Consider the following 230,686-nt stretch of genomic DNA (forward strand, 5'->3'; position numbering starts at 1 on the left):
GGGCCGTCCGTCCCAGAGACCGGCCTCCTTGGCTTCGAAGACTTCGGGCGACTCGACATCGCGCTCTCCCGTGGCGGCGCGCGTCACCGTGTCCTCGCCTGCCGCCGCGCCAGATTGAGAGCCACCGCCCTGCAGAAAGCCGGGCATGGAGGCGCTGTCGCATCCGCTGAGGGCGAATGCGCAGACACAAATCGCAGCAGTGCCGCCGATCCGCGAAATTCGAAATGACATGACCTGCTCCGCCTTGCCTGTCCTGCGCCTGGGATCTTGGCCGTCCCGGTCGCATGTCCTCGTAGGACGCTGCCTCAGCGCCCGATTGGGGCGACAATAGCCATGCTTTGGCCTTATGGGAAGCCCGGCGCGGCGCGTCGGCGAATTTTCCCCGCAGCCGCTTCCAGAATCGGAGCGGCGCGGCTAAGCGACCCGGACCGGAGGAGTGGCAGAGTGGTCGATTGCACCGGTCTTGAAAACCGGCGTGCGTGAGAGCGTACCGTGGGTTCGAATCCCACCTCCTCCGCCATTCGCACTTATGTCTCTTAAGTGATTGATTTATATAGACATTTTAGATCACTGAATTTCATTCCCACACACGTTTCCCACACATGTGTGGAAGCCTCAGCGGGGCTGATTTCATCACTACATTCAACGGCCCGAAAGTGAGCGAACAGATCGACCTCTTCGAGTGGCACAAAGGCCGAATCGGAGGTTGAACGAGCCACATCAATAACGTAGCTCGTCCTCTCATCTCGTAACTACCTGATATTGCTGCAATTTAAGGAATAAGAGCTCCTCCTAACCCGCAAGTTTGGCGACGCGATACACGGAACGCTCCGAGATCCCCAATTTACCGGCGACTGAGCGCTTCGTATGGCCAGATCTAAGCAGACCCAGCACGTCGTCGGCTTTGGCCTGTGCCGTTGGCTTACGGCCCTTGTAGCGGCCTTCTGCCTTGGCCTTGGCGATGCCTTCCCGCTGTCGCTCCAGCATCATCTCCCGTTCGAACTGAGCCACAGAACCCAGGACGTTGAGCATGAGCTTTCCGGTGGCGTTGGTGGTATCCAGCCCGAGATCGAGTATCCGAAGACCGACCGCCTTGCTGTCCAGACGCTCGACGAGTTCTCCCAGGTGTCGAACCGACCGAGCCAAGCGATCCAGTTTGGTGACCACGAAGACGTCGCCTTCTCGGCAGTAATCGATGGCTGTCTCTAGCTCTTGCCTCTTCGCGACCGAACTTGTCTGCTCGATCCAGACCTTCTCGCAGCCGACAGCCTTCAAGGCTTCCGTCTGAGCCTCCAAGCCAGCCATCTGTTCCAAGGTCGATGTACGTGCGTATCCAATGAGCATACCCGATGCCCTCCTGTCTGCCATTGATGTCTAAGGGGTGGTGGCAGGGTGTCTGCCAAAAGCCGAAACCGACTTCAGTTACAGGCTATTGCTACTCCCTAGGACCATGACGCAGGATCAGGGCCATGTGGCAGGCGCTGGGCAGGAATTTCGGAAGATGGTCGAAGGGGGGTGGGGGTTCTGAGAAGTGACTTCAAAAAATGGGGGGATTATTATTGTTATTGGTTGTTCGATTTTGTTGAGAGGCTCGGGGATAACGAGCTTGAGCCGTGTGCGTCATGTGTAATCTTTCGAACTCGGCGGAAAGCAGACTTACGGCGGTGCAGCTTCGCAGCTGTGTCTATATGCGATAGCTGCCATTCGTGTGCGCCGAAACGAGTCCTTGGTCGGCGGTCCGCCTTGCGGCACTGCGGCGTGACACTTGCGGAATTACTACCGCTGCCGTGTAAGCGCTTCTTCGTGGACGAGACCCGCACACCGGTCCTCGATCCTGGGCGACGGCGAACCAAGACCGGCTGCTTCTGGGCCATTGTCTCGGACGACCGCGGCCATGATGTCACTATATCTTAGGCTGTTTCAGCATCTGTACCCGTCGAAAAAGGAACAATCTTGCATAGCGAACACAGGTTCACCCGTGGCTCAGCCTTACCCTCAGTCAGTTTTTCAACTGAAGCTTCTCTGCCGGCCATCAAGTCTGAAACCGCCAACATGAAAGCATCCTTGTCGGCCGCTTGCATCGCTCCACGGGCGCCTTCAAATCCGCAGTTCAAGGCCGCCGCCGCTTGGCCTCTTCGAAGAGCGTCGGAGATTAACCTCGGCGTCCAGGATACAGGGTTCAAACTGCTCTGATTGCCAAGTTCATTCAAAAGTAGTGCAGTACACCAATCACCTGAACCTGCCGCATCAAGAAAACGTGGTGCCTCGAAAGCATCAAGTTCGAACCAATCCCAGCTAAGTCGAAATTCCAAGCCTCGCGGTCCCAAGGTTTGAACAATGAGATTCGGCCCAGTAAGGTCACGGATTTCGTTGATGTGACCGAGCCTGTCTTCGGCAAACTTTAGGACGTGACAAACATCGATGGCCTTTTGAAATTGGCTCTCGTCCCCAATAGAGGACGGCTCAAAGAGGACTAGACCTCCACTTTCGCGAACCCAAGAGGCAAGCTTCAGGGCGCTCGGAGACACGCGGTCAAGGAAAAAGATATCGGGAACGCAGTCAATATCCAATACCGGCTGGATTTGCCGGATCGTCGTTGATCTGAACCTTGGAAGCCAGCCGCCGCAATCCGGACAAGTCAACACATAACGATGTGACCTGTGACCTTCGGCATCTACCTTGAATTTCTGAACCACAACTGGCGTGGAGACCGACTGTTCCTGCCAGACAAAGCCAGTGTTCACGCCGTCGAACTGAAGATCGTGAACAACGAAGTCTCCTGGTTCGTCACATCCAAGTCGCGCCACAGGAAACGAATCCCAACCCAGCCAGCTCAGTAGAGCCATAACGTTCCCACACGAACCGCCTGCCGAAGCAAAGGTCGCCTCGAGGCCTTCCACAACATCCATGGCCACGAAGCCTGCTCCCATGGCCCGCAACTTGATGGCATCCTTCTTCTTGTCGTCGATCATCGTTCCCAGTCCCCGCGAAGCCACATCGATGAGAGCTGGTACTCGGTGCCTGAATCTAAGACAGGATCGGAGTAGTCCGCTGTTTCTACATACAAAACTCCCACTGACATACGATCTCCTGCGATGGCCCCATACTTGTGATCATAGCACGCCAACAACGCGCCGACCGACAAAAGCTTGGACGATAATGGTGACACGAAAGCCTTGCAACCGCCAAGCTCGCTCAGCGCCCGCCGATACCGGTCCATGGCGGCGAATATCTGCTTGTAAGCTTCAAACGGATTATACTCTGATGCTCTGAGAATGTTGCCTGGTTCGACTTGGAACTCTTCGAACAAGAGTTGCCGATGCTCTCGAATGATCTCGTCTCCGCGTCGTGGTTCTCTAGTCGGGAAAGGGATCACGGGGCAAATCTCGTCAGGGGTCAATTTGTCGCGGATGCGCGAAAGCCTAATTCCTTGCTGTTCGCCGAGTACCGGAAACCATACCCGAGGAATCTGATCGGTCGATTCACTGTCAAGCTGCCCGGTGAAGCCGATCACGTTGGTGACGTCATCACGGAGCGTACCTCGCGCGGCGCCGATGTCAGCCGACACGCTCTCGGCGGTCGTCACATGGAGATTTACGTCCGGACCATCTACACTCATTTCGTCAAGCTCGTGGAGCAGAGATGCGACGGCCGTTAGCGCAACCATTCTGGGCATTGCGCTGATATCCACCACAACGTCAGTATACCCTTCCAAGGAGCCCGCAGTACGCAGTGCCTGCCGCACGTTTCTAGAAGTGGCGTTACCTTGCCCGGAGCGCCCGAGCGGGACCTCGATCTCGTGAATCTTCGATTCTCCGACCAAAGCTTCAAGCTTTTTAACGTTTTCGAGCGTGAGTTGGTTTCTTAATTCGCTGTCCTGGAAACCGTTGTCGAAGGCAAGCAGCCAAATATCGACTTCGCCACCAAAGCCCACGATCTCATCTAAAACAGCCAGAGCCCTTGGGTCGTATCCACGCCCAAGCACGAACAAAAAACGCCTGGAAGGGTCGCTTGCGTAATTCTTCCAAAAGGCATCAAAATCATTACCCTGACGGAAGATATAGGGATCCCAACGCATAATACTGACCTCGTTAGACAAGCTTCGGCTCCCTTTCAGGCTGCTCCCCTATGTCGCCGAGCTCCATCCAGCGGTGGAGCGTTCCAAGTGATTGTTCACGCCAGCCGCCATATCCAAGCGGCAGGCCAAACTTCACGCATAGCAATCTGTTCAGATAGAAAACTATGTAGGATTTCCCTTTCGCCCTCCTATCCAAATGCGGGGTGATCAAGTTGTGTGCAACCAGGGACGTGACGACATTTCGCAATTGAATAAAATGCTTGATATTTCTTTCATCTTCATTTGCAAGCGTATTTCGATCCTGCATAGATATCGCAAACCCAGTGACACCAGGCATATAGGGAGCAGTTGGGCGAAAGGTCTGATCCCGACAGTATTTTCCAAGAGCCTCCAGAAATCTCTTTGCATCGTAGCCTTGGGGCAGGCGTCGGACCAGACCTTCCCACCTTAATTCGGCGACTTCACGAATAATCGCGTCCTGTCGTTCGGCTGACAATGAACGCGGAATGCTTCTTGGACCGGTGATCTTTGCAGAAATCTCTTCAAACAGCGCTCCAGCGATCTCAAGGTACTGATCGATGTTTGAACTGGCCACTGCCGCTAGCGTATCTTTTCCGAAGTACAACGGTGTTTCCATTTCGGTTCTTAGAAAATGCTCAGCGGCTCTCGAAACGGCCTTTTCCTTTTCATCAAGTTCATCAGCTGGCAGAATCTCAAATGCGAATGATGCCTGACTTCGCCTTAGGTCCCGTTCAATCAAGATCTCTGTGGCGCGCCACTTAATGGCTGATGAAATAGACCCTTTGCGATCTTCTCGAGTTGCGGCAATCCACTCTTCATAGCGACTGTCGCCGGCGGTCTTCTGGATAAGGCGCGTCTCGATCTCAGACGACTTTTCGCCGTATCTATTGTCGCCTTCATCCAGCTCTTCGTCGTTTGCTACTAAAGGGAAGAACTCTCGCCCTTCAAAGCCGTCCGCCTTAGATGCCCTGAGATTGGCAATTTGCTCGGCAAATCGCGTGAAACCAGATGACCGCTTTCCGGACCACTGTGTTTCAAGTTGGATGACAGAATCGTAATCGCGTTTCTCCAAGGCACCTTCGGTCAACAGGTCTTGGTGACTCATCGCATCGAGGCGCTCGGCAATCCAAATACCGCAGGGCTCCCGTGCATTGGTTACGAGGTTTATCAGACTCTTGCGTTGCGTATTATCGAGGAATTGAAGTTCATCGAAAAGGAGAATTCGTCGGGACCGGACCTCTCCGCGTCCATCGAACATTCTCGCCCTGGAAAACCACTTGAGACTGTCGAGCCTAGTATGGCCACCTTGAAGTTCATCCGGCTCCCCTAAGTCATCCATAGTGTCATAAAAATTGCGTTCGATCTCAGAAGCCCATTCGAACAGTTCTGTTCCGCTCGCGGATGCAGGCACAGTTGCCCCAGACTCAGGTTCCCAAGTGACCCGCAATGTGTTCAGATCATCCGGGTATAGTCGTCCACTTTGATCAAGGAGCGATCGGAGAGTCGCTATAACGATTCTAGAATCCAGAAGTGATCTGAATAACCCATTACCGCGATCAATCTGTGCCAAATCTTGATACTCTGTCGAGAACGAAATCATGGCACCAAGCAATTTGGCTCCGTTTTCATCTACGGCACCGAGATTATTCAAGACATCGAACGTTGGTTTAACCTGCTGATCTTCCCGCAACGACACAGCGAGCTCAAGCGGGCGCGGTAGCATCATTCGCAGCAAGGTCGTCTTTCCGCCCCCGGGAGCGCTTCGAAAGAAGACTAGCCCGGAAAACGGATCCTCTTTGTCGTCGACGACATCCAAAGCTCCAGGCCCAAACAGTCTGACGAACTGTTCATCACTCACCGAACGCTGGGATGCTCTTATGCGGAATGGGTTTCTCACAGCTACTCAAACTTTCTATGGCGACTGACGCGAGGGAACAAACCGCGCACCCTGTGCACATCTTCAGCCCACAAGAGGAAGATGGAGTTGTTGGGTGTGTTGTGTGCCAGAACTACCGGCAACTTACATCCTGCATAGCCGAAACGTTTGGACGTGCCACCGACCCTCGAATGCTCATCGTCTGCATCGGGGTCAAAGTAGCGGTCTTGGCCGGCAAGAGACAAGATTCCATCGTCCGTCGGCTGCGCCAGCTTCACGCCGCTGTTGAGGCGATGAACAACCTTGAACTCGATTGATCCCTTCGAAAATGGCAACTGACCCAAACGCTTCTCGATGTGTTCTATCGCTTGGTCGGCCGCGATGTAGATCACGACGAGAATCGAAACTCCGGACTGAGCCACGAGACTACCCAAAAGCTCGTCGCTATCGAGTTCGCGGATGATCTTTGCAATTTTTCCGTCCCAGTCCCCATTCTTTCCCTCTCGAAGATAGCTGGTCCCACTCGCTGTAAAGTCATCCAGCAAGACTACATACTCGAACTTAGCTTGGGCTTCCGGCACTTCTGCGTCAGAAATCGTTGAGAGATCTTTTTGTAATTTTTCCGTGAAGCCTTTGGCCTTCGGCGAAGACATATCATATGCGTGAAACACTTGTTCATGGGTGATGTCTTGTGGATGCGCCCTCCGAAACTGGTCGGTACGAGCACCGTCGCTCAACCCGAGAAACAGCGTCTTTCGTAATCTTGCACGATATTCCTTGGATTTAACTATCGATTTTACTTGATGAGATCCAAAATCCGAATGGCTTTTCGCGGTATCGGCAATCAACTTCGGGCGAACAAAGGTTGGGAAGGCCAATCCAACAAGACTGTTTATCTCCGCATTTGAAATAAATATTAGCCGTTCCGTGACGAAGGAATAGGCAATATCTCGTTCACCCTTGGTTTCAAATTGCCGCAACCACAGCGCTAGACTCTCCAGAAAGCGGCGCCCGGGCGCGAACTGCTGATACTCGTCGTATTTGTAGGACGCAAAGCTCTCCAGCAAAGCTCTTTCCTCTGCTTTTTCGGCATCGGACCACCCCATTATGTTGGTAAGAAGTGTTTCAGCGAGTTCTTTCTTCAATTCGTCAGACCTCGATCGGAAGGGGTAATCATCATAGCCCAAGTCTCTTCAAGCTTTGCAAGCCTTTCAAGGTAGAAGACCGTCGCTTGCACACCACGGATTCCGGCGGGAGCCAATGCCCAACCTGTCTTGGGATCTCCGCTCGCCTGATCGACACTCAGACCAAGTGGATGTTTCAAGAGTTGAAAGTCGTTCCCGACCGGATCGGCACGGTCACCAATGCGCAAAACCGTGCTGCTGTCTATTCCTGCATAGTTGCACAGCTCTTCGACCAGGGTAAGCTTGCTTTGCCCGCCAAGCAGAACATCCACAGAATGACTCGAAATTACCACGCGTTTATCATATCCGCTTATTCTCAGCGCTTCGCTAATTTCTGAAAGCGCCCGAGAAACGTCTCGCCTCCTGGAAAATTTGACCGAAATCTGTTTTGTGTTCGCGCGAATTTCGCAAGAAGACAGAAAGGCACCCTTGCGCAGTTCTTCGAGTAGCGGATCAAGCGTATCCAATTCTCCTAGCAGGGGATCGCGTTCGTCCCTCAAGGAGCTAATTATTCCACCATTATAGTACCCAACAAGTACCCGCCCCCAGAGCTCTCGCTTAATGCTCGACCTTAGGGACACCCCCGCACTCGGTCCCCGACCCGTTGCGATACCTACGGGTAGCCCACCTTCAAGGAGCCTATTCAGTTCTTCGGATACCTTGGGCCGAAGGCCAACTTTGAACCGATCGCGGTCATCGGAGAGTGTTCCGTCATAATCCATCACCAAACCCTGGATGGATGCGTCTCTAAGAAAATTAATTGAGTTGGAATAATGCTCGAACCAAGCCTCCGTGTCTGCCCCTAAGGTATTAACTCCTTTCCGTGCAAGAGCAGCATTCAAATTCAGCTCCTTCTGAGATCCAGCAGGATGCATCGGACCGATCCGATAGAGCCGCCTTCCGAACTCCGGTACACCTGGCTTGGCGGGGTCTGTATTTGAGGCGTCACCAGCTCCAAGGCTGAGATGCAAACCTACTACGAGACCTGCAATGGCCTGTAAGTGCTTCGGTCCACGAAAATCTATTCTCAGTCGCGGAATTTCTTGCGGTAGAGCCTCAAGAGATTTTCTGGCGAGCTGCTCCATTCCGTCGCCCACCAAACAAACGATACTCGTCGACGCCTTATGCTTGTGCATCCAGAAATGTCTTCCGTGCCCAAAATTTCGCAGGTCCGCAGCATGTAGGTTCCCCAGGCCTGCTTCAACGAAGCGAGACTCAAGATCGACGGACGTCGCTCGTAAGGAGTTCGTGAACAATAGGCTGACCGTCCGGTTCAAGCACAGGTCGTTTGCTTGACTGGCGATGTCCTCCGCGCTCCATCCGCAAACAGTTTGGTGCATCAGCTCCTCAAGCGAAGAAGGCAACTCCTCGCTATCAGGTGCCGCTGCGAGGTACGCACGCAAAATCAAGACGGAAGACGCAACCAAAGATGCGACTGCCAAGAAGCCGTCTTTAAAGCTGTCAGATTGAAAGCCTACGACATCTGCGTACTGAAACCTTCGCCCCAAAGAGTGAAGCGGGCTCTCATCTCTTAGAACCAGCGCGGAAAGCGGTATGAACTCTCGTTGAGCTGCAACCTTGAAAGCCACACCAATATCTCGGTTTCGACCACTTGCCGAAAAGCATGCAATACCGGCATTCGTAGTCGGGCCCGAAATGATTTCGAGCGGCGTGACGGCTTTGGCGGCTTCGCCTTCCATCAATTCATGCATCTGAGCGGCGAAACTAGCCACAGAGTAAGATCCTCCAGAGCCAACCATCATTATGGGGCTCTCTCGCCAACCGTCCACGACGCGACAGAGTTCGGAGATATCTGCCTTAATGGCTGACTGATACGCATTCTCGGCGCTGCGTAGTTCCGCTCGGTATCTCTCAGTCACTGCAAGCCTGCCTTTTTCTGTTTTGCCCTAAGGGCTCCCTTGCGCCATCGCCATCCAACTTTCGGCCAAATGGATGAGATCTGCCTGAGGGAGATCGCGGGCTTGTTTAGACACCCACAATCCTTGTTTGCGATAGTGTTTTCAACCGCATATCGCACTGGATCGTCAGACATATCCAGGTCAGATCGCGATGGAGTGACCGACAACCACGGGTGCGAAACCGCCAGCTCTTTGACAAGCACTGAAACACATTTCGGTCATCACAGGCCCAGAAGTTCCTCGATGAAATCTTCATGCCGGTCGAGCGCCGCCTAGAGATCCAAGCCGCCGAGTTTACCACCAGAGACATTTGCGACGTGCCAATGCTGCCCGAGCTGCGCGGACAGGTCCCGCCCGATCAGAAGATCGGCGGCGTCACCGCCTACGGCGCCTTTGACACCTGAGTATACCATAACCCGATCGCCGCCCGCGGCGCCGCAGCAAGAACGCCAAGCTCTGCAAGCCCGACACCGCAGGTGCGGTTGTAAGGAACGGAGCCCTCCGCGAAACAGAGCGTATCGGGCGGACCATTTGGCGGCGATGGACTGAGTATCACCGCCGCAGCGCCGAAGAGACCAAGATGCACTGCGTTAAGTTGCTGGGCCCACGTCTCGCGGCTCGGGACTTCGACCGCCAGATCGTCGCCATCCTAACCGTGAAAATGCTGCGGGGACATCGATTGACTGGTCTGGTGAATACTGCATAGCAGCGGGCGTCCCTCGTGAATGGCCGGTATGGGCCGGAAGCAAGATGGTGTCCTTTCTGAGAACAAGCACCCTCTGCTACAGAGCCGCACGACCGCTTCGAAACCACCTTACCGCATGCTGCACAATCGTCTGAGCCAGATGACAGGGAAAACTCTTTATGTCGCCATGATTGAGCCACGAGCCCGTCGCTTGGTGGAGCTGCCAATAAGGAGACAAAAGTGAAGAAATTTCTAGCAGGAGTTGTCGTCGGTTTTTCAATCACAGGAGCGGGTGCAGCGCTCGCTACGATGGAACCGATCCGGGCATATGTGAACACCAATGGGAAGCTCTATGGCTACGTCGTGCAAGACGCGCAGGGCCGTACAGTTTGTTATGAGCCTATGGTTTGGAATCAATTCCGTGGTCCGACCAGCTACATCAACTGCCAGTAGTCTTCGTGGTGAGAACTGGCCGAAGCCAAGACAAAAGTCTTTCAATTCAGCGGATTATCTGACCAGAGGCGGCATAGAGGATGGTCATCCAAAGCGGGCTCTCAATTGAGTTCCATGGCCTTGTTTTACCTGCATCATAGGACGTCATTTACCGCTGGCTGAGGCCTTTTGTTCATCGTCGGGTGTCCTAATCCGTCGAAGGCCCCTCATGCCCCTCAGCCAGCGGCATATCGGCTCTCAGAGCATCGCCAGTTCCTGCCTGACCGCCTCATAGTCTGGGGCCAGATGCTCTCCGCCTTTCTCTGACTGCTTGTCCCATAGCCTCTTCAGGAGTGTCGCCTCCTCCAAGTGGAAGGAAACACCAACCCATTTGTCTTGGGCTTGTCGTTTTACAGAGATGATCCATTGCTGAGGCTCGTCGTCGGGTAGGTGAACGCGAACCTTCCCATGCTGGGTAAGAATACCGTCTTCTCCGACATGGTCGTGCCAGGGTGTTTTCCAATTTACCGCCGACTCAGAGCTTTTTGATGGCCTTTGTGGGGGTCTGTGCCCGAAACGCAGAGATGCCTCTGTGTCGGCGGATATGAGGGCTCTACGGGCAAGTGCTGCCATCTGGGATGGATCGCCCGAGGGATGGGTTTGTTGATTGGTCATGAGTGACCTCCATAGCTAGGCAACCGAGTGCGCTGGGCAGCCGGTTGGATTGGATGATTTGATTGATTGAGGTTGGTGGCAGCTGGTGACGCTCTGTCGTGTCAGAACGTCACTGGGAGGATCGGTAGAGCTCTTGGGATGATCCCAGGAACAAGCCGATGCACGGCCCCTCCGCTGCCAAAGAGGGGCTGATCCTTATCGTGGTAGGTTATGCTTTTGGATGCGTCTGTCTCTCACGAGGCTCAGGATCGTTCCCAGCAGTGATGGCTAGGCCATCCCAACCCAGGATACCCCCTAGGAGGCTTAGGATTGTCCTGGGACCGGACCTGACAGTGATGACTAGGCAACCCCTACCCAGGATGCCGCTTAAAGTGGCCTGAGATGATCCTGGGACGTTTCCTCTGTTCGGAGAGGAGCAAGACCTGTCATCGCTTTACCGTCACCGATGGGGTCAGGCCAAAGTGACGATGATACTGGCGTCCCAAGATATCCTTGGTCAGTTCAGCATTGCGTTCTTGAACGAGAAGGCTGTCATGAACGGGAAGAGAAACGCACTCAAAGCAATCTCTTAGCTCGATCATGGTTGCGATGATCGCTTCTGCTTCGTGGTACTGTAGCGAGGCCCAAGGGGCATCATTGGGATCTAAACGCGACAGGATCGGATGCTTTCGGCCAATGGCGGAGACGACATCCTTCAGCCTATACGCGTCGCCCAACGTCATGTCCGTCTTGCTCTCGTACTGATCCTTCAAGCCGGTCGGCCAGCGCGACGGCATTTTCCCGTTCCCCAGGGCTGCAACGATGACCCGTTTGACCACATCCCGGTCGATGGTGGCTCCATCCTCTCCGAAGACATCGTAGTAGTCCCCGTTCGGTTGGTCATAGCCGTGTAAAAGCGCATAGAAGATCGCCAACTGGCTAGACGAGACATCGACCTCGACAACGGGCTCTCCGTCTATTGTAAGAGACCGGCGCTCCTGTGACGGCATGGTCTGGTAGTTCTGAGCGGAGACGCAGTAGAGCCGTCCCCCAGCATCGAAATCAAACGTCGGATCATGGCCGTTCTGGAAGGCTCGTTTGAACTCCGGGGGCTCCTCCAAGCTGTAGCTGAACTGACCGACAAACTCGTTGATGCCGAGCACCTCCTCTACGGCGGCTAAATATTTGGGGCTCTTTGGTGGTACGATGCGCTTTTGCTTGCCCTTGGGCTTCCAGTGTCCATTGACCATCTCGCCTTTGCCGTTCTCGGGAAGACCCTTGACCTCGACAGGCGTTGCGATGGTCTCCACCTTTGCGAAGTGCTGAGTGGCGGTCTCTGGCGTGATCCCGTGGCGCTGGGCAATCTCTCTCAGAAGAGGCGTAGCTCGATACCGTCCCGCTTTGGCATGATCGATATAATCGCGACCGTCTCCGTCTCCGAAGCTGTCCCAACGTGCGAAGCCGGGTTTATGCTCGACGAGATCCCAGGATACCCAAAGATCGGTACAGAGGTATTCAAAGGCTCGTGCAGCACAGCATGTCTTCGTGAACGCTGAGTGCTTCGTGGAGCGGTACATGAACCCGGCAGCGTCTTCGTTCCCGGCATGGTTCATAAGATCGCCCAGGATCGCCTCTATGGACCGTCTGAACGCCTCTGTGGCGGTCTTGCTCCGCTTCCGTGTCCTCAGTTTTTGGTCTGTCTCGTAGGCAGTGGTCATCTCCATCACCTCGTCGCAGAAGGCGAAAGCCTGATCGCTCTTTGCCTGCCGTCTGAACTCGGCCATTCTCGCCGCATTGAGGTGGTGTTTCATTTGATCGTCCGTCATCGGACCTCCTTTTTCATTCCCTCCGATCACGCCAGCGATGACGCGAACGAAGGCCGACAAGCCGGTCCAGGGCGCACCATGAACACGGCAAGGTCAGTTGGGTTTTAGGGATGGGGTTGAAGCTCAGGGCCTCTCTTGGACCGGTCCAAAAGAGACGTGTTGCCCAGCGCCAAATGGCGATTGAGCTGTGGTGCAGGCTTCATGAAAGGAGCGGAGGCAGACTGTCAGATGTGCCCTTGGTGTAGTGCCTCAGACGCGTTCGTGCTGAAGACGCTTGGAGGGGCCACAGGATGTCCCCATAACCATCTCGCCGCCTCGCCCTTTCCGTTCGGTACAAATATCGGGAAAAAATTCACGGTGCCAGTGTCGGCAGGCGGGGCGTCCGTCTGTGTCAGACGATCCCAGAGGACAATCTATCTATCTCAGACTGAGAGACTGGATAGCTCACACGCGATATGGCAGCGATCCGGTCTGCGAAGAGCGTTCCTCCCGAGTAAAGGCCATAGGTCATGGTCTTCTTTTCGTGCCCCAAGATATCAGAACTCACGTTTTCCGGGACGCCGAGCTGTTCGAGCTGCGTCGAGACTGTCTTCCGAATGCTGTGGAAAACGTAGATTCTTCCGAAGCCTTCTTTCGTCTTGAGACGGCCAAACCTTTTGCCCAGCGCGTCAGACCTCTTGTCGTGCTTATTCGATGACGTTGACGGTAATAGGTAGCCATCGTCGCTTTGCTCAGCCCATGCAGCGACGCTTTCCTTTAGCCAAGGGTGAAGAGGCACCTCACGGATGCCTGCGTTCGTCTTGGACTCGGAGACCTTGAAGCGATCCTCGAAAACGTCTTCGACACGCACTTGTGCAAGTTCTTCGATCCGGCACCCTGTGAGCATCCCAAACCAAATAATAGACGCTAAGCCTCTGCTCTCGTTTGAACTTTCATTGACTGCTCTTCGAAGGAGTTTGACCAGCTCTTCCGGGGAGAAAGGCTGACGCAAAGTGTCCGGTTTGGGTTTTGTGCGGCTCGACTTTGAGGGTGAGACACGCTCGAAAGGATTGGCACCTCCGTCGACCGCCTCGATATCCTCCAGGTAATCCCAATAACCCTTGCTTGAGGAAATGAAGCGCCTCACAGTTGCGCTTGCGTAACCTTCCCCTTTTTGAAGATCAGTCACCCAGGCTTTGACCGCTTTCTTGGTTATGTCATTGGTATAAGGAAACTTCTTTGCCATCCGGCGAACGTCCGACGCCTTTTGGTCGACAGACTTCTGAGTTAGGTCCAAGCTACGAAGCCATTCATCAAGGTGCTCGTCGGTGCGGCGCGTCTTTCCAATGACGATGCTCTCAAAGCGTTCGCGCTCACTTGCTCCTTTCAGGTTCAGCCTGTCCATGTGAAGCGGCAGGACGTCTTCCAGCACGTCTCGCTCTTCTTCGCCCACACCTGCCAAGTCTTCTCGCCATTGCTCTGCGGTGTACTGAAACTTCACGGTGTCATCCTTGAGCGACGTACGTGCTCTAGCGATCTGATCGCGCCACGTAGAGATAATCGGATCGCGACGCCTCTCTGCCTCAGTCACGCTCTCAGTCCGGAGACTCTGGACCAGACGAGGCTTGTCATCGAACAGATGGCGAACGTCTTTCGGAACATCCATCGTAACGTACCAACGACGAGCCCGTGTTTCGAGGTATTTTGGGTTCTTCAATCTTGCCATTTCCACACCTGTTCCCACACATGTTTACCACACATGTCGGCGTGAAATAGTAAGCAAATTCAATGATTAAAGGGGGTTGCTAGCATTGGGCGGATCTTCCCACCTCCTCCGCCACCTGCATAACATCTCTCACTGAACGGCTTGAGCCTCGCGGGGAGCGAGAAATGCGATCTTGGTCGGGCGAAAACTGCTCAAGTTTCGCGCGACCATCTCAAAACGCAGCTGCCGACCGCCACGACACCCTGTGGAAGGTCGCTCCAAGGGGCAGCTGCGCCGAGTTTCTGCGCGACGGGTCGACAAGGTGGCAGGGAAAGCGACACACTCCTTCCACGAGCGAGCGGATTTGGAGAAGCGCAGCCAAGGCGACGGAGACGTGGAACGTGGATCATGCTTTCGATCTGAAAGACGACGTTGTTCTCGATCCCAGCGCTGCGGCGCAGATTCGCGATCGCTTGGGGATACCGGATGGACGCGCGCCCAAGCTGGCCTTCCATGCAGGTCCGGGCGACGCCGTAGGCACGTTCGAGCAATGGGCTGAGGGTCGGCACGATGCGCGGGTGCCGGTGCTGACCTATTCCGCGCAGTTCTACAGCCTGGTGGCGGCGCTCGGCGCCGAAGCGCTTGTTCTGACCGAAAGCGAGAGCCGGCCGACGGTGGCCGATCCGCGATTTCGCTTTGTTTGCGTGAAGCGCGAAGGGTCGGAAAAGGGGACTCGTTGGCATTTGGCCGAGCGCGATTACGCACGCCGGCTGGCGGCGGCTGTCAGTGACTGGGCGCCGGATGTCACGATCCTGGGCGGCGATTTGAAGCCGTCCGCCTATTATGCGCTGGCCGGCCGAGGACAACTGATCCTGTCGCTGCACAACACGTTCTGGCCGATGGGAAACCGCCCGCAGACACTGAAAAGCCGCGCGCGCCAATGGCTTTTGGGCCGTGCGCTGGCACGCGCCAAAGGTGCGGTCTGCACGTCCGCGGAATGTGCGCGGCAACTTGAGACGCTGGCGGGGGACGTGCAGCGCGTCGAGACAGAGATGCCGCAAGTGCGCCCGGAGCACTTGCACACGCCGCGCGCCCGGAAGCGAGCAAGGCAGCTGCTTTTTCTGGGCCGGATCGAAGCCAGCAAAGGTGTTTTCGATCTACTGGAGGCCTTCGGCGCGCTGGCTCGGCGCTTCGGGGATGCGCGGTTGGTGCTGGCCGGCAGCGGCAGCGCGGATGAGGCTATCCGCGATGCGGTGAGCCACCAAGATGCGGCGGCGCAAATCGAGTTTGCAGGATCTTTGGACGCTGACGGGGTGCACGACGCGCTACACGAGTCAGATCTGCTGGTCTGTCCCACCCGAACCGAGTTCAACGAAGGGCTGGCGCTGGTCGTGCTCGAGGCGGCGGCGCAAGGGGTGCCGTCGGTTGCCAGCTCTGTGGTCCCCGCCGCCGAGACCGTAGGTGCGGCCTGCGTTACGTTTCCTGCCGACGACGTTGCCGCTCTTCGGGGAGAACTGGAGAAGATCATGGAGGATGACGAAGCTTATACGCGCCTGGCGCGCAATGCCGGGCCCATGCGCGCGAAAATGCTCGATCGCAGTCTCGGCTGGAGCAGCTGCCTCGCCAGGGTGATTGCCGCGTAATCGACACAGCGGGCATCGCGATGAGGAGGGCGGGACAAAGATCTGCGATCGCGCCAACCATCTTGCGGCAACAGGCGGACAGTCTTCTTTAACGGGCTCTAGGCCGTCAAGCCACAGCGCCAGCCAGGGAGCACGAGTTCGACCCATGAGCTAGTCTCGTTGCGGCCGCGTTGCAGTCGACCACCGTGGAGCTCGGTGATCTTTCGCGCCAAGGGCAGGCCCAGGCCGAGGCCACTGGTCGTGCGTGTCTTCAGGTCCTGGTAGATCGCGAAAGGCCGGTCCGATCGGTTGACCTGTTCCTCCGACGGCCCGTCGCCTTCATCGGAACAGACAATGCGAAGCGTCCGATTCTCACCTTTCGTCGAAAATAGCTCTATATCGCCCTTTCCGTGCGTCACGGCGTTCGTCACGAGTGACGAGAGGGCGACAAGCAGCTGCTCTCCGTCCCCCTTGATCGTCCGGATCTCGTCTGAACATTGCGCGCGGACATTGCGATGCGACGCCGTGACCATCGGGCTGATCGGAGACACGACGGCATCGAGAAGATCCCGGCACTGAATGGTCTCTTCCGTGAGCATGAGTTCACCACTCTGAAGATCGGTGAAACGCATGACATGCTCGATCAGCCTCTGCAGATGCTCGCCGGAGGCTATGACGGCGGAGATTGCCCGGTCGGACAAGTCCGCGCGCTTCTTTGGATCGATCCCGAGCTCGTCCTTGACGCCCGCACGCAGGAGCCGGGCATTTCCGAGCAGCACGGTCAGCGGCGTGCGGAACTCGTGGCCGATCAAGTTCAAGAATTCCTGCTGCGCGTCGCCGGCGATTTGCTTGCGGTTCGCGGTTTGACCGCCCGAGCGCTGCTGGTGCTGCGCCTCGAGATACTGGACGACCTCGGCTGCGAGGTTCTGGAGCGCGCTGATCTTCTCGTCCGACGGCGCTTCGTGGGGCGCGACGTCCAAGGCGCAGACGCTGCCAACACGAAACCCCGATCGCAGCACGATCGGCGCTCCGACATAGAACCTGACATTCGGCGCCTGCAGGACGGCTGGGTGGGTGCTGAACTCGGCATGTTCGAGCGTATCGGGCAGGATCAGCGGCCGGTCCGACATGATCGCCCGCGAGCAGATCGAGTAGTCGCGCGGAGTCATTTCCAAGTCGATCCCGGTCTGGCCGAGAAACCATTGGTGGTCGGCGTCGACGACTGAGATCAAAGCGGCTGGCGTGCCGAACATTTCGGCGGCACGCTCGGCTATGTCTTGCAAAAGGGGATCGCCTCGCCGCTCGGAATCGACCACTTCACGCACTTCGCGGAGACGTGCGTGCTCGTTCGATGCAAATGGGAAAGAGATGGCTGAGCGCGTCATCGGAAACTCCTCAAACGTGTGTGCTCAGCGGCAAAAACGCGAGAATGCCTTCGCGAGTTCCTGGACATCCATCGAGTAAAGAGCAGACGTGCCGCATCTGGTCAGACGTTTCGAAGGCCGCGTTTCCTATCCCCGCGATGCGGGCTCCGGCTGCGCGATCAGTCCTTGCCCTTGGCGGCAGTGCGCTTGGCCGGCTTCTTCAGATCGGCGTCACGCTGCAACCTTGCAGCGCGCAAGCGCTCGGTCTTCGCGGTGCGAGCGCTGGTTTCGCGGTCAATGATCTCGGTCGCGATGGCGGTGGTCTGTTCTGCGCGCGTCTCGGATTTCGAGGGCCCCGGAACGGATTTCTTCGAACTCATGCGAGTGCCTTCACGGATCGAGTGTGCCGCCACAGGCGGTTCGAGAGCCGGTGCGCGACGGGACCGCGCTCCGGCAAGATTAGTGCACCGCGACACGCATCAAAGCGCGTGCCGCGTGCGTTCGATCACGCGAGTTCGAGATTCGTCGCGGATTCGCGACCGTCGCGGCCGCTTTCGATCTCGAAGGTCACCTTCTGGTTGTCCTTGAGCTCGGACAGGCCCGAACGCTCGACCGCAGAGATGTGGACGAACACGTCCTTGCCGCCGGATTCCGGCTCGATGAAGCCGAAGCCTTTGGTGGAATTGAACCATTTTACGGTGCCAGTGGCCATACCGTTGTCTCCTTGTGTGTGCTGTCCGCTGGATGCGACAGCTTTGGCCGTGCCAGTTTCGATCTTCAACTGAGGCCGGCAAAGCGGAGACAGAGGGTCGAGCAAAATACGCAAGCCTGCGAGATATGACGACCCGCGCGGAGAATTACAATGACATCCGCGATTTATCTTCGCCTGCGCCGATTGCGTTCGAGGCGCGGCCTGCTACGGTGAGTTTGTCCGAGAAGATTAGGGAAGTCGGTGAGACGCCGACGCTGCCCCCGCAACTGTAAGCGGCATGTCGATCTCCGTAATGCCACTGACCGACAGGTTGGGAAGGTGGGGGTCGGATCGTCCACCGCGAGCCAGGAAACCTGTCAGCGGACATGACTTGAGCCAACCACCGGGGCGGAGGGCCCCGAACAGGAGATCACTATGTTCCACCGTGCAATTACCGCGGCCGCGATATCGGCCGCATTCATCATGCCTGCCGCCGCGCACCATGATGGCGATATCTTCGAAGCGAACGGTATCGTGGTCAGCCATGCCCATACCGTCGAAGTGAGCGCCTCCGCCCATTCGATGGATGTCTTCATGACCATCGAGAACACCACCGACACCGCTGTCACGCTGACCGGCGCGTCGGTCGATTTCGCAGATAGCGGCATCTTCCAGGCACCTTCCGTGAGCGACAGCGGCACCATGTCCGTCCGCGAGGTCAGCGCGCTCGAGATCGCGCCGGGCCAGGTGCTGACCATGCAGCCGAGCGGCGTTCACGTCGTCTTCCATAACGTGCAGGAAGCCTTCGAAGGCGGAGACCACTTCCACGCGCACCTGACATTCGACGGTCTTGGCGAGATGGAAATCGAGGTCGAGGTGGAGCATGGCGATCACGACCATGACCACGACGAAGAAACGAGCTGATCGAATTCCGGTCAGCGGACCTTTCTGAAATGAATACGGCCCGGCGATGTCTCGCCGGGCCTGTTTTCTTCGGGCACATGTTGCCGCAGTGCCGAACGGTGGATGGGAACAGGGCTTACGGGGCCGGCCGGAACACCCGAAGACTGGCGAAACGTCCCACCTGCTCGTCAGACCCGCCCACTGGCTGACAGAAGGATCGCCACGGGGCGTGTCAGCTTGATCTCTGCCAGAACCATCACGAGGCTCGCTGTCATCGGAACGGCGAGAAGGGCGCCTGCCAGGCCCCAGAGCGTGCTCCAGAAGGCAAGCGCCAAGAGAACGACGAAGGGACTGAGATTGAACGCGCGTCCCATCATGCGCGGCTCAAGATACGCGCCGATGAACATCTGCGCGGTGGTCAGGGAAATCAGGACGACGCCGGACATCCACAGAGAGCCGAATTGCGCGAGGCTCAGGAGGACCGGAAACACCACGCCGACGATCGATCCGAAATACGGGATGTAATTCAGGAAAGCGATCAGCACCGCCCAGAAGAGCGCGAACTCGATGCCGAGCACCAGCATGATCGCGTAGGAAATCCCGCCGAGAAGGACGTTCAGAACCGTCTTCACGAAGAGGTATTCCCCGACGCGTTCGTTGATCCGGCTCAGAAGCGACAGGGCACGCTCCCCGGTCGTCTCGCCGCCCATCGCGATGACGACCTTCTTCGCCATCGTGCCGCGCTCGGCCATGATGAAGCTCGCGTAGAGAACGACCAGGAACAGGGCGACCCCGAAATCCTGCAACGACAGAAGGGCCGGTGTCACCCAGCTTCCCATATCGATGCGGTCCAGCGTGGCGCTTCTGAGATTTTCCCAGGTCGGCTCGTTCTCGATTCGCAGAAGCCCGGCGAACTGGGTCGCGATCGCGTCGAGATTCGTTTCGTAGCGGGGTAGGGCGGCTGCCACTTGCGCGAGGTTATTGATCACCAGCACGAAGAGAAGGATCACCGCGCAGGTGAAAAGGAGCAGGATGATCGCCCTCAGCGCCCAGTTGGGAAAACGCCCAAGGACCGGCAACTGCCCCATGCTCGCCGCGGCGGTCAACAGAACGTACACCGCGATGATCGCGGAAAGCACCGGCAGGAGAACCGGCTTGCCGATCCAGAGAACCCAGCCGATCATCAATGTCAGTGCCAGACCATAGGTCAGAGTTCTCATGTCGACGTCCGGGTTACGCATGCAATGGCGGCCTTTTCCCGGATGACATGCGGTCGTGTCAATTGGATGGGGCGCCGGGTCGAGGCGAATGTCGCCCCGGCGCTGTCGGTGCGGAAATTGTGGCCAGCCGGTGCGATTCAGAACCGGCGCAGGGCGGCCGTCCGGTGTCACATCACCGGCATCCCTGACCCCCTCACGTTTCAGGTAAGCGGCGCAGACGCGCGGGCTTCGAGGTCACGCCCCGACCTTAAGTCGGCCTCTCCTGCGATGCGGCAGGACACCAGGCCGCGTCGAGAAGCGCTTTCGCGTTCTTCCGGTGGCGCTCAGACATTTTTCGCGCGCGATGTCCGTCCACCAAGGGCCGCGACGGGCTGACCGCCTCGTAAGGCATCGCATCCTCACCGTCCATTCTCGTCTTCACCCTGCCCAACGGGTCAGGCCCGAGCGTTGCAAGGGCTTGCGGACCAAGCCACAGGCTTTCGCACGGGGCGCCGTCTGCGAAGACGATCTCGTGCCGATCAAACATGAAATGAACGTAGGTGACCGACCATGTGGCCCTGTCCACATCGACCCCGTTCACTCCGACAAGATGCTTCGCCGCGACCAGGACCTCGTCGCTGCCGAACATGCGGCTTGCAATGCGTGATCTGACGAGAATGCGGTGTTGCGGCGACACCCGCAGATCGCGCGAGGGAATACCCGGCGCCAATACATTTGGCCCGATCCGGACCGGGCGGAGGCGCGGATGCCGCAGCATCGTCGCGACACCCAGCTTTTGCCGCGAAATCCCCCGGATCGGCTGCGCTCCACTGTCCTGGGTCAGGACGAGGTCACCGACCGAGAGATCCTCGGCGCGCCGCTCCGTGCCGTCTGCCATGCCGATCAGCGTCTCCCCGGTGAAACAGACGACGTTGATCGCGTGATTCTGCGTCGAGACGAGGGCGGCATCGCTCCCGGCGACATCCGTCAGGCTGCCAGTCCGGATTTCCTGGACGTTCATATCGCCGTAATCGTCACTCGGGATGATGAAATACCGGGTCTCGGACGTGTTCGATACGGTCAGAAAAACGACATCGAGGTTGCTTTCGTGTTGAGGGTCGAAGCTCAGGTTCGTTCCGTCCCCCAGAACGAACCGGCCGCTGCTAGCCGGTTCCTGTATCAGATCGATCCGGTAGGTCTGGCCACCCAGTGTAAACACGTCATTTTCGTCGAACTCGCCGTCGTCGAACGCGCTCGACACCGCGCCATCGACCACGCCGAGCAAGTTGCCGTTCGTTTCCGAATAGGTGGTATTCGCGAAAATTCCGGTCACTTCGATCAGGTCGAAAATGGTTGCCATGTCAGTCCTTCAAGAGCGGGCGCGTTCGTTCTCCCTCTGGAGAGGCGCACGGCAGAATAGGGTGACTGAGCTTGATGAAAGATTGACGCGAGCGGTCTGAACTTCCCGTTCGGTTCTTTTGGGTCTCATACCGGCGACGCGCGCGCCCCGAACGTTCTTCCAGACCATCCGCCAAATGAAACGGGACCGGGAGGGCGGTTGTAGCCGCGGGGCGATCGGCGTTATGGGGGGGCCGGTTCACGAAACCGACACCGAAGCGGAGCGCAGATCGCAGATATGCGCCTCGCAAAGTTCAACAACCGAAGACAGGGATCACATGAAAAAGCTTGCTTTGACGACCGCCCTCACGCTCCTCGCCGCTCCGGCCTTTGCACAGGATGGCGGTGAGTGCGGCGAAGTCTCGATCACCGAAATGAACTGGGCGTCGGCCTCGGTCGTGACCAACGTGGCCACTTTCATCATGCAGCAGGGCTATGGCTGCGACGTCTCCATCGTGCCCTCCGACACGGTGCCCGCCGTGACATCGGTCGCCGAAAACGGCGAGCCCGACATCGTGACCGAGCTTTGGACCAACGCGACCGGCCAAGTCTATGAGCGCCTCAAATCCGAAGGCAGCATCGTGGAGCTGGGCGCCGTGCTCGATCCGGGCGGTGTCGATGCCTGGTGGATTCCGGCCTACCTTGCCGAAGAACATCCCGAGCTGACCACGATCGACGGCGTTCTGGAAAACCCCGAGCTGGTTGGCGGGCGCTTCCACAACTGCCCCGAAGGCTGGGGCTGCCGGGTCTTCAACGATAACCTCCTGCCGGCCTTCGGCGTCGCGGATGCCGGGATCGAAATCTTCAACCACGGCTCTGGCGAGACGCTGGCAACCTCCATCGCTTCGGCCTTCGAGAACGAGGAGCCTTGGTTCGGCTATTACTGGGCCCCGACCGCGGTGATCGGCCGCTACGACATGGTCCAGGTCGATATGGGCGAATACAATCAGGAAGCTCACGAAGCGGCGCAGAACCCGGGCGCAACCGATGTCGGCCGCACGTCCTTCCCGCCGGCGGAGATCAAGACAGCTGTCACCACGGGCTTCTCCGAGGAGTATCCCGAGCTGACGGAGTTCCTGTCGAACATGACCTTCGAGACAGATACGATGAACACCATCGTTGCCTGGATGGAAGACAACTCCGCCTCGGGTGAAGAAGGCGCGGTCTACTACCTGACCAACTATCAGGACACCTGGTCCGATTGGATCAGCGACAGCGCGCGCGAAAACCTCGCAAGCGTGCTCGAGCAGTAAGCCGCTCATCCTGCGCGCATGGCGGCCCCGATCTTTCGGGGCCGCCATTTACGTGTCTGAAGAGCGCGTTTGACAAATGCGGACCCTCAAAAGGGCGGCTTGGAGATGCGGCGGCCCAGGTCCTCTGCGCGCTTGTCTGGCGCGGCGTCGGTGCCGCCCCCGGAGCTGGCCGAAGCCAGGAAACGGTTTCCGGGCCGCATCAGGAACAGGCCCGATCAGGCGGCCGATCCGCCCTGTGTTTTCGCTCTGTATGCCGTAGTGCTGGACCGGATCACGAGATGCGGCGGGATCTGGTCGTAGCCCTCTCCGAGCGGCGTATCCTCCAGAAGGGCCGAGACCAGCCGTTCGGCGGCTTGACGTCCCAGACGCGCGCGCGGCTGGTGAATGGTGGTGAGCGGCGGGATGAAATGGCCCGCGAAGTCGACGTCGTCGAACCCGATCACGCTCACGTCGCGCGGCACCTCGAAGCCCAGCCGGTAGCACTCCGAAATGAAGCCGAAGGCGCATTCGTCCGACGCGGTGAAGACCGCCGTCGGACGGTCCGCCATCGCGGCCCAGACATGCGCGGCGGCCGCCCCGGCTTCGATCGTGAACCCGCCATCATGGATATCGGCGGGCAAGCCTCGTGCGGTCATGGCGTCCTGAAAGCCGGCCTGGCGTGCCTGGCTCAACACGTTCTCGCCAGGCCCGGAGACATGCAGGATGCGCTCGTGCCCGAGGGCGGCGAGATGATCGACGGCAACCCGCGCCGCGGCGGCATTGTCGATGCGTAGCCCCGGCAGGGCATAGCCGTCGTTCCATTCGCAAAGCTGGATGACGGGCAGCGTCCAGTTGCGGACCATGTCCGGCGGCAGCGCGCCGTCGAGCAGCACGATGCCGTCCGCCCGCCCGCTCTGAACGATGGCCTCGAGCACATCCGTTCCCGCGCGGCTGTCCGAAATCTGCACGGCAAGCCCGGCCTGTCGCGCGACATCCTGAATGGCGGCGATGATCCGGCTGAAGAACGTGTTCGCGAGGTTCGGTGCGAGAACCAGGATCGCCCGCGGCTGCTGTCGGCGCAGATCGCGCGCGGCGGCGTTGATCCTGTAGCCCGTGGCGGAGACGGCGGCCATGACCCGTTCGCGCGTCTTCTCGCCCACGAGGCCGGGCGAGGACAGCGTCCGGCTGACGGTGGCCGTCGACACGCCCGCGGCGGCGGCGACATCTGCGATACGGACGCGTGGGCTCATCGGTTCTCCTTGTTTGCGCTTCGGAGCAAGATTGAGGCTTGCCTGCAAGACCCGAGGCTGATGTAATCGATTACAGAAAGCTGAGTCGATGCATAATTGAGGAGTTGTGCGCGGCTTGGAGAGGGAGGACAGATGAAGACGATCAAGGGCCCCGGCCTGTTCCTGGCGCAGTTCGCCGGGGATGAGGCGCCGTTCAATTCATGGGACAACATAACGCGCTGGGCTGCAGATTGCGGCTATGAAGGCGTGCAGGTGCCGGCCTGGGATGCGCGGCTCGTCGATCTCGACAAGCTCGCCACGTCGGACACCTATCGCGATGAATGGGTCGGGACAGCGCGCGCCAATGGGGTCGAGGTCACGGACCTCTCCACTCACATCCTGGGCCAGCTCGTCGCCGTACATCCCGCCTACGACGCCTGGGTCGACGGCTTTGCCCCGCCCGAAGTGCAGGGCAAGCCGAAAGAGCGGCAAGCCTGGGCGACCGAGGAGGTCAAAAAGGCACTGACCGCGTCGAACAAGCTTGGCATCGGCCAGCATGTCACGTTCTCGGGCGGGCTCGTCTGGCCCTTCGTATATCCGTTCCCGCAGCGGCCGCAGGGCCTTGTCGACACCGCTTTCGACGAACTTGCCGCGCGCTGGCGTCCGATCCTCGATCATGCCGACGCGTGCGGTGTCGATGTCTGCTACGAGATCCACCCGATGGAGGATCTGCATGACGGCGTGACCTTCGAGATGTTCCTGGAACGCCTCGACGGTCACGCGCGCTGCAACATGCTCTACGACCCGTCGCACTACGTGTTGCAATGTCTTGATTACCTTGACAATATCGACATCTATGCCGAGCGCATCAAGATGTTCCACGTCAAGGACGCGGAGTTCAATCCGACCGGCCGACAGGGCGTCTATGGCGGCTACCAGTCCTGGGTGAACCGCGCTGGCCGCTTCCGGTCTCCCGGTGACGGACAGGTCGATTTCGGCGCGATCTTCTCCAAGCTTGCCGCGATCGACTTCGACGGCTGGGCCGTCGTCGAATGGGAATGCGCGCTCAAGCATCCCGAGGATGGCGCCCGCGAAGGCGCGGCTTTCGTCCGCGATCACATCATCCGCGTCACCCCGCACGCCTTCGACGACTTCGCGGGCGGCGATATCGACGAAGCCACGAACCGGAAGATGCTGGGATTGGACACATGAAACGGATCAGGTTGGGCATGGTCGGCGGCGGCGCCGACGCATTCATCGGCGGCGTGCACCGGATCGCGAGTCGCATCGACGGGCATTTCGATCTCGTGGCGGGGGCGCTCAGCTCCACTCCCGACAAGGCAAGGAAAAGCGGAGAGGCACTGGGTCTCGATCCCGCCCGCTCCTATGGCTCGTTCGAGGAGATGGCCGAGGCCGAAGCGGCGCGGGAGGACGGCATTGAAGCGGTCAGCATTGTGACCCCGAACCATGTACATTTCGCCGCCGCAAAGCCGTTTCTCGAGCGCGGCATCCACGTCATCTGCGACAAGCCCCTGACGGCGACCTTCGATGAAGCCGAGGCGATGGCAAAGGCCGTCGGAGAGAGCCAGGCGCTCTTCATCCTGACCCACAACTACACCGGTTACCCGATGGTGCGTCAGGCCCAGGCGATGGTGGCTGACGGCGCGATCGGCACGCTGCGGGTCGTGCAGGTCGAATATCCGCAGGACTGGATGACCGACGACGTGGAGACCCAAGGCGTCAAGCAGGCCGAATGGCGGACGGACCCCGCGCGCTCCGGTGCGGGCGGCTCCATCGGCGATATCGGCACCCACGCCTACAATCTCGCAGCCTTCGTGACGGGGCAGGTGCCGGAACGGCTCGCGGCCGATCTGCAGAGCTTCGGCGCGGGCAGGGCGCTCGACGACAACGCGCATGTCATGCTGCGCTACGAGAGCGGCGCGCGCGGCATGCTTTGGTGCAGCCAGGTCGCGCCGGGATGCGAAAACGGGCTTCGCCTGCGGATCTTCGGTGAGGCCGGCGGTCTCGAATGGGCGCAGGAAGATCCCAATTATCTCTGGCACACGCCGCACGGGGAGCCGTCGCGCAGGATCACCCGCAACGGAGCGGGCGCCATAGAGGCAGGCACATCGGTCAGCCGCATCCCGCCGGGCCATCCCGAAGGATATCTCGAGGCCTTCGCGACCCTCTATACAGAGGCGGCCGATGCCATTCGCGCCGCGCAAAACGGCGAGGCGCGCGAGACGGTCATGGGCAAGCTGCCTGGTCTTGCCGCCGGCCTCGAGGGCATGGCGTTCATCCGCGCCTGCGTTGCGTCGTCGAAGGACGATGCCGCATGGGTCAAGATATGACGGGCGAGCCGGTCCTCTCCTTGCGCGAGGTTCGCAAGAGCTTCGGTCCGGTCGAGGTGCTTCATGGCATAAATCTCGATCTGCGTGCGGGCGAGGTTCTCGCGCTCATCGGCGAGAACGGGGCTGGCAAGTCCACCACGATGAAGATCCTCGCGGGATACCAGCCCGCAAGCTCGGGCCGGATACTCCTCGATGGCGAGGAGGTCACGTTCGGCTCTCTGCATGACGGTGAGGAAGCCGGGATCGTGATGATCCACCAGGAATTCAACCTCGCCGAGCAGCTGACGGTCGAGCAGAACATCTTTCTCGGGCGCGAGCTGCGGCGTGGCCCGTTTCTCGACAAGCGCCGCATGCGGCGGCTGACGCGTGATTATCTGGATCGCGTGAATTGCCGTGCGCATCCCGACACGAAGGTGTCGGAGCTGTCGAATTCGGACAAGCAAATGGTCGAGATCGCCAAGGCGCTCAGCCGCGACGCCCGCGTTCTCATCATGGACGAGCCGACGGCAGTGCTGACGGGCTCGGAGACCGAGATCCTTTTCGAACAGGTCCGCCGGATGACAGCGCAGGGCACGGCGGTTCTTTTTACCTCGCACAAGCTGGGCGAGGTCTCGGCCATCGCGCATCACGTCACGGTCCTGCGGGACGGGACGGTGGTGCATGACGGTCGCGCCGCCGATATCAGCGAAGACGGCATGGCGACGGCGATGGTCGGGCGCGATGTCTCGGACCTGTACCCCGAAAAGTCGGGCCATCCCGAAGAGGTGATGCTGCGTGTCAGCGGCCTGACCGTTCCGGGATACGCACAGGACGTGTCGTTCGAGTTGCGGCGCGGCGAGATTCTGGGCGTCGCGGGCCTGATCGGGGCTGGCCGCACCGAGACCTTCGAGGGCCTTTGCGGACTACGCCCGGCCCGCGCGGAACGCATCGAGATCGGCGGGCAACCCGTTGCGATCTCGAAACCACGCGACGCGCTCGATCATGGACTCTGCTACCTGACCGAAGACCGCAAGTTGCGCGGGCTGCTGCTCGACAAGTCGATGCGGGTCAACCTGACCCTGCAAGCGCTGGACCGCTTCGGCGGCTGGATGATCGACCGCGCAGCCGAAGACCGGGCGCTCGACAAGGCCATCGGCGAGTTCGACATCCGCGCGGGTCAGCGCGACATGGCGGTGGGCAACCTCTCGGGCGGCAACCAGCAGAAACTGCTTCTTGCGAAGATCATGCAATCGGAGCCGATGATCCTGATCGCGGACGAGCCGACGCGAGGCATCGATATCGGCACGAAGCAGCAGATCTACACCTTCCTGCGAGAGCTCGCCGGGCAGGGCCACGGCGTGGTGATGATCTCTTCGGAGATGCAGGAGGTCATCGGCCTGTCAGACCGCGTGATGGTCATGCGGACGGGAGCGGTGGCCGGCATGCTGACAGGCGATGAGATGACCGAGGACGCCATCGTGCGGCTCGCGGTCGGTCTTGGCGCGAATGACGAGGGGCAAGTGGCCTGATGACTTCCGAGACGACGAATACCCGCGCGCGGCGCAGCCTGCCCTCGATGAGCGTGCTTGGCCCGATCCTCGCGCTTCTGGTCCTGATCGCGATCGGGGCGATGATGAACTCCAATTTCCTCGGTGCGGCGAACATCACCAACGTGCTCGCGCGTTCCGCCTTCATCGGGATCATCGCGGTCGGCATGACCTTCGTGATCACCGCGGGCGGGCTCGATCTCTCTGTCGGCTCGATGGCGGCCTTCATCGCGGGGCTGATGATCCTCGTCATGAACGCGGCGCTCCCCTCGCTCGGGGTGGGCGTGCCGATCATCCTGCTGGGGATGGCGGTCGCGGTGGTCGCGGGCATCCTCGCGGGGCTTCTCAACGGCTTTCTCATCACGACCGTCGGGATCGAGGCGTTCATCGTCACACTCGGCACGATGGGGATTTACCGCAGCCTCGTCACATGGCTCGCAGACGGCGGGACGCTGTCGCTCGATTTCGGGCTCCGCACGTTCTACCGGCCGGTCTATTTCGATGGGATTCTCGGGATCTCGTGGCCGATCATCGTATTCGCGCTCGTCGTCATCATCGGCGAATTCCTGATGAGCCGGGCGCGGTTCGGCCGGCACTGCGCGGCGATCGGCTCGAACGAGGCGGTGGCGCATTACTCGAATGTCGATGTGAACCGGACGCGGCTTCTGACCTACGCGATGCTGGGCCTCTTCGTCGGGATCGCAACCATCATGTACGTGCCGCGTCTCGGCTCCGCGTCCGCCTCGACCGGCCTTCTGTGGGAACTCGAGGCGATCGCGGCGGTCATCATTGGCGGCACCGTCTTGAAAGGCGGCTTCGGCCGGGTCTGGGGCACCGTCATCGGCGTCCTGATCCTGAGCCTCATCGACAACATCCTGAATCTGACCGACCTGGTCTCGCCTTATCTCAATGGCGCGATCCAGGGGGTCATCATCATTCTCGCGGTCATTCTGCAGCGAGAAGCCAAGGCCAAGGGCTAGAGCCCGGCCGATCAACTGGGAGGAACCGAAATGTCTTACATGAAGACGACACTTCTGGGCTGCACGATGCTGGCACTGTCCGGCACAGCCTGGGCCCAAGACGATACGACCGTGATCGGCGTGTCGATCCCCGCCGCGACGCATGGCTGGGCAGGCGGCATGAACTTCCACGCGCAAGAGACGGTAGAGCGCCTGGAAGAGACCTATCCGCAGCTCGACTTCGTGCTGACGGCCGCCTCGGATGCAGGCGCGCAGGTCAACGATATCGAGGACATGGTCGCAACGCGCGGCATCGACGCGCTGGTCGTGCTGCCCTTCGAGAGCGATCCTCTCACCCCGCCGATCCAGTCCGTCGCCGAGAATGGCACCTGGGTCACCGTGGTCGACCGCGGGCTCAGCCAGGACGGCATCGAGGATCTCTACGTCGCCGGTGACAATCCGGGCTTCGGCCGCGTTTCGGGTGAATACATGGTCAGCCAGATGCCTGACGGTGGCGATATCGTCGTTCTGCGCGGCATCCCGACGACGATCGACAACGAACGCGTGGAAGGGTTCGAACAGGCCATCGAAGGCTCCGGCATCAACATCATCGACATGGAGCACGGCAACTGGAACCGCGATGACAGCTTCAACGTGATGCAGGACTTCCTGCAGAAGCACGATCAGATCGACGCGGTCTGGGCCTCGGACGATGACATGGCCGTCGGCGTTCTGGCGGCAATCGAGGCGGCCGGACGCGACGACATCCAGTTCGTCCTCGGCGGCGCGGGCATGAAGGAGATGGTCAAGCGCGTCATGGATGGCGACGAGATGATCCCGGCCGACGTGACCTATCCGCCGTCGATGATCGCAACGGCCATCGAGATGACCGCGGTCGGCATGGTGTCGAATGCGCCGGTTTCCGGCACGTTCACCATCGGCTCGGTCCTGATCACGCCCGAGAACGCGGAGCAGTTCTACTACCCCGACAGCCCGTTCTGATCCTGCCGATATCCTGAACGACGACGCGCCCGCTTTCTTCCGAAAGCGGGCGCGTTTCTTTTGGAAAGAGCGAGATAAGTCAGTTCCCGAAGCGAGCCCGTTCCCGAAGGCCGGCGCGCACTAAAAACGCGCGCCGAGGATGTCCCCGGCGCGCGCTGTGGCAAGCCTTACTCCTGCCAGGACTGGATCAGCTCGTCATAGGAGACGGTCTGAGGTTCTTCGTCCTCGTTCTCGAGAGCGGGCTTCGGTGCGCCCGGCTGCTCGAGCCAGTAGGACGCCTCCTGCTCTTCATTGAGAACCGGGCCGAGATCGCCCTGGACGCCGGCGCGCTCGAGGCGGGCCATCACGTCTTCCATGTCCGCGCAAAGCGTATCGAGCGCTTCCTGCGTGGACTTGGCACCCGACATCGCATCACCGATGTTCTGCCACCAGAGCTGCGCGAGCTTGGGATAGTCCGGCACGTTGGTGCCGGTGGGCGACCACTGCGTCCGTGCGGGCGAGCGGTAGAATTCCACCAGGCCGCCGAGACGCGGCGCGCGCTCGGTGAAGTGCTCGGAGTTGATGGTGCTCTCGCGGATGAAGGTCAGGCCGACGTCGGCCTTCTTCACGTCGACCGTCTTGGAGGTGACGAACTGCGCGTAGAGCCAAGCGGCCTTGGCGCGATCCGTCGGGGTCGAGTCGAGGATCGTCCAGGAGCCCACGTCCTGGTAGCCGACCTTCATGCCTTCCTCCCAGTAGACGCCATGCGGGGAGGGGGCGAGGCGCCATTTCGGCGTGCCATCCTCGTTCATCACCTCGGGGCTGTCGACCAGCGGCGCCACGAAGGTGGTGTACATGAACATCTGCTGCGCGATGTTGCCCTGACCCGGGACCGGGCCGGCCTCGGAGAAGGTCATGCCGGCAGCGGCGGGCGGCGAGTAGTTCTGCAGCCACTCGATCGCCTTGTCGACGGCATAGACCGCCGCGGGCGAGTTGGTGGCGCCACCGCGATCGACGCAGGCGCCGACGGGCTGGGAGTTCTCGTTCACACGGATACCCCATTCGTCGACCGGCAGGCCATTCGGCTCACCCGTGTCGCCCATGCCAGCCATGGACATCCAGGCATCGGTATACCGCCAGCCGAGGCTCGGGTCCTTCTTGCCGTAATCCATGTTGCCGAAGATTTCCTGCTCCACGCCCATGTGGCTCAGGTCACGGCCAGTGAAGAACTCCGCGATGTCCTCGTAGGCTGCCCAGTTGACCGGAACGCCGAGCTCGTAGCCGTATTCGCTTTCGAAATCGGCACGGTTCTTCTCGTCGTTGAACCAGTCGTAGCGGAACCAGTAGAGGTTCGCGAACTGCTGGTCGGGCAACTGGTAGAGGTTGCCATCGGGCCCGGTGGTGAACTGGGTGCCGATGAAGTCCTCGAGATCGAGCGTGGGCGAGGTCACGTCTGCGCCTTCGCCGGCCATCCACTCGGTGAGGTTGCGCGCCTGGCCATAGCGCCAGTGCGTGCCGATCAGGTCGCTGTCGTTGACATAGGCGTCATAGACGTTGTTGCCCGACTGCATCTGCACCTGCAGACGCTCGACCACGTCGCCCTCGCCGATGAGGTCGTGGGTGACGTTGATGCCCGTGATCGCCGAGAAGGCGGGCGCGAGCACCTGGCTTTCATATTCATGCGTGGTGATCGTCTCGGAGACGACGTTGATGTCCATGCCCTGGAATTCCTGGGCGGCATCGATGAACCACTGCATCTCGGCTTCCTGCTCTTCGCGCGTCAGCGTCGAGACATCGCCGATCTCGGAGTCGAGAAACTCCATCGCCGCTTCCATGTCGGCGAAGGCCGGACTGGATACCAGCCCCAGCGCAACCGCCATGGCGGTGGTCGTTCTTAGTGAAACGTTCATTGTTTCCTCCCTTTTTGAACGTTGGTCGTGTTTGCCCCTCACACGAAGCGGAAGATCCCCGCTGCGAGGACGAGGCAGGCAATCAGCGCGTAGGGCTGCGGGGCGATCCCGAAACCCAGCCACGCCAAATTCAGAAAGGCCGACATCAACAACGTGATGAAAAGCCGGTCACCGCGCGTCGTCTCGATCCCGAGGATGCCCCGGCGGGGCGTCTCGGGATACTTGACCGCGAGGATCGTGAAGGTGATCAGAAGCGCCGCGATGACTGCGAAGAAAGCCGCCGTCGGCCAGGTCCATGCCATCCATGCCATGTCAGGTCTCCTTTCGCGGCGAAGTTGTGAAGACGGGCGAGCGTGACGCCCGGCGCGGAAGACGGCCGAAGGCCGCCGCGGAGGCGCTGAGAAGATCGCTCATCACACCCTCCCCAGGGCAAAGCCCTTCGCGATGTAGTTCCGCACGAAATAGATCACGAGCGCGCCCGGCACGATGGTCAGCACGCCCGCCGCCGCGAGAACGCCCCAGTCGATCCCGGCCGCACCTTGCGTCCGCGTCATGGTCGCGGCGATCGGTTTCGCGTCGACCGATGTCAGCGTGCGCGACAGCAGCAGCTCCACCCACGAGAACATGAAGCAGAAGAACGCCGCGACGCCGATGCCCGAGGAAATGAGCGGCATGAAGATCCGCGTGAAGAACCGCCCGAAGGAATAGCCGTCGATATAGGCGGTCTCGTCGATCTCCTTGGGCACGCCGCGCATGAACCCTTCGAGGATCCAGACCGCCAGCGGCACGTTGAAGAGGCAATGCGCCAGCGCCACCGCGATATGCGTGTCAAACAGCCCGACCGAGGAATAAAGCTGGAAGAAGGGCAGGGCGAAGACCGCGGGCGGCGCCATCCGGTTCGTCAGGAGCCAGAAAAACAGGTGCTTGTCCCCGACAAAGCTGTAGCGCGAGAAGGCATAGGCCGCCGGCAGCGCGACCGCGAGGCTGATGACCGTGTTCAGGATCACGTAGATCAGCGAGTTCACGTAGCCCATGTACCAGGACGCATCCGTCAGGATGGTCACGTAATTCTCGAAGGTCAGGTTGCGCGGCCAGAGCGAGAAGGTCCCGAGGATCTCCGAATTGGTCTTCAGGCTCATGTTCACGAGCCAGTAGATCGGCAGCATCAGGAAGAGCAGGTAAAGGCCCATGACGATGGCCGACCCGTTCGGACGGAAGCGCTTTGCCGTCGCCGTCCGCGGCTTGGCTGCGGTGACATCGCCCGGGATCGAGGCGGCGCCGGGGGCTGCACTCGTATCGGTCATTTCGCATCCCTTTTGTCGAGGTTCGTCATCACGGTGTAGAACACCCAGGAAATCGCGAGGATGACGAGGAAGTACATGATCGAGAAGGCTGCCGCCGGGCCGAGGTCGAACTGCCCCAGCGCCATCTTCACAAGGTCGATGGACAGGAAGGTGGTGGCATTGCCGGGCCCGCCGCCGGTCACGACGAACGGCTCGGTATAGATCATGAAGCTGTCCATGAAGCGCAAGAGGATCGCGATCATCAGCACGCCCAGCATCTTGGGCAGCTCGATATAGCGGAAGACGGCCCAGCGGCTGGCCTGGTCGATCTTGGCGGCCTGGTAATAGGCATCCGGGATCGACTGGAGGCCCGCATAGGCCAAAAGCGCGACGAGCGACGTCCAGTGCCAGACATCCATGACGATCACGGTCGTCCACGCGGCGTAGAAGCCTTGGGTGTAGTTATAGTTGATCCCGATCGCATCGAGCGTATGGCCCAGAAGGCCGATATCGACGCGGCCGAAGATCTGCCAGATCGTGCCGACGACGTTCCACGGAATGAGCAGCGGTAGCGACATCACAACGAGGCAGAACGAGGCCCAGAAGCCCTTCTTGGGCATGTTGAGCGCGACGAAAACGCCGAGCGGCACCTCGATGGCGAGGATGATCGACGAGAACACGACCTGGCGGCCAAGCGCGTTCCACATCCGCTCGGATGCCAGCATCTCTTCGAACCAGTAGATGCCGTTCCAGAAGAAGACGTTGTTCCCGAACGTGTCCTGAACCGAGTAATTGACCACGGTCATCAGCGGGATCACCGCCGAGAACGCCACGAGGATCAGCACCGGCAGGACGAGGAACCAGGCCTTCTGATTGACGGTCTTGTTCATCAGGCTGCCTCCCTCTGGCCTTTGGGCGCGACGCGCCAGTCGTTCTCGTAGACGTTGATGCCTTCGGGATCGAAGGTGATCCGGTCGGTCCCGGCGGGCACCGGCGTGCCTTCGGACAGGGTCGCGTTGATCTCGCGCCCCGCGACATCGAGGCGGATGATCTTGTGGCGGCCCACATCCTCGATCCGCAGGATCTTGGCGGGGATGCCGTCGCCGCCCTCGACGAGGCGGATGAATTCGGGCCGGACGCCGAGCTGGGTCTTGCCGCCCGCCGTCGCATAGCTGGCGGGCAGGGCGATGCGCGCCTCGCCGATGCGTGCCTCGCTGCCCGAGATTTCCGCGTCGAAGACATTCATCCCCGGCGAGCCGATGAAGTAGCCCACGAAGGTGTGGGCGGGCCGCTCGAACAATTCCTGCGGCGTGCCGATCTGAACGACACGGCCGTCATACATGACCACGACCTTGTCCGCGAAGGTCAGCGCCTCGGTCTGGTCGTGGGTCACGTAAATCATCGTGTGCCCGAAATCGTGATGCAGCTTCTTCAGCTGCGTTCTGAGCTCCCACTTCATGTGCGGGTCGATCACGGTCAGCGGCTCGTCGAAGAGAAGCGCATTCACGTCCTCGCGCACCATGCCGCGCCCGAGGCTGATCTTCTGCTTGGCATCCGCGGTCAGGCCGCGCGCCTTGCGGTCGAGCTGCGCCTCCATGCCGATCATGTGTCCGACCTTCTGCACGAGGCGGCGGATCTCGTCGGCGGGCATCCGGCGGTTCTTGAGCGGAAAGGCGAGGTTCTCCCGCACGGTCATCGTGTCGTAGACGACCGGAAACTGGAACACCTGCGCGATGTTGCGCTCGGCCGTCGCCTGATGGGTGACATCCTGCCCGTCGAACAGGATCCGCCCCTGGCTCGGGTGCAACAGACCCGAGATGATGTTGAGGAGCGTGGACTTGCCGCAGCCCGAAGAGCCGAGCAGCGCGTAGGCCTCGCCGTCCTGCCAGTCGTGGTTGAGTTCCTTCAGCGCGTAATCGTCCTCTCCCGAAGGGTTCGGCAGATAGGAATGCGCGAGGTTGTCGAGCGTGATCTTGGCCATGTCAGGCGGCCTCCGCGTAAGGTGCGGCCTGGCAGAGCGCGCCCGACCGGTCGAACAGGTAGACATGCGCGGGATCGAGATGGACCGTCACATTCTGGCCGGGCGTCAGCGCGCGCACGCCGTGTATCAGTCCGACCCAGCGCTCGCCGTGGTGATCGAGGTGGATGAACGTCTCCGAGCCCGTGATCTCGGTGACGGTGAGGGTCGTCTCGAAGCTCATAGCGCCTTCATGGCCCTCAAGTTCGAGATGGTTCGGCCGAAACCCGGCGGTGTAGGCACCATCGGCGAGCGAGGCGCCGAGTCCCTTCGCAGGCGTCGATTGTCCATTGCCGAATTCGATCCGGTCGCCGCGTTTCTCGATCTGAAGGAAGTTCATCGGCGGATCGGAAAAGACGCGCGCCGTCGTCACGTCCGCGGGCTTGCGATAGACGCTGGGGGTCTGCCCGAATTGCGTCACCCGGCCTTCCCACAAGGTCGCGCATTGACCGCCCAGAAGCAGCGCTTCTTCAGGCTCGGTCGTGGCATAGACGAAGATGGAGCCCGATTCCTCGAAGATCTTCGGGATCTCGGCGCGCAGCTCCTCGCGCAGCTTGTAATCGAGGTTCGCCAGTGGCTCGTCGAGCAGCACGAGACCGGCATTCTTCACCAGCGCGCGGGCAAGCGCGCAGCGCTGCTGCTGGCCGCCCGACAATTCCAGGGGCTTGCGGTCGAGCATCGGCGAGAGTTGCATGAGATCCGCCGCTTCGCGCACCTTGCGGTCGATCTCGGCCTTGCCCAGACCCAGAAGCCGCATGGGCGAGGCGATGTTGTCGTAGACGGTCATCGACGGGTAGTTGATGAATTGCTGGTAGACCATCGCGACCTTGCGGTCCTGGACGCGCATACCGGTCACGTCCGCTCCCTGCCAGAGGATGCGGCCCGTGGACGGCTGGTCGAGCCCGGCCATCAGACGCATCAGCGACGTCTTGCCCGAGAGCGTCGGGCCGAGCAGCACGTTCATCGTGCCGGGCTCCAGCACCATGTCGGTCGGATGGATGTGGGTCTCTGTCCCTACCATCTTCGAGACGTTGTCGAGCGTGAGCGTCATCCGCGTCTTCTCCTCCTGTCGCGCGCCCTCATTCGGCCGCGAGCTTTCGTTCGTCTGCCCGTGCGACCATGAAGGCATCGAGCGCCGCGACCTGGTCCTTGTCGAGTCTCAGTCCAAGCTTGGTGCGGCGCCAGACGATGTCCTCGGCCCGGCGTGCCCATTCGCGATCCATGAGCCAGGCGACCTCGGCTTCGCTGAGCGTCGCGCCGAAATCCCGACCGAGGTCTTCTTTCGTCGCGGCCGCGCCCAGCATCTCGCGCGCCTCGGTGCCATAGGCCCGGACAAGCCGACCGGCCCACTCGGGCGTCAGGAACGGGAAGTCGCGGCGGAGGGCCGATGTCAGCGCCTCTACCCCATCCACCGGGAACTGCCCGCCGGGCAGGGCCACGCCTGCGGTCCATGCGCCCGGCAAGCCGTCGAAATAGGGCGACAGCTCCTGCATCGCGCTTTCGGCGAGCCGGCGATAGGTGGTGATCTTGCCGCCGAAGACGTGCAGGACCGGCGCACCGCCCTCGGCCTCGACCTTCAGCGTGTAATCCCGCGTCGCAGCCGAGGCCGAGCTCGCGCCGTTGTCATAAAGCGGGCGCACGCCCGAATAGGACCAGACGACATCCTCGGCGGAGATCGGCTCCTTGAGGTAGGTGTTCACGAAGTCGATCATGTAGTCGCGTTCGGCTTCGGTGCATTCCGCGGGGCTTTCGGCATTCGTATGTTCCTGGTCGGTCGTGCCGATCAGAGTGAAGTCGCGCTCGTAAGGGATGGCGAACATGATGCGTCCGTCACGTCCCTGAAAGAAATAGCACTTTTCGTGATCGAAGAGCCGCCGCGTGACGATGTGGCTGCCCCGGACAAGCCGCGTCTTCTCGCGGCTCTCGGCATGGATCGTATCGCGAATGACGTCTCCGACCCAGGGCCCGGCTGCGTTCAGCAAGGCCCTGGCGAAGACCTCGCGACGACCCGCGTCGTCCTCCAGCATGATGCGCCAGAGCGCGTCTGTCCGCTCCGCCGAGACGACTTTCGTGCGCGGCAGGATCTCGGCGCCGCGCGCTTCGGCATCCCGCGCATTCAGGACCACGAGGCGGGAATCCTCCACCCAGCAATCGGAATACTCGAAGGCCGTCTCGAACCGGTCGTCGAGCGGCGCACCCTCGGGTGACGAACGCAGATCGAGCGTCTTCGTCGCGGGAAGGATCTTCCGGCCGCCCAGATGATCGTAGAGGAAGAGCCCGGCCCTGATCAGCCAGGCGGGGCGGCGACCCTTCATCCAGGGCATCACCGTCGAGAGGAGCTTCGACATCGGCGTCGAGCCCTCGAAGCGCATGTCGCGATGCACAGGCAGCACGAAGCGCATCGGCCAGGAAATGTGCGGCATGGCTTTGAGAAGCGTCTCGCGCTCCTCCAGCGCCTCGCGCACGAGCCTGACCTCGAAATACTCAAGGTACCGCAAGCCACCGTGGAACAGCTTGGTCGAGGCTGAAGACGTGGCCGATGCCAGGTCGCCCATCTCGGCCAGCCCGACGGACAGGCCGCGCCCGGCAGCGTCACGCGCGATGCCGCATCCATTGATGCCGCCGCCGATGACGAAGAGGTCGAATGTCGGATCCCCCCGGGCCACTGCGTCCTCCCAAACCCAGCTTGCGTTCAACGCTGAGTCCTAACGAATGGCAGCGCTCTTGGAAAGCGAAAATCTTCTTTTTTTTTCGTTTTTGGTCGCCAGGGTTGGCTTTGTGAGAGGCGAAGGCGCCCTAATTGACTGAATCTACGTGAAATTCCCATTTTCGAAGATAGAGGGGATTCAATTTATTGACAAAAGCGAACATCAAGGAACAATGGTGGCAGTCAAAACGCGTGTGCCCGTGTCGCAGTCAATCCGCTATCCAGAGATCCTCGAGATCGCCCGCCGCGAAGGCAAAGTCACCGTCGAGGGACTGGCGGAGCATTTCGGCGTGACGCTTCAGACCATCCGCCGGGATCTCAGCGACCTGGCCGATCTGGGTCGGCTCGAGCGGGTGCATGGCGGGGCTGTCCTGCCGTCCGGCACGACGAATATCGGCTACGAGGACCGTCGCAGCATCAACGCCGAGGGCAAGGCCGCGATCGCGCGCGCCTGCACCTCTGAGATCCCGAACGATTGCTCCATCTTCCTCAATATCGGCACGAGCACCGAGGCTGTCGCCGAAAAGCTGCTCGCGCATCGCAACATTCTTGCGGTGACCAACAACCTCAATGTCGCGGTGACGCTCGCGCGCAATCCCGAATGCGAGGTGGTCGTCACGGCGGGCGCGCTGCGCCGCGCGGATGGCGGCCTGACCGGCGATCTGACCGAGCGGACGATCCGCCAGTTCAAGTTCGATATCGCGGTCATCGGCTGTTCGGCGATCGACGAAGAAGGCGATATCCTCGATTTCGACATGCACGAGGTCGGCGTCACCCGGACGATCATCGAGCAGTCGCGGCGCGTCTTCCTTGTCGCAGATCATACCAAGTTCCGCCGCAAGGCACCGGTCCGCGTCGCCTCGGTGTCGGATCTCGCGGCGCTCTACACCGATACCGATCCCGATCAGCAGATCGTGCGGCGCTGCCACGACGAGAACGTGCGATTGGTGGTCGTCGAGTGAAGGTTCGCTCCGGGTTAGCGGTGTCCAATCCAGCCGCGATCATCGGTGAAGACGCGGGCCTCGCTGATATCCGCGACTTCGTAAGTCTCGGGTAGAGTCGGCAATGGCTCGAGCGGCGCGCGGGAGGCGACGAAAAGGATGTTGGTCCGGCCCCTGGCGTTGACCTGACCACGCACGGCCGCGACATGTTCGTATACGTCCCTCAGAACCGCGTTTGTGCCGCGCGCGAGGCGGCCATCGGGGCTGTCGAGGATGTTCACGTAGACCGGGCCGCGCACGATGTCCCTGAGGCGGGTGAAGGTCTCTCGTGTAACCAGGTGCGCGGGAACGGAGCCTGACGAGAACGCATCCATGACCGCCGCGTCGAAGCGGAGATCGGTCTCGTTGAGAAAAACGCGCCCGTCCGCATGGGCGATGCCGAGGCGATCCTCGGGGCCGGGGCCGTCCGAGACGTCATAGCCTGTTCGCGCGATCATGGCGCCCGCGCTCGGCATGCGGCGCTGCACGACCTCCGTCACCAATGGGTCGATCTCCACCGCGACAGCCTGCGCTTCAGGGCGCGAGGCCAGCAGCTTCGTGGGCAAGGTGTAGCCGCCGCCACCCACGAACAGAACAGAAGGGTCGGGGCCAAGATCGCGATCCATGCGCGCCCAGAGCCAGTCGGTGTAACTGAGCGCCATCTCGATCTCGTCATCCTCGCGCTCTCCCGGTATCACGCGCTCGGCCGCCTGCACCGTGCCGTCGGAGACGAGGCGTACCTCTGCGCCGCGCTCCACCACGTGCAGGCAGGAGAGACCGGACTCGTATTGGCAGACCGGCGCGCCCGCGAGACCGGCGAAGCCGACAAATCCCGCGGCGGCCACCGTCACGCCCGCATTTCCCTGCGCGCCATCGCGCAGGAATGGCAGGCAGGCGAGAGCGAGCGCCCCGCAGGCGGCGAAAGTCGCCGTCGAGCCGATCAGCGGCAGGGTCACGAACCCGGCGAGGATCGCCCCGAAGATCGCGCCCACAGATCCGGCGGCCAGCACGAACCCGAGAGAGGATCCCTCCCGGCCGGGCCGCGCCTCGATCGCCAGTTTCGCCAAAAGCGGCGACGGCAGGGTCACGAAGACCGAGGCGGGGAAGAAGACGATCACGACGCTTGCCATCATGCCGCCGGTGCCGCGCGCGCCCAGCGCATGGACAAGCCCGAGGAGTGCCGGGGACGCGGCCATCAAGACTGCCGTCGCGATTAGCGCGTGACGTACATTCCGCAAGGCCTCCGCGCGTGGCCGCTCTGCCACGATGCCGCCGAGCGCGCTGCCGAGGGAGAACCCGCCCAGAACGGTCGCGATCACGGTCGTCCAAGTCAGGAGAGACGTGCCGAAGAAGGGCGCGAGGACGCGACCCGCGGCAATCTCGTATGTGAGACCCACGGCCGAGAGGACGAGGATCAGGGCGATGGCGATGGAAAAGCGGATGACGGCCTCCTTCTCTGGCCTGATGCTGTGGCCCCAGCCTCGGTGAAAGGATCTAGGGGGCCATGCTGCAAATTTTTATGGTCTCGGAGAGTGGTCCTGGCTCACCTCACGCAGGCTGCGGCGCACCCTGCACAGGCGCTTTTTCCCGTTTCAGACGTCGACGCTCCCCCAGCATGAGCATGGCCGGCGTCACGACCAGCGTCAGCAGCGTCGCGACTACGAGGCCGCCGACAATCGCGCTCGACAGCTCGGTCCAGTATTGCGTCGAGGGCGCACCGAACACGATCTCCCGCGTGAAGAAGTTCAGGTTCATCCCGAAGACCATTGGCATCAGTCCGAGGGCTGTCGTGATCGAGGTCAGCAGGACCGGCCGCAGACGTTGTGCCCCGGTCCTGAGCGCTGCCTCGCGCGGGGCCATTCCGGCCTTCTTCAGGTCGTTGAAGGTGTCGATCAGCACGATGTTGTTGTTCACGACGATCCCGGCCAGGGCGATGACGCCGATCCCGCCCATCACGACGCCGAAGGGACGCCCGGTCACGATCAGCCCCAGTAGAACACCCGCGATCGAGAAGACGATGGCGCTCATCACGACGAAAGCCTGGTAGAAATTGTTGAACTGCAGAACGAGGATCACGAGCATCAGAAGGATCGCAGAGATGAAGGCGCCCATCAGGAAGACCATTGTCTCGGCCTGATCCTCGGATTCGCCCGCGAAGCTATAGCTGACGCCTTCGGGCAACTCCGTGTTCCCGAGCGCCGATTGAAGCGCCGTGATCTGATCGTTGACCAGAAGCCCCGGCGCGACATTCGCCTCGATGGTCACGACGCGCTGCTCGTCGATGCGGGTGATCGTGCCGGTGCGCTCGGACGGCGCGAACGTGACGAAGTTCGAGATCGGCACGAGGCCGGCGGAGGTCGGCACGCGCAGATTTCCGAGTTCGGACAGGGACCGCTCTTCAGCCGGGAAGCGCACGCGGATATCGAGCTCCCCGTCGGCATCGTCGGGTCGGTAATCGGCGACCGCAATGCCCTGCGTGAGAAGCTGAACCGCCTGGCCGAGAAGGCTGACATCCGCGCCGTAGCGCGCGGCTTCAGCCCGGTCGACGAGGATGGAGAGCTCGACGCCGGGCAGGGGGCGCGTGTCGGTGACATCGGTGAAGCCGCCGATCTGCTCCATGAGAGAACGGACCTCCTCGACCGCCTCGGCCTGAACGGCCGGGTTCCGCGCGGCGATCTCCAAACTGACGGGTTTGCCACTGGTCGGCCCCCCGCTTTCGGTCTGCACCTGCACATCGATCCCGGCGATATCGGCAACGTCCCGGCGGATGTCTTCGCCGATCTCGGCCGCGGGACGCCGCTCGTCCCATTCCGTCAGTTCGAGTTGAAGCGTGCCGATCGTTTCCTCGTCGCCCTGGCCCCCGCTCATGGTGGAGCGCGCATATAGCGTCTCGACCTCGTCGTAAGGCAGGATGCGTTCCTCGACCTGCCGAACGAGGCGGTCGCGCTCGTAGATCGAGAAATTGTCCCGTGCGCGCACCTGGACCTGCATGAACTCGGGCTCGACCGAGGGAAAGAACGTCAGGCCCTTGCCGAACTGGCCGTAAATCCCGAAGCCGCCGAGGAGCAGGGCCAAGGCCAGAAGCACTGTCGCGCCCGGCCGCAGGATCGCTCGCTCGAGGAGGCGCGTGTAGAGCCCGGTCAATCCGCCCATGCGGCGCGGATCGCCATGTTCTGCCTCGTATAGCGCGCGCTTGGCCGCGCCGGTCTGCGGCTGGCGTTTGCCGATCAGCCCGCCCAGAACCGGGATGAAGACGAGCGCCATGAAGAGCGAGGCGAAGAGCGTCAGAAGCACGGTGATCGGCAGGAACTTCATGAATTCGCCGACCATCCCCGTCCAGAAAAGGAGCGGGAAGAAGACACTGAGCGTGGTCGCGGTCGACGCGATGATCGGCCAGGCCATCCGCTTGGCGGCATGGGCATAGGCGTCTTTCGGCGATGCACCCTCCTGCAAGCGCCTGTCCGCAAGCTCGGTGGTTACGATCGCCCCGTCGACCAGCATGCCGACCACGAGGATCAGCGAGAACAGGACGACGATGTTCATCGTGTATCCCATCACCCAAAGCGCGCTGACGCCCGCAAGAAACGCGCCGGGAATGGCGAGGCCCACGAGGATGGCGGAGCGCCCGCCAAGCGCGGCGACCACGACGATCATCACGAGGATGACCGCGGCGATGACATTGGCCTCGAGATCGGAGAGCAGCGTCTCAACCTGTTCAGACTGATCCTGGAGGTAGGTCACCTCGACGCTGTCGGGCCATTCGGCGCGCAGCTCTTCAAGCTTGGCCTTGGTGGCGGCGACCGTGTCGATGATGTTCGCGCCCGAGCGCTTCGTGACCTCGAGGGCGAGGGCGGGCTGCCCGTCGATCCGGGCAAAACCGGTTGGATCCTGGAAGGTCCGCCGGATCGTCGCGACATCCTCGAAGGTGACGACCGCGTCGCCGCGCACCTTCACCGGGATGTCCATGACATCCTCGAGATCCTCGATCAGACCCGGCACCTTGAGAACGACGCGGCCGCCACCTGTCTCGATGGCACCGGCCGCGATCAGCCGATTGTTCCGCTGGAGCTGGTTAATGAGCTCGTCGAAGCTGAGATTGTAGGTCTGGAAGACCGTCGGATCGATCAGCACTTCAAGGAACTCGTCGCGCGCGCCGCCCACATCGACCTCGAGTACGCCGGGTAAGCCGCCGACCTCCTCGCTCGCCTCTTCGGCGATGTCGTTGAGCGTGCGTTCCGGCACCGGGCCGGAAATCAGGGCGGTGATGACGGGAAAGAGCGCGGTATTTATCTCGGTGATGACGATGTCGGAGGCATCTTCGGGCAGATCGCTCTCCACGCGGTCCACGGCTTCGCGGACCTTGTCGAGCGCCTCGTCGGTATCGCCGCCCGGCGTGAATTCGAGCTGGATGCTGGCAAAGCCCTCGGAGGCGTGGCTTTCCATCGTCTCGAGCCCCGAGATCGACGCGAACTCCGTTTCCATCGGCTCCACGAGCAGGCGCTCGGAATCCGAAGGGCTGATCCCCTCCAGGCTGGTCGAGACGTAGACAAGGGGCAGCGGCACCTCGGGATTGGCCTCTTTCGGAATCGAGACGTAGGCATAGGCCCCGACACCGAGGATCATCATCAGCGCCATCAGGACCACGCGGCTTCGCGAGAAGGCGGCGTCAATCAGGGCGTTCATGGCTCACCCTCCCTGCGCGGTCTGTTCGGCCCGGTCGTCGGATGCGGGCCTCGGGGCCACGACTTCCCCTTCGTTGACGAACCCTTGCCCGACGGTGATGACACGTGCCTCCTCGGGAAGTCCGGTGACGTAGATGCCGCCGATTTCCGCGCGGACGATCTCGATTGGATGGAAGACAACTCGGTTGTCCGCGTCGACGGTCTTCACGCCGAGGCGTCCCTCGGGGTCGAGCGACACCGTGGAGGGTTGCACGAAATGCGCCTGCGTCTCGCCTGTCGGAATACGCACCTCGGCCGAGATTCCGGCCGGGATCGCGCCATCGGCATTGGGCACCTCGACTTCCGTCAGGAAGGTGCGGGTCTCCGAACTGGCGGAAGTGCCGACAAAGCTGACCGTGCCCTCGCGCTCCTCTCCGGTGATGAAGCTGACCGTGGCGGGCTGGCCGTTGTCCAGGCGGCGCAGCGATTGTTGCGGCACCTGGATTGCGACCGTCAAGGGGCGGTTGTCGACGATGCGTCCGACCTCGGTTCCGGCTTGAATATACTCGCCGACGTCAAGCGACAGCGTCTCGAGCCGGCCCGCGAAGGGTGCGGAAATGTCGAGATTGTCGAGCGTTTGTTCTGCCTGCGCAACGGATGCATTCGCGGCGGCCAGTGTCGCACGCGCTTGGCTGACGCGATCAGCGGTCGCCACGCCGCGTTCGAGCAGCGCTGACGCATTGTCGAATTCGCGCTGGGCGCGGGCGCGCTCTTCGCGGGCACGGGTCAGATCGGCTTCCGCGCTCTCTGCCGACAAACGGGCAATGGTCGCCCCTTCGGAGACATCGTCGCCCTTTCGGTGCAAGACCTCCGCGATGTCGCCAGAGGCTTCGGCGCGGATCGACGTGTCGCGATCGGGCAGCGCCTGGCCTTCGGCCTGGAACCACAGGGTGACTGGCTCGGGCGTGGATCGAGTGACCGTCACCGCGACCGGCGCGATCGCGCCGTCGTCGTCCGTTGCCGGCTGTGGAGTTTCGGAAGGCAGAACGAAGCCGCTGCCCATCCAGCCCACGATCACCACGACGAGGGCGGCCGCGATCCATGTCGAGCGGGACGCCCCGCGATCGTCGTTGAAGTCCAGCGGTTTGCGTTGCTCGGCCATGCCTTACACCTTTTGTTTGCCGTTTATGAGCACGGCAAGATGTCGGTATCGTATACGGGTGCGCGCGTCGGCACACGCGCCCGTATTTGGGCCAATTCCGGTTTGAGTGAAAGGGAGGTGCCCGGATAGTGATCGCAGGCGCGCGCGGGATGAGGGCTCAGGCGGTGCGTGCTTCCGTGCGTGGAGGTGTCAGTTGCGCCGGGCCGACATCGCGGAAATCGGGCACTCCGAGCTGCCCGAGCGCGCGGATGATCTCGAGCGTGAGGATATCCACCGCGCGCTTGGCCCCCGCCTCGCCGCCCGCGCCGACGCCGTAGGCCAGCGCGCGCCCGGCAAAGACGAAGTCGGCTCCGAGCGCCTTGGCCCGCAAGATATCGGCTCCGCGCCGCACACCGCTATCGAGCGCGATCGCGATCTTACCAGAGACTTCCGCCGCGATCGCGGGCAGCGCGTCGATCGTCGCGGGCCCGAAGGCGACCTGCCGGCCGCCGTGATTCGACACCACGATCCCGTCGCAACCGATCTCGGCACAAAGACGCGCATCCTCGGGATGCAGGATGCCTTTCACGAGCAACTTGCCTGTCCAGCGGCCCCGCAGCGTCTTGAGCGCCTCCCAGGTGAAACCGGGGGTGATGAGCGTTTTCTGCACATCGGCATAGGACGTCGCGGCTTTCAGAAGGTCGGCATAATTGGCGATGTTCGGCGTGCCGGCCGCGAGGCTTGCGAGGGCCCAGCGCGGGTTCATCGCGCATTGCAGCACCACCTCGGGCGTGAACTTGAACGGCACGGCAAGCTGGTTGCGGATGTCTCGGTCGCGCTTGCCCGCGGCGGGCACATCGGCGGTGACGACGAGCGTGTCAAAGCCCGCCGCTTCGGCGCGTGCGATCAGGCTCTCGGTGACATCCGCATCGGCCGAGACGTAGAGCTGGAACCAGCCGTTACCGTCCGCGGCCTTCGCAAGATCCTCCAGCCGCGTGGAGGCGGCTGAACTCGCGACGTACGGAATGTTCTCGCGCTTGCAGAGCCGCGCGATCATCACGTCCGCGCCCGGCCAGAACGCGTTGAGCATGCCGATCGGGGCCATGCCGAAGGGCAGGGCGTAGTCGCGCTCCAGGAAACGCGCGCTCGTGTCGATCCGGCCCACGTCGCGCATGTAGCGCGGCGTCAGCTCGACCTCGTCGAAGGCTTCGGCGTTGCGGCGCAGGTTGCGCTCGTTCTCGGCGCCACCATCGACGAGATCGAACGCGAAGCGCGGGATCCGGCGCTTCGCCATCAGGCGCAGATCGTCGATTGAGGCCGCCCGATCGAGACGCATCAGATCGACCAGCCGCCATCGACCGCGAAGGCCTGGCCGGTGGTGAAGCCGGCCATGTCACTGGCAAGGTAGGCGACCATCTCGGCGATCTCCTCGGGCGTGCCGAGCCGTCCCATCGGCTGGCGATCCTTGAAGGCGGCGAGCGCCTTTTCGAAATCGCCCGTCGCCCGCAGACGGTCCTCGAGAGAGGGGCTCTGCACCGTGCCGGGACAGATCGCGTTGCAGCGGATGCCTTCCTTCACGAAATCGGCGGCAATCGACTTGGTCATGCCGATGATCGCCGCTTTCGAGGCCCCATAGGCGAAGCGGCGCGGCGCGCCTTTCTCGCTGGAGACGATGGAGGCGATGTTCACGATGGAGCCAGCGCCCTTCTCGCGCATACCGGGGATCACAGCCTTGGTGAGGCGAAAGAGAGCTTTTGCATTGAGCGCGAAAGAACGGTCCCAGACCTTCTCGTCGCAATCGAGGATGGTGCCGTCATGCACCCAGCCCGCACAATTCACCAGGATGTCGATGCCCGGATTGTCCGCAACGAGCGCCGCCACGGCCTCCGCGTCCAGCACGTCGAGCCTGTGCGCCGTGATCCGGTCGTTGCCCTTCGCCAGATCCGCGACGGCATCGCCGTCGATATCGGTCGCGATGACATTGGCCCCGAGCGCCGCCAGCTTCTGGGCAGAGGCGCGTCCGATGCCTGCGCCCGCTGCTGTGACGAGCGCGGTTTTTCCGGTCATGATTTCAGTCATGTCATTTCCTCCTCAACGCGCGAGCCAGCCGCCATCGACGGTCAGAACGCTGCCGTGGCAATAGCTTGCGGCATCCGATGCCAGGAACACGGCGGCTCCGGCCATTTCCGATGGATCGGCGAAGCGCCCGGCGGGTATCCGGTCCAGAAGCGCCTTCGAGCGCTCGGGATCGTCCCGCAGGGCTTGTGTATTGTCGGTGGCGGTGTAGCCCGGCGCGATGGCGTTCACATTGACGCCGAGCGGCGCCCATTCGTTGCAGAGCGCCCGGGTCAGCCCGATCACGGCGTGTTTCGACGAGGCATAGGCGGGGACGCGCAAGCCCCCTTGCGAGCCAAGCACCGACGAGACGATCACGATCTTGCCTGAGCCTTGAGCCACCATGCGCCTCCCCGCAGCCTGGCTCATCAGCCAGACGGCGTCGAGATTGACCGAGATGACCCGCCGCCACTCGTCGAGCGGCATATCGGTCGAGTCCTCGCGATGGATGATGCCCGCGTTGTTCACCAGGATGTCGAGCCCGCCGAGCGCGTCGGCGGCAAAGCCCGTGACCTCCTCTGCGGCAGCCTCATCCATTCCGGTGAAATCGGCCTTCACGGCGGCGGCCTTGCGCCCGAGTGCCTCGATCTTCGCGGTGGTCTCTTCCGGGGCGTGGCTGCGATAGGTCAGCGCCACGTCCGCACCGGCGGCGGCAAGGCCGAGGGCAATGCCCTCGCCGATGCCCGTCGCGCCGCCGGTGACAAGGGCACGGCGGCCTGTCAGGTCGAACGGAGTGCCCATGTCAGTACCGGTTCGCAATCGGCAGCTCTTCTGCCGGGAAGAGCGAGATGACCTCGCAGCCCGTCTCGGTCACCACGACCTCTTCCTCGATCCGCGCGGCCGAATACCCGTCTGCCGCCGGGCAATAGGTCTCGAGCGCAAAGACCATGCCGGTCTGGATCTCCATCGGGTGATCGAGGCTGACCGCGCGGGAAATGATCGGGCGCTCGTGCAGCGCAAGGCCGAGCCCGTGACCGAATTGCAGGCCGAAGGCCGCATCCTCGTTTGGAAAGCCCAGTGATTCCGCCGTTGGCCAGACCTCGGCCACCTTGTCGGTCGAGACCCCCGGCTTGATCATCGCGATCGAGGCGTCGATCCATTCGCGCGCCTTCACGTAGGCGTCGTTCTGTGCAGGCGTCGCACGGCCGACGTTGAAGGTGCGGTAATAGCAGGTCCGATAGCCCTGATAAGACTGGAGAATATCGAAGAACGCCTGGTCACCGGGACGGATCAGCCGGTCGGTGAAGTTGTGCGGATGCGGGTTGCAGCGCTCGCCCGAGATGGCGTTGATCGCCTCGACATCGTCCGAGCCCATCTCGTAGAGCAGTTTGTTCGACATCGCGACGATGTCGTTCTCCCGCACGCCGGGTTTCAGCTCTTCGTAGATCATGTGGTAAACGCCATCGACCATGGATGCGGCCTGCGTCAGAAGCTGGATCTCGTCCCAATTCTTGATCTCGCGCGCGCCGAGCATGATCTGCTGGCCGTCGACGACCTTGATGCCCTCTTCCTGTAGCGCGTGGAACATCGCGGTCTCGGCGTAGTCGACCCCGACCGGCATATCGGCCATCCCTGCGTCCTTGATCAGTTCCGCGATCATCTTGGCGTATTTCTTCATCAGGCCGAACTCGGGTGGGATCGTGCCGCGCATGCCCACGACGCCTGCGAGGCAATGATCGGGCTCGAGCCAGTCGGAGTATTTCTGGTGGTGCACCGCGGCAGAGCCGAAGTCCCAGACATACGGAGAATCGTCGCCCGTCAGCAGGCAGAAGCGGCACATCTTGTCCCGTTCCCATTCGCCGATCTTCGTGGCCGACACATAACGGATGTTGTTGACGTCGAAGAGCAGGAGCGAGCCGGCCTGCGAGGCCTTCAGCGACTCGCGGGTGCGCGCCAGCCGGTAACGGCGCAGGCGGTCGTGGTCGATCCGGCGCTCGAAATCGACCGACATATGGCCGGGGGAGGGCAGCTTGGCCTCCCATTGCCAATTGGGCTCGAGATCTTGCGGCGTGAGCAGGTTCGGCATCAGGGCGCGTGACATTGGATAACTCCTCCGGGGCACGCAGACACGTGCCCTTTTTCCATGAAAATCAGGTGTTTGATCGGTTACTTCGTGACCCAGCCGCCATCGATGGAGATCATCTGGCCGGTCATGTAATCGCTGTCATCCGAGGCCAGGAACGAGGCGGTGCCGATGATGTCCTTGGGGTAGGAGACCCGCTTGATCACGAGATTGCTGTCGACGATGTCGTCATAGGCCTGCCCCTCGCGTGCCTTGAAGCCGATCTCGACGAGATCCTTGTCGAGTTGCTCCCAAAGCGGGGTGACGACCACACCGGGCGCGTAGCCGTTGACGGTGATATTGTGCTCGGCGAGCCCAAGCGCGCCGCATTCCGTCAGCGCGAGGCAGCCGTATTTCGAGGTGCAGTAGACGGTCACGTCGATGAGTGGCTTGCGCGAGGCGATCGAGCCCACGTTGATCAGCTTGTAGGGATGATCCTCCATCGGGCCTTGCGCGATCATCTGGCGGGCGACTTCCTGCATCCCGAGCCACATCGCCTTGGTGTTCACGTTCATGATCATGTCCCAATTGGCTTCATCGATATCCATGAAGAACCGGGGCTTGTTGAGGCCCGCGTTGAAGAGCCCGACATTGATCGAGCCGAACGCCTCGACCGTCGCGGCGACGGCGGCGGCGTTGTCCTCGCGCTTGGTGACATCCATCTTGACCGCGATCGCCTTGCCGCCTCCGGCCGCATTGATCGCGTCGGCGACTTTCTGGGCCTCGGCCCCGTCGAGATCTCCAAGGCAGACATTCGCACCCTGGGCCGCGAAGGCCTCCGCATTGGCCGAACCCATGCCGCGCGCGGCACCGGTGATCAGAATATTCTTACCTTTCAGGCGATTGGGGTCCATGATCTCTCCTCCTTGAACTATGGGTCCCGGCCGGGTCGCATCAGCGCATCTGCACGCCCCTGCGCCTTTTGCAGCGTCTCGCGCGGGGAGCTCAGCCCGCGCAGCATGTCGTGGAATTCCTCGCCGCAGATGCGGATGATCTCGTTGATCTCGGGCACAGGGGGGCGCGGCCAGAACTGCAATTCATCCCGCCAGGACATCTGGTCGATCGCCTCGAAGATCGGCGAGGTGCGGCGCACATCCGGGTCGGCCCCGACGGAATAGCGCGGATTGGTCCGGCTACCATTCTGCACGTATAGCTTCTGCGCGCTGGGCGAGGTGAAGACCGACAGGGCTTCGACCGCGGCGGGTATCCGCTCCGGTGCGAGATTGGCCGGAATGCCGAGCACGTAGCCGCCCACCGGCGCGATCTGGCGTCCGCCCGGCCCAGCGGGATGCGGCAGATAGCCCGTCTGCCCGTTCGCGGGCGACATCTCGTCGAGCTCGAAATACGGCGCGAGCAGCGTATAGCCATAGGCCATCGCCACGGTGCCTGCCGCGTAGGGGCGAACCCGCTCATACCAGGACATCGAGAGGATATCGGGCGGCGAATAGTCCAGCAGCTCGCGCAGGAATTCGGCCGCCTGAAGCCCGGCCTCGGTATCGATCGTCGCGCGATATTCCCCGCGCGCGAGATGCGCGGTGCCGTAGCCGCCTGCAATCTCGGGCAGGTCGAGGACAGGCTGCCCGAAATCAGCGAACGTCATCAGGACCGTGTGCCCTAGCGCGGTGCCACGCGCGGCGTTCCAGGCGATGCCGTAGCGGCGGCGGCGCGGCTCGTTGAGGGTCCGCGCGGCATGGAGCAATTCATCGGTCGAGGTCGGCGGCTCGAGCCCGGCTTTGGCGAACATGTCCCGGCGATAGAACAAAAGCTCCGGCGTCGTCTGGGCCGGCACGCCATAGGCACGCCCGCCCCAATGTGCCGCCTGCCAGCCGGCTGTATGGAAGTCGGCGGGATCGACGCGCTCGGGGTCCATCACGGCATCGAGCGGCATCAGCACGTTCTTTTCCGCGAATTCCCCGATCCAGGGCAGGTCCACGGCGATGATGTCGTATCGGCTGACGCTCCGCTCCGAATTGCGAAGCGCCTCGACGCGCAAACGGTCGATGGAAAAGGCGCGCTGGCTGATCTGCGCGCCGATCACCTGTTCGAATTGCTGCTTGAGGCTCTCCATGACCATGAACGTCGGATCGCCATGCACCAGCACACGCAGGCCGCCCGACAGCTTGAGCGGTTCGGACAGAACGCTCAGCGCGGGAATCGAATGTGCCGACGCATAACTGCCGCCGAAATAGTAATCCTGCGTCTCGCGCGAGCGGTGCGCGCCGCCGAAACGCAGATCGGCAAGGCGATGGAGGCGTCCCGACAACTGCAGCCATTCGTCGAGCAATTTCTGGCTCGGATGCATGGAGAAGCTCTTGCCTGTCCGATTGCGCGCGCGCTTCTCGATCAGCCCGGCCTCGATCATCTCGCTCATGCGCCTGGTCGCCGTCGCGTAGGGCACGCGGCTCGCCCCGATGAGCGCGGTGGGCGTGATAGTCTTGCCGGTGAAATGGCCGTTCAGAAGATGCAGGGCCATCCGCAGATGCGGGTTCGGACCGATGACATCGAGCGCGCCTTCGAGCTCGTCGTTCATCTCGTTGAGGAAATCGAGCATGTCCAGCGTATCGGCATTCGCCTGTGGCGATACCGGCGCGCTGAAGCTATCTCCTCTCGTGGCGTTCATCCGCTTTCCAGATTTGTCCTGCGCTGGGTTCGAGGTCCGGCGACTTGAAATGTCCACATCGGATTTCCGGGATCGGTCCATGCGAAACTCCTGTCATAGTGTCGGGGCGTGGAAGTGCAGCGTATCTACATGATGTCCGTTTTGGATGTTTTATTATCCAAAACGGATAATTATTCGGCATTTCCGAAGGGTAAACCCGTGCACGATCCATCCTGTCCGGCATGTCGTCGCTGTTTCGCAGCCGACCAACCTGCCGCCGGGAGGGGCGGTAGGTGCTACGGATCGACAACAGGATTCTTAGGGAGGAACCCACATGACACTTCGCAGCACGCTCGTCGTCTCGACGGCACTCGCAGCTCTTGCCGGCACCGCGTCGGCCCAGTCGGTGCAGATCGGGATCACGCAGAACAATGTCGGCGTCGACAGCTATCAGACGACATACGAGCAAGCCTTCATCGCGGCGGCGGAAGCCAATGACGATGTCGAAACCGTCGTGCTCGACGCGGGCGGCGACGTCGCGCGCCAGATCGCGCAGATGGAAGACCTGATCCAGCAGGAAGTCGATGCCATTATCATCTGGCCGACCAACGGCGAGGCGGTCATTCCGGCCGTTCGCAAGGCCAGCCAGGCCGGTATTCCGGTGATCGTCACCAATTCCAACATTGCCGAGCAGGGCTTCGATTTCGTGGCATCCTTCTCGGGCCCCGACAACATCACGCAAGGCGCGCGCTCGGCAGAAATCATGTGCGACCGTTTCAAGGCGCAAGGCATCGACGGCGAGGCGCAGATCGTGCAGATCTCGGGCCAGCCCGGCTACACCACCGCCATCGAGCGCGCCCAGGGCTTCGAGGAGCGTCTGCCCGAGGTCTGCCCGGACGTGACGCTGATGGAAACGCAGCCCGGCGACTGGAACCGCGAGAAGTCGCAGCAGGTGATGGAAGCCTTCCTCGTGAAGTATGACGACATCGACGGTGTCTATGCGGGTGACGACAACATGGGCGTCGGCGCGCTCAACGCCGCGAAAGCCGCGGGCCGGGCAGGCGACATCACCTTCGTCGGCGCGACCAACTTCGCCGTCGGATACGAGGCGATGGCGGCGGGCGAATACTGGGGCTCGATCTACCAGTCTCCTGTCGATGACGCCGAAGCCGCTCTGCAGACCGCCATCGACGTGCTGAACGGCGAGGACGTGCCGTTCCTCAACTACTTCGACACGCCGAAGATCACGCAGGACAATATGGACGAGTTCACCAAGCCCGTCTTCTGAGGCTCCTCCCCCCGTGCGGGGCGCGCATTGCCGCGTGCCCCGCACTTTTACCAGTATTTCAGGACGTTCGTGGGAGGAGAGGCATGGCTCGCGTGAAGGATCGCGTCTGCATCGTTACGGGCGCCGCCCAAGGGATTGGCCGCGCCATCGGGGAGGCCTTGCTCGATGAAGGGGCGAAGGTCTGCTTCGCTGATATCAACGGAGGCAAGGCTGCCGAGGTCGCGGAGGCCAATAGAAGCCGCCTCAACGGCAACAGCAGCAATGTCACCTCCGCATCCGTCGATGTGACCAACCGAGAGGCGGTGCGTGCGATGATCGCGCATACGGTCGAGGTATTCGGTCGGCTCGACGTGAAATTCAACAATGCCGGCGTGAACAAGCCCATGAACTTCATGGACGTCACCGAGGACAACTGGAACTTCATCATGGGCGTGAATGGGCTCGGCTGCATGATCGGCATGCAGGAGGCCGCGCGCCAGATGATCGCGCAAGGCGGAGGCGGCAAGATCGTCAACACTGCCTCCATCGCCAGCCGCCAGGGTTTCGACAATGTCGCGCCCTATTGCGCGTCGAAATGGGCTGTCGTCTCGCTCACGCAATCGGGTGCGCGCGATCTGGCGAAACACGATATCACGGTCACCGGCTTTGCGCCGGGCGTCGTGGCCACGGAGATGTGGGAACAGGTCGACAAGGACCTCATGCAGATCGGCGCGGCGACGCGGCCGGGGCAGGCGATGGAGGAATTCTCCTCCGAGATCCTTCGCGGCCGCGTGGCGAAACCCGAGGACATCACCGGGACGACGACGTTCCTGGCCTCGAAAGACAGTGACTACATGACCGGGCAGATCGTGATGATCGACGGCGGAATGACTTTGGTCTGACGCCGCACCGCGAGGGCGCAGGGGAGAGCGCCGAAACAGCCAGCGTTCTTAGGGAGGGAGCCATGGCAACAGTCTCGAGACGAGAGATCGGCAGCATGCTGGCAAAGCAGGGTATCCTGATCGCCTTCGCGCTGTTCATGATCGGCTTCACGCTTGCCAACGCGAAATTCCTGTCGGTGGACAACGTCTTCAGCGTCGTGCGTTCCTCGGCGATCCTCGGAGTTATGGCGCTCGGCGTGACCTTCGTGGTCATCTCGGGCAACCTCGATCTTTCGGTCGGATCGATGATGTCCTTCTCGACCATCGTGGTCCTGGATCTGCACGACAAGATCGGCCCGGCGCTCGCGATACCTGCGATGTTCGCGATGACGCTCTGTCTTGGTGCCTTCATCGGCTTTCTTGTCGGATATCTCAGGCTCAATTCGCTGATCGTCACGCTGGGAATGCTGTCGGCGATCCACGGGCTGACGCTGACCTATTCGGGCGGTCAGAACATGGATATCGCCGACAAGGAGGGAACGTGGTTCAGCGTCTTCGGGCAGGGCGCGATCCTGGGCGTGCCGACGCCGATCCTGATGTTCCTGTCTCTCGCGGCGCTGCTCGGGCTTGTCCTCGCCAAGACGCCGTTCGGGCGCAAGGTCTACGCGGTCGGCGGCAACGGTACGGCGGCGACCTTCTCGGGGATCAAGCGCGCGCGGACTGTCTTTACCTGCTACCTCATCTCGGCGGGCTGCGTCGCGGTCGCGGGCCTCATCCAGGCAAGCCGGTCGCTCGGCTCGCAGAACACCGTGGGGCAGGGGCTCGAGCTTGAAGTGCTGGCCGCCGTGATCCTCGGTGGTGCCTCGCTGATGGGCGGTGTCGGCACGATCTTCAAAACGGTGATCGGCGTGCTGATCCTCGGCTTCATCCAGAACGGGCTGCTGCTTCTGGGACTCCCCTTCTATTTCCAGTTCGTCGTGACCTGGATCATCATCATCCTTGCTGTCTGGCTCGATATCGCGGCCAAGCGCGGCAAGCTCTGGTCCCCGATCGCCTGAGGAGAGGAACACCATGCAACCCGGAGCATTGTCCAAGGCGCTGAAAGGCGGCGCGATCTGGGGCTTCATCGTGCTGGAGCTGATCTTCTTCAGCATCGCCGGACAGTTCCTGTCGCTGTCGGACACGGCCTTCATGGATTTCGACAACATGCTGCTGCTGCTCAAGCAGTCCGCGCCGATCGGGATCATCGCGATGGGCATGACCATCGTCATGGTCAACGGCAATATCGACCTCTCCGTCGGCGCGACCTTCGCCATCGCCGCAATCGTGCTTCTGGACAGCATGACCTGGCCGATCTTCGCAGGTCTCGGCGACTGGGTGATCCCGGTTGCGTGGCTTCTGGCACTGCTCGCGGGAACGGCGTTCGGCGCGCTCAACGGGCTCATCGTCTGGAAGACAGGCGTCGACGCCTTCATCGTCACGCTGGGCTCGATGCTGGGCTACCGGGGGATCGTGTTCCTCTTCAACGGTGAGAACCCGACAAGCCATCTCAACTGGACGCTGGTCGATTTCGCGGAGGCGGAGTTTCTCGGCCTCGCGACCGCTTCCTGGTTCCTGCTGGCGGTCACGCTCGGGATCTGGCTTCTGATGACGCGCACCGTGCATGGGCGCAACGCCTACGCGATCGGAGACAACCGAGAGGCGGCGGTGAATGCCGGCATCCGCGTCGGCCCGCACATGATGATCAATTTCGCGATCATCGGCTTTCTGGCCGCGCTCTCGGCAGTGGTCTTCTACTCCGAAAGCGGATCGGTGAACCCCAATGACGGGCAGCTCTACGAGCTATGGGTCATCACGGCGGTCGTCCTTGGCGGCACCAAGATCACCGGCGGCGCGGGGTCGGTCATCGGCACGTTCGGGGGCGTCATCGCGATCCAGCTTCTGCGGAAGGGGCTTGGACATATCGGCGCGGACACGTCGACGGTGAACCTCGTGATCGGCCTGATCCTGATCGCGGTGCTGTTCCTCGACCGTCAGCTGAACCTCAAGGGCAAGGAGGCGCTGAGAATATGAGCCATGTGAAACCGGTCCTGCATCTCGAAGACATCGTGAAGACCTTTCCGGGCGTCCGGGCGCTCGACGGGGTGTCGTTTTCGGTCATGCCCGGCGAAGTTCACGCGCTGATGGGCGAGAACGGTGCGGGCAAGTCCACGCTGATGAAGGTGCTGGGCGGCATTCACCAGCCCGACGGAGGCGCGATCTTCATGGGCGAGGAGCGGGTCGTCATGTCCGGCCCGCTCGAGGCGAAAGCCAAGGGCATCGTGTTCATTCACCAGGAGCTGAGTCTCGCCGAAGAGCTGTCTGTCGCAGAGAACATCTATCTCGGGGAGCTGCCGCGCAAATCCTTCGGCCGCGTCGATTGGGTCACGCTTCGCGAGAAGACCGACGCGATCCTCAAGAAGCTGAACGTCGCGTTCAACGCCCGCACGCGGGTCGGTGATCTGTCCATCGCCAACCAGCAGATGGTGGAGATCGCCCGCGCGCTGACCGTCAACGCCAAGGCGGTGATCTTCGACGAGCCGACCGCCTCGCTGACCGATGCCGAGAAAGTCGTGCTCTTCGACGTGATCGCCGATCTGCAGAAAGAGGGCGTCGGGATCATCTATATCTCGCACCGGATGGAGGAGATCTTCAAGATCACCGACCGCATCACGGTGCTTCGCGACGGTCAGTACCAGGGCACGCTGGAGACGGCGGAAACGAACGAAGAGGCGGTCACGCAGCTGATGATCGGGCGCAAGCTCGACCTCAGCCGGAACCCCTCGCATCACGAGCTCGGCGAGATCGCCCTCGAAGTGCGCGGTCTGAGCTGCGGCTCGCTCTACGAGGATGTGAGCTTTCATGTCCGCAGCGGCGAAGTGGTCGGCTTTTACGGGCTGGTCGGCGCCGGGCGCACCGAGATCGCCGAAACGCTCTTCGGCCTGCGAACGCCTTCGCACGGCACGATCCTGCTCGAAGGTGAGGACGTGCGCCTCAATTCGCCCGCCGATGCCATCGCCAAGGGCATCAGCCTCGTGCCGGAGGATCGCAAAGGGCAGGGGCTGGTTCTGGGCATGAATTGCCGGGACAACATGACCCTGCCGCAGGTCGATGACCTGAAGGCGGGACCGTTCGTCGCGGAAGGGGCGGAAATCTCGATCTTCGACCAGTACCGCGACCGGCTCGATATCCGCACGCCGGGCTGGAAACAGAAGGTCGGCAATCTCTCGGGCGGGAACCAGCAGAAGATCGTCATCGGCAAGTGGCTGTCGATGAAGCCGAGCGTTCTCATCGTGGACGAGCCGACGCGGGGTATCGATGTCGGGTCGAAATCCGAGATCCACAAGCTCCTGCGGTCGCTGGCGGCACAAGGCTACGCGGTGATCGTCATCAGCTCCGAGATGCCCGAGGTGCTGCATGTCTCAGACCGCATCGTCGCGATGTATTCGGGCCGGGTCATGCGTACCTTCACCTCGGAGGAAGTGACCGAGGACAGCCTGATCCAGGCGATTTCGGGTCTTGGCGGCGACAAGGCCGCGTGATGCGGGTCGGGTTCGCAGGTCTGGGCCGGATGGGTGCTCTCATGGCGCGCAATATCGCGGCGTCCGGGGCAGAGCTGTCCGTCTGGAACCGCACGGCATCGAAAGCCCATGCCTTCGCGGTGGCGCATGGATGCGAGGCGGCCGAGACGCCCCGCGCCCTCGCCGACGCCGCGGACGTGGTCGTGACGATGCTGGCCGATGACGAAGCCTCGTCCGAGGTGCATCACGGGCTGGACGGCCTTCTGGCGGCGTCGCGCTGCGGCACCTTCATCGAGATGGGCACGGTCAGCCCGGATCATATCGCGGCGCTTGGCAACACGGCAGGACCGAGCGTGCGCGTGATCGATGCGCCGGTTTCGGGGGCCACGCAAGCGGCAGACGCGGCGCAGCTTCTCATCATGGCGGGCTGCACCGAGGACGAGGCGGCGCCCTTCGCGACCCTCTTCGGCGCGATGGGAAAGAAAACGATCTGCCTCGGCGCGCCAGGGGCTGGCGCGGTAATGAAGCTCGCGGTGAATTCGCTCATCCACGGTATGAACCAGACCCTCGCAGAGGCACTTGTCCTGTCGGAGGCAGCTGGCATCGCACCGGGGGCGGCGTTCGACGTGATCGAGGCCAGCGCCGCAGCCGCGCCGATGTTCTCCTACCGCCGGCCGCTATATCTCGATGAGGCCGATCACGACGTGAGCTTCACTGTCGCTCTGGCGCGGAAGGACATGCAGCTCGCGGGCGATCTGGCGCGCGCTCTCGGCACCCGGATGCCGCAGGGCGACGTGACGCTGGACCTTCTCGGCGATGCGGAACGCCACGGTTACGCCGCGCGCGACATGGCGGCGATGCTCGATTACATGCGAAAGGGATCGTGATGAAAGCTGCGCTCTTCGTCGGCGGCTGGGAAGGCCACGCGCCGACCGAGTTTGCCGATTGGTACAGGGGTTTGCTCGAGGCGAACGGTGTCGAAGTCGCGGTCTACGACACGCTCGAGCCGCTCGAACGCCCCGAAGACCTTGCCGATCTCGATCTCGTCACGCCGATCTGGTCCTCCGCCCGCTCGGGCCACCAGGCCGAGTTCGGCAACATGACCAAGCCGCAGGAAGACGGACTCCTGAAACTGATCGGCGATGGCTGCGGTCTTGCCGGCTGGCACGGACATATGGGCGACGCGTTTCGCGACCGGCCGACCTATCACTTCCTGATCGGCGGGCAGTTCGTGGCGCATCCGCCGGGTTGGCCCGACAACCTTCAGCCGCGCGAGGATTACATCGACTACGACGTGACGATCTGCCGGCCGGACGACCCTATCGTGAAAGGCATCCGCAGCTTCCGCCTCACGTCGGAGCAATATTACATGCTCGTCGATCCCTCGAACGAGGTGCTGGCGACCACGACCTTCTCCGGCGAGCACTTGTGGTGGATCGAAGGGACGGTCATTCCTGTCGTGTGGAAGCGCCGGTGGGACAAGGGACGGGTGTTCTATTGCTCCATCGGGCACGAGCTTGACGATCTGCGCCGGCCCGAAGTCACGGAAATCATCCGCCGAGGCGCGCTCTGGGCGGCGGACGGCAAGACGTCGGCCTGAGCCGCACGAAAGAACGAAAGGAAAGGCAAGACCATGAAACTTGTACGCTACGGCGCCCCCGGCGCAGAGAAGCCGGGCCTCATCGACGCGGAGGGCCGGGTGCGAGACCTCTCGGGCGCGGTGCCTGACATCGCGGGCGAGGCGCTGCATCCAGAGGGGATCGCGAAACTGGGCGGGATCGATCCCGAAAGCCTGCCGCTCGTCGATGGCACGCCGCAGGACGATTTACGTCTCGGTGCCTGCGTCGGCTCTATCGGCAAGTTCATCTGCATCGGCCTCAACTATGCCGACCACGCCGAAGAGGCTGGGATGCCGATCCCACCCGAGCCCATCATCTTCAACAAGTGGACGTCCTCCGTGGTCGGGCCGAACGACGCGATCCAGATCCCGCGCGACTCGGTCAAGACCGACTGGGAGGTCGAGCTTGGCGTCGTCATCGGCAAGCCCGGCGTTTATATCGACGAGGCCGACGCGCTCTCGCATGTCGCAGGCTATTGCGTCGTCAACGACGTCTCCGAGCGGGAATTCCAGATCGAGCGCGCGGGCACGTGGGACAAGGGCAAGGGATGCGACACGTTCGGCCCCACCGGTCCCTGGCTCGTCACGCCCGACGAGGCCGGAGATATCGACAATCTCGACATGTGGCTCGATGTCGATGGCGAGCGGATGCAGACCGGCACGACCGCGACGCTTATCTTCAAGGTGCCGCATCTCATCGCCTATTGCAGCCGGTTCATGAGCCTTCAGGCGGGCGACGTCATTTCCACGGGCACGCCGCCGGGTGTCGGTATGGGGATGAAGCCACCGCGCTACCTCAAGGGCGGCGAGATGGTCAGCCTCGGCATCGCGGGGCTCGGGGAGCAGCGGAGCCCGGTTCTCGCCCCGGCATAGGGGCGCGCCGCTGCCGATTATTCGAGCGGCAGCCCCACGTAATTCTCCGCGACCGCCCGCGAGGCGGTCTCGGAGCTTTGCAGATGATCGAATTCCGCGCGCTGCATGCGTTTCTCGAACGGCGAATTCTCGGGGAACTGGTGCATCAGCAGCGAAAGCTGCCAGGAGAATCGCTCGACCTTCCAGACCCGTCTCAGGACCGTCTCGGAATAAGCGTCGATATGCGCGTCGATTCCGTCGCGGTAATGCGCGATGAGAGCGCGTGCGAGAATGCGGATATCGGCAAGGGCGAGGTTGAGGCCCTTTGCGCCTGTGGGCGGCACGATATGCGCGGCATCGCCCGCAAGGAACAGGTTCCCGTAGCGCATGGGCTCCGCCACGAAAGAGCGCAGCGGCGCGATCGATTTCTCGAAGGACGGTCCCGTTTCGAGGGTCCGTGCCACATCCGGGCCAAGACGACGCGCGAATTCCTCGTAAAAACGCTCATCCGGCCAATCGGCCGGATCGTCCCGAAGGTCGCATTGAACGTAATACCGGCTGCGCGTCTCGGAGCGCATCGAGGCCAGTGCGAAGCCGCGCTCGTGGTTCGCGTAGATCAACTCGGGACTGACCGGCGGCTTGTCGACCAGGATGCCGAGCCAGCCGAACGGGTAGACACGCTCGAACGTTCTCAGAACCTCGCTCGGGATCGCGTTACGGCTCACGCCGTGGAACCCGTCGCAGCCGGCGATATAGTCACAGCTGATCGTCCAGTCCTCGTTCTCATGGCGGAAACGCACGCAAGGCTGATCGCTCTTGAGATCGTAGGGCGCAACCTCGGAGACGTTGAAGAAAAAGCGTTGCGCCTCCGCGATGCGTTTCTCGAACAGATCCTTCGTGACCTCTGTCTGACCGTAGACCGTCACGGTTTTCCCGGTCAGCGCCTTGATGTCGATGCGGTGGCGGTCGCCGTCGAAAGCGAGCTCGAACCCGTCATGGGCAAGGCCCTCGCGATGCAGCCGCTCCGCGACCCCGGCCTCTTCGAGTGCCTTGACCGTGCCCTGTTCTAGAACCCCGGCACGGATACGGCCCTCGATATAGGCGCGATCCTTACGGTCGAGCACCACGGTGTCGATGCCTGCATTGGCCAGAAGCTGCGAGAGGAGCAGCCCGCTCGGTCCCGACCCAATGATGCAGACCTGCGTCTTGAGCGTTTTCATCTTGAGAGTTCCTTGCCCGGCACCCGCGAAAGACGGGGCCGTCGATCCGTTTCGAGCGCATCACGCAGGGCGACCGGCCCGATCCCTTTTCAATTCAAGCTACCCACAACACACCAACGGTTGCATGATCCGGCGGTGCAATTTCTTGCACTTTTCGATCAATCTTCAGAGAATTGATCTGGATCAAGGACAGCGACCAGCATGCCGCAGCGCACCATACCCAGTTACGAATTGTACGGCGAACTTCTGTCCGGCGCGTCGACGGATCCGATCCATCACGAACTGATCCGGGATCGCAGCAGCCAGCATGATTGGACAATCCGACTTCATCGCCACCGGGCGATGGCACAGGTTTTCCTCTTTCGCACCGCGAATGTCGCGTACCGGCTGGGCGATGTGACACATCGGACGAGCGAGCCTCATATCCTCTTCGTGCCGCCCGGTTTCGTGCATGGCTTCCGCTTCGACGAGGATGTCGAGGGGGACGTGCTGAGCATCCGCACGGGCGACCTTCCGCCCGGCCCAAGCGAGGCGCTGCTGCCGGCGGCGATGCAAGTCCCTTGCGTTCTTGCGCGATCGGACAGCGAGAATTTCGCGGATATCGAGGCCACGTTCCAGCAGCTGGCCCGCATCTATCGCCGCATGAACGTCGAACGTCGCACGCTTTTGGAGACGCTCACGCAGCTCATTCTCACCTACATTGCCGGTGATGTCCGGCGTCACGCCACTATCGGGACGCTGCCAACGTCCGAGCGCCTGTCGCGGCACGAACAGCAGGCCGAAGATTTCTGCGCGCTGGTCGAACAGGACTTCCGGGAGGAGCTGTCCGTCGGTGATTACGCGAGAAAGCTCGGTGTCTCGCCGCCGCACCTGACGCGGGTCTGCCGCAAGGTTCTGGGCGAGTCTCCCAACGGATTGATCCGGCAGCGGCGGCTGCTGGAGGCAAAGCGGCTCCTGGAATATACGCGCCTCTCCATCTCGGAGATCGCGCTGAGGTCCGGCTTTCGCAATCCGCCGTTTTTCTCCCGGACGTTCCGGCAATGTGTCGGCCTGTCGCCGAAATCCTACCGGAGTTCGAAGGAAGCCTGAGCTTTCCGCGTGCTCTCACTCCCGGATGAGAATCGCCCGGAAATCGTTCACGTTGGTCAGCGTCGGTCCCGTCCGGATCAGGGCGCCCGTCTGGTCGAACAGCGTAAAGCTGTCATGGGCGTCCAGCTTGGTCCGCGCATCGAGGCCCTGAGCCGACGCCAGTTGGAGGATATCGGGGCCGATGGCCGCACCCGCGGCATCCTCGGTCCCGTCGATCCCGTCCGTGTCGCCGGCCAGCGCGAAAATGCGCGGATGACCGTTCAGCGCGAGGGCGAGCGACAAGAGGAACTCCGTATTGCGTCCGCCCCGGCCGGGTTTCTGGTCGCCGACGCTCACCGTGGTCTCGCCGCCGGATATCAGGACCGCAGGGGCGGGCGCGGGCGTGCCATGCCGCGCGACCGCCTTCGCGATCCCGGCCATTGCGGTGCCGAGCTCGCGGGCTTCGCCTTCGAGCGCATCGCCGAGGAGAACCGGCGTCACGCCCGCTCCCTGGGCAATGTCTGCAGCAGCCTCGAGTGAGGCTTGCGGTGTTGCGATCAGGCGGTAATCGGGCGTGAAATCTTCGGCATCAGGCGCTGGCGCGCGCAGCATCCGGGCGGCAGCATTGGGCAGGGCGGGGCCGAGCTTGTCCACGAGGTAAGACAGGTCCGCGTGCGCGGTCGGGTCCGGCACTGTGGGCCCCGACGCGATGGCCTCGGGATCGTCGCCCGGCACATCCGATATCGCGAGCGTGACAAGCCGCGCTGGTGCGGCGACCCGCGCAAGCCCGCCCCCTTTCACCTGCGACAGGCGGCGACGGACCTTGTTCATCTCCGAAATCGAGAGGCCGGAAGACAGAAGGGCCTTATTGACCGCGACCAGATCCTCGAGTGTCAGCGGAGGACGTGGCAAGGACAGCAACGCCGAGCCGCCGCCGGAGATGAGGGCCAGAACGAGATCTTCCGGCCCGGCCGACGCGGCGGCCTCCATGATCTCGTGAGTGGCCGAAAGTGCGGCGTCGTCGGGCACCGGGTGCGAGGCCTCCAGCACCTTGATCCGGTCGGTCGGCACAGCATGGCCGTAGCGGGTGACGACGACGCCCGAAAGATCGACATCGGGCCATGCGGCTTCCACCGCCCGCGCCATCGAAGCGGCGGATTTGCCTCCTCCGACGACGATGCAGCGGCCCGTGGGTTTTTCCGGCAAAAAACCGGCGAGGACTTTCGCTGGGTCGGCCGCGGCGATGGCGGCATCGAACATGCGCCTCAGAAGGGTGGAGGCGTCCTCGTCTGTCATGTCGGACCTCTGCTCTGTGTCACGCCGCAAGTCGTCGGGCGGCAAGCCTGGCGCGGGCAGCGTAGCATCTGCGCCGGGCTTTGCCAGAGATCCGAAGGTCAGTCGTCAGGGCGCGTCAGCTCCCAGGCTTCCGTGACGGTGGCATAGTCGCGATAGCCCATCCGCGCGATGGGGCGCGCAGCCGCCGTGTCGAATCTGCCATCCACAATGAACTCGTCCCGGATATGGGTCTGCACGACCTGGCCGATTACCAGGTAACGCCCTGTCGCCGCGCCGTGGCGGTCCTTCAGCTCCTCGGCGGAGATCGTCACGCATTCGAGCGCGGCAGGGCTTTCCGCCACGAATGGCGCCGTTTTCTCGATGCTCTTTCCGATGGTCAGGCCCGCCTTTGCGAACTCGTTGGCTCCGTCTTCCATCGCTTCCGAGGAGATGTTCATCGCCTCCGCCAGCGCCTCGGTCGCGAGCGAGAAGGTGAACTCCCCCTGATCCCTCGCATTGACGAAGGAATGCTTCAGCCCGTCCGAGGAAAAGCAGATGAGGTTGGGATTGTTGCCGATGGCGTTGAAGTAGGAATAGGGCCCGAGATTGGGCACGCCATTTGCGTTGAGCGTCCCGATCCAGCCGATCGGGCGCGGCGCGATGATCGCCTTGAACGGATCGAAGGGCAGGATGTCGGGGCGCGTGTCGCCGTAATGCATGGATCTGTCTCCGTTGGTCCGGGGCGCAAGCGAGTTCCGGTCAGACCGGATCCCACGAGAACACGTCCGCGGATACATCGAGCGGCAGGAAATGCGAGCGCAGCGCCGGAATCGCCCGCGCGCCGACACTCTCGATATCCCATCCTTCGCCGCCCGCATGGACCGAGCGGGTGGGGCGCGGCTGCGACATCAGGAAAATCTCGTTGTTGCGGACGGCGAAGATCTGGCCGGTGACATCCTCGGCGGCGTCCGAGGCGAGGTAGAGCGCGAGAGGCGCGATCTTCTCCGGCACCATCTCGCGCAGCTTGGCGACGCGGGCTTCCTGCTCGGGGCTGTCGACCTTGATCGACGAAGTCATGCGGCTCCAGGCGAAAGGCGCGATGCAATTGGAGCGGACGTTCCAGCGCTGCAGGTCGAGCGCCATCGACTTCGACAGGGCCGCAACGCCAAGCTTCGCTGCCGAGTAATTCGCCTGCGCGAGATTGCCGATCAGACCAGAGGTGGAGGTCATGTTGATGATCGAGCCGGAATATTGCTCGCGGAAGACGTCCGCCGCCGCGCGGGAGACGTTGAAGCTGCCATAGAGGTGCACCTTGATGACGGCGTCGAAATTCTCGTAGGTCATCTTGTGAAAGAAGCCGTCGCGCAGGATGCCGGCATTGTTGATGACCGCGTCGAGCCGGCCGAACGCATCGGTCGCCTGTGCCACCATCGCCTGAGCGCCTTCGGGCTTCGAGACGTCGTCGCCGTTCGCGACCGCGCGTCCTCCGGCTTTCTCGATTTCCGAGACCACCTCGTCGGCGGCGCTCGTCTCGGCCTCGCCGGTCAGCGACGCGCCAAGATCGTTGACGACGACGCTCGCCCCGGCGCGGCCCGCCTCGATGGCGAGCGCTCGTCCGATACCGGCGCCCGCGCCGGTGACGAGAATGACTTTTTCGTTGAGCTGGTCACTATTGGACATGGTTCCTCCCATTGAAGAGTGATGTCAGGTTTTCGGCGCTCTCTCCCGGCGGCCGAAGATGTTGCGTTCGATCTGCCCGGCGGCATCAACGAGCGAGGCCGCAACGGCGTCGAGATCCGCGCGCGCATGCTGGCCGGTGATGGTGATGCTGCTCATGCCGATGCGCGGCGTTCCGGTCGCGTCGCGGGCCACGGCAGCGACGATCTCCAGGCCGCGAAAAAGGTTGCCGTGGTCAAAGGCCGTGCCGGTTTCCTTTGCGCGCTCGACATCGCGCCAATAAGCCTCGAAGCCCGGCGCATCCTGCCAGCGTACGCCGTCATAGCCGTCGCGCACGGCCTCGCGACCGAGATCGAGCGCGGCGGCATAGCAGCGCCCGATCGCGCCCGCGAAGACCGGCAGGCGGCTGTTCCGAGAGATCACCGCCTGGACGATACGCGGCGCGGTGAACCGGTCGATCAAAACGATCCGGCCCGTCTCTGTGATTTGCCAGAGCGCGATCATGACCTGCTGACGTTCGGCGATCTCGTTCATCAGCGGACGGATCAGGTCGGCGGGATTGGCGCCGAGGATCGGCGCGGCGAATTCCATGAGGCCCATTCCGATGCGGTAGGACTTTTCTTCGGGATCGAAGCTGACAAGGCCTTCGGCGGACAGGGTTCTGAGGATGTTGAACGCCGAGGAGACGTTGAGCTCGGTCTCGCGCGCGATCTGCGTTGCGCCCATCGGCGCGCCCCTTGCCGCAAGGACACGCAGGATGGTGACCGCGTTCTGGACCGCCGGCACCGATTTTTGACGCTGCATGTCATGCATGATATTCACCTTGCAGAATTGCATTCAATATACAGAATGGCAGACATGGCGCAAGGGAGAGCGCCAGATGCCAAGGGAGAAGATCATGGCCAAGGATGTGAATGTGGACCCGGACGTCTTCGAGGCGTTAGTGGACAGCGTGGATCGTTTCGTGCGGGAGCGCCTCATTCCCGCGGAACGCCAGGTGGAAGAAGATGCCGAGGTTCCGGCGGCAATCGTGCAGGAGATGCGCGAGATGGGACTCTTCGGTCTGTCGACGCCGGAAGAGTATGGCGGGATCGGCCTCAGCGCCGCGCAGGAAGCGCGGATCGTCGAATCGCTTTGCTATGCGTCTCTGTCCTTCCGCTCGCTGCTGGGCACCAATGTCGGGATCGGCTCTCAGGGCATCGTGATGGACGGCACGGACGCCCAGAAGCGCGACTGGCTGCCCGGTATCGCCTCGGGCGAGACGGTAGCGTCCTTCGCGCTGACCGAGCCTGACAACGGCTCGGACGCGGGTGGGATTCGCACCTCGGCGCGCCGCGACGGGTCCGATTTCGTCATCAACGGCACGAAGCGCTACATCACCAACGCGGTTTACGCGGGGGTCTTTACGGTCTTCGCGCGCACCGATCCCAACAGCAAGGACGGCTCCGGTGTGTCGGCGCTGCTGGTCCCGGCGGACACTCCCGGCATCACGGTGGCGGAGCCTGACCGCAAGATGGGTCAGCGCGGCACCAAGACCTCGGACGTGATCTTCGAGGATGTGCGCGTGCCCGAAAGCGCGATCATCGGCGGACCGGACAACCTGAACAAGGGCTTCCGCACCGCGATGAAGGTCCTCGACCGGGGCCGCATCCATGTGGGCGCGATGGCGGTGGGGCAGGGCCAGCGGATGCTCGACATCGCGACCGATTACGCGCTCGAACGCAAGCAGTTTGGCAAGCCGATCGGAGAGCACCAGCTCGTCCAGGGGCTTCTGGCCGATTGCCAGGCGGACCTGCAGGCGGGTCGCGCACTCGTCCGCGCCACGGCCGACACGTTCGACCGCGAAGGGAAGGCGATTCTCGAGGCCTCCTGCACCAAGTATTTCTGCACGGAGATGGCCGGCCGTATCGCCGACCGCGCGCTGCAGGTGCATGGCGGTGCGGGCTACATGTCCGAATACGATATCGAGCGGTTCTACCGCGATGTGCGGCTTCTGAGGATCTACGAAGGCACCAGCCAGATCCAGCAGCTCATCATCGCGCGGCGCACGCTCGCGGCACGGGCCGGCTGAGCATGGCCGAACGGGAAGAGCCGCGCGGCGCGGACGCGATGCCGCCGCAATCGGAATTCGCCAAGCTTGCCGGTATCCGGCTTGTCGAGGCGACGCTCGACCGCTTGGTGTGCGAGATGGACGTGACCGAGGCGCTCACCAACCGCAACGGCGTCCTGCATGGCGGCGCGATGATGACGCTGGCCGACAATGCCGCGGGCAGCGTCGCCTTCATCAACATCCCGGCCTCGAAATCGAACACCACGATCGAAGCCAAGACCAACTTTTTGCGCGGCGTGAAGGTCGGCGACACGGTGACGGCGACCTGCACGCCCATCCACCGTGGCCGCACGACGCTTGTCCTGCAGGTCGTGATGACCCGCAGCGACGGCAAGCAGGCCGCGGTGACGACGCAGACGCATCTTGTTCTCGACTGGAACGGCGAGGGCTGAGGCGCTGCAGATATGGGAGGAACCAACACGATGACAGACACCGCGCCGGACCGGGCCGGTCCCGAAGCGACCTACGCTGCCTTTCTCGAAGAGGGCCGCTTCATGATCCAGAAAGCAAAAAGCACCGGCGAGTACGTCTTCTACCCGCGCGTCGTCACGCCTTCGGGCGCGACCGACCTTGAATGGGTCGAAGCGAAAGGCACCGGCACACTCTACGCGATCACGGTCAATCGCTCCCGGCAGGGCGCGTGGAATGTCGCGCTCGTCGATCTCGATGAGGGCGTTCGGATGATGTCCACCTTGCCCGGCGTCGAGACCGCCGAGATCGGCGCGAAGCTCAAGGCGCGGATCGAGACCGGCGAGGACGGCCCGCGCGTCGTCTTCGATCTCGCGGAAGGAGGTGCGGCATGAGCGGCCAGGCGAAGGATCTGCGCGGCAAGGCCGCCATCGTCGGCATGGCGACGGCCGGGATCGGCGAGGCGCACGGCTTCTCGGCGATGGAACTGCTGGGCCAGGCGGCGATCGCGGCGGTGCGCGATGCGGGGCTTGAATTGCCCGATGTCGACGGCGTCTTCGCCGCGACGTCCTCCCATGCCTTCCCGACCATGAGCGTTGTCGAATATCTGGGTTTGCGCCCGCGCTTCTTCGACGGCACGAATGTGGGTGGATCGAGCTTCGAGATGCATCTCCTGCAGGCGACGATGGCGCTCGATGCGGGGCTCTGCGATGTCGCGCTCGTCTGCTACGGCTCGAACCAGCGCACGGCAGGGGGCAAGCTCGTCTCCATGTCGGAGCCGCAATGGCACGAGACCCCCTACAGGCCGCGTCACCCGATCACCGCCTACGGTCTCGCGGCGAGCCGGCACATGGCCGAATACGGCACGACCCGCGAGGATCTGGCAGAGGTGGCGCTCGCGGCGCGCGGCTGGGCGAACCTTAATCCCGAGGCTTTCGCGCGCGGCCCTCTCACGAAGGAGGAGGTACTCGGCGCACGGATGATTTCCGATCCGCTGACAAAGTCCGATTGTTGCCTCGTGACCGACGGCGCGGCGGCGGTCGTGCTGACCCGCGCGGATCGCGCGAAGGCTCATCACGAGGCGCCCGTCTACGTGATGGGTGTCGGCGCGGCCAACTACCATCGCTCCATCGTGGAGATGCCGGATCTGACGACGACCGCCGCTGTCGACAGTGGCAACCGCGCCTTCGAGATGGCGGGAGCGCGGCGTGAGGACATGGACGTGGTCATGCTGTATGACGCGTTTACCATCAACACGCTCCTCTTCCTCGAGGATCTCGGCTTCTGTCCGAAAGGCGAGGGTGGACGGTTCGTGCAAGACGGCCGGATCGCGCCTGGCGGCGAGCTTGCGGTCAATACGAATGGCGGCGGTCTGTCCTGCGTGCATCCGGGCATGTACGGGCTCTTTCTCATCGCCGAGGCGGTGACGCAGCTGCGTGGCGCGGGCGGCGAGCGGCAGATCGCGGATGCGACGATGGCGGTCTGCCACGGCAATGGCGGCACGCTGTCCAGTCAATGCACCGCGATCCTCGGCACGGAGGCCGCGCTATGACCTCTCTTCCCGATATCGACGGGCTTCTCGCGCCGAAAAGCGTGGCCATCATCGGCGCATCGGACGATCCGACCCGGATCGGCGGGCGGCCCATCGCGGCGATGCTGCGCTCCGGGTACAAGGGTCGCATCCTGCCGGTGAACCCCAAGCGAGAGACCGTGCAAGGCGTGCCCTGCTACGCCTCGGTCGCGGACTTGCCCGAAGCCCCGGACGCCGCGCTGATCGCGGTGCCAGCAAAGCTCGTGCCCGAGACGATCACCGCGCTTGGCGAGAAGGGCTGCAAGGCCGCGACGCTTTTCTCGGCCGGTTTTGCGGAGACCGGCGCGGATGGGGAAGCGGCGCAGCGCGATCTCGTGGCGCTCGCCGCGCAACACGGGCTGCGGCTGCTCGGGCCGAACACGCTCGGCGTCTACAACGTCGATATCGGCTATTACGGAACCTTTTCCTCCTCGCTCGATACGGGCTATCCGCTGCCTGGAAATATCGGCATCGCCAGTCAGTCGGGCGCGTTCGGCGCGCATCTAGGGGCGCTGGCACGGGACCGCAGGCTCGGCTCCTCCATCCTGATGACGACCGGCAACGAAGCCGACATCTCGGTCGCCGACGCGATCCGCTGGATGGCCGAGAGCGACACGACCCAGGTCATCTGCGCTTACATGGAGGCGATCAACGATGCGCCGGCCTTCCTCGCCGCGCTCGATGCCGCGCGCACGGCGGGAAAGCCCGTTTTCGCGCTGAAGGCCGGACGCTCCGCGGTCGGCTCGCAGGCGGCGGCCTCGCATACCGCCTCGCTGACGGGTGATGCCGCCGTCGCGGATGCGGTGCTCAAGGATCACGGGGCGATCGTGGTGCGCGATCCCCAGACGATGATGGATTACGCCTATGTCGCCTCGAAGCGGGTGTTTCCGAAGAGCCATTCGCTGGGGGTCATTACGGTTTCTGGCGGTGCGGGCATCGTCACCTCGGACGAGGCCGAGCGTATCGGCTTCCCGATGCCCGCCATGCCCGAGGCTGCCCAATCCAGGCTGAAAGAGATCCTGCCCTATGCCTCGCCCGCCAATCCGCTCGATTGCACGGCGCAGGCGCTGAACGATCCCTCGCTGCTCGAGACGTTCACCCGCGCCGCGCTCGAAGAGGGCGGATACGGCGCGATCCTGAGCTTTTTGACCTACGTGGCCGGCAGCCCCGCGCTCTGCGAGACGATCCTCGAGGCGACACGGCCGCTGCGGGAGGCCTATCCAGACCGGATCATCGCCTTCTGCGCGCTCGGCGATCCCGAGGTGCTGCGCCGCTACGACGAAGCGGGCATTCTTGTCTTCGACGATCCGTGCCGCGCGGCGCGCGCGCTCGACATGGCGTGTCGCCTTGGCGCCGCGCGAGAGCGAGCTGTGCGCGAGCGGCCCGGCGCGCTGGACGTGGATCTTCCAAGCGCGACACCGAACGAGGCGGAGGCGCAACGGCTCCTTGGCGAGGCAGGCATTCCCGCCGCGCCGCAAGACGCCGTGAAGAGCGCGGAGGCCGCCACCGCTGCTGCTGACCGGATGGGCTACCCGGTCGTCCTGAAGATCCTGTCGCCCGACATCCTGCACAAATCCGACATCGGCGCGGTGCGGCTGAACCTTAGGGATGCCGATGCCGTGCGGGAGGCCTATGCCGCTATCGAAGAGGCTGTCGCGAAGAAAGCGCCGGCTGCGCGCATCGAGGGCATGCTGGTCGCAAAGCAGCTCTCGGGCGGTGTCGAATGTCTGATGGGGGTAAGCCGCGATCCGACTTTCGGCCCTGTCGCGGTCTTCGGTCTTGGCGGCATCTTCGTCGAGATCCTGAACGACGTCGCGATGAAGCCGTGCCCCTTCGACGAGGAAACGGCGCGCGAGATGATCCTTTCGATCCGCGGCGCGGGAATCCTGCAAGGCGCGCGCGGGCAGGCGCCCGCCGATATCGACGCGCTGGCGCGGATGCTCTCGAACCTCTCGCGCTTTGCCGCAGGCGCAGGGGAGCGGCTCGTCTCCATCGACCTCAACCCGGTCGTCGCAATGCCGGAGGGCGAGGGCGCCTTCGCGCTCGACGCGGTCATCGAAGTGGAGGAGGGCGCAAAATGAGCATCGACTACGACCACCTGATGAATTTCGACATTCCCGAAGTGCGGCAAAGCTACGGGCCGCGCGACTGGGGCCTCTACGCGCTCTCGGTCGGAATGGGTCACGATCCGATGGATGCCAAGGAACTCGCCTTCCTCGCGGCGCTCGACGATGACCGGCGCGTGATGCCAGCCATCGTCAACGTGCTCGGCCATCCCGGCTTCTGGCTCAGCGATCCGGCGACGGGCGTCGACGCGCTTCGGCTCGTTCACGGCGAGCAGGGCATGACGATCCATGCCGATCTGCCCGAAGAGGCGACGATCATCGGCAAAACGCGCGTGACCGGCCTCGTGGACAAGGGCGAGGGGAAGGGCGCGCTCCTCTACTACGAGAAAACGCTGAAGGACGAGGCGACCGGCACACATCTGGCGACCTGCCGGGGCACGACCTTCCTGCGGGGCGATGGCGGCTTCGGTGGACCCGACGGGCCGGTGAAGAAACCGCACATCTTGCCGGAGACACCGCCCGATCACGCGTTCGAGGCCAAGACCCGGCCCGAACAGGCGCTGCTGTATCGCTGGAATGCGGATCCAAACCCCTTGCACCTCGATCCGCGCGTCGCCGAGCGTGCGGGCTTCGAACAGCCGATCCTGCACGGGCTCTGCACCTTCGGCTGTGCGGCCCACGCGCTGCTGGCGGTTCTCTGCGAGCATGATCCGGCGCGCTTCGGCAGCATGGATGCCCGCTTTACCGCCCATGTCTTCCCCGGAGAGACGCTCCGGACGGAAATCTGGGCCGATGGCTCCTTCCGCACCATCGCGGTGGAGCGCGACAAGGTGGTGATCGGAAACGGGTTGTTCCAATACAGGGGAGAAGGCGCATGAGCCTCGATGTCACGACCGAGGGCGACGGAATCTGCGTTCTCACGCTCAACGATCCGGAGCGGCGCAATCCGCTGGGTCACGCACTCCGGATCGAGCTTGCCGCGGCGCTGTCCGAGGCAGAGGCAGACGCCGCGGTCCGCGCGGTCGTTCTGACCGGCGCGGGCGGGCATTTCTGCGTCGGCGGCGATATCCGCGACCAGGGAGAGCGCAGCGCCTCCCAGCACCGCGAACGCTTCGCGGTCATCAAGGACATGGTGGGCCGCATGGTCCGCTTCTCGAAGCCTCTCGCCGTAGCGGTCGAGGGCTGGGCAGCGGGCGGCGGCATGGCGCTGGCGATGGCCGCGCCGCTCGTCGTTGCCTCGCGCGAGGCGCGGTTCGTCGCAAGCTTCACCAAGATCGGGCTCGTCCCGGATATGGGCCTCCTGACGACGCTGCCGATGCGTGTCGGTCCGGCCAAGGCGCGGCGGATCATCCTGACGAACGCGCCGATCAAGGCGGAGGAGGCCGAGCGGATCGGAATGGTCGAGACGCTCAGCGATCCGGGTGCCGCGCTTCAGGATGCGATGGCGCTCGTGGACGAAGAGGCCAAGGCCGCGCCACTGCCACGGCACTTCATCACCGACTGGTTCGCACGCGGCGTGGACGATGCGCTCGATTTCGAGCGTCAGGTCCAGCCACAGCTTCTCAACAGCGCTGATGCCGCCGAGGGCCGCGCGGCCTTTTTCGAGAAACGCGCGCCGGTCTTTACCGGGACATAACGCCAGGCGGAGAAGTCCATGAGCCAAGCGTCAGGCGACGGCGCGGCAGTGACGCGGCACGGGTCGGCGCAGCTTCGCGCGGGATTGATGGGGGTCGTCATCGTCTCGGCGATCCTGTCGGTCTTCGTCGGATCGCTCTGGCTCGATATCCTGGCCTCGAGCGCGCTGGCCCTTTTCCTGCTTCTTGCCTGGAGGCAATTCAGCGTTGGCACCTGGGTGCCGCTGATCCTGTCGATAGGCGCAATGGCGATCGCGCTCTGGCAATCCGTGCCCGGCGACGTGCTGATTTCCGCGATGGAGCGGATGATCTTCCTCGCCTCGCTGATCGCCGTTCTGAACACGCTTCGCTCGGCCGCGCTTCTGGCGCCCGAGGTCGCACGGGCAGGGGCATTCCTGACGAGCCAGCCCGCCTCGCGGCGCTACGTCTCACTTTCGCTCGGGGGGCATCTTTTCGGCGTGCTGATCAATTTCGGCGGGCTCGCGCTGCTCCTCGATCTTGCCAAGCGCTCGATGGACAGCGCCGCAAGCCAAGCCCTGCCCGAAGAGATCCGCGAGGTGAAACTGCGCCGGATGTCGCTGGCGACGATGCGCGGCTTCGGGCTCATCTCGCTCTGGTCGCCGCTCGGCTTTGCAACGAACGCGGTTCTCATCACCCTGCCGGGCCTCGTCTATACCGATTTCGCGCCAATCGGCTTTGCGATGTCCTTTGTCTTCATCGGCGTCGGCTGGCTCTTCGACCGGGTCGAGGGGCGCCGCTACCGCGCGATGGCCCTGCCGCGACCTGCACCGCCGCAAGGCGCGTGGCTCGGCGCGGCGACGCTCGTTCTGCACGTTCTCATCGTCGGAGGATCGGTGTTCCTGGTGCACGGGCTGACGCGACTGACCTTCCAGGAAGCACTGATCCTCGTCGTGCCGAGCTACGCGGTTCTCTGGTCCGCCGTCTCGGGCTTTCGGCGCGGGGCGGATGCGGCCGGCGGCGTGCGCGAGGCGTTCGGGGATTATCGCGCGCGCCTGCCCTCAATGGGCGCGGAGGTCGGTGTTTTCGCGTCGGCAGGTTTTTTGCCGGTGACGCTTCTGGCGCTGGTGCCGGTGGACGCGGTGCAGTCGCAGGTGGCTATGATGGGGCTCGGCGCGGTACCTTTGGCAGTGGCTGTCGCTGTCGGTATCCTCGCCTTCGCGATGCTCGGGATCAATCCGATCGTATCGACCTCGGTCCTGGGGTCGGTGGCGTTCCAGCTTCAGGTGCCGGGGCTGACACCGCAGGTGATCGCGCTTGCCGCGATGGGGGGATGGACTTCTGTCATCGGCCTGTCGCCCTTCATCACGACGATCATTCTGGCGTCGTCGATCCTAAAGCGATCGGTCTGGCGCGTGGGGCCGGGCTGGAACGGTCCTTATTGCCTGTCCATTCTCGCGATCTGGTTGATCTTCCTCGTCACGCTTATGTGGACCGGGCGCGTTTAAGAGGCGCTGCCGCGCCAAACTCCGCACGGATCGCGTCGCCATGCTCGTCGAGTTTCGGCACCGCTCCGCGCTCGAACCGGCGGCCTCCGTCGACAAGCGCGGGCGGAGCCGGAAAGGCGACGGCCGCGCCGTCCGGCGTGACGACCTCGGAGGTGCTGGTATGCGGGTGCGCGATGAGACCGTCCAGATCGTTGACGCTGGCAAACGCCGTGTCCGAGGCGAGCAGCCGTTCGGTCATCTCCGCCTCGCTGCGCGTTGCGATCATATCGGCGATCACGGCGTCGACCTCGGCCCTATTCGCAACGCGCGCATTGTTGGTCTCGAACCCCGGTGCATCGACAAGATCGGGCCGCTCCATGACGTCGCGGGCGAAGATCGCCCATTCGCGGTCGTTCTGGATCGAAATGAGGAGAGGGCGCGCGTCGCGCGTGGAGAAGACGCCGTAGGGCGAGATGGAGGGATGTGCGAGACCTATCCGTTGCGGCGGCTTGCCCGCCGCGGCATGTAGGTAGGGCACCGCCAGCCAATCGGCTATGACGTCGAACATCGACAGGCGGATATCGCTGCCGCGCCCGGTCACGCCGCGCTGGATCAGGCTTTCGAGGATCGCCGATTGCGCGGCGGCCCCGGTCGCGATGTCCACGATAGAGATTCCGACGCGGGCCGGCTCGGACGGGCCGCCGGTGACGCTGGCAAGCCCCGATTCCGCCTGGATCAGCAGATCGTAGGCTTTTCGCTGGGCGTAGGGGCCGGTCTCGCCATAACCGCTGATGGAGCAAGTGACGAGACGCGGGTTCCGATCGCGCAGCACATCCGTACCGAGACCCTTGCGAGCCAATGCGCCGGGCTTGAGGTTCTGAACGAAGACATCCGCGCGGTCCGTCATCGACAGAAGCACATCGCGATCCGCGTCCTCGCGCAGGTCGAGCGCCACCGATTGCTTGCCGCGGTTCAGCCAGACGAAATAGCTGCTCTCGCCGCCTGCTGCGCTGTCATAGCCCCGCGCGAAATCGCCTTCCGGCCGTTCGACCTTGATGACGCGCGCACCTGCATCTGCGAGGCGGGATGTGCAATATGGTGCTGCGACGGCCTGTTCGATCGACACGACCGTCAGCCCGTCAAGCGGTGCGCGGGCCATCCTGTCTCCTCCCTCGGATCACGACATGGTTCCAGAGTACGAGGACCCAACCCATGCCGCAACGACGCATCGAGCATTTCAGACATGCCCTTGAGGCATGAGATGCTCTACAACGTCGTGCCGGGCCACGCTCCCGATGCGGAGAGGCGGTGCACCTCCTCGATCAGGAAGTCCGAGAACCCCGCGCTCAGCCGCGAGGCGGGCCGGTTCAAAGGCGTCATGAGGATCAGCGTGCGATCGATGGAGCGGCGGATGATCGGCCGCGCGATGAGCCGCCCCGAGGCGACATGCTCGTTCACCGACATCAGCGGCAGGATCGTCGCGCCGAGCCCGCGATCCACGAAGGCCAGCATGGTCGGGAGGATGTCGATCTCGAGCCGGACATCCAGTTCGATCCCTTGGTCGGACGCGATCTGGTCGATCCGCTTGCGAAGCCCGTGTTCGGGATTGGGCAAGATCAGAGGCTGGGCCAGCGCCTCGCTCGCCGTGATGGGGGTGCCGTCGCGCACGCCTTCCTGTTCTCCGCGTTGGATCAGGAAAAGCTGTTCCATGATAATGGCTTGGCTCTTGATCGCGGAGCTTTTCTGGCCCTCGTAGGCAACGCCGAGGTCAATTGCGCCGCGTATCAACCAATCCTGAACGTGACCCGAGAAGCCCGACACGATCCTGAGTTTCACCTCCGGATGCGTCTCCATCGTGCGTTCGATGAGATGGGTGGCCAGCACCTCCGCGACGGTGGGAGGCAGCCCGAGCGTGATCGTTCCTGAAAGGGTCTTTTGCGCGCCGGAGACGTCCGTCGCGAGATCGTCGATATCCTCGAGGATAACGCGGGCGCGCGCGGCAAGGCGCAGGCCTTCCTCTGTCGGCATGACGCCTCGTCCATGACGCCGCAGGAGCGGCACGGCAAGCTCGTCCTCCAGCGCTTTGACCTGCCGGCTGAGAGCGGGCTGTGCGATGTTCAGACGCTCTGCCGCCGCCGTGATACTGCTCAGCTCGACGATCTGGACGAAGTTACGAAGTTGCCGGATATCCATTACATGCCGTTTCGGTATCGCTGATATATGAATAATGCATTTGTGTCATAGGCTACGACCCGACACCTTCACGTCAAGGGCAAACCCCCGCGAGAGACGCGTCTTGCGGCGCAGGTTCGGCAGAGGAGGCCGGACCGCTCAGGGGCCCCGCTCTGAATGTAAGGGAGGACATTATCATGAACGTCAGAATGAAACTCGGCGTCGCCGCGGCCGCGCTGATGGCCGCAGCACCGCTTCACGCGCAGGAGATGCCGGATACGATGGTCTGGACGTCCTACGATGTGGGTTCGGCCGGCTACGCCGAAGCGTCGGCCATCGCGGACGCCTTCGGCAAGGAATACGGCACGCGCGTGCGTATCCAGCCCTCGGGCAGCGGCATCGGCCGTCTGCAGCCGCTTCTGCAAGGGCGTGCGGACTACGCATTCCTCGCGACCGAGGCTTTCTTCATCGGCGAGGGCGCATATGATTTCGCAACGCCCGATTGGGGTCCGCACCAGCTGCGCGCTGTCGCGGGGCGCCCGGCGGGCATCACGCTCATCGCGGCGGGTGACGCAGGCATCGACACGGTCGAGGACGCCGCGGGCAAGCGCATCGCCTTTGTCGCGGGCAACCCGTCGGTCAATGTGAAATGCGAGGCGATCCTCGCTTTCGGTGGTCTGACGCTCGACGATGTCGAGGTCATCACCTTCCCGACCTACAGTGCCGCGATGTCCTCGATGACGCGCAACGAGGCCGATGCCACCTGCACCACGCCCACGACCAGCCAACTCTACGAGCTGGCCGAGAGCCCGCGCGGCATTCACTACGCGCCCCTCGAGCCGGGCAATGATGCAGGCTGGGACCAGCTTCTCGAAGTGCTGCCGATCATGAGCCCGTCCGAAGAGGATGTGGCCGCGGGCCTTGCGGAAGGCGAGACGGCCAAGATGGCGGCCTACCGCTATCCGGTCATCACCACGACGGCCGAAAAGTCTGCCGACGAGGTCTATACCTTTATCAAGGCGCTCGACGAGACCTTCGATATGTACAAGGACGGCACCGCGGCGATGTCGCGCTGGACGCTCGAGCGCTCGGGCAAGCCGGCGATCGATATTCCGTTCCACGAAGGCGCGATCCGCTACCTCGAGGAGATCGGCATCTGGACCGAAGAGGACCAGGCCTGGAACGACCAGCGCCAGGCGCGCATGGACGCCTTGGTCGAGGCCTGGGACAGCTTCTCCTCGGAGAACAGCGATATGTCCGACGAGGAATTCGCCGAAGCCTGGATGGAGCGCCGGAGCGAAGTCATCTCCTCGATGAACTAAGCCGCGCTCTCATCATCCCCCGGCGCGGCGCCCGCGCCGGGGACATGCTTTTTCGCCTGTTCAGGATCTCCCATGACGTCTCAGAGCGACCGCGACGGTGCCGACGACGCACCCCTCGCAGCCCCCGCACATCTTGCCGCCGCCGAGGACGATGCCCCGCTGCCGCGCCGCCACAAGGCCGTCCGGATCTGCGTGATGATCCTTGGCGCGCTCGGCGTCCTTCTGGCGGTGAACCAGCAGTTTCTTCTGAATATCTTCGGTTTCCAGCCGCTCGGGAATTCCTATCTCTACTACCTGATCGGCATCTTCCTCGCGACGGCATTCCTGACTCTCCCGATCTCGACGTCGCTGACCGGACGATTGATCTGGCTGAACGTGCTACTCGCGATCCTCGCGCTGGTCAGTGCGGGCTATCTCGGTTTCCACGGACTCGATATCATCCAGAAGGGCTGGGAATACGACGCGCCGCTGATGGCCGACATCATGGCCTCGATTTTGATCGTGCTCGTGCTTGAGGGTGTGCGCCGCGCGGGCGGGCCGATCCTTCTTGCGACAGCGCTCCTGTTCGGAACCTTTCCGCTTTATGCCGGGCACATGCCGGGCTTTCTCTGGGGGACGCAATTCGCGCCCATCGAGACGGTGCGTGCCCACGTCCTCGGTGTCGAGAGCATCATCGGCATCCCGATGCAGGTCGTGGCCGAACTGGTCATCGGCTTCGTGATCTTCGGCTCGGTGCTTGTCATCACCAAGGGCAGCGACTTCTTCATGGAACTCGCCTCCGCGCTTCTGGGGCACAGCCGGGGTGGACCCGCCAAGGTCGCCGTGATGGGCTCGGGCATCCTCGGCTCGCTGTCGGGCAGCGTGATCTCCAACATCCTGACCTCGGGGCCGTTCTCTATCCCGACGATGCGGAAAGTGGGCTACCCCGCGAATTACGCCGCCGCGATCGAGAGCTGCGCCTCCACCGGCGCGACGCTGATGCCGCCGGTCATGGGGACGGTGGCCTTCGTCATGGCCTCTTTCCTCGGCGTTCAATACTCGACCATTGTCATCGCCGCGGTCATTCCGGCGCTCCTCTTCTACGCGGCGCTCCTGTTTCAGGTGGATATGTTCGCCGCCCGGCGCGGCCTGCACGGGCTCGATCGCAGCGAGACGCCCGACATCCTGCCCGTGCTCCTTCGCGGCTGGCCCTATCTTCTGTCCTTGGCGGTGCTGATCTTCGTGCTGATGGGGCTGCGGCTCGAGGCGCGGTCTCCCTATTACGCCTCGGCGGTGATGCTGATCGCAACGGCCTTCAACCGCGAGACGCGTCTCACGCTGACGCGCGCCAGGGATCTGCTGCTCGATGTCGCCCGTAACGTCGCGAACCTCGTCGCGGTCCTGTGCGGGATCGGTCTTGTCGTGGGCGGTCTGTCCTATACCGGCGTCGCAGGGGCGTTCTCACGCGAACTCCTCCTCTATGCGGGCGGTAATACCGCGCTGATGCTGATCGCAGGCGCAGTCACAAGCTTTGTGCTCGGCATGGGGATGACGGTCACGGCCTGCTACATCTTCCTGTCGATCCTGCTCGCCCCTGCGCTGGTGCAGGCGGGGCTCAACCCGATCGCAAGCCACCTCTTCATCCTCTACTGGGGCATGCTGAGCTACATCACGCCGCCCGTCGCGCTGGCCGCGATCACCGCGGCGAATGTCGCGGGCTCCAAGCCGATGCAGACAGGCTTTACGGCGATGCGCCTGGGCCTGCCGCTCTTCGTGCTGCCGTTCATCTTCGTGTACGATCCGGCGCTCATCATGGTGGGCAGCTGGGTGAACATCGCCGAGCGCGTGTTCATCACGCTGATCGCGCTCTGGGCGATCACCTCCGCTTTCGAAAGCTGGATTTACCGGGTCGGCCGGATCGACCTTCCGAGCCGCGTCGTCTTCGGCGCGGGCGGACTTCTGATCATCTTCCCGGAGCTCACGACGAGCCTGATCGGCGCCAGCCTCCTGGTCGCGGTGATCGCTTTCAACCTTCTGATGCAGCGCCGCCGCGGCGATGCGAACGCCTGAGGACAGCATGGACAAACGCGCAGACAGTCTTGCCACCGCAGTTGCCCCGATCCCTGACGGTGCATCGGTCATGATCGGCGGGTTCGGATCGTCGGGTATCCCGTTCGGACTGATCGACGCGCTCCTGGAGCAGGGCGCGACCGACCTGACGATCATCTCCAACAATGCCGGGGCCGGAGAGACCGGGATCGCCAAGCTTCTGAAGGCGGGCCGGGTGGCGAAAGTCATCTGCTCCTATCCGCGCTCTCCCGGCTCGATCTGGTTCGAGAAGCGCTACGAGGCCGGGGAGATCGACCTCGAGGTCGTCCCGCAAGGCACGCTCGCCGAGCGTATCCGCGCGGCGGGCGCAGGGATCGGCGGCTTCCTGACGCCCACCGGCTACGGCACGCGCCTCGCCGAGGGCAAGGAGGTGCGGGAGATCGACGGGCAGGGCTACGTCATGGAGGCCCCGCTGCCCGCGGATTTTGCGCTCATTCGGGCGGCGCGTGGCGACAAGTGGGGCAATCTCGGCTTCCACGCCACGGCGCGCAACTTCAACCCGGTGATGGCGATGGCCGCCGATCATGCCATCGCCGAGGTGCGCGCGCTGTCTGCCGATCCGCTCGATCCCGAAACCGTCGTGACGCCCGGCATCTTTGTCGATTGCGTCGTGGAATACGAGGTGCGCCCATGAGCGATGTCGCCGAACAGCTGACCCGTCTCAGCGATGCCGAGCTTGCGGCCCGCGTGGCCGAGGACATCCCCGACGGCTCTTACGTCAATCTCGGGATCGGCAAGCCGACCCATGTCTCGGGATACGTGCCCGAGGGGCGCGAGGTGATCTACCATTCCGAGAACGGCATCATCGGTGTCGGCCCGACCCCGCCCGAAGGCGAAGAGGATGTCGAGCTCATCGATGCGAGCAAGCGTTACGTCACCGCCGCGCCGGGCGCGGCGTATTTCGACCATCCCGACAGTTTTGCGATGATGCGCGGCGGGCATATCGATATCGCCGTCCTCGGGGCCTACCAGGTGGCGCAGAACGGCGATCTCGCAAATTGGGCGACGCTCGACGAGAAGTTCCCGCCTGCGGTCGGAGGCGCGATGGACCTTGTCGCCGGCGTGAAGACCATCTTCGTGATGATGCGGCACCAGAACCGCGATGGCAGCCCCAAGCTCCTTGAGCGCTGCACCTATCCGCTGACCGGCCTCGGTGTCGTCAGTCGCGTCTATACCGACCTCGCGGTCCTCGACGTGACGCCCGAGGGGTTCCGCCTCGTCGACCTTGCCAAGGGCAATGACCTCGAGGCCGTGCGCGCCGTGACCGGGGCCCCGATCCATACCTGAAACGAAGGAGCGCAACGCTTATGGCGAAACGCAAGGAGAACCTCACCTCCGAGATCGGCTGGAGCACGCCGGACGAGATCAACGTGCGCGGCCTCGATCTGCCGTCCGAGATTTTGGGCGAGATGAATCTCGGCGATCTGGCCTTTCTGCTGCTCAAGCATCGTAAACCAAGCCCCGAGGAAAGCCGCGTCTTCAACGCCATCGTCGTCACGCTGGTGGAGCATGGTCTGACGCCGTCGGCGCTTGTTGCACGGATGACGTATCTCGGCGCGCCCGAGGCGTTGCAGGCGGCGGTCGCGGCGGGGCTTTCGGGGCTCGGCACGGTCTTCGTGGGCTCGATGGAAGGCGCCGCGAAGATGCTGTCCGAGGCGCTGGACGGCGTGACCGATCCGGACCTCGACGCCATCGCGGACCGTCTCGTTGCCGATTTCGCCGAGCGCCGGCAAATCATCCCTGGCCTCGGCCATCCGGTGCACAAGCCCGTCGATCCACGCACGCCGCGCCTGTTCGAGATCGCGGCGGAGAACGGGCTCTCGGGCGATTACATCGCGCTCATCCAGAAGGTTCAGGAACGGGCCGAGGCCGCGCGCAGCAAGTCGCTGCCGATCAACGCCACGGGGGCGATTGGGGCGATTTCCTGCGAACTTGGCCTGCCGTGGCACATCGTGCGCGGTCTTGGGGTCATGGGCCGGTCCATCGGTCTCGTGGGCCACATCCTCGAAGAGCGCGAAAACCCGATATCGGCAGAGATCTGGCTGCGCGCCGAGGAGGAGATTCTGAAAAACAACGGGCCCGACGCGACGGGCAAGGGAGACTGAGACGTGAAGACCTCTGCGCCTGACGAGCATGACGACCTGCGCGATGCCCTGCGCGCGCTTTGCGCTGAATTCCCGGCGGAGTATCACCGCAAGCATGGCGCTGCGGAGACATATCCCGAGGAGTTCATCGACGCGCTGACAAAGGCCGGATGGCTTGCCGCGATGATCCCCGAAGAGTTCGGCGGATCGGGCCTGGGGCTTACTGAAGCCTCGATCGTCATGGAAGAGATTAACCGCTGCGGCGGCAATGCCGGGCATTGTCACGGGCAGATGTACAATATGGGCACGCTCTTGCGCCACGGCTCTGACGAGCAGAAGGCACGATACCTGCCCAAGATCGCCTCGGGCGATCTGCGCTTGCAATCGATGGCCGTGACCGAACCCACGACCGGCACCGACACGACCAAGCTGAAGACCACCGCCGTGCGCAAGGGCGACCGCTACGTCGTGAATGGGCAGAAGGTCTGGATCAGCCGCGTGCAGCATTCCGACCTGATGATCCTGCTGGCGCGCACGACACCGCTGGCCGATGTCCAGCGCAAGTCCGAGGGGCTGTCGGTCTTCCTGCTGGAGCTTGATCAAGTGATCGGCAAGGGGATGGACGTCAAACCCATTCCGAACATGGTCGGACACGAGACGAACGAGCTTTTTTTCGATGATCTGGAAATCCCCGCCGACACGTTGATCGGCGAGGAGGGGAAAGGCTTCCGCTACATCCTCGACGGGCTCAACGCCGAACGCGCGCTGATCGCGGCGGAATGCATCGGAGACGGCTACTGGTTCGTCGACCAGGCGTCGCGCTATGCCGGGGAGCGGCAGGTCTTCGGGCGGCCCATCGGCCAGAACCAGGGCATCCAGTTCCCCATTGCCCGCGCGTTCGCCCATGTCGAGGCAGCGAACCTCATGCGGTTCGAAGCCTGCCGCCGGTTCGACGCGATGGAGCCGTCGGGCGCGCAGGCGAACATGGCCAAGCTGCTGGCAGCCGATGCTTCGTGGGGGGCGGGCAATGCCTGCATCCAGACCTTCGGCGGGTTCGGCTTCGCGGAAGAATACGACGTCGAGCGCAAGTTCCGCGAAACGCGACTCTACCAGGTTGCCCCGATCTCGACGAACCTCATCCTGTCCTATGTCGCCGAGCATATCCTCGGCATGCCACGGAGTTTCTGAGGAGTGATGGACGTGGTTCTCGACAGTTTCGCGACGCTGAGCTTCCCGCTCTTCGTGCCGGCTGACCGCCCCGACCGGTTCGCCAAGGCCTGCGCGTCGGGAACCGACAGCGTCATCATTGATCTTGAGGACGCGGTCGCCTCGGACCTCAAGAGCGCCGTGCGCCGCATTCCGCGCGACGCTCTGCCGAGCGACCGGACCGTGACGCTCATGCTCCGGATCAACGCGCCGGGCACGCAATGGTATCGCGACGACGTGGCGTTTGCCCGCGCGACCGGGTTCGATGCGGTGGTGCTGCCCAAGGCCGAAACACCCGAGCAGATCTCCGACCTGCGCGCGGCGCTGAACCCCGGCCAGAAGATCCTCGGTCTTGTCGAAACGGTGCGCGGTGTCGCGCGCATGACCGAGCTTGCCGAAGCGACCGACCGCCTCGCTTTCGGCTCCATCGACCTCTCGGCAGATATGGGCTGCGAGAACACGCACATGGCCTTCCTCCCGATCCGCAGCCAGATCGTGCAGGCCGCCCGGCTGGCGGGGCGGCCCGCGCCGCTCGACGGGGTGACGACGGCGACGCGCGATCCGGACATCATCGTTGAGGATGCGCGCCACAGCCACGAGATGGGTTTCGGTGGCAAGCTCCTGATCCATCCCAACCAGATCGAACCGGCCCGCAGCGCTTTCCGACCGAAAAAAGAGCGGATCGATTGGGCGGAGCGCGTGATCGCGGCGTCCGCCGATGGCGGCGCGGCCCTCGTGGACGGGGCAATGGTAGACGTGCCGGTGCTCAAGCAGGCGCGCCGCATTCTTGACCGCGCGAGGGCTTTGTCATGACCACGCTTGCCGATCTCGATATCCCGCATCTCGAAACCTGGATCGGCCGCGAGGAGGTGGCGCAGGACATCATCACGCCGGGCCTTGCGGAGCGGTTCGCCGCCACTTTCGGCGATTGGGTTCTGAGCGAGGGCGATGCGGTGCCTCCGGGCCTTCACTGGTGTCTCGCGCCGCCTGCGGTGCCTGAGGGCGGACTCGGCCCCGACGGGCATCCCAAGCGCGGCGGGTTTCTGCCCCCCGTGCCGTTCCCGAATCGGATGTGGGCGGGTGGAGAGGTCACGTTCCACGCGCCGATCCGCGTCGGCGACGAGGTAACGCGCACCTCCCGGATCGAGAGCCTCAAAACGAAAGAGGGACGCTCCGGTCCATTGGTCTTCGTGAGCGTGCGTCATGTTCTCACGGTCGGCACAACGCGGGTGATCGAAGAACGCCAGGACATCGTCTATCGCCCCGACGCCCGCAGCGACACGCCGAAAGGCGCAGGCGGGGAGGGCGCGCCGGGGCAGGATGACTTCGTGGCCGGGCCCGTGACGCTCTTTCGCTATTCGGCCATGTCCTTCAACGGGCACCGTATCCACTATGACCACCCCTACGTGACAGAGACCGAAGGCTATGCCGGGCTCGTCGTACATGGACCGATCCAGGCAACGCTTCTCATCAATGCTGCCGCCCGGGATCTCGGGGCGGAAGGTTTGAGCGTTGCCTATCGCGGCCTTGCACCGCTGATTGCCGGGCAGCCCGTACGGATCCACAAGGACGAGGGCCGCTACTGGCTCGAGAAACGCGACGGGACCGCGACCTTCGAGGCGCGAGCCTCCCGCGACAGCTGAACAGGAGTTTCAATGACCGACGCCGCCGCGCGCATCGCCGAGATGAAAACGTACATGTCGCTGCCACTTATCGGCGCGCCGATGTTCCTCGCCTCCGGCGTCGATCTGGTTGTCGCGCAGTGCTGTGCGGGGGTCGTCGGCACGTTCCCGTCGCTGAACGCGCGCCCGGCGGAAGAGCTCGACATCTGGCTGACCGAGATCGAGAAACGCTGCGCCGAGTTCGCTGAAAAGACCGGCAAGACGCCCGCGCCCTATGGCGTCAATCTCATCGTCAACGAATATAACGACCGGCTCGAGGCCGACCTTGCGACCTGCGTCCAGCACAAGGTGCCGCTCGTCATCACCTCGCTCTCCGCGCCCGACAAGGTGGTCGAGGCGGTGCACGGCTATGGCGGGCTCGTCTTTCACGACGTCATCAAGGCCCGCCACGCACGCCGAGCCGCGAAATCGGGGGTGGACGGGCTGATACTTGTGGCGTCTGGCGCCGGCGGACATGCCGGCACGCTCAGCCCGTTCGCGCTTGTCGAGGAGGTCCGGGACTTCTGGGACGGCCCGCTCGTTCTGTCGGGCGCTGTCGCCAACGGCCGCGCGGTTCTGGCCGCCGAAGTGCTGGGCTGCGATTTCGCCTATGCCGGGACCGTGTTCATTCCCGCCGAAGAGGCCATCGCTCCCCATCCCCACAAGGAGATGATCACCCGCGCCGAGGCCGACGGTATCATCTACACGCCGATGTTCTCGGGCACCCACGCCAATTACCTCTCCGAAAGCGTCTCGACGGTCGGGGTGGAACTGGACGAGGCGCGGCGGGCAGAGCCGAGGCGGATGAGCTCCAAGGATGATCCAGACCGACCGAAAGCCTGGAAGGATGTCTACAGCGCGGGCCAGGCAGTCGGCCAATCCCGCGCCATCGAACCTGCCGCGGACATCATCGCGCGGCTGGTGCGCGAATACGAGGCGGCACGGAACACGGTGACCGGCCGGAACTGAAGGGAGACGAGACGATGGCAGCAACCGAGAACAACATTCCCGACAGCCGCGGGCTCAACGCCTTCGCGTCCGATCCGGCTTTCGACGCGCTTCTGGATATCTACCTGCCCGAGGATCTGCAGGACCGCCTCAGACCCGAGCTCGACCGCATGGGCGGACTCGTCGGGGATCGTCTCGAAGAATTGGCGCTCGCCGCCGATCACAACCCGCCGGAACTGAAGCTGCGGGACCGCACCGGTCAACGGTCCGAGACAATCGAGAAGCATCCCGCCTACGAAGAACTCGAGCGCTACGCGTTCAGCGAATTCGGTCTGGCGGCAATGTCGCACCGCGCCGGGGTCTTCGGCGCCGAGACCAAGCTTCACCCGATGGCGAAATATGCACTGGTCTATCTTTTCGTCCAGGCCGAGTTCGGCCTCTGCTGTCCGCTCTCGATGACCGACAGCCTGACACGAACGCTGGTCAAGTTCGGCGATCCCGCCTTGGTCGAACGCTACATCGATCGTCTCACGAGCCAGGACATGGACACGCTTTTTCAAGGCGCGATGTTCATGACCGAGCAGGCGGCGGGCTCCGATGTCGGGGCGATCGAGACCGTCGCGCGACAGCAGGATGGCGCGTGGCGCCTCTACGGGGACAAGTGGTTCTGCTCGAACCCCGACGCGGGTCTGGCGATGGTGCTCGCGCGGCCTGACGGGCAGGGGGCGGACGGCACGAAAGGGCTCTCGCTGTTCCTGCTGCCGCGGCACCTGCCGGATGGCAGCCTCAACGCCTACCGGATCCTGCGCCTCAAGGACAAGATGGGCACTCGGTCGATGGCGTCGGGCGAGATCGCGCTCGAAGGTGCGACCGCCTACCTCGTCGGTGAGGCCGGGCAAGGCTTCAAGCAGATGACCGACATGATCAACATGTCCCGGCTCGCAAACGGTGTGCGGAGCGCGGGCCTGATGCGCCGCTCGGTCTCGGAGGCGCTTTACATCGCGCGGAACCGGACGGCCTTCGGCAAGCGCCTGATCGACATGCCGCTCATGCGCCGGCAGCTCTCGAAGATGCTGGTTTCCGCAGAGGAGGGCCGCAGCATGGTCTTCCATACCGCCCGCGCGCTCGCCGCCTCGGATGGCGGGGATCGCGACATGGCGAAGGTTCTGCGTATCCTGACCCCGCTCGTGAAATTCCGCACCTGCCGCGATGCGCGCAAGGTCGCGGGCGATGCGATGGAGGTGCGCGGCGGATGTGGCTATATCGAAGAGTTCTCGGATGCCCGGATTTTGCGGGACGCGCATCTTGGCTCGATCTGGGAAGGCACGTCCAACATCATCGCGCTCGACGTGATGCGCGCGGCGCGGCGGGAAGGGGCACTGGACGCGCTTTCCGAATATCTGCGTCGCTGCCTTGCCGAGAGCGACGCCGAACTGGCCGCCGAGATTGCGCCCTGCCTTGACCGTGCCGTCGCACTCGCTGAGCGCTGCGCCGAGAAAGGCAGTGACGAGGAGGCACGGCGCGCGGCGTCGGGGCTGTACCACGCAAGTGCGGCGGTGTTCATGGCCTGGGAAGCGGCGCAGATGCGCGGCACGGCCGCCGAAGACCGCGCGATGCTGGCGCGGCTCGTGCTCAGCCATCGCCTCCAGCCGCGCGATCCGCTCGCCGCCGCCGAGGAGGAAGATCCGCGGCTGTCCGATCTTTTGTCGCGCGCCGCGATCGAACCTCAAGCCCGCCGGAAAGCCGCGGCATGACTGGACTTGCCGCTCGGCTTGCCGGGTTCGCGTCAGGCCCGGCGCCGCGCGATCCGGATCTGGCGCGCACCGTCCGCCTGTCACTTTACGACTGGGCCACCGTCGGACTTGCGGGGCAGGGCGAGCCGGTGGCCGAGGCGGCGTTTGCCCTGGCGCGAAGTGAGCCGGGCAAGGCCACGCTTTTCGGCGGCGGTCAGGCTGGCGCGCGCGCCGCGGCGCTGGCCAATGGCGCGGCGAGCCACGCGCTCGACTACGACGATACGCATTTTCTTCACATCGGCCATCCGAGTGTCGCGGTGATCCCCGCCGCGCTCGCCGTGGCGGAGACGCGGGGCGCAAGCGGGGAGGCGCTGCTCGACGCGCTGGCGCTCGGGCTCGAGACCGCCTGCCGCGTTGGCGATTGGCTCGGGCGCGGCCATTACGAGGCCGGATTTCACCAGACCGGGACTTCGGGCGCGTTCGGCGCGGCCGTGGCGGCGGGACGTCTTGCGGGGCTCGATGCTGGCGGCCTGGAAGCGGCGATTGGCTTGACGGCGACCCGCGCCGCCGGGCTCAAAAGTCAGTTCGGCACCATGGGCAAACCGCTCAATGCCGGGTTTGCCGGTGAGGTCGGCGTGACCTGCGCTTTGCTGGCGGAGGCCGGCGCGCGATCGGCCCCCGAGGCGATGGAAGGCCCGCAAGGCTTCGGGCCGACACATGGCGGCGCGGCCCGCAAGGAGACGTTCGACGGGCTGGGCGAGACATGGGTTTTTCCGCAGATTTCCTACAAGTTCCATGCGTGCTGCCACGGGCTGCATGCCATGCTCGAAGCCATGCGCGATCCGGCAATCACGACGCTCGACCCCGAGAAGATCACGCGGATCGAGGTCACGACCCATCCGCGCTGGCTCGCCGTCTGCAACCAGCCCAGACCCGAAACCGGACTTGCCGCGAAGTTCAGCTACCGGCTGACCGCGGCGATGGCGCTGGCGGGCGTCGATACTGCAGCGCTCGAAAGCTATTCGGCCGAGACCTGCGCGCGGCCGGATCTCATTGCGCTCAGGGACAAGGTCGAGGTCCGAACTGACGAGACGCTTTCCGATACGGCGGCACGCGTGAGACTTCTTTGCGAGGATGGCGAAAGCGCCGAGGCCGGACACGACCTCGTTCGCGATGCGGACGCCGCGGAGACCGAACCGCGCCTTCGGCGCAAGGCGGCGGCACTGCTCGGCACAGATCGCGCAGAGGCGCTCTGGGACGCGGTGCGCAGGCTGAGCACATCCTCCCTCGACACATTCACCGCGCGAATGGCTGCGGCAGGAGACAGACCATGACCAATACCGCTCTTCCGTCCCGCATTCTCGGGCAATCGGGGCTTTCCCTTACCGCGATCGGCCTCGGCGCGATGAACATCTCAGGGTTCTACGGCCCTTCGACGGAAGAGGAGGCGTTCGCGCTTTTCGACAAGGCGGCGGAGCTCGGTATCGACCATCTCGACACGTCGAACGTCTATGGCATGGGCCATTCCGAGGAGGTCATCGGACGCTATCTCGCATCGCGCGGCCCGATTTTCCGCATCGCGACAAAGGCGGGCATCTGCAGCGATCCCAAAACCGGCGGGCGGTTCTACGATAACAGCCGGGGGCATCTGACCGCATCGCTCGAGGCCAGCCTCGCTCGGCTCGGGCTTGAGGCGGTCGATCTATTTTACGTGCATCGGCGCGAGGCGGCACGCCCAATCGAAGAGGTGACCGAAAGTCTTGCCGAGCTGAAGGCATCGGGCCGCACGAAAGCCGTGGGCTTTTCCGAGATATCCCCGGCCTCGCTCGACCGGGCGATGGCGGTGCATCTCGTCGACGCGGTGCAGTCGGAATATTCGCTCGCGACCCGCGCCCCGGAGCTTGGCCTCGTGCAAGCTTGCGAGCGGCACGCAGTTGCGCTTGTCGCCTTCTCGCCCGTGGGCCGGGGCTTCCTGACCGACACGCCGCCCGACATGGCGCGGGTGGAGGGCTCGGCTTTCCTCAGGTCCAATCCTCGTTTCCACGAGCCGAACTTCGCCTACAACCTCGCAAGCTCGGACCGTTTCAGACAGTTGGCCGCTGACTTCGAGGCCCCAGCTGCCAGCCTTGCGATCGCGTGGCTCCTGTCGCGCAGCGAGACGGTCATTCCCATTCCGGGCACCCGCTCCCCGCGCCACCTCGAGGAAGCGGCGCGCGGGGCGACCATGCGCCTTGGCGCAGAGGATCTCGCACGGATCGAGGAGGCGCTGCCACCCGGCTGGGCGCATGGCGACCGCTACAGCGAGACGCAATGGCACGGGCCGGAGCGTTTCGCCTGACCCGCGATCGTCATCACGAGGTCAGTAGACGTGGGTTTCGCGGTCGCCGCCTTCCCGGCTCCAGCCGCGATACATGCCTTCGCAGTTGAAGGGCGCCGCGAAAGTGCCGTCCGGCGCGACCGCGATCAGCCCGCCCGAGCCTCCCGCGTCGGTCAAGTCGTCGGCGACAACGGTCCCGGCCGCATCCTTCATGGTGGCACCCGTCAGCCGAACGCGCGCCTCGATCTCGTGGGCCACGGCCAGCCTCAAGAAAACCTCGCCATCGCCGGTCGCCGAGATCGCGCAGCTCCGGTTGTCGGCATAGGTGCCTGCGCCGATCACCGGACTGTCGCCAACGCGCCCAGCGCGTTTCGCGGTCATCCCGCCGGTCGAGGTCGCGGCGGCGAGACAGCCGTGCCGGTCGAGCGCGACGGCCCCCACGGTGCCATGCCGCCGACTGGGATCGTCATCGAGCTCGCCCGAGCGCTCCATCTCGAGCGTACTTTGCAGGCTCGCATGCCGCTCCTCGGTGTAGAAATAATCTGCGTCCTCAAAGGGCAGGCCCGCCTCGCGCGCGACATCGAGCGCGCCGTCACCGATCATCAGGACATGGCTCGTGCGCTCCATCACCGCGCGCGCCGCCCGGATCGGGTTGCGGGGCCCCATTATCCCCGCGACCGCGCCGGCGCGGCGGTCCGTGCCGTCCATGATCGCGGCATCCATTTCGTGTGTGCCCTTGCGCGTGAAAACCGCGCCGCGCCCGGCATTGAACAAGGGCTCGTTCTCGAGTGCGATCACCGCCGCTTCCACCGCATCGAGCGCCGAGCCGTCCGCCTCCAGAATCGCCTCGCCCGCGGCCAGAACGCGGTCCAGCGCTGCGTGGTACCGCGTCTCCATCTCCTCGGTCATGGTCTGCCGCGGCAAAACGCCCGCGCCGCCATGAATTACGAGCGTGTAGCCCTGTGCCATTACAATCCTCGCGTGAAAAAGTCGGTGCCTGTGGGTCTTCGCCGCCACGTCATCGCTGAAAAACGCGGCAGAATGCAACAATCGGCGCAATTCTTTGCAAAGGGGACTGTCCTATTTACCGTTTGCCGATCATCATCACACAAGATATAGCTTCCGTTTGGTTCACAAGGGCACGTCCATGAACATGACGACACCGGTCTCGAAAAAGGATGCACGGCCCTTCGCCAAGCCGGGCGCTCTCGTTGCCATCGGCGGGGCGGAGGACAAGACCAATTCCGTCGCGATCCTGGCGCATGTGCTGGAGCTGTCGGGCAAGGATGCGCCGATTGTCGGCGTCATCACCACGGCAAGCAGCATTCCCGGCGAAGTGTTCGACGGCTATAACGACGCCTTCCTTGCGAAGGGTGCGTCGGAGGTGCTCGATATCCGTATTCGCGAGCGCAAGGACGCGCATGACGCGAAGTTCATCGACATGATCCGCGCCTCGGACGTCCTGTTCATCTCGGGCGGCGATCAGATGCGCCTGACCAATATCTTCGGGGCCTCCGACGCGCTCGACGCGATCCGGGAGCGTCACGAAGAAGGCATGGTCGTCGCAGGCACCAGCGCGGGCGCGGCCTGCCAATCGGCCACGATGGTCTATGGCGGTCCGGCGGACGATGCACTCCGCAAGGGCGCTGTGAAGATGTCGGCGGGCTTTGGCTTTGTCGAGGGCGTCATCATCGATACCCACTTCCTCGAACGCGGGCGCTTCTCGCGGCTGATGGAGGTGGGGGCGACCAATCCTGAATATCTCGGCGTCGGCCTCGGAGAGGATGCGGCAGTCCAGTTCGACGGCGACCTGATCCGCGCCTTCGGACCGGGCCATGTCATCCTGGTTGACAGCTCGGAGATCACCGGTTCGAATGTATTTGATCTCGCCGACGGGGAACCTGTCACGGTTCACGGCGTTAAAATGCATGCGCTGGTTGAGGGTTATGGATACAGCCTGAGGGACCGGCGGGTCCTCGGGCCGCACGAGCTCGAGGCAGAAAGCCTGGAGCTAAAGATTGCAAATACTTGAGCACCGTGCGCTGCGCGGCCCCAACTATTACAGCCGTTACAAAGCCATCTATATGCGCCTCGACATCGAGGAGCTGGAAGAGCGACCGAGCGACAAGGTCGATGGGATCGCCGAGCGTCTCGAGGCGCTGATCCCCACGATCCACGACCACCGCTGTTCCGTCGGAGAGGCGGGCGGTTTCCTGCAACGTGTGCGGCATGGCACATGGGCAGGACACATGGTCGAGCACGTGGCGATCGAATTGCAGAACCTTGTCGGGTTCTCGGTCGGCTACGGCAAGACCGTCGATAGCTACGACAAAGGCATCTACAACGTCGTGTACCGCTATCGCGACGAGGCAACGGGCCTCGCTGCGGGAGAGGCGGCAGTAGAGATCGTCCAGAAGCTCTACGACAGCGAGGACGTCGATCTTCAACCATATATCGACAGCCTCAAGGAGGTGCGCGATGCCAATGCGCTCGGTCCTTCGACCGGTGCAATCGTCGATGCGGCCAAGGCGCGGAACATCCCGGCCTACAACCTGACCGAAGGCACGAGCTACACGCAGCTCGGGCACGGCATAAAGCAGCGGCGCTTCCAGGCGACGGTGACGGATGCGTCGGGAATCATCGGTCACTCCATCGCCGACGACAAGGACTGGACCAAGCAGATCCTGGGCGAAGCGGGCGTGCCGGTGCCGCACGGCCAGACCTGTTATTCCTTCGAAGAAGCGCAGGCTGCCGCCGAATGGATCGGCTGGCCGGTCGTCACCAAGCCGCTCTCGGGCAATCACGGGCGCGGTGTGACCACTGATATCAACACGCTCGAGGATCTGCGCTCGGGGTATGACGCAGCCGTGGCGCGGGCGCGTGACGACTACGCCGGCGTGATCGTCGAAAGTTACATCAAGGGCGAGGATCACCGGATGCTGGTGATCGGCGGCAAGCTGGTCGCAGCCGCCCGCCGCCGGCCGGCGCATGTGGTCGGCGATGGCAAAACCACGATCCAGGCGCTGATCGACATCGAGAACCAGGATCCGCGACGGGGCGTCGGACACGAGAACCTGCTCACACAGATCCACGTGGACGAGCAGACGCACCGGATGCTGGAACAGGCGGGCTACACGCTCGATACCGTGCTGCCCGAGGGCGAGATCGCCTTCCTGAAGTCGACGGCCAATATCTCCACGGGTGGCACCGCGGCGGATCTGACCGACGAAGTGCATCCCGAACTGCGCTTCGCGATGGAACGAATCGGACGGCTTGTCGGGCTCGATGTGATCGGCATCGATCTGCTATGCGAGAACGTCTCAATCCCGCTCGATCGGCAATCTGCGGGCGTCGTGGAGGTCAATGCCGGCCCCGGTTTCCGTATGCATATGTCGCCCACACATGGCCATCCGCGACCCGTGGGCCAGCATGTTGTCGATATGCTCTTCCCCGACCAAACGGATGACGGGCGCATTCCGATCACAGCGATCACCGGCACGAACGGCAAGACCACGACGACGCGGCTCACGAGCCACATCCTGCGCCAGGCGGGCTGGTCGGTGGGCATGGGCTGCACCGGCACGGTCGAGATCGACAACAACGTCATCCTGCGCGGCGATTATTCCGGCCCCGCGGCGGCTCAGGCGGTCCTCCGCGAGCCGACCGTCGAACATGCGGTGCTCGAAGTTGCGCGCGGCGGCATCATGCGGCGCGGTCTTGGCTTCGACGAGGCAGATGTGGGCGTTCTTCTGAACATCGCCTCCGATCACCTCGGCGAGCGTGGCATCCACACGCTCGAGGAACTGGCGCGCTGCAAGACGGTCGTGGTCGATGCGGTCAAGCGCAAGGGCGAGGGCGGCTATTGCGTCCTCAACGCCGACGACCCGCTCGTCATGGACCAGGGCACCTATTGGGCGCGCGGCGAAATCATCTATTTCACGATGAACCCCGACAACCCGGACCTGGCGGAGCATCTCAGCAACCTCGGCATGGTCATGAGCGTAAAGAACGGCTGGATCGTGCTCCTGCGCGGCAAGGTGACGGTCGAGATCGTGAAGGTGAACGATGTGCCCATCGCCTTCGAAGGTCACGCGCCGTTCAACGTTCAGAACGCGATGGCGGCTGCAGCCGCCGCGCTCGCGCACGGGATCGAGATCGACGATATCCGCGCAGGGCTTCTGACCTTCCATCCGACGCCAGCACAGATGCCCGGCCGCACGAATTATTTCGAGGCGGACGGCGTGAAGTGCCTCATCGATTACGGTCACAACGTCCCCGCTCTCGAGGCGCTCGAGCCGCTCGTCACCGGCCTCGGCACGCAGCGCAGGATCGCGGTCTCGACCGCTCCAGGCAACCGGCGCGACGAAGACCTGATGGCGCTCGGCGCGCAGCTCGCCAAGATGTGCGACGAGGTCTATGTCTACGAGACCGATGCGCGCGGACGCGAGGAAGGCGAGGTCGCGAGGCTGATCCACGAAGGCGCTGCCTCTGGCGGTGAAGCCGGACGGGTCGAGATCATCATGGGTGAGGCGGAAGCCGTCGATCGCGCGATGGAAAGCGCGCGGCAAGGCGATTTCCTCCTGCTTCTGGTCGATGACATCGACGGGACGACAGAGCGGCTCAAGGGCCGGTCCTTCCCGACACAAGCCGAACTGGCACAACCGGGCAACTGATCGTAACGGGCGTGGCGACCGCTCTCTGCCGGTCGTCGAGCCCGACACCACCTTCGCAGGGAAGGAGGCAAGAATGACCAAGAATGTATTCGTCATCGGACTGAACGATCTCAACGCCGAACGTCTGAGGCGCCTGCGCGGCGTCGAGGACGTGGAATTCCACCCGCTCCTGACACCCGCGCAGGTGTCCGAGACGCAGGATTTCGACATCCCCGCCATGCTGAAGGAGGCCGAAGAGACGCTCGACGCCTTCGACGGCTCCATCGACGCCATCGTGGGCTATATCGACTTTCCGGTCTCCACGATGCTGCCGATCCTCTGCGAGAAATACGGCACGCCACAGGCATCGCTCGAAAGCTTGCTGAAATGCGAACACAAGTACTGGTCGCGCGTGGTCATGCGGGAGGCGATTCCGGATCATATCCCGAAATTCACCGCCTTCGATCCGTTCGACGACGAGGCTCTCGCGAAAATCGGGCAGGCGGACCTGCGCTTTCCGTTCTTCGTCAAGCCGATCAAGTCCTCGGGCTCGCGGCTCGGCTTCCGGATCGATTCGCCCGAGGATTTCGACTTCGCCATCGAGAAACTGCGGGCCGAGATCCGCAGCATCGGCGAGCCATTCGACCATGTGTTGAGCCGGGCGAACCTGCCGGAAGATATCGCAGCGGTCGAAGGGCATTACTGCATGGCCGAACAGGTCATCGGCGGGCGGCAATGCACGGTCGAAGGCTACGTTCACAACGGCGAGGTCGTGCCTTACGGCACGGTCGATTCGATCCGCTATCCTCAGGTCTTGAGCTTTTTCTACTACCTCTACCCGTCCCAGCAGCTCCCCCAGAAGGTGCAGGACAAGATGTGGGAGATCACCCGTACGATCATGGCCCATATCGGCTATGACAATGCGGGCTTCAACATCGAGTATTACTGGGACGAGGTGCAGGACAAGATCTGGCTTCTGGAGATCAATACCCGTATCGCGCAGTCGCACTGCGACCTCTTCGAGATGGTCGATGGGGTCAGCCACCAGCAGGTGACGATTGACCTGGGCCTCGGCCGGAAACCCGACATGCCGAAAGGCGAGGGGCCAGACAATGTCGCGGCGGAGTTTTTCTACCGCGTGTTCTTCCGTGATGCGACCGTGGCCCGTGCGCCATCGCGCGCGGAGGTCGAGGTCGCGGCAGAGCAGGTCGACGGCACGCGCATCGCCTCGTATGTCAAGAAAGGCCAGCTCCTGTCCGAATTGCCGGAGCAGGATGCATACAGCTTCGCGGTCGCATCTGTCTGGATGGGGGCACGGACGCAAGGCAAGCTGCTCTACAATTACGAGCAGGTGATGAAACGGCTCAATTACGAGTTTACCGACATCGTTGAATAGGTTGCCGCATGGACTTCGGGGGCCGAGGCGGCGATAAGCGCCTCGACCCCTCAAGCGATCGGCGAGCCTCATGAAAATCGACACGAACCTGCCCCGCCCGGTGCGGGAGATCGAACATTTCGAGATCCCGATGCCCGACGGCACCAAACTGGCCGCGCGGATCTGGATGCCCGAGGATGCAGAGGCGCGGCCCGTGCCCGCGATCCTCGAATACATTCCCTATCGCAAGAACGACAAAACGCTGGAGCGTGACCACGCCCGCGCGCCTTGGCTCGCGGGTCAGGGCTACGCTTACGTGCGGCTCGATCTGCGGGGAACGGGCGAGTCCGAGGGCTTGATGCTTGATGAATACCTGCCCATCGAGCTGCAGGATGGTTGCGACGCGATCGCGTGGATCGCCGATCAAGCCTGGTGCGATGGCGGCGTGGGCATCGTCGGTATCTCCTGGGGCGGCTTCAACGGATTGCAACTCGCCGCGCTGCGCCCGCCCGCCCTGAAAGCCGTGGTCAGCATCTGCTCGACCGACGATCGCTACGCGGACGATGTGCATTACATGGGCGGCGCGCTTCTGTGCGACCAGCTTTCCTGGGCGTCGGTGATGTTCGGGATCAACACGCTGCCGCCCGATCCCGCGCATGTGGGCGAGGCCTGGCGCGGCATGTGGGAAGAGCGGCTCGACAAGTCGGGGCTCTGGCTCGACACCTGGCTCCAGCACCAGACCCGAGACGACTTCTGGAAGCACGGCTCGGTCTGCGAGGACATCTCGGATATCGAGGTGCCAGTCTACGCGGTTTCGGGCTGGGCCGACGGCTATTGCCGCGCCGTGTTCCGTCTGGTCGAAACGCTGAAGAGCCCGGCCAAGGGCATCGTCGGCCCGTGGTCGCACAAATATCCCCATCTGGGCGCGCCAGGCCCGGCGATCGACTGGCTCACCGAGGAGACACGCTGGTGGGATCAGTGGATGAAGGGCGTGGATACGGGCGTCACCGATGAGCCCGCGCTCTGCGTCTACCTTCAGGACCATGCCAAACCTGCGGGCTTCTATGACCATCGAGACGGGCAGTGGATCACGGAGCCAACCTGGCCGTCGCCGAACGTGGCGCGCACCCGGTTCACCCTGGGCGCGGATGGCGGTCTCGGTGGTGCGGAGGCTGAGGAAGGCGCGAAGCTGACGCTCTCATCGCCGCTCTGGGTCGGCGCACATGCCGGCAAGTGGTGCTCTTATGCCAATATCGGCGATCAGCCCGGCGATCAGCGGCGCGAGGATGCCGGTAGCCTCGTCTTCGAGACCGGACCGCTCGATGCGCCGGCGCATCTTGTTGGCGATCCGTCCCTGACGCTGACATTTGAGGTGGACAAGCCGGTCGCCCAGGTCGCGGCGCGGCTCATGGACGTGGCCCCGGACGGGGCGGCGACACGCGTGAGCTACGGCGTTCTGAACCTCACACATCGGGACAGCCACGAACATCCTGCTGAGCTGGTTCCCGGTGAGACCTACACCGTCACGATCCCCATGAAGCATGTCGCGCAGACCTTCCGCGCCGGGCACCGGATCCGGCTCGGTCTGTCGACGAGCTATTTCCCGATCATCTGGCCCGCGCCAGAGCCGGTCACCCTGACCGTTCTGCCCGCGCGATCGCAGCTCGACCTGCCGCTTTCGGAGGCGCCGACGCCGCGCGCGACCGAGTTCGGCAAGCCGCGCGCGGCGGAGCCTCTGGATCTCGAGTTCGACGTCGAGCCGCATTCGGGCTGGTCGGTTCACGAGGATCGGGAAACCGGCCGCGTGACGGTCGAGACGCGCGATCACGAGGGAGCGGCGCATATCGTCCCTCACGGCTTGCATCATTCGGCCGATGTGCGTGAGCGCTATTCGATCCTGCCGGACGATCCGCTTTCGGCCGAAGGGCAGGTCACCTGGGTGCATGAGATGTCGCGCGAGGATTGGTCGATCCGCACCGTGACCGAGACTCGCCTGACCTGCGATGCCACCCATTTCCATATCGAGGCGCGGCTCCGGGCCTGGGAGGGCGACCGAGAGGTTCGTGATCATCGCTGGAACCGGTCGATCCCGCGCGTCTTGGGCTGACACGGCAAGGCGCGCTCCGGCGCGCTTGCATGTTCACAATCGGGTGGGCGCGCTTCACTCTGCGGCAGATCGTGCCAAGCTTTACGCGCAGGAGCGGCTGCGCTTGCGCGCTCCTAAAGCCGACAGAGGAGAGACAGCCATGACACGCTCCACGATCGATCGCCGCACGTTGATGATCGGCGCCGCGGCGGCTGGAGCCGCGCTTATCACTGGGGCCTCCGGCCTTCTCGTGCCCGCACGGGCGCAAGGTCTTGCCCCGACGCCGACCATGCGCGGCGGCTCCAACAATTATCGTCCGGGCGCACCCATCGTCGACCGCATCGGAGGCGGCGGCTTCTGGATGACCGGCACTGTGCGCCGCGCAGGTGACGGCGCACCTCTTCCGAATACCCGTATCCAGATCTGGGCGCATACGACCGAAGGACATGAGCGCGACCCGCAAAGCCACGGCGCGACGCTTACGGATGCCAATGGCGAGTTCCGGCTCGAAATGCCGCAGATCGTGCCCGCCTTCGGTCAGCCGCACGGGCACCTTGCCTATGACAGCGGCGAGTTCGAGACGGTGTTCCTGCGTCCGGTCATGTCCAGCGCCAGCGAGACCAGCCTGCGCGCCGATTTCGTGCTGCAACCGGCCTGAACGTGAGCCGGTTGCGCGGCGTCCTGATCTGGCTTGCGCTTCTTGCGGCGCTGTCCTGGCCGGTGATTGTTTCCGCGACAAGTCCGCTCCTTGAATGGCGCGGCCCGATCTACATCGCGGCCGGGTTTGCCGGGATCCTCGGTCTTGCCGCGATGGTCCTGCAACCGCTTCTGGCCGCGGGTTATCTGCCGGGCCTGCCGCCACAGCGCGGCCGCCGCGTTCATCGGCTGGTCGGCATCGCGCTTGTCCTGCTTATTATTCTTCACGTCGGCGGCCTCTGGATCACGAGCCCGCCCGATGTGATCGACGCGCTCACATTCACCTCCGCCACGCCTTTCGCGGCCTGGGGCGTCATAGCCATGTGGACGGCCTTCGCGGCTGCGGCACTGGCGCTTTCCCGCAAGAAGCTTCGGCTCAGCCCGCGCCTCTGGCGTCCCGGCCACAGCGGGATTGTCGCGATCACGCTCGTCTGCACCATCGTCCATGCGGTCCTCATCGAGGGCACGATGGGGCAGGTCTCGAAGATCCTGCTATGCGCGCTGGCGGTTCTGGCAACGGGCCGGGCGCTCCTCGATCTGCGTGCCTGGGCCCTTCTGAAGCGGCGCCGCGCGATTTGAGACTTGCCGCGGCGCACCGGACGACGCCATAATCGCAAAAGGGGATCGGCGATGGCGTCGCCCGCGCGGGACAGGCCGCGCGCCCGTATCACCGTCCTGAACGCCGGGATCTTGCTTTGTCGTTGCCGCGGCGGGGGAAGGTCTCGCCTCCTGCGGTAGCGCCGCCAGGAGTAGAGCGATGAACCGTCCCGATTTTTACCGTTTCTATCAAGGTCCGCGTATCCTGCCTTTTGCGCCGGACGAATACGATGCGCGGCTTGCCATTTTGCGAAAAAGCATGGACGAGGCAGGGCTGTCCGCGTGCCTTTTCACCTCGATGCACAGCATCGCCTATTACTCGGGCTTTCTTTACTGCGCGTTCGGGCGGCCCTACGGCCTCGTGGTGACGCAGGACGCGAGCGTGACGATCAGCGCCGGGATCGACGCGGCCCAGCCTTGGCGGCGCTGCCATGGCGACAACATCACCTATACGGACTGGCAGCGGAACAATTACTGGCGCGCGATCCGCGAGATCACCGGGCAGGGCGCGGCGCTCGGCTTCGAGGCCGACCACATGACGTTGGCGCAGCATGCGCTGATGACGGAATTCCTTGCGCCAATTCGGGCTCATGACATCGCGCCCGCGACAATGCGCCAGCGGATGCACAAATCTGCCGCCGAGATCGCGCTGATCCGGCAAGGCGCGGCGGTGGCTGATGTAGGGGGCTATGCCATCCGCGAAGCGATCCGTGAAGGCGCCCGCGAGATCGACGTTGCGATGGCCGGGCGCGATGCGATGGAGCTTGAGATCGCCGAGCGTTTTCCCGATGCCGAATATCGCGATACCTGGGTCTGGTTCCAATCAGGGATCAACACGGACGGGGCGCACAACCCCGTGACAGCGCGTAAGCTCGAGCGCGGAGATATCCTCTCGCTCAACACCTTCCCGATGATCTCGGGCTATTACACCGCGCTCGAGCGCACGCTCTTCGTCGGTGACGTGGACGCGGCCTCCCGCGCGATCTGGGAGGCGAATGTCGCGGCGCATGAATACGGCATGTCGCTTCTGAAGCCGGGCGCGTCCTGCGCGGAGGTCACGGAAGCGATCAACGCCTTCTTCGCGGAGCGCGACCTCTTGCAATACCGCACGTTCGGCTACGGCCACTCCTTCGGCGTTCTGTCGCATTACTACGGACGGGAGGCGGGACTGGAGCTGCGCGAGGATATCGACACGGTGCTGGAGCCCGGCATGGTTATCTCGATGGAGCCGATGCTGACCATCCCCGAAGGGCAGCCCGGAGCTGGCGGGTACCGTGAGCATGACATCCTCGTCATCACCGAGGACGGAGCGGAGGATATCACCGGCTATCCCTATGGGCCGAACTTCAATACCGTCGGCTAAGGATCTGATATTATTCGGAGGCCGTGCCGCGATACCAGGCAACGATCTGCGCGCGGGCCTCCGCGTCCATCTCGAACGCATTTGGCGGCGGCATCGCGTGGCTGCGCCCGGCTTGCAGGTAAACCTGCCGGGCGTGGCGCGCGACATCGGCCTCGGTCTCGAGCACGACGTTCTTCGGCGCGCGGTGAATGCCCGTCCAGGAGGGCTCGCGCGCATGGCACATGGAGCAATTGCCGACGACCGCGTAATAGGCGTCCTCGAACCCCGCCGCAGAGGCAAGCCGGGTCTCGTGCGGCGTCATCTCGCGCGCGGCGGCGTCCTCATAGGTCTCGTTACCCGAGAAGGTCGAAAGCCAGGCGATCGAAATCATGATCAGCACCGTAACCGCCCAGGTCCAGTGCGGCCCGGTCCCGGTCTTGTGCAAGGTGTTGAAATAATGACGGATCGTCACGCCGGTCAGGAAAATGAGGCTGGCGATGATCCAGGCATATTCGGTCGCGAAGGCCAGCGGGTAGTGGTTCGACAGCATCAGGAAGACGACCGGCAGCGTCAGGTAATTGTTATGGGTCGAGCGCAGCTTGGCGATCTTGCCGTATTTCGGATCGGGCTTCCGGCCCGCCTTGAGATCGGCCACGACCACCCGCTGGTTCGGCATGATGATGAGAAACACGTTCGCGGTCATGATCGTCGCCGTGAAGGCGCCGAGATGCAAAAGCGCCGCGCGGCCTGTGAAGATCTGCGCGTAACCCCATGACATTGTGGTCAGAATGACGAACAGGATGAGCATCAGTGCCGTCGGCGTCTCGCCCAGTTTCGACTTGCAGAGCGCGTCGTAGGCGAGCCAGCCCAGCGTCAGAGAGCCGCCGGAGATCAAAATGCCCTGCCAGAGCGCGAGGTCCGCCTTGCCCGGATCGATGAGGTAAAGCTCGCCGCCGACCCAGTAGACGATCATCAAGAGCGCCGCGCCCGACAGCCAGGTCGAATAGCTCTGCCATTTGTGCCAGGTCAGATGCTCGGGCAGCCGATCCGGGGCCACGAGGTATTTGGTTGTGTGGTAGAAGCCGCCGCCATGCACCTCCCATTCCTCGCCCGCCGCGCCTTCTGGCAGGTCGGGCGCATCGCGTAGCATGAGGTCTAGCGCGATGAAGTAGAAGGATGCGCCGATCCACGCCATGGCGGTGATGACATGCAGCCAGCGGACCGAAAAGGCGATCCAGTCCCAGATGATTGCCAGATCGTACATGAAGCCTGTCCCCGAACGTCTTGCGAGCGCGGATGCGCGCGTGTCGCCTTATTTTGTGGCATGCAGACGGTGCCCGCAAACGCCTTGTGCCCGCTCTTTCGGGGCGTGCATTGGTAACGCCCCTGTGCGGCTATGGAATAGGCAGACGAATTAGCTGCCGCGATAGGTCGAGTAGCCATAGGGCGAGAGAAGCAGCGGCACGTGGTAGTGCGCGTCTGCATCCGACATGCCGAAGCGGATTGGAATCTCGTCCAGGAACAGCGGCTCTTCCGCCGCAAGGCCGGCGTGTCTGAGGTAGTCTCCTGCAAGGAAAACAAGCTCATAGCTGCCAGTCTTGAAGTTCTCTACCGGAAGGATCGGCGTGTCCGTGCGCCCGTCGGCATTCGTGACCGCCTCGGCGATCAGCGTCCGCTCGGACCCGTCCAGATGATAAAGCGCAATTGCAAGCCCGGCTGCCGGGCATCCCCGCGCCGTATCGAGCACATGCGTCGTCAGGAAACCGCTCATGAACCACTCCTTCGCTGTCACGTCTCTCTATGCCTGTCGCGCGCAGGCTTGCCAATCCGACTTGATCCTCGCGGCGTGCTCCGCGATCTATGTTGGGACGGGACAGAAGGGACATCGATCGTGACACGCTATCCGCGAGACATGCGCGGCCATGGGCCGAAGCCTCCTCATGCGAACTGGCCGAACGGCGCGAAGATCGCCGTACAGATCGTGCTGAATTACGAAGAAGGTGGCGAGAACAACATCTTGCACGGCGATGCGGCCTCCGAGGCGTTCCTGTCCGAGATAACCGGCGCGCAGCCCTGGCCCGGTCAGCGGCACTGGAACATGGAGACGATCTACGAATACGGCGCGCGCGCCGGGTTCTGGCGCGTCCACGAACTGCTGAAGCATCTGCCGATCACCGTCTACGGCGTCGCGACCGCGCTTGCGCGCGCGCCGGAGCAGCTCGCCGCGATGCAGGAGGCCGGCTGGGAGATCGCGAGCCACGGGCTCAAATGGATCGAGCACAAGGACATGGACCCCGAGGAAGAGCGCGCGCAGATCCGCGAGGCGATCCGCTTGCATACGGAGGTGACCGGTGCGCCCCCACGCGGCTGGTATACCGGGCGCTGCTCGATGGAGACTGTGCGGCTTGCGGCGGAAGAGGGGGATTTCGATTATATCGCAGACAGTTACGCTGATGACTTGCCGTATTGGGTGAAGGCGGGAGGCCGCGATCAGCTGATCGTGCCCTACACGATGGATTGCAACGATATGCGTTTTGCGATCCAGGCGGGCTTCACCGATGGCACTCAGTTCGAGGGCTATCTGAAAGACAGTTTCGACATGCTCTATGCAGAGGGCGAGGCGGGTGCGCCGAAGATGTTGTCCATCGGATTGCATTGCCGCCTGATCGGGCGGCCCGGCCGCGCGATGGCGCTGAAACGCGCGCTCGATCACATGGCGGCGCATGAAGGGGTCTGGTTCGCGACGCGCGCCGAGATCGCGGAGCATTGGGCGCGGGAGCATCCGCCCACGCCCCGCCAGCGTCCCTCAGAGATGGATCGCGAGAGCTTCGTCGCCGAATTTGGTGGCATTTTCGAGCACAGCCCCTGGATCGCCGAGCGCGCGCATGATCTCGAGCTTGGCCCCGCACATGATTGCGCGGCGGGCGTGCATAATGCTCTTGCGCGGATCTTCCGTTCGGCCGAGGAGTCGCGCCGGCTCGAGGTTCTGAAGGCGCACCCGGATCTCGCGGGCAAACTTGCCGCAGCGAAGCGTCTCACGGCCGAGTCCACGGCGGAGCAGGCGTCGGCGGGGCTTGACGCGCTGACCGACGAGGAACGCGAGGCGTTCACCACGATGAACGAGGCTTACACCGAGAAGTTCGGCTTTCCCTTCATCATCGCGGTCAAGGACAACACGAAGGCGACGATCATGCAGGCCTTCAAGGATCGGCTGAACAATGACCGCGCCACGGAGTTCGAGACGGCCTGCCGGCAGGTGGAGCGTATCGCCAAGCTGCGCCTTCTGGACAAGCTTGGCGCATGAGCCGGGTTATTCGCATGGAGCCGCTGACAACGGAGGCCTTCGCGCCCTTTGGCGACGTGCTGGAGATCTCGGGCGCGCCTGACAAGATCATCAACCAGGGGCTTTGCGGGCGGTATCACGACCGGGCGACGCTTGACTTCGCCGATGGGCGCGCCGGGATCAGCCTTTTTGATGCCGAGCCGCGAAGCCTGCCCATGCGCCTCGAGATGGTCGAGCGGCATCCGGAGGGAAGCCAGGCTTTCCTGCCGATGACGCAGGAGCCGTTCCTTGTCATCGTTGCCCCGGACAAGGGCGGCGTGCCGGGCGTGCCGCGCGCGTTTTTGACCGCGCCGGGGCAGGGCGTGAACTACCACCGGGGCACATGGCACGGGGTTCTCACGCCGCTCGCCGCGCCGGGATTGTTCGCGGTGGTGGACAGGATCGGCGCGGGCGCGAACCTCGAGGAGCATTGGTTCGACGCGCCGTTCGAGGTCGCCCGCTAGAGGCTTAGCGGGGCGTGTCGGTTCACGTCCTTGTAAAGCAGGTAGCGGAACGGGCCGGGCCCGCCTGCATAGCACGCCTGCGGGCAGAAGGCGCGGAGCCACATGAAATCGCCCGCCTCGACCTCGACCCAGTCGGTATTGAGCCGGTAGACCGCCTTCCCCTCGAGCACGTAGAGACCGTGCTCCATCACATGCGTTTCGAGGAACGGGATCACCGCACCGGGCTGGAGCGTAACGATCGTGACGTGCATGTCATGTCGCATGTCCGCCGGATCGACGAAGCGCGTCGTCGCCCATCTGCCCTCCGTTCCCGGCATCGGCGTCGGCGCGATGTCGGCCTCGTTCAGGATCAGCACATCCGGCTCGGCCAAGCCGGGGGCTGGCACGTAGGCTTTCCGGATCCAGTGGAAGCGCAGGGGGGCGTCGCCCTCGTTGAAGAGCTGCCATTTTGAAGAAGGCGGCAGATAGGCGTAACCGCCCGGTGTGAGGCTGTGCGGCTCGCCATTCACCGTCAGGCTCGCTGTGCCGTCCACCACGAAAAGCACGGCCTCCGCGCGATGATCGGTCTCGGGGTCGGCAGAGCCGCCGCCCGGCGCGACGTCCATGATGTATTGCGAAAATGTCTCCGCAAAGCCCGAGAGCGGGCGCGCAAGCACCCAAAGACGCGTATCGCTCCAGCCCGGAAGATAACTCGTCACGATGTCCTGCATCGTGCCTCGGGGTAGCACGGCATAGGCTTCGGTGAAGACCGCGCGGCCCGAAAGGAGCTGCTCCTGACCGGGGTGGCCGCCCTTGGGCGCGTAGTAAGTGCCGCTCATCTGTGCCTCGGAAAATCTATGTCGGGTGCGAGGATACCCGCCGGATCCGTCCTTGCGCAACGCGATTGCAGACCTTTGGGGGAGTGACGATCGCTGTCGATCGAATCGTCTGACAAAAATAATTGGGTATTGACTGCGATCATTATCCCGACCAAACAAGTCAACAATTCGATATCAACAGGGGGACGCGATCATGCGCTCAACGGGCTTCATCTCATTCGCATCGGTGCTGGCACTTGGTGCTGGCATGGCGCAGGCGCAATCGGCGCGGGACGTGATCGACGGATATGCCGATCTGGCCGAGGCGAAATATACCGACAGTCTCGACGCGGCGCGGGCGCTCGACGCTGCGATAGATGCGTTCATCTCGTCCCCGTCCGAAGAAAGCTTCGCGGAAGCCAAGGCGGCATGGCTCGATGCGCGTGTGCCCTACCAGCAGACCGAAGCCTACCGCTTCGGCAATCCGGCCGTCGATGAATGGGAAGGCAAGGTCAACGCCTGGCCGCTCGACGAGGGCCTGATCGATTACGTCGACACCTCGCTCTACGGCGAGACCAGCGAAGAGAACAACTTCTTCCGCGCCAACGTTATCGCAAATCCCGAGATCTCGGTCGGCGGGCAATCCGTCGATGCAGGCACGATCACGCCCGGGCTTCTTCAAGACTTGCACGAGATCGACGGCGTCGAGGCCAACGTGGCCACGGGATACCATGCCATCGAGTTCCTGCTCTGGGGTCAGGACCTGAACGGCACCGATGCCGGCGCAGGCCAACGCGAATGGACCGATTACGCGGCGGATGACTGCACCAACGGCAATTGCGAACGCCGCGCGGAATACCTGGCAGCCGCGTCCGATCTGCTCGTCTCCGACCTCGAGGATATCGTCGCAGCCTGGGGCGAGGATGGCGAGGCGCGCACCAATCTCAACGAGATGTCGGATGGCGAGGGGATCGCCACGATCCTGACCGGGCTCGGATCGCTGAGCTACGGCGAGCTGGCGGGTGAACGCATGAAGCTCGGCCTCATCCTGCACGATCCCGAGGAGGAGCATGATTGCTTCGCCGACAACACGCACAATTCGCATTTCTACGACGCCAAGGGCATCCAGAACGTCTATCTCGGGAGCTATACCGCGCTCAACGGCACCGAGACGTCCGTGCCCTCCCTCGCGGATCTCGTGCAATCGGTCGACCCGGCCCTGCATGAAGAGATGACCGCGAAGCTCGACGCGACGATGGAGGCGATGGGTGCGATCAAGGATCGCGCCGATACGGGCACGGAATCCTACGACCAGATGATCGGCTACGGCAACGAGAAGGGCAACGCGCTCGTGCAAGGCGGGATTGACGCGCTGGTGGACCAGACGCGCACGATCGAGGCGCTGGTTGCGACGCTCGACGCCTCCGAGATCAACGTCGAAGGATCGGACTCGCTCGATAATCCGGGCGCGGTCTTCCAGTAAGCCCGCGACATTCGAGATCTATGGAGGGGGGCGCTTTACGGAAGCGGCCCCCGGTCCCTTTCAAGGAGCAGTCATGCAACGCGGCGCGATCACGGGCCTCTGGGCCGCCACGTTCCTTGCCGGTGTCACGACACTTGCGAACGCCGAGACCGCCGCGGAGCGCAAGGCACGCATCCTCGCCCCGACACAGGATTTCAGCGAGGCCGAGCAGTTCGAGCTCTACCAGGGCGGCTCTGGCACAAATACCGAGCGCCTCGACGCGAACGCGTTCTCGCTGCCCTCCGCCGCGCTGAGCTTCGAGCAACGGTCTGATTTCTTCGTCGGCAACGGCGTCTTCGATCGCCCTTGGGTCGCCGCGCCGTCCTCGACCACAGGCTCGGACGGTCTTGGCCCGTATTTCAACGCACGCTCCTGCCAAGGCTGTCACATCAAGGACGGTCGCGGCCATCCGCCCGAAGAGGGCGACAGCAACCTGGTTTCGATGCTCTTTGCATTGAGCGATCCGTCGGGCGCGCCCGACCCCGTCTTCGGGCACCAGTTCCAGGATCAGGCGGTGACCGGCATGGCAGCCGAAGGCAAGGTCAGTGTCAGCTACGAGGCCGTGCCGTTCGAATATCCCGACGGCACGCGCGTCGTGCTGCGACATCCCGTCTACAAGACCGACGCCGACCTTGCGCCCGGCGTTGCCTTGAAGCCGCGCATCGCGCCGCCGATGATCGGGCTTGGCCTCATCGAAGCGATCCAGCCCGAGGACATCCGCGCCTATGTCGATGCGGAGGATACGGATGGGGACGGCATCTCGGGCCGCCCGCACATCCTCGAAGATGGCACCCTCGGCCGCTTCGGCTGGAAGGCGACGGCGGGCTCGATCCTCGAGCAATCGGCGATCGCGTTCTCGAACGATGTGGGCCTTTCGACCCGGCTTATCGCGGCGGCTTATGGCGACTGCACCGAGGCGCAGGGCGATTGCCGGAACGCGTTTCACGGCGACGATGACGGCGCGCCCGAGATCGCCGACGACCTTCTGGACCTCGTGACGTTCTACTCTGCCAATCTCGCCGTTCCGGCCCGGCGTGATCCCGGTGCGCCGGATGTCCTGGCGGGCAAGGCGCTGTTCTACGAGGCGGGCTGCACCTCATGCCATGTGCCAAAATACGCCACTGCCAGCGGTGCCGCGCCCGAACAGCGCAACCAGCTCATCTGGCCCTACAGCGATTTCCTTCTGCATGACATGGGAGAAGGACTGGCCGACCGGACACCGACCGGCGATGTCGCGGCCTCCGAATGGCGCACGCCGCCGCTTTGGGGTATTGGCCTTACGGAAACGGTGAGCGGGCATACCTACTTTCTGCATGACGGCCGGGCTCGCTCGCTCGAAGAAGCGATCCTCTGGCATGACGGAGAAGCGCGCGCGTCCCGCGATGCCTTCGCAGCCTTCACTGCCGACGAACGCGAGCAAATCCTGCAATTCCTCGGGAGTCTTTGATGCGCCTTCTGACCTTGACCCTTTGCCTTGTTCCGACGCTCGGCGTCGCGCAGAGCCGGTTCACGCCTGAAGAGGCCCGGATCTTGCAGAAGGGTCTCACCGTCACGGCCGAGGAGTTCATTTTGCCCGCATACCGTACGCAGGAAGAGGCCGCGGCCCGGCTGACTTCCGCGCTAGGGGACTATTGCGGCAGCGACGGTGCGCTTGACGAGGTGCGTGACGGCTACGCGGATCTCTTTCTGGCCTGGCAGCGCGCCGGGCTGGTGCAACTCGGCCCGGTCACGGAGGCGGAAGGTCCGATGCGCGTGCAGCTCTGGCCCGACCCCAAGGGGTTTTCACGCCGCGCGGTGCTCGCGGCTCAGAACGACGAGGATCCGGCGATGCTGGAGGAGGGGGCGCTCGAAGGGCGGTCGATCGCTCTGGTGAACCTCACGGCGCTCGAGGATCTGGTGCAGTCCGACCTCACACCGGGCAGCTATTCCTGCGATCTCGCGCGCGCCATTGCCGATTATCAGGATGAGCTGGCGCAAGGCTTCGTCGATGAATGGACGCCGGGCGCGCCCTTTCGCGATGCCTTCGACAGCGCGGCGGAGGGAAACGAGACCTATGGCAGCGTCGACGATCTCATCCGCGAATTCCTGTCGGGTCTGGTGGTGTCGACCGACCGCATCCGCAAGAACAAGATCGCGCGCGGGCTCGGGGCCGAACCGGGCGAGACTTATCCCGAACGCACCGAGGCGGTCGCGAGCGGTCTTGGCCTCGAGAGCATCAGGGCGAGTTTTTCGGGGCTCGCGGACCTCTACGAAGTTCCGGGAGGCTTTTTTGAAATGACCCCTGAGGCTGGAGGGCTCATGGATCATTACATGCATGGCCAGACTGCCCGGAGTGTCGCCGAGACGCTGCAAGGTGAGACGCGCAGCCTTGTCGAGATCGCCGAGGCGGATGGCGAGATGGCCGCGACGCTGCGCCGCTACGGCGAGCTGTTGGTGTTCCAAGAGGCCTACCTCAAAGCCGGACTCGCCGAATCCCTCGGGCTGACAGCCGGGTTCTCTGCCGCTGATGGCGATTGAGCCCCTCAGCCGCCGGACGCTCCTGCGTCACGCAGCGCTGGGGCTCGGCGTGGTCGCCTGCGGCCGCGCGCTCGGTCAACCTGCGGATCGCGCGGTCTATGTCGGCATAGAGACGCAAGCCGCGACTGAGCTCAGCAAGGCGGCCTTCTATTCCGAGACCGGGCGACTGCTGGACCGCGTGCCCCTCGATTTCAGGGCGCACGGTATGGCGGCGCACGGATCGCGCGTCGTGGTCTTTCCGCGCCGCCCCGGCACGCGGTTTGCGCTGATCGACGAGGCGACGCTTGAAATCGTTGGCCGGATCGATGCGCCCGAGGGGCGGCATTTCTTCGGGCACGGGGCCTTCACCGCCGATGGTCGCCACGTCATCGTCACCGAGAACGACCTCGAGACTTTGCAAGGCGCGCTCGGCGTCTATCGTTGCGAGGGCGTGCCCCGCCGGATCGGGCAGATCGACCTGCCGGGGCCGGGGCCACACGAGATCACCCGGCATCCGGAACGCGATCTTTTCTTCATCGCGCTCGGCGGGCTCGAGACTCATCCGGCCTATGGGCGCACGCCGCTCAACCTTCATGATTTTCGCAGCCAGGTGCTGAGTTTCGACTTCGCGTCAGGCCGTGTCGAGCCGATGGATGTCTGGCCGGGGAGCGAGGGCGTTTCGCTCCGCCACCTGGCGATGGATCATGCCGGGCGGCTCTATGTCGGCGGGCAGGTAGCGGACGAAGCGCGGGGCGATCCTGCATCGGTTTTGTGGCTCGTAGAGGACGGGCAGGAACACCGGATCGCGGAAGGTGCGGCCCTTGGCGGCTATGTCTCGTCCATCGCCGCCCACGGCTCCGAAGCGCGTGCGACCTCCAAGGAAAGCGGTGCGATCCTGCATCTCGACGGGCGCTCGGCCCGCGAGGCTGGCCGGATCGAAGGGGCAGGGGGCGCGGCGCTGTCGAGCCGGGTCGAGGCGGTCTCAGGCTATCGGATCCTTTCGCTGAACGGCGAGACGATCCGCCCGGAGGACGGCGCCGAATTTGACAATCACGGCTTCGCTCTCTGAGACGGGCACGGGTCAGAAGGGGCGCAGTTTGCGCCCCTTCTCAGGGATCAGTCATATCTGAGTTCGGTCGCCTTGCCGCGGAACACCGTGTAGGAGAGCGCCGTGTACCCGCTGATGACAGGCAGCACGAAGAGCGCGCCGACAAGGATGATGATCAGGCTCTCGGGCGCGGCTGCCGCGGCGTAGATCGTGAGCTGGTCCGGCACGACGTATGGGTAGAACGAGTAGGCCAGCCCCACGAAGGCGAGGCCGAACAGGGCGACCGTCGCAGCGAACGGAAACCAGGCCCAGCTGTCGTTCTTCGTCGGCAGGTGGCGCAGCCCGATCACCAGCAGCGCCGCGAGCGCCGCGAAGGCCAGCGGCATCGGCGCGAGAAGCACGATCTCGGGAAAGGAGAACCATTTCTCGAAGATCCGCTCGGACGCGAGGGGCGAGGCGATGGAGACCGCTCCGAGCCCGCCCAGAACACCCCAGATGCCGCCGCGCGCCCAGCTCACGGCTTTACGTTGCAGCGAATCCTCCGTCTTGAAGATCAGCCAGGTCGCACCGATGAAGCTGTAGGCCACGGTGAGGAAGATGGCCGTCAATGCGGCAAAGGCCTTCGCGCCGAAGCCGGGCGCGAGGCCGAGGACATAGGCTCCCAGCATGTAGCCCTGGCTGAGCGAGGCCATCAGCGAGCCGGCGAAAAAGGCGTGATCCCAGCTGCGCTTCTGTCCGGCGGGGGCCTTGGCGCGAAATTCGAACGCGACCCCGCGCAGGATGAGCCCGATCAGCATGACCGCCACCGGCAAGTAGAGGGTTGAGAGGATCAGGCCATGCGCCGAGGGGAAGGCCACCAGAAGGAGGCCAATGGCCAGCACGAGCCATGTCTCGTTGGCGTCCCAGAAGGGTCCGATCGAGGCGATCATGCGATCGCGCTCCGCCTCGGTTGCAAGCGGTGACAGAAGGCCCACGCCAAGATCGAACCCGTCGAGGATCACGTAGATCAGGATCGAGATACCCATCAGCACCGCGAAGGTCGCAGGAAGCCAGATGGCAGGATCTCCGAAGAGGGTCATCATGAAAGCTCTCCTTATTCCGCGGGCTGCAGGACGCCGACGCCATCAGGGCCGGGCCGGTTCTCGGCAGCGAGTTCAGGGGCGGGTGTCCCGCGGGCCTTCTTGCCCGCGAGATAGAACAACACACCGATATACGCCGCTGTCAGGACCGCGTAGACCGCGAGATAGGCGATGAAGGTGCTCAGCACCATCGCGGGTGCGACGTCGGTCACGGCGGCTTCGGTCGGCAGGACGCCGGTCACGAGCCAGGGCTGCCGACCGATCTCGGTCACGTACCAGCCCGCAAGCGTTGCCAGCCAGCCCGAGAAGGTCATGGCGAGCGCGGCCCAGATCACCGGACGCGGCAACCCGTCGAGGCCGCGGCGCGTGGCGAGCCAGCCGCCGCTCGCACCGGGCTTGCGCCGCGCCATGAGCGCAAGCGCGCCCCAGCTCAGAAGCAGCATCGCCATGCCGGTGCCGACCATCACACGGAAGCCGTAGAACACGGGCGCGACCGGCGGGTGCAGCACCTCTCCTTCCTCGCTGACGAAGTCGTTGAGGCCCGGCACCACGCCTTCAGGGTGGTGCTTGAGGATGAGGCTCGCGCCCGAGGGAATGCCGAGTTCGAGCCGGTTTTCGCGCGCGGCTTCGTCGGGCGCCGCAAAGAGAAGAAGCGGCACGTTCGGGCCGGTCTCCCAGTTGCCCTCCATCGCGGCGACCTTCGCCGGCTGATGTTCGAGCGTGTTGAGCCCGTGCATGTCGCCTGCGAGGATCTGCAGCGGAATGAGCAGCGCACCCGCCATCAGGCCGAAGCGCAGGGTCGTGCGGACCTCGTCGCTACGGTCTCCGCGCAGCCAGCGGAAGGCCGAAAGCCCCGCGATCAGGAAGGCGACGGTCAGGCCCGACGCCAGCAGCATGTGTACGAGGCGATAGGGCATCGACGGGTTGAAGATGATCGCCAGCCAGTCGGTCGCGTGGGTTACGCCCTCGCGCATCTCGAAGCCCGCAGGTGTGTGCATCCAGCTGTTGAGGACGATGATCCAGAAGGCGGACATGGTCGTGCCGAATGCGACGAGGAAAGTCGCGAGCGTATGCACCCAGCCGGGAACGCGCCGGAAGCCGAAGAGCATGATGCCGAGGAACACGGCCTCGAGGAAAAAGGCCGTCAGGATCTCGTAAGCGAGAAGAGGCCCGGCGATGTTGCCGACGCTCTCCATGAAGCCCGGCCAGTTGGTGCCGAACTGGAAGGACATGGTGATGCCCGAGACGACGCCCATCGCGAAGGACAGCGCAAAGACCTTCACCCAGAAGCGGTAGGCGTCCATCCAGCGTTCTTCGCCCGTCTGGTTTAAGCGGACCTTGAAGAACAAAAGCACCCAGCCGAGCGCGATGGTGATCGTCGGAAACAGGATGTGAAACGAGATGTTCGCCGCAAATTGCAGGCGCGAGAGAAGTAGCGTGTCCATCATGTCAGTTGGCCTCCTTCGTGTCGCTGCCGCCGCGCAGCGGGATCACGCGGCCCGTCGCGGTCACGAGTTTCGACAGCGTGCTGCCCGCCTTTAGAAGCGTCCGCAGCTTTTCGGTCTCGATCCGTGCGAGATCCTCGTAGAGATTGGTCAGTTCCTCGATGAGCTGGCGGAGTTCGGTAATGCGCGCGGAGGCGTAGTCCGAGGCGTCCTGCCCTTCGATCTCCAGTTCGCGCAATTTCGACAGGGTCGGATCTATCTCGCGGCGCTTGCGCTCCTCGACGAGCGTGCGCACGATCGTCATGAGATCGTCGGGCGTCGAGAAATGCTCGCGCCGGTCGTCCGGAACGTCGCGGCGGCGCACGAGGCGCCAGGCCTGCAATTCCTTGAGGCCCATCGAGACGTTGGAGCGGGAGAATCCCAGCCGCTCGCAGATGTCGTCGGCGCAGAGCGGCGCTTCGCTGAGGAACAAAAGCGCGTAGATCTGCCCGACGGTGCGATTGATGCCCCAGCGGGACCCCATCTCGCCGAAGTGCAAAATGAACTCGTTTTCTGTTCTCATACAAAGCGCTCCACGGATTTCAGTATTTTCTGAAATTCATATAGGCGCTTTGTGGCGCACTCGGGAGAGGTAAGCGTGGCAGGCGACAGGATGCCGCGCATCGAGCGGCGGAACCGGGCGGTGACGCTGTCGGTTAAGTGGCCAGCAAAACAGGAGCGACCCATGACCGTCAGACCGGAATTCGACCGCCCCGACCCCAACCTCGCCGCGGCGCGCGACGCCGCGATCGTCGATCCGCTGTCGCGGAAACGAGGCGCCTACGAGCAAAGCCGCGATATCTCCCAGCACCGCCGCTACACCGCCTTCTACGAGGATCTACAGAACTGAACTGACGAGGCCGGTTCAACGGTTCGGCCTTATCGCTGCCGTTCCTTCCCGCGGGCGCTTCCAGCCTATCTGGAAGGGCATCGGAAGCCGCTACAATCTAAGAAACTTTCCCCAAAAGCTGACGCGTTCGGTCGGACCAACGCGGTCATCTTGAACGACTGAAGCTTGATTTGAAGCGCGATTCGGCGTAACCTTTCGCAATATCGTTATCGTGCGGTCTGCTTTTTTGCATTTTTATGACCGCAAGCCACTGAATTTTAATATCATGCGGCGTTTGCCGTTTTGTTATCAAGGCCGCTTCTGCGGTTCGAAAAGATTTTTCATCGCCGGGATTTCCGGCACGAATTTGATTGAGTGACGGCCGTGACAGATGAGTCATCGGGCTTTTCAGGCCCGTTCCATCCAATATTTTCCGCCGATATCATGCCAGTCCGCTACCAGGACCTCGGCGATCTTGTCATATGGCCTTTGGACCAGGAGGGCGCGCGCTACGCGTTTCTGCCCCTCGCGCCCTCCATCCAGAAAAATCCCGACGGACAACCCCGCGTCAGTCTCATAGAGGCGGGAGAGATCGCATTCCTGAGCGTGTCGACAGAATGGATGGTGTCCGACGCGCGCCTCGAAGCCGTGCGGTCCGCGCTGGAGGCGTTGCACGATGCGCCTGTTCAACTGACCTTCGCTGCGGTGGAGGGCGTGCAGGCTGCGCTCGAAATTGGCGCCAATACCCGGATCGAGGCGCAAAGCACTTCGGGAATGCCCCCTTATGCCGCGATCTTTTCAGCCCAGCTTCCCGCCGAGGCGAAGACGATCGTGCAGGCCGCGCTGGCTGGTCAGGAGGAGCGGGTCACAGTGCGCTACAGCGCGGTTTTGACGGTGCTCGGCGAGACCGAACTGCGCCTTCGTGGGCAGCTCGATGGACATCCGACTCGCGAAGGACTCGCGGCCGCAGTCGCGGACGGACGTGTCGAGGTGCTCGGTGCGGGGACGCTCTCGGCCGAGGAGTCCGATCTCTTGAAGCGGACGCTCGCGCTTGGCGGCCGCTCGCCCGAGCGCTCCGCCGGACGAGTGACGGTGCGCCGGAAGCGCCGTTCCATCTGAACGGAACGCTCACCGGCCCGGACGGGCTGCGGAGCAGTCTGCGCGATCTGTCCGGTGATGCGCGTTTTCGCATGGAACGCACCCGTCTTGCGCTGGCTTCGCTGGCCTTGGGCGTGCCGACCGGCGGGCTTGAACTAATGCCCGACCCCGAGCACCGGCAGAGCGGCGTGCTTCTGGAGATGCTTGAGGATTGGCACGAGGGCGCGGACAAATCCCGCATCGGGCTGCAACGCATCTACGATCTTGCAGGCTACGCGCGGATCATTGGAACGCCTGATCTGATCGCTCGGGCGCGGGCCGCGGGCGCATTGGCGTTTCTGCAGGGAATATCTCCCGACCTGTACGAGCCTTTGACGAGTGCCTTGCGCTCGGTGGGCGATCGGGCTTGCGAGGCTGCCGAAAACGCATTGCGCGATGCGACCCATTGGCCAGATGACTTGCCTTTGACCGGATCGGCCCGGTTCGAGACCGCGCCCTTGATCGTTGCCTGGGCTGACAAGCTCGGCGTGCTCGGGCTTCTTGCCGAAAGCCTCGGCTCTGAGGCCGCAGCGGCGATGCATGTCGCAAGGATGCATCGCATGATCCGTTCACTATTCTTGCCGGACCCGGAGTGACCGAGCGCCGGTCGCCAACAAGTGGTCACCCGTGGGTCAGAACACGCCCATCGCAAGACCCGCCCCCATTGCAGCGCCGAGGTCGCGGCATTGAGCGAGATCATCTTCTGAAATGCGCTTCTCCGCCAGGATCTGTTCGGGCGTTTGCGCGTGCGTGCAGACGATGATGGGGGATTGCGCCTCCTTCAGGCGCCAGCCCTGGGCGATGCGCGCTGTCTGCCGCGCCGCGTTTTCTCCGTCCGATCCCGCGCAGACCATCTGAGCGTAGGGGCGACCCTCGATCTTGCCCAGAACGGGATAATAGCAGCGGTCGAAGAAGTCTTTCATGACACCGGCAATCGCTGCCAGATTCTCAGGGGCGCAGAAGATGTAGCCGTCGCTTGACAGAAGATCGTCCGGTCCGGTCTCTGCGGCCGTCTTGATCACGGTTTCCACTTCGTCTCGCGCCGCGTCCGCAGCGGCCTCGGCCATCTGGCGGCTGCCACCGGTTTTCGAATGATAGACGACGAGAAGCTGAGCCATTTTGCTACGCTATCGCGGGCAGAGGGGATGTCAAAGCGGCTGCGGCCCTCATGTGCTGCATGGGGCATCACCGCGACGCGCCAAGGGTGCGCCGACGGCGGATTGCGCTTGCGCCTCGCAGTCATACCCTATTTGCTGAGATTTTCCGCGCCCGTATCACTTCGGCGTGTTGGCATGGCACCTCGCGCCACATGCCTTATACTCACGCTTGGCGCGCGAAGCCTCGAGGCGCAAATGCGGATATTCCTACGTTGTCACTGATACGCCAATTGCTTTTGTCCGGCGCCGCGCTTGCCGCGGCGCTCTACCTCTGGATCGCCTATGTTCCGGCGGCGCAGCCCATGCTGGATCGACTGGGGGTTCTGGAGCTCCTCGGGGTCGAGATGCAGGACGCCTCTGCCTCTTCGGGTGACGGTGGGCGCGGCTTCGGCGGCAGCACCCGCGTCGTTTCGGCGGAGGTCGAGGAACGCATGATCGAGGATCGCGTGACCGCGATCGGCGACGGGCGCGCGATCCGCTCCGTCACGGTTCGGTCCGAGGCCACGGGTCTCATCACCGATCTTCCCATCACGGCCGGGCAGCCTGTGGAAGCGGGCGATCTTGTGGCGCAACTCGACGACGAGGCCGAGCAGATCGCGCTCGAACGCGCGAAGCTCATTCTCGAGGATGCCCGTGTCGATGAAGACCGGATCAGCCAGCTGCGCGGGTCGGGGGCGATCAGCGAAGTTGCATCCCGCGAGGCGCAGCTGACGCTCCGCACCGCCGAGCTGGCCGAACGTGAGGCGGCATTCGATCTCGAGCGGCGGCAGGTGCTTGCCCCGATATCCGGTGTTGTCGGCATCGTCGATGTGGAGGTCGGCGAGCGTATCGGCTCGCAGGAACCAATCGTGACGATCACGGACCGTTCGGTCATCCTGATCGACTTTCGGATCCCCGAGCGTGTGGTCAACAGGGTCGATCTCGGCATGACCGTGGACGTGTCTCCGCTTGGGCTCGAGGATACCGTCCTCGAGGGTGAGATCAGCGCTGTCGACACCGTAGTGGACCGCACCAGCCGGACGCTCCGGGTGCAGGCTCGGGTCGAAAATACAGACGATCGCCTGCGGGCGGGCATGGCATTCTCCGTGGCGCTCAGCTTTCCCGGCGAAACGCTCGTGTCCATCGATCCGCTTGCGCTGCAATGGTCGAGCGAGGGCGCGTTCGTCTGGGCGGTCCGCGATGGCAAGGCCGAGCGGGTCGACGCGACGATCCGGCAGCGCGACAGCGACGCGATTCTCGTCGATGCCGATCTTGAGCCCGGCGAGCGGATCGTGATCGAGGGCGTTCAGACCTTACGGCCCGGTGCCGAGGTCGAGATGATCGACGACGCGGCTGCGGCCCAGGCCGCGCAACTTCCCTCAACCCGGTTGTGACCGCGCATGTCTGACGCCACGTCCTCAACCGCAACCGGCGCATCGGGCGTCGCGCTTTTCGTGCGGCGGCCGATCCTCGCTTTCGTTCTGAGCGCGCTGATCGTCATCGCCGGGATCGCCGGGCTCTTCGGTGTCGAGATCCGCGAGTTGCCGAGCGTCGACCGTCCGGTGATCTCGATCACCACGGAGTTTTCCGGCGCCTCTCCCGAGACGGTCGATCAGGAACTGACAGGACGGATTGAGGGTGCGGCGGGCCGCGTTTCGGGCGTTCGCAGCATCTCGTCCAATTCCCGCTTCGGACGCAGCCGGGTCACGCTCGAATTCGAGGATGATGTCGATATCGACGTGGCGGCGACCGATACGCGTGACGTGATCGCCCGGATCGCCAACGATCTGCCCGAAGGCGTGGACGCGCCCGAGGTGGTGAAAGCCGATTCCGACGCCCAGCCGGTCATGAGGATCGCGGTGACCTCTCCCGCGCGCTCGCCGCAGGATCTCACGCGCCTCGTGCGGGAGCGCGTGGAAGACCGCTTGATCTCGGTCGCGGGCGTGGCCGATCTGCAGATCTACGGCGACCGAGAGCCGATCTTCCGTGTCGATATCGACCAGTTCGAGCTTGCGAGCCGGGGGCTGACCCTGGCCGATATTCGCGGAGCGCTGTCCAATATCGCCTATGATGCGCCCGCCGGTGGTCTGAGCGGGAACCGCCAGACGATTAACGTGCGGACGACCGCGACCGTCGCGACGCCTGCCGCGTTCGAGGCACTGCAGATCAGTGAGAACGTCATCCTCGGCGACGTCGCGCAGGTGACGCTCGGCCCGGAGCCGGACGAGACCGTCCTGCGCGCCAACGGTCAGACCGGTCTTGGCATCGGCATCGTTCGCCAGGCTACCAGCAACACGCTCGAGATTTCCGCCGATGTCCGCGCGGTCGTCGCCGATCTTGACGCGACGCTGCCGGACGATGTCTCGATCTTCGTGACTTCGGACGATGCGACCTTCATTCGCGGATCGATCGAGGAGGTATTGAAGACGCTCGGTCTCGCGGTTGCGATCGTCGTGGTCGTCATCTTCGTGTTCCTGCGGGATCTGCGCGCGACCTTGATCCCCACGCTGACCCTTCCCGTCGCCTTGATCGGCACGCTTGCGGCGATCTACCTTGTCGGCTTCTCGGTCAATATCCTCACGCTTCTTGCGCTTGTGCTGGCAACCGGCATGGTGGTCGATGACGCGATCGTCGTGCTGGAGAACATCGTTCGCCGCCGCTCCGAAGGAATCGGCCCGCGCGCGGCGGCGGTTCTTGGAACGCGGCAGGTCTTCTTCGCAGTCGTCACCACCACCGCGACGCTTGCCGCTGTCTTCGTGCCGCTGTCGTTCTTGCCGGGGCAGGCCGGCGGTCTCTTCCGCGAATTCGGTTTCACGCTGGCGATGGCGGTGATGCTCTCGTCCCTCGTGGCGCTGACCTTGTGTCCGGTGCTCGCCAGCAAGCTGCTCCGCAAACCCCAAGAATCCGCGGAGCGCGGGCCGATCATCTGGATCGGAAATCGACTTTCGGCGATATACGCATCGACGCTTCGCGCCGCTCTGGCCGTGCCTTTCGTTGTCGTTCTGGTGGCGGCGCTCTTCGCACTGACTGCGGTTTTCGTCGCGGGCGGTATCCGGCAGGAGCTGACGCCGTCGGAGGATCGCGCCGTCGCCCTCCTGAGCGTCACCGCACCGCAAGGCGTGTCGCTCGACTACACGACTTCGAAAATGCGCGAGATCGAAGCGCTGGTGCAGCCGCTGAGAGAGACGGGCGAGATCACCAACGTCTTCTCGATCACTGGCTTCGGCTCCGAGAATCGCGGTTTCATGGTGTTCTCGCTCGCCGAATGGGACCAGAGGGACCGCGCGCAGCAGGAGATCGTGGGCGAGATCAACGGCAAGCTCAGGGATGTCATTGGCGTGCGCGCCTTCGCGATCCAGCCCAATTCGCTCGGTATTCGTGGGGCGGGGCGCGGCTTGAGCTTCGCCGTGACCGGCGACAATTATGCCCAGCTTGCGGAGGTGTCCGAAGAGTTGGTCGCAAGGATGCAGGAAGATCCGGCGATGGGGCAGGTCCGGCTCGAATACGAGACCACGCAGCCGCAACTTTTCATCGAGATCGACCGGGCACGGGCGTCCGATCTCGGCATCGATATCACCGGGCTTGCCGATGCCTTGCGCGCGGTTCTGGACGGGCGCTCCGTCGGATCGGTGTTCGTGAATGATACCAGCTATGACGTTCAGATGATCTCGACCGCCAACCCCGTAGATGATCCGGGCGATCTTGAGAATATTTTCGTGCAGGCCGGCGATGGCCAGATGGTGCCGATGGCAAGCTTCGTGCGTCTGGAAGAGCGCGCGGTCGCACCGGAGCTCGACCGCGAGGGTCAGAACCGCTCGGTCGAGATCTCGGCGGGCCTCACGCCGGAGCTGGCGCTCGGCTCGGCGCTGGCGCAGGTGGAACAGATCGCCGAGGACGTTCTGGCCGAGCAGAACCGCATCGTGCCTCTGGCGGAGGCGGCGGAGCTTGACGCGACATCGAGCGGCCTGTTGGTCACCTTCGGCTTCGCGATCGTGGTGGTGCTGCTGGTGCTCTCCGCGCAATTCGAGAGCTTCATTTCGGCCATCGTCATCATGGTAACCGTGCCGATCGGGCTGGCCTGCGCCGCCTTCGCGCTTTTGTTCACCGGGCTCAGCCTCAACGTCTATTCGCAGATCGGATTGGTGATGCTTGTCGGGATCATGGCCAAGAACGGGATTCTGATCGTCGAGTTCGCAAACCAGTTGCGGGATCGCGGCGAGGATGTCGGCAGCGCGATCCTGAACGCCGCAACGATCCGGCTGCGGCCGGTGATGATGACGATGGTCTCGACCGTTCTCGGCGGCGTGCCCTTGATCCTGTCGACAGGGGCGGGCGCCGAGGCGCGCGAGGCGCTGGGATGGGTCATCGTTGGCGGGCTTGGGCTCGCAACGATCTCGACGCTTTACCTGACCCCGGTGGCGTATCTCTTGCTGGCGCGGTTCTCCAAGCCTCGCGCGGCAGAAGAGCAGAAGCTCGAGGCGGAGCTGCAGGCAGCCGGCACGGCTTGATGCTGGCAGACCTTGTCAGGCGACGTTGAGGCCGCGATGGGTGTCCATCAGGTAGCGCGAGATGATCGGCGCTGTCGCCGCTCCTTTTTCGCGGGCAAGAGCACCGATTGACCCTGCCTCGATCCGGGGAGGGATGAGCCCGCGCGCGTCGAGCGCCTGCATCTCGGAGTGCACCGCATCGACCAGGCGAGCGCGGACGGCCTCCGGGAAAGCCCCGTCGATCAGCACTGCCTCGAAATCGATGATGGCCGTCACGGTCAGGGCTGCCCGCGCCAGGTGATGCGCGGCAGTGCGTGTCCAGTCGCCAAGTTCGGTCTCGAAGTCCGTCCAGTCCTGCGGATCGCGCCAGAGAAGATCGCGCGGCTCGCCCTTCGAGACGAGAGCATCTTCCAGAAGATAGAGTGATGCGAAATCGAGGAGCTGACCGCGCTGGCCCGCCGGCGATTGCGCCGGCAGATTGCCGAGCGCGCCGGCATTGCCCGAGGCTCCCTCGAAAACGGTATGGTTTAGCACGATACCGCCCCCGATGAAGGAGCCGATGTAGAAATAGGCGTAGTCGCGGAATTCCTTGCCGCGCCCGTAGATATGCTCGGCCCGGCAGGCGGCGGTGGCGTCGTTCTCGATGATGACGGGCAGATCCGAGAAGCGCCCGATCTCCTCCGCGACGTCAAGATCGGCCCAGGCATTGAGCTCGGCGGGCTGTGCGCCGATGGCGTCGGGCCATTTCCACATCTCGAAGGGGCGCGCGACGCCGATCCCCGCGACCCGCGCGGCATCGGCCCCGAGCGGTGTCAGCAACTCTTCCAGCCCGCGCTCCAGAAAGTCGAGGACCGGGCCCGGTTGCGGAAAGGCGTAGCGGGTATTTCTGTGCCCGAGGATCCGACCGGACAGATCGGTGAGAACCATATCCGAATTGCGCCGCCCGAGCTTCAGCCCGACTGAATAGGCGCCGTCAGGACGCAGCCGCATGGGCACGCGCGGCTTGCCGATATGGCCGCGCTGCGGATCGCCGCGCTCCACCAGCCCCTCCGCCTCGAGCGAACGCAGGATTACGGAGATGGTCTGGGGCGACAGCCCGGTCGCCTTGGCAAGCGAGCTGCCGGGCATGGCGCCGCCGCGCTGGATCGTCGTCAGGATGAGACGTTCGTTATAGTCGCGGACGCCTTGCTGGTTGGCACCGCTGCTCAGCCCGCGAATAGTCGCCTTTGTCATCGGCCGGATCCTTTCAGGACCGACCCTCGCGAATGCGACTTAATAAATCAAGTGGATTTATTTATTGACCGGCGCGCGGGAATCGACCTATCCATGAGGTGTGAAAGGGCGGCAGGGAGGTCGCCCCACGGGAGGACATCATGAAGAAGCTACTGACCGGGTCGGCTCTGGCCCTGATCGCGTCCACAGGCGCATCCTTCGCGCAGGAGGATGTATCCGCCTGCCTCATCACCAAGACCGAGACCAATCCGTTCTTCGTCAAGATGCGCGAAGGCGCGGAGGCGAAGGCCGAGGAGCTCGGCATCGAGCTGAACTCCTATGCCGGTCAGATCGACGGCGACCATGAAAGCCAGGTCGCGGCGATCGAGACCTGCATCGCCAACGGCGCGAGCGGTATCCTGATCACCGCCTCCGACACCGCCGCGATCGTCGACCCGGTGCAGCAAGCGCGGGATGCGGGCCTCTTGGTCATCGCGCTCGACACGCCGCTTGAGCCCGCCGATGCGGCTGACGCCACCTTCGCGACGGACAACTTCCTCGCCGGTGAGCTGATTGGCCAGTATGCTGCGGCCTCGCTCGATGATGCCGCGGCGGATGCCAAGATCGCCATGCTCGACCTCGCCATCAGCCAGCCCTCCGTCGGCGTGCTGCGGGACCAGGGCTTCCTGTCGGGCTTCGGCATCGACACGATGGACGAGAACATGTGGGGCGACGAGGAAGACGAGCGGATCATCTGCAACGAAGTCACCGCCGGCAACGAAGAGGGCGGCCGTACCGCCATGGAGAACTGCCTGGCGATCGATCCCGAGATCAACGTCGTCTACACGATCAACGAGCCGGCCGCAGCCGGTGCCTATGAGGCACTTTCCGCCGTGGGCCGCGAGAATGACGTGATGATCCTCTCCGTCGATGGCGGCTGTCCCGGCGTGCAGAACGTCGCCGATGGCGTTATCGCGGCCACCTCGCAGCAATACCCGCTGCAGATGGCGTCCCTCGGTATCGAGGCCATCGCGCAATATGCCGAAGAGGGCACGCTGCCCGAGAACACCGAAGGCAAGGACTTCTACGACACGGGCGTCGCGCTCGTCGCCTCGGAGCCGGTCGAGGGTGTCGATTCGATCTCGGTCGAGGAAGGCCTGGAGCTCTGCTGGGGCTGACCAGCTATCGCCGGTGGCCCGGATGCGTCCGGGCCCCGGCCTACCCCATGCCGACATGAGGTATGAGACCATGACGGGGGCGCGTGTCGCCCGGGCCCCCGCACACGCAACGGCGTATCCTGCCCGATGCGCCCTCCGAGGGAGGAAGAGCACATGGCCGGATCGGAATATGAAAGCTCGCTGAAGGACGCCTCGCAGGACGTCGCCAAGTTCGACGACGACGGCAAGGGCGTTGTCGGCAAGATCCAGCACGCGCTGCATGTCACGCCGGCGCTTGTCCCGCTGATCGTGCTCGTCACCGCAATCGTGATTTTCGGCCTCGTCCTCGGTGAGCGGTTCTTTTCGCCGAGCACCCTGACGCTGATCCTGCAGCAGGTGCAGATCGTCGGTGTTCTGGCCGCGGCGCAATCGCTGATCATCCTGACCGCGGGCATCGATCTCTCGGTCGGCGCGATAGCGGTCCTGAGCTCGGTCATCATGGGCCAGTTCACGTTCCGATACGGGATACCGCCCGCGATCTCCATCGCGCTCGGGCTTGCCATCGGCACGGGCATCGGCGCGATCTCGGGCTGGCTCGTCAGCCGCGTGAAGCTGCCGCCGTTCATCGTCACGCTCGGCATGTGGCAGATCGTGCTGGCGGCGAACTATCTGTATTCGCAGAACGAGACGATCCGGAGCCAGGATTTGCGCGAAGAGGCTCCGATCCTGCAGCTCATGGGCACGACAATCGAGTGGGGCGGAGCGCGGTTCACGCTCGGCGTTGTTACGATGATCCTTCTCGTTGTGATCCTGGCCTATTGTCTGCGCTCGACAGCATGGGGCCGCCACGTCTACGCGGTCGGCGACGATCCCGACGCGGCCTCGCTCGCGGGCGTCGACCGGCACAAGACCTTGATGAGCGTCTATATGCTCGCGGGGTTCATCTGCGGGATCGCGGGCTGGGTGATGATCGGCCGTTTCGGCTCGGTCTCGCCCTCGGCATCGACGGGCACGATCGGCAACATCCAATCCATCACCGCGGTGGTGATCGGGGGGATATCGCTCTTTGGCGGGCGCGGCTCGATCTACGGGGCCTTCTTCGGCGCGCTGATCGTGGGCGTCTTCGAGCTTGGCCTGCGGATGGCCGGAGCCAACGCGCAATGGACTTACCTTCTCATCGGGGCACTCATCATCGGCGCGGTCGCTGTCGACCAGTGGATCCGGAAGGTGACGACATGAGCAAGCGCCCAACCACGCTCTTGCACGCATCAATGCTGCCCTCGGCCCGAAAGGTGACGACATGACCGAACCCATGCTCAAGGCACGCAACCTCGTGAAGCGCTTCGGCAAGGTCGTTGCCATCGATCATTGCGACTTCGACCTTTACCCTGGCGAAATCCTTGCGGTGATCGGCGACAACGGGGCCGGAAAGTCGACTCTGGTGAAGGCCGTCTCGGGTGCCGTGGTGCCCGATTCCGGCGAGATCTGGCTCGATGGCAAGAAGGTGCTCTTCCATTCGCCCATCGAAGCGCGCGCGCACGGGATCGAAACCGTCTACCAGACCCTTGCCATGTCGCCTGCGCTGTCGATCGCGGACAACATGTTCATGGGCCGGGAGATCCGCAGGCCCGGCTTTCGCGGCAAATGGCTGCGCCAGCTCGACAAGCCGAAGATGGAGCAGATCGCCCGCGAGAAGCTGAACGATCTTGGCCTGATGACGATCCAGAACATCAACCAGGCGGTCGAGACGCTGTCCGGCGGTCAGCGGCAGGGCGTGGCCGTGGCCCGCGCCGCCGCCTTCGGCTCGAAGGTCATCATCCTCGACGAGCCCACCGCGGCGCTTGGCGTGAAGGAAAGCCGCAAGGTGCTCGAGCTGATCCTCGACGTGCGAAGCCGGGGCATTCCGATCATCCTGATCTCGCACAACATGCCGCATGTCTTCGAACTGGCGGACCGGATTCACGTCCATCGTCTTGGCAAGCGGCTCTGCGTGATCGATCCCAAGGAACATTCGATGTCCGACGCTGTGGCCTACATGACCGGCGCGAAGGTGCCGGAGGGCGTGGCGGCCTGACAGCCGGGCAGGGCGCAGAGCCGACCGCTTCCTTGACTTGAGGCTGCGCTTGGTCCCGGGTGATCCCGCCGCGTCTTGACCCGAACGAGGGAGTGTGAGCACGTGGCCGTCGATGGTTCTCGATGGCCTTCGGGCCAAGGGATGAGAAAGGGAACACGGTGCGGCACCACTCGCCAAATCCGTGACTGCCCCCGCAACTGTGAGCGGAGAGCGCGTTCGATGTCGCCACTGGGCCACCACGGGCCCGGGAAGGTTCGAACAAGCAATGACCCGCGAGTCAGGAGACCTGCCATCTCCGGAGCGCATCAGCGTTTCGCAGCCACCTTCAACCCGGGCGGGGCGTCTCGGGACGGAGTGCCAGAGATGGACCTGACAGGGACGATTACATCGCCGGTATCCCGATTGCCCTGCCGCTTTGCGCGGAGGGCGCGATGTTTCTCGAATACACGATTTCACAACTCGACATAGGACCCATGCCGCCTGACCGAGCGGACGAGATGGGACATCTCGGTTTCCTGCAATGGCTGGGCGCCTTGCCGGGCGAGCGCAGCTTCGCACAAGAGGCCGAGCGGGCGTTGGTGCTGTCCCTGCCGGCGGCCGGATATTCGCCTGCGCTTGCAGTGTTTTGCGATCTCGTCTCGCGCGCTGTGGCCGCGTCACCGGCACCGCTGACATTGCGGCTGCCGCAGGCGACGCGGCGCGGCGGAGCGCGTGCCCGACGGGTGACGCCTTGACTGCTCAAGCGGCCGCGGGCCTCGAACTCGAAGGCGTGTCCTGGACGCTGAAGAAAGGCACGAGTCCGATCCTGATGGAGACGACCTTGGCGCTGAAGCCGGGGCGCGTCCTGGGCATCGTCGGCCCGAACGGCGCCGGTAAAACGACGCTCCTGCGCCTGCTCTATCGCTATTATCGACCGACGAGCGGACATGTCTGGCTCGATGGCGAGGACATCTGGCGCATGTCCGCGCGGAACGTGGCGCGGAAGGTCGCGGCAGTGCTTCAGGAACAGCCGACGGACTTCGCGCTCACGGTGCGCGAAATCGTGGCTCTGGGACGCACGCCGCACCGCTCCGGCTTCGGCGGTTTTGGCGGTGCGCGCGATGCAGAGATCGTCGAGGGCGCGCTCGACCGCCTCGCGCTGCGCGGGTTTGCCGACCGTCATCTCGGCACCTTGTCGGGCGGAGAGCGTCAGCGGGTCATGGTGGCTCGCGCGCTGGCACAGGAGCCGGGCCTTCTGATCCTCGACGAGCCGACGAATCATCTCGATATCCGCCACCAGCTCGAAGTGCTTCGGCTGATCCGCGACCTGCCGCTCACCATCGTCACGTCGCTGCACGATCTCAACATGGCCGCGGGCGTCTGCGATGACGTGCTGCTCCTCAAATCGGGCCGCACCCTCGGGTTCGGCCCGCCCCACACAGTGCTCTGCGAAGCATCTGTCTCTCGCGCATTCGACGTCGACGCGCGCCGCGATCATTTGAGCCTGAGCGCAACGGACCACCTCACCTTTCACCTGCAAGAAGAATGACCGATATGATAAAGTCCCTCACTTTCGGGGCCGGCGCCCTGATGCTCGGCGCTGGCATGGCGAGTGCTGAAACCACCGTGAAAAGTTGCGACCGCACGGTCACCTTCGACGCGCCGCCTCAGCGGGCGGTCGCGAACGACGTGAACCTGACCGAAATGATGCTCGTGCTCGGTCTGGCTGATCGCATGGTCGGCTATACCGGCATTTCCGGCTGGAAGACGCTCGACGAGGACATGCGCGCGGGCGTCGAGGAACTGCCGGAACTCTCCGCGAAATACCCCTCCAAAGAGGTGCTGGTTGGCGCCGACGCGGATTTCTTTTTCGCGGGTTGGAATTACGGCATGAAGGTCGGCGGCGAAGTGACGCCCGACACGCTCGAGCCTTTCGGGATCAAGGTCTACGAATTATCCGAATCCTGCGCGCATATCATGAAGACGGAAAAGGCGAGCATCGAGGACATGTATGATGACCTCGTGAACCTCGGTCGGATCTTCCAGGTCGAAGAGCGGGCGACGGAGCTGGTCGAAGGGTATCGGGCGGAACTGGCCCAGTTCAGCGAAGGGCTTGGGGAGGGGGAGCCGCCGCGCGTCTTCGTCTACGACAGCGGCGAGGACACACCCTTTACCGCGGGCCGCTACGGGATGCCGACCGCGCTCATCGAAGCGGCAGGCGGCCGCAATATCATGGACGATTTCGAAAAGAGCTGGGCCACTGTGACCTGGGAAGAAGTTGTTGAGCGCAACCCCGAAGTAATCGTGATCGTCAATTACGGCGAGGTCACAGCGGAGCAGAAACGAGAATTCATGCGCTCGAACCCGGCCTTCGCGGATCTCGACGCGGTGAAGGCTGATCGCTTCGTGACGCTCGAATACGTTGAAGCAACGCCGGGACCGCGCAACATCAAGGCGGTCAAAACGCTCGCAGAGGCGTTCAGGGGCGAGTGAGGTGACGGTCGAGAGCACGACACCGGTCCCGAAACGACGGACCCTCAAGGCGCTGCCGGTCCTCGCGGCTGGTGGGATCGCGGTCCTCTTGGCCTCATTGTCGATGGCCGTTTCCGTGGGCGCCGTTTCTGTATCCGCGGGAACGGTCTGGGGTGTCCTTCTCAACAAGCTCATGCCAGGCATGATCGAGGCGACCTGGTCGCAAGGGCGCGAAGCCATCGTCTGGGACATCCGCTTTCCGCGCGCGCTTCTGGCGATGATGGTCGGGGCCGGGCTCGGCCTTGTGGGGGCGAGCTTGCAAGCGGTGACCCGCAACCCGCTCGCCGATCCGCATCTTCTGGGGATCTCGTCAGGCGGTGCCTTCGGCGCGATCCTCGCGCTTTTGCACACAGGCTTGTTCCTAGGTCTTCTGACCGTGCCGCTCTTTGCGTTTTTCGGTGCCCTCATGGCGACGGGACTCGTCCTTGGCGTCTCCCGGATTGCCGATGCGACGAGTGCTGACCGGCTGGTGCTGGCCGGTGTCGCGGTGTCCTTCATCGTGATGGCCGCGGCGAACCTTCTGATCTTCCTCGGTGATCCGCGCGCCTCGCATACGGTGGTCTTCTGGATGCTCGGAGGGCTTGGCCTCGCGCGATGGGACCAACTGATCTATCCTCTGGTGATCCTTGTGGCATCCGGCGGCTGGCTTCTCTCACGCGCGGGCGCGCTCAACGCGATGACGGTGGGCGACGAGACAGCTTCGACCCTCGGTATTCCGGTCGCACGGTTTCGTCTTCTCGTCTTCGCGGTTGGTGCGCTTATCACAGGGGTCATGGTCGCGTTCTCGGGGATCATTGGCTTCGTCGGGCTGATGGTCCCGCATATCGTTCGGATGCTTGTCGGCGGCGATTATCGCCGCGTTCTGCCCGCCTCGGCCGTGGTCGGCGCGATTTTCCTTCTCTGGACGGATGTCGTCGCACGCACGGCGATGGCTCCCGAGGATATTCCGATCGGGGTCATCACGGGCCTGATCGGAGGGCTGTTCTTCATCTGGTTGCTGGGTCGGCGCAGATAGCCTCGCCCTTGTCGAGCACGTCAGACGACTCGACATATCCGCTGCTAGGCTAGCTTGTCGGTCATCACAGAGAATGAAGGATGATCCATGACACTTTTACGCGCCTCGACCGCCGCATTCATCGCTGCCTTGGCAGCCCCCGCTTTCGCCGCGACCCAGGACGAGCTGCAAGAGGCGCTTGTCGGCAACACGTTCCAAGGCGACATGGGCGGCGGCGGCTATTCCAGCTATTTCGCTGAAGACGGCACCTATTACGATACCTCGACATCCGGCGAGTACGAGATCACCGACGAGGGCGTGTGCTATCCCGGCACCGACTTCGGCTGCTACCAAGCAGAGATCGACGGCACGTCCCTCGAATGGATGAAAGACGGCGAAAGCGCCGGGACGGGCGAGATCCTGGAAGGCGACGCGCTCGAGCTGATGTCTAACTGAGAAGGCCGCGCGGCTGGCAGCGCGATCACTGCCGGCCGCCGCTACTCCACCTTCACGACGGACGCGTAATGCTCGCGTGCGACGCGGCGCGCGACCTCCAAGATCGCGTCGATCAGCGCGCCGTGTGCTGACCGGCGTCTCCACGCGAGACCCACCGACCGAACGACGCGATCCCGCCGAAAGGGCAGGATCGAGACGTCGCCGTCCTCGACCGCAACTTCGGAATGAACGTAGAGGGCAGGAAGAAAGCTCAGCCCCATATCGAGCGCCGTCATCTGCCGCAGCGCATCCAGGCTGGAGCCCTCGTAATCCTGCCGCAACTCGGCGCCAAGCTCGTCGCACAGGGCCGCGATCTGATCGTGGAGCGGGTAAGTTTCGGCGAGCGCCAAGATGTCCCGCCCGGCGAGATCGGCATCGGTGAGGCTCTCCCGTTCCGCCAGCGGGTGATCCTGCGCAACGGCAAGTTTCAAAGGCTCTCGGAACAGCCGCCGGATCTGTATGTCGGCCGACCGGACCGGAAGTTGCGTCAGGATCAGATCGTGACGTCCTGCGATCAGCTCCTCATGGAGGACCGCGGGCGGCGCGTCGCGCACGATGACCTTCAGGCCCGGATGATCCCGATGCAGGCGGCGCATCACGCGCGGGAGGAAATACGGGCCGATCGTGGGGGTCGAGCCCATCCGGATCGTGCCCGCAATCCCGTCGCGAACATCGACCGCCGAGCCGCGCAGAACCTCGACCTCGGCCAGGACCTTCCGTGCCTGCGCGAGCACCGTCCGCCCGCTCGGTGTCAGGACGGCACCCCGCTGCCCGCGCTCCACGAGTTCGAGACCGAGCGCGCCTTCGAGCCCGAGAATCTGCTGGCTGAGCGAGGGCTGGCTGATGCCGACACGTTCGGCGGCTCGGCGGTAATGCTTCGTGTCGGCGAGCGCGACGAAGTAGATGAGCTGCTTCAGGGTGATGTCGCCGCGCATGAACAGATCCTGCTGAATGCTTGCATGAATATCGGTTTTTCCGATCAAGCCTTCAAGTCGTGGCGCCGATTGCGGCCCAATCGCGCAACGCCGCGTCCATTCAATAGGTAAAGCCTATCGAACAATCTGCGGCGGCTGTCTTTTGGCGGATCGTTGCGTCCCCAGATCTCTAGGGCGGCACAGAGCCGCGCCCTGTCCATCACGCATACAAGGAGACATGAGATGACACCGTCTGCCCGGCTCAAGCCGTTCTCGATCGAGGCTAGGCTCGCGACCCTGCAGAAGCGGCACCGTGAGCTTGAGGATCGGATCGCCTCTGAACGCCAGCGTCCGGCACCATGCAGCGTGGTGCTCCAGAAGCTCAAACGCCGCAAGCTGGGCGTGAAGGATGAGATGGTGCATTTCGACGGGGTGTTGAGAACTCTCGACATCCAGACCGATACGCAACCCAGAGCGTAAGGAGGCATCATGTTCTTTCGCTTCCTTTATCTCAACAGCGTTTCGAGCCGGATGCACAGCACGGACCTCTCGGACATGAAAAGCGCCATTCTCGAGGAAGAAGACCAGGATGGCCCGGATGGCGGTTCTGCGGATTGTTCAGTCCACCCGACGCAATGGCCGGAATCATGCGGGTCGCAAGCGGGACTCCGGTCGGTCCACGCCTCGTAGCCTCAACACTCAGTTGTGTGTGATACGTCCCAGTCGTCGCCGTAGCCGCAGAAGATCGGTCGCGGCGGCGTTTTTTGATCCACGCTCCGCGTGATTTCGCCTGCTCGATGGTGCGGTGCGCCGGGAAGGGTTGCCTCATCCAAATACCATGCGTAGACGTTACGATATAACGTAGTAACGTGAGGCCTAGATGACCCAGATTGAGCCAAAGCTGCCCGTGACCGTCCTTTCCGGCTTTCTCGGTGCAGGGAAGACCACGCTCCTGAATCGTGTCCTGAACAACCGCGACGGGCGGCGCGTTGCCGTCATCGTGAACGACATGTCGGAGGTGAACATCGACGCGGATCTCGTGCGCGACGGCGGCGCCAATCTAAGCCATACCGACGAGACGCTGGTCGAGATGAGCAATGGCTGCATCTGCTGCACGCTGCGCGACGATCTTCTGGACGAGGTGCGCCGCCTCGCGGGCGAGGGTCGGTTCGACTACCTGCTGATCGAGTCGACGGGCATCTCGGAGCCCTTGCCTGTCGCCGCGACCTTCGATTTCCGGGACGAACATGGCGACAGCCTCTCGGATGTCGCGAAGCTCGACACGATGGTGACCGTGGTCGATGCGGTGAACCTCTTGAACGATTATTCGAGCCACGACTTCCTGCGGGATCGCGGCGAGACGATGGGAGAGGCGGACGAACGGACGCTCGTGCATCTTCTGACCGACCAGATCGAGTTCGCCGACGTCGTTGTCCTGAACAAGATCAGCGATGCCGGCCCCGAGCGGACGGATGCCGCGCGCAAGATCATCCGCAGTCTCAACGCCGATGCGCGCATTATCGAGACAAACCATTCCGATGTGCCGGCGGATGCGATCCTCGATACGGGCCTTTTCGATTTCGAGAAGGCGCATGAACATCCGATGTGGGCGAAGGAGCTCTACGGCTTTGCCGACCATGTGCCCGAGACGGAGGAATATGGTGTCGCCTCCTTCGTCTACCGGGCGCGGCGGCCCTTCGTGCCGGAGCGGATCATGGCCGTTCTCAACGCCGAAATGCCCGGCGTCATCCGCGCCAAGGGACATTTCTGGATCGCCACCCGTCCCGACTGGGTGGCCGAGTTCTCGCTGGCCGGTGCATTGTCGAGCGTCACGCCGCTGGGCACCTGGTGGGCGTCCGTGCCGAAAGAGCGCTGGCCCACCCATGACAGCGCGCGGAGCTATCTCGCGGCGCACTGGATCGAGCCGTGGGGCGACCGGCGGCAAGAGATCGTCTTCATCGGGTCCGGGATCGATTGGCCGACCCTGAAAGCGCGGCTCGACGCGGCGCTGGTCCCCGAGGCCCAGGCGGCAGGCCCCGAGGCGCTGCCCGACTTTCCCGATCCATTCCCGGCATGGCGACGCGCGAAGGCCGCGGCATGAACCTCGAGCGTGAGATCGTGAGGGATGCGGCGATCGGCGTCGGGGTCTCGCGGCAGCCCGAAGGTCTGTCGGCCATTCACACGCCCGGCTGCGCTGCGACGATCTGGCACCGCGAGCCGATGTCCGCGTTCCAGAACTGGATCGATACGGTCTCGCCGGAGCTGCTGCCGCGCGCTCGGCTGATCCTTCGTCCCGAGGCGGTGCGTGCGGCAGTCGACCAGGTCTGCGCGTCCCAATCCATGCCGGCAGGTGGCCATCGGGACCGGCTGGTCGACGATATCGCCGCGCTGGCCGACATCTTCGCCGGAATGATGAAGTCGACCTGGCTGCGCCTGAGGCTCGAGCCAGTCACGACGGATGCCTGTCGCCGCTTTCATGTCGACGCGATGATGGCGCGGCTTGTCTGCACCTATCGCGGGACCGGGACGCAATACGGCATTTCGACTGACGGGGCCGAGCCAAGGAAGGTCTTCACCGTGCCGACAGGCTCTCCCATCGTGCTGCGCGGCTCGCTCTGGACGGGCGAGCCACGCACCGGGCTCTTGCATCGCTCACCGCCGATCGTGGGCACAGGCGAGACGCGTCTCGTGCTCGTGCTCGATCCCGTCACGGAGCCGGAGGACGAAGTATGAGGCATAATCTCTCCTCCAGCCTGCGCCGGACGCGGCGGACCGGCAACCCGATGGAGCGGTTCGACGCGTTGCCCGCGCCCCTCAGGGCATGGCTCCGGCAGGCCGCGCTGCCCTGGTCGCCGCGTTCGTGCGAGCGGCTCTGGCGGCGCGCGCTTCGCGACGGTGCGACCACCGAGGCAATCCTGGACAGGTTGAACCGAGCCGAGGCTGGAATGTTGCATCGGGACCGCTCGACGCTTTTTCCGGAACCCAATGGCGCGTCACCGCAGGATGCACCGGCATGATCCGTCCTGCCTCGCAAAAGCTTTGCAATGCCAGACACACTCCGACAACACTGACACCGAAAAGGACACCCATGACACGGACCCTGACTTCTTTCGCCGCGATCTGCCTCGCGTTGCCCGCCGCCGCTCAGGAGACGCGCGACCTCGACGCGCATGAACACGGTGTCTCCACCGTGGAGATCGCGCTGGAAAACGGCATGCTCCAGATCGACCTCCTGTCGCCAGGCGTCGATATCGTGGGCTTCGAGTACGAAGCCAGCACGCCCGAGGACAAGGACGCCGTTGAAGCCGCGATCCGGCAGTTCCTCGACCCCGAGAGTATCATGAAGCTCCCGGATGCCGCCGGGTGCCGCCTGACCGAGGTGCTGGCGCATCTTCACACAGGCGATCACGACCATGTCGAAGGTGACCACGACCACGACCATGACCACGCAGAGGATGAGGATCACGACCACGCCGAAGATGAGAACGGCGGTCACAGCGAGTTCCACGCAAGCTACGCCTTTGCCTGCGAGGACGAGGCTGCGCTGACCACGATCGGCTTCCCCTTCTTCGAGCTGTTCGGCAATGCCCGCGAGATCGAGGTGCAATATGTCACCGCAAGCGGGGCAGGGGCCGCTGAACTCGCACCTGACGCCGCTGAACTGACGCTGGAGTAAGGATGGCTGCACCGGCCCTGGCGCTGCGCGACGTCACGTTCCATTGGCCTGGACGCGACACGTTCGGCCTCCGGGTGCCGGACTTCCAGCTCGCGGCCGGGGAAAGCGTTCTGCTTCTGGGGGAAAGCGGCTCGGGCAAGTCGACGCTCTTGTCGCTCATCTGCGGGATCGTGACACCGGATGCAGGCGAGATCCAAATCGCCGAGACGCGATTGTCGGGCCTGCGGGCAGGGGCGCGCGACCGGCTCCGGGCAGAGCGGATCGGGGTCATCTTCCAGCAATTCAACTTGCTGCCCTATGCGAGCGTCTCCGACAACATCCTGCTTCCGCTACGCTTTGCGCCCGAGCGGCGCGGCCGGTCGGAGCAGGGTGATGCGGCGCGGCTCTGCTCTGCGCTGGGTCTGCCCGATGACGTCCTTCAGGCCAAGGCCGGGCGCTTGTCTGTCGGACAACAGCAGCGCGTTGCGGTGGCGCGTGCGCTGATCGGACAGCCGCCGCTCATCGTCGCGGACGAGCCGACTTCGGCGCTCGATGCCGCGACGCAGGACGGGTTCATGGGGCTTCTCTTCGATCAGCTTGCGGCGACGGGATCGTCGCTTCTGATGGTGAGCCATGACGAACGGCTGGGCGCACGGTTCGACCGGGTCGTGCGCGTCGAGGACATTCTGCTCAGAGAAAGCCGCGCGGCATGATCCTTCGGCTTGCCTTTGCCTCGCTCATGGCGCGGGCCCTGACCGTGGGCATGACGATCCTCGCCATCGCCTTGTCGGTCGCCCTCTTTCTCGCCGTGGAAAAGGTGCGGACCGGCGCAAAGGCGAGCTTCGCCGACACGATTTCGGGCACCGACCTCATCGTCGGGGCGCGGTCGGGATCGGTGCAGCTTTTGCTCTACTCGGTTTTCCGCATCGGCAATGCGACCAACAATATCAGCTGGGAAAGCTATCGGGACATCGCGAGTCGCGATGAGATCGACTGGATCGTGCCGATCTCGCTTGGCGACAGCCACCGCCAGTTCCGCGTCATGGGCACGACAAGCGGCTTTTTCGAGCATTACCGCTATCGCGGCGGACGTATGCTCGAGATCGGGCAGGGCCACGGTCTCGACGATCTCTATGATGCCGTGATCGGCGCGGAGGTTGCCGCGACGCTGGGCTACGATGTCGGCGATCCGATCATCGTCTCGCATGGGGTCGCGTCCTTTACACACCACGACGATCAGCCATTCCGTGTCGCGGGTATCGTGGAGCGCACCGGAACGCCGGTAGACCGCACGGTGATCGTCAGTCTTGAGGCGATCGAGGCGATCCATGTCGATTGGCAGACCGGTGCGCGCACGCCCGGAGCGCCGACGCCCGTAGACGACATCCGGCAGATGGACCTGACGCCCGACGCCGTCACCGCCGCATTGATCGGAATGAACTCACGGCTGCAGATCTTCGGGCTGCAACGCTGGATCAACACCTATCCCGAAGAGCCACTCCTTGCGATCCTGCCCGGTGTCGCCCTGCAGGAACTCTGGCAGATTGTCGGAATCGCCGAAAGGGCGCTGATCGGGGTCTCGGTCATGGTCGTCGTCACGGCGCTTCTAGGGATGATGGCGATGATCTTCTCCTCGCTCAATGAGCGGCGGCGCGAGATGGCGATCTGGCGCGCGATGGGGGCGAGGCCGGTGACGATCCTCGGGCTTCTCGTTCTCGAAGCGGCGCTGATGGCCGCGCTCGGTGCGACGCTCGGGATGGTGATCCTGTATGGCGGTCTGGTGGTGGCGCAGCCGTGGATCGACGCCGCCTACGGCTTGTGGCTGCCGATCTCGGTCCCGAGCGCGCGGGAACTGGTCGTTCTCGCGCTTGTGATCGGTGCGGCGGCCCTCGCGAGCCTCCTGCCGGCGCTGAGGGCCTACCGCCTGTCGTTGGCCGATGGCATGATGGTACGGACATGACCGCGTACACTCCCTCCCGGCGAGATATCCTCGCTTTTGCCGCCGCGTCCCTCGTGCCGCGTCAAGCCTTCGCTCGGTCCTATCTCGAGCTGGAATGGGACGATTTGATGCCGCGTGGCGTGCCCTATGGCCAGATCATCGGACCCGGCCGGATCGACGAGGAAAACGATCTCTGGAATCCCGAATACGACGCGAACGGACAGAGGTTGAACATGGCGCTCGACGGCAAGCGCGTGGAACTGCCGGGTTTCGTTCTGCCCTTCGAGATGACGGTCGAAGGCGTGACCAACTTCATGCTGGTCCCCTATGTCGGCGCCTGCATTCACACGCCGCCGCCGCCCCCTAATCAGCTCGTCTTTGTCTCCACCCGCGAGCCCTGGCCGAACGACAAGCTCTGGGAGCCGGTGCTGGCTGCCGGGCGTCTTTCGGCAAAACCGTTGACCACTCTGGTCGCGGACGCGGGCTACCAGATGGACGCCGAGCGCATCAAAGTCCTGACATGGTGAGCGGATCCCTGTCGCGGCGTGGGGTCCTTATCGGCGTCTCCGTGACGTTGCTCGGAGCGATGGCCCGCGCCGAGCCCGTGCGCGATCTGGCTTGGAGGGATCTCTTGCCCGAAGGTGATATGTCACCGCCGGGCGAGATCCGCAGTCTTTTGCCGCATGACGAAGGCGCGATGGCTGCGCGTCAGCCGCCATCCTCCGGCGTGCGATACGACTGGAACGGCCAGATCGTGCGGATGTCGGGCTATGTCGTGCCGCTCGAATACCGAGGAACCGGGATAACGGAGTTCATTCTGGTTCCTTATGTGGGCGCTTGTATCCACGTGCCGCCGCCGCCCGCCAACCAGCTTGTCTTCGTGACGACCGAGACGCCTTATGACGTATCGGGGCTCTTCGATCCGGTGACCGTGACGGGTGTGTTCGGAACTGCGAGCAGGACCACGCAACTTGCGGAGATCGGATATGTGCTGGCTGGAGCCGAGATCCGGCGGTTCGGATAGGACACGGTTCGCCGCCGATATCCACGCGGCTGGACCTTGGCGGTTTGCCGAACGCCGCTTGAAAAGTCCGCCGGCTCTATTCGGCCGCGTGGACAGCGTAGCTCGCCGCCTCGGCGGCGTCTGTCAGCGCACAGTCGAAAACCACGTCTGATCCCAATGAGTAGACACGCGTCTCCGGGCGCAATGCATCAGCCAGTGTCTGCGTCGGATTGGACATCGTGAGACTCTGTTGGCCCGCTCCGATCAAGAGCGGAGCAATCGCGACTTGAAGCCGCGTCAGGTAGCCGGCCTCGAGGAAGCGGGAAATGGTTATGCCGCCGCCCTCGATCATGACCGAGGACAAACCCTTCTCCTGCAACGCCTCCAGAATGGATTGCGGATCGAGCACCCCGTCACGCGTTCCCAGATGAATCACCTCGACATCGTCGGCGCGCGGGCGATCGACGGATTGAATGATGATGCGCCGCGTGCCAGTGCCATCGTCCTGCAACAGTGGCGCATCGTCCGGCAAGCGGCCCGTCGGGTCGATCACGATGCGCGCGGGATTACGGCCGGGACAAAGCCGGACCGTCATCCGCGGCGTGTCGTGCAGCGCGGTTTTCACGCCAATCACGATCCCATCGACCAGCGCCCGCATGCGATGCAGGTGAGTCAGCCCGTCCGGTCCCGAGACATCGCGCGCATCGCCGGTGACCGTTGCAATTCGCCCGTCGAGCGACTGGCCGATTTGTGCGACCGCCACCGGCCCGAGGTCCCGGCGCGCCAACGGGCCGTAGAGCGCGAGCGCCGCCGCCTCGGACGGGCTCCACTGCCCGCAGCACGTGCAGGACAGGCCCTGGCGCACGGCCAGCAACCGTTCCCAGACGCGGGCGCTCACATCAATCGGCTCCATGTCTACTCTCCTCTTCTGTCCATTGGCTGGGCAGCGCCAAGATGTCGTCATGGCCGATGACGCAAGCCGAACCGCGCGCGGACCAAATTCGCCGCTGGCTCCACTCCTCGGCCTGAGTGAACCCCGCCTCTCCGGCTGCTTGAGCAATGCCCTCTACCAGTGCGACCTGAAGAGCTTCCTCTCCGGCGCCAAGCTGCCAAGGACTTTTGGCGCGGTGGATCGCGAAGCCCTGTTTGGAAAGTGTCGAGGCCGTGCTCGACGCAGCCTGTGGCCCGAGCGCCGGGCCCAACCCCTTGTCGCCGCACTGATGACGATTGAACGCGGCCGTAGCCTCTTCGTCTCCGGGCAAAGCCGGTTCCCAACTCATGGCGCCATCATAGGACAACGCTGCATAGAAGGGCACCGACAGCAGCGCTGCGAGCTCATCTATCCACGCCTTCGGCATCAAATCGAGCAGCGCCGATGCCGTAACGAGCGTCACCCCGTCGAGTGGCAGCCCGTCAAGCTCTGCGAGCTCTCTCTGATCTATGCGGGCCTTCGGTCCTGCGCTGCGCGCGGCATGCTCCAAGAGGTCGGGGTCGTGATCCACGAGATACCAGCGGGTATGGTCGGGCAGGAACTTCGACATCGCCCGCACGGTCGATCCCGTGCCGCACCCGAGATCCAGGATCACAGGATCGGGCCCCGCTGCCGCTGCGGCCCGGCGCAACAGATCTGCATCTCGCGCGGCATGGTCAGCCGGTTCACGCAAGGCCAGCCAGTCAGCGGAAAACCCCATATCAGATCACGCCCTCGTACCACGCGCGCGCCACGTGGCTTTCATGCAGGAGGATCCGCAATTTCTTGACCCGGCCTTTGTCCTGCAGATCCCCGTCGCGGACGGCCTTGGCCATCTGGTCGAAGATATGCTTGCACAAAAACTCTGTCGTCGTGAACTTTCCTTTGAACTCAGGAACTTGGTCCAGGTTCTGATAGCGCAGCGGATTGAGCGTGGCGGTCAGCGCCTCCGTGGCAAGGCCGATATCGACGACGAGGCCGTGCTCATCGATGTCTTCGGTGTAGAAAGCTGCATCGACCGTGAAGGTCGCCCCGTGCATGCCCTGTGCGGGCCCGAATACGGGCGAAGGAAGCGAGTGGCCGATCATGATGTGGTCGCGGACTTCGACGGCGAACATGGAAACCTCAATGTGAATTGTAGCGGATACGGTGGCAGAGCGTGTCGGGATCGCGAAGGATCTCGCCATAGCGCTCGGGTAGTTCTTCAAAGGACGTCTCGTCCGATATCAACGCATCGAGCGCCGGATCGCACAGAAGCGAGAGCGCCTTTTGCATGCGGCGCGCATGGCTCCAACGCGGCCGGCGGGCAGGCGGCAGATGACCTACCTGCGAACTGACGAGGCGTAGCCGGCGGCTATGAAAGGCCCCGCCGAGGAACACGGGCGTCGGTCCCGTGCCGTGCCAACTGGCCTCGACAACGGTGGCATCCTGTCCCGCACTCTCCAGTGCCAGGGTCAACCCGTCTGCGTTGGCGGTGGTGTTGATCACCACGTCACACGCGCCGGGCGCGTGATCAGACGTTGCAAAGGCGCAGCCCATTTCCTCGGCCAGTTTTGCCCGGTCGGACAGCCGGTCGACGAGGGTGACGTCGGCCCCGGGCAGGTGCCGCGCAAGATACCCTGTCAGCGCGCCGATCACACCCGCGCCGATGACCGCGATCCGGTCACCCGCGCCGGCCCCGCTGTCCCAGAGCACGTTCAGGGCTGTTTCCATATTCGCCCCGAGAACCGCCCGCTCGGGCGGAAGTGCGTCCGGCAGGCGCGTCAACATATCGTCTGCCATGCAAAATCGAGCCTGATGCGGATGCAGCGCGAAGACCGTCTCGCCAGCGCGTCGGCCGTCGGAAATTCGGCCCACGGCGCAATAGCCGTATTTGACGGGAAACGGGAATGTCCCCTCCTGCGCCGGCGCGCGCATCGTCTCATACTCGCTCTCGGGCACGCGGCCCTCGAAGACCAGCCGTTCAGTACCGCGGCTGATCCCGGAGAATAACGTTTCGACCGGCACGCCGTCGCCAAGCGCGCCCGGACGCGCCTCGACTGCAGACGGGCCGACACACCAAAGCGCAGGCGCGCTCATGGCAGCAGGTGTCCCGACTTGGCCGCCTTCGTGGCGAGGTATCGTTCATTGCAGTCGGTATGACCCACGTGCAGCGGAACCCGTTCCACGACCTCGATCCCATGCGCAGACAGAATGGCGATCTTGGCGGGATTGTTCGTCATGAGCCGGATTTGCCGGATACCCATACGATGCAGGATCGTTGCCCCCGCGCGGAAATCGCGCTCATCGTCTTCGAAACCGAGCCAGTGATTGGCCTCTACGGTGTCGAGCCCCGCCTCCTGAAGCCCGTAGGCGCGCATCTTGTTGGCGAGGCCGATGCCCCTGCCTTCCTGGTTGAGATAGAGAATTACCCCTCCGGCGTCGTCGGACATGGCCTGCATCGCGCCGCGCAGTTGCGGCCCGCAATCGCACTTCTTGCTCCCCAGAACATCGCCGGTGAAGCAGGCCGAGTGCAGCCTGACGGTGACGGGCTTGGACAGATCCGGATTGCCGATCTCGATCGCGTAGTGCTCCTCCGAGCTGTTGCCGGTCTGAAAGACATGCACTCGGCCTGAATCCGAGACTGCCATTGGCAGTTTGGCCAGGCTGACACAGGCCTGCGCCGGCTCTGCCGCGAGGGTCGCGATCACGTCTCGTGCTTGCATGCTGACAAGGCCAAGCTGCGTGATCTGCGGTTCTTGGGCCGACAGGTCCACCACAAGCGCCGCGGGCAGAACCTGTTCGGATTTCGCGAGCAGGATTGCTGCCTCGTGGGCTTCGCGTGCGGGGCCCCCGGGGGTCACGACAGCTTCGGTCGGTGCAGTATCGCCTCTGCCTGCCAGCGCGTGCAGATCCGCGAGGCTGGTCGCACCCTGAAGCGACAAGCGCACCGCACCCGTCGGGGCGGCGCCCGAATACAATCCCAGTGCCGCCGCGCGGCGGCCGGTCACGACCATCTCTGCCTGTCCGAGCCGCAGCATTGCCGCCAGCCGCTCGTCCGTCAGGTTCTCGACCCAAGCGACAAGCGACGCGGATGCCTCGTCGAACAAAACCGCGGACAGCCCGAGCCTCAGATCGCCCCGTAGCCGGGCAACCTGTTCCCCGATCCGCGGCCCGAGCGCAGCGGTATTGGAGTAAAGATCATCGGGCGAGGGGCGAAAAATATTCAATGCGAGTCTCCAATCGCGGCAGCGAGCTCACGTGAAGGTAGGCTTGCGGCGACAGAGACAAGTCAGATGCCGTTTTCTTGAACAAGCATAGAGCCTTAAGCCTTGGCAGGCCGTTTCGCGATGCTAGTTTTCCACGGAATTTCAGGGAAGGGCGCGTTAATGAACCAGTGGCTGGGCTTTGGCCGGTCCTTCGTGATCTACTGCAACCCGCTCGCGATCCGAACGTGGCGCAGGTTCTATCGCTCGCATCTGACGACGGGTGATCTGGTCTTCGATATAGGTGCACATATGGGCACACGCGCCCGCGCCATGCGATCGGCAGGCGCCCGCGTGATCGCTCTTGAGCCACAGATGCCCTTCGCGCGCTTTTTGCGACATACCCTGCCGAAAGACATCACTCTGATCGAGGCTGCGGCGGGTGAAACCGAGACAGAGGCGGAGATGGCCGTCTCGTCGCGACATCCGACGGTCTCATCGCTCACCAACGCGTTCGTAGCTGGTGCGGCCAACACACCGGGCTTCGACCACGTTCGCTGGGATCGGCGCCAGACGGTGCGCGTCGTGACACTGGACGGGCTGATCGCTCAGTTTGGCCACCCTCGATATATCAAGATCGACGTCGAAGGCTTCGAGCTGCAGGTTCTCTCGGGGCTTTCTCAAGCCGTGCCGCTGATTTCGGTGGAGTATCTTCCAGCCTTCCCGGACCTGACGCATGCGGTGATTGACCGACTATCGGCGCTTGGCCCCTACACGTTCAACGCCGTGTCTGGCGAGACGGGCGCTTTCCTCTGGCCCGAATGGCGGCAAGCTTCCGAAGTCAGAGACTGGCTGTCGGGACTGTCACCGACAGAAACCTCAGGCGACCTTTTTGCGCGTCTGGGCTAGGCGCTGACATCGTGATCCGTGCGGCGCAGCACGTCGGCGAAAGAGCCGAATATCGCACCGGGCGCCGCAATCACGTTGCCGTATTCTTCCGGCGTCTCGCCCGGCTTCCATCCCTCGACCCGCGCGCCCGCCTGCCGAAGAAGAACGAGGCCCGCGGCAATGTCCCAAGGTTGCAGGCGCCGTTCCCAGAACCCGTCGAGCCGCCCCGCCGCAACATAGGCCAGATCGAGCGCGGCCGCCCCCATGCGCCGCACACCGGCGCAAAGCGGCATGAGGCGTGCGATGTCGCTTGCGTGTTCGTCAATATGAGGCATTCCGCCGAAAGGAATGCCGGTTCCGAACAGCGCAGCTTCCAGCGATGTGGGCTCGGGCAAGACAAGAGTGGCGTCGTTGAGCGTTGCGGACGGGCCCGGACCGGCCGCGAAGGTCTCTTGTTTGACCGGATCATGCACCACCCCGACACTGAGCCCGGCCTCTGTCTCGAGTGCGATCGACACCGCCCAATGTGGGATGCCGCGAAGAAAATTGGTGGTGCCGTCCAGGGGGTCGACGATCCACCGACGGGCAGAGACCGGACCTGCGCCAGTCTCCTCGCCGAGCCATCCATCCTCGGGCCGGAGCCGGGATAGCCGGGTCTTGAGGTGTCGCTCGGCTTCAAAATCCGCTTCGGACGCGAAATCGCCGGCGCGTTTCCGGGTGATGGACAGGCGGCCTCGGTCGGCCCATTTCTCCAAGAGGATCTCTCCCGCTTCGTTGGCGAGCGTGATGGCGAGGTCGAGATCCGTCATGCTCATGACGGTGTTACCTGCGCCGCGCGCAGGACTTGACCGACGTCGGCCGCTGCATCTGCCCAGCTCGGCAATGCGTCACCAGCCTCTCGGGCCTTCGCGGCCATCGCCGCATGACGCTTGGGGTCCTCAAGAAGCGCCCTTAGTGCCTCGGCAAAGGCAGCCGGGTTCTCTGGTGGGACCAAGGTTCCAGCGTCGCTCGGGACGGTTCCGGGCACCGCCCCGGCTGTCGTCGAGACAATCGGAAGACCGTGGATGAGTGCTTCGTCAAAAACGATGCCGTACCCTTCGTAGCGTGTGGCGAGCGCGAAAAGATGCGCCTCGCTGAAGAATTGCTCCAGTGTCTCGGCGGAGACCCGGCCAGCCAATGTCACACGGCCGTCCAGACCTGCCTTCCCGATCTGCGTCCGAAGCACCGCGTCATGGCCCGGCTCCCACGGGGACCCGACGATCACCGCGCGCCAATCAAGGTCAGTGATTTGAGCAAGCGCTTCGATCAGAACATCATGCCCTTTGCGCGGATGCAGAAGGCCCACCGACAAGACCAGGGGCGGACCTTCGCCTGCCTGCGCTTGCTTCGGCGTTGCGAAAGCCGATCGACCCGGCCGGATCACTGTGATCCGCTGCTCGGCCACGCCGTAGTCCGACGTGAGAACCTGCCGGATATGGGGGCTCGGCACCAGGATATGAAATGCATGTTCCAGATTGGCGCGTTCCGCCGCGTAGAGCCGGCGTGCCTCGGCCTCGGGCAATCCGCTTTCGAGGGAAAGCGGGTGATGCACCAGAGCAATGATCGGCGCCTCGATGGTGGGCAGCATATCGGTTTCAAGAGCTCCGAAGGCCAGGCCGTCGATGATCAGCGGGCAGTCGGACGGGACCTTCGAAAGGGTGGCGATTGCCGCCTCCATGGTGGTCTTGTCAGCAAAGGGGAAGGCGTCGGACAGCGAAATCAACTCCATGTTCCACCCCTCGCTCCGCAAGGCATCGAGCAGGCTGCGATCATAAAGGTAGCCGCCGGTCATGGCTGAAATATCGCCCGGAACCGCGAAGGCGGCGTTCATTAGCATCACTTGAGTGTTCCCGTTGTTGCGGTGCAGGACTGCCGGAAGCGGCCTACGAGGGGCCGAACCTTTTTGTTTTCGCCATGTGCCGGGCTTGGCGTGCGCCGATCTGCCTGTTGACTGCGGCCGCATCACATCGTCAATGACACGACATTCCGAGGCGCCGGTCCGGCCCCCTTGCCTCAGTCCAATCCCTTGACCTCGATCTGCGTGTCCGGGGATGGCGCGAAGGTTTTTTGCACGAAGAACACTGCCGCGGCGACGCCGATCCCGACGAGGTCGGTCAGCAACCCGCCCTCGATCATGAAGAGCGCTGCGATGACCAAGGCGACACGCAGGAACCATGCAGACCGCGCGCCAAGGAACCAGCCCTGCACGCCCGAACTCAACAGGAACACGCCGAAGACCGCTGTCGCACCGGCGCGCAAGATTTCGAGTGTCGTCCCGTCCATGAGGAGCGCGCTGTTGTAGAAGAACATGAACGGCACGATGAAGGCGGCGATGCCGATCTTGAACGAGGCGACCGAGGTGGACATCGGGTTCGCGCCCGAGATCCCCGCGGCGGCATAGGACGCGAGTGCCACTGGCGGCGTGATCGCTGATACCACTGCGAAATAGAACACGAAGAAATGCGCCGTCAGCTGAGGAATTCCGATTTCCACGAGGCCCGGCGCCACCACCGACGCAGCCACCGCATAGGCTGCCGTGGTGGGCATGCCCATACCCAGAAGGATCGCGATCAGCATCGCGAAGACCAGCGCGAGCAACTGGCTCAGACCGGCGAGGTTCAACAGGAGCGCCGAGAAGCGCGCGCCGATCCCCGTCAGGCTGATGACGCCGACGATGATGCCAGCCGCCGCGCAGACGGCGATGATCTGGATGGACATAAGCCCCGCGATCTCGAACGCCTTGATGATCGCGCGAGGTCCCATTCCGCCCACGGCGGCTTCGGGCAGGCTGTTGGGAAAGAAACGCACCATCAGAACGGGAATCCAACTGACGACCGCGGCGGATATCGTGGCGAGCGTGCCCGCTCGGATGACCGAATACCCCATGAAGAGAGCGACGATCAGGATGATAATCGGCACGAAGAGATAGATCTGCCGCATCAGGAGTCCGAGCTTGGGAAGCTCGTCCTCGCGCATACCACGCATGCCGAGCTTGGCAGCTTCGAAATCCACCATGAAAAAGACCGAAACGAAATACAGGACGGCCGGAATGATCGCCGCGATCGCGATCTCCTGGTAGGGAATGCCTGTGATCTCGGCCATGATGAAGGCGCCGGCCCCCATGATCGGAGGCATGATCTGCCCTCCCGTCGAGGCCGCTGCCTCTACGGCCCCTGCGGTGGTGGAGCGGTATCCGACCTTCTTCATCAGCGGGATCGTCAGTGAGCCGGTGGCCACCACATTGCCCGCCGAGGTTCCGTTGATCATGCCCATCAAGCCGGACGCGAAGATCGCGACCTTGGCCGGGCCGCCCCGGGCGCGGCCCGCCGCGGCGAACGCGAAGTTCACGAAGTAATCGCCGACGCGCGACGCCTGCAAGAAGGCCGCGAAGATGATGAAAAGGATGATGTAGGTCGAACTCACCGCGGTCGTGGGTCCGAGGATCCCCGCGTCCGAATAGACATGGCCGAAGAAGCGTTGCCAACTATACGCGCTTTGCACGGCAAGGATGCCGGGCAGAAGGTGTGCCGTGAAGGTGTATACCAGAAACACGCCAGCGATGACGACGAGCGCAAGGCCCGCGACGCGGCGGGTCAGCTCCAGGATCAGCGCCGAGCCCGCCGTCGCGGCGAAGGCCACACCGAAAGGCACGAAAGATGTGCCGACCGAGTTCCGGGCCGCTGTCGAATAGATCGGAATGAGGTAGAGCGCGACGACGATCCCGCACAACGCCATGACGATATCGCTGGCCGCGACCTTGCCGCGGCCTCGCCGCTCAAACCAGCTCAGGACAATGCTGCCGAAGGTTGCGATCAGAAGCGGAATGCCGAACCACCAGACCTCTCTGGAATATAGATCGGAGCCCGGAAACGCCGCCCAGGTGACGAGGCCGCCCATCTCGGGCAACTCGCCGCTGTTCACCATCATGATGAAATCAACGACGGTCCAGCCAGAAACGAGGATCGGGACGATCAGAAGCCAGCCCGCCATTGTCAGAAGTGGCGTTTCGGGGTCATCGCCCTCGTCGGGAAATCGGTGCGCGGCGAAGATCAGGAAGCCGAGAACAAGCGCACCTGCAATGTGGACGATGCGGAAGTTCCAGGTCTCGAGCGGGAATTGCGGTAAAAACGGTATCTCGAGCCCGGTATAATCCGAGATGGAGACGCCGTTCAGAGCCGCCATGTGGAAGGCGGCGTAGAGGGTCGCGAGCACGGCAGCGATGGTCGCCATAGTGCCGCTGAACTGGCGGCGATTGGCCTCGATGGGCTCTTCATCGACGCCCGCGGCGACCACGCGATCGGCGTCTTCAACGTTTTCTTCTGCCACGATCCTGTCCCCCAGTCTCTCGGCCAGTCCACGACCGATATGCATACGCCGCGCCCCAAACGGGGCACGGCGCGATTTTATTTTGATTTCCTCGAATTACATCGAGGAGTAGATCATGTCTTCCGGGATGTCTGCATCAGCGTTCTCCATGAACCACTCTGCAGCACCGGGGTGCCACATCAGAACGTTGTTCCGGTCCCAGTTCTCGGGAAGGGTGGACTGCGCCGCGCGATGGATATTCACCATGCGCTCGTTGTCCGACATGACGACATCTACGGCAGCCTTCACGAAACTGGCCGGAAGCTCGCAATTCGCGATGGCGAAGTTCCACATCGAAACCGATCTCGCCGGCTCTTCGAGCGTCGTGTAGGTGTCGGCTGCGATCTCGAACTCCGAAACCGGGAAGGCCTCGAGGATCTGGGCCTGCTCTTCCTCGGTGAACTCGATGATGTTCACGTCCGTCTGGACCTCGAGCTGTGACACGGCCGGGACCGGCACACCCGCCGCGAAGGCGATGACGTCGAGCAGGCCATCCTGAAGCTGACCGCCCAGATCGCTCCAACCGCCGTTGCGACGCTCGTAGTTGACGCCGAGCTCGTCCATCATGCGCGGGAAGTAGGTGTCCGAGGTCGAGCCAGCCGGTCCAAAGCCGATACGCGCTCCGTCGGGGATGTCGGCGATCGAGGCGATGCCGGACGACGACAAGGCTGTCACGCTGAACGGCGTTTGATACATCGGGAACATCGCGCAGGCATTGGTCATCTGGAGGCCGGGCGCGATCGGGTTTGTCCCTTGCAGCGATTCCGCAGCCGGGCCCATCGTGGTCATGCCGAATTGCGCTTCACCATTATGCACGAGCGCCATGTTCTGCATCGGGCCGCCGGTGACTTCGCCGCCGCCGGTGAGACCAAGCTCTTCGGCGACGAGGTTCGCCCAGCCGGAGCCGTAAGCGAAGTAGGTGCCGCCCTGCGATGCCGTGCCGACGGTGAAGCTCTCCGGCCAGCCGTCCCGGTTCTCCTGATCCTGTTGATCCTGTGCGAGGGCGCTTGTTGCGGTCATTGTCGCGCCTATCGCGGCGACTTTGACGATCTCCGAAATACCCATGTCATCTCCCTTTTCTGTTGGTTCCCGCACTCTACGCAGAGCACTGACTGCGTCTGTCGTGCCGACGTGCGGGCATGCGTAGCATGGCCCTTGAGGGCCACGACACCCTGTAAAATGGACCAATTGCCGATCTAAGCAAGTGCAAATGCAGGATGATTGCGATAACAGGGGCGACCAACGCAACTCTTGCAAAGCTTGCCAAGGTGGTTCGGCGTCGGGCGCGTCGTGTCTCCGACCGTCCGGGGCGCCTGCATGCCGCCGTCGAGCGAGAGACGCTGAGATGCGAAACACATCAAGCTGACGATGAATGCCACATCGCGCCCGCCTTTGGATGGGATGCGGGCAGAATTCGAGCGGATCGAGACATTCCTATGCGAGCGAGGGAAGCCGAGGCTGCCGGGACACCCAATCCTGGGTGGCCTCATAGTCCCGCCCCAGAGCCAGAACCTCGCGGTCCCGCCCGCGATGCCCGATCAGTTGCAGACCCATTGGCAAGCCGGCCTCTCCGAAGCCTGCAGGAACGCTCAGGGCGGGCAAGCCTGTCAGGGAGGCAGGCACAACCACTTCCATCCAGCGATGGTAGGTATCCATGGGCACATCGCCGATCTTGTCCGGCCAGCGCAATGTCGCCTCGAACGGGAACATTTGTGCCGAGGGAAGTGCCAGAATGTCCACCGGCATGGTCGCCGTATAACGGAACCAATCAGATCGGATCTCGCTCGCCTTCAGGATCTCTTCGGGACGCAACGACAGGCCGCGTTCGATTTCCCAATGTAGTTCCGGTTTCAGCAGGTCGTGCGGATGCTTCAAAAGCGGCGCGTGCTTTGCCGAGATGGCCCAGCTTCTGAGCACGGTCCACGCGTCCCAGAGGGCGTCAGCCGGGACCGGAGGCGGCAGGATCTGCACCTCGTGACCCAAGGCATCGAGCGCCTCCAGGGCCGTTTCACACAGACTGAGAATGCCGGGTTCCAGTGGATAGGCGCCGCCCCAGTCACCGAGCCAGCCAATCCGCTGTTTGCCGCGCTCTGCACCTGACCGATACGGCCCGATCGAGTGTGGATGACCTCGGTCGTGCTCGGACTGGACCGAAAGCAACAATTCCAGATCGCGCATGGACCGTGCCATCGGGCCGTTCGTCGAAAGCTGTGCCAGGAACATATCGCCCGGAGCGCTTTCCGCGACCAAGCCGTAGCTCGGCCGAAAGCCGAAGACGTTGTTCCAACCGGCAGGGTTGCGGAGCGATCCCATCATGTCAGACCCATCCGCAAGTGCGAGCATCCGGCTGGCCAGCGCCGCGCCGGCTCCTCCGCTCGACCCGCCCGCCGATCGGCTCGTGTTGTAGGGGTTTCTCGTCACGCCGTAGATCGGGTTGTAGCTGTGCGAGCCGAGGCCGAATTCCGGCGTGTTCGTTTTGCCGATGAAGACCGCGCCCGCTTTACGCAACCGCGCGACCATCGGCGCGTCATGCTGCGGCACGTGGCCCTTGAAGATCGGCGAGCCGAATGTCGTGGTAATTCCAGCGGTCTCTGCAAGATCCTTGATCGCCATCGGCAGACCTTGCAAGGGACCGGCAGGCGCCAGCTCGGCCTCATCGAGCAATGCGTCCCTGTCGCGAAGCGCGACGATCGCATTGACCTTAGGGTTCAGACGCTCGATCCGATCAAGCGTCTCCTCCATGAGCTCCCGCGTGGAGATCGTCTTTTCGCGCAACGCGGCCAGTTGGCCGGAGGCATCTAGATTGAGCATCTGGCCGCGCTCCCCTCATCCCTGTCGCTTTTTCAGTCGTCACTGTTATATCCCGAGCTTATCGGGGCAACATCTGTTATCGGTCGCCGACATATGGCTCAGGTTGAGCCGAATGTTTTCGCCTCTTCCCCTCACCAAGCTGTCTCAGAAGTCGCCAAGCCTTTGGCAAGACCGCTAAAAAAGTTTCTCGCGCGTTTGCGGGCAAGGTAAGCAACAGCAAAAAGACGCACCACAGCATTGAGCGTGCGACGTCCTGACGATGGCCGCTTTGCCGAGGTTGTACACACATTGCGCTGTTTGACCGACACGCGCGGGCTCAACAGAAGACCGGACTTCTCCGATGGGTGAAGCTATGCGCGGGGTGCAAGTTGAGTTCTAGTGGTGCCCGGGGGCGGAATCGAACCACCGACACGAGGGTTTTCAATCCTGTCCTGAGCGGCGCGATCCCGCGGCTCACGCTGCCAGCAGATCGGTCTCGAGCTTCTCGAACATAGCGACGTCTTCTTCGGCGTTTTCGAAAAGATGGCCGTAGACTTCCATCGTCATATTGATCGATGCGTGCCCCAAGAGCGTCTGGATCTTTTTGGGGTTCCAGCCCTGTTCGATGAAGAGCGACGCTGCCGCGTGGCGCAGCGCGTGAATGCCGAACTTAGCAATGCCGTCTTCGTCCACGATGCCGTTCGCGATCAACATCGGCTTGAACACGCGATTGTAGATGTTGGCGTAGTTCTGAACCTTGCCGGCACCATTTGGGAAGACGAGGCGCTGCGGCGAGGCGGGACCTGCCGACAGCCAATCTTCCAGGGTCACTCTAACGAGCGGGGCCATGGGGATGTCGCGGTATCCGGCTTGGCTCTTGGGCTTGCCGATCTGTCCGCTCTCGTCGGCGCGCTGACGCACTAGGATCAGGCCGCGCCCAAAATCGACGTGATCCCAAGTCAAGCCGCGCAGTTCAGAGATGCGCATGCCAGTGAAGATTGCAGTGATGAACATCGCGCGATGCGGGGCAGGGGCGTTGTCGAGGATGAGCCGGATCTCGTCTTTCGTCGGGATAATGCGCTCATCCTGGTCGGTGCGACGGCGTCGCTTCATCTTCACTTCGGCGGCGACATTGTGATCGACCCATTCGCGCTCAACTGCCTCCGACAAGACCGCGCGAAGACTGACCATGACCTTCTTCACGAGCGCCTGGGACAGCCCGTCGTCGAGCATCTCGTCCATGAAATCCCGCACATCGCTGCGTGTGAGGTCTGCGACCAGTTTCTCGCGTATCCGTGGCTCGATATGGACCTTGGCATGACTTCGGTAGGCTTTGAGCGTCGCAGCCTCGAGCTGGTTTCGCTGGCAGGTCTTGAGCCAGGTTTCGCACGCGTCGTGGATGGTCGGGTTCTTGATCCGGGGCATGGGCACCTCTTCTTGTTGCTTGCTCGACTATTATAGCATCGAGAAACGCGTCCGTCGGGCGTAATCGCCTGTTTTCGAATGAATTTTTGTGAAATCCGCGTGGACACGAACGCCAGAATCCCCCATATAACCTGTATATATCCCTTACCGGATTCACCGTTTTTCTTTAGGGGGTATCGATCGGCGGTCATTGCATATGGACTGTGTAGTGTCTACGCAGGTGCAATGACTCAACGAAAGTTAATTTTCTATGTCTTGGCAACTCACGGGCGCCGTGACGTATCTAAGTCGCACCCGGCAGTGCGTCGGCAAGTGAACAACCTAGAAGCTTGGCATAAGCAAGCTGGCCAGAGCCGGCACGCTGAATGGACGTTTGATTATGCACGCCGCATACGTTGTCTGGACGACTTGCCCCGATTGTCAAAACGGCTTGCACGCGGTGAAGTCGTGGTAATGGATGACCTTGGACGCCTCTTTCGTCCATGTTCAGACCTGATCGCTGCTAGGGATTTGTTGGAAGGACTTTACCCTCATGTCGACCGCTTAGTCGGGCTACGGCAGCGGTCTGCTTTTTCCGGACTAACCCAAAAAGCAGCGCTAGACCTGTTGTTGGGAGCGCAGGACCCGCGTTTTGTTCTCACCAAGAATACTAGGTCAAGCTTGCCGGCGGTTTCACGACTATCGACCGAAGAGGCGAATGCTGCATCGGGTCGCGCTCGGAAAAAAGCTGCGGACGAGAAGGCGCTAGCTCTCGCAGAGCTTCGTGATCGATTAATCGCATCGGGTGCAGCGCCTTCTTTCAGTCAGCTCGCGAGACATGCAAATGAAGAGGGCCTGCGAACCACGCGCGGCAATGAGTGGCGCGGCGACACGGTGTTCAGAGCTTTGAAACGTCTGCGGACTGATGATGGTTGATGGACGGCTCCTGCGTTGTTCTGCTGAGTCTAGTCAGGATCACCGGGGGAATACCTAAACGATCAATCTCGAGCGTGTTCAAATGCGGCCCTGTAAGGCGCGCCGCTGTCGCTCAACGAATAGGAATGTAAGCTCGTCGTCGACGTGTTTCCGAGCGCCATGATCACCGTGGCGACTGCGAGCCCGCCAAGAGTTAAGCCTGAGTGCATCAGTTGGTTCCTTTTTCCGCGCCCCGATCGCATTGACGAGCGATGGGCCAGAAAAGTTTCATCTACGAGAAGAGATCTCGAACCAAGAGGCCGCGTGAGAAGCTCATAGGAAAGCAAGTCGCTATGGCCGCAGGCTCACGTCGCAAAATCTCGAGATCGCAACCTCAGCCAATCCTGACGCGCCTTGCGATGATCCAGCGCCTGGAGCGCCGGTCTATGGCTCAATCAGCACGCTGCCGAGAACCTCCGCGCCTTCATCGGTCAGTCGCACGATCAGCATCTCACCGGACCGTGTCCCCTGACCCGTCAGCGCGGAGATGTTCACCTGATGTGACACGAGCAGCAGTTTACCTTCGGTGTTAGTGACGAGATTGCGTGCGGCATTGGTCTGATCGTCGCGGCGCTCGAAGTCCCCGAAGAAGGAGTTAAGGGCAGGGGCCTCCGAAACGGGGGCGACGTCTAAAATCTCAGCGGTTTCCCGGCTGCGGCACCACTGGCTCGTAAGCACGATATCGAACGCGATCCCTTGCTCTCGAATGGCGTCTCCGAGCCGGCGAGCCTGATCGCGTCCTCGCTCATCGAGATTTCTCTGCGTGGAGCAATCTTCAAGCTCAAACTCGGGCGGATCCCCGGTGCCGGGCGCAAGCGCGTGGCGCATGATCGTGAACGAGCCGGGCTCGTTGAGCGCATCCCAGTCATTCGAGAGGGCGAGCGAGGGGAGCGTGACGAACAGAAGAATGAAGAAGAGGCGCATGAGAGATCCCGCAGCTATGGCAGATAAGAAGGCAAGGTGGCGCGATCGGCTCGGGTGGCAAAGCTCGCGCAAGAAGGTTGCTTCGCGGGACCTTGTTTCCAGCACCAGTCTTCCCACGTTCTCAACGAGAGCAGGGCCCCAACGCTCAAGATCAGACGACAGTGTCTATCCGAGCGCAGCTCTTTGACATCGATAAAATGATCTTATTGCTTGGTCAGCATCCAAGGCGCGGGTCTGCCGATTGCGTGCCGGCATCGTTTGTGTCATCGTCGGCACGGAACCTTGGCCTGGTTTGCGGTATCAAAAGTGCTTTCTCGCACGTGCGTCTGGTCGCTGAGAAGCGTGCGGCGTAGATCTTACCGAGAACTCTCTTCGTGGCACTTTTTTTGACGAGGTGGCACGCTCTCGGTGATCGCTTGAGAAGCATCTCGCATGCCGTTTCGCCAAGCCATCAAGGACCAACGCGTCAAGTCGCCCCGCTTAGACGGCTGGCTTTGAGTGTTGCCCTTCTAACTGGTCCAACACGACCAGTTATGCTCCCTCTGTGCCTCCTCCTCTTCTGAAATGAGGAGGACATGAGACCTGGTTTCGAAAGGGAGGAGGGAACGGGGCTGCAAAGAACGCGGGCCGGTCGATCTTGGCAAAGCTCAGAGGCTGTTCCCTAACAGTCTAAGTTGCCTTGCTACCTTCTGGTTCAGCTCTGTGAAGGCTCGAGCGCGTCCCCTCTCGCGTAGGGATCTCGGCCTTTGCCCGTCGCGCCTGTCCCACGATGCTCTCTGCTTCTCGACGATGCTGCGATGATAAAGATCTAGCCCAAGAACGCCGGTCTTCTTAAAGACCTCGAGCTCGGCAGAAGTAGGAGCACCATTCTCCTGCTTCGCGAACGTCGGGAGATGGAACACGAAGAAGCGTCCAACAACGCGAGACCAGTCAACCTTCGTGAGATCATCAACGGTATCGATCTGCATTTCATCTTTGCGCCTATCGTAAAGTCCTTGAACTACAGGGAGTTCTTCGACGTTCAGAAGGCAAACTTCGATGCGTGAGCGACGATCATCAAGATCGAGGCCAACATAGTCTTCCTCGTCGCGGCGCCTGTCACCGACCTTATCCTGGAGTCTGAACAAAACTGGGCGCTTGGCGCCCTCTATAGACTTAGCCCCGACATACACAGTCGAGTTTAGCAACGGCGTCTTGTGTTTGCGTGGGTTATCAGCGCCAAGAAGCGCTTTCGGCAAGTCTTCGTAGCGCTTGGCGGGCCTTCCCGGGGGTGCAGATACGAGTTTGTAGGTCCCGTCCCGGTGCTTGCAACGTGGAAGCTCGTCGAAATGATCAAAATCACCGAGCGTGCGAAACGCCGGATCTATCCTGAAATGTTTGCGCAGCAGCTCTGACATCTGTGCGCGAAGCAGAAGCTTGTCGCGTCCAGTCCGATTGTCGCCTCGACGCGTCTTGGTCGGGTAGAAATCGATCGCGACTTCGATGCCAGTGATCTTGTGCTCCAGCACAACCTTCCCTGACTGAGACCCATGCGTCGCACGTAGTTGCAAAAGTGCGGAGTGAACGCGGTCTCTGGTCGGGTCGAACAGCCTGATACGGAAGGTATCGCCGAAATGTCCGTCCTCCAAGTTGGGGCCGTAGACATAAGCGCCCCCAAGATCAGGCTCTTCGATCACTTGATCGAGACTACCTTTGACATTGACTGCTGAGTCATCACGTCCTAACGCAACCTAAAATTCGATCCAATCAAAGACGGCTTTGCAATTATAGTCATTCAGGTCGAGCCGCGGTTTTGCGAGGAGGCGTCCTCGAGTGACGGACTGTCCGCCCGGCGCATCCGACAGATCATACCCGAGCCAAAGCGATTCCGCAGGCAACGCATCAACGTCATAAACTTCAGAGGTTGTTATCGGGATCCTGAAGCCTGTGGTCATGCGCCCTCCTTCGTCCTTCGGGGATGTGGGGGCTGATACATGATCGAAAAAAGCGCCATGCCCGGTGACGCCGGGGAAAGAGATTCCGAGCGCAGCGCAACATCGACTGAAGCTCATTCGTTAAGCGGGTTTGGCGCGGTCAGCCCAATGGATCTAATCCTCGATCGTCGCACGTTTGGGGTAACGCCTTGAAGCACGGCGCGCTAGGTAGCACCAATTCATTGGTTTTATCGAGAAAGCACAGCCCCAGAAAATCCACCCACAGCGCCAATTTGCTGCAGTAGCGCGACAACCCGCCTGAGGGCCGAGATCGCGCTGTATGGGCCTTTCTCGCGCTCTGTGAGCTTGCTGTTTCTTGCATCTCTTTGGCGGGTTAGTGCGGCTCCCAACGTTCCGGGCAGGGGCGAACACACGAAGTCCTAGGTCGGATGCGTTAAAGGCATGGAGGGAAGTTTTTCTTCGGGCCGCGGCCCCGGCTTGATCCTTGGAGTTTCGAGGTCTTCGATGCAGGCTTTCGCGCCATCTCCCGCGCAATGCTAGCGGGTCAATCGAACGCCGCCCTGAGACGGCTCTCGATCGTCACTGTGTGAAGCGGGAAACTAGCCTCACTCTTTCTCTAAATCATCCCAGAAGTCATCAAGCTCCGGATGATATCGTTCCATGAGCTTTGGCGGCCTCCATGCCGCCATACTTCCGTCGCCAGTTATAAAACTGATCCCGTGCCTGCGGCACAGATCCAACGCGCTTATGCCCGCCTGGTGCTCTTTCAGAATGCCAATGATCTGCGCCTCGCTGAAACGGCTTCTCTTCATCATCTGTCGCCTCACGTGGAGAACTGGCTAATCTCGAATCGAGGACGTTTCATGGGAGCCCGGCACAGATCATCATCGAGGGCGGAAAAAAGCACTACAACACGAAGCGACCCCAAAGCGCTCATGGATACCGGCCACCGGCTCCAGAAGCTATCATCAAGATGGAGCCGAGGTCGACAATGCACTAACAATCAAACTGGATCAGTCAGACCAGGCTGCTCAGTCGCATGCTGAATGAAAGGCAGTGCTGAACGATCTGACTACGGCCTGACGGCTCTCACAGCGTGATGTTCAAGGCCGACTAATAAAATAAACTATTCGATGTCCACAAAGCTCCAAAAAGGAGCATCGGCGCAAACGTGAGCGTTACACCAGCCCAGGACTGCACGCCATTTCCCCAGATTATCGAAGAGATAATAGAGCGCACAGTAATATAAGTTGTGACCGGCCATAGGAATAGATGTTCAAAAGTCTTCACCCATCTTGGTAAGTCCCCCGGCTTTTGTGGACTTTTCACGGAGGTCCACGCCATCCAGTATCGGCTAGTGAAAAGAACGCCAAAGATAAAGTAGTTGACAAGCCACTCGGTAGGCGATGGTAAATCTAAAATTTGAGCAACGTATTTAAGAATTCGACAAAATGGAAGAGAAATATAATTATCCCAGTAGGCTACCAGGAAGTTGATTGGCCCATTCCATTGGATGGTGCCGCTTGCCATGCTTGCTAGACTCAGGCACCCACCACTAGCTCCCAACGGTGCAAAGATAGCCTTAGCCCACCACCAAAAAGTGCGCCTACCGTTGCTGATCTGCATGGATTGGTGGCTCTTTACATTCTCCACGAGCGTCTCCAGCCGATAGTGATCTGACAAGGCGCGAATCCACTAGGGAGGTTGCTCTTTCGCTTGTTCTGATCGCACCACGCTCCTCATTTGTCTGCGACAAGTGCACGAACCCAAACAGAGAATTTTAAAAACAGAATAACTTTTGGGCTGCAACCGGCTTTGTTGCGCTAAGCGGATGAAGCCCGGACTCCCCTTTCCCCAGACGCACTTATTCTATGGGCTCTGTGATGGGTATGCCGAGCGCGGTGTAGCCGTTCAGGACGGCAGCGCGGATCTGGAGTTCTGCGACCTGACGATCGAAGTCGCGCGCCATGAGGCTCTGCCCCAGCAGATTCACGCTATGCATCTTCGTCTCGGCGCGGCTTCGGCGGAGGTAGGTGCGTCGCTCCTTGAGACAGAGATCCTTGAACTGCTCGATCATAGGCGAGGGACCTTTCACATTGATCTGGATTTCGGGAAAGGCTGAGCCCGCGCCTGCGAGCGCATTCCAAGTCTCTGGCATGTATTCAGTCATCGCTGTGCGGATCAGTGTCTTCTCGTCGATGCCGAGCGCATGCGCGAGGGCAGGGGCGCGCTCGATCGGCAAGCGCATCTCGCCCGAGCGCAGCATGCTGATGACGTTCGTATCCCTCCGGCGGGGGCCGCCTGACGGGATTTCGACGTCGGTGCTAAGTCCGACCTTATGGCCGACCATAAGTTCAGACCCGAGATTGAAGTTCTCTCTGCCGCGGATGTGCCGCGCCGGCGACATTGGGGTGATGCGGAGAAGATCCGGATCGTAGAGGAGAGCTTTCTGGGGCATCGTCAGGCCTCGGCGACGGGGCGGCGGCATGGTGTGTCGCGCTCGTTGCTGACGATATGGCGTCGACAGTATCGGGCTGGCGAACTTGGCATCGAGACGCCGCCTTCATTCATCCCGCTGGCGGTCTCGCCCAAGGCGCCTGCGGCAGTGCCCGTGACGGCACAGGAGGCGCCGCGCGACACCCCGGCTGTTCAGCTCGAGATCGTGCTGGGGAACGGGCGGCGGCTTCTGGTCCCTTCGTCGGTGGCGCCCGAGGTCTTGGCGCGGCTGCTTCCGGCCCTGGAAGACCGATGATCGCCTTCCCGGCGGGGGTGCGCGTGTGGATCGCGGGCGGGGTCACCGACATGCGGCGCGGCATGAACACCCTGGCACTGACGGTGCAGCAGGGTCTCGGGCGCGATCCGCATGCCGGCGAGATCTTCTGTTTCCGCGGGCGCAAGGGCGACCTGGTCAAGCTGCTCTGGCACGACGGGGTCGGCATGTCGCTCTACACCAAGCGGCTGGAGGCCGGGAAGTTCATCTGGCCGACCAGTGGGAGCGGCGACGCGGTGCAGATCTCCGCAGCCCAGCTCGGGTATCTCCTGGAGGGGATCGACTGGCGCAATCCGCGCTGGACGCAACGCCCTGCAAAGGCGGGATAAATCGGCCTCTTCAGCCTTATTTGCATGGGCTTCCCGATGGCCGTGTGGTAGGTCTCGGCCATGTCAGATGCCGCTTCCGAGATCGCCAGATTGCGCGCCGCGCTCGCGGCCTCGGAGGCCCGTGCCGAGGCCGCCGAGAGCGAACTGGCGCAGACCCGGGCGGTGGTGTCGACCTCCGAGGCGATGATCAAGCATCTCCGGCTCGAGATCGCCAAGCTCCGGCGCGAGCAATACGGCCAAAGCTCGGAACGTCGCGCCCGGCTGATCGACCAGATGGAATTGCAACTCGAGGAACTCGAGGCCGCGGCCACCGAAGACGAGATCGCCGCCGAGAAGGTGGCGAAGACCACGACCGTCGCGGGGTTCGAGCGTCGCCGCCCGGCGCGCAAGCCCTTCCCGGAGCATCTGCCGCGCGCACGTGTGGTGATCGCGGCGCCCACGGCCTGTTCCTGCTGCGGCTCGGATCGCATCGTGAAGATGGGCGAGGATGTCACCGAGACGCTCGAAGTCATTCCCCGGCAGTGGAAGGTGATCCAGACGGTGCGTGAGAAGTTCACCTGTCGGGCTTGCGAGAAGATCAGCCAGCCGCCGGCGCCGTTCCACCCCACGCCCCGTGGCTGGGCCGGCCCGAACCTGCTCGCCATGGTGCTCTTCGAGAAGTTCGGCCAGCACCAACCATTGAACCGTCAGGCCGAGCGCTATGCGAAGGAGGGTGTCGAGATCAGCCTCTCGACGCTGGCCGATCAGGTCGGGGCCTGCGCCGTCGCGCTCGCGCCGATCCATGCGCGGATCAGGGCCCATGTTCTTGAGGCTGAGCGGCTGCATGGCGACGACACGACGGTGCCGCTGTTGGTGAAGGGCGGCACGCAAACCGCGCGGCTCTGGACCTATGTCCGGGACGACCGGCCCTTCGCGGGCGGGGCTCCGCCAGCCGCGCTGTTTCACTTCTCTCGTGACCGCGGAATGGCCAACCCGAACCGGCATCTCGCCGGATGGCAGGGCATTCTGCAAGCCGATGCATATGGCGGCTACAACGACCTCTATCGCGCCGACCGCGATCCGGGACCCATCGAGTCTGCGCTGTGCTGGAGCTATGCCCGGCGCAAGTTATTCGAGCTCGCCGACATCAAGGGGAATGCCCGGAAGGGCAAGCCGGCCCACGACATCTCCCCCGTCGCACTGGAGGCTGTCGCTCGGATCGACGCGATCTTCGACATCGAACGCGGGATCAATGGCCTGACGGCTGCGGACCGTCAGGCGGTCAGGCACCAACTGTCCCGGCCTCTGGTCGAGGAGTTCCATGACTGGCTGCGCGACGAACGCGACCGGCTATCGAGGCACAACCCGGTCGCCAAGGCGGTCGACTACATGTTCAAGGCCGAGCGCTGGCCCGCCTTCACCCGGCTCCTCGAAGACGGCAGGATCTGCCTGACCAACAATGCCGCGGAGCGGGCGTTGCGCGGTGTCGCGCTTGGCCGCAAGTCCTGGCTCTTCGCCGGCTCCGAGCGCGGCGGTGACCGCGCAGCCTTCATGTATCCCCTGATCGTCACCGCCAAGATGAATGATGTCGATCCTCAGGCCTGGCTCGCCGATGTCCTGGCCCGGTTGCCCGGCACGACCACATCCCGGGTGCCGGATCTGCTGCCATGGAACTGGTCTCGAACTCCGCAAAGGATGGCCGCATGACTCTGATTGCCCGTCTCCGGATCATCCTGAACGACGTCGACCCACAGCCGATGCGCCATATCGAGGTGCCGCTGAAGATCAGGCTCGACCGGCTGCATGAGGTCATCCAGGCAGCCATGGGTTGGACCGACACCCATCTCTATGAGTTCCGGGTGGGGGATGCCGGTTGGGGCATGCCCGACCCGGACGGGTTCTACGACGGCCCCATGGACGCGAAGAAGATGACCCTGGAAAAGCTGCTCGACCAGACCGGCACCAGGACCATCCAGTATATCTACGACTTCGGCGATGACTGGGACCACAGTATCCGGATCGAGCGGGTCAACGAGGCCGCCACAGGCATAACCTATCCACGGCTGCTGAAGGCCACTGGGGCCTGCCCGCCCGAGGACGTCGGCGGCGCATGGGGCTACGAGGAGTTCCTCGAAGCGCTCGCCGACCCCGACCATGAGCAACACGAGAACATGGTCCACTGGTCCGGTGGGGACTTCGACGCCGAAGATGCCGGGATCGACAGCATTAACGAACGCTTCGATCGGCTTGCGAAGAAATGGGCCCCGCGGCCCCGCAAACCCAAGCCTACAATCTGAGAGACGCCGGCAACCGCGGCCTACGCCGGGTGGTTACTGACGTTTTGCCGAGGAAAGCCGACTTCTTCTGCGATCTCACGCTGGGTTTTGCCCGAAGCATCGAGGGCGTCTGAAATCAGTCGGGCGGTGGGGCTGTGGGTCATGTCGATCCTCTGCATCTGATATGTCGATGCTTGATTGTATGAGGATTGGGCGGGTCCTTGATTTGTGGCGGGTTTTGAAATGCGCAGGTTGAGGGTGACAGGCGAAGAATACATGTATTAGTCCGGCGGAACGGGCTTCGATCCACGCCCCCGTGTTGGTGGTCTTGACCTCTGAAACTGTTCCGTTCTGACCGCGAATTTTCGGGCACACTTCGGAAGCGAGAGGAGTGCCCAGATGCCGAACCAACGCTTCGTCGAAAACCAATCGCTTTGGATGTCGAAGGTCGGGCGCTGCGGCTAGGGCAGGGGCTCGATTTAGGAGACAGGCCTGACTCGCACCAACACGTCCGCACGCCCGACATGGGCGGCGCGTCCGTGCTGGTTCACCAGTTCGAATTTGCGACCGATGCGCCCCGTATTGCCAGATTTGCCCAAGCTCTTGTCGATGATTTCGAGGCGCAGATGCAAAGTGTCGCCGATCAATACCGGCTCGACGAATTTCCAACCTTCGATATCGAGCAACGCCACCGCACTGTCCTCGAAGATGCCGAGCGTGTGCATCAATCCCAGGCCCAGCCCGATACCGAATGCGCCATGCATCAGTCTTTGGCCGAAGCGCGACTGACCGGCAAACTCGGAATCGTTGTGGATCGGATTCCAGTCACCAGTGAGCATCGAAAACATGGTGAGATCGGTTTCGGTCATCGTGCGGGCCTGGCTGGTGAAGACCTGCCCCGGCTCGAAATCGTCGTAATACATCGAACGGCTCATCGCGCGCCTCCGTCGCTGACGAGATCACGTGCCATCTCGGCCAACTTGCCCCTCTGGATCTTCGTGCCATTGGCACTGGCTGTGGTCGGAAAGGCGTCGAGAAAAAAGAAGCGATGAGGGATCTTGTAGTGGGCGAGCAGCGGCTCGGTGAATGCGCGGAGTGCGTCTTCATCGAGGCGGCTGTCATCTTCCGCAATCACGAAGGCGACCGGAAGCACTTTCCGCTGGATTTCAATCCCCACGACCTGCGCCTGTGCGACGCCAGGTGCCCGGGCGATCACCTCTTCGATCTCCGCGGGATCAGTTAGGAAGCCAGACAATCTGATGAACTCGCCGTTGCGGGCGAGATACACGAAAGTGCCTTCTTCGCGCTCATAGCCAAGATCATTGCTGCGGAAATATCCGTCTTCGTCGATCGCCTTGGCTGTCGCCTCCACATTGCGGAAATAACCAGTAAAATTGGTCTCGGCACGAATCTCGAGCACTCCGACCTCGCCTTGGGAAAGTAGCTCGCCGCTCTCCGGATCGCGAACGCGCAGATCGCCTCTGCCGGCCATGCGTCCGCCGCCCATCATTCGATCTTCGAGCGGCAGGTCCAAAGGCTGTATCGCGAAGATCGCGTTCACTTCAGAAGCTCCGTAGACGCCCGCAAGCGGTAGCCCTGCCTCAGCCATGTCGCGCAACACGCCCATCAGACCGGGCGTGAAGGAGGCAAAGCCGCATAGGCGCGCATTTTCAAAAGCGGAAGCGTCTAGCTCCCACATCCGGCGATACATTTCGTCCGAGCCGAAGAAATGTGTCACTTTGCTTTTCTTTGCTGCATCGACCGCCTGCGTATCGCGGAACACGGACAATACGTGGATAGGTGCTCCGCCCGCGATCGCCGCAAGCGAGGGGTTCAATCCGAAGACGCCACAGAAGGGCAGGGCGGCAAGATAGGTGGCATCTGGAGCGTCAAACCCGAAGGTGGCCGCGCAATTCCGCGCGTGCTTTGAAAGAGTGCCCTGGCTGTGCTGCACCAGCTTGGGCTTGCTCGTAGTTCCGGAGGTCGTGAAGAGGAGAACCGGATCCGACGCTTGCGCATCCTGTGGTCCGACGGGTTCGACGCTTGCCAGATCGACGGTGGTGATATTCCTTCCCTGGATCGGCTCCTGAGCTTGAAAACTGGCGAGACATTCGAGATCGCCGAGCGCCGCCAAGTTTACCTCACCGAGGATCGCATGCACATCGCTGTGGGCCTCATCACCGCCGAAGATCAGAAGACGCGCACCGGAATGGCCAAGCACATGATCGAGCTCGGCGGCTCGATACCGTGTATTGATCGCGACGATCATCGCCCCGATGCGCGCGGCACCGAACAACAGCGCCAGCCAGTCCGCACAATTGGGAAGCCAGAGAGCGATCCGGTCTCCACGCTCGATCCCCTGCGCGCGCAGCCATGCGGCTGCCTTGCCTGCGTGGGTCTTGAAGTCGGCCACAGACAGAATCGAACCATCAGGTGCCACGAGCATTCGTTCGTTGGACGCGCGAGCTTCAAGAAGCGCATCGAAGGTCACTCGCTCATCCATCAATACAGCTCGATCAGTCGCTTGTTATCTGCCAGTTCCTCTGGCTCTCCGGTCCAAGCAATCGCTCCGGACTTTACCACGAGGGCCCGATCCGAGATCTTGAGCGCTTCGCGCACGTTCTGTTCGACAAGCAGGATCGACAGGCCCTCCTCTTGCTGAAGCTTTCGAACGGGTGCAAGCAGGTCCTGAAAGAGCTTTGGCGCCAGCCCGATCGACGGCTCGTCCATCAGCAGAATGCGGGGGCGCGGCAGGAGTGCCCGGCCAATCGAAACCATCTGCTGCTGTCCGCCGGACAATGTTGAGGCTGGCCGCTCCATGAACTCTCGGATCGCTGGCAAGATGCCAAGAACCCATCCAAGGCGTTCCGCCCGTTCAGCCTTCGGCACACCGACGGCATGCATGCCCAATGCAAAGATGTCCGAGACCGAAAGTGACGGGAAGACGCCACGTCCCTCGGGCACCATCGCCACGCCTAGTTCGGCGATGTCGCGCGGGTTCAGCTTGGTGACGTCCTCGCCGTCGATGTGGACGGATCCTGCATCCGGCGAGATCAGGCCGAACATCGTCTTCAGCATCGTTGATTTGCCGGCGCCGTTGTGACCGATCACGCAGAGCACCTCGGACGGGTTGAGTGTCACGTTGATGTCCGAGATGACCGAGCGTCCGCCATACCCGGCTGCAAGACCGCGTGTTTCCAAAACCGGGGTCATGATTGGTCTCCGAAGTAGATCTTGGCCAACTCGGGATCGTTGAGGACCGTATCTGGTTCTGCATCCGCCAAGAGGCGACCACGATCAAGGAACGCGATACGATCGGAGATCCCGATGACGATATCGAGGTTGTGCTCGATGATACAGATCGTGGTTCCGGCCTCCCGATCGTCCCGCAGGATCTTGAGAAAGCGCTCATAGGAATTTGGATCGAGGCCCGACGCAGGCTCATCGAGCAGCCAGAGGCGCGCCTCGGTGGCCATGATCCGGGCCATCGACAGAAACTTGCGTTCTGCGTAGGCCAGATCGAGCGCGCGAGTGTCACGCTTGTCGCTGAGGCCGGTGCGTTCCAGGACCTCTTCAATCCTCTCTTTGCGTTTGTGCCGGGCAGCCGACGACATGGGCATCGGCAACAACCCGTATTCCGTGGCGCTCATGATGTTGTCCCAGACGCTCATGCTGTCGAAGAGACGGAGGTCCTGGTAGGTGCGCATGATACCGCGCCGAGCGATGAGGTGGGGTTTGCCACCTGCAATGTCCTGACCGAGCCATTCCACTTCGCCGTTATCTCGGGCGAGGTTTCCGGTGATCAGATTGAACAAGGTGGTCTTTCCTGCGCCGTTCGGACCGACGAGCGTCGTGACGATCCCTGCGCGCAGATCGAGCGTCACGTCGTCCACGGCCTTCATGCCCCCAAAGCTCTTGTCGAGATTGCGGACCTGAAGGAGCGGCTCTCCATGTGCGATGGTCGTGCTGGTCATGTCCCGCTCCTGCGTCCAACGATCCCGCCTGGCCGGAAGATCATCAGAAGCGTCATGCCCAGCCCATAGATGATTTGCTGCAAGGCTCCGATCTCGGTCTGCGGCAAGAAGCTGAGGTAAGAGATTGCCGAGGGCAGGATCAGCAACAACGCAGCCCCGACCAGCGGCCCAAGAAACGTGCCGGTTCCGCCAATGATCACCATCGCCATCAACAAGACCGATGTGTCGAGCATGAAGCTTTCCACGTTGATGAAGCTGATGAAGCTGGCATAGAGCGCGCCGGCCACTGCCGCTAGGGCCGCGGAAATTACCACGGCGACCGTCTTGATCAGCGGGACGTTCTTTCCAAAGCTCGCTGCCGCGCTTTCACTATCGCGGATCGCTCGGAGGTTTCGGCCGAAGCTCGAGCGCACGAGCGCAAGGGTAATTGCAATCACAATGAGCAGCGCGATCACTGAGACGATGGCGAATTCCCTTGGTCGGTAGATCTCTGCGCCGAACAGGTTCACCGGCGGGATGGCAAGAACGCCACCGATACCGCCTGTGAAGCTCTTCCATTCCGAAAAGACTGTGACGGCAATCACCTGAAGGCCAAGCGACGCGGCAACAAAATATTCGCCTCTCACCCTCAAGGCCGGAAGTGCCAGAACCAGCGACACGATTGCCGCAACCAGCATCGCCGCCGGGATTGTCACAAAGGTGGACGGCGTGACATTCAGCCCGACCCATGCCGACGAGTAGGCCCCCAGACCGAAGAACACGGCGTGAGCAAGAGAGTAAATCCCCGCATAGCCGATGATGAAGTTCAAAGAGACAGCGAGAATCCCGTAGATCGCGATGAGATTCAGAAGATTGAAGATATAGGCTTCCATGGAGCGTCCATTCTCCTCAGTGCGCTGTCGCTCGGCCCAGAAGACCGGAGGGACGAATGAGGATGAAAGCGAAGAGGATTGCGAAGGTGACAGCCTCGGTCCATTGCGAGGCAACGAAGAGCAGGGCCATGCTCTCGGCGAGGCCAAGAATGAGCCCGGCTAGGAGCGTTCCGTAGACCGACCCGATACCCCCGACGATCGAGGCTGCAAGCGAGATCAGCATCACATGATGTCCGATCGCCGGATTAAGGCCCGTCGTGGCTGAGGTGATGATCGCTGCGGGAACCACCAAAACGGAGCCGATCACGAAGACAATGGCACTGATCCGCTGCGGCGAGAGGCCGAAGATACGCACCAGTTCAGGATTGTCGCTTAGTGCGCGGAGCGCCATGCCGGTATGGGTATGTCGTAGGAACAGATGAAGCGCGCCGAGAAACACGATTGCGCAGGCGATTGCGATCCAGGCCAAGGGTGCGACGTAGAGGCCGGGCAGGATCTCCGAGCTCCGCGACAGCGACGTATTGACGGTGACGAAGCCGCGTCCGAACACCATGCCGAGCAGGTTCTGCACCGCGATCCCGACCCCGAAGGAGGCGACGAAAACGGTGAAGAAAGAGCCCTCGTGCCGCTGAACCGGAACATAAACCAGCCAGTAGATCAGAAGGCCGAACGCGATGGCTCCCGCCGAAGCGCCGAGGATCGCGGGAACTGTTCCAAACCCCGCTTGGAATACGAAGTAGAAGAAGTAAGCGGCAATGGCGAAGGTCGCGCCGTGGGCGAAGTGGAAGATTCTCGTCGATCCGAAGATCAACGAGAACCCCACCGCCGTCAGGGCGTAAAGCGCACCGGTCTGAAGACCGGTGACTGCAAGCTGAAGGGCAAGCATTTTTTATACTACTCACTCGAAGGAGACGGAGCTGATCGTTGTCGTGGCGCCGTCTTCGATCCGCTTGACCTCGATCGGGAAGAGAAGCGTTCCGTTGTCCTGGAATGACACGGTGCCGCCCACCAGGTCGAAGCTCTCCATCTCGCGCCGTTTGGCAAGGAGCGTTTCGCCGGTGACTTCCGTGCCGTCGGCTTCGAGAGCTTCTGCAAGAATGCCGAAGAGCATCGTCGCGTTGTAGTAGTTCACGTTATACGCGGTCGGTTCTTGGTCGTATTTCTCGCGGAAACCCTCGACGAACCTTTGGGTCATCGGGTTGTCGCTTCCGAAATCGACAGACTGGCTGGTCACCAGCATGCCCTCGCTTTCGGGCAATTCCAGCGCGTCGTTCACGGTGTATCCGGAATAGGATGCTAACTGTGCGTCCACTCCGTTGTCGCGCAGTTGCTTGACGATCTGCACCTGCTGATTGCCGTAGCTGGCAATGTAGACGAGATCCGCATCGCTGGACCTGATCTGCGCGGCGATGCCAGAGAATTGCTGCGCCGTGGTTGGAACCGAATAGGAACCGACCAGCTCCCCGCCGACTTCCGGAAGAACTGCTTCCAGCTCGGCTTCCATGGCTTGCCCGAGCGGATCATCGACGTAGACGAGCGCAACATTCGGCAGGCCGAGCTCGCTCACCGCGTAAGGAACGAGAGCTCTGACCTCGAGGTTTGCGAGAGGAATGACGTTCCAGAAATACTCCCCGAGCTCAGCGAGATCTGGTCCTACGCCGCCACCGTTCACGACGACGACCTGGTTGCGCTGCCCAAGGGTCGAGATGGCCTTGGACACGCCGGTGAATGCGGACAGCGTGTAAGGCACGCCAGTCACGTTCACCAGCTTGGTCATACCCACCATCGCGGGTTGGGGCAGGGCCTGGCTGTCTTCGTAGGCGATAGAGACAGTTCCTGAGACCATTCCGTCAGCGTTGATATGCTCAACTGCCAGATCCGCGCCCGCCATGAAGATCTCGCCGTAAATCGCATTTGCCCCCGAGAGCGGGAACAGAGCTCCAACGGTGTAATCCTCGGCCGACGCTGTCGTAGCCGCCAGGATCGAGGCTGTCAGGATGATTTTCGATTTCGCAAGCAAGTGCTTCCCCCCTAAATTTTCGAGCTCCGGCGAGGCCGGTCCCCTCGAGGCTATTCGTTCGCCGACCTCAGAGAGGCTCCTCCCGGCGATACGGTAAGTGCATTTTCTTGGATAAACAGCATTCTGTCAAGAGAATGATGATTTATGGCGAATGTCGCACTGCCACGCCAAGCGGGTTTCGTCGGTTTAAGAAGCGCGAATAGAATCCAAGAAGCCTAGACGACCCGATGAGCAACACACCGTAATCGAGTTCATCAAATACACATGGACTGCCAGTCACCCGACGCCTTAGAATGATCCTCTTCCGCTGAAGTTCTCTAATCGCACTGGTCAAGGATTGTCTTTCACGTCTGCGCCTTCGCCGGGTTCAGGGTTCTCTCCGCAGTCGATCGCTCTCGGGGTTGCTGCATGTTGGCGTCGGATGGTGGATCGGCCGAAGTGGTCCTCGCGGTCATCTTCGTTGCGTCTTGTCGAGGCGCCGCGTTTCAGAGGTCCGGGCTGATCCTGGCCACGCGTCCCGGCAGGACGCATTCGTGAAGTCGTCAGTCAGTCATGCTCCCTTGTTCTCATGCATCGACCTCGCTCCAGTGGAATGGGGTGTTTGTCTTCCACATGGCGTGGAGGATGACGGCAAGCTTGCGGGCAACGGCCACACGTGCCTTTTTGAAGCCTGACATCTTGGCCAGCTTCAGGCCCCACGCCTTCAGCGTTGAGAAACGCAGGTTGCGCGTCAGCAGGGTGGTGGCCGCCTCGTAGAGCTGCTTCCTGGTCAGCTGGTTGCCCTGCTTGGATATGCGACCGTTGCGACTAGTCTCGCCCGACTCGTAGCGCCGGGGTGTCAGGCCGAGATAAGCCCCCACGCTCGATAAACGCCTGAAGCGCGAGGCATCGTCGAAGACAGAAGCAACCGACAAGGCCGTGATCACGTCCACGCCGGGCGCGGTCATGAACAGTCGCACCACCGGCGTTGCTCTGGCGATAGCAGACAAGCGCCGGTCGAGCACCTTGATCTGGTCAAGGACCGAGGCCCGCGCGTTCATCCCCTCTCGCGTAGGGATCTCGACCGTTGCCCGTCGCGCCTAGCCCCGGAAAATCCGCCCACAGAGGCAACTCGCCGATCGGGTGGGGCTTACCTCGGCGGTGGTCCTAGATTGCGCTGTATGGGCATTTCTCGTGCTCTGTGAAATTGCTGATGCACGCTTCCAGCTCGCGGTTCAGTAATGCACCGAACATTGCGGTCAGGAGCGAGCACACGAAGTCCTAGGTCGTGTGCGTGAAGGGCATGGAGGGAAGGTTTTCTTCGGGCGGGAATTGGCGTGTCATCCTTGGAGTATGCATTGCTGCTCACGGTCCAAATTCGCGAGCTTCTCTAGCATGTGCTCAGAACCTTTCACGTCGACCTGAATTTCGGGAAAGGCTGAGCCCGCGCCTGAATTCGCGTTCATACTCTTGGCTACACTCAGTCAAAACCGTGCAGATCTGCACGTTCGCTTTCTTAAGAAGCGGAGCAGGCGATCTGACAGACAAGTGCGAGCTTGGCAAATATTACCGAGTGATGACGGACCGCTATTGTAGCGCTCCGAGAGGCTGCAGGTCCACAGAAAGGTCTCTTATAGCAAGGATGCTCAATGTGACGAAAGTAACCGCAAAAGTTATTGCTGAGCGAACGGCTTACTCGGTGTCGTCGGTAAGCCGCACATTTCGACCGAATGGATCGATTGACCCGGAGAAACGCCAAGCGCTAGAAGGCCGTCATCGCTGGAGCCGCGTCGAGACGAAGATGCACTGTGTGAAACTGCTCGGCCCGCGGCTGATGGCGCGAGACTTTGTTCGCCAGGTTCCGAAGCCCCAGATCCACATCGCCGTCCGGGACGGTTACACCGCTCTTGGGATACCCGGCACGGAAACTGTGGGATAAGTCCGTCCGAGGAAAGGCGAGATTAGCCATTAGCCGGTTTGTGCAACAGGGCCTCCTGACACTACTACTCACGGGTATTCCAATCGAAGGCAGCGAATTCTATCTTTGAGCCTGAACGAATATCGGCTCGGTGAAAGCGCGCCAGCGAAGATCACTGCTTATGGCTTCGTGCCAACGACGCGGACCGAGTCATATTTCTTTTCGTTGGGGCACCCCGTCGTTTCTAGTAGGTAAAGCCAATATGCAGATCTCGTTATACGAGCATCATCCTCCAATCCAAAACTTTCAGCAATTTTCTTCTGCGCTTTTTTCCAATCTGAGCCAAATTGTCTACAATATCCAGTGAAGTGAGTTTCATCGACTCTGATTCCAGACGCCGCTGCTATTGATCGTAAGCTCGCTTCGGTAAAGAAATTGAGATGTCTCGGCACATCGAGCCAATACCAAAGTTCGCCGAACCGTTTGGCGCCAAGACAAGCATTATTTGGCACTTCCGCAACAAACCGACCACCTGGATTTAGAAGGTTCGCGGCATTTTCGACAGCTGTTAATGGATTAATGCAGTGTTCGAGCACATGCATAAAAACCACCACATCAAAGTGATCATCTATGACCTCAGTGGGTAGTGCTTCAGCTGTCCCTTGATAAACCAGATGCCCAAGGTCTCGTGCAGTCTTGAGCGCCGTTGGATCAGGCTCCACTCCAACCACTCGATGACCGAGTGATGTGAATACAGAGAGGTTGCTTCCGTTTCCGCAACCAATTTCGAGTATTCTAAGCCCTTTACCAACAATTACATTCGACCACCAGTTCTTGTCTGGCTCCACTCCCTTGTCTTGCAGCCACGACAACTTCGTTTGAACTTTTTGAATGAAGCCGTCGACATCCTTGCCAAGTTCGGATTGGTGGCTATGGGTGTAATAATCGTCTAATTCATAGAACTCAGAGACTTTACTCGCAGTTGGTCTGGGCCAAACCTGCCCAAACGATTGCGATTTATCCCAAAGTATATCGTAGTTTTCACGATCATTAGCTCGCCGCCAATCTCCAGGCACAGTGAGCCAATGATTTGCTGTTGTGGAATCAATCATCTTAAATTTTGACAAGCCATAATTCCTTTATGTTGGCGAGCGGGATAGACTGATATATTTTCGATATTGCAAGAATTGATGCTGATTTCTTCGTGTCTGGCAAAGGCATCTACGTGTTATAGTCACAAACCGCCAACGTAGCAAACGTCAAGCGGGGATTTCGAGTGACTGCACAGCCTCACGAGGCATCGGATCCTGCCGAGAGTCGGCCAAGTAGGCTCAATGGACTAGCAAAAGGTGGTGCGTGTAAACCTCTCCTCACCTCCTCATTTGATCGAGCAGCATAGAGATATTCCGCTCGGATCAATTCGATCAACCGATGCAGAGCACCTGCATTTAGTTCCGCTGCACGAATCTCATCGCATAGAGCCGTCTTTTGCGGTCTATGTGTAAAGCATCAGCCAAGTTTGAGATCGAACTGCATGAACATCTCTCACGCTGCGTGGACTTGCTTACCAGTTTGTTTGATTTAATCGCCACGATGCTTCCAAGTTTCGCGTCCAGCGTTCCAATTTTTGAGCCAAGTATGTCGAGAATTAATTGGGTTTGAGTTGGAAGAATTATTAGAATGCTAAAAATTGAATGTCGACCAATCGAATTCTTCGACAAAAGCGTCTACCACACCTCAACGCGGAGTGCGTTTGCTTTTCGGGCTGGCGGAGATAAAAACTCTATGTATCACGCACGGCGCTGCTAAGCGTCCGTCGCGTGGATGCCAGAATTATGTATTTAACCTCGCTTTGTTAATTCCAAGTCAGTTTATTCGCGTGCCCTCCGCGCGATCAAACACTTCGGCAACTTCTGCTGCAGGTCTTGCGAACGACTTTTTCGGCTTTGATGTATCGGGTATCGTTCGTGCGTAGGCGCGCCAGTCTTCCGTCTGAAGCGATGTCCACAGTTTAGCCAATTGACAGGCACGACGTTCCATTTCATCCCGTTGCTCACGGCTTAAAGGGCTGAACCTCCGCCTTATCTGCTCTTCCCGGAATTGCTCTGCGAAGTGACCGTATGTGTTGCTGACGGTAAGGCTGTTAGCGTGTCCAAGTTGTTTCGCTACGATATCGATCGAGACGCCCTGCCGGACAAGATCGCTAGCATATGTGTGGCGTAGAACATGAAACACAAATGCACTCGGCAAGCCTGCGGTAGAAACAGCGCGTCTAAACAGCCGTATATGCTGCTTCACCCAAGGTTTGCCCATATCCGAGACGAAAACATGATCTTGCCCCGATTTTCCTTCGCACTGCGCCAGAAAGAACGCCATCCCCTCGTCTGGTAGGAAGACGAAACGCGCTGGTGATCGCTTGAACGCCGCTACCCGAATTCCAAAACCTTCCCTGGCTACGTCTTCGACGCGAAGGCTTCCAAGTTCACCAACACGACAGCCGGTGTAGAGAGCAGCAAGCACAAGCCGTTTTAAAGCAGGCGTCGAGGAAGCCAGTAGCCGATTGCATTCTTCGCGATCAAGAAAGATCGTCCTAGGGGAGTGGTTGACTGGAATTCGTTTTAAGCATCTCCATGGGCGTTCTGATTGTATTTCCGCATTATCCCAAGCATGACGGAAAGCCATCTTCAGAATTGTAACGAGAGAATTAAATGTGCGTTTTCGCTTTCTGAGCTGATCTGCTGTCAGGGGGCCTTCATTAGACTTCAACTGGCGTTCCATGAAGCCGTATCTTGGGGGCGTATCAAGAACACGTTGCGCTAGATCCTTAAGATTCTTCGCCGAAAAGTCTTCAAGAGGCAAATGCGCGAGATAGGGTATCAAATGATAATTTATCAGCACTAAATTGTTATAGTGGCCTCCCGGGGAGCGGGATAGACGTGTCCATTCCGAGTAGTCTTTGAGCGCGTGACCGACCGTATACACCTGACCAATCGGACAGAAGCAGACCTCGCTCGTTTTTCCGAGCGTCGCTGCTTCATTCGCAGTAGATTTAACTTCTCCGGAGTCGAACCACTCAAGTGCTCGGCATACTGCTGTTTGATACGTGATTGAGCCGCGACCTATATCTATGGCGGGTCCAAGACACTTCTGACGATACTTCTTGTCTTTCGTCAGAATTCGAGCCGTCCAATTGCACATTCGGAGATCGGGACGATGAATGCCGATGTGCCTGCATCTATACATTGAATGCCAATAGGGTGTCTCACGGAATGGCAATGCCGAAACTTGGCTTTCTTCGGCAAAGCGGCACGGGTTCCTCAGGTGTTCTGTCTTCATGAAGGCCGCTGCTAAAGTTTCATAAGACATCAGATCGTCCTCGCTCAAGGTTGCGATGTGTAGAGTAGCGCCATCTGCACGACGAAGCGCGGCCTAAGTGAATACTCAGGGTTGTATTGACCCCACGTTCGCGCAATCTAGGGTAATCTACACACACCGCAAAACTTACGGCGACGCCAGATCACATGCTGATTGAACGTCGCCGCTTTTGTGTCGAGCTCCCGCTGCGTTGATTTTTCGGCTCGCTTTGCTCGACAAACCCTTAGATTAGACAGCCTAGCGACGACAAACAGCCGATGTTCGTGCCACTGTTTCCGTATGCGCGATTGTGTCCGAAATTGGGCGGAAAATCCGCGTTTTCGTGTCAGGTTGATGCAAGTTCAGTGATTCTGCATCGTATGAGGACCGACATGGAATATTTGCTTTTGCTCCTGGCCGGCTTTGCTGGCCTCGCCTTTGTCGGCGGTAGTGATGATGGAGGCTCGTCCGACGACGATGACGACATGGACGTCCCTCCGACTGATGGTGGCGGTGATGGTGAAGGATCCGGAGACGGCGACTCGCTCAATGATATCGTCTTCGGGACCGATGGTGACGACGACATCGAAGGCACGGCCGACGCCGACACGATCGTCGCACAAGAAGGCAACGACACGATTGACGGAGCCGAAGGTGATGACGTTCTCGACGCAGGAGAGGGCGATGACGTCGTCAATGGCGGCGATGGATTTGACTCCATCTATGGTGGCCCAGGCAACGATGAATTGAGCGGTGGAAACGGCGATGATCTAGTTGCCGGCGAGGCGGGCGACGACACAATCACTGGTGGGGCAGGCTTCGACCAATTGTTTGGCGATGAGGGCGACGATCAGCTGTTCGGTGAGGCCGGCAACGATGAACTCGTTGGTGGCGAGGGTGATGATACGCTCGAAGGCGGTGACGGGTTCGATAGGCTTTTCGGCGGTCCAGGCAATGACAGTCTCAATGGCGGTGCCGATGACGACTTTCTGCGTGGCAATGAGGGCGAAGACACCCTCGAAGGCGGAGACGGAAATGACACCATTTGGGGATATACTGACGGCGAGAATGACGAATTCTTCCGCGACCAGGATCTGGTAGATCCCGATGAAATCAATGGCGGTGACGGTGACGACCAGATAATCATGGGAAGTGGTGATGTCGCCACGGGCGGCTCCGGCAGCGATATCTTTTACACCGGCAGCTGGGTTGATCCTGCTTCTCCGCCCATTATCGAAGACTTCGCTTCCGATGACATGCTTCTCTTCACCTACTCAGAAGCAGAGGGGCTGAACGCTCCGATCACAACAGAGCTCGATACCACCACTGGTGATACACTCGTGCGCGTCGGCGATCAGACAGTCGCAATCATTCGCGCCGGTGCCACGATTAGCGACGATCAAATTGCCGGTATCGGCAGAGACTTCTTCGTGTGAGATAGAAGGCAAGAGCATGAAACGCATATTTTCCTCCGCCCTGGTTTTCTTTGCGCTGTTGACGATGCCAGTTATGGCTTTGAACCAGCCGCCAACTGAGCCTTCCTATGATCGTCCGAGCTTCGATCCGCCATCGGACCCGCCGGGAAATCCTCCCGGAGGGAACCCTCCGGAGCGATCGCATGACGGAGGACCCAATCCCAAGCAGCCGCCGAAGCGGGTCGTGGCTCCACCACCGGTCGAACACATTGTCGTCTGTGAGCCGGTCGGACATCAGATGCAGGTCAAATTCTCCCCAAACGTGGAGCCGAGATTCTACAAGGAAGGCCAGAAGTTCTGCCACAAGCTGCATCCACCGAGGGCGGTAACGCTGCGCTGTGTGGACGACAAAGGCTCACGTCAGATCCAGGCAACAAGTAGCCTCGGCAAATACGCATCGAAGAAAGCGAACCGCTTCTGCATGTGCATTTGGGGACTCGATTAACTATTTGTGATCGAAGGAAAAGCTTGCAGAATCGCTACGAACAAGTAATCTGAATGAGTGTTCAGCAGACACAACCCAGGGCCCCCGTCGCACTGTTGCCCCAGCGACGGGGGCAATCTTTTTTAAGAAATGCGTGCTCACTCGATTTGCTTGAGACAATGCGTCATTCCGACGATTCTATCCCTGAAGGCGCTTCAGGCTGATTTGCAGCCTCCGCCATGGTTTTGGACTGGAACGCCGGCAGTATCCAATCTACGGGGCGCGGTGATTGTGGATGCGGATCTGTGAGAGGTCCATATCGCTTTGCATATGCCAGCAGGGCTTCGCGCAGAATGTTCTCGACTTCGCTCACGGCTCTCTCCAAATCTGCTTTTCAATGACCTTCAGTCAGATTGGTTAACGAAATGTTAACGGTTCTCCCTGACGACAGCCCCGATCTGCAGTATTCGCCTCTGCTGCGTGCGGCTCGTCTGACACTTCAATTCTCCCAAGATAACGGCGGCATTGGTCTCACTGCTTCTGGCGCTTTCAAACGCGTCTTCGTGCACTGGGCGGCGGATCAATTCGACTGGCCGGGCATGGGGCCGGATGAACTCTTCGCCGTCAACAGGGTGCTGAATGAGTATGACTTCGTGCCACTGGAGATCCTCCACTTTATCTTGGTGCGCATGAAACTGGGGCGGCATTATAAGGGCACATTCCGAGTAACGAAGCGCGGCGCGGAGTTTCTTTCCTCGCCGGGAGCGCTCTTTGCCGAGATGATTCCGTTCTTCTTGTTCGAGCTTGATCACACTTCATACGCGCGGTTCGAAGACCGCCCGATTGGCAATTGGGACGTCTGGCTAAACTTTCTTAATGTCGAGGCCGACCAAGGCGCACGCGCTGGCGACCTGTTCGAGGTGCTATATGGCCCGGTCTCGGGAGAGGAGAACGATTGGCGGGCATTTGGAGCCTTCCGCCAATGCGTTTTGGAACCTCTTCGGTGGGCGGGGCTATTGGCGGAGGTGTCAGAGCCAAAGCAGCGTCTCGAAGAACGACACTACGTAAAGACACCGCTGTGGCGCTTTGCGCTTTCGCTCGACACGGGTGAGGCGCTTCTGCCTCCACAGCTGCACTAATATCGAAGGTTTCCTCAAGCACTGCTAAAAAATCGTTCGCGCACGGTGGCGGATGAGCGCGACGAACGCCGCAGAGCAAAGTGCAGCTTCCTCGGAGCCGCTGAACGGGGCGGGAAGGTGGCAAGAAGGGACGCAGCGCTGCAAGCAAGACGTCCTAGATCCCTATGAGTTTGACTCACTGGGCACTTTTTTTCGTATCAGCGGCTGCGACGAACCCTTGGAGTTTTCGTTGAGAGATCTCGGTCAGTATTGAGCAGGGGCGGAGGTTACCAGCTTTGTGGCGCAGGTTTTCGAAGCAGCGGTTCAGTTTTTTGCGCCTTGTGGTATCAATCTTTAATGCCAGCTTTGCCGCTCAAAGCACATATGCGCGGACCCTACAGCCAAGCGTATGACAGAGGGAGCTGAGGCGTTGCCCGCCGCGTGTGTCCCTATTGTCGCTGCAAACCGACCGAAGGACCGAACGAATGACCTCCGATCCCTCAAAGCCTGGGCAAGCATTCGACCTCAAGACCGGAACAACGGATCCTCGAGCAGTGTCTGACTACTACGACGACTGGGCGTCAACTTACGATGAGACGCTTAGATCCTGGAACTACCAGGCGCCCTCCGTCGCCGCTGAAAAGCTATTCGCGCACCTTGAAGATGGGAGCGACGTCCTTGATGTCGGTTGCGGCACCGGTCTTTTCGGGCAAGCCATGGCTCGCCATGGCTCGTTTCGGATTGTTGGTCTCGATATCTCAGCGGAGAGCCTGAACCACGCGCATACTCGCGGTGTCTACGATCAGCTAATCAAGCATGACCTCCAGAAGCTTCCCTTGCCCCTTGGGGAAAACTCCATGAATGCGGCTGCCTCGATCGGCGTGCTGACATACATCGAGAGTGCAGGAGATATGCTGCGCGACCTGTGCCGATGTGTCTGTCCGGGCGGCGCAATAATCTTCACCCAGCGCACGGACCGCTGGACGGAGCTCGACTTCGAACAGACATTGAAAGCGATCGCACGGGAAGGCCGTTGGTCTGTGCTCGAGATCAGTGAGCCTCAGGACTACCTTCCCGGAAACGAGGATTTCGGCAAGGACATCAAAATCATTCATACTGTTTGCAAAGTGACGTGATGCGGGCAGCTTTAGCAGTCGGCGGCAACAACTAATTAAACGGGCTCGAAAATTTGATGCGAGATGAGGAGTCTGGGGACGTGCCAATGTATGGGTAGGAATGCCTCAGGCCTCAAAGATGGCTCTATTGCCAGCCAAAAACCGAAGTATCTTAGCTTCAGGTGGCGGTGAAAACGCTCTCAGCGCAAGGACTTGGCGAGTGCCTCAGTGGCGGCCTCGGCACTGGCGACCTCTTTCGCCTTTAGAAGTTGGCGGATCCGATCAATGGCTTGCGGTGTGCAGATCGGATCGAACAGCATGGTCGTATCCTTTGAACGACGGCGGATAGTGAAATAAAGCGCTTCGGTGTCGGCCGCACCATAGCTGTATTTGTAGGGCTCGTTGCCGTGGCAGAAATCGTAGCAGATAAAGCCTTGCGCTATGGCGTGCCTGATACTCTCCATATGCAGAAGCTGGCCAATCCCGCCCTCGTCCGAACTGATTTGCCGACCGCCGACAATGAAATGCAGGATACCGTTCTTTCGGTCTTCTATATGACCCAGCGCGCCGATGGGTGTGTCGCCTTGCCACAGCACAGGCAAAAAGAGGATTCCATCCTCTTTCGCCGCACGTAGGACTTCCCGGTAGTTACGGGCAACCTCGGCCGCCTTCGACGCTCCCTTTTCGCCTTGCCAGCGGATCTGCCAAAGACCCAGTAGAATATCGATGTCGCGCATCGCCGTTGTCGCGTCGGCGACCGTTACGCGAAACTCGCCGCTGTCGATTTTCTTGCGTAGAAGACGGCGGTATTTCTGCCGCTGGTTCGAACTGATGCTGTCCGCGAGATATTGATCGAAGCTTTCGGGCAACTCTACCTGCGGACAAAGCAGGTTGTTCGTTTGCCCCTTGTTGATCATATAGCGCCTGAATTCGACCCTGAAGTCGCCACCCTCGAACGCATCGGTAAAGATCTTTGCACGTCGCGCTTGAGCGATGTAGCGGACCGACAGCTTTGACCAAGGCATGGTCGCACTATGCCTTGCGAGGGCCCGAATCGCCGCAACCTCGACGCCGGGGCGACACAGAAAACCAACGTATTCGCTGAACATCAATCGTCCGCCCGCCTCGATTTCGGAGACAACACTCTGGCGGCTTTCGCTCCAATGGGTGCGATACTTGAGCGGCAGGATTCCGACGATATTCCCGCCTCTTGCCCGGTCGCGCGCGACAAGAACAGACCAGCGAAGGGCGTTGGCCGCGAAGGCGCGATGCAGCCAAGAATAGCTTAGAAAGACGGTCGCTTCGAGATCGGCGTCAAAAAGTTCTTCCCACTCGGCCTTGATCGCAGCCAACCCGTCCAGCGTGTCGATCACCGATACCGTGATCTGTGCCGCATCCGTCGTATCGAAGGTTTCATGTTTCATTCCGCTGCAATGGCACCGCGGGCCGCGAGACCATCCCTCATGATCGATAGGAAAAAGCGTTGTCCATCCGCGAAATCGCGCGCGAGAAGCGCTGTCTCGCGGTTGCGGTAGGCGGCATATTCGCCAACCTTGCAAAGATTGTAGGCAAATTCGGGATGCACTCCGGCATCGTCGAATTTTCGAATGCGCGATTTGGAGAGCCAGCCGCGTTTCACCACTTCCTTCATAATCAGCTTGATGCGCTGGATGCAATGAAAGGATGTATAGAGCCAAAGATAATCGAGATATGTGTCAGCTGCAGACCGATCCTCACTTGGCAAGCAATCCAGGATAATTTTTTCCATGACTTCCGGATTGATTGGCCAAGCCTCGTCAGCAATCAGCCAGGCAAGATCTTCGGCGCCATGGCGGACTCCAGCATATTCAAAATCGAACCATTTGACCGAGTTGCTATTCGAAACTGCGGCATTCCCCGAACGACAATCCCACTTCACGAAGGATCGCGGCCGGGTGACAATTTTCTGGCATAGCTCCGCTCGATTGAGTGTGATGCTCCGCCCGTGCGAAATACTTTCCATCGTATCTATAGCATGGACGAGGTTTTCGACCCAATCATCATTCGCTCCGAGGATCGGCAGAGCGTCTCGAAGGCCCACTCGATTGGCGGCCTTCTGGATGCGGAGGATCGCCTCCACTGCGCTGAAGGCGATGGACGCGCGGTCTGCCTGACCGGCCTTCCAGATCGCCGTATTCAATCGGTTGCCGCCAAGGTCGGACTGGAACAGGACATTTTCTCGAAGACCCATAAACTTAGGTGCGCAGTCGCATTCGGACTCGAGGATTTTCAGAATGTAGGCTTCCAAATGCGTGCGCCGGAAATTTGGGCGCAGCGTAGCGATCACAGAGCGGGATTCGAGCGTAACGCGGATGCTTGCGCGATCAGTGCCGCCAGGGGTGCTGACATGGGTAACACGCTCGCCGAAGAAGTCCTCTGCGAGACGGGTGAGGTGATCGATCCGATCGTTCGGCTCCGATGATGTCATTATCCTGTGCGCCTTCATACCCGCCGCCATTCCCAAGCGTCGAAGCGATCTAAGAATACGATTCGTGTTGGAAGACTGCCCGGACTCGCCAAATTTGAGAAGGATTCTGTCTGAATCCAGGCCTCCAGACATCAATTATTGACCAGTTGATCCTAGATCGGCTGATTGTTTCCATAGTTGATTCAGTCAGAGTGTATTTCGGCTTGATTGAGGCAAAACTTTTGCAGCAAGAAGTCAAAGCCGACACATTTTCCCTCTGCGGCTTTCGACTCTGTCCAAAAGCCGGAGACGAGAGGCCGGACTTTGCCGGCAGTAAGCGGAGGTGAAAATGAAATGGTATTCCTTCAAGTGGGGTTTTAACCACTCGAACGGCTCGGGCCAGCATTCGGCAAGCTCGACCAAATCCTACCATAATGGCGGCGTCGAGGGGCATTCCTTCAGCGCCTGGTATGACGATACGCTCGGCAAAGTGATGCCATCGCTCGAAGACTCGAAAGATAAGACTCACGAGGACGGCAAAGGAGGCACGAAGGGCTCCGGCTCGGACGGCACGAAGGGCTCCGGCTCGGACGGCACCAAGGGCTCCGGCTCGGGTGGCACGAAGGGCTCCGGTTCGGGTGGCACGAAGGGCTCAGGTTCGGGTGGCACGAAGGGCTCCGGCTCGGGTGGCACGAAGGGCTCCGGCTCGGACGGCACCAAGGGCTCCGGCTCGGGTGGCACGAAGGGCTCCGGTTCTGGCGGCACCAAGGGCTCCGGTTCGGGCGGCACGAAGGGCTCCGGCTCGGACGGCACCAAGGGCTCCGGCTCGGGTGGCACGAAGGGCTCCGGCTCGGGTGGCACGAAGGGCTCCGGTTCTGGCGGCACCAAGGGCTCAGGTTCGGGTGGCACGAAGGGCTCCGGTTCTGGCGGCACGAAGGGCTCCGGCTCGGACGGCACCAAGGGCTCCGGCTCGGGCGGCACGAAGGGCTCCGGCTCGGGCGGCACCAAGGGCTCCGGCTCGGACGGCACGAAGGGCTCCGGCTCGGGCGGCACCAAAGGCTCCGGTTCAGACGGCTCATGGATTTCGAAAACCGCGCTGCTACCAGCATTCGAACCCGATGAAGCAGACGACAACATGCTGTTCGAAGACGTTATGTCCTTGATGTCGAAGGAGATCGACGAAGACGATCAGAACGTTGAGGCTGACTCGGACGACATGAGTTACGACATGATCGCCTAAAGGTCCTCAACCGACGAAGGCGTGCGGTATTCTATGCCGCACGCCTTTCGCTAGAACAAATACCAGAACTGGAATTTGGTCCTAACAGCGCGAAAGTCAGCTCGCCGTCCGTCAAACGCGCTGTAGCCCCGTTTCAGATCTTGCGTCCCTATATGAGCGACCGTTGGTGAAATACTTCACTCAGATCAGACGCCTCAGTATGACAAGCTGCAATCTCCGCAGTCCCGCCGTCAAATCTGTTCATACCGAGCCTTCGCGTGCTCTTGACATGAGTCTTCGTCCAAACCCAACGTCGTGTTTTATTGGCTTTTCTCGAGCTGTATGTGGCGCTTGATGGTTATCGCCGTCTACTAATCTTGCTGTAGATTGATTGGATGCAGGAAGTCTTAGCTTGGTCGTCTACGGTCCATAGAAGGGAAATCTGCTTCGGGCAGCGCAAGGCATTCGATCCTTGGGTTTTCTGGGGGTTCCATGCCTACAACTTCTGCTCTCAAGACCGAAGCGTAGGCTCGCTGCGATACCCGCGAGAAGGGTGCGGCTCCTTTTGGCCCTGTTTGCGAGATGCCAGAAACAGAGTAAGCTTCTCCCTATGGCCAGCAATCTACATGACCTCTTAGCCCTGGATGATCCAACTGCACTGCCGCGGATTGAAAGAGCACTGCGCTCCCAGGGCGAGCTTTCCGCTGACCAAGAAGCTGTTTTGGGTGCCTTGGTCTGGCAACGCTGCACCAGTGGCACCGCGGGGTTGCTTGGATGTGTTACGCAGCAAGACTGCGCAAAGCGTATCGATGATCTGCCGGACCAACTTGCACGAATAGGGGCCGAAGATGCTGCTGAGGCGACAAGAGCTTTGCGCGATGCAATCCCACTCGACGACGAGACACTGAGGCATGGCATAGCGGATTGGATAGATACGCAAAGCGACGTCTACAATAAGGCCCAAGAGCTGGACAACGGTCTCCGAGGGGTTGATCGGGTGATCTGGGACTTCATGAAAGACCCGGAAACTGACATCCCCGACCTTGAGATACCAACCCGCATGGGCTCCATCGTGTCGTCTGTAACCGGGCTGTTTCGCTAAAGCGGTGATGAACCAACGCTGGGGAGATAGACCGACTAAAACCCCAAGACGGTTATGCCGTGCAATTTATGGGCTAGCGCAGGCTTTATGTTGTCAATGGCATCGAAAAGCATTGAATAGCCCCGCGCTTCGACATTGACCGATACGTGCTGACGTTCATAGCGCGTCAGGCTGCCGTTGAGTGAGGCATCGCGCCCGCCAAGAGGCGGACGCAATTCTCTTTCAGCCCGCGAGATAGGTCCGGAACCAAGCGACCATGCGCTCCTCGGCCAGCATAGCGGCAGCTTCATCGTAGCGAGGTGTCGTATCGTTGTGAAAGCCGTGGTTCACGCCGGGATAGATATGCGCTTCATAGCGCTTGTCGTTCTCCTGCAGTGCTTTCTGAAACTCGGGCCACATAGCATTGATCCGCTGGTCGAGCGCCGCAAGCTGGATCATCAAGGGAGCCTCGATCATGGCAACTTGCCCGCTCTCCGGCGCTGCGCCGTAGAAGGGAACCCCTGCCGCCATCTCGGGATACGCCACAGCCAACTTGTTCACCACGCCGCCACCGTAGCAGAAGCCAGTCGCGCCGACCTTGCCGTTCGTGTTCTCGAGCGCCTGCAGGTATTCGAAGCCGGCAAAGAAATCGTTTAGCAGAGCGTCTTGATCGAGACTGCGCTGCATTTCCCGCCCCTCGTCGTCACTGCCAGGATAGCCACCCAAGGACGACAAGCCGTCTGGTCCCATGGCGACAAAGCCCGCCTTCGCAAGGCGCCGCACCACGTCGCGGATATACGGGTTCAGGCCCCGGTTCTCGTGAACAACCAGCACCGCGGCAGGCGGGTTGTCGGGGTCCACCTCAGTCGGCCTGACAAGATATGCGGTGATCTCACCCGTCCCGTCTGGGCTTTGATAGGTGATGTCCTCGCCCACGATGTCCGGATCATCTTCCGCGACTTGCTGGGCGAGAGCATAGTTCGGCGCAAGCGTTCCGAGGATCGCCGCAGCGGTCAGGCCACCGACGGCCCATTTTCCAGCGCGATCAAGGAACTCCCTCTTCGATATTTTCCCGTGGGCGTAATAGTCGTAGAGATCCAGCAATTCCTGGTCGAAATCTGCCGCGGTGAGCCTACGCGGCGGGACATTTTGGTTCATGAAGGTGCCTCCCTAGCAATAGGAGTGACATACCACGCCTAGAACAGGGCGGCAGATCACGTTCTTGTCTTCTGGAAGATCTGCACCGTCCGCTCCTGAGCAATCCCACCAGCATGATGTTTGTTATTCGCCAGACGCAGATGCAGTCTTGGCACACGCGAGCAATGTAGGCTCAGCTCGGTCAGCTTGTCAGAGTTCTACGCCGTGAACGCGGCAGTGAAGATCCGTCCTCCGGACGGCTTGCGTAACTGACGCCCATGAACACGGATCCCGACTTACTCTTTTATCAGATCATCCCAGAAGTCATCGAGTTCGGGGTGATACCGCTCCATGAGCTTCTCGAGCATCTGCGGGTAGGTGCGTCGCTCCTTAAGGCAGAGATCCTTGAACCGCTCGATCATAGGCGCGGGGCCTTTCACGTTGATCTGGATTTCGGGAAAGGCTGAGCCCGCGCCTGTGAGCGCATTCCAAGTCTCTGGCATGTATTCAGTCATCGCTGTGCGGATCAGTGTCTTCTCGTCGATGCCGAGCGCATGAGCGAGGGCAGGAGCCCGCTCTATCGGCAAGCGCATCTCGCCAGAACGCAGCATGCTAATGACGTTCTGCCGAGGGAAGCCGACTTCTTCTGCGATCTCACGCTGGGTTTTTCCCGATGCATCGAGGGCGTCTGAAATCAGTCGGGCGGTGGGGCTGTGGGTCATGTCGATCCTCTGCATCTGATGTGTTGATGCTTGATTGTATGAGGATTGGGCGGGTCCTTGATTGTGGGTCCGTAGAGCGGGAAGTCCTAGATGCGGACGGGTTTCGCTTTTGGGGCATGTGATCTCAGAACCCCCAGCTTTGTCGGAACCCTGGGGTCTGCCGACAGAGTAGCCAGAGAGGCAACAAATCGGTATTCGGTATAGAATTTCATACTGAATAAGTTCGTGACCTTCCCAAAAGCCGACCTTATCTGTTTTTCAACGCAAGCACGGAGCGGTCAGCATGACGGAAGATCACAACAATCCAGCAGAAGAAGTCGAGGCGCGGGCGGTCGAGTTCATGCAGAGCTTCGGCGGAACTGAGTTCTTCGAAGAGGGCTTCGTCAAACTCTCCTATACGCTCTTCTCGCTGGCCGAGATCATGTATGGAAGCGAGGCAGCGGAGAAGGCGTTCGACCTCATGCTACAGATAGCATTCTCGCAGCGTGAAGGGCGTTGGCGCGAGATCTTGGAGGACGGGCATAGCGGTATCTACTCTGAGACAGCCCTAGGCCAGTTGATCCACGATCTGACGGCCTATGCCGAGTTCGGCATCTCGATTTCAAGCAGTCCAACATGTGACAATCGGCGTGAAGAGCTGAAGGAGCAGGTCGAGGCTGCTCAACGCTTTCTAGAGATGTTGCCCGCTGAGCTGTGGGACATACGACAAGAGCACCTGGTAAGACTTCTGAGACAAGCTATGGCCCGCTGGAAGTTGGACAACGGCGAAGCGCTGGATGCTGAAGACTTGGCATTGTTGTCACGGAAAGCGTTCCAGACGGTTCTCAATAACTTGGCGCGGAAAGGAAAGCCGATCGTCGGCAGCAAAAACCACATCGAAGCAAAGGAGGCTCTCGCATGGCTAACAACACAACCCGCGTTTCTCCGCTCGATCCTGGACTACGACGAGCCTTTAGTGCCTATCGCTGAAAAAGACGTAAACCTGGAACAAGTTGTGTTTGTCCCTGTCGGCTCTGATGGGACCGTTTTCCATCCCGGCTTGAAGCGAGACGGTTTTTACCGAATAGCGGCGGCTAACGACGAAGAGGATATCGAGGACTTCGGTTTAGCTTTGACCAAGCTGCAATCGAGGGTTGTGCCGACATGGCGTAGGCCAACGCCGGGTGGCTTCTGGACTCAGGTCAGAGCTGTCGACTGGCGACGCATGACTATGAGTGAACTGGAGGCGGAAGCTTCAGAAGCGTCCGCGTAAGCGACTGTCTCATAGAAATTTCACAATCACCGAACCTGGCGATGCCTGTCGCCAGACCATCCAACGTGTGCGCTGAACAAAGGAGAAGAGCATGAAACATCTCAACCTGAATCCGCTCAAGGTCCTCAATGCAAAGGGTAGCTTCCCAGCTGCGAAATATATTCAATTTCCGATTAACCTAGACCAGACCCCCCAACGCGAACTTTTTTTGAGATATGAAGTTGAGAAAGCGCCCAAAGGTCAGCGATTCCAAAACCATCTTCTTCTATACCCAACTCTCCATTTGAGAGGTTTTACGTTTCGAGTCGATGTCGAGCGTGTAGAATTGAAGGGCGCCTATATTACTTCGCCTAATTGGTCCGAGCTCCAGAAAAGGCTTAGCAGGTTCACAAGAGGAAGCTGCTACGCGGTCGATGAAGGGTCTGGTTCTTTTCGAGTGGTCTTCATTCGCCCGTCGAAATTTCACATTCGTGGAGTCCTGGATGCGTTTAACAAAAGTTCTTGCCTGAACTTGCCCGGTGAAATTGCTAAAATCGAAATATCTCTAGATACGTTTAGCCGTTTTCTCCAGCCTGTGTCGAGTAGATGGTATATGCTTGACTTGATGTGGCGACATTTTTTGCCTCCCTCTGAGGCATGGGGCTTTGCAAACGGTTTTCCGCGGTCAGTTTCTGGACCAAGTCCTGGTGATGTGTCTCCTATTCGCTGTGCAGATACTGATTTGGAGGTAGGCAACGGATCTTGGATTGGCCGTCATAATTCTATGGTGGAGCAAGCCTACGGAGTGAGCTATCCAGCTGGATTTTCGTGTCTCGAGGACCTAGAGCCGTCCAACTACAATCAGCCTCGGGTCGATGGCGTGACACTTTTTGGCGATCCTGAGGGAGAGCTCAGTTTCCGCATCATGCGCAGAGATATCCCGGACAAGACCGGGGCATATGACTCTTGTCGCGAGTGGGGAGAAGACACTTGCAGACCAAGTATCGTAGTGTCTTTGAGTGGTGATGAGTTGCGGCGTAACCATCTCACTTCTGCCCATGCGATAGGAGGAGGCTTGCGTCATGTGGGCAAAAAGTATCTCAAGTTTTGGTTGCCGGCGCTAAAAGTGACCAGCGGTTGGCTGATCGCGCCGACGGAGCTCGAAAGGTTCCGGAACGGTGGTTGCTTTGCCGTCCGACAGGCTACTCTGGCTGCTAGGGAAAGGGATGCTTTCCTGAACTCTCGAGTTCCCGGTCGAAGAAAGCGGACCGGCTGGAAACGATCGGCCAACGATGACTTTGAGGGATTAGCTCCGTTCTCCAAGTTCAATAACAGAGTCGCCGATGCCGTCAGGAAAGCGGAGAAGCGGTGGGCCTATCTTGACTAGCGCCCGAGGTTCAATTGCTGATGGGAAGCTGCTTCCCATCAGCGAGCGGCAAACTTTCTGATCGCGGATCTTCTGAAAAAGATGATCATCTTCCCAACAGGGTCCTGTGTCGGTATCTTGCTCGGAAGCGTTTGGACCAATTGATAATCAAAAGGCTTAAGGGAGTTTACAGTGAGCGATTTGACTCGTGTGTAGGGTGTTCACATACGAGAACATGTTGGGAGCCGTCCAATCGTCGGCGAGTATGTTGCCATCGCCCGTCCCTCTGCTCGAGATGAAAGCTCCTCGCGCCGGGCGATTATTAATCTGCGCCGATCGGCGTAAATATCAATAGGGCTCAAGTCGCAGCTAAATGAAAGTTCAGCGGCACGTCATATCTATTGCACCGCAATTTGAGACGATAACTCCACTTCATCGATCCAAGACTTCCAAAGGAAGTGTCTGCTATTAGGGTCGATCCAGTGCATCATATCAGACGGGTGCTGCATTTTTGTGTTGAGATACCGGACCCGCGCGCTTCTCACAGCCTGAAGGTTTGACTTCCCTATGTGAGCTGAAGCATTCCGGCACAATTGTAAGTCTTCGGTTCGTAAACACGCAGATAGGGCCGTCAGCACTTGCGATGCATTGCTGCAACCCATTCCAGACACAACGTTATTCAGCCTACCAAGGTCCCCCCAAGTGTGCTCTTGGTGACTGCCTGTAAGCGGTCTGATGCTTCTTATTGGGTTGCCGTAAGCCAACTGTTTGGCAATATAGGCGATTTCCATTTCACTTCGGGAAGTGTGTGATGACGCAACCAAAACACCGTTTGCTGTAGTCGCTCCCAGAGCAGAAGAGATCATGAGTTCCCGGCAAAAACTGCACCAAGCTTGCCACAGGGAGGACACATACCCTTCTTGTAATGCAAAGCGATCAACAGTCCGAGCAGTAGATCGCTTACTGACGTTGCGATTAAAGCCGCTATCGAGCGTCTGCAGGCGGCGGCTCAGTTTCCGCTGCGCGGTTTCAAGTAAGATCGGCATCCACAGCGTCCGGAACAGAGACGCCAAGAACACGAAGAATCGCGGCGACACGTGCTGTTCTCCGTATCTTTCGATCGGTGGTGCTCAAACAACCCCAGACATACCTTCCATGAATTCCTTCCTCCTCCTTTGCCTCATGAGCCTGCGCAAGTTCGAGGAGCATACGTTCAGCTTCGTGAGGATTGGTTGCGAATCTTCCAATACTCGGCGCGTCCCACTCTTCGGTAATACTTGGGATGCCATATCGGCTATGGATTAGTGCAGTTATCAAGGAGTGAAGCGCATAAGGCTTCATCATGAAAGTCTTCCGCAACGTCGCGAGGTTTTCAGATATAAAATTAAAAGCCTCTGTGATTTTCTTATGATATTCAGCTGCAGGATCAAATTCGACGTCATATTTCCTGTAAAGAGCTGTTAAGTCTTTTGGGCTGGCGCTTACGATACCTTTTTCCATTGCAACAATGCAATCTGAAATGAAGGCCGCATCGCTCATTCTGACAATTTGACGATTTGAAAAGACGCCATATTCAACGAAAAACTCATTAAGTTCATCAGCCAGTTCATTGATAAACCATTTGAATGCCCCCTGAAATGAAGAGTGTCGTTTCTCCGCTTCATTTAGTGGCAATGTATATGCATTCATCCTCCTGAACATCTGGAGGATTTCGCTACGCTTAGCACTCCGAATTACATCCACAGAAACAGTATACGCGAGAAATCGATGCTGATCTTCCTCATTTAAGTCATCAAACTTTTGGCCGGCGCGGGATGTTTCGGCGCCAAGAGCAAACTCGTTGTTATAGAATCTTCTGATTGCACTAATCCGCTGTTGGCCATCAACAATTTCCCTGCGGACTGTTCGGTCGTCACGATTGATGAACTCATACATATAAATCTTTGGGAACGGAAAGTTCTCAAGGATTGTATCAATGAAGTAACTGCTGGGCCCTTTGGGCCAGATACCCGAGCCGCGCTGATATTCTGTATTGACGATCAACTCACGTCGTTCGAGCATTTGTAGAATCTCGATTATGCTGTAATAGCTATTGTTGATCTGCACTACGGTTTCTCTTCATGGTCGTGTGAGTATGACAGGGCGAAGGTGGGCTGTGGTTTCGCACTGAACGTTGTCAGAAAACTTTGCACCAAATGCAACGGGCTGCAATGCAGTCTCTGGCGCTCGATCATTTAGGTAACACAAAGGACATTCTGCTAAGAGAAAGATATCCTTATTGAAAAATGGTGCCCGGGGGCGGAATCGAACCACCGACACGAGGATTTTCAATCCACTGCTCTACCCCTGAGCTACCCGGGCACGGGTGAGGGCACTGCCCTCGGGTGGAGGCGGTCTAGCCAATGGGCAAACGGGTGTCCAGAGGGCATGACGCAAAAAAGTGAGGGCGGCGGTTCTTGGGGCTCGGCTCTCTTTTCTCGGGCCCCTGAAGAAGCTATCTGCTCGCATCATGGCCCTTTTTCCCGACACGCTCCGCGCGCTCCTCGATCACGGCTTCGACACCGTGATCGACGTGCGTTCGCCGGCCGAGTTCGCCGAGGATCATGTGCCGGGGGCGATCAACCTGCCGGTGCTCGACAACGAGGAGCGTGCGCGGGTCGGAACCATCTACAAGCAGGAAAGCCCGTTCCGCGCGCGGAAGATCGGCGCGGCGCTCGTCTTCAAGAACGCCGCGCGCCATATAGAAGGACCGCTTGCGGCTCATGACGGCGGCTGGCGGCCGCTCGTCTATTGCTGGCGAGGGGGGCAACGCTCGGGTTCGATGGCCTGGATGCTGAAGGAGATCGGATGGCGCTCCGATGTCATTCAGGGCGGGTACCGGACGTACCGGCGGCTCGTCTCCGGGCTGCTCTACGATGCGCCGCTCGGGCTGCGAGTGATCCAGCTCGGTGGATATACGGGGACGGCCAAGACGGATCTGCTGACGCATCTCGCGGCGAAAGGCGTCCAGGTGCTCGATCTCGAGGGGCTGGCCCATCACCGGGGCTCGCTTCTCGGGGATCGGCCGGGCGGGCAGCCAAGCCAGAAGGCGTTTGAAAGCGCTTTGGCGCGGGCGGTGATCGGTTTCGATCCGGCGCGTCCCGTGGTCGTCGAGGCGGAGTCGAGCAAGATCGGAGAGATCAATCTGCCTCCCTCGCTCTGGGCGGCGATGAAGGATGCGCCGTGGATCGAGGTCTCTGCCCCGATTGCGGCGCGCACGTCTTACCTCGTCGAAGCCTATGCGGATATTCTGGCCGACCCGGAGACATTGCGCGAAAAACTTGCGCCGCTGCGGCGATTTCGCGGGCACGAGCTCGTGGATGATTGGTTCACGAAGATCGAAGCGGGCGACAAGGCGGGCCTCGTCGAAAGCCTGATGACCGCGCATTATGACCCGGCTTATGACAAGTCCATGAAAGCGATGTCGCCGCGCATCGTGGCAAGAATTGACCTGAACGGCCTCGGCCAAAGCGCTTTGGACGACGCAGCCGGGCGCATCGCGGCAAAGGTCGAGGCGCTCGGTTCGTCCTAGTCGATGATGTCGATCGCGCCGGAGCGCTCGGTGAGCTCTCCGATATCGGCAGCGGGGTATCCTGCGTCCCGAAGCGCTTTGAGCGTGCCTTCGGCAGCGTCTGGCGCAAGCGCCGCCAGAAGCCCGCCGGCCGTTTGCGGATCGAAGAGGAGGGCGTGTCGCGGCGTCTCGGGCAGATCCGGCGCGACCTCTCGATTGGCCGGGTAGAGCGACGAGCGGTGACCCTTCGCGGCAAGCTCTTCAGCGCCTGCCATGAAGGGAATGGCATCAAGGCGCAGCGCCACACCGCATCCTGAAGACCGGGCGATATTCGACGCATGGCCGAGAATGCCGAACCCGGTGACATCCGTCATAGCGCGGGCATCTGAAAGCAAGCGTGCTGCCGTTGCCTGTTCGTGGCACATCGCCGTCCAGCAGGCCTCCACGATCGCCCCGGGCGCGTCGCTTTGCATCTCTGCGGCAAGAATCGTTCCGGAGCCGATGGGTTTCGTCAGGATGAGCCGGTCCCCCGCCCGTCCGCCCGACAGGGTGATCGGATCGCGAGGCAGGAGCCCTGTCAGCGAAAAACCTATGGTCATCTCGTCGCCAAGGGAGGAGTGCCCGCCGACGATCTCGGCCCCCAAATCGGTGAGAACCTCGCTCGCGGTCGCGACGATCTCGGTCAGCATGCGGCCCATCACAGAATCCGAGCCGCGCGGCAGAACGAGGTTCAGCGTCGCGGCCTGTGGCCCTGCGCCCATCGCGAGGATATCACCGAGAGCATGGTGCGCGGCAATGCGTGTCATGAGGACCGGATCGAGCGTAACCGCCCGCAGATGATCGGTGGTCAGAACCTGCCGTGTCGTGCCGATCGTCAGAAGCGCGGCGTCGTCGCCGGGCAGGGGGGTGATGTCGGTTCGGCGCGGATCGGGCAGAGAGGCAAGCGCTTTGGAAAGCGTCGATTGACCGACCTTCGCACCGCACCCGCCGCAAAGCGGTTTGGCACCGAGCGCATCTTCCATGCCGCTCGCATATTCCGCCGGAAGCGGGGCGCGCGTCATCGCGGGCAAATTCCGGAACCGCTCCATGAACCGCTGATCGATCCGGTTCTTCCAGCGCCAGACCCAATCGCCCGAGAAGCGCAGGCCGAACCGTTCGCCCATCGCTGATTTCGCGCCGAGCGAGATCAGTTTGAGGTAGTCGCTCTGGGGCTGGTAGCGGCGCAGCTCGCCGCCGCTCAGCATGGCGCGCAGGTTGTCGTGCAGGATGGGCGCGGCGCGGACGGCGTAGACGCCCGCTTTCGGGCGCGGCGCATGGCTGAGATGCGCACAATCTCCGGCCGCGAAGACGGCGCCATCCGAGCTCTGAAGCGTTTCGGAGACCGACAGAAAGCCATGCTCATGGGCAAGGCCCGACGCCGCGACGAAGGCATGAGGGCGCGCCCCTGCCGCGCCGACGATGAAATCGGCGCCGATCTCCGTGCCGTCGGCGCGAACGATGCCTTCTGCCGTGACTTCTGAGATTTCTGCGTGTTCTGAAACGCTTACGCCTTGCTCTTGCAGCGCCTTCCGAAGCCGGGCCCGTGCCGGTGCGCCGATCCCTTCGAGGATTTCGCCGCGATCGAGGACGCTGACATCTGCGTGGCGGCCGCGGGCGCGCAAGGCATGCGCCATCGCCATCGCCAGCTCGACACCCGCAACGCCGCCACCGATCACCGCGACACGCGCCGGGCCGTCCGCCGCGAGATACCGCCCCCAACGCTCCGCGAACGGGCCAAGAGGTTTCGCGGGCACGGCGTGATCCGCAAAGCCGGGCAGGTCCGGCATGGCGGAAGTGATGCCGACATCGAGAGAGCAGACATCATAGGCGATGGGCGGCCTGCCAGGCACCGTCACTTCGCGACGCGACGGGTCGATGGCCGTTGCGGGCCCCAGAACGATCCGCGCGCCGGCAAAGCGCGCAAGGCGCACAAGATCGATGTCGAGTTCGTGCCGGCTGTAATGCCCCGCGACATAGCCAGGCAGCATCCCCGAATACGCGGTCACCGGCGTTGGATCGATCAGGGTAAGCCGCGCGCCCGGTAGCGGATCCATTCCCCATTTTCGCAAGACCAGCGCATGGGTGTGGCCGCCGCCGATCAGGACGAGATCGCGGGTCAAGGGCAGGGGGGCTTTCATGGTCGTTCGGGCCTTGCGGTCATGGGAGCAGACTTGCGGCGCGCACCGCGCGGCTGCAAGCGCTTTAGATCGATCTGCATGAAAACGCGGCGAAATGCGGCGGCACCCAAAGCGCTTTCGGTGTCACCCCATTGCCTTTCCCGGCGCTTGCGTGTGTCCTGTAACAGAACGGGGAGTCGGAATGACGCAGACATTCAATGAAATGATCGACGGCGGATCGGTCCGCGCGGCCTACCAGAGCCTCGAGAAGTGGCAGAACGAAATGCCCGCCGATCTGAGGCAGATGAAGCAAAGCGAGGCCGAGGCGCTGTTCCGCCGTGTAGGCATCACCTTTGCGGTCTACGGAGAGGGTGGAGACCCGGAGCGGCTCATTCCGTTCGACATGTTCCCGCGGGTCTTCACCGCCGATGAATGGCGCAAGCTCGACCGGGGCATCCGCCAACGTGCGGCCGCGCTCAACGCCTTCCTCGCCGATGTCTATGACCAGCGCGAGATCATCCGCGCGGGCCGCATTCCCGAACATCTCGTCACCCATAACGAGGCGTTCGAGCGCGCCGTCGTCGGCATCCGCCCGCCCCGCAACGTCTGGAGCCATATCGTCGGCATCGACCTCGTGCGGACGGGGCCGGACCAGTTCTACGTGCTCGAGGACAATTGCCGCACGCCCTCCGGCGTCTCCTACATGCTGCAGAACCGCGAGATCATGATGCGGATGTTCCCGCATCTCTTCGTGGAGAACCGCATCGCGCCGGTCGACGGCTATGCCGACGCGCTGCGCCACACGCTGGCTTCGGTTGCGCCCAAGAAATGCGACGGCGAGCCGAACGTGGTGATCCTCACGCCGGGGCATTTCAACTCTGCCTATTATGAGCATTCCTTCCTCGCTGACCTCATGGGGGTCGAGCTGGTCGAGGGGCAGGATCTGTTCGTCGATGGCGACTTCTGCTGGATGCGCACGACGGAGGGGCCGAAGAAGGTCGATGTGATCTACCGGCGGATCGACGACGCGTTTCTCGATCCGCTCTGTTTCCGGCCCGACTCGATGCTGGGTGTGCCGGGGCTCATGAATGTCTACCGCTCGGGCGGGGTGACGATCTGTTCCGCTCCGGGCGCGGGCGTCGCGGACGATAAGGCGATCTACACCTTCGTGCCGGAAATGATCCGGTTCTATCTTGGCGAGGCTCCGATCCTCGAGAACGTGCCGACCTGGCAATGCGCGATCCCGGATCAGTGCAAGTATGTGCTCGAGAACCTCGGCGATCTCGTCGTGAAGGAGGTCCACGGCTCGGGCGGTTACGGGATGCTGGTCGGACCCAAGGCAGACAAGAGCCAGATCGAGGCGTTCCGCGCCAAGATCGAGGAGAAGCCCTGGAACTATATCGCCCAGCCGACCCTGTCGCTGTCGGCGTGTCCGACCTTTGTAGAAGAGGGCGTCGCGCCGCGGCATGTAGACCTGCGGCCTTACTGCCTTGTCGGCGACAAGATCGAGCTAGTGCCCGGCGGTCTCACGCGCGTTGCCCTCAACGAAGGCTCGCTGGTCGTGAATTCCTCGCAGGGCGGCGGCGTCAAAGATACCTGGGTTCTGGCGGAGTGACGACATGCTGAGCCGGACCGCATCGCATCTTTACTGGATGGCCCGCTATCTCGAGCGCGCCGAAACCACCGCGCGCCTTCTGCAGGTGGGCGCTCGCAACGCGCTGATGCCGGATATCGGTGGCGGCCTTCGCAACGACTGGGAGGCCGTGCTGCAAGCGCTGGGCCAGCTCGAGGCCTTCCGCGAGAAGTTTGGCGACCCGGTTCAACGGAACGTCGAAACCTTCCTGTTCTTCGACAGTGCCAACCCGGCCTCGGTCATGTCTTGCCTCGCCGCCGCGCGGGAGAACGCACGCGTCGTTCGAACGGCGCTGACAAGTTCTGTCTGGGACGCGATCAACACGACGTTCCAGGAATTGCAGGGCTTTCACAGGATGGAGCGCTCGAAGCTTCTGGTGAACGATCTGGCCGATTGGTCGCTCCGCTCGGGCGCGCAGATCCGTGGGGCCATCGATGCAACGCAGCTTCGCAATGATGGCTATAATTTCATGGGGCTCGGCCACTCGATCGAGCGCGGAGACAACACGGCGCGGCTCCTCGACGTGAAATATTACGTGCTGCTCCCGAGCCTGTCCTATGTGGGCTCGGCCCTCGATCAGTCGCAATGGGCGACCCTGCTTCGGTCGATGCAGGCGCACCGGGCCTTCGTCTGGGCCTACAAGGGAGAGATCACCGCCGCCAAGATCGCGCATCTTCTGATCCTGAACCGGCAGTTTCCGCGCTCACTTCTGTCCGCGACGCAAGGCAGCGTCGATCACCTCGATGCGCTTGCGCGAGGCTATGGCCACACACCGAGAGCCGCGTCCCATGCGCGCGGTCTTCTCGGGGAGCTCGCGGAAGCGACGATCGAGGACATCTTCGATGAGGGCCTGCACCAGTTCCTGTTGCGCTACATGTCACGCAACTCGGAGATCGCGGGCGCGGTCCAGTCGAGTTACCTGGAAGGGGTGCCGGAATGAAGCTCAGCGTTAGCCATATCACCCGCTACAACTTCGATATCCCGGTCCGGCGGCTGATCCAGTCGCATCGGCTGGTGCCGTCGCGCTGCGCCAACCAGCGCGTGATTTCGTGGGAGGTGAACATGCTCCAGGCGACGCGCGGGGCCGCCTTTCGCGACGGGGCCGGCGACTGGACCGAAACGGTGAGCGTGCAGGGGCCGCTCGATGCGTTCGAGATCGAGGTGACCGGCGAGGTCGAGACGACCGATTACGCTGGCATCCTCAAGGATCACCGCGAGAAAGTGCCGCCTTCGGCCTACCTTACGCCGACCGCGCGCACCTGGCCCAGCCAACCCTTGCGGGAGGCGGCCGAAGAGACGCTCTCCGCGCTCGAGGGAAAACCCACCCTCGAAAAGGCGCATGCGCTTTCCACGGTGACCGCGGAGCGCGTCGAATACATGCCCGGCGAGACCGAGCATTACACGACCGCCGCCGAGGCGTTCGATCTTGGCAAGGGGGTGTGCCAAGATCAGACACATGTTCTGATCGCGCTGGCGCAGCTGTCGGGCATTCCGGCGCGCTATGTCACAGGCTATCTTTTCAGCGCGTCCGAAGACCATATGTCCGAGGCCAGCCATGCCTGGGCGGAACTCTATGTCGAGGATCTGGGCTGGGTCGGCTTCGACGCCTCGAACGGCGTCTGCCCCGATGATCGCTACATCCGCCTCGGCTCGGGGTACGATGCGCAGGATGCCTCTCCGATCCGCGGGGTGGTAACCGGCGGCGGTGGCGAGCGGCTCGATGTGCGCGTGAAGGTGCGCGAAGGCGGAGTGGAAGGGCAACAGCAGCAATGAAACGGTAACGCCCGCGCGATACGGGATCATGCACGCATTGAAGCGTCGCGGGATGAGGCTTAAGCCTGAGCGGCTATGAATACAGGTTCGAATCGATGACCTATTGCGTCGGCCTCCTTCTGAACGAGGGGATGGTCCTTCTGTCAGACACCCGCACCAATGCCGGGCTCGACAATATCTCCACCTATCGAAAGATGTTCACCTTCGAGACACCGGGTGAGCGGGTAATCGCGATCATGACGGCGGGCAGCCTGTCGGTGACGCAGACGACGATCGCGCGACTGACCGAGGCGATCGAACATGGCGATGAGAACAGTTCGATCATGCATGCACCCTCTATGCTTCGCGTCGCGGAGATCGTGGGCAACATGCTGGGCCAGGTCACGTATGAGGTCCGGGGGAAGATGCAGCGGCAGGAAACCGGCGTTTCGGCATCGCTAATCCTCGCCGGCCAGCGCGCGGATGGCGCCATGCGCCTCTTCCTAATCTATCCGCAGGGCAATTTCATCGAGGCCACCGCCGAGACGCCTTATCTCCAGATCGGGGAGCATAAATACGGCAAGCCGATCTTGGATCGCGTGATCCGGCCGGAAACGACGCTCGCGGATGCCGAAAAGGCGGTGCTCTTGTCGATGGATTCGACCTTGCGGTCGAACCTGAGCGTCGGCATGCCGCTCGATCTCGTGGTGATCGAGAACGACGCGCTGCAGATCAGCCGTGCTCGCCGCATCGAGGCGGAAGACCCAAGCTTCCAGAAGATGAGCCAGGCTTGGTCCGAAGCGCTTCGAAACGCGTTTCAGACGATCGCATCCGTCTGACTCGTCTTTACTCCACGTCAGGGAAAATTCGTTTCATCGGCTCTTGACGATTGATTTGTCCGACTAGTCGCGGCTAATTTGCGCGCAAGGGTGCAATTAAGCGCGACGGACGGATTTCATGTGCATTTATTGTGACAAAGCTGGACTGATGAACGGCAACCAGACCGGGGCGACGACGCTCCCGGATCCTTCGGTCGCGGTGACCACCGATTACACCGACGCGATCGACTGGGGCACGCAGATCGCCTCCGGTCAGACCAACGCCGACGGCGACATGGTGATCGAATACTACTTCGCCGTGCCAGGGGAGCGGTTCGGCTTTTTCCAGTCGCAGGAATGGTCGGAGTATGAGAAAGGCCAGGCCGAGATCGCGTTTCAGACCTTCGAGGACATCATCGACGTCGAGTTCGTCGAGGTCGACAATGCCGAGGACGCGGAACTCGTTCTGAACAAGGTCGACGCGCGCGGTCTTTATCTCGGTGTCTTTAACCCGCCGGGAACGCTCAACGAAGGCTCCGGTGGCTTCAACAGCGAAGGCACCGGCTGGAACGAAACCGGCGGTCTCGAACAGGGCGGCTACGGCTTCATCACTCTCATTCATGAGCTCGGCCACGGGCTCGGCCTCGCGCATCCACATGACACTGGCGGCGGCTCGCCGATCCTGCCCGGCGTGTTCAACTCCGGCAGCACCGGCGTCGACGATCTGAACCAGGGCGTCTACACGATGATGTCCTATATCGATGGTTGGGTGACGAACCCCGATGGCGATGTGACACCGCTCGATACGGTGAATTACGGGTATCAGGGCACGCCGATGGCGGTCGATATCGCGGTGCTTCAGGACAAGTACGGCGCGAACATGGACCATGCGACAGGCGATGACGTCTACATGCTGCCGGATGCCAACGGCTCCGGGACGTTCTATGCCTGCATCTGGGATGCGGGCGGCACGGACGAGCTGCGCTACGACGGTAGCGAGAACGCGGTTCTCGACCTGCGCCCGGCCACGCTGGAACTCGAGGAAGGCGGTGGCGGCTGGATCTCCTATGTCGAGGGCATCTATGGCGGCTATACCATCGCCAATGGTGTCGTGATCGAAAACGCGACCGGCGGCTCGGGGAATGACGCGATCATTGCCAATGCCGCCGACAACGTTCTGACTGGCGGCGCCGGCGACGACACGTTCATCTTCGTCGAGGGCCAAGGTGGTTACGATGTCATCACCGATTGGGGCAACGGAGACGACCAGCTCGACCTGTCCGATTACGGACGGATCGGCTTGCGCAACTTCTCTTTCGACAGGACGCCGGAGGGGTTCGAGCTCAGCTTCTTCGACCAGACGATCCTGTTCGAAGGCGTCGGCGCATCTACAACCGCATCCGAGGCGGATTACCTTCTGGCCTGAGGCTCTGCCTTAGTCCAGAAGTCGCCTCAGGTACGCGCCGTAATCGTTCTTCCCGAAGGCTTTTGCGCGCGCCTCGATCTCGTCCCGTCCGACCCACCCGGCCTCATATGCGATCTCGTCGGGATTGCCGATCTGCAGGCCCTGGCGTTGGACGAGGGTGCGGACGAAGTTGCCCGCATCGAGGAGGCTGCCGTGGGTGCCGGTGTCGAGCCAGGCATAGCCGCGGCCCATCCGGCGCACGTCGAGCAGACCATCCTCGAGATAGGTCTCCAGAAGCGAGGTGATCTCGAGCTCGCCGCGGTCCGACGGGGTTACGGTCGCCGCGCGCTCGGGCGCGCTTCCATCGAGGAAGTAAAGCCCCGTGACCGCGTAGGGCGAGGGCGCCTTCTGCGGCTTTTCGATGACCTGTGTCACGCGCCCGTTCGCGTCGTAATCGACGACGCCGTAGCGCTCGGGGTCCGAGACGCGGTAGCCGAAGACCGTGCCGCCGGTTGTGCGCGCATCGGCCTCTGCGAGAAGCTCGGGCAGGCCGTGGCCGAAGAAGACGTTGTCGCCGAGCACCATCGCGGAGGGCGCCCCATCCAGAAAGTCGCGCGCAAGGAGATATGCCTGCGCCAGCCCGTCCGGGGAGGGCTGCTCGATATAGGTGAGGCTGATCCCCCATTGCGAGCCGTCCCCGAGCGTGCGCTGGAACTGCGCCTGGTCCTCGGGCGTGGTGATGACACAGATCTCGCGGATGCCGGCGAGCATCAGGACCGTGAGCGGGTAATAGACCATCGGCTTGTCGTAGACCGGCAGGAGCTGCTTCGAGACGCCCATCGTGATCGGGTAAAGCCGCGTGCCGGAGCCTCCGGCGAGGATGATGCCTTTGCGCTGTGTCATGCGAGCTCCTTCAGAACGAGATCGAGATGCGCGCGCCAGTCGGGCCGGCCGATGCCGAAGGCCTCGGCGGTCGCGGCGCAATCGAGACGGGAATTGAGCGGACGCGCCGCTGGGGTGGGATAATCCGAGGTCGGGATGTCGGTCACGGTGCAATCGAGCCCAGCCGCTTCGAAGATCGCGCGGGCGAAGTCCGCCCAGCTGACATCGGGCGCGCCCGAGAAGTGGTATGTGCCGGAAAGCTCCGTGTTGTCAGAGAGCTGCGCTGCGATCTTGAGGCAAGCCTCGGCGATGGCGCGGGCCGGGGTGGGCCCGCCGATCTGGTCGGAGACGATGCTCAGCGCGTCCCGCTCCGCGCCAAGGCGCAGCATCGTCTTCACGAAGTTCGCGCCATGCGCCGAGAAGACCCAGGAGGTGCGCAGGATGGCATGAGGGCCGCCCGCCGCACGGACCGCCTCTTCGCCGTCCTGCTTGGTGGCCCCGTAGACATTGAGGGGTCGGGGCACGGCGCCCGGCGCGCGAGGGGCATCGCCCGACCCGTCGAAGACGTAATCGGTCGAGATATGCACGAAGGGAATGCCGCGTGCCGCGGCCGCCTCTGCCATGACGGCGGGCGCCCGCGCGTTCAAAGCCGCGGCCGCGTCGGGCTCGGCCTCGGCGCGGTCGACGGCGGTATAGGCGGCGGCGTTGATGATGGCCTTGGGCGCGTGGCTGTCGATCGCGGCGCGGATGGCGTCCGCGTCGGTCACATCGCAGGCCGCGCGCCCGAGCGCGATGACATCGGGCGATGTCGCAAGTTCGGTTGCGACCTGGCCCGAGCGTCCGAACACCAGGATGCTCATGAGCCGACCCCGAGCCGCGTTCCGACGCCGTCGCGGCTCAGAAGCGGGCGCCACCAGTCCTCGTTCTCGAGATACCAGCGCACGGTCCGCTCGAGGCCCTCCTGCAAGGTGACGGAAGGCTGCCAGCCGAGCTCGTCCCGGATCCGGCTTGCGTCGATGGCGTAGCGCAGATCGTGGCCCGGGCGATCCGCGACGAAGGTGATGAGATCGCCGTGCGGTGCGGCGTCCGGGCGCAAGCGGTCGAGGATGGCGCAGAGATCCCGGACAAGATCGATATTGGCGCGCTCGTTGTTCCCGCCGATATTGTAGCTGCGCCCGAGGGCCCCGTCTTGCAGGACCGTCAGGAGCGCGTCGGCGTGATCCTCGACGTAAAGCCAGTCGCGCACGTTCCGTCCCTCGCCATAGACCGGGATCGGCTGGCCATGCAGCGCGTTCAGGATGACGACGGGGATCAGCTTCTCGGGGAAGTGGTAGGGGCCGTAATTGTTCGAGCAGTTCGAGAGCACCACCGGCAGCCCGTAGGTCTCTGCCCAGGCGCGAACGAGGTGATCCGAGGCGGCTTTGGAGGCGGAGTAGGGCGAGCGCGGATCGTAGGCCGTCTCTTCGGTGAAGAGCCCGGTCTCGCCCAGAGATCCGAAGACCTCGTCGGTCGAGACATGGTGGAATCGGAAGGTATCCGGGCGGCCTTTCGCGAGCCAATAGCTCCGCGCGGCCTCAAGGAGGTGAAACGTGCCGGTGACGTTCGTCTCCATGAAGGCGGCCGGGCCGTCGATCGAGCGATCCACATGGCTTTCGGCCGCGAGATGCATGACCGCGTCGGGCGCATGCTCGGCAAAGATGCGGTCAAGCGCGGCACGGTCGCGAATGTCCGCATGTTCGAACCTATAGAGCGGGCTGTCGGCCACCGGCGCGACGTTTGCGGGATTGGCCGCATAGGTCAGCGCATCGAGATTGACGACCTCGTGCCCCCTTGCCACCGCAAGCCGCACCACCGCAGAGCCGATAAAGCCCGCACCGCCTGTTACGAGGATCTTCATGGCGCCTCACTTCTCGCTTACAGCCAGAGGCTTAGACCGGAACGCGGCGGAACGCCACGAGGGGCGCGTCGCAGTGATCTTGGTTGTGGCAGGACGGCAGCTTGCGGCGAGAAGGCTGAAATATCTCGCCGCGACATCCGCCCAGCGGTAGCGGCGTTCAGCAATGGCGGCCATGTCGTCGCCGATTTGCTGGGCGCTCTCCTCCGACAGATCCTCAAGTTGCCCGCAAAGACTGGCGCAGCTCGTGAAATAAAGTGCCCGTCCTTCGGTGGTCTGCCAGTTCGAGCCCGTCGCGAAGGCGAGGACTGGAATGCGGTAGGGCATGATTTCGACCAGGGACGGGTTCGTCCCACCGGCTGAGTGCCCGTGAATATACACCGAGGCGCGGCGGCGCAGGCGTGACAAGGCTAGAGGGTCATAGACCGCGTCCTGCAAATCGAGATTGGGGCAGGCCGCGAAACGGTCTCTGAGACGCCGACCGTATCGGCTCGCCCGCCAATTGCCGACGAAGGTCAAGCATCGCTCCGGCATCTGAGCGAACGCCTCGAGCACCATCTCGACATTGTTCTCGGGCTCGATCCGCGCGATTGCGAGGGCGGGGCCCGGAGATGGTGAATTCCTGATGGGAAGAACCGCGCCATGGTCACTTCCATAAGGGATAACATGGCAGGCACGGCCATATTCGAATGTGACATGGCGCGCGATGGCGGGATTGTCCGCAACGATATGGTGCGACCAGCGTATCGCGGCCCGCTCGGACAGACGCAGGACGTGCCGTGCAAGCCACCCCCATTTGCGACGCTGCCATTCGAGACCGTCGATATTGGTGACGATCCGCACCCGAGAGACAGCGCGGATGAGCGGCAGAGCAAGCGCGCCCGACACGCCGAGCAATAGGATCGTGTCCGTCCCGCGCCGCACGGCTTCCAGCATCGAGATGATATCGTAGAGAACCGAGAAGGCGCCATTCGCGGGAAGCGGCACATAGCGCAGGCGCGCGCCCTCATAGCGCTGTGGACCGCCGCGGCCGGGACAATACACGGTAAGGTCCACCGGCTGCGGCGCCTCCCGGTTCTGGCGCGCGAGATTTTCGGCGAGCGTCTCGAACCCGCCATAGCGGGCCGGCAGTCCGGCTGTGCCGATGATGGCGCAGGTGATGGGCGTCATGGGGCCTCGGAGCGGCTAACGTTCGCTCCGACAATGGCGCCTTAACCCTAAATCCCCGTTAAGCCTGGCGGGCTTCGCCTTGCCGCAGCAGCGCTTCGACGCGCGCGACGCCCGCATCGACGAGCGCTCTGTCGCCCTTTGCCTCGACATTGAGTCGCACGACCGGTTCGGTGTTGGAACTGCGAAGGTTGAACCGCCAGGTGCCGAGGTCGAAGCTAAGCCCGTCGGTTTCGTCGACGGCCTGAGCCTTGGGCTCGAAGGCAGCGCGCACGCGTGCGATGGCTGCGCCGGGATCCTCGAGCGTGAAGTTGATCTCACCAGAAGAGGGAAACTTCGTGCGCCGCTCTGCCACGAGATCAGCGAGCGGTCCCTTTTGGCTGACGAGCTCGGCGACGAGGAGCCACGGGATCATGCCTGAGTCGCAAAAGCAGAAGTCGCGGAAATAGTGATGCGCCGACATCTCGCCGCCATAGACGGCGTCCTCGTCGCGCAAGGCTTGCTTCAGGAACGCGTGACCGGTTCGCGCCTGCACCGCGCGCCCGCCGCTTTCGGCCACGATATCCTGCGTGTTCCAGACAATGCGCGGATCATGGACGATCGCGGCGCCGGGCTCTTTCTTCAGGAAGGCTTCCGCCAGGAGGCCGACGACATATTCCCCGTCGATGAACGCGCCGGTGTGATCGAAGAAGAAGCAGCGGTCGAAATCGCCGTCCCAAGCCACGCCGAAATCCGCGCCATGCGTTCGAACGGCTTCAGCCGTGGCGGGCCGGTTCTCAGGCAGGAGCGGGTTCGGGATGCCTTGCGGGAAGGTTCCGTCCGGCTCGTGATACATGCGGACGAACTCGAAAGGCGCGCCCATGTCCGCCAGATGCGAGGCAAGCGCGTCGAAGGTCGGCCCGGCAGCGCCGTGCCCCGCGTTCACGAGAATCTTGAGCGGGTTCAGAGTGTCCATGTCCACGAAGGACGCGATGCGCGCAACGTAGGCCGCGCGGGCTTCGCTGGCGACATCCGTGATCGATCCGTCCGGATGCGGCGCCGGGAACTCATCCGCTTCGGCCAAATCCTTGATCCGCGCCAGACCTGTCTCCGATCCGAGCGGAGCAGAGCCCGCGCGCACCATCTTCATCCCGTTGTAATCCATCGGGTTATGCGACGCGGTCACGCAGATCCCGCCATCGGCGCCGAAATGCGTGGTAGCGAAATACATCTCCTCGGTGCCTGAGAGCCCGAGGTCGAGCACCTCGCATCCCGCATCGCTTAAGGCGCGCGCTACGGATTCCGCCAGCTCTTCCGAAGAGGCCCGAACGTCGCGGCCAAGGACGACCCGCTTGGCCTCGAGCGCGTCGGCGAAGGCACGTCCGATCCGGTAGGCGATCTCTGCGTCGAGATCGACACCGAGCCGCCCGCGGATGTCGTATGCTTTGAAGCAGGTGAGGCCGCTCATCCCTTGGCTCCCTGTCCGCGCGCGTAGACGTCGTCGTAGCGGATGATGTCATCCTCGCCGAGGTAGCGGCCGGTCTGCACTTCGATCAGGACCATCGGCACCTTGCCGGGATTTTCCATCCGGTGGACCGCGCCGAGCGGGATGTAGACGGACTGGTTCTCGGTCACCAGGACCTCGTCGTCGTCCACGGTGACCTTCGCGGTGCCTTGCACGACGATCCAATGCTCGGAGCGGTGGTGATGGCTCTGCAGAGACAGGGCCGCGCCTGGATTGACGTGGATGCGTTTCACCTGGAAGCGATCGCCGGTCACGAGGCTTTCGAACCAGCCCCAGGGGCGGTGGTCGATGGGAAGACTCGTGGCCTGCGCCGCGCCGCGGGCTTTCAGCGCCGAGACGGCCTCCTTGACGCGCTGCGCTTCGGATTTGTGGGCGACAAGCACCGCGTCGTTCATGGCGACGGCGACGATGTCGGTCAGACCGATACCCACGAGTTCGACCTCGGGCGACTCGCTGCGCAGAAGCGTGTCGGTGCAGTCGATGGCGGTCGCATGGTCGGATGTGACCGTGCCGGTCGCGTCGGGCTGAGATTCCATCCAGACCGCGTCCCAGCCTCCGAGATCAGACCACGCGCCCTTGTAGGGCATCACGGCGAGGTTGGTCGCCTTCTCCATGATGGCATAGTCGATGGAGATATCCTCGACCCCGTCCCAGGGATCGGCGGCAAGACGGGTGAAGGACAGATCCTGCGCCGCGCCGGTCACGGCCTCGCGGACCTTGGCCAGCATCTTTGGCGCATGTGTCTCGAACGCGTCGATCATCGTCTGCGCGGAGAACAGGAAGATCCCGGCATTCCAGAGATACCGCCCGGCTGCGAGCATCTCCTCGGCGCAAGCGAGATCGGGCTTTTCGACGAAGCGGGCGAGGGGCTGAGGCGTCTCTGCCGCGGGTGCGGCATCGCTCGCGAGTTCGAGATACCCATACCCCGTCTCGGGCCGGGTCGGGGCGATGCCGAAGGTCACGATATCGCCGGCCTCCGCACGGGGCAGGGCAGCTGCAACGGCCGCGCGGAACGCCTGCGGGTCCGGGATCGCGTGATCGGACGGAGCGACCAGCATCATGGCTCCGGGTTCTCGCGCGACAAGCCAAAGCGCCGCCGCCGCGATCGCCGGGGCGGTGTTCCGCCCTTCGGGCTCGATCAGGATGCCCTGCGCCGCCTGCTCCACGGCAGCGAGCTGTTCGGTGACGATGAAGCGGAAATCGTTCGCCGTCAGGATCACCGGCGCCGCGAAGCCTTCACCCTGCAAACGGCGTGCAGACGCCTGGAACAGGCTTTCCTCGCCGAGAAGGTCGGCGAATTGCTTGGGGTAGGACTTGCGGGACAAGGGCCAGAGGCGCGTTCCCGAGCCGCCGCAGAGAAGGATAGGGGTAATGGACATTGAAGACCTAAAGTTTCAGAGTATTTGTTTTGTGGCTTTTAGCGACGAGGGCCGTTGTCCTCGCGTCCCATACTGAACGATTTCTCGTAGTCACTTTGAAACCGATAGGACTTGCAGACGCAACTCTGTGGCGAGTCGGTCTCATTCACGGTCGCGAGTTGTGGTTCCGCTGCCTACGTCTGCTGCTGACCGGGGCCACAGGGCACAGGCGCTTCACTTCGGGCGTGCGTTGGATGCAGCACCAACCAAGTATAATGTGCCGTCCGGCCTCTAGAAATTTTTTCGAGACAGCGATGCTTCAAACGTCAACGAAGCAGCTCGATCCAATCAGTTTTCGCGGACGCAAAATACCCAGATTTAGGTGCTCTCGAGGCCCCTGAGCCGGGCCACTGATACTTCGCGGCGACGCCGGCTCATGCGGTCGTGTCGCTTGGTGAAGATGACCAGCGACCGATGTAGAATCGTGAATGCCAATCCGCACAGGACGAATGCAATCCAGCACAGAAGCGGCTGATCGTGGAGTACGATACCCAGCGCCACGGGGGACATGATCAACGGTATCAGGAAAAGGCTTGTCACGGGGTTTGACACGCGCTTGTTGCCGCGGCCAAGCCATATGATTTCAAGGCTCCGGCGGAGTACCTGATGCATGTGAAATCGGTCCGGCGCGGCCACGCGCGCGCCAGACAAAAGGCGACGCACGATCGTATGAGTGGTGTCCGCGAACGGCCAGAAAAGGATGAGAAGCAGTGCCGGGATCGCGATTGCGTCTGACGTCCAGGCAAGAATAAAAGCGCACCAGATCAGAAGGTGAGCAAGCCCGTAAGACCCGGCATCACCCAAGAAGATCAGGCCGAACGGCCAGTTCAGAAGGAAAAAGCCGACGCCCGCCGCCGCAAGAAGCAGGGCAAAGAGCGCAACCTCGGTCTGTCCCTCGAGGGACGCAACCGCGGCCAGTCCGATCGCACCGGACACGATGACGGTGGACGCCAGACCGTTCATTCCATCCGTGAGGTTGAGCGCATGACAGAACCCTGCGGAGAAGAACACGGTAATCAGGATCGCAACCGCCGGGATCTGCATGAATGTATCCAGAACGACAATATCGGACCGTGGGACCCAAAGCCCGCACAGCCAGATCGCACATATGGCGGCGACCGCGGATGCAATCAGCCGGCCGAGCGGGCTGACACCATATCCGAAATCCTCGATCGTGCCGGCGATAACGGCGGGGAGTGCGGACAGAAGCAGCGGGAGCGCAACCGACATCTCCGATGTGCCGAGCCATGCGGCGGACAGGCAGATCGCTGCGAAAATCGCCAGCCCGCCGCAACGCGGCGGATTTCCTTCGTGCGACGCTTGCACGGCAGACGCATCGCCGCGTTCGCGCCAAAAACGAGAAAGTGCGGGTCGCAGCGAGATGAGCAATGAGCATAGGAGAAGGGCGGTGACAGATGTCATCGCGATCACAAGCGGAGCAACGTCAAAAGTGAGCGCCAAGCTTTTGAGGATATTGTCCATAATCTGAAATCTACTACCGAAGAATTTAGTATTTATTTGCGGATGTCGTTATCGCCGCCCAGATGCCACCTAGCGAAGGACGGCTTTGCCTTTTTGTCACGTGCCGATCAAGCGACTCGGCGCCCCCGCTATTTTATCATCGGAAATGGAAGTGTCAGTGACACTGACCAGATACCGAACGCCTGTAAATGGATTGTTCTATGATTCACCCCTGTTTCTGTTCACACAATCCTACCCCAAAGGTCAAGGTCGTTGCCCCGCAGAGTACGACCTACCCTGACTGAGCGCTGAAGTGTTATGCAATAAATGGACTACTCAATGAGCGCCTCAGGAGCTTCCAGACCTATGATAACTGCCGCCATACGTTCGGAGCTAGTGTCTGCCCGTATTCGCTACCACCTGCTAAGGTATTGAAACGATTAGAAATCCAAGATTTTCACATGGATCCACCACGATCCGTCTGGTGCCGAGGACTCGTCGCCGGCCATATTTGCTGAGCTGTGCGCTACACGTCGTTCGGGTGAATCTTAGGGCGCGCAAATCGTTTGTAGACGGATTTGCAATCCGAGAATTTGTGCTGAGAATTAATGGACTTCCTGTAAACGTACCCATTTTTTTCTACTTGTGAATCAAGTACTTAGACGCTTTCTGTAAACCAATTTATCGAGCGGACAGTAGGCCCGCCTCGTAACATTTGGAGCTAAAAAGACAGAACTGGCGCGGAAAAATAGCCAGCTCGCAAGCGCGACCAGGGTAATTACCCCGCACACTGAGGTTCTCAGGTATGTCGTATGCTTTGAAGCAGGTGAGGCCGCTCATCCCTTGGCTCCCTGTCCGCGCGCGTAGACGTCGTCGTAGCGGATGATGTCATCCTCGCCGAGATAGCGGCCCGTCTGCACTTCGATCAGGACCATCGGCACCTTGCCGGGATTTTCCATCCGGTGGACGGCGCCGAGCGGGATGTAGACGGACTGGTTCTCGGTCACCAGGACTTCGTCGTCGTCTACGGTCACCTTCGCGGTGCCTTGCACGACGATCCAATGCTCGGAGCGATGGTGATGGCTCTGCAGCGACAGGGCCGCGCCTGGATTGACGTGGATGCGTTTCACCTGGAAGCGATCTCCGGTCACGAGGCTTTCGAACCAGCCCCAGGAGCGATGGTCGATGGGAAGACTCGTGGCCTGCGCCGCGCCGCGGGCTTTCAGCGCCGAGACGGCCTCCTTGACGCGCTGCGCTTCGGATTTGTGGGCGACAAGCACCGCGTCGTTCATGGCGACGGCGACAATGTCGGTCAGCCCGATGCCCACAAGTTCCACCTCGGGCGACTCGCTGCGCAGAAGCGTGTCGGTGCAGTCGATGGCGGTCGCATGGTCGGATGTGACCGTGCCGGTCGCGTCGGGCTGAGATTCCATCCAGACCGCGTCCCAGCCTCCGAGATCAGACCACGCGCCCTTGTAGGGCATCACGGCGAGGTTGGTCGCCTTCTCCATGATGGCATAGTCGATGGAGATATCCTCGACCCCGTCCCAGGGATCGGCGGCAAGACGGGTGAAGGACAGATCCTGCGCCGCGCCGGTCACGGCCTCGCGGACCTTGGCCAGCATCTTTGGCGCATGTGTCTCGAACGCGTCGATCATCGTCTGCGCGGAGAACAGGAAGATCCCGGCATTCCAGAGATACCGCCCGGCTGCGAGCATCTCCTCGGCGCAAGCGAGATCGGGCTTTTCGACGAAGCGGGCGAGGGGCTGGGGCGTCTCCGCCGCGGGTGCGGCATCTCCTGCAAGCTCGAGATACCCATACCCCGTCTCGGGCCGGGTCGGGGCGATGCCGAAGGTCACGATATCGCCGGCCTCCGCACGGGGCAGGGCAGCTGCAACGGCCGCGCGGAACGCCTGCGGGTCCGGGATCGCGTGATCGGACGGAGCGACCAGCATCATGGCTCCGGGTTCTCGCGCGACAAGCCAAAGCGCCGCCGCCGCGATCGCCGGGGCGGTGTTCCGCCCTTCGGGCTCGATCAGGATGCCCTGCGCCGCCTGCTCCACGGCAGCGAGCTGTTCGGTGACGATGAAGCGGAAATCGTTCGCCGTCAGGATCACCGGCGCCGCAAAGCCTTGGCCCTGCAAACGGCGTGCAGACGCCTGGAACAGGCTTTCCTCGCCGAGAAGGTCGGCGAATTGCTTGGGGTAGGACTTGCGGGACAAGGGCCAGAGGCGCGTTCCTGAGCCGCCGCAGAGAAGGATAGGGGTAATGGACGGCAAATTGGCCTCATCTAATTGAATTCGGGTAAGGCGATCTATGCTCTGTAGAAACTCGCGTTGAACCTTGTGAAGTCGGGAAATTGAGGCCAGTCACTGAAGCATTTTGAACAATTTGCTACGCGCGTACTGTTTAATGACATGCCTGGCGCAGTATTAGGCTCGAAGTTCTGACGTGTGTTCGAGGAACCAGCGGTAGGTCTCGCGCACTCCGTCCTCTAAGTCGATTGATGCCTGCCAGCCCATATCGCGCAGGCGTGAGACATCCATCAGCTTGCGTGGCGTGCCATCTGGCTTTGCGGGATCGGTCTCGATCCGTCCTTCGAAGCCCGTCACGCGAGCGACCATTTGAGCAAGCTCAAAGATCGAGATATCCTCGCCGCAGCCGACATTGATGTGGCTCAGCATCGGTTCCGTGTTGGCCTCATATGTCTCGCGGTCGAGATCCATGACGAACAGCGAGGCTGCCGCCATATCATCCACATGCAGGAATTCGCGTCTTGGCGTGCCTGTCCCCCAGATCGTCACCTCGTCGAGGCCAGCCTCACGCGCCTCGTGAAAGCGGCGGATCAGTGCTGGGAGCACATGGCTGTTCTCAGGATGGAAGTTGTCACCAGGACCGTAGAGATTGGTCGGCATGACTGAACGGTAATCGCGGCCATATTGCCGGTTGTAGCTTTCGCAGAGTTTGATCCCTGCGATCTTGGCAATGGCATAAGGCTCATTGGTTGGTTCCAGCGTGCCCGTTAGAAGCGCTTCTTCACGCATCGGCTGATCGGCGTTGCGCGGATAGATGCACGACGAGCCGAGTTGCAGAAGACGGTCGACGCCCGCTGAATGCGCCTGATGGATGACATTCGCCTCGATCATCAGGTTCTCGTAGATGAACTCGGCAGGGTAGGTGTTGTTTGCTTGGATTCCGCCCACCTTCGCGGCGGCAAGTACCACCACGTCAGGACTCTCAGAGTGCATGAAATCACGCACCTGCGCCTGGTCGGTGAGGTCGAGCTCGGCATGGGTTTGGGTTACTAGCGTAAGGTCATTCGCATCTGGCCGCGCCTCCAACTGTCGGAGAATGGCCCCGCCGACCATACCACGATGACCCGCCACATAGATCTTCATGTCGTTCACCCGTTCTCGAGACTTACTGGGATGTCGTAGCCATGCGTCTTCAGGAGCGCATGACGTTGCGCGTTCCGCAGATCTTCAGCGACCATCTCGGCGCACATCTCTTGCGTCGTAATCTCAGGTTCCCAGCCAAGTTTCTCTTTCGCCTTGGTCGGATCGCCAAGGAGCGTCTCGACTTCGGCTGGTCGGAAATACCGTGGGTCAATCCGCATGATGACGTCGCCGACCTTTACGGCAGGCGCGCGGTCGCTGGTGACGGCCTTTACTGTTGCGATTTCTTCGACATCGCTACCGGAGAACTCAAGCTCGATACCGAGCTCCAGTGCGCTCCAGGTGATGAACTCGCGCACACTGTATTGCTTGCCGGTCGCGATTACGAAGTCCTCCGCCTCCTCTTGCTGGAGCATCATCCACTGCATGCGCACATAGTCCTTGGCATGCCCCCAATCCCTGAGAGCATCTATATTGCCCATGAACAGGCACTCCTCGAGACCTTGCGCGATGTTCGCAAGGCCGCGAGTGATCTTGCGAGTAACGAACGTCTCACCCCGGCGCGGGCTCTCATGATTGAAAAGGATGCCGTTGCAGGCATACATTCCATACGCTTCCCGGTAATTGACTGTGATCCAGTAGGAATAGAGCTTGGCTACAGCATAGGGGCTTCGCGGATGGAATGGCGTCGTCTCACGTTGAGGAGTCTCTTGAACGAGACCATACAGCTCCGATGTGGACGCCTGGTAAAAGCGTGTTGTTTTTTCGAGTCCCAGGAACCTGATAGCCTCGAGTAGACGTAGAGTGCCCATCGCGTCTACGTCTGCTGTATATTCCGGGCTCTCGAAGCTAACCGCGACGTGGGATTGAGCACCGAGATTATAAACTTCGTCGGGGCGAACTTCCGATAGAATGCGTGTTAGGTTCGAGCTATCAGTAAGGTCTCCGTAATGAAGAATAAGATTGGGATTCGGTGCGTGCGGATCTTGATAAATGTGGTCGATGCGATCTGTGTTAAATTTCGATGCGCGACGCTTTATGCCGTGTACCTCGTAGCCTCTGTGAAGAAGAAATTCGGCAAGATACGATCCGTCTTGGCCCGTGATGCCGGTAATAAGTGCGCGTTTGGTCATGTATTTAGATGGTCTTTCATATGAATTGTTTGATCTTAGTTAGATTTTTCATTGCCAGCGTGTAGATGCCGCCAACTTCGTTTTTTCGAATTGCCCGATAGTCTTCACGGCTTTTTTTTAGGATCATTCGTATTGATTTGTTACTCTCTCCCCCTATTCGCATCTTCACAAAGACCTCAGGAACATACGCGAGCTTTAAATTTCCTTTTACGATATAGCGCAGCATCGCGTCATAATCGGCTGAGATACGGAAGGAGGTGTCATAAAGCCCATAACGCTCGAAAACTTCGCGGCGGAGATAAAGCGTCGGGTGGGGTGGCATCCAGCCTTTCGACAGACGGTCACGGCTGTACGGGCCGGAACGCCACCGCCGAATGATACGTGACGTATCCTTAGCCGAGACGTAATCGAGATCGCCGTAAACTCCGTCGACACCAGTGTCATCCAAGACATTCGCCACCCGGCTAAGTATCTGCTCATTTGGAAAAAAGTCATCCGAATGCATGAGACCAACCACGTCGCCTTTCGAACGTTTTATCCCACGGTTGATTGCATCGTAGATACCGCTGTCGGGCTCTGTGACGCAGGAGATACGCGGGTCCTGGCGTTCCGCGATCAAAAAGGTCGTGCCATCCGTCGAGCCGCCGTCCTGGATTACGTGCTCGACCTCAGCGTGCTTCTGTGCGGCTACGCTTTCAATGGCGTCTAAGATGGTTTTAGAGCGGTTGAATACGGCGGTGACAATTGAGATTTTCAAGGTAAGACTCGATTGATGACTGCGGCTTTGAGTGTATTTTAGCAATACGGCTTCTGTAATAAAACCGAAAAAACGCGTACTTTGTAAAGGCAGAGAAATTGACTTTCCTGCTCCCAAGTCGTCGCGGGAGGTTTCGCACTCGAGCTCTACTGCATACTAAGGTGGATCTGCTGGCTTACCGTAAGGAGACGCGAGACAGTTTTCCGACAAGGCGCACTACCGAGAATGTTCGGAAGATGCCTCATCGGGTCTTTAGGATACAGCTTAGCTCTTTAGCGCAAAGGCCAGAATTTGGATTCGTCTCGTTAGTCTAGCATAATAGCCGATTTGCATGAGCAGACTGAATAGTCAAGTGTATCGTGCCCGCCACCTTCATTAATTTTGAGACAAGGAGGACACAGTGAATAGCAAAAAATTCACCGAAGAGTTCAAGAGAAACTCTGTCGCTCAGGGCTCCGAGCAATGCGGCCAACACTACAATATCATCAGCCCTAATTGCGCCTTGAGATATAGCCTGCCAGCCGCTGAAAGTCTCATTCGCTAGAAAGGGGACGTTCCGACGTGCCATACTATCAGCACAGTTCTGAGCAATCTGCTCCAATCTCGTTCTCGGCTAGAATGCCCATGATCGGTTCGTTTGTAAGGCCCGTCCACTTTCCTTTCCTTCCTTATGTTCAACCGAACTCTAATAGGAGGTGGAGGAAAAATCCCATGACAACTCCCCCACCACTTCGAAAGGAAAAGCTGCTAACCGGCCAAATCGATAGCCAAGATATTTGGCTGCGAAAAACATGGTCTCCATAAGAAATGATTTTCTCGAAACGCAAGAGCTGGTGAGTCAATCATACTACTTTTCTTCGACGGGGATTGTGATCCCAAGAACATCCCGAATGGCGTCGACCACGTCTGCATCATGTGCTTTAATATAACTTTCAACCTCATAAAGCTTTATATCAACGAGATATCGGTACCAAAAGCCCTGCAGCAAGTGGAACGCTGCGCCTTCTTTTCCATCGAGAAACCCCAACCGGACGATGTACCGATAGACGAAATACGCTAAAGCCCTAAGTCCGCCTGGCAGACGCATATAAACTTTTTCCTTCATCCAGCGCTTCAGACCAGTCTGACCCTCCAGTTTGTTCTGGGTATCCCGTCCCAGAAAGCCGTACTGGGCATCAAGGATCTCGACCACTTCACGGCTGGCATACTTGTTGTGCTTGTCGGTCCACCAGCCAAGCGGCTTGAGATTGTCGTCCAGCAATTCCCCGTCCAGCTGCGCTTCCAATCCATCAAGCAAGATGTGTTCATCCATCCAGCGATCCTCGGAACGGCCGCGGCCCTGCCGCAGCACGCGGGTGATGCGCGCCGGGAACATGCCGCCCCAGCGAATCGGACGGCCGAGGAAGGCCATGCGGCGTGGCACGCTCGCGCCCGCTACGTCCGGTCCGAGGCCGGGCAACACCTGGGATAGCGACCGCACCAGCGTGGGCGAGACTACCTCGTCGGCGTCCAGTCGGAAGATCCAATCGGTCTCAGGAGGCAGTTGATCTAGCGCCCAATTGAATTGCTGGGCTTGCGTGACAAAGGGGTGCACGAGTACGTCGGCACCCATCCTTCGGGCGATTTCGGCAGTGTCATCGGTCGATCCGCTATCTATAACAAAACACCTGTCCGCGAAGAGCGCAACCGACCGTAGTGCGCGTTCGATGTGGCACGCTTCATTAAGCGTCAGGATCACAACTGTGATTTTCACTGAGTTGGGTCTCAAGGCCTGCAATGTCATACGGAATTGTCAGATGCTTGCCACCAGAACTTTGCTGAAACAATGGAATTCTGCATGGCAGCCTGGTTTTCAAAAACGCTCTTTCTTCTTACCGTCCTCATAGCTCACAAATATCTATCCTAGGTGATGGAGTTTGCACGGAGCCTCAGGCCGAGAAGGTCGATATCAGTGTTTTCCGACTCATGAACTATACTAATATTGGCTTTTTTGATCTATGATTACTCGACCGAAATTGACTATATTACACGAAAAATTCGTCAATTCAATTTCCTAATTGTCTTAGCAGGATTACCTACCACGACATGTCCCTGTCCTACATCTTTCATTACCACCGCACGTGCGCCGATCACTGCACCGGTACCGACAGTCACCCCAGGGCCTACGAATGCGTCGGCGGCAATCCATGCATCGGCACCTATGGTAATTGGAGGCTTCAATAAAATGCGATCTGCACTCATAGTATCGTGAGTTCCCGCGCAGATGTGCGCATATTGTGATACTGTCGCTCTCGAGCCCAATTTGATTGGACCCAAGGCGTAAAGGATCGCATGGTCACCTACCGCGCAGCCCTCTCCAAGACTGAGGTTCCAAGGCATGGCAATGCGCACTGTCGGATAAATATGGACATCGCGTCCGACATGTGCACCAAACGCCCGAAGCATTGCCCTCCGCCAACCCCAGAGCGGTCGGGGTGACAGACGAAAGAATAGTGTCACTGAAGCCCAGAGTATCCTGCCTATCTGTTCGCGAAAGGACCATTTCTGTGCCTGCCGGTTGTTCTTCACGTTTATCCGCAGATCTTGGTTCCTCCAATCACCATCAAGTCGGATGTGTCGCCAAGGCTGGGCTACCAAACATCGACCCGCGCTATTAACGCACGATTCCAATGGTACCAAAAATCAAAAGCTGTGCGAACGCAACCGAAACTTGCGGCTTACGCCGGCTTATACAGCAACTCCTGAATTGGAGTATTCAGAAAAAATAGTATATATCGTGAGCTTTTAGATCTAGCCTGAACCCATAACAGCTCCTCATACCGTAATATCTCGAGTGTAAGATCCTAGGCCGACTCACGCGTCTACTCGTCAAGCCCAGGACCTAGATGCACACAGTGCCGAGCCATGCGCGCTTAATAGATCTCAGAAGTTTTTGTGTCGGAGGTGGACATCATTCAGACACATGATTTAAGTGTTCTTTCTCTGAAGCGTTAGCTTTCAAGATTGGCATAATCAATCGACATCAATCGACGTAAACCAGATTAGTCGGTAGACCACAATTAATTTTTGTCTTTACGCTGAAGCATTGAAGCCGTTTTCCAAGCCAGTAGGCTTTTAAAAGAACGTGCCGAAACGATCGCTGGACTGATAGAAAAAGCAATGAAGTTTACCCACCCGCGTCCAATGCGTTCATATAACAATGCTGCAACTGTTCGGCTACAGACGGCCACGAAAAATCGCGCAACATCCAGGCGCGGCCGCGTGCGCCCATGTCGCGACGCTCCGCGTCGGTCAGAGACATCATCTCGCGAAGGGCGGCGGACATGTAAGGAGCTCCAATCGGAACCCACCGGCCGCAGTTCTCTTTTTCCAAGCCCGACCAAGGTGCGCCTTGGGAAGAGACCACGGGCACCTCGAGCATGAGGCTTTCAGCAACGGTGATGGCAAAATTTTCGCTATGCGTTGGAAGTGCGAAAAGCCCCGCCGTCGCCATGAGACGATTCTTTTCAGCGCCATACACCGGTCCATGGATCGTAACTCTCTGCACTCCGGTTTCTTCAATCAGACTTTGAAGTCGGCTCACTTCGCCCCCCTCGTCAGGTCCCGCGATTAGAACTGACCATTCTGGAAAATTTGGTTCCAAAGTTTGCCAAGCCATAATGAGGTGATCTAGCGCTTTTTTTCGGTGGATACGGCCCAAAGACAAGATTGTGCGTCCTTCCGCGCCGACGCCAGTTGGACGCGATACCTCGGCAATACCATTTGGAACTACGCAAACGGGGGCACGCAGACCATAGGCATAAATTTCTTCTGCTTCGGCTTCACTGGTCGCGTGTAAGGCAGCTGCTTGATGTAATACTGCATCCTGAAACCAAAGCGATACGAATCTCTTTTTTAATACACTATAGGAGAGGGCAATATCGGAGAGCATCCCGTGGGGTGAGATTACATAAGGAAATCCCGTCGCACGATGCCATTGGAGTACGCTGCAACCAGGGTACATCCAAAGTCCGTGCAGGTGTATTATATCCGGCGCCATTTCATTCAGCGCTGCCGTCATGCTAGGCGCATATCCAAGGCGGCGTGGACCAAAAACCGGCACTACGCGCGTCGAAATCCCGTTCCAAACCTCCCGTTCGGCTGGCCAGTCAGGATGGTTCAATCCCAACACCGCAACGTCCATTCCTATCGCAGATTGTGCTTGCGCCAAACCAAGAACGACCTCCCGCACGCCCGCGGCCCTGCGCACGAGATCTGATGCCACATGAACGATCCTCATTTAGTATCCCTTAAGCGCTCAATTAGGACTGCAAACCTGTCCGCCATATTTTCCGTTGTAAAGCTCGGCCCAACAACTCTTGATGCAGCTTCTGCGAAATTATCCAATCTATCGTTATCCGCCACCATTTCTTTAATTGTTGCAGCTAACGCATCAGCGTCGTCATGGGCAAAACTCAAGCCCGTTATTCCATCCCGAAAAGCAGCTATCTCTGGCATGTGGAAACGTCGCTGATTGTGTAAAATCGACGGCAGAGTATAGGCCATGGCGTGGATCAAACTGAGTCCTACCTCGCCGGGATACAAAAACGCGCGACACCGGTTCGCAACCTCAGCGATTCGAACCTCGTCTGTCAGGGCACCATGCCACACGATCTGGAGGTCTAAACCCAGATCGCGCGCCCGACTCTGCAAGTCTGCACGTTTCTCGCCGTCGCCGATGACATGGAGCAATGGTGCCTTGTCCTGCAGTAGAGCCATCGCTTCTAAAGCTATATCAAGGCCCGCTTTCTCGGTCAGCCGTCCAACAAAAAGTAGCGCGTTATCACGACCCCTCGCGTGATATTTGCATCGCAATCTCTGAATCGGTTCAATATCGATCCCATTGTTTAGCGCAGCCAAAAAACGCCCGCGGCTTGAAAGGAAACCGTCAGACTGAAATGCTTCAACCTCTTCATCTGTATAGAACAGTATTGCATCGGCTAAAGCCATTGGTAGATGGCGTAATATCTGGCGCCATCTACGGCTGGTAGAACTCCAATAGTGGCTCCACCAGATGACGTCTGCTCGGTTCATCTTTGCCCGAACAAGAAGTAAAAGAGTGCTTAAATAGCGCGGGTTACCTGAGAGTGCCACAATATCGCCCCGTCCCACTGGTATCCAAGCGACACCCGATTGCCACATCATACCGAACGGCAGGCTTCGGATCGGTCCGGCAGCAACTGCCCATTGGTCTGTCACGGCTTCAGTTAAAGCCCCCAGTGATCCGGGACTGTAAATCACTTTCATGGAAGTTCCGTAACGCGCACTTAAGCGTTTGAAAAAATCAAGCCGATAGCGCGGCAAGGCAGGTTGCACATGATAAATTTTGGCCATGTTTTAACCTCTCCATTGAGGCATTTTTGCGAACCGCTTGCTGTTTTTCCGAAGCGACAGCGTAATTGCGATGAAGGAGCACTCGAGTTTCTGGCAGGATCATCATTCGTTTCGGCAGCCGCTCTAATACTTTCCGTTGACAACACTTGCTTAAAAACTCAAATTTAGCATGCTCGACGAAAATGTTGTGTGCCGTTAAGAAAAGATTGTATCATTAAAAACGCAGATCAATAGAGGCAGAGAGCTTTAGAACAAAAGTTAACGGCGTAGAGGTCATCGGCTTTAATTTAATAATTAAGTATTAACTCGATCTCTTGGCCTTACCAAGCTGCAGTCTCAAGATAAAAAGGAATAATAGGCCTGGAACAACGAGAAACCAAACTCTGTTTCCGAAAGTACTCATGGACCCCCAAAAAAAAGAGATTAGACTGACATCAAATGCAGCAATTGGTGCAATAAGGCCACGCGAAAATAGGGAAACTAGCCTGCGTAGAAATAGAATAGTGACCAACATCAAAGACAGCCCTGCATATGCGAAGTTGCCCAAAAGTAAGTATTGCTCACCAAGGAAACCCAAAGATATCGAATGGTTTGCCGCTACTCCGGCACGACCATAAAGTGTATCTACGGAAGTCAGGCCCAGTCCAGATGGTTTTTCCGGCCAAATTATTCTAGGGAACCACCCCAAAAACAATAGTTGAAATTGCTCCCAAAACGCTAATAACCCGAGAGGCCTGCCCTCTTCTGCATAATTTATTGCGTCTTCCGTAACAATCATATGGTGTCCAGCTGACCCTCCAACCAAGACCGCAAAATTATCAACTGTTCCATACCGGGATAATTGCGCAAGGTACAAAGCCAACGGTAAGATTGCCGGGACAAGCCATACTCTGAATTTTACGTCATAGTAATACATCGCTACGACAAAGACGTATATTAAGTACGTCCCCACAACAAGACGTCCAAATCCTGACCAATGGAGGAGGGCATATGAAAAAAATACTAAGCCGTACGACAACATGGCCGGTACAATTATGCTTTTTTTACGCTTTGACCTAAGCATGACCTCAAAAAGGATAGCGGAAATGGAAAGGGGGGCTACCAAAGTAATAAGTCCCGAACTCAAAACAAATGGAGAAGCTATCATCCAGACTTGCGTAGCAAAAAATAGGAATATCGCTCTTCTAGTCGTAATTAAATGGGTGGGGTGGGAGTTTTTCCAATGCGGCCTTGCAAAAGTTCTCAGAAAATCGAATGAAATAATGAATGCGCTTACTGACTGTAAGGGAAGAATTCCATCATAAAGGATCAAGCCAATACTGGGAAACAAAAAGAGCGTGAAGTATGCAATGCTTAGGATTGTTGTAAGCGCGCCTACGCTTGGATAGAGCAGGATTCGGATTGTTTGGGCAGCGAGAATAATCCATAAAGTTGCGCCATTACCCTCAAGGCTCAATGTATAAAGCATAACCTCAAAGAAAATTGCTCCATACACGATTAATGCAGCGAGTAGGCGGAAAGAACTATTGAACCCATATCTTAAGCGCGTCATACCGAAATAATAACCTGTACTCGGTGACCTTGTGATATGACTTGGCACTTTCAGATATCCTTTTCTGCCGCTTCTGGGAGTGAATTCCAATACCCATGAGCGAAACTTAACAAGAATTTAAGTTGAGTGTATTTATTATTTTTGTATAATTTCTCTAGCACATTGCTTTGCTGGTTGGAACTTAAAGGCTCTTGTTCTGAAGCTTAATCCGACCATTGTTTTGGTTGTAGTGTAATTACGTTGACGGTTGAAAGCCAACAATATTGAATGAAAGTTTCTGATTGTATTTCGGGTCAATCATCTGAAAAAAGCCGCCAATTTGGCCTGTCTTTTACAGGGCGAATCTTGTTGTGAACTACAAGATGCAGATTGCGCTGAGAAACATGTGCGACTACACGAAAAAAAGCCCTGGTAGCGCGTCCAATTTTTTCTTTGTCCTTGAATATTTCGTCACGCTCTTTCGACAAATCTTTTGAATAAACTTCGCTCAAGCCTCCTCCATGGCGTCTAAAGCCGGCGCCGATCATGTTTAATACAGACACCTCTTCTTTTTCCAAAATATATCGGTAAATCTCAGATTCAAATGAATACTTATAGCGTCCTGAGAATCCGCCAAATTCTTGAAACGTACTTGAGGAAAAAAATAATGATCCTGTAAATACATTTGCGTTCGTTCTCTCAGGCCCTAACTTTGATATATAAGCAAATAATATTCGATCTACAGCTCCTTGCTCATCAAGCACAGCCATATGCGCGACCGCTGCCTTCGCGCCAATTTTAAATTCATCGACAACCTTAGTGAATAAACTTCTGTCGAGGTAGACGTCGTCGCTATTCAGCCAACAATATATCGCACCTGTTGCTCTGTTGAAACCTCGGTTCAAAGCGTCCGGGACTCCGCTGTCTGGTCGTGAGTCGATTGTCAAATTCGGCACTTCCATCGACTTCACTATATCAAGAGTGCGATCAGTGGAGCCACCGTCCGAGATAATCAGCTCCCAGTTTGCATAGGTTTGGCGCTGAATGCTCTCGATTGCCTCAGCAATGAATCGTTCTGAGTTAAATGTTGGCATCACAATTGATATTTTCATTGGTATCTCTTGCTAATAGTGTTACGATTAATGATCGTCGCCCGCGTATGAACTATTACTTCTGTTTGACCGATTGCCTTCCACGATCGATCGTACAATCGCATTCTGGCCAATCAAGGTGGCGAATTTGGGTCTCTTGCCCTGCTTGTCTCGCAGGGATTTGAGTCGGAACTAAGGTCCGGATCATGACAGCAACCTCTATCCGACGAGGAACAGGTTCTTGAGGGCGAGCCGCGTAAACAGCCGCGCGCGTTAGCGGGTTGTGAGACACCTGAACTGACGTTTGATCTGCATGAAAGGTGCTCAACCTGGCGTCAAACTATGCCGATGATAACATTGATACCTTACCGGACACGATGTAGCGCACCGCCCTCAGGTACCTTCCATAGGGCGGGCCAAATTTCTTTGGGTGCCAGAGAAAACCTCGTCCCGCGCGGCGCGGCTACAAAGCTTAGCTGCTCACACTGGCGTCTTCGCGTCGTGCAAAAGGCCATCCATCGCCGGCCTTGCTTGGGTCTTAACACTGATGGTCTCTAGGCCTTGCACGATACCGTTGCCGAAATCGCCACATAAGTGCCTTGATGATAAAAAAATGTTTATTGATTTTCTTCGTCGATGAAATCTAGGGATCGCGTGCATTGATCCTTCTTCTTCGTCGAATGCGGCGCATCAATTATTGTGGCGCCCACCACCAGATCCCCGAGCGAAGCATACTGCCTTGGTTGTCTGTGTTTATTTCCCTCGCAAACAGCTCCTAGGTAAGCTGTTGATAATCTGGCGGCCATGGCTGTTGGGGATCTTAGTCTCAACCGGGGTCCCATCGTGGCCGAGCGCGATGCCAGCGAAACGGTGCATAGCGTCGCTATCGTAGAACATATCTTCTTCTATCACAGGGGGCAGCGTGTAAAGTTATTATATGAAATACACGCGGAGCAACGTCACCACGGGAAATGCGTGTCAGCATCATTAACACTTCGACCTCAATGATGAATCTCTCTCGACCCTTCTGCCGCTTCTTCATTACATTGCGGAGGTCGGCAAAGGCGTATTGCTTAGGCAACGGCCAGAATCCTAAGTGATCTTGCACCGTCTATTCTGACTTTCTGGGAGTAACGAGGTTTCGCGAACGCTCTAGCAGATAAAAGTGTTAGGCGGATAGGGTAGGGGTCTTCAGTATATTCGCCACCTAGAAAGGTTGCGCCCAATAGCAGGCTCAAGGGCCAGTACGTCTTGTTCATAGAATTCTGCGAGCCGCTTCAACAGCTGCGCCGATAGGCTTGGTTTATGACTTGGAAGCAACCATTCGAGCAATGACTCATCAACGGCTCGCCACACTCGATAGCCGATACGCGCGGGTTCGTTGCGGTAGCCCAAAGAGCGAGTATTGTCACTGTTTTTGAGCACCGCCAGCTTGTCAATCTTTTGCAAATAGCCTAGGCGTCGCAGATCATACACGACGGCTTGTGGCCTTTTGTTCATGCGTGTTGGAGTAAAGTTTTTGTCCACACCCAAGAACTCGTACATTGTACGCGCCGTATTTAGTGGTTCTGAAATTACATCTTCTTGCAAGCACACTTGAACTTGGCCACGCTCGAAGAATGGCCCGTATTTGCTGAGATGCTTATGGTATAATCCAAATTCTAAAATTTCCCAAGCTCGGGGCCAAGACGTACTGTATTCGGTGTCTTCATCAAGGAGTCTAGCCAATCCTATTTCTGGGTCCATAATGGGAAGGAACCCACCACGCATGTAGTGATAGTACGCAGAAACAGCGCGCTCGACAGGATTTCGAAGAACTGCGATCAGTCTCGCTTTGGGTAGGTCGCGACAAATGCGGGCGGGCACCTCGGCGCGGCCAATCCATTGCGGCCGCTTTAATCCTAAAATACGTTCAGGGCGATCAGCCAACTGTCTACTCAGGTAGTCTGGCCCAAGCGTTCTGTAATCCGGATCCTCGAAATAGGGGGTTTCTCCATGCGGCATCCATATATCCGGATGATCAGATAAGCAGAACTGCAAATATGTCGAAGCTGCTTTCTGTGCGCCTATAACAAGGAAATCGGGTACCCTACCCATTACAAAAACTCGCTTATAGGCAATTCCGCAAAATGATAAACGAGCCTGATATGTTTTAGCATAACATCTTCCAGCTTAAGACATCGGAAGTGCCGGGAAGGGACCGCCCTCATTGAATCACCTTTTGTGGAGGCTGCCGGATTGTCTGCTCGTTTGTTTTGGTGATGAAACGCCAAAATATAGAAATTCGCCCGTAGCTAGAGATGCATGAAAAGCGACTATGCTAAAAAGTCGCCGGCCGTTTTGAAGTATTTCTTGACATGTCGCCTCCTGTGCATGTTTGTTTGGGATATTATGTTTCTAGGATGTAGTATAGTTGGCGTCGCTCACGCTGAGTGAGTCGCCCTGGATGCAGTCTGGCGGGTGTCTCGAGTTATTTCTGATTAAAAACGACTATCTTATTTTCATCGTCGAGGCGAAGGTTATCCCCGTAGCAGAGCTGATCTTCTGCGGCGCTGATTCAGAACTGCGATAGTCACAAATCGGCCTAATATCGGCGAATGGGTCGTTCCCAATGCCTCGTAACACAGCAAATACAATATGCCGCCATGCCGTGGATTGATCTGCCATCCTTTGACATGGCGGAATAACGTGGCAACACAAGAGTGTTTATCGCGTAGAAACCCATGAGACAAGCTTCTTATACAGCCAAACCCACCGCGGCCACCGTAGCGGCGGTTGTGCACTTCCATCGGGTGGGACACCAAATCACTCACGATTTTGTAGCAAGGGTTAAGACACGATGATTCTTGATGAGGCGAGGAGGCGGTACAGCTTAAGATCTGGACCTAAGTTAAACTCCGATGCGAATATCGGGATCGATGTCGCGCATGTTACACGAAGTTAAAAAATTCTTCACTTCAAGTGCAAGATCCGCGAACACCTCAGCTTTCTATTCTTGAATGGTTTTAAAGAATCGACAATCTAGGCCACATTGGCTTGCAAAGGCGTAGGGAAAGGTGGGAACCCTCTCCGGAGCAATTATTGACGAGTTTGCTGCACACAAAGGTAAGATATTCTGTCGTTAGGGTCAGGTCAGGTCAGGTCATCGCCAGCGCCCATGCGGCAGTGGCGCGGTGAAGATGCCTAGCCTAATGTAGGTTCGCCAGCACAGGATTCCCCTATACACAAGGATGCTAGTCCCGGTAGCAACGGCTGCACCAAGCGGTCCGTATAGTGGGATTAGGGTGAAGTTGAGAGCAATATTGCTCAACGCACCAGTGGCAATACCAGCCAGTGTGTCGCGCTCAAAGCCACTTAAGTTTAGCAGCAAATCGACAGGTCCAAAGTAAGCAATCAGCAAGTTAGCTACCACAAGGATAACTAAATACTGGTAAGCGGGCGCGAACTCGACCCCGTAAAACAGGATGATCATTTGGCGACCGAAGACCACGAGCACCGCGCCGACGGCAAGCGCGGCGCCGAGTTGCAGCCGGATACTTTGGCGCACAAGTTCTTGGAGTGCCTCTCGCTCGCCAGTGTTCACGAGGCTCACGACACGAGGCATGATCACAGCGTTCACGCTGACAAGTCCGAAGACAACCAGGCCCGCGCCGGTGCCCGCGATTCGGTAATGACCGACATCTGTGCTCTCACTTAGAAAGCCTAGCATTACGATATCGGTGTTCGAGATAATTGCTTGCATTCCTGTGGTGAGTCCGAAAATCATTGTAGACTTGAGTAGGAAACCTTGCTCCACCATTCCTAGTTGTTCGGGGAGTACGCCGAACGGACGCACACGCTGTAGAATCGTGGCACCAACGAGAAACGCAAGTACTGCCGCCGTAACGTTCAATATAAGCGCCGTCTGGGCCGTTGTGCTAGTAGCCGGGCCCGTGAGCACCCAGTAAACCGCCACGGCCACGGCCAGAAATAAAGGGCGCAGCAACTGCTCGGGTAATTGTCCTACGATCACGTGGCCGAGCCCGCGGAGGGCCGCACCTCGAATCATTCCTAGCGCCACGAGCGTAATCAGCGGCAGCGCGAATATAAAGGGGGCGGCCCCGGCGGCCGAAGCATCTCTCACGCCCTCGAACGAAAACTGACTTGAGACTTGATCCGAAACTGGATTGGTCCATCGCACTCTACCTTGCCACACTAGTACCGCGACGAATATGCCAGTCAAGGCAGCCGAAAGAATGAGAACAACTCGCTGCGCCCACTGCCAGATTGCGACCATGCGCCCAGGCTTGTCGTTAGCCAAAGCGCTCGCTGTCTCTCGGATCACCAGGATAGGAAGGCCCATCTGCGCCGGCACTGCCAAGACTGTCGTCACCGAGATGACAAACGCATAAATTCCGTATTGCTCGGCTCCCAAAAGGCGTGCAAGAGCCACACCGCTTAGCAATCCAAACGTTACACCGGCAACCTTCACTGCGAAGCTCGCCCCGCCGAGCCTTATGAGGCTGAAGCCAGCGACCATCAGGGAGTTCCGGGGGCCGCCGGACCGTCCGTGTCATCCCGACACGAAACTGGTCCCCGGGCTTCGATCAGTTCGTCGTATAGCGCGGCATAGGCACGCGCCACGCGGGCGGGATCGTGAATCCGAGCTGCGCGCTCGGCCGTCTCAAATCGCATCTTGGCGCAGCGCTCCGGGTCTCCGAGGAGCCACAGAATGCCCTCTGCGAGATCGCTCGCCTCGAAGGGCCGAGCGAGATAGCCCGAACGGCCCGGCTCCACGATATCCGGCAGCCCGCCGACGGCGAACGCGGCCACGGGCGTGCCGCAGACCTGTGCCTCGACGCCGGTATTGGGCAGGTTGTCCATCCGCGAGGGGATCACCATCACATCTGCTGCACTATAGAGCAGCTTGAGTGTCTGGTCGTCCGCGAGCCGGCCCATATAATGCACCGGAAAGCCCATATCAGGCACCTCGCGCGGCCGTCGTTCGCCGAATACCACGAGCTGTAGCCCCTCAATTCGCCCCCGCAACTTATCTAATGCTGCGCGAAGCAGATCATAGCCCTTGCGCGGATCGCGGGTGCCGCTCATTGCGCCAAAAAGCAGTAGCGGCTCTGTCTCGGGCAGACCGAGCAGACGACGCGCAAGACGCTGATCAACCGGCTGCCAGATCGCGGTGTCGATTGGGTTGGGAATCACCTGAACCGGCCAGCTGCTCATGAGTGCGCTTTGCCGGACGCAATCGGCCAGCCAGCGGCTAGGCGTGACGATGTGGATCGGGCTCCGCCACGCGCGCTGCTTGCGCCGCCAAACCCAGCGGTCGAGGTCGAGACCGCGCGCCTCCAGAGGTCGGCTGGAAGGGGTGTAACCAACGCGCCAGCGGTCGCTCTGAGTGTAATGCTCTGAACCGCAGAAGGCCCACATGTCATGCAGCGTCCAGACCATTGGTACAGAAACTCGAGCGATGTCTCGCACTGACAGCATCTCGTTGTTAATCCAGTGCAGGTTGACTACCTCTGCACCGAGCGATGCAAAGCGTTCGGGCCAACGTGTTCGCATCAGGGCCATGGAGGCCATGCCCGTGCCGGGCTTACTGAGCCAGTCGGTGGCGCGCTGTACTAGGCCACGCCTTACCTGGACCGCAATACGCTCGCGCAGCGTGTCCGGCGAGGTGACGGTCCAATCTCCGGACTGAGCATCGTTAACCGCCATCCCGGCGTCGAGGCCAGCTTCGCGCTGCGCCTCCATTACGCGGAAGGCGGCTCGCGCGGCGCCGCCAGAAATGTCCGTCGAGTTGACATGCAGGACGCGCATCAGGAGGCTAAAATCTTGCGCGCTTTGCGCGCAGGGCGGGGGCCTACGGTCGCCGCGACAGCACGCGCGAAGATTGGCTCAAAGCCCTTCGCTGGACGCCGCGGTGTGGCGAGCGCGGTCTCGATGCCCTCAACCAGAGCCTCGCGAGTCAAGGTCGCGAGATTCGGCGCGGCGACGCCGAACCGGTCAGCGAGGGCCTGCACTTTCCCGCGGCCTAGCGTATAGTCGATGGCCACGGTTGGCACCTCAAGACCCAGCGCAAAGACAAGTGAATGGAAGCGCATGGTTAGCGCTACGTCGGCCGCCTGAAACGCCGCAACGTAGTCTACCGGCGCGAGCTCGGAGCCTAGAAGCGACACGTCGATCCGCTGCTGCAGAAAATTATTTCCTTCGAACAGCCGCCGGTAAAACCAACGATCGTCGTTGCCGAAATGGTTCGTGCACATCGGCAGCGGCCGGATGGTGAGATCGGGATGCGCCGCCACCAGAAACTCGAGTGCCCCGACGACCGCCGTCTCATAGCGGTCTCGCGCGGTCATACTCTCGGCCTGACTGAGGTGGCGTGCGTAGCTCTGCCAAGGAAAGTCGCGCAAACCCAAAAGCAGAGTGCGCCCAGATCCCGGCGCGGGGATCGCTGCAGCGTCAGGGGTTCCGTCCTCGGCATCGGCCTCATCGGTTTCCATGGATGCGCCGCGAGGGCGGAACGGGATCGGTGGATTGACCAAACGGTCGGAAAGCCGCGCCTCTGGTGCCGGCGGCAGCGCGCCGCGCACCTCTGCAAGCCAGGTGAATGCAGGATCTTCAGCAACCGTGTCGGTCGAGGTGTCGATGCCCATCTCGCTTGCTAGATTGCGGGATCTCTCGTCACGGTATATTCGGTGCGTCGCCGCCCTCAGCAGGCGCATGATGGAGGCGTTGTAATAAGGATCGCCGAGTGGGCCGACGCCGCAGCCTGCCACCATTCGCTGCACACCGGCGCGGGCGGCAGCCTCGAAGATTGCCTCCATTTCAGCCAACTGCGGCAGCGCCATCAGCGGGCCGCCACCAAAGGCCACTAGATCCATGTCGCCGGCGCAAGCGATTGCCTGCTCGGGCTTGACGATCTCGGATCCTTCGAGTTCGGGCATTTGCGCCCTGGTCATCCGGGTGACGTAGGGGTGGAGCGACACAATGGTGAGATCGACGGGTCCCCAAGCAGCCTCTAGCGCCACCTGGATGCCGCCGAGTATCGCTTTGTCGCCGAGGGTTTCAGTGCCGTACCAGCCGCAGATCATCACGCGCGGTCGCGCGCCGGCGATGATGCGCCCTGTGTTCGCCTTATCCTGCACCGCACCGGCTGTCGACGTAGGAAAACCGGACGGGGCGCGGGGGATCATTCTGCGCATCTTCTGAAGGCGAGCATCGAACTTGCGGCGCTGTCGCAGCGTGCTAATGCCGGTGTCGTGATAGCCGCGCTGGATCAGCCGAGCTAGCGGCTTCCGGGCGAGAAGACGCTCAAGTTGCTGGCGCTGATATACTTGGCGCGGCGGGATGCCGGTGTAGTCGTGGTTGCAGCTGTCGCACTTGTTTTCCTGGATTTCGCGCAAGTGATCGGCGTTGCCGAAGTAAATGGCTTCACTGTCATTCTTGGTGATGTCACCAAGAACCTTGCTTTCGACAGCACAGTATAGGAGCTCGCCCTTAGAGGTTATAGTAGCGCCCCGATGTTGCCAGTTGCACCCCGCCTGGCGCGGCACGTCGTGCACCATTTGGTCAATCAAGGAGCGGTAGAAGAAGTTTTGCCCCGGGTCTGTCTCGTAATTCCGGATCATTCCCTCGAGAAATTCAGCGAAATGATAAGTTTCGGCCTCTGTCAACGCATAGGGCTCACGCAGATCTTTGGTGTAGAGCCGCTGATGCGGAATACCGAGGCGATACTTGATATGAACACCCTTCTCTTTTGCATAATCAAGGAGGTCATCGAGATGATATACGTTTTCGCGAATCACAGTGCAGCCAAAACGTAGATTGTCGACGAGCGGAGACGCGATCGCAAAATCTATTACGTTCTGCGCCCGCTTGAAGTTGCCAGGGCGGCCGCGCACACGGTCATGTACCTCACCATAGCCATCGAGGGAAACCATGAAAGTCTGCCGACCGCCATGTCGCTTGGCTACCTCGCCGACTTCCGTAATGCGCGCAATCACTTCTTGGTACTTGTAAGAATTAGAGATCAGGGAGACCCCCCGAAGGCTCGGCAACTCCTCGAAAAGCACCTCAGTAAGCTTTCCGAGATCCTTGCGTAGCGTTGGCTCGCCGCCGTTTATTCCAACGGTTTGGACCTTACGGAAAAGCGGATTGCGTAATCCCTCGCGCAGACGCTCTGGCTCGATATCGGCAGATTTCTTATTTTCCCAAATGCGGCACATTTGGCATCTTGAGTTGCAAATATCGTTTACGGGGAACTGGATCACGATCGGTAATTCTTGCGGCAGAGGGCGACTGCGCATGAGGTAAGACATTGAATGGAGTTTTGACTTAATATTCATTGGTAGACAAGTCTCCGTGAAGTCATTTACGGGAACATCTGAGCTAAGGTTCCAGCTTTGCCGAGAATAGATCACTCGATTTTTGAAGGTGTCGCGCATGCTTGACGTGGCTTAAAGGCTGGAACATTAAATAGCTCCACCGGGCGTTCATAGCCTCAGGTCACGCTCCAAGCCCCGTAGATCCTAATAAAACGTAAGGGATCTATTCTTCGCAGTGCCGAAGCACCGTTTCAAAACAGTATCTCAAACGAGCAATATCGCATATATCGTTCCGAAAACGGTATCAGCGTTTTGAGTAAACGTCCAATAGTACAAATTTGCATACGCTTGAACCCTGGTAACGGAAGTTATCGGGCCGTTGTATTGCTATGCGTTTTGAGTTCGAGCTTGCCGAGCGGCTGTCTCTGATTCTCTAGCCTCAACTGATGAATTTCTGCCTGCAAAGCCTCAAACTCCACAATTCGGCGTTCCAAGAAGCTACGCGTCATCGCGGCCTTTGCCGCGATGCCCTTTGGCGTCAGTACGTAAGCGTATCGGAGTTTGCGGTCTGCGGCTTTGAAGTTGTGGATCTTGATCTGACCTTTTTCGGCCAGCCCGCGCAGACAGTAATTTACAAGACCCAAGCTTACGCCGACCGAAGCTGACAGCTCACGTTGGGATATGTGCGGGTTTTCTTCCAGAGCGCGCATCACGCGAAAGCGTGTGTCCTCGTCTAGCACTTTGGTCATGCAGAGATCGCTCCACGGCTACCGCACCGGAGCTCGCCAGACGAATCCGAGTGGAGAATGCCGTTCATGTGTGAACGCTTAGCGCTACAGTCTCTCCGTAGCAACTCGACTAGTGGGGAAATCCGGGTTTGCGCGCCGACGTTGACGCGCTTTTGAGCGGTGTCTTGCCGAAACAACGCCCATACAAGCAGGGCGCGTTGCGTGTCTCGGCTCACATTTAGTCGTCAGCGATCTAAGCTTCAGGGCAGTACACTTATTCGCGCGTGGTGCAAGGCCTGCTGCAAAATTCCAGAAGTGCGGCAATTGATCGCTCAGCGCTAGGTGCAAGGGGCTTCAAGCCGCACATTGTGCGTCCGACAGATCAATTTATGGGAATAGTCTTTTTACGGATTGGGTTGAACCAAGCAAAAACCCCATCGATAGCTATGCGTTGCTCTTGCTCGATGACGCCGACGGGGCGTTTGCCTCCGCGTCCGGGCACGGCCTAACTATTCAGATCGAACGCCTTCTGCACCTCGTCCCGATGTGTATCCCGCTTCTCCTTGGCCAGAACAACTGATCCCCGGCTCAGCACGTAGAACCGGTCTGCAAGGTCAAACGCGAAGTCGAAATACTGCTCCACCAGCACGATCGCCATTTCGCCTTCCTCGCGGAGCTGCTGGATCACCTTGCCGATGAGCTGGATAATATTCGGCTGGATGCCTTCGGTCGGCTCGTCCATAAGCAATACGCGCGGACGGCTGATGAGGGCGCGACCGATCGCGAGTTGCTGCTGCTGCCCGCCAGAGAGGTCGCCGCCGCGGCGGTTTTCCATCTCTTTCAGGACCGGGAAGAGCTCGTAGATGCGGTCGGGCACGGCACGTTCGGATTTCGGCAGGCAGGCGAAACCTGTCTCGAGGTTCTCGCGCACCGTCAAAAGGGGAAAAATCATCCGCCCTTGAGGCACGTAGGCGATGCCCATCTGCGCGAGCCGGTGCGCGGGCAGAGCGGGTAGGGACTCGCCGTCGAAAGCTATGCTACCGCCCGAGCGGGCATGCGTGCCGGAGATTGCCTTCATGAGAGAGGTTTTCCCGACCCCGTTCGTGCCCATCACGCAGGTGACTTCGCCTTTTCGGGCCTCGAGATCCACGCCGTTCAGGATCTGGCTGCCGCCGTAATGCAGGGTGAGATCTTTCGTCTCCAGCATCTCAGCGCCCCAGATAGACTTCGATCACGCGCTCATCCGCCATCACATGGTCGAGCGAGCCTTCTGACAAAACGGAGCCTTCATGCAGGACCGTCACACGGCAATCGAGGCGGCGGACGAAATCCATATCGTGTTCCACCACCACGACCGCGTGGCTTTTCGCGAGGCGCCTAAGGAGATCGGCGGTATGGTTGCGTTCTTCCGTGGTCATGCCAGCGGCGGGCTCATCCACGAGCAGGAGCTTCGGATCCTGTGCCAGGAGCATCCCGATCTCGAGCCATTGCTTCTGCCCGTGGCTCAGGATGCCGGCCATGCGGCTTAGATGACCGGACAAACCGATCTCGCCTGCGATCTCGTCGATCCGCTCGCGGTCCTCCGGCGTGACCCGGTCGAACATGGCAGCGAAAGGCCCGCGGGGTTTGCTTAAAGCGACGCGCAGGTTGTCCCAGACGGTCTGATCTTCGAAAACCGTAGGGCGCTGGAACTTGCGGCCGATCCCGGCGCGGGCGATTTGCGCCTCGGTCATCGAGAGGAGCGATTGTGCGCTCTCGGCCCACCGGACGCTGCCTTCATCAGGCTTCGTCTTGCCGGTCACGATGTCCATGAAGGTGGTCTTGCCCGCGCCGTTCGGCCCGATCACGGCGCGAAGTTCGGGCAGGCCGATGGCAAAGCTGAGATTGTTGATCGCGCGGAACCCGTCGAAGGAGACGAAGACGCCGTTGACCTCGAGAAGCGTGCTCATGTCCGGTCCTTTCGCACGACGAAATCGACGAGACCCGCGAGACCTTTGGGCGCGAAGAGCGTGACGAGCACGAAGCCGAGGCCTAGAAGTACCGGCCACCAGTCGACCCATTCTATGCGGTAGAAGCCGAGCTCTACGTCCGGGGCGCGCCCGCTGGTGAAATAGGTCGATAGGAGCGAGACTAGCGCCGCGCCAAGGACAGCCCCGTAAAGCCGCCCGCGTCCGCCAATGGCGACCCAGACGGCCAGGTAGATCGAGGCGATAGGCGCGATCTCGTCGGGATTGATGATACCGGCCTGCGGGTAATAAAGCGCGCCCGCGACGCCGCAGATCATGGCGGACAGGATGAACACCACAAGTTTATATACCTCGACCGGGTAGCCTAGGAACCGCACACGGAGCTCATCGTCGCGCACGCCTCTGACGATGTTGCCGAATTTGCCGGAGACGAGCCAGGCCGCGCCGAGATAGGCGAGGCCGAGCGCCAAGGCAGAGGCCCAAAAGAACCAGATCGAGATGCGGTCCTGCCCGATGCCTTCAGCGCCCGGGATGTTCTGCAGACCCGAGAGGCCGTTATTGCCTCGCAGCCCCGTGTCGTTCTGGAAGAGGTAGAGCGACAGGGCGAGGGTCATCGCCTGGGTCAGGATCGAAAGATACACGCCCGTGACGCGGCTGCGGAAGGCGAGCCAGCCGAAGACTAAAGCCAGCGCGCCGGGCACGACGAGGATGAGGAGAAGGCTCAAAGCGAGGTTGTCCGAGGCGGCCCACATCCATGGCCAATCCTCCGCGCCCACGACCGAGAAGATCTGTAGCGCGGTCGCCTCGCTGACCTCGGCTTCGGTCGGGGGGAGGGGCCGGCCTTCGAGGTTGGCGCGGATCACGGCTTCGGTTCGCGCCGTCATCAGCCACATGCCGATCACGTATCCGCCGAGGCCAAAGAAGGCGAAATGCCCAAGGCTCAGGATCCCGCAATAGCCCCAGACCAGGTCCATCGCCAGGGCCGCGAGGCAAAGGCAAAGCGTCATGCCCAGAACCTTGGTGAAGGACACCGACAGCGCGCCGGTGCCGTAGGCTTCCGACAGGATCGTGACGCCGAGGGCCAGCAGTGCCAGCGCTCCGATAAAGATCGGAACGGAGCGGTTCCGGGTGAAGATTGTCTCGCCCATCGCTCAATCCCCCGCCGCGCGTCCGCGCAGCGCGATGATGCCGCGCGGCCGGAACTGGATGAAGAGGATCACGAAGAGGATCATGTAGGTCTGCGCCGCCAGAGTGTTGGACGGGTTCATGAACTCGATGGCCTTCTGGAGCGAGCCGATCATGAAGGCGCCGACGAGCGTGCCGAAGATGTTGCCAACGCCGCCGACAACGACGGTCATGAAGCTCTGCACGATGTAGTTCTGTCCGAGATCCGGCACGACCTGCGCGAACAGCCCGATGGCGACGCCCGCGATCCCGGCGATGCCGGAGCCGAGGCCGAAGGTCAGCATGTTGATCCGGTCGGGATTGATGCCCATCGACGCGGCCATCTTCGGGTTCTGCGTGACGGCGCGGACCTCGAGCCCGAGGCGCGTCCGGTTCAGGATGAGCCACAGGAGGACGAAGAACACCGCGCCGAGCAGGAAGATCGCGATGCGGATCGAGCTGATCGACACGACATCGTTGAGCGAGACCGACCCCGCCAACCAATCGGGCGGAGAAAGCGGCTGCGTCAGAGCGCCGAAGATGAGGCGGATGATCTGCTGGAGCGCGATGGAAATGCCGAACGTTGCGAGCAGCGTTTCCAGCGGGCGATGATAGAGCCAGCGGATCACGAGCCGCTCCATCGCGACACCCGCGGCAAAGGTCATCGTGAAGGCAAGGGGGATCGCGATGGCGATGGACAAGGTCTCGTTCGCCACGACCGATTGCACGACGTAGCCCGTGTAGGCGCCGAGCATGATGAACTCGCCATGTGCCATGTTGATGACGCCCATCACGCCGAAGGTGATGGCAAGTCCGATGGCCGCGAGGAAATAGATCGAGGCAAGCGACAACCCGTCGAGCGACAGATCGAGAAAGCGGTAGAAGGCCACGCGCGTCTCGATCCCGTCGAGCGTTGCGCGCGCCGCATCGGTCACGGCGGCGCTGTCTTCGCGGTAGACCTCAAAGAAGACATGGGCATCGAGCGCCGCGTCGATCTCTTCTTCGGTGGGGGCGGGGTCCGCCTGACCAGCTTCGACGAGCGCGGCGTAGGCCCGGTCGCGCGCCTCTTCGGTATTCAGCGTCCCAACCGGTACGCCGCCGACTGCGCCGTCGACTATACTGGCTGCGAGCGTGTCGGCGCGTGTTCCGCGCGGGATCAGCGGCGGTGCGAGGCCATCTTCCACGAGCATCGCGTAAGCATCCTCGCGACTCAGCGCGTCGGTCCCCGGGCGCAGCTCGCGCGCGATGTTTTCGTTCTCGGGCAAAGCCTCTGAAATCCGCATCTGCGTCGACAGAAGCGGGTTGAGCGTGGCGCGGGCCGACAGGCTCACATTGC

199 protein-coding genes, 2 tRNA genes, 6 pseudogenes and 2 riboswitches (2 of these 209 cut by a window edge) are annotated in these 230,686 nt (G+C 61.3%); of the genes and pseudogenes, 97 read left to right on the forward strand and 110 right to left on the reverse strand.

Annotated features, from left to right (window positions below):
- A protein-coding gene (locus tag FIU91_RS06330; RefSeq protein WP_371418264.1) for an SPOR domain-containing protein crosses the window boundary here: on the reverse strand, nt 1-147 show its 5' portion. The gene continues 681 nt to the left of window position 1, outside the view; only the first 147 of its 828 coding nucleotides appear in the window; the start codon lies at nt 145-147; its stop codon lies off the left edge, out of view.
- Nucleotides 148-430: 283 nt separating this feature from the next.
- Here FIU91_RS06330 and FIU91_RS06335 point away from each other — a divergent pair.
- A tRNA-Ser gene (locus FIU91_RS06335) sits at nt 431-520 on the forward strand.
- 272 nt (nt 521-792) lie between these two features.
- Here FIU91_RS06335 and FIU91_RS06340 read toward each other — a convergent pair.
- Complete coding sequence (locus tag FIU91_RS06340; RefSeq protein WP_152461851.1) at nt 793-1,344, reverse strand: recombinase family protein; 552 nt, start codon at nt 1,342-1,344, stop codon at nt 793-795.
- Between the two features lie 450 nt (nt 1,345-1,794).
- Between FIU91_RS06340 and FIU91_RS19785 the strand changes: the two are divergent.
- Nucleotides 1,795-1,893 (forward strand): annotated as a pseudogene (locus FIU91_RS19785) (transposase); the annotation flags it as partial.
- 17 nt (nt 1,894-1,910) lie between these two features.
- Here FIU91_RS19785 and FIU91_RS06350 read toward each other — a convergent pair.
- From FIU91_RS06350 to FIU91_RS06370, 5 genes are read right to left on the reverse strand one after another with little or no spacing between them, the layout of a single operon-like run.
- A complete protein-coding gene (locus tag FIU91_RS06350) occupies nt 1,911-2,972 on the reverse strand; it encodes a carbohydrate kinase family protein (protein WP_152461852.1) in 1,062 nt (353 codons plus the stop codon).
- The gene (locus FIU91_RS06355; RefSeq protein ID WP_152461853.1) at nt 2,969-4,078 is read right to left on the reverse strand and encodes a hypothetical protein; all 1,110 of its coding nucleotides are present in this window, start codon (nt 4,076-4,078) and stop codon (nt 2,969-2,971) included. Before FIU91_RS06355 ends, FIU91_RS06350 begins: the two co-directional genes overlap by 4 nt.
- Before the next feature lie 13 nt (nt 4,079-4,091).
- Nucleotides 4,092-5,957 carry a hypothetical protein gene (locus FIU91_RS06360; protein WP_152461854.1) on the reverse strand — a complete coding sequence of 622 codons (1,866 nt, stop codon included), beginning with the start codon at nt 5,955-5,957 and terminating at the stop codon, nt 4,092-4,094.
- Between the two features lie 41 nt (nt 5,958-5,998).
- Nucleotides 5,999-7,120 (reverse strand): hypothetical protein, encoded by a 1,122-nt coding sequence (locus FIU91_RS06365; protein ID WP_152461855.1) that lies wholly within the window; start codon nt 7,118-7,120, stop codon nt 5,999-6,001.
- Nucleotides 7,117-8,892 carry an HAD family hydrolase gene (locus FIU91_RS06370; protein ID WP_152461856.1) on the reverse strand — a complete coding sequence of 592 codons (1,776 nt, stop codon included), beginning with the start codon at nt 8,890-8,892 and terminating at the stop codon, nt 7,117-7,119. Before FIU91_RS06370 ends, FIU91_RS06365 begins: the two co-directional genes overlap by 4 nt.
- 449 nt (nt 8,893-9,341) lie before the next feature.
- Here FIU91_RS06370 and FIU91_RS19645 point away from each other — a divergent pair.
- A pseudogene (locus FIU91_RS19645) lies at nt 9,342-9,784 on the forward strand (IS5/IS1182 family transposase); the annotation flags it as partial.
- Between the two features lie 219 nt (nt 9,785-10,003).
- Entirely contained in the window at nt 10,004-10,216 is a 213-nt protein-coding gene (locus FIU91_RS06375) for a hypothetical protein (protein WP_152461857.1), read from the forward strand.
- A gap of 237 nt (nt 10,217-10,453) precedes the next feature.
- On the opposite strand, the gene FIU91_RS06380 is transcribed toward FIU91_RS06375, so the two are convergent.
- The 3 genes from FIU91_RS06380 to FIU91_RS06390 all read right to left on the reverse strand — a co-directional run bounded on the left by FIU91_RS06380 (nt 10,454) and on the right by FIU91_RS06390 (nt 14,380).
- Nucleotides 10,454-10,870: a hypothetical protein gene (locus FIU91_RS06380; protein ID WP_152461858.1), complete on the reverse strand. Its 417-nt coding sequence runs from the start codon at nt 10,868-10,870 to the stop codon at nt 10,454-10,456.
- Between the two features lie 425 nt (nt 10,871-11,295).
- Nucleotides 11,296-12,675, reverse strand: coding sequence for a hypothetical protein (locus tag FIU91_RS06385; protein ID WP_152461859.1), 1,380 nt, complete (start codon nt 12,673-12,675; stop codon nt 11,296-11,298).
- A gap of 391 nt (nt 12,676-13,066) precedes the next feature.
- Nucleotides 13,067-14,380, reverse strand: coding sequence for a tyrosine-type recombinase/integrase (locus FIU91_RS06390; protein WP_152461860.1), 1,314 nt, complete (start codon nt 14,378-14,380; stop codon nt 13,067-13,069).
- Between the two features lie 557 nt (nt 14,381-14,937).
- Here FIU91_RS06390 and FIU91_RS06395 point away from each other — a divergent pair.
- Nucleotides 14,938-16,002, forward strand: a complete 1,065-nt coding sequence (locus tag FIU91_RS06395) for a glycosyltransferase family 4 protein (protein ID WP_216651630.1) — start codon at nt 14,938-14,940, stop codon at nt 16,000-16,002.
- Nucleotides 16,003-16,100: 98 nt separating this feature from the next.
- On the opposite strand, the gene FIU91_RS06400 is transcribed toward FIU91_RS06395, so the two are convergent.
- The 3 genes from FIU91_RS06400 to FIU91_RS06410 form a co-directional block, all read right to left on the reverse strand.
- A complete protein-coding gene (locus tag FIU91_RS06400; RefSeq protein WP_152461862.1) occupies nt 16,101-17,366 on the reverse strand; it encodes a GAF domain-containing sensor histidine kinase in 1,266 nt (421 codons plus the stop codon).
- A gap of 158 nt (nt 17,367-17,524) precedes the next feature.
- Nucleotides 17,525-17,725 (reverse strand): hypothetical protein, encoded by a 201-nt coding sequence (locus tag FIU91_RS06405; RefSeq protein ID WP_152461863.1) that lies wholly within the window; start codon nt 17,723-17,725, stop codon nt 17,525-17,527.
- A 125-nt stretch (nt 17,726-17,850) separates the two neighbouring features.
- Nucleotides 17,851-18,057, reverse strand: a complete 207-nt coding sequence (locus FIU91_RS06410) for a cold-shock protein (protein ID WP_093013975.1) — start codon at nt 18,055-18,057, stop codon at nt 17,851-17,853.
- Between the two features lie 181 nt (nt 18,058-18,238).
- Nucleotides 18,239-18,433: riboswitch (cobalamin riboswitch) on the forward strand.
- Nucleotides 18,434-18,471: 38 nt separating this feature from the next.
- Between FIU91_RS06410 and FIU91_RS06415 the strand changes: the two genes are divergently transcribed.
- Nucleotides 18,472-18,960: a copper chaperone PCu(A)C gene (locus FIU91_RS06415; protein WP_152461864.1), complete on the forward strand. Its 489-nt coding sequence runs from the start codon at nt 18,472-18,474 to the stop codon at nt 18,958-18,960.
- 167 nt (nt 18,961-19,127) lie between these two features.
- Here FIU91_RS06415 and FIU91_RS06420 read toward each other — a convergent pair whose 3' ends face one another.
- Complete coding sequence (locus FIU91_RS06420; RefSeq protein WP_093014042.1) at nt 19,128-20,159, reverse strand: AI-2E family transporter; 1,032 nt, start codon at nt 20,157-20,159, stop codon at nt 19,128-19,130.
- A gap of 247 nt (nt 20,160-20,406) precedes the next feature.
- Nucleotides 20,407-21,498 carry a Hint domain-containing protein gene (locus tag FIU91_RS06425; RefSeq protein WP_152461865.1) on the reverse strand — a complete coding sequence of 364 codons (1,092 nt, stop codon included), beginning with the start codon at nt 21,496-21,498 and terminating at the stop codon, nt 20,407-20,409.
- A 316-nt stretch (nt 21,499-21,814) separates the two neighbouring features.
- Here FIU91_RS06425 and FIU91_RS06430 point away from each other — a divergent pair, with 316 nt between their 5' ends.
- Nucleotides 21,815-22,789 (forward strand): ABC transporter substrate-binding protein, encoded by a 975-nt coding sequence (locus FIU91_RS06430; protein ID WP_152461866.1) that lies wholly within the window; start codon nt 21,815-21,817, stop codon nt 22,787-22,789.
- Nucleotides 22,790-23,004: 215 nt separating this feature from the next.
- Here the strand turns inward: FIU91_RS06430 and FIU91_RS06435 are convergent, their stop codons facing one another.
- Nucleotides 23,005-24,018, reverse strand: coding sequence for a LacI family DNA-binding transcriptional regulator (locus tag FIU91_RS06435; RefSeq protein WP_152461867.1), 1,014 nt, complete (start codon nt 24,016-24,018; stop codon nt 23,005-23,007).
- A gap of 132 nt (nt 24,019-24,150) precedes the next feature.
- On the opposite strand from FIU91_RS06435, the gene FIU91_RS06440 reads away from it, so the two are divergent.
- The 5 genes from FIU91_RS06440 to FIU91_RS06460 are packed head-to-tail and all read left to right on the forward strand — an operon-like array spanning nt 24,151 to nt 29,835.
- Nucleotides 24,151-25,209, forward strand: a complete 1,059-nt coding sequence (locus FIU91_RS06440) for a sugar phosphate isomerase/epimerase (protein WP_093013960.1) — start codon at nt 24,151-24,153, stop codon at nt 25,207-25,209.
- On the forward strand, nt 25,206-26,348 hold the full coding sequence (locus FIU91_RS06445; protein ID WP_152461868.1) for a Gfo/Idh/MocA family protein: 1,143 nt from the start codon (nt 25,206-25,208) through the stop codon (nt 26,346-26,348). The genes FIU91_RS06440 and FIU91_RS06445 overlap by 4 nt, the downstream gene beginning before the upstream one ends.
- A complete protein-coding gene (locus tag FIU91_RS06450; protein ID WP_371418265.1) occupies nt 26,333-27,856 on the forward strand; it encodes a sugar ABC transporter ATP-binding protein in 1,524 nt (507 codons plus the stop codon). Before FIU91_RS06445 ends, FIU91_RS06450 begins: the two co-directional genes overlap by 16 nt.
- Nucleotides 27,856-28,854 carry an ABC transporter permease gene (locus tag FIU91_RS06455; protein WP_172974952.1) on the forward strand — a complete coding sequence of 333 codons (999 nt, stop codon included), beginning with the start codon at nt 27,856-27,858 and terminating at the stop codon, nt 28,852-28,854. The genes FIU91_RS06450 and FIU91_RS06455 overlap by 1 nt, the downstream gene beginning before the upstream one ends.
- 39 nt (nt 28,855-28,893) lie before the next feature.
- Nucleotides 28,894-29,835 carry an ABC transporter substrate-binding protein gene (locus tag FIU91_RS06460; protein WP_093014035.1) on the forward strand — a complete coding sequence of 314 codons (942 nt, stop codon included), beginning with the start codon at nt 28,894-28,896 and terminating at the stop codon, nt 29,833-29,835.
- Between the two features lie 167 nt (nt 29,836-30,002).
- Here FIU91_RS06460 and FIU91_RS06465 read toward each other — a convergent pair whose 3' ends face one another.
- From FIU91_RS06465 to glpD, 7 genes are all read right to left on the reverse strand, one after another.
- Nucleotides 30,003-31,724: an ABC transporter substrate-binding protein gene (locus FIU91_RS06465; protein ID WP_093013954.1), complete on the reverse strand. Its 1,722-nt coding sequence runs from the start codon at nt 31,722-31,724 to the stop codon at nt 30,003-30,005.
- A gap of 38 nt (nt 31,725-31,762) precedes the next feature.
- On the reverse strand, nt 31,763-32,035 hold the full coding sequence (locus FIU91_RS06470; RefSeq protein ID WP_093013951.1) for a DUF2160 domain-containing protein: 273 nt from the start codon (nt 32,033-32,035) through the stop codon (nt 31,763-31,765).
- A gap of 102 nt (nt 32,036-32,137) precedes the next feature.
- On the reverse strand, nt 32,138-33,028 hold the full coding sequence (locus FIU91_RS06475) for a carbohydrate ABC transporter permease (RefSeq protein ID WP_172974953.1): 891 nt from the start codon (nt 33,026-33,028) through the stop codon (nt 32,138-32,140).
- A complete protein-coding gene (locus tag FIU91_RS06480; protein ID WP_093013948.1) occupies nt 33,025-33,897 on the reverse strand; it encodes a carbohydrate ABC transporter permease in 873 nt (290 codons plus the stop codon). Before FIU91_RS06480 ends, FIU91_RS06475 begins: the two co-directional genes overlap by 4 nt.
- Entirely contained in the window at nt 33,897-34,988 is a 1,092-nt protein-coding gene (locus FIU91_RS06485) for an ABC transporter ATP-binding protein (protein WP_152461869.1), read from the reverse strand. The genes FIU91_RS06480 and FIU91_RS06485 overlap by 1 nt, the downstream gene beginning before the upstream one ends.
- 1 nt (nt 34,989) lies before the next feature.
- Nucleotides 34,990-36,075 carry an ABC transporter ATP-binding protein gene (locus tag FIU91_RS06490; RefSeq protein ID WP_152461870.1) on the reverse strand — a complete coding sequence of 362 codons (1,086 nt, stop codon included), beginning with the start codon at nt 36,073-36,075 and terminating at the stop codon, nt 34,990-34,992.
- Nucleotides 36,076-36,103: 28 nt separating this feature from the next.
- On the reverse strand, nt 36,104-37,690 hold the full coding sequence (gene glpD, locus FIU91_RS06495; protein ID WP_152461871.1) for a glycerol-3-phosphate dehydrogenase: 1,587 nt from the start codon (nt 37,688-37,690) through the stop codon (nt 36,104-36,106).
- A 241-nt stretch (nt 37,691-37,931) separates the two neighbouring features.
- On the opposite strand from glpD, the gene FIU91_RS06500 reads away from it, so the two are divergent.
- On the forward strand, nt 37,932-38,693 hold the full coding sequence (locus FIU91_RS06500; RefSeq protein WP_093014026.1) for a DeoR/GlpR family DNA-binding transcription regulator: 762 nt from the start codon (nt 37,932-37,934) through the stop codon (nt 38,691-38,693).
- Between the two features lie 14 nt (nt 38,694-38,707).
- On the opposite strand, the gene FIU91_RS06505 is transcribed toward FIU91_RS06500, so the two are convergent.
- From FIU91_RS06505 to FIU91_RS06545, 9 genes are all read right to left on the reverse strand, one after another.
- Nucleotides 38,708-40,108: a fused MFS/spermidine synthase gene (locus FIU91_RS06505; protein ID WP_254702053.1), complete on the reverse strand. Its 1,401-nt coding sequence runs from the start codon at nt 40,106-40,108 to the stop codon at nt 38,708-38,710.
- 151 nt (nt 40,109-40,259) lie between these two features.
- The gene (locus FIU91_RS06510) at nt 40,260-43,394 is read right to left on the reverse strand and encodes an efflux RND transporter permease subunit (protein WP_152461873.1); all 3,135 of its coding nucleotides are present in this window, start codon (nt 43,392-43,394) and stop codon (nt 40,260-40,262) included.
- A gap of 3 nt (nt 43,395-43,397) precedes the next feature.
- Nucleotides 43,398-44,534: an efflux RND transporter periplasmic adaptor subunit gene (locus FIU91_RS06515; RefSeq protein WP_152461874.1), complete on the reverse strand. Its 1,137-nt coding sequence runs from the start codon at nt 44,532-44,534 to the stop codon at nt 43,398-43,400.
- A 157-nt stretch (nt 44,535-44,691) separates the two neighbouring features.
- Nucleotides 44,692-45,849 carry an alpha-hydroxy acid oxidase gene (locus FIU91_RS06520; protein WP_254702054.1) on the reverse strand — a complete coding sequence of 386 codons (1,158 nt, stop codon included), beginning with the start codon at nt 45,847-45,849 and terminating at the stop codon, nt 44,692-44,694.
- Nucleotides 45,849-46,592, reverse strand: a complete 744-nt coding sequence (locus FIU91_RS06525; RefSeq protein WP_152461876.1) for an SDR family oxidoreductase — start codon at nt 46,590-46,592, stop codon at nt 45,849-45,851. Before FIU91_RS06525 ends, FIU91_RS06520 begins: the two co-directional genes overlap by 1 nt.
- A 12-nt stretch (nt 46,593-46,604) precedes the next feature.
- Nucleotides 46,605-47,369: a glucose 1-dehydrogenase gene (locus FIU91_RS06530; protein WP_152463666.1), complete on the reverse strand. Its 765-nt coding sequence runs from the start codon at nt 47,367-47,369 to the stop codon at nt 46,605-46,607.
- 1 nt (nt 47,370) lies between these two features.
- The gene (locus tag FIU91_RS06535) at nt 47,371-48,669 is read right to left on the reverse strand and encodes a Xaa-Pro peptidase family protein (RefSeq protein WP_093013925.1); all 1,299 of its coding nucleotides are present in this window, start codon (nt 48,667-48,669) and stop codon (nt 47,371-47,373) included.
- 65 nt (nt 48,670-48,734) lie between these two features.
- Nucleotides 48,735-49,544, reverse strand: a complete 810-nt coding sequence (locus tag FIU91_RS06540; RefSeq protein ID WP_152461877.1) for an SDR family NAD(P)-dependent oxidoreductase — start codon at nt 49,542-49,544, stop codon at nt 48,735-48,737.
- A gap of 17 nt (nt 49,545-49,561) precedes the next feature.
- On the reverse strand, nt 49,562-51,310 hold the full coding sequence (locus tag FIU91_RS06545) for an ABC transporter substrate-binding protein (protein ID WP_152461878.1): 1,749 nt from the start codon (nt 51,308-51,310) through the stop codon (nt 49,562-49,564).
- Between the two features lie 313 nt (nt 51,311-51,623).
- On the opposite strand from FIU91_RS06545, the gene FIU91_RS06550 reads away from it, so the two are divergent.
- The 8 genes from FIU91_RS06550 to FIU91_RS06585 all read left to right on the forward strand — a co-directional run bounded on the left by FIU91_RS06550 (nt 51,624) and on the right by FIU91_RS06585 (nt 59,488).
- Nucleotides 51,624-52,577: a sugar ABC transporter substrate-binding protein gene (locus tag FIU91_RS06550; RefSeq protein WP_152461879.1), complete on the forward strand. Its 954-nt coding sequence runs from the start codon at nt 51,624-51,626 to the stop codon at nt 52,575-52,577.
- An 83-nt stretch (nt 52,578-52,660) separates the two neighbouring features.
- Nucleotides 52,661-53,458 (forward strand): SDR family NAD(P)-dependent oxidoreductase, encoded by a 798-nt coding sequence (locus tag FIU91_RS06555; protein ID WP_152461880.1) that lies wholly within the window; start codon nt 52,661-52,663, stop codon nt 53,456-53,458.
- Between the two features lie 62 nt (nt 53,459-53,520).
- Nucleotides 53,521-54,495 carry an ABC transporter permease gene (locus tag FIU91_RS06560; RefSeq protein ID WP_152461881.1) on the forward strand — a complete coding sequence of 325 codons (975 nt, stop codon included), beginning with the start codon at nt 53,521-53,523 and terminating at the stop codon, nt 54,493-54,495.
- Nucleotides 54,496-54,508: 13 nt separating this feature from the next.
- Nucleotides 54,509-55,510 (forward strand): ABC transporter permease, encoded by a 1,002-nt coding sequence (locus FIU91_RS06565; RefSeq protein WP_093013907.1) that lies wholly within the window; start codon nt 54,509-54,511, stop codon nt 55,508-55,510.
- Nucleotides 55,507-57,018 carry a sugar ABC transporter ATP-binding protein gene (locus FIU91_RS06570; protein WP_152461882.1) on the forward strand — a complete coding sequence of 504 codons (1,512 nt, stop codon included), beginning with the start codon at nt 55,507-55,509 and terminating at the stop codon, nt 57,016-57,018. Before FIU91_RS06565 ends, FIU91_RS06570 begins: the two co-directional genes overlap by 4 nt.
- Nucleotides 57,018-57,884 (forward strand): NAD(P)-dependent oxidoreductase, encoded by an 867-nt coding sequence (locus FIU91_RS06575; RefSeq protein ID WP_152461883.1) that lies wholly within the window; start codon nt 57,018-57,020, stop codon nt 57,882-57,884. Before FIU91_RS06570 ends, FIU91_RS06575 begins: the two co-directional genes overlap by 1 nt.
- Nucleotides 57,884-58,597, forward strand: a complete 714-nt coding sequence (locus FIU91_RS06580) for a ThuA domain-containing protein (protein WP_152461884.1) — start codon at nt 57,884-57,886, stop codon at nt 58,595-58,597. Before FIU91_RS06575 ends, FIU91_RS06580 begins: the two co-directional genes overlap by 1 nt.
- Nucleotides 58,598-58,630: 33 nt before the next feature.
- Nucleotides 58,631-59,488, forward strand: coding sequence for a fumarylacetoacetate hydrolase family protein (locus FIU91_RS06585; protein ID WP_093013895.1), 858 nt, complete (start codon nt 58,631-58,633; stop codon nt 59,486-59,488).
- A gap of 17 nt (nt 59,489-59,505) precedes the next feature.
- On the opposite strand, the gene pobA is transcribed toward FIU91_RS06585, so the two are convergent.
- A complete protein-coding gene (gene pobA, locus FIU91_RS06590; RefSeq protein WP_152461885.1) occupies nt 59,506-60,687 on the reverse strand; it encodes a 4-hydroxybenzoate 3-monooxygenase in 1,182 nt (393 codons plus the stop codon).
- Nucleotides 60,688-60,888: 201 nt separating this feature from the next.
- Between pobA and FIU91_RS06595 the strand changes: the two genes are divergently transcribed.
- The gene (locus tag FIU91_RS06595; RefSeq protein WP_152461886.1) at nt 60,889-61,776 is read left to right on the forward strand and encodes a helix-turn-helix domain-containing protein; all 888 of its coding nucleotides are present in this window, start codon (nt 60,889-60,891) and stop codon (nt 61,774-61,776) included.
- Nucleotides 61,777-61,791: 15 nt separating this feature from the next.
- Here FIU91_RS06595 and FIU91_RS06600 read toward each other — a convergent pair whose 3' ends face one another.
- From FIU91_RS06600 to FIU91_RS06615, 4 genes are all read right to left on the reverse strand, one after another.
- Nucleotides 61,792-63,051, reverse strand: coding sequence for a glycerate kinase (locus tag FIU91_RS06600; RefSeq protein WP_152461887.1), 1,260 nt, complete (start codon nt 63,049-63,051; stop codon nt 61,792-61,794).
- A gap of 98 nt (nt 63,052-63,149) precedes the next feature.
- Nucleotides 63,150-63,749 carry a flavin reductase family protein gene (locus FIU91_RS06605; protein ID WP_152461888.1) on the reverse strand — a complete coding sequence of 200 codons (600 nt, stop codon included), beginning with the start codon at nt 63,747-63,749 and terminating at the stop codon, nt 63,150-63,152.
- Nucleotides 63,750-63,789: 40 nt separating this feature from the next.
- Nucleotides 63,790-64,710, reverse strand: coding sequence for an SDR family NAD(P)-dependent oxidoreductase (locus tag FIU91_RS06610; RefSeq protein ID WP_152461889.1), 921 nt, complete (start codon nt 64,708-64,710; stop codon nt 63,790-63,792).
- 24 nt (nt 64,711-64,734) lie between these two features.
- Entirely contained in the window at nt 64,735-65,520 is a 786-nt protein-coding gene (locus tag FIU91_RS06615; protein ID WP_172974954.1) for an IclR family transcriptional regulator, read from the reverse strand.
- 67 nt (nt 65,521-65,587) lie between these two features.
- Here FIU91_RS06615 and FIU91_RS06620 point away from each other — a divergent pair, with 67 nt between their 5' ends.
- The 8 genes from FIU91_RS06620 to FIU91_RS06655 are packed head-to-tail and all read left to right on the forward strand — an operon-like array spanning nt 65,588 to nt 73,961.
- Nucleotides 65,588-66,778: an acyl-CoA dehydrogenase family protein gene (locus tag FIU91_RS06620; protein WP_371418266.1), complete on the forward strand. Its 1,191-nt coding sequence runs from the start codon at nt 65,588-65,590 to the stop codon at nt 66,776-66,778.
- 2 nt (nt 66,779-66,780) lie between these two features.
- Nucleotides 66,781-67,209, forward strand: coding sequence for a PaaI family thioesterase (locus FIU91_RS06625; RefSeq protein WP_152461891.1), 429 nt, complete (start codon nt 66,781-66,783; stop codon nt 67,207-67,209).
- 30 nt (nt 67,210-67,239) lie between these two features.
- On the forward strand, nt 67,240-67,620 hold the full coding sequence (locus FIU91_RS06630) for a Zn-ribbon domain-containing OB-fold protein (protein WP_152461892.1): 381 nt from the start codon (nt 67,240-67,242) through the stop codon (nt 67,618-67,620).
- Nucleotides 67,617-68,777: a thiolase gene (locus FIU91_RS06635; RefSeq protein ID WP_152461893.1), complete on the forward strand. Its 1,161-nt coding sequence runs from the start codon at nt 67,617-67,619 to the stop codon at nt 68,775-68,777. The genes FIU91_RS06630 and FIU91_RS06635 overlap by 4 nt, the downstream gene beginning before the upstream one ends.
- Nucleotides 68,774-70,876 (forward strand): acetate--CoA ligase family protein, encoded by a 2,103-nt coding sequence (locus tag FIU91_RS06640; protein ID WP_152461894.1) that lies wholly within the window; start codon nt 68,774-68,776, stop codon nt 70,874-70,876. The genes FIU91_RS06635 and FIU91_RS06640 overlap by 4 nt, the downstream gene beginning before the upstream one ends.
- Nucleotides 70,873-71,739, forward strand: a complete 867-nt coding sequence (locus FIU91_RS06645; protein ID WP_152461895.1) for a MaoC/PaaZ C-terminal domain-containing protein — start codon at nt 70,873-70,875, stop codon at nt 71,737-71,739. The genes FIU91_RS06640 and FIU91_RS06645 overlap by 4 nt, the downstream gene beginning before the upstream one ends.
- Nucleotides 71,736-72,497: an enoyl-CoA hydratase/isomerase family protein gene (locus FIU91_RS06650; protein ID WP_152461896.1), complete on the forward strand. Its 762-nt coding sequence runs from the start codon at nt 71,736-71,738 to the stop codon at nt 72,495-72,497. Before FIU91_RS06645 ends, FIU91_RS06650 begins: the two co-directional genes overlap by 4 nt.
- A gap of 18 nt (nt 72,498-72,515) precedes the next feature.
- Complete coding sequence (locus FIU91_RS06655; RefSeq protein WP_152461897.1) at nt 72,516-73,961, forward strand: hypothetical protein; 1,446 nt, start codon at nt 72,516-72,518, stop codon at nt 73,959-73,961.
- Here the strand turns inward: FIU91_RS06655 and FIU91_RS06660 are convergent.
- Nucleotides 73,939-75,099, reverse strand: coding sequence for a CaiB/BaiF CoA-transferase family protein (locus FIU91_RS06660; protein ID WP_152461898.1), 1,161 nt, complete (start codon nt 75,097-75,099; stop codon nt 73,939-73,941). The genes FIU91_RS06655 and FIU91_RS06660 overlap by 23 nt on opposite strands.
- A 107-nt stretch (nt 75,100-75,206) precedes the next feature.
- The gene (locus FIU91_RS06665) at nt 75,207-76,133 is read right to left on the reverse strand and encodes a LysR family transcriptional regulator (protein WP_093013852.1); all 927 of its coding nucleotides are present in this window, start codon (nt 76,131-76,133) and stop codon (nt 75,207-75,209) included.
- A 176-nt stretch (nt 76,134-76,309) separates the two neighbouring features.
- On the opposite strand from FIU91_RS06665, the gene FIU91_RS06670 reads away from it, so the two are divergent.
- The 12 genes from FIU91_RS06670 to FIU91_RS06725 all read left to right on the forward strand — a co-directional run bounded on the left by FIU91_RS06670 (nt 76,310) and on the right by FIU91_RS06725 (nt 89,492).
- A complete protein-coding gene (locus tag FIU91_RS06670; RefSeq protein ID WP_093013849.1) occupies nt 76,310-77,434 on the forward strand; it encodes a TAXI family TRAP transporter solute-binding subunit in 1,125 nt (374 codons plus the stop codon).
- Nucleotides 77,435-77,506: 72 nt separating this feature from the next.
- Nucleotides 77,507-79,483: a TRAP transporter fused permease subunit gene (locus FIU91_RS06675; protein WP_216651631.1), complete on the forward strand. Its 1,977-nt coding sequence runs from the start codon at nt 77,507-77,509 to the stop codon at nt 79,481-79,483.
- 7 nt (nt 79,484-79,490) lie between these two features.
- The gene (locus tag FIU91_RS06680; protein ID WP_093013846.1) at nt 79,491-80,156 is read left to right on the forward strand and encodes a 3-oxoacid CoA-transferase subunit A; all 666 of its coding nucleotides are present in this window, start codon (nt 79,491-79,493) and stop codon (nt 80,154-80,156) included.
- On the forward strand, nt 80,153-80,809 hold the full coding sequence (locus FIU91_RS06685; RefSeq protein WP_216651632.1) for a 3-oxoacid CoA-transferase subunit B: 657 nt from the start codon (nt 80,153-80,155) through the stop codon (nt 80,807-80,809). Before FIU91_RS06680 ends, FIU91_RS06685 begins: the two co-directional genes overlap by 4 nt.
- A gap of 20 nt (nt 80,810-80,829) precedes the next feature.
- The gene (locus FIU91_RS06690; protein WP_152461899.1) at nt 80,830-81,627 is read left to right on the forward strand and encodes a citryl-CoA lyase; all 798 of its coding nucleotides are present in this window, start codon (nt 80,830-80,832) and stop codon (nt 81,625-81,627) included.
- Nucleotides 81,628-81,630: 3 nt separating this feature from the next.
- Nucleotides 81,631-82,794: an acyl-CoA dehydrogenase family protein gene (locus tag FIU91_RS06695; protein WP_152461900.1), complete on the forward strand. Its 1,164-nt coding sequence runs from the start codon at nt 81,631-81,633 to the stop codon at nt 82,792-82,794.
- Between the two features lie 6 nt (nt 82,795-82,800).
- The gene (locus FIU91_RS06700; protein WP_152461901.1) at nt 82,801-83,625 is read left to right on the forward strand and encodes a CoA ester lyase; all 825 of its coding nucleotides are present in this window, start codon (nt 82,801-82,803) and stop codon (nt 83,623-83,625) included.
- The gene (locus FIU91_RS06705; protein WP_152461902.1) at nt 83,622-84,455 is read left to right on the forward strand and encodes a MaoC family dehydratase N-terminal domain-containing protein; all 834 of its coding nucleotides are present in this window, start codon (nt 83,622-83,624) and stop codon (nt 84,453-84,455) included. Before FIU91_RS06700 ends, FIU91_RS06705 begins: the two co-directional genes overlap by 4 nt.
- A gap of 12 nt (nt 84,456-84,467) precedes the next feature.
- On the forward strand, nt 84,468-85,442 hold the full coding sequence (locus tag FIU91_RS06710) for a nitronate monooxygenase family protein (RefSeq protein WP_254702055.1): 975 nt from the start codon (nt 84,468-84,470) through the stop codon (nt 85,440-85,442).
- 14 nt (nt 85,443-85,456) lie between these two features.
- A complete protein-coding gene (locus FIU91_RS06715; protein WP_152461903.1) occupies nt 85,457-87,175 on the forward strand; it encodes an acyl-CoA dehydrogenase family protein in 1,719 nt (572 codons plus the stop codon).
- A complete protein-coding gene (locus FIU91_RS06720; RefSeq protein ID WP_152461904.1) occupies nt 87,172-88,488 on the forward strand; it encodes an MmgE/PrpD family protein in 1,317 nt (438 codons plus the stop codon). The genes FIU91_RS06715 and FIU91_RS06720 overlap by 4 nt, the downstream gene beginning before the upstream one ends.
- Nucleotides 88,485-89,492: an aldo/keto reductase gene (locus FIU91_RS06725; RefSeq protein ID WP_152461905.1), complete on the forward strand. Its 1,008-nt coding sequence runs from the start codon at nt 88,485-88,487 to the stop codon at nt 89,490-89,492. Before FIU91_RS06720 ends, FIU91_RS06725 begins: the two co-directional genes overlap by 4 nt.
- 21 nt (nt 89,493-89,513) lie before the next feature.
- On the opposite strand, the gene FIU91_RS06730 is transcribed toward FIU91_RS06725, so the two are convergent.
- Nucleotides 89,514-90,440, reverse strand: coding sequence for an isoaspartyl peptidase/L-asparaginase family protein (locus tag FIU91_RS06730; protein WP_152461906.1), 927 nt, complete (start codon nt 90,438-90,440; stop codon nt 89,514-89,516).
- Nucleotides 90,441-90,618: 178 nt separating this feature from the next.
- Between FIU91_RS06730 and FIU91_RS06735 the strand changes: the two genes are divergently transcribed.
- The 7 genes from FIU91_RS06735 (at nt 90,619) to FIU91_RS06765 (ending at nt 100,240) form a co-directional block, all read left to right on the forward strand.
- On the forward strand, nt 90,619-91,503 hold the full coding sequence (locus FIU91_RS06735) for a cyanophycinase (RefSeq protein ID WP_254702056.1): 885 nt from the start codon (nt 90,619-90,621) through the stop codon (nt 91,501-91,503).
- Nucleotides 91,490-94,144, forward strand: a complete 2,655-nt coding sequence (gene cphA, locus FIU91_RS06740; protein WP_152461907.1) for a cyanophycin synthetase — start codon at nt 91,490-91,492, stop codon at nt 94,142-94,144. The genes FIU91_RS06735 and cphA overlap by 14 nt, the downstream gene beginning before the upstream one ends.
- A gap of 73 nt (nt 94,145-94,217) precedes the next feature.
- The gene (locus FIU91_RS06745; protein WP_152461908.1) at nt 94,218-95,519 is read left to right on the forward strand and encodes an acetyl-CoA carboxylase biotin carboxylase subunit family protein; all 1,302 of its coding nucleotides are present in this window, start codon (nt 94,218-94,220) and stop codon (nt 95,517-95,519) included.
- A gap of 70 nt (nt 95,520-95,589) precedes the next feature.
- On the forward strand, nt 95,590-97,605 hold the full coding sequence (locus FIU91_RS06750) for a CocE/NonD family hydrolase (RefSeq protein WP_152461909.1): 2,016 nt from the start codon (nt 95,590-95,592) through the stop codon (nt 97,603-97,605).
- Nucleotides 97,606-97,744: 139 nt separating this feature from the next.
- Entirely contained in the window at nt 97,745-98,242 is a 498-nt protein-coding gene (locus FIU91_RS06755) for a twin-arginine translocation pathway signal (RefSeq protein WP_152461910.1), read from the forward strand.
- Nucleotides 98,243-98,244: 2 nt separating this feature from the next.
- Nucleotides 98,245-98,859 carry a ferric reductase-like transmembrane domain-containing protein gene (locus FIU91_RS06760; protein WP_152461911.1) on the forward strand — a complete coding sequence of 205 codons (615 nt, stop codon included), beginning with the start codon at nt 98,245-98,247 and terminating at the stop codon, nt 98,857-98,859.
- Between the two features lie 178 nt (nt 98,860-99,037).
- The gene (locus FIU91_RS06765; RefSeq protein WP_152461912.1) at nt 99,038-100,240 is read left to right on the forward strand and encodes an aminopeptidase P family protein; all 1,203 of its coding nucleotides are present in this window, start codon (nt 99,038-99,040) and stop codon (nt 100,238-100,240) included.
- A 10-nt stretch (nt 100,241-100,250) separates the two neighbouring features.
- Here FIU91_RS06765 and FIU91_RS06770 read toward each other — a convergent pair whose 3' ends face one another.
- Together FIU91_RS06770 and uraH are read right to left on the reverse strand one after the other, a co-directional pair.
- Nucleotides 100,251-101,483: a urate hydroxylase PuuD gene (locus FIU91_RS06770; protein ID WP_152461913.1), complete on the reverse strand. Its 1,233-nt coding sequence runs from the start codon at nt 101,481-101,483 to the stop codon at nt 100,251-100,253.
- Between the two features lie 150 nt (nt 101,484-101,633).
- The gene (gene uraH / locus FIU91_RS06775; protein WP_152461914.1) at nt 101,634-101,990 is read right to left on the reverse strand and encodes a hydroxyisourate hydrolase; all 357 of its coding nucleotides are present in this window, start codon (nt 101,988-101,990) and stop codon (nt 101,634-101,636) included.
- A 120-nt stretch (nt 101,991-102,110) separates the two neighbouring features.
- Between uraH and puuE the strand changes: the two genes are divergently transcribed.
- Both puuE and FIU91_RS06785 read left to right on the forward strand, forming a co-directional pair.
- The gene (puuE, locus tag FIU91_RS06780; protein ID WP_254702057.1) at nt 102,111-103,523 is read left to right on the forward strand and encodes an allantoinase PuuE; all 1,413 of its coding nucleotides are present in this window, start codon (nt 102,111-102,113) and stop codon (nt 103,521-103,523) included.
- Nucleotides 103,520-104,005 carry an ureidoglycolate lyase gene (locus FIU91_RS06785; protein WP_152461915.1) on the forward strand — a complete coding sequence of 162 codons (486 nt, stop codon included), beginning with the start codon at nt 103,520-103,522 and terminating at the stop codon, nt 104,003-104,005. Before puuE ends, FIU91_RS06785 begins: the two co-directional genes overlap by 4 nt.
- Here FIU91_RS06785 and FIU91_RS06790 read toward each other — a convergent pair.
- Nucleotides 104,002-104,823, reverse strand: a complete 822-nt coding sequence (locus FIU91_RS06790) for a bifunctional allantoicase/(S)-ureidoglycine aminohydrolase (RefSeq protein ID WP_152461916.1) — start codon at nt 104,821-104,823, stop codon at nt 104,002-104,004. The two genes, FIU91_RS06785 and FIU91_RS06790, sit on opposite strands and share 4 nt — an antisense overlap.
- A 193-nt stretch (nt 104,824-105,016) precedes the next feature.
- Here FIU91_RS06790 and FIU91_RS06795 point away from each other — a divergent pair, with 193 nt between their 5' ends.
- The 4 genes from FIU91_RS06795 to FIU91_RS06810 all read left to right on the forward strand — a co-directional run bounded on the left by FIU91_RS06795 (nt 105,017) and on the right by FIU91_RS06810 (nt 109,889).
- Entirely contained in the window at nt 105,017-106,285 is a 1,269-nt protein-coding gene (locus FIU91_RS06795; RefSeq protein WP_152461917.1) for an imelysin family protein, read from the forward strand.
- Between the two features lie 73 nt (nt 106,286-106,358).
- Entirely contained in the window at nt 106,359-107,771 is a 1,413-nt protein-coding gene (locus FIU91_RS06800; RefSeq protein ID WP_152461918.1) for a di-heme oxidoredictase family protein, read from the forward strand.
- Nucleotides 107,771-108,841 (forward strand): imelysin family protein, encoded by a 1,071-nt coding sequence (locus FIU91_RS06805; RefSeq protein ID WP_152461919.1) that lies wholly within the window; start codon nt 107,771-107,773, stop codon nt 108,839-108,841. Before FIU91_RS06800 ends, FIU91_RS06805 begins: the two co-directional genes overlap by 1 nt.
- Entirely contained in the window at nt 108,831-109,889 is a 1,059-nt protein-coding gene (locus tag FIU91_RS06810; RefSeq protein WP_152461920.1) for a DUF1513 domain-containing protein, read from the forward strand. Before FIU91_RS06805 ends, FIU91_RS06810 begins: the two co-directional genes overlap by 11 nt.
- A gap of 47 nt (nt 109,890-109,936) precedes the next feature.
- Here the strand turns inward: FIU91_RS06810 and FIU91_RS06815 are convergent, their stop codons facing one another.
- Genes FIU91_RS06815 through FIU91_RS06825 form a run of 3 tightly spaced genes read right to left on the reverse strand, consistent with a single transcriptional unit; the run spans nt 109,937 to nt 112,954 of the window.
- Nucleotides 109,937-110,947, reverse strand: coding sequence for a cytochrome d ubiquinol oxidase subunit II (locus FIU91_RS06815; protein ID WP_152463673.1), 1,011 nt, complete (start codon nt 110,945-110,947; stop codon nt 109,937-109,939).
- Between the two features lie 14 nt (nt 110,948-110,961).
- Nucleotides 110,962-112,395, reverse strand: coding sequence for a cytochrome ubiquinol oxidase subunit I (locus FIU91_RS06820; RefSeq protein WP_254702058.1), 1,434 nt, complete (start codon nt 112,393-112,395; stop codon nt 110,962-110,964).
- A gap of 1 nt (nt 112,396) precedes the next feature.
- Nucleotides 112,397-112,954 carry a GbsR/MarR family transcriptional regulator gene (locus FIU91_RS06825; RefSeq protein WP_152461921.1) on the reverse strand — a complete coding sequence of 186 codons (558 nt, stop codon included), beginning with the start codon at nt 112,952-112,954 and terminating at the stop codon, nt 112,397-112,399.
- 162 nt (nt 112,955-113,116) lie between these two features.
- On the opposite strand from FIU91_RS06825, the gene FIU91_RS19370 reads away from it, so the two are divergent.
- Complete coding sequence (locus tag FIU91_RS19370; protein WP_172974955.1) at nt 113,117-113,281, forward strand: hypothetical protein; 165 nt, start codon at nt 113,117-113,119, stop codon at nt 113,279-113,281.
- A 145-nt stretch (nt 113,282-113,426) separates the two neighbouring features.
- Here FIU91_RS19370 and FIU91_RS06830 read toward each other — a convergent pair whose 3' ends face one another.
- Nucleotides 113,427-113,687: a hypothetical protein gene (locus FIU91_RS06830; protein WP_152461922.1), complete on the reverse strand. Its 261-nt coding sequence runs from the start codon at nt 113,685-113,687 to the stop codon at nt 113,427-113,429.
- A gap of 17 nt (nt 113,688-113,704) precedes the next feature.
- On the opposite strand from FIU91_RS06830, the gene FIU91_RS06835 reads away from it, so the two are divergent.
- Nucleotides 113,705-114,379, forward strand: coding sequence for a hypothetical protein (locus FIU91_RS06835; protein WP_152461923.1), 675 nt, complete (start codon nt 113,705-113,707; stop codon nt 114,377-114,379).
- A gap of 71 nt (nt 114,380-114,450) precedes the next feature.
- The gene (locus FIU91_RS06840) at nt 114,451-114,993 is read left to right on the forward strand and encodes a hypothetical protein (protein WP_152461924.1); all 543 of its coding nucleotides are present in this window, start codon (nt 114,451-114,453) and stop codon (nt 114,991-114,993) included.
- Between the two features lie 36 nt (nt 114,994-115,029).
- On the opposite strand, the gene FIU91_RS06845 is transcribed toward FIU91_RS06840, so the two are convergent.
- On the reverse strand, nt 115,030-115,515 hold the full coding sequence (locus FIU91_RS06845; protein WP_152461925.1) for a flavodoxin family protein: 486 nt from the start codon (nt 115,513-115,515) through the stop codon (nt 115,030-115,032).
- Between the two features lie 251 nt (nt 115,516-115,766).
- On the opposite strand from FIU91_RS06845, the gene FIU91_RS06850 reads away from it, so the two are divergent.
- Together FIU91_RS06850 and FIU91_RS06855 are read left to right on the forward strand one after the other, a co-directional pair.
- Nucleotides 115,767-116,927, forward strand: coding sequence for an efflux RND transporter periplasmic adaptor subunit (locus tag FIU91_RS06850; protein ID WP_152461926.1), 1,161 nt, complete (start codon nt 115,767-115,769; stop codon nt 116,925-116,927).
- 6 nt (nt 116,928-116,933) lie between these two features.
- Nucleotides 116,934-120,041 carry an efflux RND transporter permease subunit gene (locus FIU91_RS06855; RefSeq protein ID WP_152461927.1) on the forward strand — a complete coding sequence of 1,036 codons (3,108 nt, stop codon included), beginning with the start codon at nt 116,934-116,936 and terminating at the stop codon, nt 120,039-120,041.
- A 15-nt stretch (nt 120,042-120,056) separates the two neighbouring features.
- Here the strand turns inward: FIU91_RS06855 and FIU91_RS06860 are convergent, their stop codons facing one another.
- A complete protein-coding gene (locus FIU91_RS06860) occupies nt 120,057-121,253 on the reverse strand; it encodes an ROK family transcriptional regulator (RefSeq protein WP_152461928.1) in 1,197 nt (398 codons plus the stop codon).
- A 140-nt stretch (nt 121,254-121,393) separates the two neighbouring features.
- On the opposite strand from FIU91_RS06860, the gene FIU91_RS06865 reads away from it, so the two are divergent.
- The 8 genes from FIU91_RS06865 (at nt 121,394) to FIU91_RS06900 (ending at nt 128,424) form a co-directional block, all read left to right on the forward strand.
- On the forward strand, nt 121,394-122,410 hold the full coding sequence (locus FIU91_RS06865; RefSeq protein WP_152461929.1) for a substrate-binding domain-containing protein: 1,017 nt from the start codon (nt 121,394-121,396) through the stop codon (nt 122,408-122,410).
- 153 nt (nt 122,411-122,563) lie between these two features.
- A complete protein-coding gene (locus FIU91_RS06870) occupies nt 122,564-123,628 on the forward strand; it encodes an ABC transporter permease (protein ID WP_152461930.1) in 1,065 nt (354 codons plus the stop codon).
- A gap of 61 nt (nt 123,629-123,689) precedes the next feature.
- Nucleotides 123,690-124,463: an ATP-binding cassette domain-containing protein gene (locus FIU91_RS06875; RefSeq protein WP_093013747.1), complete on the forward strand. Its 774-nt coding sequence runs from the start codon at nt 123,690-123,692 to the stop codon at nt 124,461-124,463.
- 96 nt (nt 124,464-124,559) lie between these two features.
- Nucleotides 124,560-124,772: riboswitch (cobalamin riboswitch) on the forward strand.
- A gap of 122 nt (nt 124,773-124,894) precedes the next feature.
- The gene (locus FIU91_RS06880) at nt 124,895-125,197 is read left to right on the forward strand and encodes a hypothetical protein (protein ID WP_152461931.1); all 303 of its coding nucleotides are present in this window, start codon (nt 124,895-124,897) and stop codon (nt 125,195-125,197) included.
- Nucleotides 125,194-125,991 (forward strand): ABC transporter ATP-binding protein, encoded by a 798-nt coding sequence (locus FIU91_RS06885; protein ID WP_371418267.1) that lies wholly within the window; start codon nt 125,194-125,196, stop codon nt 125,989-125,991. The genes FIU91_RS06880 and FIU91_RS06885 overlap by 4 nt, the downstream gene beginning before the upstream one ends.
- A 5-nt stretch (nt 125,992-125,996) precedes the next feature.
- Nucleotides 125,997-126,935 carry an ABC transporter substrate-binding protein gene (locus FIU91_RS06890; RefSeq protein ID WP_216651633.1) on the forward strand — a complete coding sequence of 313 codons (939 nt, stop codon included), beginning with the start codon at nt 125,997-125,999 and terminating at the stop codon, nt 126,933-126,935.
- 52 nt (nt 126,936-126,987) lie between these two features.
- The gene (locus FIU91_RS06895) at nt 126,988-127,989 is read left to right on the forward strand and encodes an iron ABC transporter permease (RefSeq protein WP_254702103.1); all 1,002 of its coding nucleotides are present in this window, start codon (nt 126,988-126,990) and stop codon (nt 127,987-127,989) included.
- Nucleotides 127,990-128,076: 87 nt separating this feature from the next.
- Nucleotides 128,077-128,424, forward strand: a complete 348-nt coding sequence (locus FIU91_RS06900) for a hypothetical protein (protein ID WP_093013738.1) — start codon at nt 128,077-128,079, stop codon at nt 128,422-128,424.
- 41 nt (nt 128,425-128,465) lie between these two features.
- Here the strand turns inward: FIU91_RS06900 and FIU91_RS06905 are convergent, their stop codons facing one another.
- Entirely contained in the window at nt 128,466-129,398 is a 933-nt protein-coding gene (locus FIU91_RS06905; protein WP_152461934.1) for a hydrogen peroxide-inducible genes activator, read from the reverse strand.
- Nucleotides 129,399-129,620: 222 nt separating this feature from the next.
- Between FIU91_RS06905 and FIU91_RS06910 the strand changes: the two genes are divergently transcribed.
- From FIU91_RS06910 to FIU91_RS06950, 9 genes are all read left to right on the forward strand, one after another.
- Nucleotides 129,621-129,857 carry a YdcH family protein gene (locus FIU91_RS06910; RefSeq protein ID WP_152461935.1) on the forward strand — a complete coding sequence of 79 codons (237 nt, stop codon included), beginning with the start codon at nt 129,621-129,623 and terminating at the stop codon, nt 129,855-129,857.
- A gap of 400 nt (nt 129,858-130,257) precedes the next feature.
- The gene (locus tag FIU91_RS06915; RefSeq protein ID WP_152461936.1) at nt 130,258-131,478 is read left to right on the forward strand and encodes a GTP-binding protein; all 1,221 of its coding nucleotides are present in this window, start codon (nt 130,258-130,260) and stop codon (nt 131,476-131,478) included.
- On the forward strand, nt 131,475-132,110 hold the full coding sequence (locus FIU91_RS06920; protein WP_152461937.1) for a DUF1826 domain-containing protein: 636 nt from the start codon (nt 131,475-131,477) through the stop codon (nt 132,108-132,110). Before FIU91_RS06915 ends, FIU91_RS06920 begins: the two co-directional genes overlap by 4 nt.
- Nucleotides 132,107-132,394 (forward strand): DUF6525 family protein, encoded by a 288-nt coding sequence (locus FIU91_RS06925; protein ID WP_152461938.1) that lies wholly within the window; start codon nt 132,107-132,109, stop codon nt 132,392-132,394. Before FIU91_RS06920 ends, FIU91_RS06925 begins: the two co-directional genes overlap by 4 nt.
- A 71-nt stretch (nt 132,395-132,465) precedes the next feature.
- Nucleotides 132,466-133,053: a DUF2796 domain-containing protein gene (locus FIU91_RS06930; RefSeq protein ID WP_152461939.1), complete on the forward strand. Its 588-nt coding sequence runs from the start codon at nt 132,466-132,468 to the stop codon at nt 133,051-133,053.
- Between the two features lie 2 nt (nt 133,054-133,055).
- Nucleotides 133,056-133,745, forward strand: coding sequence for an ABC transporter ATP-binding protein (locus FIU91_RS06935; RefSeq protein ID WP_152461940.1), 690 nt, complete (start codon nt 133,056-133,058; stop codon nt 133,743-133,745).
- Nucleotides 133,742-134,992 (forward strand): ABC transporter permease, encoded by a 1,251-nt coding sequence (locus FIU91_RS06940; RefSeq protein WP_152461941.1) that lies wholly within the window; start codon nt 133,742-133,744, stop codon nt 134,990-134,992. Before FIU91_RS06935 ends, FIU91_RS06940 begins: the two co-directional genes overlap by 4 nt.
- Complete coding sequence (locus FIU91_RS06945) at nt 134,989-135,498, forward strand: DUF3299 domain-containing protein (protein WP_152461942.1); 510 nt, start codon at nt 134,989-134,991, stop codon at nt 135,496-135,498. The genes FIU91_RS06940 and FIU91_RS06945 overlap by 4 nt, the downstream gene beginning before the upstream one ends.
- Entirely contained in the window at nt 135,492-135,995 is a 504-nt protein-coding gene (locus FIU91_RS06950) for a DUF3299 domain-containing protein (RefSeq protein ID WP_152461943.1), read from the forward strand. Before FIU91_RS06945 ends, FIU91_RS06950 begins: the two co-directional genes overlap by 7 nt.
- 76 nt (nt 135,996-136,071) lie before the next feature.
- On the opposite strand, the gene FIU91_RS06955 is transcribed toward FIU91_RS06950, so the two are convergent.
- From FIU91_RS06955 to ribA, 5 genes are read right to left on the reverse strand one after another with little or no spacing between them, the layout of a single operon-like run.
- A complete protein-coding gene (locus FIU91_RS06955; RefSeq protein ID WP_093016021.1) occupies nt 136,072-136,887 on the reverse strand; it encodes a RibD family protein in 816 nt (271 codons plus the stop codon).
- Nucleotides 136,874-137,665 (reverse strand): trans-aconitate 2-methyltransferase, encoded by a 792-nt coding sequence (locus FIU91_RS06960; protein WP_152461944.1) that lies wholly within the window; start codon nt 137,663-137,665, stop codon nt 136,874-136,876. The genes FIU91_RS06955 and FIU91_RS06960 overlap by 14 nt, the downstream gene beginning before the upstream one ends.
- 1 nt (nt 137,666) lies before the next feature.
- On the reverse strand, nt 137,667-138,062 hold the full coding sequence (locus FIU91_RS06965) for a 6-carboxytetrahydropterin synthase (RefSeq protein ID WP_152461945.1): 396 nt from the start codon (nt 138,060-138,062) through the stop codon (nt 137,667-137,669).
- A 7-nt stretch (nt 138,063-138,069) separates the two neighbouring features.
- Nucleotides 138,070-139,023, reverse strand: a complete 954-nt coding sequence (locus FIU91_RS06970; protein ID WP_152461946.1) for a zinc-binding alcohol dehydrogenase — start codon at nt 139,021-139,023, stop codon at nt 138,070-138,072.
- The gene (ribA, locus tag FIU91_RS06975; protein ID WP_152461947.1) at nt 139,020-140,153 is read right to left on the reverse strand and encodes a GTP cyclohydrolase II; all 1,134 of its coding nucleotides are present in this window, start codon (nt 140,151-140,153) and stop codon (nt 139,020-139,022) included. Before ribA ends, FIU91_RS06970 begins: the two co-directional genes overlap by 4 nt.
- A gap of 159 nt (nt 140,154-140,312) precedes the next feature.
- Here ribA and FIU91_RS06980 point away from each other — a divergent pair, with 159 nt between their 5' ends.
- Nucleotides 140,313-141,038 (forward strand): FkbM family methyltransferase, encoded by a 726-nt coding sequence (locus tag FIU91_RS06980; protein ID WP_152461948.1) that lies wholly within the window; start codon nt 140,313-140,315, stop codon nt 141,036-141,038.
- Here FIU91_RS06980 and FIU91_RS06985 read toward each other — a convergent pair.
- From FIU91_RS06985 to FIU91_RS07045, 12 genes and pseudogenes are all read right to left on the reverse strand, one after another.
- Entirely contained in the window at nt 141,035-141,832 is a 798-nt protein-coding gene (locus FIU91_RS06985; protein ID WP_152461949.1) for an inositol monophosphatase family protein, read from the reverse strand. The genes FIU91_RS06980 and FIU91_RS06985 overlap by 4 nt on opposite strands.
- Entirely contained in the window at nt 141,829-142,887 is a 1,059-nt protein-coding gene (locus FIU91_RS06990) for a glycosyltransferase family 4 protein (RefSeq protein WP_152461950.1), read from the reverse strand. Before FIU91_RS06990 ends, FIU91_RS06985 begins: the two co-directional genes overlap by 4 nt.
- 182 nt (nt 142,888-143,069) lie before the next feature.
- Complete coding sequence (locus tag FIU91_RS06995; protein ID WP_152461951.1) at nt 143,070-145,427, reverse strand: TRAP transporter fused permease subunit; 2,358 nt, start codon at nt 145,425-145,427, stop codon at nt 143,070-143,072.
- A 51-nt stretch (nt 145,428-145,478) separates the two neighbouring features.
- Complete coding sequence (locus tag FIU91_RS07000; RefSeq protein WP_254702104.1) at nt 145,479-146,441, reverse strand: TAXI family TRAP transporter solute-binding subunit; 963 nt, start codon at nt 146,439-146,441, stop codon at nt 145,479-145,481.
- A gap of 414 nt (nt 146,442-146,855) precedes the next feature.
- A complete protein-coding gene (locus FIU91_RS07005; RefSeq protein ID WP_152461953.1) occupies nt 146,856-148,232 on the reverse strand; it encodes an amidase in 1,377 nt (458 codons plus the stop codon).
- Between the two features lie 453 nt (nt 148,233-148,685).
- Nucleotides 148,686-149,636 carry a site-specific integrase gene (locus FIU91_RS07010; RefSeq protein ID WP_152461954.1) on the reverse strand — a complete coding sequence of 317 codons (951 nt, stop codon included), beginning with the start codon at nt 149,634-149,636 and terminating at the stop codon, nt 148,686-148,688.
- Between the two features lie 1,338 nt (nt 149,637-150,974).
- On the reverse strand, nt 150,975-151,514 hold the full coding sequence (locus tag FIU91_RS07015) for a histidine phosphatase family protein (protein WP_152461955.1): 540 nt from the start codon (nt 151,512-151,514) through the stop codon (nt 150,975-150,977).
- Between the two features lie 647 nt (nt 151,515-152,161).
- Nucleotides 152,162-153,190 (reverse strand): hypothetical protein, encoded by a 1,029-nt coding sequence (locus FIU91_RS07020; RefSeq protein ID WP_152461956.1) that lies wholly within the window; start codon nt 153,188-153,190, stop codon nt 152,162-152,164.
- 54 nt (nt 153,191-153,244) lie between these two features.
- Entirely contained in the window at nt 153,245-153,448 is a 204-nt protein-coding gene (locus FIU91_RS07025) for a hypothetical protein (RefSeq protein ID WP_152461957.1), read from the reverse strand.
- A gap of 663 nt (nt 153,449-154,111) precedes the next feature.
- Nucleotides 154,112-154,260, reverse strand: a pseudogene (locus FIU91_RS07030) (transposase); the annotation flags it as partial.
- 301 nt (nt 154,261-154,561) lie between these two features.
- The gene (locus tag FIU91_RS07040; RefSeq protein ID WP_152461959.1) at nt 154,562-155,074 is read right to left on the reverse strand and encodes a hypothetical protein; all 513 of its coding nucleotides are present in this window, start codon (nt 155,072-155,074) and stop codon (nt 154,562-154,564) included.
- 238 nt (nt 155,075-155,312) lie between these two features.
- Nucleotides 155,313-155,480 (reverse strand): annotated as a pseudogene (locus FIU91_RS07045) (IS5/IS1182 family transposase); the annotation flags it as partial.
- 306 nt (nt 155,481-155,786) lie between these two features.
- Here FIU91_RS07045 and FIU91_RS07050 point away from each other — a divergent pair.
- The 4 genes from FIU91_RS07050 to FIU91_RS07065 are packed head-to-tail and all read left to right on the forward strand — an operon-like array spanning nt 155,787 to nt 158,823.
- Nucleotides 155,787-156,200: a transposase gene (locus FIU91_RS07050; RefSeq protein WP_152461960.1), complete on the forward strand. Its 414-nt coding sequence runs from the start codon at nt 155,787-155,789 to the stop codon at nt 156,198-156,200.
- The gene (gene tnpB, locus FIU91_RS07055) at nt 156,197-156,547 is read left to right on the forward strand and encodes an IS66 family insertion sequence element accessory protein TnpB (protein WP_057818241.1); all 351 of its coding nucleotides are present in this window, start codon (nt 156,197-156,199) and stop codon (nt 156,545-156,547) included. Before FIU91_RS07050 ends, tnpB begins: the two co-directional genes overlap by 4 nt.
- A gap of 60 nt (nt 156,548-156,607) precedes the next feature.
- Entirely contained in the window at nt 156,608-158,233 is a 1,626-nt protein-coding gene (locus FIU91_RS07060) for an IS66 family transposase (RefSeq protein WP_152461961.1), read from the forward strand.
- Nucleotides 158,230-158,823: a plasmid pRiA4b ORF-3 family protein gene (locus tag FIU91_RS07065; protein WP_152461962.1), complete on the forward strand. Its 594-nt coding sequence runs from the start codon at nt 158,230-158,232 to the stop codon at nt 158,821-158,823. The genes FIU91_RS07060 and FIU91_RS07065 overlap by 4 nt, the downstream gene beginning before the upstream one ends.
- Before the next feature lie 458 nt (nt 158,824-159,281).
- Here the strand turns inward: FIU91_RS07065 and FIU91_RS07075 are convergent, their stop codons facing one another.
- From FIU91_RS07075 to FIU91_RS07110, 8 genes are all read right to left on the reverse strand, one after another.
- Nucleotides 159,282-159,725, reverse strand: coding sequence for a MaoC/PaaZ C-terminal domain-containing protein (locus FIU91_RS07075; protein WP_254702059.1), 444 nt, complete (start codon nt 159,723-159,725; stop codon nt 159,282-159,284).
- Nucleotides 159,726-159,733: 8 nt separating this feature from the next.
- Nucleotides 159,734-161,293, reverse strand: coding sequence for an AMP-binding protein (locus tag FIU91_RS07080; RefSeq protein ID WP_172974956.1), 1,560 nt, complete (start codon nt 161,291-161,293; stop codon nt 159,734-159,736).
- 11 nt (nt 161,294-161,304) lie between these two features.
- Nucleotides 161,305-162,015 carry an ABC transporter ATP-binding protein gene (locus tag FIU91_RS07085; protein WP_152461964.1) on the reverse strand — a complete coding sequence of 237 codons (711 nt, stop codon included), beginning with the start codon at nt 162,013-162,015 and terminating at the stop codon, nt 161,305-161,307.
- Nucleotides 162,012-162,776: an ABC transporter ATP-binding protein gene (locus FIU91_RS07090; RefSeq protein WP_152461965.1), complete on the reverse strand. Its 765-nt coding sequence runs from the start codon at nt 162,774-162,776 to the stop codon at nt 162,012-162,014. The genes FIU91_RS07085 and FIU91_RS07090 overlap by 4 nt, the downstream gene beginning before the upstream one ends.
- Nucleotides 162,773-163,585, reverse strand: a complete 813-nt coding sequence (locus tag FIU91_RS07095; protein ID WP_254702060.1) for a branched-chain amino acid ABC transporter permease — start codon at nt 163,583-163,585, stop codon at nt 162,773-162,775. The genes FIU91_RS07090 and FIU91_RS07095 overlap by 4 nt, the downstream gene beginning before the upstream one ends.
- 79 nt (nt 163,586-163,664) lie before the next feature.
- Entirely contained in the window at nt 163,665-164,534 is an 870-nt protein-coding gene (locus tag FIU91_RS07100) for a branched-chain amino acid ABC transporter permease (protein ID WP_152461967.1), read from the reverse strand.
- 12 nt (nt 164,535-164,546) lie between these two features.
- Complete coding sequence (locus FIU91_RS07105) at nt 164,547-165,668, reverse strand: ABC transporter substrate-binding protein (protein WP_152461968.1); 1,122 nt, start codon at nt 165,666-165,668, stop codon at nt 164,547-164,549.
- Nucleotides 165,669-166,234: 566 nt separating this feature from the next.
- On the reverse strand, nt 166,235-166,708 hold the full coding sequence (locus FIU91_RS07110) for a transposase (RefSeq protein WP_254702061.1): 474 nt from the start codon (nt 166,706-166,708) through the stop codon (nt 166,235-166,237).
- A 707-nt stretch (nt 166,709-167,415) separates the two neighbouring features.
- Here FIU91_RS07110 and FIU91_RS07115 point away from each other — a divergent pair.
- Nucleotides 167,416-167,586 (forward strand): annotated as a pseudogene (locus tag FIU91_RS07115) (IS5/IS1182 family transposase); the annotation flags it as partial.
- A gap of 158 nt (nt 167,587-167,744) precedes the next feature.
- Here FIU91_RS07115 and FIU91_RS07120 read toward each other — a convergent pair.
- A complete protein-coding gene (locus tag FIU91_RS07120; protein ID WP_152461969.1) occupies nt 167,745-168,692 on the reverse strand; it encodes a bifunctional 2-polyprenyl-6-hydroxyphenol methylase/3-demethylubiquinol 3-O-methyltransferase UbiG in 948 nt (315 codons plus the stop codon).
- Between the two features lie 739 nt (nt 168,693-169,431).
- On the reverse strand, nt 169,432-170,931 hold the full coding sequence (locus tag FIU91_RS07125; RefSeq protein WP_152461970.1) for a site-specific integrase: 1,500 nt from the start codon (nt 170,929-170,931) through the stop codon (nt 169,432-169,434).
- A 380-nt stretch (nt 170,932-171,311) separates the two neighbouring features.
- Here FIU91_RS07125 and FIU91_RS07130 point away from each other — a divergent pair, with 380 nt between their 5' ends.
- From FIU91_RS07130 to FIU91_RS07145, 4 genes are all read left to right on the forward strand, one after another.
- Nucleotides 171,312-172,355: a calcium-binding protein gene (locus FIU91_RS07130; protein ID WP_172974957.1), complete on the forward strand. Its 1,044-nt coding sequence runs from the start codon at nt 171,312-171,314 to the stop codon at nt 172,353-172,355.
- A 16-nt stretch (nt 172,356-172,371) separates the two neighbouring features.
- On the forward strand, nt 172,372-172,839 hold the full coding sequence (locus tag FIU91_RS07135) for a hypothetical protein (protein WP_152461972.1): 468 nt from the start codon (nt 172,372-172,374) through the stop codon (nt 172,837-172,839).
- 404 nt (nt 172,840-173,243) lie between these two features.
- Nucleotides 173,244-173,957 carry a hypothetical protein gene (locus FIU91_RS07140; RefSeq protein ID WP_152461973.1) on the forward strand — a complete coding sequence of 238 codons (714 nt, stop codon included), beginning with the start codon at nt 173,244-173,246 and terminating at the stop codon, nt 173,955-173,957.
- Between the two features lie 464 nt (nt 173,958-174,421).
- A complete protein-coding gene (locus tag FIU91_RS07145) occupies nt 174,422-175,072 on the forward strand; it encodes a class I SAM-dependent methyltransferase (RefSeq protein ID WP_152461974.1) in 651 nt (216 codons plus the stop codon).
- 179 nt (nt 175,073-175,251) lie between these two features.
- Here FIU91_RS07145 and FIU91_RS07150 read toward each other — a convergent pair whose 3' ends face one another.
- Entirely contained in the window at nt 175,252-176,475 is a 1,224-nt protein-coding gene (locus FIU91_RS07150; RefSeq protein WP_152461975.1) for a GNAT family N-acetyltransferase, read from the reverse strand.
- On the reverse strand, nt 176,472-177,518 hold the full coding sequence (locus FIU91_RS07155) for a hypothetical protein (RefSeq protein WP_152461976.1): 1,047 nt from the start codon (nt 177,516-177,518) through the stop codon (nt 176,472-176,474). Before FIU91_RS07155 ends, FIU91_RS07150 begins: the two co-directional genes overlap by 4 nt.
- 328 nt (nt 177,519-177,846) lie before the next feature.
- Here FIU91_RS07155 and FIU91_RS19375 point away from each other — a divergent pair, with 328 nt between their 5' ends.
- A complete protein-coding gene (locus tag FIU91_RS19375; protein ID WP_172974958.1) occupies nt 177,847-178,737 on the forward strand; it encodes a hypothetical protein in 891 nt (296 codons plus the stop codon).
- Nucleotides 178,738-179,326: 589 nt separating this feature from the next.
- Nucleotides 179,327-179,818, forward strand: coding sequence for a hypothetical protein (locus FIU91_RS07165; protein WP_152461977.1), 492 nt, complete (start codon nt 179,327-179,329; stop codon nt 179,816-179,818).
- 222 nt (nt 179,819-180,040) lie between these two features.
- On the opposite strand, the gene yghX is transcribed toward FIU91_RS07165, so the two are convergent.
- Together yghX and FIU91_RS07175 are read right to left on the reverse strand one after the other, a co-directional pair.
- Nucleotides 180,041-180,955, reverse strand: coding sequence for a YghX family hydrolase (gene yghX / locus FIU91_RS07170; protein WP_152461978.1), 915 nt, complete (start codon nt 180,953-180,955; stop codon nt 180,041-180,043).
- Nucleotides 180,956-181,230: 275 nt separating this feature from the next.
- Entirely contained in the window at nt 181,231-181,656 is a 426-nt protein-coding gene (locus FIU91_RS07175; protein ID WP_152461979.1) for a helix-turn-helix transcriptional regulator, read from the reverse strand.
- A gap of 283 nt (nt 181,657-181,939) precedes the next feature.
- Between FIU91_RS07175 and FIU91_RS07180 the strand changes: the two genes are divergently transcribed.
- Together FIU91_RS07180 and FIU91_RS07185 are read left to right on the forward strand one after the other, a co-directional pair.
- Nucleotides 181,940-182,908, forward strand: coding sequence for a hypothetical protein (locus FIU91_RS07180; protein ID WP_152461980.1), 969 nt, complete (start codon nt 181,940-181,942; stop codon nt 182,906-182,908).
- A gap of 91 nt (nt 182,909-182,999) precedes the next feature.
- Nucleotides 183,000-184,274 carry a hypothetical protein gene (locus FIU91_RS07185; RefSeq protein WP_152461981.1) on the forward strand — a complete coding sequence of 425 codons (1,275 nt, stop codon included), beginning with the start codon at nt 183,000-183,002 and terminating at the stop codon, nt 184,272-184,274.
- Between the two features lie 1,008 nt (nt 184,275-185,282).
- On the opposite strand, the gene FIU91_RS07190 is transcribed toward FIU91_RS07185, so the two are convergent.
- Nucleotides 185,283-186,359 carry a DUF262 domain-containing protein gene (locus FIU91_RS07190; protein WP_216651634.1) on the reverse strand — a complete coding sequence of 359 codons (1,077 nt, stop codon included), beginning with the start codon at nt 186,357-186,359 and terminating at the stop codon, nt 185,283-185,285.
- 180 nt (nt 186,360-186,539) lie between these two features.
- Nucleotides 186,540-186,614, reverse strand: a tRNA-Phe gene (locus FIU91_RS07195).
- Nucleotides 186,615-186,762: 148 nt separating this feature from the next.
- On the opposite strand from FIU91_RS07195, the gene mnmH reads away from it, so the two are divergent.
- Nucleotides 186,763-187,824 (forward strand): tRNA 2-selenouridine(34) synthase MnmH, encoded by a 1,062-nt coding sequence (gene mnmH, locus FIU91_RS07200; protein WP_093014801.1) that lies wholly within the window; start codon nt 186,763-186,765, stop codon nt 187,822-187,824.
- Here mnmH and selD read toward each other — a convergent pair.
- Entirely contained in the window at nt 187,821-189,980 is a 2,160-nt protein-coding gene (selD, locus tag FIU91_RS07205; RefSeq protein WP_152461982.1) for a selenide, water dikinase SelD, read from the reverse strand. The two genes, mnmH and selD, sit on opposite strands and share 4 nt — an antisense overlap.
- A gap of 181 nt (nt 189,981-190,161) precedes the next feature.
- Between selD and FIU91_RS07210 the strand changes: the two genes are divergently transcribed.
- From FIU91_RS07210 to FIU91_RS07230, 5 genes are all read left to right on the forward strand, one after another.
- Complete coding sequence (locus FIU91_RS07210; protein ID WP_152461983.1) at nt 190,162-191,574, forward strand: circularly permuted type 2 ATP-grasp protein; 1,413 nt, start codon at nt 190,162-190,164, stop codon at nt 191,572-191,574.
- A 4-nt stretch (nt 191,575-191,578) separates the two neighbouring features.
- Nucleotides 191,579-192,532, forward strand: coding sequence for an alpha-E domain-containing protein (locus tag FIU91_RS07215; protein ID WP_093014792.1), 954 nt, complete (start codon nt 191,579-191,581; stop codon nt 192,530-192,532).
- Nucleotides 192,529-193,365 carry a transglutaminase family protein gene (locus FIU91_RS07220; protein ID WP_152461984.1) on the forward strand — a complete coding sequence of 279 codons (837 nt, stop codon included), beginning with the start codon at nt 192,529-192,531 and terminating at the stop codon, nt 193,363-193,365. The genes FIU91_RS07215 and FIU91_RS07220 overlap by 4 nt, the downstream gene beginning before the upstream one ends.
- A 95-nt stretch (nt 193,366-193,460) precedes the next feature.
- Nucleotides 193,461-194,183: a proteasome-type protease gene (locus FIU91_RS07225; RefSeq protein WP_152461985.1), complete on the forward strand. Its 723-nt coding sequence runs from the start codon at nt 193,461-193,463 to the stop codon at nt 194,181-194,183.
- A gap of 148 nt (nt 194,184-194,331) precedes the next feature.
- Nucleotides 194,332-195,588: a M10 family metallopeptidase gene (locus FIU91_RS07230; protein WP_172974959.1), complete on the forward strand. Its 1,257-nt coding sequence runs from the start codon at nt 194,332-194,334 to the stop codon at nt 195,586-195,588.
- 9 nt (nt 195,589-195,597) lie between these two features.
- Here FIU91_RS07230 and rfbA read toward each other — a convergent pair whose 3' ends face one another.
- From rfbA to urtB, 26 genes and pseudogenes are all read right to left on the reverse strand, one after another.
- Nucleotides 195,598-196,470 carry a glucose-1-phosphate thymidylyltransferase RfbA gene (rfbA, locus tag FIU91_RS07235; protein WP_152461987.1) on the reverse strand — a complete coding sequence of 291 codons (873 nt, stop codon included), beginning with the start codon at nt 196,468-196,470 and terminating at the stop codon, nt 195,598-195,600.
- Nucleotides 196,467-197,309 (reverse strand): dTDP-4-dehydrorhamnose reductase, encoded by an 843-nt coding sequence (gene rfbD / locus FIU91_RS07240; RefSeq protein ID WP_152461988.1) that lies wholly within the window; start codon nt 197,307-197,309, stop codon nt 196,467-196,469. The genes rfbA and rfbD overlap by 4 nt, the downstream gene beginning before the upstream one ends.
- The gene (gene rfbB / locus FIU91_RS07245) at nt 197,306-198,346 is read right to left on the reverse strand and encodes a dTDP-glucose 4,6-dehydratase (protein WP_152461989.1); all 1,041 of its coding nucleotides are present in this window, start codon (nt 198,344-198,346) and stop codon (nt 197,306-197,308) included. The genes rfbD and rfbB overlap by 4 nt, the downstream gene beginning before the upstream one ends.
- A 6-nt stretch (nt 198,347-198,352) precedes the next feature.
- Nucleotides 198,353-199,513, reverse strand: a complete 1,161-nt coding sequence (locus tag FIU91_RS07250) for a DUF1972 domain-containing protein (protein ID WP_152461990.1) — start codon at nt 199,511-199,513, stop codon at nt 198,353-198,355.
- Nucleotides 199,514-199,571: 58 nt separating this feature from the next.
- A complete protein-coding gene (locus FIU91_RS07255; protein ID WP_152461991.1) occupies nt 199,572-200,957 on the reverse strand; it encodes a phosphomannomutase in 1,386 nt (461 codons plus the stop codon).
- Entirely contained in the window at nt 200,954-202,393 is a 1,440-nt protein-coding gene (locus FIU91_RS07260; protein ID WP_152461992.1) for a mannose-1-phosphate guanylyltransferase/mannose-6-phosphate isomerase, read from the reverse strand. Before FIU91_RS07260 ends, FIU91_RS07255 begins: the two co-directional genes overlap by 4 nt.
- Before the next feature lie 357 nt (nt 202,394-202,750).
- Nucleotides 202,751-203,758 (reverse strand): glycosyltransferase, encoded by a 1,008-nt coding sequence (locus FIU91_RS07265; protein ID WP_172974960.1) that lies wholly within the window; start codon nt 203,756-203,758, stop codon nt 202,751-202,753.
- A 971-nt stretch (nt 203,759-204,729) separates the two neighbouring features.
- On the reverse strand, nt 204,730-206,172 hold the full coding sequence (locus tag FIU91_RS07270; RefSeq protein ID WP_152461994.1) for a mannose-1-phosphate guanylyltransferase/mannose-6-phosphate isomerase: 1,443 nt from the start codon (nt 206,170-206,172) through the stop codon (nt 204,730-204,732).
- Nucleotides 206,173-206,325: 153 nt separating this feature from the next.
- Nucleotides 206,326-207,291 (reverse strand): GDP-L-fucose synthase, encoded by a 966-nt coding sequence (locus tag FIU91_RS07275; RefSeq protein WP_305793830.1) that lies wholly within the window; start codon nt 207,289-207,291, stop codon nt 206,326-206,328.
- A 5-nt stretch (nt 207,292-207,296) separates the two neighbouring features.
- Nucleotides 207,297-208,421, reverse strand: a complete 1,125-nt coding sequence (gene gmd / locus FIU91_RS07280; protein ID WP_152461996.1) for a GDP-mannose 4,6-dehydratase — start codon at nt 208,419-208,421, stop codon at nt 207,297-207,299.
- A 16-nt stretch (nt 208,422-208,437) separates the two neighbouring features.
- Nucleotides 208,438-209,178 (reverse strand): glycosyltransferase family 2 protein, encoded by a 741-nt coding sequence (locus FIU91_RS07285; protein ID WP_152463677.1) that lies wholly within the window; start codon nt 209,176-209,178, stop codon nt 208,438-208,440.
- Between the two features lie 847 nt (nt 209,179-210,025).
- On the reverse strand, nt 210,026-210,931 hold the full coding sequence (locus FIU91_RS07290) for a glycosyltransferase family 2 protein (protein WP_152461997.1): 906 nt from the start codon (nt 210,929-210,931) through the stop codon (nt 210,026-210,028).
- Between the two features lie 296 nt (nt 210,932-211,227).
- A pseudogene (locus FIU91_RS19790) lies at nt 211,228-211,380 on the reverse strand (sugar O-acetyltransferase); the annotation flags it as partial.
- Nucleotides 211,381-212,344: 964 nt separating this feature from the next.
- Entirely contained in the window at nt 212,345-213,457 is a 1,113-nt protein-coding gene (locus tag FIU91_RS07300) for a glycosyltransferase (RefSeq protein ID WP_152461998.1), read from the reverse strand.
- Complete coding sequence (locus FIU91_RS07305; protein ID WP_152461999.1) at nt 213,454-214,551, reverse strand: glycosyltransferase family 4 protein; 1,098 nt, start codon at nt 214,549-214,551, stop codon at nt 213,454-213,456. The genes FIU91_RS07300 and FIU91_RS07305 overlap by 4 nt, the downstream gene beginning before the upstream one ends.
- A gap of 301 nt (nt 214,552-214,852) precedes the next feature.
- Nucleotides 214,853-216,151, reverse strand: coding sequence for a hypothetical protein (locus tag FIU91_RS07310; protein ID WP_152462000.1), 1,299 nt, complete (start codon nt 216,149-216,151; stop codon nt 214,853-214,855).
- A 245-nt stretch (nt 216,152-216,396) separates the two neighbouring features.
- Entirely contained in the window at nt 216,397-217,194 is a 798-nt protein-coding gene (locus tag FIU91_RS07315) for a glycosyltransferase (RefSeq protein ID WP_152462001.1), read from the reverse strand.
- 1,170 nt (nt 217,195-218,364) lie between these two features.
- Nucleotides 218,365-219,270 (reverse strand): sulfotransferase, encoded by a 906-nt coding sequence (locus tag FIU91_RS07320; RefSeq protein WP_152462002.1) that lies wholly within the window; start codon nt 219,268-219,270, stop codon nt 218,365-218,367.
- 1,045 nt (nt 219,271-220,315) lie between these two features.
- Nucleotides 220,316-221,692, reverse strand: a complete 1,377-nt coding sequence (locus FIU91_RS07325) for a polysaccharide biosynthesis C-terminal domain-containing protein (protein WP_152462003.1) — start codon at nt 221,690-221,692, stop codon at nt 220,316-220,318.
- Nucleotides 221,692-222,984 (reverse strand): glycosyltransferase family 4 protein, encoded by a 1,293-nt coding sequence (locus tag FIU91_RS07330; protein WP_152462004.1) that lies wholly within the window; start codon nt 222,982-222,984, stop codon nt 221,692-221,694. Before FIU91_RS07330 ends, FIU91_RS07325 begins: the two co-directional genes overlap by 1 nt.
- Nucleotides 222,984-225,512, reverse strand: coding sequence for a polysaccharide pyruvyl transferase family protein (locus FIU91_RS07335; protein ID WP_172974961.1), 2,529 nt, complete (start codon nt 225,510-225,512; stop codon nt 222,984-222,986). Before FIU91_RS07335 ends, FIU91_RS07330 begins: the two co-directional genes overlap by 1 nt.
- A gap of 347 nt (nt 225,513-225,859) precedes the next feature.
- Nucleotides 225,860-226,240 carry a MarR family EPS-associated transcriptional regulator gene (locus FIU91_RS07340; protein WP_152462006.1) on the reverse strand — a complete coding sequence of 127 codons (381 nt, stop codon included), beginning with the start codon at nt 226,238-226,240 and terminating at the stop codon, nt 225,860-225,862.
- 484 nt (nt 226,241-226,724) lie between these two features.
- A complete protein-coding gene (gene urtE, locus FIU91_RS07345; RefSeq protein ID WP_152462007.1) occupies nt 226,725-227,426 on the reverse strand; it encodes an urea ABC transporter ATP-binding subunit UrtE in 702 nt (233 codons plus the stop codon).
- 1 nt (nt 227,427) lies between these two features.
- The gene (urtD, locus tag FIU91_RS07350; protein ID WP_152462008.1) at nt 227,428-228,168 is read right to left on the reverse strand and encodes an urea ABC transporter ATP-binding protein UrtD; all 741 of its coding nucleotides are present in this window, start codon (nt 228,166-228,168) and stop codon (nt 227,428-227,430) included.
- Complete coding sequence (gene urtC, locus FIU91_RS07355) at nt 228,165-229,334, reverse strand: urea ABC transporter permease subunit UrtC (RefSeq protein WP_152462009.1); 1,170 nt, start codon at nt 229,332-229,334, stop codon at nt 228,165-228,167. Before urtC ends, urtD begins: the two co-directional genes overlap by 4 nt.
- Nucleotides 229,335-229,337: 3 nt before the next feature.
- Nucleotides 229,338-230,686 carry the 3' portion of an urea ABC transporter permease subunit UrtB gene (urtB, locus tag FIU91_RS07360; RefSeq protein ID WP_152462010.1) on the reverse strand. Its footprint extends 625 nt past the window's final position, so 1,349 of the gene's 1,974 nt are visible here — the last part of the coding sequence; its start codon lies off the right edge, out of view — the gene reads right to left on this strand; its stop codon occupies nt 229,338-229,340.

The sequence above is a fragment of the Roseivivax sp. THAF30 genome (assembly GCF_009363575.1).
GTDB classification, from domain to species: Bacteria; Pseudomonadota; Alphaproteobacteria; order Rhodobacterales; family Rhodobacteraceae; genus Roseivivax; species Roseivivax halotolerans.

What these genes read in the sequence shown, in the direction of transcription:
- FIU91_RS06655 (WP_152461897.1), top strand. Translation starts at nt 72,516, where the DNA reads ATGAGCCAAGCGTCAGGCGACGGCGCGGCAGTGACGCGGCACGGGTCG.
- FIU91_RS07225 (WP_152461985.1), top strand. Translation starts at nt 193,461, where the DNA reads ATGACCTATTGCGTCGGCCTCCTTCTGAACGAGGGGATGGTCCTTCTG.
- FIU91_RS06800 (WP_152461918.1), top strand. Translation starts at nt 106,359, where the DNA reads ATGCAACGCGGCGCGATCACGGGCCTCTGGGCCGCCACGTTCCTTGCC.
- FIU91_RS07015 (WP_152461955.1), bottom strand. Translation starts at nt 151,514, where the DNA reads ATGCGCCTCTTCTTCATTCTTCTGTTCGTCACGCTCCCCTCGCTCGCC.
- FIU91_RS07060 (WP_152461961.1), top strand. Translation starts at nt 156,608, where the DNA reads ATGTCAGATGCCGCTTCCGAGATCGCCAGATTGCGCGCCGCGCTCGCG.
- gmd (WP_152461996.1), bottom strand. Translation starts at nt 208,421, where the DNA reads ATGACCAAACGCGCACTTATTACCGGCATCACGGGCCAAGACGGATCG.
- FIU91_RS06900 (WP_093013738.1), top strand. Translation starts at nt 128,077, where the DNA reads ATGACACTTTTACGCGCCTCGACCGCCGCATTCATCGCTGCCTTGGCA.
- FIU91_RS06890 (WP_216651633.1), top strand. Translation starts at nt 125,997, where the DNA reads ATGATAAAGTCCCTCACTTTCGGGGCCGGCGCCCTGATGCTCGGCGCT.
- FIU91_RS06955 (WP_093016021.1), bottom strand. Translation starts at nt 136,887, where the DNA reads ATGGAGCCGATTGATGTGAGCGCCCGCGTCTGGGAACGGTTGCTGGCC.
- FIU91_RS06550 (WP_152461879.1), top strand. Translation starts at nt 51,624, where the DNA reads ATGACACTTCGCAGCACGCTCGTCGTCTCGACGGCACTCGCAGCTCTT.
- FIU91_RS06805 (WP_152461919.1), top strand. Translation starts at nt 107,771, where the DNA reads ATGCGCCTTCTGACCTTGACCCTTTGCCTTGTTCCGACGCTCGGCGTC.
- FIU91_RS06715 (WP_152461903.1), top strand. Translation starts at nt 85,457, where the DNA reads ATGGCAGCAACCGAGAACAACATTCCCGACAGCCGCGGGCTCAACGCC.
- FIU91_RS07230 (WP_172974959.1), top strand. Translation starts at nt 194,332, where the DNA reads ATGAACGGCAACCAGACCGGGGCGACGACGCTCCCGGATCCTTCGGTC.
- FIU91_RS06645 (WP_152461895.1), top strand. Translation starts at nt 70,873, where the DNA reads ATGAGCATCGACTACGACCACCTGATGAATTTCGACATTCCCGAAGTG.
- FIU91_RS19375 (WP_172974958.1), top strand. Translation starts at nt 177,847, where the DNA reads ATGAAATGGTATTCCTTCAAGTGGGGTTTTAACCACTCGAACGGCTCG.
- FIU91_RS06855 (WP_152461927.1), top strand. Translation starts at nt 116,934, where the DNA reads ATGTCTGACGCCACGTCCTCAACCGCAACCGGCGCATCGGGCGTCGCG.
- FIU91_RS06615 (WP_172974954.1), bottom strand. Translation starts at nt 65,520, where the DNA reads ATGCATGACATGCAGCGTCAAAAATCGGTGCCGGCGGTCCAGAACGCG.
- FIU91_RS06605 (WP_152461888.1), bottom strand. Translation starts at nt 63,749, where the DNA reads ATGCATTACGGCGACACGCGCCCCGACATCCTGCCCTTCGATCCGTTC.
- FIU91_RS07065 (WP_152461962.1), top strand. Translation starts at nt 158,230, where the DNA reads ATGACTCTGATTGCCCGTCTCCGGATCATCCTGAACGACGTCGACCCA.
- FIU91_RS06525 (WP_152461876.1), bottom strand. Translation starts at nt 46,592, where the DNA reads ATGACTGAAATCATGACCGGAAAAACCGCGCTCGTCACAGCAGCGGGC.
- FIU91_RS06915 (WP_152461936.1), top strand. Translation starts at nt 130,258, where the DNA reads ATGACCCAGATTGAGCCAAAGCTGCCCGTGACCGTCCTTTCCGGCTTT.
- FIU91_RS06555 (WP_152461880.1), top strand. Translation starts at nt 52,661, where the DNA reads ATGGCTCGCGTGAAGGATCGCGTCTGCATCGTTACGGGCGCCGCCCAA.
- FIU91_RS06660 (WP_152461898.1), bottom strand. Translation starts at nt 75,099, where the DNA reads ATGGCCCGCGCACCGCTTGACGGGCTGACGGTCGTGTCGATCGAACAG.
- yghX (WP_152461978.1), bottom strand. Translation starts at nt 180,955, where the DNA reads ATGAACCAAAATGTCCCGCCGCGTAGGCTCACCGCGGCAGATTTCGAC.
- FIU91_RS06565 (WP_093013907.1), top strand. Translation starts at nt 54,509, where the DNA reads ATGCAACCCGGAGCATTGTCCAAGGCGCTGAAAGGCGGCGCGATCTGG.
- FIU91_RS06640 (WP_152461894.1), top strand. Translation starts at nt 68,774, where the DNA reads ATGACCTCTCTTCCCGATATCGACGGGCTTCTCGCGCCGAAAAGCGTG.
- FIU91_RS06840 (WP_152461924.1), top strand. Translation starts at nt 114,451, where the DNA reads ATGGAACGCACCCGTCTTGCGCTGGCTTCGCTGGCCTTGGGCGTGCCG.
- FIU91_RS07215 (WP_093014792.1), top strand. Translation starts at nt 191,579, where the DNA reads ATGCTGAGCCGGACCGCATCGCATCTTTACTGGATGGCCCGCTATCTC.
- FIU91_RS06965 (WP_152461945.1), bottom strand. Translation starts at nt 138,062, where the DNA reads ATGTTCGCCGTCGAAGTCCGCGACCACATCATGATCGGCCACTCGCTT.
- FIU91_RS07185 (WP_152461981.1), top strand. Translation starts at nt 183,000, where the DNA reads ATGAAACATCTCAACCTGAATCCGCTCAAGGTCCTCAATGCAAAGGGT.
- FIU91_RS06790 (WP_152461916.1), bottom strand. Translation starts at nt 104,823, where the DNA reads ATGAGCGGCACTTACTACGCGCCCAAGGGCGGCCACCCCGGTCAGGAG.
- FIU91_RS06455 (WP_172974952.1), top strand. Translation starts at nt 27,856, where the DNA reads ATGACTTCCGAGACGACGAATACCCGCGCGCGGCGCAGCCTGCCCTCG.
- FIU91_RS06405 (WP_152461863.1), bottom strand. Translation starts at nt 17,725, where the DNA reads ATGAGTTCGAAGAAATCCGTTCCGGGGCCCTCGAAATCCGAGACGCGC.
- FIU91_RS06945 (WP_152461942.1), top strand. Translation starts at nt 134,989, where the DNA reads ATGACCGCGTACACTCCCTCCCGGCGAGATATCCTCGCTTTTGCCGCC.
- mnmH (WP_093014801.1), top strand. Translation starts at nt 186,763, where the DNA reads ATGGCCCTTTTTCCCGACACGCTCCGCGCGCTCCTCGATCACGGCTTC.
- FIU91_RS07100 (WP_152461967.1), bottom strand. Translation starts at nt 164,534, where the DNA reads ATGCTTGCCCTTCAGCTTGCAGTCACCGGTCTTCAGACCGGTGCGCTT.
- FIU91_RS06710 (WP_254702055.1), top strand. Translation starts at nt 84,468, where the DNA reads ATGACCGACGCCGCCGCGCGCATCGCCGAGATGAAAACGTACATGTCG.
- FIU91_RS06625 (WP_152461891.1), top strand. Translation starts at nt 66,781, where the DNA reads ATGGCCGAACGGGAAGAGCCGCGCGGCGCGGACGCGATGCCGCCGCAA.
- FIU91_RS07005 (WP_152461953.1), bottom strand. Translation starts at nt 148,232, where the DNA reads ATGCTCAATCTAGATGCCTCCGGCCAACTGGCCGCGTTGCGCGAAAAG.
- FIU91_RS06595 (WP_152461886.1), top strand. Translation starts at nt 60,889, where the DNA reads ATGCCGCAGCGCACCATACCCAGTTACGAATTGTACGGCGAACTTCTG.
- FIU91_RS06380 (WP_152461858.1), bottom strand. Translation starts at nt 10,870, where the DNA reads ATGACCAATCAACAAACCCATCCCTCGGGCGATCCATCCCAGATGGCA.
- FIU91_RS07210 (WP_152461983.1), top strand. Translation starts at nt 190,162, where the DNA reads ATGACGCAGACATTCAATGAAATGATCGACGGCGGATCGGTCCGCGCG.
- FIU91_RS06700 (WP_152461901.1), top strand. Translation starts at nt 82,801, where the DNA reads ATGGACGTGGTTCTCGACAGTTTCGCGACGCTGAGCTTCCCGCTCTTC.
- FIU91_RS06810 (WP_152461920.1), top strand. Translation starts at nt 108,831, where the DNA reads ATGGCGATTGAGCCCCTCAGCCGCCGGACGCTCCTGCGTCACGCAGCG.
- FIU91_RS06650 (WP_152461896.1), top strand. Translation starts at nt 71,736, where the DNA reads ATGAGCCTCGATGTCACGACCGAGGGCGACGGAATCTGCGTTCTCACG.
- FIU91_RS06465 (WP_093013954.1), bottom strand. Translation starts at nt 31,724, where the DNA reads ATGAACGTTTCACTAAGAACGACCACCGCCATGGCGGTTGCGCTGGGG.
- FIU91_RS07300 (WP_152461998.1), bottom strand. Translation starts at nt 213,457, where the DNA reads ATGAGGATCGTTCATGTGGCATCAGATCTCGTGCGCAGGGCCGCGGGC.
- FIU91_RS06820 (WP_254702058.1), bottom strand. Translation starts at nt 112,395, where the DNA reads ATGATGGACACGCTACTTCTCTCGCGCCTGCAATTTGCGGCGAACATC.
- urtE (WP_152462007.1), bottom strand. Translation starts at nt 227,426, where the DNA reads ATGCTGGAGACGAAAGATCTCACCCTGCATTACGGCGGCAGCCAGATC.
- FIU91_RS06875 (WP_093013747.1), top strand. Translation starts at nt 123,690, where the DNA reads ATGACCGAACCCATGCTCAAGGCACGCAACCTCGTGAAGCGCTTCGGC.
- FIU91_RS06980 (WP_152461948.1), top strand. Translation starts at nt 140,313, where the DNA reads ATGAACCAGTGGCTGGGCTTTGGCCGGTCCTTCGTGATCTACTGCAAC.
- FIU91_RS06665 (WP_093013852.1), bottom strand. Translation starts at nt 76,133, where the DNA reads ATGGATATCCGGCAACTTCGTAACTTCGTCCAGATCGTCGAGCTGAGC.
- FIU91_RS06785 (WP_152461915.1), top strand. Translation starts at nt 103,520, where the DNA reads ATGAGCCGGGTTATTCGCATGGAGCCGCTGACAACGGAGGCCTTCGCG.
- FIU91_RS07110 (WP_254702061.1), bottom strand. Translation starts at nt 166,708, where the DNA reads ATGAACGCGCGGGCCTCGGTCCTTGACCAGATCAAGGTGCTCGACCGG.
- FIU91_RS06960 (WP_152461944.1), bottom strand. Translation starts at nt 137,665, where the DNA reads ATGGGGTTTTCCGCTGACTGGCTGGCCTTGCGTGAACCGGCTGACCAT.
- FIU91_RS07260 (WP_152461992.1), bottom strand. Translation starts at nt 202,393, where the DNA reads ATGTCCATTACCCCTATCCTTCTCTGCGGCGGCTCGGGAACGCGCCTC.
- FIU91_RS06690 (WP_152461899.1), top strand. Translation starts at nt 80,830, where the DNA reads ATGGCGAAACGCAAGGAGAACCTCACCTCCGAGATCGGCTGGAGCACG.
- FIU91_RS06560 (WP_152461881.1), top strand. Translation starts at nt 53,521, where the DNA reads ATGGCAACAGTCTCGAGACGAGAGATCGGCAGCATGCTGGCAAAGCAG.
- FIU91_RS06745 (WP_152461908.1), top strand. Translation starts at nt 94,218, where the DNA reads ATGACCAAGAATGTATTCGTCATCGGACTGAACGATCTCAACGCCGAA.
- FIU91_RS06400 (WP_152461862.1), bottom strand. Translation starts at nt 17,366, where the DNA reads ATGACGCGCTCAGCCATCTCTTTCCCATTTGCATCGAACGAGCACGCA.
- FIU91_RS07040 (WP_152461959.1), bottom strand. Translation starts at nt 155,074, where the DNA reads ATGCAGATCAGCAACGGTAGGCGCACTTTTTGGTGGTGGGCTAAGGCT.
- FIU91_RS07075 (WP_254702059.1), bottom strand. Translation starts at nt 159,725, where the DNA reads ATGTATTACGACGATTTCGAGCCGGGGCAGGTCTTCACCAGCCAGGCC.
- selD (WP_152461982.1), bottom strand. Translation starts at nt 189,980, where the DNA reads ATGAAAGCCCCCCTGCCCTTGACCCGCGATCTCGTCCTGATCGGCGGC.
- FIU91_RS06880 (WP_152461931.1), top strand. Translation starts at nt 124,895, where the DNA reads ATGTTTCTCGAATACACGATTTCACAACTCGACATAGGACCCATGCCG.
- FIU91_RS06385 (WP_152461859.1), bottom strand. Translation starts at nt 12,675, where the DNA reads ATGACGGACGATCAAATGAAACACCACCTCAATGCGGCGAGAATGGCC.
- FIU91_RS06630 (WP_152461892.1), top strand. Translation starts at nt 67,240, where the DNA reads ATGACAGACACCGCGCCGGACCGGGCCGGTCCCGAAGCGACCTACGCT.
- urtC (WP_152462009.1), bottom strand. Translation starts at nt 229,334, where the DNA reads ATGGGCGAGACAATCTTCACCCGGAACCGCTCCGTTCCGATCTTTATC.
- FIU91_RS06420 (WP_093014042.1), bottom strand. Translation starts at nt 20,159, where the DNA reads ATGAGAACTCTGACCTATGGTCTGGCACTGACATTGATGATCGGCTGG.
- FIU91_RS06935 (WP_152461940.1), top strand. Translation starts at nt 133,056, where the DNA reads ATGGCTGCACCGGCCCTGGCGCTGCGCGACGTCACGTTCCATTGGCCT.
- FIU91_RS06435 (WP_152461867.1), bottom strand. Translation starts at nt 24,018, where the DNA reads ATGAGCCCACGCGTCCGTATCGCAGATGTCGCCGCCGCCGCGGGCGTG.
- FIU91_RS06580 (WP_152461884.1), top strand. Translation starts at nt 57,884, where the DNA reads ATGAAAGCTGCGCTCTTCGTCGGCGGCTGGGAAGGCCACGCGCCGACC.
- FIU91_RS06575 (WP_152461883.1), top strand. Translation starts at nt 57,018, where the DNA reads ATGCGGGTCGGGTTCGCAGGTCTGGGCCGGATGGGTGCTCTCATGGCG.
- rfbA (WP_152461987.1), bottom strand. Translation starts at nt 196,470, where the DNA reads ATGACACAGCGCAAAGGCATCATCCTCGCCGGAGGCTCCGGCACGCGG.
- FIU91_RS06610 (WP_152461889.1), bottom strand. Translation starts at nt 64,710, where the DNA reads ATGTCCAATAGTGACCAGCTCAACGAAAAAGTCATTCTCGTCACCGGC.
- FIU91_RS06930 (WP_152461939.1), top strand. Translation starts at nt 132,466, where the DNA reads ATGACACGGACCCTGACTTCTTTCGCCGCGATCTGCCTCGCGTTGCCC.
- FIU91_RS06475 (WP_172974953.1), bottom strand. Translation starts at nt 33,028, where the DNA reads ATGACCGATACGAGTGCAGCCCCCGGCGCCGCCTCGATCCCGGGCGAT.
- FIU91_RS06920 (WP_152461937.1), top strand. Translation starts at nt 131,475, where the DNA reads ATGAACCTCGAGCGTGAGATCGTGAGGGATGCGGCGATCGGCGTCGGG.
- FIU91_RS07315 (WP_152462001.1), bottom strand. Translation starts at nt 217,194, where the DNA reads ATGAAAATATCAATTGTGATGCCAACATTTAACTCAGAACGATTCATT.
- uraH (WP_152461914.1), bottom strand. Translation starts at nt 101,990, where the DNA reads ATGAGCGGTTTCCTGACGACGCATGTGCTCGATACGGCGCGGGGATGC.
- FIU91_RS06835 (WP_152461923.1), top strand. Translation starts at nt 113,705, where the DNA reads ATGCCAGTCCGCTACCAGGACCTCGGCGATCTTGTCATATGGCCTTTG.
- rfbD (WP_152461988.1), bottom strand. Translation starts at nt 197,309, where the DNA reads ATGAGCATCCTGGTGTTCGGACGCTCGGGCCAGGTCGCAACCGAACTT.
- FIU91_RS06725 (WP_152461905.1), top strand. Translation starts at nt 88,485, where the DNA reads ATGACCAATACCGCTCTTCCGTCCCGCATTCTCGGGCAATCGGGGCTT.
- FIU91_RS06825 (WP_152461921.1), bottom strand. Translation starts at nt 112,954, where the DNA reads ATGAGAACAGAAAACGAGTTCATTTTGCACTTCGGCGAGATGGGGTCC.
- FIU91_RS06770 (WP_152461913.1), bottom strand. Translation starts at nt 101,483, where the DNA reads ATGTACGATCTGGCAATCATCTGGGACTGGATCGCCTTTTCGGTCCGC.
- FIU91_RS06490 (WP_152461870.1), bottom strand. Translation starts at nt 36,075, where the DNA reads ATGACGCTCACGCTCGACAACGTCTCGAAGATGGTAGGGACAGAGACC.
- FIU91_RS07135 (WP_152461972.1), top strand. Translation starts at nt 172,372, where the DNA reads ATGAAACGCATATTTTCCTCCGCCCTGGTTTTCTTTGCGCTGTTGACG.
- FIU91_RS06950 (WP_152461943.1), top strand. Translation starts at nt 135,492, where the DNA reads ATGGTGAGCGGATCCCTGTCGCGGCGTGGGGTCCTTATCGGCGTCTCC.
- FIU91_RS06635 (WP_152461893.1), top strand. Translation starts at nt 67,617, where the DNA reads ATGAGCGGCCAGGCGAAGGATCTGCGCGGCAAGGCCGCCATCGTCGGC.
- FIU91_RS06680 (WP_093013846.1), top strand. Translation starts at nt 79,491, where the DNA reads ATGGACAAACGCGCAGACAGTCTTGCCACCGCAGTTGCCCCGATCCCT.
- FIU91_RS06845 (WP_152461925.1), bottom strand. Translation starts at nt 115,515, where the DNA reads ATGGCTCAGCTTCTCGTCGTCTATCATTCGAAAACCGGTGGCAGCCGC.
- FIU91_RS06410 (WP_093013975.1), bottom strand. Translation starts at nt 18,057, where the DNA reads ATGGCCACTGGCACCGTAAAATGGTTCAATTCCACCAAAGGCTTCGGC.
- FIU91_RS06470 (WP_093013951.1), bottom strand. Translation starts at nt 32,035, where the DNA reads ATGGCATGGATGGCATGGACCTGGCCGACGGCGGCTTTCTTCGCAGTC.
- FIU91_RS07320 (WP_152462002.1), bottom strand. Translation starts at nt 219,270, where the DNA reads ATGGGTAGGGTACCCGATTTCCTTGTTATAGGCGCACAGAAAGCAGCT.
- FIU91_RS06970 (WP_152461946.1), bottom strand. Translation starts at nt 139,023, where the DNA reads ATGAGCGCGCCTGCGCTTTGGTGTGTCGGCCCGTCTGCAGTCGAGGCG.
- FIU91_RS07220 (WP_152461984.1), top strand. Translation starts at nt 192,529, where the DNA reads ATGAAGCTCAGCGTTAGCCATATCACCCGCTACAACTTCGATATCCCG.
- FIU91_RS06585 (WP_093013895.1), top strand. Translation starts at nt 58,631, where the DNA reads ATGAAACTTGTACGCTACGGCGCCCCCGGCGCAGAGAAGCCGGGCCTC.
- FIU91_RS06720 (WP_152461904.1), top strand. Translation starts at nt 87,172, where the DNA reads ATGACTGGACTTGCCGCTCGGCTTGCCGGGTTCGCGTCAGGCCCGGCG.
- FIU91_RS06730 (WP_152461906.1), bottom strand. Translation starts at nt 90,440, where the DNA reads ATGGCACAGGGCTACACGCTCGTAATTCATGGCGGCGCGGGCGTTTTG.
- FIU91_RS06445 (WP_152461868.1), top strand. Translation starts at nt 25,206, where the DNA reads ATGAAACGGATCAGGTTGGGCATGGTCGGCGGCGGCGCCGACGCATTC.
- FIU91_RS06990 (WP_152461950.1), bottom strand. Translation starts at nt 142,887, where the DNA reads ATGAACGCCGCCTTCGCGGTTCCGGGCGATATTTCAGCCATGACCGGC.
- FIU91_RS06535 (WP_093013925.1), bottom strand. Translation starts at nt 48,669, where the DNA reads ATGTCACGCGCCCTGATGCCGAACCTGCTCACGCCGCAAGATCTCGAG.
- FIU91_RS06570 (WP_152461882.1), top strand. Translation starts at nt 55,507, where the DNA reads ATGAGCCATGTGAAACCGGTCCTGCATCTCGAAGACATCGTGAAGACC.
- FIU91_RS06355 (WP_152461853.1), bottom strand. Translation starts at nt 4,078, where the DNA reads ATGCGTTGGGATCCCTATATCTTCCGTCAGGGTAATGATTTTGATGCC.
- FIU91_RS06985 (WP_152461949.1), bottom strand. Translation starts at nt 141,832, where the DNA reads ATGAGCATGACGGATCTCGACCTCGCCATCACGCTCGCCAACGAAGCG.
- FIU91_RS06425 (WP_152461865.1), bottom strand. Translation starts at nt 21,498, where the DNA reads ATGGCAACCATTTTCGACCTGATCGAAGTGACCGGAATTTTCGCGAAT.
- FIU91_RS07025 (WP_152461957.1), bottom strand. Translation starts at nt 153,448, where the DNA reads ATGACCACAGGCTTCAGGATCCCGATAACAACCTCTGAAGTTTATGAC.
- FIU91_RS07050 (WP_152461960.1), top strand. Translation starts at nt 155,787, where the DNA reads ATGGCCGACCATAAGTTCAGACCCGAGATTGAAGTTCTCTCTGCCGCG.
- FIU91_RS06795 (WP_152461917.1), top strand. Translation starts at nt 105,017, where the DNA reads ATGCGCTCAACGGGCTTCATCTCATTCGCATCGGTGCTGGCACTTGGT.
- FIU91_RS06940 (WP_152461941.1), top strand. Translation starts at nt 133,742, where the DNA reads ATGATCCTTCGGCTTGCCTTTGCCTCGCTCATGGCGCGGGCCCTGACC.
- FIU91_RS06905 (WP_152461934.1), bottom strand. Translation starts at nt 129,398, where the DNA reads ATGCGCGGCGACATCACCCTGAAGCAGCTCATCTACTTCGTCGCGCTC.
- FIU91_RS07000 (WP_254702104.1), bottom strand. Translation starts at nt 146,441, where the DNA reads ATGACCGCAACAAGCGCCCTCGCACAGGATCAACAGGATCAGGAGAAC.
- FIU91_RS06685 (WP_216651632.1), top strand. Translation starts at nt 80,153, where the DNA reads ATGAGCGATGTCGCCGAACAGCTGACCCGTCTCAGCGATGCCGAGCTT.
- FIU91_RS07125 (WP_152461970.1), bottom strand. Translation starts at nt 170,931, where the DNA reads ATGTCTTATGAAACTTTAGCAGCGGCCTTCATGAAGACAGAACACCTG.
- FIU91_RS07305 (WP_152461999.1), bottom strand. Translation starts at nt 214,551, where the DNA reads ATGGCCAAAATTTATCATGTGCAACCTGCCTTGCCGCGCTATCGGCTT.
- FIU91_RS06510 (WP_152461873.1), bottom strand. Translation starts at nt 43,394, where the DNA reads ATGAACGCCCTGATTGACGCCGCCTTCTCGCGAAGCCGCGTGGTCCTG.
- urtD (WP_152462008.1), bottom strand. Translation starts at nt 228,168, where the DNA reads ATGAGCACGCTTCTCGAGGTCAACGGCGTCTTCGTCTCCTTCGACGGG.
- FIU91_RS19370 (WP_172974955.1), top strand. Translation starts at nt 113,117, where the DNA reads ATGACCGTCAGACCGGAATTCGACCGCCCCGACCCCAACCTCGCCGCG.
- FIU91_RS06620 (WP_371418266.1), top strand. Translation starts at nt 65,588, where the DNA reads ATGCCAAGGGAGAAGATCATGGCCAAGGATGTGAATGTGGACCCGGAC.
- FIU91_RS06865 (WP_152461929.1), top strand. Translation starts at nt 121,394, where the DNA reads ATGAAGAAGCTACTGACCGGGTCGGCTCTGGCCCTGATCGCGTCCACA.
- FIU91_RS06485 (WP_152461869.1), bottom strand. Translation starts at nt 34,988, where the DNA reads ATGGCCAAGATCACGCTCGACAACCTCGCGCATTCCTATCTGCCGAAC.
- FIU91_RS06860 (WP_152461928.1), bottom strand. Translation starts at nt 121,253, where the DNA reads ATGACAAAGGCGACTATTCGCGGGCTGAGCAGCGGTGCCAACCAGCAA.
- FIU91_RS06520 (WP_254702054.1), bottom strand. Translation starts at nt 45,849, where the DNA reads ATGCGTCTCGATCGGGCGGCCTCAATCGACGATCTGCGCCTGATGGCG.
- rfbB (WP_152461989.1), bottom strand. Translation starts at nt 198,346, where the DNA reads ATGAAGATCCTCGTAACAGGCGGTGCGGGCTTTATCGGCTCTGCGGTG.
- FIU91_RS06350 (WP_152461852.1), bottom strand. Translation starts at nt 2,972, where the DNA reads ATGATCGACGACAAGAAGAAGGATGCCATCAAGTTGCGGGCCATGGGA.
- FIU91_RS06440 (WP_093013960.1), top strand. Translation starts at nt 24,151, where the DNA reads ATGAAGACGATCAAGGGCCCCGGCCTGTTCCTGGCGCAGTTCGCCGGG.
- FIU91_RS07335 (WP_172974961.1), bottom strand. Translation starts at nt 225,512, where the DNA reads ATGAATATTAAGTCAAAACTCCATTCAATGTCTTACCTCATGCGCAGT.
- FIU91_RS06600 (WP_152461887.1), bottom strand. Translation starts at nt 63,051, where the DNA reads ATGACAGACGAGGACGCCTCCACCCTTCTGAGGCGCATGTTCGATGCC.
- FIU91_RS06340 (WP_152461851.1), bottom strand. Translation starts at nt 1,344, where the DNA reads ATGCTCATTGGATACGCACGTACATCGACCTTGGAACAGATGGCTGGC.
- FIU91_RS06545 (WP_152461878.1), bottom strand. Translation starts at nt 51,310, where the DNA reads ATGAACGCCACGAGAGGAGATAGCTTCAGCGCGCCGGTATCGCCACAG.
- FIU91_RS07090 (WP_152461965.1), bottom strand. Translation starts at nt 162,776, where the DNA reads ATGACCAGCACGACCATCGCACATGGAGAGCCGCTCCTTCAGGTCCGC.
- FIU91_RS06765 (WP_152461912.1), top strand. Translation starts at nt 99,038, where the DNA reads ATGAACCGTCCCGATTTTTACCGTTTCTATCAAGGTCCGCGTATCCTG.
- FIU91_RS06705 (WP_152461902.1), top strand. Translation starts at nt 83,622, where the DNA reads ATGACCACGCTTGCCGATCTCGATATCCCGCATCTCGAAACCTGGATC.
- FIU91_RS06910 (WP_152461935.1), top strand. Translation starts at nt 129,621, where the DNA reads ATGACACCGTCTGCCCGGCTCAAGCCGTTCTCGATCGAGGCTAGGCTC.
- FIU91_RS06540 (WP_152461877.1), bottom strand. Translation starts at nt 49,544, where the DNA reads ATGGACCCCAATCGCCTGAAAGGTAAGAATATTCTGATCACCGGTGCC.
- FIU91_RS06735 (WP_254702056.1), top strand. Translation starts at nt 90,619, where the DNA reads ATGAACATGACGACACCGGTCTCGAAAAAGGATGCACGGCCCTTCGCC.
- FIU91_RS07130 (WP_172974957.1), top strand. Translation starts at nt 171,312, where the DNA reads ATGGAATATTTGCTTTTGCTCCTGGCCGGCTTTGCTGGCCTCGCCTTT.
- FIU91_RS06450 (WP_371418265.1), top strand. Translation starts at nt 26,333, where the DNA reads ATGGGTCAAGATATGACGGGCGAGCCGGTCCTCTCCTTGCGCGAGGTT.
- FIU91_RS07155 (WP_152461976.1), bottom strand. Translation starts at nt 177,518, where the DNA reads ATGACATCATCGGAGCCGAACGATCGGATCGATCACCTCACCCGTCTC.
- FIU91_RS07330 (WP_152462004.1), bottom strand. Translation starts at nt 222,984, where the DNA reads ATGCGCGTCCTGCATGTCAACTCGACGGACATTTCTGGCGGCGCCGCG.
- FIU91_RS06390 (WP_152461860.1), bottom strand. Translation starts at nt 14,380, where the DNA reads ATGGCAAGATTGAAGAACCCAAAATACCTCGAAACACGGGCTCGTCGT.
- FIU91_RS07340 (WP_152462006.1), bottom strand. Translation starts at nt 226,240, where the DNA reads ATGACCAAAGTGCTAGACGAGGACACACGCTTTCGCGTGATGCGCGCT.
- FIU91_RS07010 (WP_152461954.1), bottom strand. Translation starts at nt 149,636, where the DNA reads ATGCCCCGGATCAAGAACCCGACCATCCACGACGCGTGCGAAACCTGG.
- FIU91_RS07145 (WP_152461974.1), top strand. Translation starts at nt 174,422, where the DNA reads ATGACCTCCGATCCCTCAAAGCCTGGGCAAGCATTCGACCTCAAGACC.
- FIU91_RS07255 (WP_152461991.1), bottom strand. Translation starts at nt 200,957, where the DNA reads ATGAGCGGCCTCACCTGCTTCAAAGCATACGACATCCGCGGGCGGCTC.
- FIU91_RS06870 (WP_152461930.1), top strand. Translation starts at nt 122,564, where the DNA reads ATGGCCGGATCGGAATATGAAAGCTCGCTGAAGGACGCCTCGCAGGAC.
- FIU91_RS06670 (WP_093013849.1), top strand. Translation starts at nt 76,310, where the DNA reads ATGAACGTCAGAATGAAACTCGGCGTCGCCGCGGCCGCGCTGATGGCC.
- FIU91_RS06480 (WP_093013948.1), bottom strand. Translation starts at nt 33,897, where the DNA reads ATGAACAAGACCGTCAATCAGAAGGCCTGGTTCCTCGTCCTGCCGGTG.
- FIU91_RS07140 (WP_152461973.1), top strand. Translation starts at nt 173,244, where the DNA reads ATGTTAACGGTTCTCCCTGACGACAGCCCCGATCTGCAGTATTCGCCT.
- FIU91_RS07085 (WP_152461964.1), bottom strand. Translation starts at nt 162,015, where the DNA reads ATGACCCCGGTTTTGGAAACACGCGGTCTTGCAGCCGGGTATGGCGGA.
- pobA (WP_152461885.1), bottom strand. Translation starts at nt 60,687, where the DNA reads ATGAAAACGCTCAAGACGCAGGTCTGCATCATTGGGTCGGGACCGAGC.
- FIU91_RS06530 (WP_152463666.1), bottom strand. Translation starts at nt 47,369, where the DNA reads ATGGGCACTCCGTTCGACCTGACAGGCCGCCGTGCCCTTGTCACCGGC.
- FIU91_RS07150 (WP_152461975.1), bottom strand. Translation starts at nt 176,475, where the DNA reads ATGAAACATGAAACCTTCGATACGACGGATGCGGCACAGATCACGGTA.
- FIU91_RS07250 (WP_152461990.1), bottom strand. Translation starts at nt 199,513, where the DNA reads ATGACGCCCATCACCTGCGCCATCATCGGCACAGCCGGACTGCCGGCC.
- FIU91_RS06430 (WP_152461866.1), top strand. Translation starts at nt 21,815, where the DNA reads ATGAAAAAGCTTGCTTTGACGACCGCCCTCACGCTCCTCGCCGCTCCG.
- FIU91_RS06755 (WP_152461910.1), top strand. Translation starts at nt 97,745, where the DNA reads ATGACACGCTCCACGATCGATCGCCGCACGTTGATGATCGGCGCCGCG.
- FIU91_RS06995 (WP_152461951.1), bottom strand. Translation starts at nt 145,427, where the DNA reads ATGCATATCGGTCGTGGACTGGCCGAGAGACTGGGGGACAGGATCGTG.
- FIU91_RS07175 (WP_152461979.1), bottom strand. Translation starts at nt 181,656, where the DNA reads ATGACCCACAGCCCCACCGCCCGACTGATTTCAGACGCCCTCGATGCA.
- FIU91_RS07165 (WP_152461977.1), top strand. Translation starts at nt 179,327, where the DNA reads ATGGCCAGCAATCTACATGACCTCTTAGCCCTGGATGATCCAACTGCA.
- FIU91_RS06925 (WP_152461938.1), top strand. Translation starts at nt 132,107, where the DNA reads ATGAGGCATAATCTCTCCTCCAGCCTGCGCCGGACGCGGCGGACCGGC.
- FIU91_RS07325 (WP_152462003.1), bottom strand. Translation starts at nt 221,692, where the DNA reads ATGGTCGCTGGCTTCAGCCTCATAAGGCTCGGCGGGGCGAGCTTCGCA.
- FIU91_RS06675 (WP_216651631.1), top strand. Translation starts at nt 77,507, where the DNA reads ATGACGTCTCAGAGCGACCGCGACGGTGCCGACGACGCACCCCTCGCA.
- FIU91_RS06750 (WP_152461909.1), top strand. Translation starts at nt 95,590, where the DNA reads ATGAAAATCGACACGAACCTGCCCCGCCCGGTGCGGGAGATCGAACAT.
- FIU91_RS06460 (WP_093014035.1), top strand. Translation starts at nt 28,894, where the DNA reads ATGAAGACGACACTTCTGGGCTGCACGATGCTGGCACTGTCCGGCACA.
- FIU91_RS07275 (WP_305793830.1), bottom strand. Translation starts at nt 207,291, where the DNA reads ATGAAGATCTATGTGGCGGGTCATCGTGGTATGGTCGGCGGGGCCATT.
- tnpB (WP_057818241.1), top strand. Translation starts at nt 156,197, where the DNA reads ATGATCGCCTTCCCGGCGGGGGTGCGCGTGTGGATCGCGGGCGGGGTC.
- FIU91_RS06515 (WP_152461874.1), bottom strand. Translation starts at nt 44,534, where the DNA reads ATGGCCGAGCAACGCAAACCGCTGGACTTCAACGACGATCGCGGGGCG.
- FIU91_RS07180 (WP_152461980.1), top strand. Translation starts at nt 181,940, where the DNA reads ATGACGGAAGATCACAACAATCCAGCAGAAGAAGTCGAGGCGCGGGCG.
- FIU91_RS06815 (WP_152463673.1), bottom strand. Translation starts at nt 110,947, where the DNA reads ATGACCCTCTTCGGAGATCCTGCCATCTGGCTTCCTGCGACCTTCGCG.
- FIU91_RS06415 (WP_152461864.1), top strand. Translation starts at nt 18,472, where the DNA reads ATGTTCCACCGTGCAATTACCGCGGCCGCGATATCGGCCGCATTCATC.